Origin of the sequence: Brachybacterium paraconglomeratum (assembly GCF_039541415.1) — a bacterium.
GTDB lineage: Bacteria > Actinomycetota > Actinomycetes > Actinomycetales > Dermabacteraceae > Brachybacterium > Brachybacterium paraconglomeratum_A.
Genome location: NZ_BAABGE010000007.1, coordinates 1 through 228,112, shown reverse-complemented (window position 1 = coordinate 228,112; position 228,112 = coordinate 1). Strand labels below are relative to the sequence as shown.

At 68.2% G+C, this 228,112-nt stretch carries 199 protein-coding genes, 10 tRNA genes, 1 other RNA gene and 3 pseudogenes (1 of these 213 cut by a window edge); 88 read left to right on the top strand and 125 right to left on the bottom strand.

Annotated elements, in window-relative coordinates:
• Positions 1-1,160, bottom strand: the 5' portion of a protein-coding gene (gene leuC, locus ABD893_RS10290) for a 3-isopropylmalate dehydratase large subunit (protein WP_345079304.1). It extends 280 nt beyond the left edge of the window; the window shows 1,160 of its 1,440 coding nt (coding positions 1-1,160); the start codon lies at positions 1,158-1,160; the stop codon falls past the left edge of the window.
• A gap of 141 nt (positions 1,161-1,301) precedes the next feature.
• Between leuC and ABD893_RS10285 the strand changes: the two genes are divergently transcribed.
• Positions 1,302-2,036: an IclR family transcriptional regulator gene (locus tag ABD893_RS10285; RefSeq protein WP_299303751.1), complete on the top strand. Its 735-nt coding sequence runs from the start codon at positions 1,302-1,304 to the stop codon at positions 2,034-2,036.
• A 6-nt stretch (positions 2,037-2,042) separates the two neighbouring features.
• Here ABD893_RS10285 and ABD893_RS10280 read toward each other — a convergent pair whose 3' ends face one another.
• The 6 genes from ABD893_RS10280 to ABD893_RS10255 all read right to left on the bottom strand — a co-directional run bounded on the left by ABD893_RS10280 (position 2,043) and on the right by ABD893_RS10255 (position 5,771).
• Positions 2,043-2,861, bottom strand: a complete 819-nt coding sequence (locus tag ABD893_RS10280) for a universal stress protein (protein WP_345079298.1) — start codon at positions 2,859-2,861, stop codon at positions 2,043-2,045.
• Positions 2,862-2,943: 82 nt separating this feature from the next.
• A tRNA-Glu gene (locus ABD893_RS10275) sits at positions 2,944-3,016 on the bottom strand.
• A gap of 28 nt (positions 3,017-3,044) precedes the next feature.
• Positions 3,045-3,117, bottom strand: a tRNA-Glu gene (locus ABD893_RS10270).
• A gap of 33 nt (positions 3,118-3,150) precedes the next feature.
• Positions 3,151-3,222: transfer RNA gene (locus tag ABD893_RS10265), tRNA-Gln, on the bottom strand.
• A 189-nt stretch (positions 3,223-3,411) separates the two neighbouring features.
• Positions 3,412-4,935, bottom strand: coding sequence for a glutamate--tRNA ligase (gene gltX / locus ABD893_RS10260; protein WP_345079295.1), 1,524 nt, complete (start codon positions 4,933-4,935; stop codon positions 3,412-3,414).
• Between the two features lie 50 nt (positions 4,936-4,985).
• On the bottom strand, positions 4,986-5,771 hold the full coding sequence (locus ABD893_RS10255) for a fumarylacetoacetate hydrolase family protein (RefSeq protein WP_345079292.1): 786 nt from the start codon (positions 5,769-5,771) through the stop codon (positions 4,986-4,988).
• Positions 5,772-5,901: 130 nt separating this feature from the next.
• Between ABD893_RS10255 and ABD893_RS10250 the strand changes: the two genes are divergently transcribed.
• A complete protein-coding gene (locus ABD893_RS10250; RefSeq protein ID WP_345079289.1) occupies positions 5,902-6,990 on the top strand; it encodes an LLM class flavin-dependent oxidoreductase in 1,089 nt (362 codons plus the stop codon).
• 177 nt (positions 6,991-7,167) lie between these two features.
• Positions 7,168-7,809: a hypothetical protein gene (locus ABD893_RS10245; RefSeq protein ID WP_345079286.1), complete on the top strand. Its 642-nt coding sequence runs from the start codon at positions 7,168-7,170 to the stop codon at positions 7,807-7,809.
• Here the strand turns inward: ABD893_RS10245 and ABD893_RS10240 are convergent.
• Positions 7,748-8,290, bottom strand: coding sequence for a DUF2199 domain-containing protein (locus ABD893_RS10240; RefSeq protein ID WP_345079283.1), 543 nt, complete (start codon positions 8,288-8,290; stop codon positions 7,748-7,750). The two genes, ABD893_RS10245 and ABD893_RS10240, sit on opposite strands and share 62 nt — an antisense overlap.
• A gap of 173 nt (positions 8,291-8,463) precedes the next feature.
• On the opposite strand from ABD893_RS10240, the gene ABD893_RS10235 reads away from it, so the two are divergent.
• On the top strand, positions 8,464-9,417 hold the full coding sequence (locus ABD893_RS10235) for a 3-methyladenine DNA glycosylase (protein WP_345079280.1): 954 nt from the start codon (positions 8,464-8,466) through the stop codon (positions 9,415-9,417).
• Between the two features lie 139 nt (positions 9,418-9,556).
• Positions 9,557-12,118, top strand: coding sequence for a DEAD/DEAH box helicase (locus ABD893_RS10230; RefSeq protein WP_345079276.1), 2,562 nt, complete (start codon positions 9,557-9,559; stop codon positions 12,116-12,118).
• A gap of 119 nt (positions 12,119-12,237) precedes the next feature.
• Here the strand turns inward: ABD893_RS10230 and ABD893_RS10225 are convergent, their stop codons facing one another.
• The 17 genes and pseudogenes from ABD893_RS10225 to ABD893_RS10145 form a co-directional block, all read right to left on the bottom strand.
• Positions 12,238-12,564, bottom strand: coding sequence for a hypothetical protein (locus tag ABD893_RS10225; protein ID WP_345079274.1), 327 nt, complete (start codon positions 12,562-12,564; stop codon positions 12,238-12,240).
• A 126-nt stretch (positions 12,565-12,690) separates the two neighbouring features.
• Positions 12,691-12,963 (bottom strand): DUF6457 domain-containing protein, encoded by a 273-nt coding sequence (locus ABD893_RS10220; RefSeq protein WP_345079271.1) that lies wholly within the window; start codon positions 12,961-12,963, stop codon positions 12,691-12,693.
• The gene (gene narI / locus ABD893_RS10215) at positions 12,963-13,694 is read right to left on the bottom strand and encodes a respiratory nitrate reductase subunit gamma (RefSeq protein WP_345079268.1); all 732 of its coding nucleotides are present in this window, start codon (positions 13,692-13,694) and stop codon (positions 12,963-12,965) included. The genes ABD893_RS10220 and narI overlap by 1 nt, the downstream gene beginning before the upstream one ends.
• Positions 13,691-14,512, bottom strand: a complete 822-nt coding sequence (gene narJ / locus ABD893_RS10210; RefSeq protein ID WP_345079265.1) for a nitrate reductase molybdenum cofactor assembly chaperone — start codon at positions 14,510-14,512, stop codon at positions 13,691-13,693. Before narJ ends, narI begins: the two co-directional genes overlap by 4 nt.
• Positions 14,512-16,146: a nitrate reductase subunit beta gene (narH, locus tag ABD893_RS10205; protein ID WP_345079262.1), complete on the bottom strand. Its 1,635-nt coding sequence runs from the start codon at positions 16,144-16,146 to the stop codon at positions 14,512-14,514. The genes narJ and narH overlap by 1 nt, the downstream gene beginning before the upstream one ends.
• Positions 16,147-16,173: 27 nt before the next feature.
• Positions 16,174-19,924: pseudogene (locus ABD893_RS10200) on the bottom strand (nitrate reductase subunit alpha).
• Between the two features lie 67 nt (positions 19,925-19,991).
• Positions 19,992-21,227, bottom strand: a complete 1,236-nt coding sequence (locus ABD893_RS10195) for a nitrate/nitrite transporter (RefSeq protein WP_345079259.1) — start codon at positions 21,225-21,227, stop codon at positions 19,992-19,994.
• Between the two features lie 265 nt (positions 21,228-21,492).
• A complete protein-coding gene (locus ABD893_RS10190) occupies positions 21,493-22,020 on the bottom strand; it encodes a glycine cleavage system transcriptional repressor (RefSeq protein WP_345079256.1) in 528 nt (175 codons plus the stop codon).
• Between the two features lie 47 nt (positions 22,021-22,067).
• Positions 22,068-23,702, bottom strand: coding sequence for a citramalate synthase (gene cimA / locus ABD893_RS10185; protein WP_345079253.1), 1,635 nt, complete (start codon positions 23,700-23,702; stop codon positions 22,068-22,070).
• 7 nt (positions 23,703-23,709) lie between these two features.
• On the bottom strand, positions 23,710-24,801 hold the full coding sequence (locus ABD893_RS10180; RefSeq protein WP_345079250.1) for a branched-chain amino acid aminotransferase: 1,092 nt from the start codon (positions 24,799-24,801) through the stop codon (positions 23,710-23,712).
• A 50-nt stretch (positions 24,802-24,851) separates the two neighbouring features.
• On the bottom strand, positions 24,852-25,931 hold the full coding sequence (locus tag ABD893_RS10175) for a 3-isopropylmalate dehydrogenase (protein WP_345079247.1): 1,080 nt from the start codon (positions 25,929-25,931) through the stop codon (positions 24,852-24,854).
• A 28-nt stretch (positions 25,932-25,959) separates the two neighbouring features.
• Positions 25,960-27,567, bottom strand: a complete 1,608-nt coding sequence (serA, locus tag ABD893_RS10170) for a phosphoglycerate dehydrogenase (protein ID WP_345079244.1) — start codon at positions 27,565-27,567, stop codon at positions 25,960-25,962.
• 224 nt (positions 27,568-27,791) lie between these two features.
• Entirely contained in the window at positions 27,792-30,440 is a 2,649-nt protein-coding gene (locus ABD893_RS10165) for a CDP-glycerol glycerophosphotransferase family protein (protein ID WP_345079241.1), read from the bottom strand.
• Between the two features lie 72 nt (positions 30,441-30,512).
• Complete coding sequence (locus tag ABD893_RS10160; RefSeq protein WP_345080770.1) at positions 30,513-32,201, bottom strand: Stealth CR1 domain-containing protein; 1,689 nt, start codon at positions 32,199-32,201, stop codon at positions 30,513-30,515.
• A gap of 234 nt (positions 32,202-32,435) precedes the next feature.
• Positions 32,436-33,467: a ketol-acid reductoisomerase gene (gene ilvC, locus ABD893_RS10155; protein WP_345079238.1), complete on the bottom strand. Its 1,032-nt coding sequence runs from the start codon at positions 33,465-33,467 to the stop codon at positions 32,436-32,438.
• Positions 33,468-33,572: 105 nt separating this feature from the next.
• Positions 33,573-34,088 carry an acetolactate synthase small subunit gene (ilvN, locus tag ABD893_RS10150; protein ID WP_345080766.1) on the bottom strand — a complete coding sequence of 172 codons (516 nt, stop codon included), beginning with the start codon at positions 34,086-34,088 and terminating at the stop codon, positions 33,573-33,575.
• Positions 34,089-34,153: 65 nt separating this feature from the next.
• Positions 34,154-35,911 (bottom strand): acetolactate synthase large subunit, encoded by a 1,758-nt coding sequence (locus ABD893_RS10145; protein WP_425548367.1) that lies wholly within the window; start codon positions 35,909-35,911, stop codon positions 34,154-34,156.
• A 383-nt stretch (positions 35,912-36,294) separates the two neighbouring features.
• On the opposite strand from ABD893_RS10145, the gene nirB reads away from it, so the two are divergent.
• Genes nirB through cobA form a run of 3 tightly spaced genes read left to right on the top strand, consistent with a single transcriptional unit; the run spans position 36,295 to position 40,948 of the window.
• A complete protein-coding gene (gene nirB, locus ABD893_RS10140; protein WP_345079233.1) occupies positions 36,295-38,982 on the top strand; it encodes a nitrite reductase large subunit NirB in 2,688 nt (895 codons plus the stop codon).
• Complete coding sequence (gene nirD, locus ABD893_RS10135) at positions 38,979-39,395, top strand: nitrite reductase small subunit NirD (protein WP_345079230.1); 417 nt, start codon at positions 38,979-38,981, stop codon at positions 39,393-39,395. Before nirB ends, nirD begins: the two co-directional genes overlap by 4 nt.
• Entirely contained in the window at positions 39,392-40,948 is a 1,557-nt protein-coding gene (gene cobA / locus ABD893_RS10130) for a uroporphyrinogen-III C-methyltransferase (RefSeq protein ID WP_345079227.1), read from the top strand. The genes nirD and cobA overlap by 4 nt, the downstream gene beginning before the upstream one ends.
• A gap of 164 nt (positions 40,949-41,112) precedes the next feature.
• Here cobA and ilvD read toward each other — a convergent pair whose 3' ends face one another.
• From ilvD to ABD893_RS10095, 7 genes are all read right to left on the bottom strand, one after another.
• On the bottom strand, positions 41,113-42,945 hold the full coding sequence (ilvD, locus tag ABD893_RS10125; protein WP_345079224.1) for a dihydroxy-acid dehydratase: 1,833 nt from the start codon (positions 42,943-42,945) through the stop codon (positions 41,113-41,115).
• Between the two features lie 73 nt (positions 42,946-43,018).
• Positions 43,019-43,879 carry a hypothetical protein gene (locus ABD893_RS10120; RefSeq protein WP_345079221.1) on the bottom strand — a complete coding sequence of 287 codons (861 nt, stop codon included), beginning with the start codon at positions 43,877-43,879 and terminating at the stop codon, positions 43,019-43,021.
• A 156-nt stretch (positions 43,880-44,035) separates the two neighbouring features.
• Positions 44,036-45,739, bottom strand: coding sequence for an alanine/glycine:cation symporter family protein (locus ABD893_RS10115; RefSeq protein WP_345079218.1), 1,704 nt, complete (start codon positions 45,737-45,739; stop codon positions 44,036-44,038).
• A 360-nt stretch (positions 45,740-46,099) separates the two neighbouring features.
• Positions 46,100-47,614, bottom strand: coding sequence for an Asp-tRNA(Asn)/Glu-tRNA(Gln) amidotransferase subunit GatB (gene gatB / locus ABD893_RS10110; RefSeq protein ID WP_345079215.1), 1,515 nt, complete (start codon positions 47,612-47,614; stop codon positions 46,100-46,102).
• On the bottom strand, positions 47,614-49,119 hold the full coding sequence (gene gatA / locus ABD893_RS10105; RefSeq protein WP_345079212.1) for an Asp-tRNA(Asn)/Glu-tRNA(Gln) amidotransferase subunit GatA: 1,506 nt from the start codon (positions 49,117-49,119) through the stop codon (positions 47,614-47,616). Before gatA ends, gatB begins: the two co-directional genes overlap by 1 nt.
• A gap of 2 nt (positions 49,120-49,121) precedes the next feature.
• Positions 49,122-49,418 (bottom strand): Asp-tRNA(Asn)/Glu-tRNA(Gln) amidotransferase subunit GatC, encoded by a 297-nt coding sequence (gene gatC, locus ABD893_RS10100; protein ID WP_193116046.1) that lies wholly within the window; start codon positions 49,416-49,418, stop codon positions 49,122-49,124.
• 10 nt (positions 49,419-49,428) lie between these two features.
• On the bottom strand, positions 49,429-50,253 hold the full coding sequence (locus ABD893_RS10095; protein WP_345079208.1) for a GNAT family N-acetyltransferase: 825 nt from the start codon (positions 50,251-50,253) through the stop codon (positions 49,429-49,431).
• 175 nt (positions 50,254-50,428) lie between these two features.
• Here ABD893_RS10095 and ABD893_RS10090 point away from each other — a divergent pair, with 175 nt between their 5' ends.
• Together ABD893_RS10090 and ABD893_RS10085 are read left to right on the top strand one after the other, a co-directional pair.
• Complete coding sequence (locus ABD893_RS10090; RefSeq protein WP_345079205.1) at positions 50,429-50,629, top strand: hypothetical protein; 201 nt, start codon at positions 50,429-50,431, stop codon at positions 50,627-50,629.
• A 71-nt stretch (positions 50,630-50,700) separates the two neighbouring features.
• The gene (locus ABD893_RS10085) at positions 50,701-52,953 is read left to right on the top strand and encodes a RecQ family ATP-dependent DNA helicase (RefSeq protein ID WP_345079202.1); all 2,253 of its coding nucleotides are present in this window, start codon (positions 50,701-50,703) and stop codon (positions 52,951-52,953) included.
• A gap of 36 nt (positions 52,954-52,989) precedes the next feature.
• Here the strand turns inward: ABD893_RS10085 and ABD893_RS10080 are convergent, their stop codons facing one another.
• The 3 genes from ABD893_RS10080 to mnmA all read right to left on the bottom strand — a co-directional run bounded on the left by ABD893_RS10080 (position 52,990) and on the right by mnmA (position 57,901).
• The gene (locus ABD893_RS10080) at positions 52,990-55,584 is read right to left on the bottom strand and encodes an NAD-dependent DNA ligase LigA (protein WP_345079199.1); all 2,595 of its coding nucleotides are present in this window, start codon (positions 55,582-55,584) and stop codon (positions 52,990-52,992) included.
• A gap of 89 nt (positions 55,585-55,673) precedes the next feature.
• Positions 55,674-56,798, bottom strand: a complete 1,125-nt coding sequence (locus ABD893_RS10075) for a hypothetical protein (protein ID WP_345079196.1) — start codon at positions 56,796-56,798, stop codon at positions 55,674-55,676.
• Positions 56,795-57,901, bottom strand: coding sequence for a tRNA 2-thiouridine(34) synthase MnmA (mnmA, locus tag ABD893_RS10070; protein ID WP_345079193.1), 1,107 nt, complete (start codon positions 57,899-57,901; stop codon positions 56,795-56,797). Before mnmA ends, ABD893_RS10075 begins: the two co-directional genes overlap by 4 nt.
• 113 nt (positions 57,902-58,014) lie before the next feature.
• Between mnmA and ABD893_RS10065 the strand changes: the two genes are divergently transcribed.
• Positions 58,015-58,857, top strand: coding sequence for a phosphotransferase family protein (locus ABD893_RS10065; RefSeq protein WP_345079190.1), 843 nt, complete (start codon positions 58,015-58,017; stop codon positions 58,855-58,857).
• A 52-nt stretch (positions 58,858-58,909) separates the two neighbouring features.
• On the opposite strand, the gene ABD893_RS10060 is transcribed toward ABD893_RS10065, so the two are convergent.
• The 7 genes from ABD893_RS10060 to ABD893_RS10030 are packed head-to-tail and all read right to left on the bottom strand — an operon-like array spanning position 58,910 to position 65,684.
• Positions 58,910-60,127, bottom strand: a complete 1,218-nt coding sequence (locus ABD893_RS10060) for a cysteine desulfurase family protein (protein WP_345079187.1) — start codon at positions 60,125-60,127, stop codon at positions 58,910-58,912.
• Positions 60,124-61,098, bottom strand: coding sequence for an ICP22 family protein (locus tag ABD893_RS10055; protein WP_345079184.1), 975 nt, complete (start codon positions 61,096-61,098; stop codon positions 60,124-60,126). The genes ABD893_RS10060 and ABD893_RS10055 overlap by 4 nt, the downstream gene beginning before the upstream one ends.
• A complete protein-coding gene (locus tag ABD893_RS10050; RefSeq protein WP_345079181.1) occupies positions 61,095-62,090 on the bottom strand; it encodes a vWA domain-containing protein in 996 nt (331 codons plus the stop codon). The genes ABD893_RS10055 and ABD893_RS10050 overlap by 4 nt, the downstream gene beginning before the upstream one ends.
• Positions 62,090-63,112 (bottom strand): vWA domain-containing protein, encoded by a 1,023-nt coding sequence (locus ABD893_RS10045; protein ID WP_345079178.1) that lies wholly within the window; start codon positions 63,110-63,112, stop codon positions 62,090-62,092. The genes ABD893_RS10050 and ABD893_RS10045 overlap by 1 nt, the downstream gene beginning before the upstream one ends.
• Positions 63,103-63,609, bottom strand: a complete 507-nt coding sequence (locus tag ABD893_RS10040; protein ID WP_345079175.1) for a hypothetical protein — start codon at positions 63,607-63,609, stop codon at positions 63,103-63,105. The genes ABD893_RS10045 and ABD893_RS10040 overlap by 10 nt, the downstream gene beginning before the upstream one ends.
• A complete protein-coding gene (locus ABD893_RS10035; RefSeq protein ID WP_345079172.1) occupies positions 63,596-64,492 on the bottom strand; it encodes a DUF58 domain-containing protein in 897 nt (298 codons plus the stop codon). The genes ABD893_RS10040 and ABD893_RS10035 overlap by 14 nt, the downstream gene beginning before the upstream one ends.
• Positions 64,493-64,547: 55 nt before the next feature.
• Positions 64,548-65,684, bottom strand: a complete 1,137-nt coding sequence (locus tag ABD893_RS10030) for an AAA family ATPase (protein ID WP_345079169.1) — start codon at positions 65,682-65,684, stop codon at positions 64,548-64,550.
• 243 nt (positions 65,685-65,927) lie between these two features.
• On the opposite strand from ABD893_RS10030, the gene glgX reads away from it, so the two are divergent.
• The 3 genes from glgX (at position 65,928) to glgB (ending at position 72,558) form a co-directional block, all read left to right on the top strand.
• The gene (gene glgX, locus ABD893_RS10025) at positions 65,928-68,171 is read left to right on the top strand and encodes a glycogen debranching protein GlgX (RefSeq protein ID WP_345079166.1); all 2,244 of its coding nucleotides are present in this window, start codon (positions 65,928-65,930) and stop codon (positions 68,169-68,171) included.
• 63 nt (positions 68,172-68,234) lie between these two features.
• Positions 68,235-70,262 (top strand): maltotransferase domain-containing protein, encoded by a 2,028-nt coding sequence (locus ABD893_RS10020; RefSeq protein WP_345079163.1) that lies wholly within the window; start codon positions 68,235-68,237, stop codon positions 70,260-70,262.
• A 1-nt stretch (position 70,263) separates the two neighbouring features.
• Positions 70,264-72,558, top strand: coding sequence for a 1,4-alpha-glucan branching protein GlgB (gene glgB / locus ABD893_RS10015; RefSeq protein WP_345079160.1), 2,295 nt, complete (start codon positions 70,264-70,266; stop codon positions 72,556-72,558).
• Positions 72,559-72,723: 165 nt separating this feature from the next.
• On the opposite strand, the gene ABD893_RS10010 is transcribed toward glgB, so the two are convergent.
• From ABD893_RS10010 to ABD893_RS10000, 3 genes are all read right to left on the bottom strand, one after another.
• Positions 72,724-73,629, bottom strand: coding sequence for a co-chaperone YbbN (locus ABD893_RS10010; protein ID WP_345079157.1), 906 nt, complete (start codon positions 73,627-73,629; stop codon positions 72,724-72,726).
• 75 nt (positions 73,630-73,704) lie between these two features.
• Positions 73,705-74,802 carry a DUF8094 domain-containing protein gene (locus ABD893_RS10005; protein WP_345079154.1) on the bottom strand — a complete coding sequence of 366 codons (1,098 nt, stop codon included), beginning with the start codon at positions 74,800-74,802 and terminating at the stop codon, positions 73,705-73,707.
• Positions 74,799-75,923 (bottom strand): hypothetical protein, encoded by a 1,125-nt coding sequence (locus ABD893_RS10000; protein WP_345079151.1) that lies wholly within the window; start codon positions 75,921-75,923, stop codon positions 74,799-74,801. Before ABD893_RS10000 ends, ABD893_RS10005 begins: the two co-directional genes overlap by 4 nt.
• 196 nt (positions 75,924-76,119) lie before the next feature.
• Here ABD893_RS10000 and nucS point away from each other — a divergent pair, with 196 nt between their 5' ends.
• Positions 76,120-76,827 carry an endonuclease NucS gene (gene nucS, locus ABD893_RS09995; RefSeq protein WP_345079148.1) on the top strand — a complete coding sequence of 236 codons (708 nt, stop codon included), beginning with the start codon at positions 76,120-76,122 and terminating at the stop codon, positions 76,825-76,827.
• Between the two features lie 53 nt (positions 76,828-76,880).
• Positions 76,881-78,110, top strand: a complete 1,230-nt coding sequence (locus ABD893_RS09990) for an N-acetylglucosamine-6-phosphate deacetylase (protein ID WP_345079145.1) — start codon at positions 76,881-76,883, stop codon at positions 78,108-78,110.
• Positions 78,111-78,189: 79 nt separating this feature from the next.
• Here the strand turns inward: ABD893_RS09990 and ABD893_RS09985 are convergent, their stop codons facing one another.
• From ABD893_RS09985 to lysA, 22 genes are all read right to left on the bottom strand, one after another.
• A complete protein-coding gene (locus ABD893_RS09985) occupies positions 78,190-78,621 on the bottom strand; it encodes a DUF2550 family protein (RefSeq protein ID WP_345079142.1) in 432 nt (143 codons plus the stop codon).
• A 25-nt stretch (positions 78,622-78,646) separates the two neighbouring features.
• Complete coding sequence (locus ABD893_RS09980) at positions 78,647-78,928, bottom strand: F0F1 ATP synthase subunit epsilon (RefSeq protein WP_345079139.1); 282 nt, start codon at positions 78,926-78,928, stop codon at positions 78,647-78,649.
• The gene (gene atpD, locus ABD893_RS09975) at positions 78,925-80,382 is read right to left on the bottom strand and encodes a F0F1 ATP synthase subunit beta (RefSeq protein ID WP_345079136.1); all 1,458 of its coding nucleotides are present in this window, start codon (positions 80,380-80,382) and stop codon (positions 78,925-78,927) included. The genes ABD893_RS09980 and atpD overlap by 4 nt, the downstream gene beginning before the upstream one ends.
• A gap of 51 nt (positions 80,383-80,433) precedes the next feature.
• Positions 80,434-81,348: a F0F1 ATP synthase subunit gamma gene (locus ABD893_RS09970; protein WP_345079133.1), complete on the bottom strand. Its 915-nt coding sequence runs from the start codon at positions 81,346-81,348 to the stop codon at positions 80,434-80,436.
• A gap of 70 nt (positions 81,349-81,418) precedes the next feature.
• Positions 81,419-83,044 (bottom strand): F0F1 ATP synthase subunit alpha, encoded by a 1,626-nt coding sequence (gene atpA / locus ABD893_RS09965; RefSeq protein ID WP_345079131.1) that lies wholly within the window; start codon positions 83,042-83,044, stop codon positions 81,419-81,421.
• An 84-nt stretch (positions 83,045-83,128) separates the two neighbouring features.
• Entirely contained in the window at positions 83,129-83,944 is an 816-nt protein-coding gene (locus ABD893_RS09960) for a F0F1 ATP synthase subunit delta (protein ID WP_345079129.1), read from the bottom strand.
• 9 nt (positions 83,945-83,953) lie between these two features.
• Entirely contained in the window at positions 83,954-84,499 is a 546-nt protein-coding gene (locus ABD893_RS09955) for a F0F1 ATP synthase subunit B (protein ID WP_345079127.1), read from the bottom strand.
• 10 nt (positions 84,500-84,509) lie between these two features.
• Positions 84,510-84,737 (bottom strand): ATP synthase F0 subunit C, encoded by a 228-nt coding sequence (atpE, locus tag ABD893_RS09950; protein ID WP_087485484.1) that lies wholly within the window; start codon positions 84,735-84,737, stop codon positions 84,510-84,512.
• Positions 84,738-84,837: 100 nt separating this feature from the next.
• Positions 84,838-85,590, bottom strand: coding sequence for a F0F1 ATP synthase subunit A (gene atpB, locus ABD893_RS09945; RefSeq protein WP_486599004.1), 753 nt, complete (start codon positions 85,588-85,590; stop codon positions 84,838-84,840).
• Between the two features lie 251 nt (positions 85,591-85,841).
• A complete protein-coding gene (locus tag ABD893_RS09940) occupies positions 85,842-86,342 on the bottom strand; it encodes a Cg1360 family ATP-synthase-associated protein (protein WP_345079121.1) in 501 nt (166 codons plus the stop codon).
• Positions 86,326-87,450, bottom strand: coding sequence for an MraY family glycosyltransferase (locus ABD893_RS09935; RefSeq protein ID WP_345079119.1), 1,125 nt, complete (start codon positions 87,448-87,450; stop codon positions 86,326-86,328). Before ABD893_RS09935 ends, ABD893_RS09940 begins: the two co-directional genes overlap by 17 nt.
• Positions 87,447-88,511: an L-threonylcarbamoyladenylate synthase gene (locus ABD893_RS09930; protein ID WP_345079116.1), complete on the bottom strand. Its 1,065-nt coding sequence runs from the start codon at positions 88,509-88,511 to the stop codon at positions 87,447-87,449. The genes ABD893_RS09935 and ABD893_RS09930 overlap by 4 nt, the downstream gene beginning before the upstream one ends.
• Positions 88,508-89,413, bottom strand: coding sequence for a N5-glutamine methyltransferase family protein (locus ABD893_RS09925; protein ID WP_345079113.1), 906 nt, complete (start codon positions 89,411-89,413; stop codon positions 88,508-88,510). Before ABD893_RS09925 ends, ABD893_RS09930 begins: the two co-directional genes overlap by 4 nt.
• Positions 89,413-90,549: a peptide chain release factor 1 gene (gene prfA, locus ABD893_RS09920; protein WP_345079110.1), complete on the bottom strand. Its 1,137-nt coding sequence runs from the start codon at positions 90,547-90,549 to the stop codon at positions 89,413-89,415. Before prfA ends, ABD893_RS09925 begins: the two co-directional genes overlap by 1 nt.
• Positions 90,550-90,651: 102 nt before the next feature.
• Positions 90,652-90,861: a 50S ribosomal protein L31 gene (gene rpmE / locus ABD893_RS09915; protein WP_345079107.1), complete on the bottom strand. Its 210-nt coding sequence runs from the start codon at positions 90,859-90,861 to the stop codon at positions 90,652-90,654.
• Between the two features lie 179 nt (positions 90,862-91,040).
• Positions 91,041-92,015, bottom strand: coding sequence for a LacI family DNA-binding transcriptional regulator (locus tag ABD893_RS09910; RefSeq protein ID WP_345079104.1), 975 nt, complete (start codon positions 92,013-92,015; stop codon positions 91,041-91,043).
• Positions 92,016-92,020: 5 nt separating this feature from the next.
• Positions 92,021-94,036, bottom strand: a complete 2,016-nt coding sequence (locus ABD893_RS09905; RefSeq protein WP_345079101.1) for an aldo/keto reductase — start codon at positions 94,034-94,036, stop codon at positions 92,021-92,023.
• Positions 94,037-94,243: 207 nt separating this feature from the next.
• The gene (gene rho, locus ABD893_RS09900) at positions 94,244-96,505 is read right to left on the bottom strand and encodes a transcription termination factor Rho (protein WP_345079098.1); all 2,262 of its coding nucleotides are present in this window, start codon (positions 96,503-96,505) and stop codon (positions 94,244-94,246) included.
• Between the two features lie 328 nt (positions 96,506-96,833).
• Entirely contained in the window at positions 96,834-97,748 is a 915-nt protein-coding gene (gene thrB / locus ABD893_RS09895) for a homoserine kinase (RefSeq protein ID WP_345079095.1), read from the bottom strand.
• On the bottom strand, positions 97,745-98,803 hold the full coding sequence (gene thrC, locus ABD893_RS09890) for a threonine synthase (protein WP_345079092.1): 1,059 nt from the start codon (positions 98,801-98,803) through the stop codon (positions 97,745-97,747). The genes thrB and thrC overlap by 4 nt, the downstream gene beginning before the upstream one ends.
• A gap of 5 nt (positions 98,804-98,808) precedes the next feature.
• Positions 98,809-100,158 carry a homoserine dehydrogenase gene (locus ABD893_RS09885; RefSeq protein ID WP_345079089.1) on the bottom strand — a complete coding sequence of 450 codons (1,350 nt, stop codon included), beginning with the start codon at positions 100,156-100,158 and terminating at the stop codon, positions 98,809-98,811.
• Positions 100,159-100,347: 189 nt separating this feature from the next.
• On the bottom strand, positions 100,348-101,760 hold the full coding sequence (gene lysA / locus ABD893_RS09880) for a diaminopimelate decarboxylase (RefSeq protein ID WP_345079086.1): 1,413 nt from the start codon (positions 101,758-101,760) through the stop codon (positions 100,348-100,350).
• A gap of 331 nt (positions 101,761-102,091) precedes the next feature.
• Here lysA and ABD893_RS09875 point away from each other — a divergent pair, with 331 nt between their 5' ends.
• Complete coding sequence (locus tag ABD893_RS09875) at positions 102,092-104,365, top strand: bifunctional alpha,alpha-trehalose-phosphate synthase (UDP-forming)/trehalose-phosphatase (protein WP_345079083.1); 2,274 nt, start codon at positions 102,092-102,094, stop codon at positions 104,363-104,365.
• Between the two features lie 62 nt (positions 104,366-104,427).
• Here ABD893_RS09875 and ABD893_RS09870 read toward each other — a convergent pair.
• The 3 genes from ABD893_RS09870 to ABD893_RS09860 all read right to left on the bottom strand — a co-directional run bounded on the left by ABD893_RS09870 (position 104,428) and on the right by ABD893_RS09860 (position 106,515).
• Positions 104,428-104,503: transfer RNA gene (locus ABD893_RS09870), tRNA-Arg, on the bottom strand.
• Positions 104,504-104,581: 78 nt separating this feature from the next.
• Positions 104,582-105,637, bottom strand: a complete 1,056-nt coding sequence (gene tsaD / locus ABD893_RS09865; RefSeq protein WP_345079080.1) for a tRNA (adenosine(37)-N6)-threonylcarbamoyltransferase complex transferase subunit TsaD — start codon at positions 105,635-105,637, stop codon at positions 104,582-104,584.
• Positions 105,637-106,515, bottom strand: a complete 879-nt coding sequence (locus tag ABD893_RS09860) for a M23 family metallopeptidase (RefSeq protein WP_345079077.1) — start codon at positions 106,513-106,515, stop codon at positions 105,637-105,639. The genes tsaD and ABD893_RS09860 overlap by 1 nt, the downstream gene beginning before the upstream one ends.
• 456 nt (positions 106,516-106,971) lie before the next feature.
• Here ABD893_RS09860 and ABD893_RS09855 point away from each other — a divergent pair, with 456 nt between their 5' ends.
• The 5 genes from ABD893_RS09855 to ABD893_RS17095 all read left to right on the top strand — a co-directional run bounded on the left by ABD893_RS09855 (position 106,972) and on the right by ABD893_RS17095 (position 113,858).
• On the top strand, positions 106,972-107,796 hold the full coding sequence (locus ABD893_RS09855; protein WP_345079074.1) for a response regulator transcription factor: 825 nt from the start codon (positions 106,972-106,974) through the stop codon (positions 107,794-107,796).
• Positions 107,793-108,887, top strand: coding sequence for a sensor histidine kinase (locus ABD893_RS09850; protein ID WP_345079071.1), 1,095 nt, complete (start codon positions 107,793-107,795; stop codon positions 108,885-108,887). Before ABD893_RS09855 ends, ABD893_RS09850 begins: the two co-directional genes overlap by 4 nt.
• A 145-nt stretch (positions 108,888-109,032) precedes the next feature.
• Positions 109,033-112,905 carry a multifunctional oxoglutarate decarboxylase/oxoglutarate dehydrogenase thiamine pyrophosphate-binding subunit/dihydrolipoyllysine-residue succinyltransferase subunit gene (locus tag ABD893_RS09845; RefSeq protein ID WP_345079067.1) on the top strand — a complete coding sequence of 1,291 codons (3,873 nt, stop codon included), beginning with the start codon at positions 109,033-109,035 and terminating at the stop codon, positions 112,903-112,905.
• Between the two features lie 96 nt (positions 112,906-113,001).
• Positions 113,002-113,646, top strand: a complete 645-nt coding sequence (locus ABD893_RS09840; protein ID WP_425548366.1) for a GDSL-type esterase/lipase family protein — start codon at positions 113,002-113,004, stop codon at positions 113,644-113,646.
• Between the two features lie 137 nt (positions 113,647-113,783).
• A complete protein-coding gene (locus tag ABD893_RS17095; protein WP_425548375.1) occupies positions 113,784-113,858 on the top strand; it encodes a 50S ribosomal protein bL37 in 75 nt (24 codons plus the stop codon).
• A 163-nt stretch (positions 113,859-114,021) separates the two neighbouring features.
• On the opposite strand, the gene ABD893_RS09835 is transcribed toward ABD893_RS17095, so the two are convergent.
• Both ABD893_RS09835 and ABD893_RS09830 read right to left on the bottom strand, forming a co-directional pair.
• Entirely contained in the window at positions 114,022-114,381 is a 360-nt protein-coding gene (locus tag ABD893_RS09835; RefSeq protein WP_345079064.1) for an anti-sigma factor, read from the bottom strand.
• Positions 114,378-115,112 (bottom strand): sigma-70 family RNA polymerase sigma factor, encoded by a 735-nt coding sequence (locus ABD893_RS09830; protein WP_345079061.1) that lies wholly within the window; start codon positions 115,110-115,112, stop codon positions 114,378-114,380. The genes ABD893_RS09835 and ABD893_RS09830 overlap by 4 nt, the downstream gene beginning before the upstream one ends.
• 257 nt (positions 115,113-115,369) lie before the next feature.
• Here ABD893_RS09830 and ABD893_RS09825 point away from each other — a divergent pair, with 257 nt between their 5' ends.
• The 6 genes from ABD893_RS09825 (at position 115,370) to ABD893_RS09800 (ending at position 121,535) form a co-directional block, all read left to right on the top strand.
• On the top strand, positions 115,370-115,936 hold the full coding sequence (locus ABD893_RS09825; RefSeq protein ID WP_345079058.1) for a hypothetical protein: 567 nt from the start codon (positions 115,370-115,372) through the stop codon (positions 115,934-115,936).
• A 5-nt stretch (positions 115,937-115,941) separates the two neighbouring features.
• Positions 115,942-117,267, top strand: a complete 1,326-nt coding sequence (gene aroA / locus ABD893_RS09820; protein ID WP_345079055.1) for a 3-phosphoshikimate 1-carboxyvinyltransferase — start codon at positions 115,942-115,944, stop codon at positions 117,265-117,267.
• On the top strand, positions 117,264-118,340 hold the full coding sequence (rsgA, locus tag ABD893_RS09815) for a ribosome small subunit-dependent GTPase A (RefSeq protein ID WP_345079052.1): 1,077 nt from the start codon (positions 117,264-117,266) through the stop codon (positions 118,338-118,340). The genes aroA and rsgA overlap by 4 nt, the downstream gene beginning before the upstream one ends.
• Before the next feature lie 170 nt (positions 118,341-118,510).
• Positions 118,511-119,305, top strand: a complete 795-nt coding sequence (locus ABD893_RS09810) for an inositol monophosphatase family protein (protein ID WP_345079049.1) — start codon at positions 118,511-118,513, stop codon at positions 119,303-119,305.
• A 159-nt stretch (positions 119,306-119,464) separates the two neighbouring features.
• Positions 119,465-120,685: a pyrophosphate--fructose-6-phosphate 1-phosphotransferase gene (locus ABD893_RS09805; RefSeq protein ID WP_345079046.1), complete on the top strand. Its 1,221-nt coding sequence runs from the start codon at positions 119,465-119,467 to the stop codon at positions 120,683-120,685.
• A 28-nt stretch (positions 120,686-120,713) separates the two neighbouring features.
• Entirely contained in the window at positions 120,714-121,535 is an 822-nt protein-coding gene (locus tag ABD893_RS09800; RefSeq protein ID WP_345079043.1) for a C2 family cysteine protease, read from the top strand.
• A gap of 98 nt (positions 121,536-121,633) precedes the next feature.
• Here ABD893_RS09800 and ABD893_RS09795 read toward each other — a convergent pair whose 3' ends face one another.
• Entirely contained in the window at positions 121,634-122,263 is a 630-nt protein-coding gene (locus ABD893_RS09795; RefSeq protein ID WP_345079040.1) for an SGNH/GDSL hydrolase family protein, read from the bottom strand.
• Between the two features lie 171 nt (positions 122,264-122,434).
• Between ABD893_RS09795 and ABD893_RS09790 the strand changes: the two genes are divergently transcribed.
• Complete coding sequence (locus ABD893_RS09790; protein WP_345079037.1) at positions 122,435-123,037, top strand: DUF1349 domain-containing protein; 603 nt, start codon at positions 122,435-122,437, stop codon at positions 123,035-123,037.
• Between the two features lie 116 nt (positions 123,038-123,153).
• Here ABD893_RS09790 and ABD893_RS09785 read toward each other — a convergent pair.
• The 3 genes from ABD893_RS09785 to ABD893_RS09775 form a co-directional block, all read right to left on the bottom strand.
• Positions 123,154-123,227: transfer RNA gene (locus ABD893_RS09785), tRNA-Met, on the bottom strand.
• A 341-nt stretch (positions 123,228-123,568) separates the two neighbouring features.
• Positions 123,569-123,642: transfer RNA gene (locus ABD893_RS09780), tRNA-Met, on the bottom strand.
• Between the two features lie 173 nt (positions 123,643-123,815).
• The gene (locus ABD893_RS09775) at positions 123,816-126,920 is read right to left on the bottom strand and encodes a UPF0182 family membrane protein (protein ID WP_425548365.1); all 3,105 of its coding nucleotides are present in this window, start codon (positions 126,918-126,920) and stop codon (positions 123,816-123,818) included.
• A 155-nt stretch (positions 126,921-127,075) separates the two neighbouring features.
• Here ABD893_RS09775 and ABD893_RS09770 point away from each other — a divergent pair, with 155 nt between their 5' ends.
• The gene (locus ABD893_RS09770; RefSeq protein WP_345079034.1) at positions 127,076-127,612 is read left to right on the top strand and encodes a PPA1309 family protein; all 537 of its coding nucleotides are present in this window, start codon (positions 127,076-127,078) and stop codon (positions 127,610-127,612) included.
• 19 nt (positions 127,613-127,631) lie between these two features.
• On the opposite strand, the gene ABD893_RS09765 is transcribed toward ABD893_RS09770, so the two are convergent.
• Together ABD893_RS09765 and ABD893_RS09760 are read right to left on the bottom strand one after the other, a co-directional pair.
• On the bottom strand, positions 127,632-128,135 hold the full coding sequence (locus ABD893_RS09765; RefSeq protein ID WP_345079031.1) for a single-stranded DNA-binding protein: 504 nt from the start codon (positions 128,133-128,135) through the stop codon (positions 127,632-127,634).
• Positions 128,136-128,463: 328 nt separating this feature from the next.
• Positions 128,464-129,093: a superoxide dismutase gene (locus ABD893_RS09760; RefSeq protein ID WP_345079028.1), complete on the bottom strand. Its 630-nt coding sequence runs from the start codon at positions 129,091-129,093 to the stop codon at positions 128,464-128,466.
• Between the two features lie 200 nt (positions 129,094-129,293).
• On the opposite strand from ABD893_RS09760, the gene ABD893_RS09755 reads away from it, so the two are divergent.
• From ABD893_RS09755 to ABD893_RS09740, 4 genes are all read left to right on the top strand, one after another.
• On the top strand, positions 129,294-134,051 hold the full coding sequence (locus tag ABD893_RS09755; RefSeq protein ID WP_345079025.1) for an ATP-dependent helicase: 4,758 nt from the start codon (positions 129,294-129,296) through the stop codon (positions 134,049-134,051).
• Between the two features lie 18 nt (positions 134,052-134,069).
• On the top strand, positions 134,070-135,005 hold the full coding sequence (locus ABD893_RS09750) for a DNA-formamidopyrimidine glycosylase family protein (protein WP_345079022.1): 936 nt from the start codon (positions 134,070-134,072) through the stop codon (positions 135,003-135,005).
• Positions 135,006-135,046: 41 nt separating this feature from the next.
• Positions 135,047-135,122 (top strand) — tRNA-Arg (locus tag ABD893_RS09745).
• 30 nt (positions 135,123-135,152) lie between these two features.
• The gene (locus tag ABD893_RS09740) at positions 135,153-135,443 is read left to right on the top strand and encodes a hypothetical protein (RefSeq protein ID WP_345079019.1); all 291 of its coding nucleotides are present in this window, start codon (positions 135,153-135,155) and stop codon (positions 135,441-135,443) included.
• Between the two features lie 23 nt (positions 135,444-135,466).
• On the opposite strand, the gene ABD893_RS09735 is transcribed toward ABD893_RS09740, so the two are convergent.
• Entirely contained in the window at positions 135,467-135,994 is a 528-nt protein-coding gene (locus ABD893_RS09735) for an acyl-CoA thioesterase (protein ID WP_345079016.1), read from the bottom strand.
• Positions 135,995-136,121: 127 nt separating this feature from the next.
• On the opposite strand from ABD893_RS09735, the gene orn reads away from it, so the two are divergent.
• A complete protein-coding gene (gene orn / locus ABD893_RS09730) occupies positions 136,122-138,029 on the top strand; it encodes an oligoribonuclease (protein WP_345079013.1) in 1,908 nt (635 codons plus the stop codon).
• 52 nt (positions 138,030-138,081) lie between these two features.
• On the opposite strand, the gene ABD893_RS09725 is transcribed toward orn, so the two are convergent.
• Positions 138,082-138,432, bottom strand: coding sequence for a thiamine-binding protein (locus tag ABD893_RS09725; protein ID WP_345079009.1), 351 nt, complete (start codon positions 138,430-138,432; stop codon positions 138,082-138,084).
• Positions 138,433-138,612: 180 nt separating this feature from the next.
• On the opposite strand from ABD893_RS09725, the gene ABD893_RS09720 reads away from it, so the two are divergent.
• From ABD893_RS09720 to ABD893_RS09710, 3 genes are all read left to right on the top strand, one after another.
• On the top strand, positions 138,613-139,596 hold the full coding sequence (locus tag ABD893_RS09720) for a diaminopimelate dehydrogenase (protein ID WP_345079006.1): 984 nt from the start codon (positions 138,613-138,615) through the stop codon (positions 139,594-139,596).
• A gap of 148 nt (positions 139,597-139,744) precedes the next feature.
• A tRNA-His gene (locus ABD893_RS09715) sits at positions 139,745-139,820 on the top strand.
• A 188-nt stretch (positions 139,821-140,008) separates the two neighbouring features.
• Positions 140,009-142,531: a GcvT family protein gene (locus ABD893_RS09710; RefSeq protein WP_345079003.1), complete on the top strand. Its 2,523-nt coding sequence runs from the start codon at positions 140,009-140,011 to the stop codon at positions 142,529-142,531.
• 23 nt (positions 142,532-142,554) lie between these two features.
• Here the strand turns inward: ABD893_RS09710 and ABD893_RS09705 are convergent, their stop codons facing one another.
• Entirely contained in the window at positions 142,555-143,319 is a 765-nt protein-coding gene (locus tag ABD893_RS09705) for an IclR family transcriptional regulator (RefSeq protein ID WP_345079000.1), read from the bottom strand.
• Positions 143,320-143,453: 134 nt separating this feature from the next.
• Here ABD893_RS09705 and ABD893_RS09700 point away from each other — a divergent pair, with 134 nt between their 5' ends.
• The 6 genes from ABD893_RS09700 (at position 143,454) to ABD893_RS09675 (ending at position 149,108) form a co-directional block, all read left to right on the top strand.
• Positions 143,454-144,683, top strand: coding sequence for a glycine cleavage T C-terminal barrel domain-containing protein (locus ABD893_RS09700; protein ID WP_345078997.1), 1,230 nt, complete (start codon positions 143,454-143,456; stop codon positions 144,681-144,683).
• Positions 144,684-144,726: 43 nt separating this feature from the next.
• Entirely contained in the window at positions 144,727-145,512 is a 786-nt protein-coding gene (locus ABD893_RS09695) for a methylenetetrahydrofolate reductase (protein WP_345078995.1), read from the top strand.
• 139 nt (positions 145,513-145,651) lie between these two features.
• Positions 145,652-146,446, top strand: a complete 795-nt coding sequence (locus ABD893_RS09690) for a GTP pyrophosphokinase (protein ID WP_345078992.1) — start codon at positions 145,652-145,654, stop codon at positions 146,444-146,446.
• A 49-nt stretch (positions 146,447-146,495) separates the two neighbouring features.
• Entirely contained in the window at positions 146,496-147,287 is a 792-nt protein-coding gene (locus ABD893_RS09685) for an NAD-dependent epimerase/dehydratase family protein (RefSeq protein ID WP_345078990.1), read from the top strand.
• Positions 147,284-147,919: a Pr6Pr family membrane protein gene (locus tag ABD893_RS09680; RefSeq protein WP_345078988.1), complete on the top strand. Its 636-nt coding sequence runs from the start codon at positions 147,284-147,286 to the stop codon at positions 147,917-147,919. The genes ABD893_RS09685 and ABD893_RS09680 overlap by 4 nt, the downstream gene beginning before the upstream one ends.
• Before the next feature lie 4 nt (positions 147,920-147,923).
• A complete protein-coding gene (locus tag ABD893_RS09675; RefSeq protein WP_345078985.1) occupies positions 147,924-149,108 on the top strand; it encodes a cytochrome P450 in 1,185 nt (394 codons plus the stop codon).
• A gap of 106 nt (positions 149,109-149,214) precedes the next feature.
• Here ABD893_RS09675 and ABD893_RS09670 read toward each other — a convergent pair whose 3' ends face one another.
• Positions 149,215-150,057, bottom strand: a complete 843-nt coding sequence (locus ABD893_RS09670; protein ID WP_345078983.1) for a maleylpyruvate isomerase family mycothiol-dependent enzyme — start codon at positions 150,055-150,057, stop codon at positions 149,215-149,217.
• 136 nt (positions 150,058-150,193) lie between these two features.
• Here ABD893_RS09670 and ABD893_RS09665 point away from each other — a divergent pair, with 136 nt between their 5' ends.
• The 5 genes from ABD893_RS09665 (at position 150,194) to ABD893_RS09645 (ending at position 154,390) form a co-directional block, all read left to right on the top strand.
• Complete coding sequence (locus tag ABD893_RS09665; RefSeq protein WP_299304866.1) at positions 150,194-150,409, top strand: heavy-metal-associated domain-containing protein; 216 nt, start codon at positions 150,194-150,196, stop codon at positions 150,407-150,409.
• Positions 150,409-150,546 carry a hypothetical protein gene (locus tag ABD893_RS09660; RefSeq protein WP_345078976.1) on the top strand — a complete coding sequence of 46 codons (138 nt, stop codon included), beginning with the start codon at positions 150,409-150,411 and terminating at the stop codon, positions 150,544-150,546. The genes ABD893_RS09665 and ABD893_RS09660 overlap by 1 nt, the downstream gene beginning before the upstream one ends.
• 85 nt (positions 150,547-150,631) lie before the next feature.
• Entirely contained in the window at positions 150,632-152,962 is a 2,331-nt protein-coding gene (locus ABD893_RS09655) for a heavy metal translocating P-type ATPase (RefSeq protein ID WP_345078973.1), read from the top strand.
• 89 nt (positions 152,963-153,051) lie between these two features.
• Positions 153,052-153,372 carry a metal-sensitive transcriptional regulator gene (locus tag ABD893_RS09650; protein ID WP_345080754.1) on the top strand — a complete coding sequence of 107 codons (321 nt, stop codon included), beginning with the start codon at positions 153,052-153,054 and terminating at the stop codon, positions 153,370-153,372.
• Between the two features lie 226 nt (positions 153,373-153,598).
• Positions 153,599-154,390: a TetR/AcrR family transcriptional regulator gene (locus ABD893_RS09645; protein WP_345078970.1), complete on the top strand. Its 792-nt coding sequence runs from the start codon at positions 153,599-153,601 to the stop codon at positions 154,388-154,390.
• 58 nt (positions 154,391-154,448) lie between these two features.
• On the opposite strand, the gene ABD893_RS09640 is transcribed toward ABD893_RS09645, so the two are convergent.
• The 5 genes from ABD893_RS09640 to ABD893_RS09620 all read right to left on the bottom strand — a co-directional run bounded on the left by ABD893_RS09640 (position 154,449) and on the right by ABD893_RS09620 (position 158,732).
• The gene (locus tag ABD893_RS09640; protein WP_345078967.1) at positions 154,449-155,012 is read right to left on the bottom strand and encodes a cysteine hydrolase family protein; all 564 of its coding nucleotides are present in this window, start codon (positions 155,010-155,012) and stop codon (positions 154,449-154,451) included.
• Positions 155,009-155,902, bottom strand: coding sequence for an SDR family oxidoreductase (locus tag ABD893_RS09635; RefSeq protein WP_345078964.1), 894 nt, complete (start codon positions 155,900-155,902; stop codon positions 155,009-155,011). The genes ABD893_RS09640 and ABD893_RS09635 overlap by 4 nt, the downstream gene beginning before the upstream one ends.
• Before the next feature lie 64 nt (positions 155,903-155,966).
• Complete coding sequence (locus tag ABD893_RS09630; protein ID WP_345078961.1) at positions 155,967-157,172, bottom strand: alcohol dehydrogenase catalytic domain-containing protein; 1,206 nt, start codon at positions 157,170-157,172, stop codon at positions 155,967-155,969.
• Between the two features lie 55 nt (positions 157,173-157,227).
• Positions 157,228-158,241: a cation diffusion facilitator family transporter gene (locus ABD893_RS09625; RefSeq protein ID WP_345078959.1), complete on the bottom strand. Its 1,014-nt coding sequence runs from the start codon at positions 158,239-158,241 to the stop codon at positions 157,228-157,230.
• Positions 158,238-158,732, bottom strand: coding sequence for a transporter substrate-binding domain-containing protein (locus ABD893_RS09620; protein WP_345078955.1), 495 nt, complete (start codon positions 158,730-158,732; stop codon positions 158,238-158,240). The genes ABD893_RS09625 and ABD893_RS09620 overlap by 4 nt, the downstream gene beginning before the upstream one ends.
• Before the next feature lie 166 nt (positions 158,733-158,898).
• Between ABD893_RS09620 and ABD893_RS09615 the strand changes: the two genes are divergently transcribed.
• From ABD893_RS09615 to ABD893_RS09600, 4 genes are all read left to right on the top strand, one after another.
• Positions 158,899-159,159 carry an ANTAR domain-containing protein gene (locus ABD893_RS09615; RefSeq protein WP_345078952.1) on the top strand — a complete coding sequence of 87 codons (261 nt, stop codon included), beginning with the start codon at positions 158,899-158,901 and terminating at the stop codon, positions 159,157-159,159.
• Positions 159,160-159,256: 97 nt separating this feature from the next.
• A complete protein-coding gene (locus ABD893_RS09610; RefSeq protein ID WP_345078949.1) occupies positions 159,257-160,294 on the top strand; it encodes a TetR/AcrR family transcriptional regulator in 1,038 nt (345 codons plus the stop codon).
• Positions 160,295-160,385: 91 nt separating this feature from the next.
• Positions 160,386-161,159: an ABC transporter ATP-binding protein gene (locus tag ABD893_RS09605; protein WP_345078946.1), complete on the top strand. Its 774-nt coding sequence runs from the start codon at positions 160,386-160,388 to the stop codon at positions 161,157-161,159.
• Between the two features lie 852 nt (positions 161,160-162,011).
• Positions 162,012-163,142, top strand: coding sequence for a ScyD/ScyE family protein (locus ABD893_RS09600; protein WP_345078943.1), 1,131 nt, complete (start codon positions 162,012-162,014; stop codon positions 163,140-163,142).
• 57 nt (positions 163,143-163,199) lie between these two features.
• Here ABD893_RS09600 and ABD893_RS09595 read toward each other — a convergent pair.
• Positions 163,200-163,276 (bottom strand) — tRNA-Lys (locus ABD893_RS09595).
• Between the two features lie 243 nt (positions 163,277-163,519).
• Between ABD893_RS09595 and ABD893_RS09590 the strand changes: the two genes are divergently transcribed.
• Positions 163,520-164,416, top strand: coding sequence for an NAD-dependent epimerase/dehydratase family protein (locus ABD893_RS09590; RefSeq protein WP_345078940.1), 897 nt, complete (start codon positions 163,520-163,522; stop codon positions 164,414-164,416).
• Positions 164,417-164,508: 92 nt separating this feature from the next.
• Here ABD893_RS09590 and ABD893_RS09585 read toward each other — a convergent pair whose 3' ends face one another.
• Entirely contained in the window at positions 164,509-165,093 is a 585-nt protein-coding gene (locus ABD893_RS09585) for a sugar O-acetyltransferase (protein ID WP_345078937.1), read from the bottom strand.
• 88 nt (positions 165,094-165,181) lie between these two features.
• Positions 165,182-165,646, bottom strand: a complete 465-nt coding sequence (locus ABD893_RS09580; protein ID WP_345078934.1) for a GNAT family N-acetyltransferase — start codon at positions 165,644-165,646, stop codon at positions 165,182-165,184.
• Positions 165,647-165,694: 48 nt separating this feature from the next.
• Between ABD893_RS09580 and ABD893_RS09575 the strand changes: the two genes are divergently transcribed.
• Positions 165,695-166,111 carry a YchJ family protein gene (locus tag ABD893_RS09575; protein ID WP_345078931.1) on the top strand — a complete coding sequence of 139 codons (417 nt, stop codon included), beginning with the start codon at positions 165,695-165,697 and terminating at the stop codon, positions 166,109-166,111.
• 182 nt (positions 166,112-166,293) lie between these two features.
• On the opposite strand, the gene ABD893_RS09570 is transcribed toward ABD893_RS09575, so the two are convergent.
• Together ABD893_RS09570 and ABD893_RS09565 are read right to left on the bottom strand one after the other, a co-directional pair.
• The gene (locus ABD893_RS09570; protein WP_345078928.1) at positions 166,294-166,680 is read right to left on the bottom strand and encodes a hypothetical protein; all 387 of its coding nucleotides are present in this window, start codon (positions 166,678-166,680) and stop codon (positions 166,294-166,296) included.
• Positions 166,681-166,747: 67 nt separating this feature from the next.
• Positions 166,748-167,503 (bottom strand): SDR family oxidoreductase, encoded by a 756-nt coding sequence (locus ABD893_RS09565; RefSeq protein WP_345078925.1) that lies wholly within the window; start codon positions 167,501-167,503, stop codon positions 166,748-166,750.
• A gap of 81 nt (positions 167,504-167,584) precedes the next feature.
• Here ABD893_RS09565 and ABD893_RS09560 point away from each other — a divergent pair.
• The 3 genes from ABD893_RS09560 (at position 167,585) to ABD893_RS09550 (ending at position 168,917) form a co-directional block, all read left to right on the top strand.
• Positions 167,585-167,666: transfer RNA gene (locus ABD893_RS09560), tRNA-Leu, on the top strand.
• A gap of 31 nt (positions 167,667-167,697) precedes the next feature.
• The gene (locus ABD893_RS09555) at positions 167,698-168,378 is read left to right on the top strand and encodes a histidine phosphatase family protein (RefSeq protein ID WP_345078922.1); all 681 of its coding nucleotides are present in this window, start codon (positions 167,698-167,700) and stop codon (positions 168,376-168,378) included.
• Positions 168,375-168,917 carry an NUDIX hydrolase family protein gene (locus ABD893_RS09550; protein WP_345078920.1) on the top strand — a complete coding sequence of 181 codons (543 nt, stop codon included), beginning with the start codon at positions 168,375-168,377 and terminating at the stop codon, positions 168,915-168,917. Before ABD893_RS09555 ends, ABD893_RS09550 begins: the two co-directional genes overlap by 4 nt.
• A gap of 81 nt (positions 168,918-168,998) precedes the next feature.
• On the opposite strand, the gene rdgB is transcribed toward ABD893_RS09550, so the two are convergent.
• The 6 genes from rdgB to clpS all read right to left on the bottom strand — a co-directional run bounded on the left by rdgB (position 168,999) and on the right by clpS (position 173,104).
• On the bottom strand, positions 168,999-169,637 hold the full coding sequence (rdgB, locus tag ABD893_RS09545) for an RdgB/HAM1 family non-canonical purine NTP pyrophosphatase (protein ID WP_345078917.1): 639 nt from the start codon (positions 169,635-169,637) through the stop codon (positions 168,999-169,001).
• Positions 169,634-170,392 (bottom strand): ribonuclease PH, encoded by a 759-nt coding sequence (rph, locus tag ABD893_RS09540; protein WP_345078914.1) that lies wholly within the window; start codon positions 170,390-170,392, stop codon positions 169,634-169,636. The genes rdgB and rph overlap by 4 nt, the downstream gene beginning before the upstream one ends.
• 82 nt (positions 170,393-170,474) lie before the next feature.
• Complete coding sequence (locus ABD893_RS09535) at positions 170,475-171,257, bottom strand: MBL fold metallo-hydrolase (protein WP_345078911.1); 783 nt, start codon at positions 171,255-171,257, stop codon at positions 170,475-170,477.
• Positions 171,254-172,066, bottom strand: a complete 813-nt coding sequence (gene murI, locus ABD893_RS09530; protein WP_345078908.1) for a glutamate racemase — start codon at positions 172,064-172,066, stop codon at positions 171,254-171,256. The genes ABD893_RS09535 and murI overlap by 4 nt, the downstream gene beginning before the upstream one ends.
• A gap of 79 nt (positions 172,067-172,145) precedes the next feature.
• Positions 172,146-172,781 carry a DUF2017 domain-containing protein gene (locus ABD893_RS09525; RefSeq protein ID WP_345078905.1) on the bottom strand — a complete coding sequence of 212 codons (636 nt, stop codon included), beginning with the start codon at positions 172,779-172,781 and terminating at the stop codon, positions 172,146-172,148.
• The gene (clpS, locus tag ABD893_RS09520; protein WP_345078902.1) at positions 172,781-173,104 is read right to left on the bottom strand and encodes an ATP-dependent Clp protease adapter ClpS; all 324 of its coding nucleotides are present in this window, start codon (positions 173,102-173,104) and stop codon (positions 172,781-172,783) included. Before clpS ends, ABD893_RS09525 begins: the two co-directional genes overlap by 1 nt.
• 109 nt (positions 173,105-173,213) lie before the next feature.
• On the opposite strand from clpS, the gene ABD893_RS09515 reads away from it, so the two are divergent.
• The gene (locus ABD893_RS09515; protein ID WP_345078899.1) at positions 173,214-174,593 is read left to right on the top strand and encodes a nicotinate phosphoribosyltransferase; all 1,380 of its coding nucleotides are present in this window, start codon (positions 173,214-173,216) and stop codon (positions 174,591-174,593) included.
• 48 nt (positions 174,594-174,641) lie between these two features.
• On the opposite strand, the gene ABD893_RS09510 is transcribed toward ABD893_RS09515, so the two are convergent.
• Both ABD893_RS09510 and ABD893_RS09505 read right to left on the bottom strand, forming a co-directional pair.
• Positions 174,642-176,459 carry a DEAD/DEAH box helicase gene (locus ABD893_RS09510; protein WP_425548364.1) on the bottom strand — a complete coding sequence of 606 codons (1,818 nt, stop codon included), beginning with the start codon at positions 176,457-176,459 and terminating at the stop codon, positions 174,642-174,644.
• A gap of 70 nt (positions 176,460-176,529) precedes the next feature.
• Positions 176,530-176,898: a DUF3039 domain-containing protein gene (locus ABD893_RS09505; protein ID WP_345078894.1), complete on the bottom strand. Its 369-nt coding sequence runs from the start codon at positions 176,896-176,898 to the stop codon at positions 176,530-176,532.
• A 172-nt stretch (positions 176,899-177,070) separates the two neighbouring features.
• Here ABD893_RS09505 and ABD893_RS09500 point away from each other — a divergent pair, with 172 nt between their 5' ends.
• Complete coding sequence (locus tag ABD893_RS09500; protein ID WP_345078891.1) at positions 177,071-177,544, top strand: VanZ family protein; 474 nt, start codon at positions 177,071-177,073, stop codon at positions 177,542-177,544.
• Positions 177,545-177,619: 75 nt separating this feature from the next.
• On the opposite strand, the gene ABD893_RS09495 is transcribed toward ABD893_RS09500, so the two are convergent.
• Positions 177,620-179,077 (bottom strand): NAD-dependent malic enzyme, encoded by a 1,458-nt coding sequence (locus ABD893_RS09495; RefSeq protein WP_345078888.1) that lies wholly within the window; start codon positions 179,075-179,077, stop codon positions 177,620-177,622.
• Positions 179,078-179,185: 108 nt separating this feature from the next.
• On the opposite strand from ABD893_RS09495, the gene ABD893_RS09490 reads away from it, so the two are divergent.
• From ABD893_RS09490 to ABD893_RS09480, 3 genes are all read left to right on the top strand, one after another.
• Complete coding sequence (locus ABD893_RS09490; protein WP_345078885.1) at positions 179,186-180,202, top strand: C2 family cysteine protease; 1,017 nt, start codon at positions 179,186-179,188, stop codon at positions 180,200-180,202.
• A gap of 4 nt (positions 180,203-180,206) precedes the next feature.
• Positions 180,207-180,521: a hypothetical protein gene (locus tag ABD893_RS09485; RefSeq protein ID WP_345078882.1), complete on the top strand. Its 315-nt coding sequence runs from the start codon at positions 180,207-180,209 to the stop codon at positions 180,519-180,521.
• A gap of 97 nt (positions 180,522-180,618) precedes the next feature.
• On the top strand, positions 180,619-181,026 hold the full coding sequence (locus ABD893_RS09480; protein WP_345078879.1) for a hypothetical protein: 408 nt from the start codon (positions 180,619-180,621) through the stop codon (positions 181,024-181,026).
• A gap of 16 nt (positions 181,027-181,042) precedes the next feature.
• Here the strand turns inward: ABD893_RS09480 and ABD893_RS09475 are convergent, their stop codons facing one another.
• Both ABD893_RS09475 and hrpA read right to left on the bottom strand, forming a co-directional pair.
• A complete protein-coding gene (locus ABD893_RS09475; RefSeq protein WP_345078876.1) occupies positions 181,043-181,684 on the bottom strand; it encodes a hypothetical protein in 642 nt (213 codons plus the stop codon).
• A 405-nt stretch (positions 181,685-182,089) separates the two neighbouring features.
• Positions 182,090-186,028, bottom strand: coding sequence for an ATP-dependent RNA helicase HrpA (hrpA, locus tag ABD893_RS09470; RefSeq protein ID WP_345078873.1), 3,939 nt, complete (start codon positions 186,026-186,028; stop codon positions 182,090-182,092).
• Between the two features lie 422 nt (positions 186,029-186,450).
• Here hrpA and ABD893_RS09465 point away from each other — a divergent pair, with 422 nt between their 5' ends.
• Entirely contained in the window at positions 186,451-187,110 is a 660-nt protein-coding gene (locus ABD893_RS09465) for a hypothetical protein (protein WP_345078870.1), read from the top strand.
• 11 nt (positions 187,111-187,121) lie between these two features.
• Here the strand turns inward: ABD893_RS09465 and ABD893_RS09460 are convergent, their stop codons facing one another.
• A complete protein-coding gene (locus ABD893_RS09460; protein WP_345078867.1) occupies positions 187,122-188,069 on the bottom strand; it encodes a phosphotransferase in 948 nt (315 codons plus the stop codon).
• A gap of 189 nt (positions 188,070-188,258) precedes the next feature.
• Here ABD893_RS09460 and ABD893_RS09455 point away from each other — a divergent pair, with 189 nt between their 5' ends.
• Together ABD893_RS09455 and ABD893_RS09450 are read left to right on the top strand one after the other, a co-directional pair.
• Complete coding sequence (locus ABD893_RS09455; protein ID WP_345078864.1) at positions 188,259-189,140, top strand: sugar phosphate isomerase/epimerase family protein; 882 nt, start codon at positions 188,259-188,261, stop codon at positions 189,138-189,140.
• The gene (locus ABD893_RS09450; protein WP_345078862.1) at positions 189,137-191,164 is read left to right on the top strand and encodes a glycoside hydrolase family 3 N-terminal domain-containing protein; all 2,028 of its coding nucleotides are present in this window, start codon (positions 189,137-189,139) and stop codon (positions 191,162-191,164) included. Before ABD893_RS09455 ends, ABD893_RS09450 begins: the two co-directional genes overlap by 4 nt.
• Positions 191,165-191,235: 71 nt before the next feature.
• Here ABD893_RS09450 and ssrA read toward each other — a convergent pair.
• Positions 191,236-191,606, bottom strand: a transfer-messenger RNA (tmRNA) gene (ssrA, locus tag ABD893_RS09445).
• 213 nt (positions 191,607-191,819) lie between these two features.
• Here ssrA and ABD893_RS09440 point away from each other — a divergent pair.
• A complete protein-coding gene (locus ABD893_RS09440; protein WP_345078859.1) occupies positions 191,820-192,392 on the top strand; it encodes a hypothetical protein in 573 nt (190 codons plus the stop codon).
• A gap of 74 nt (positions 192,393-192,466) precedes the next feature.
• Here the strand turns inward: ABD893_RS09440 and smpB are convergent, their stop codons facing one another.
• The 13 genes and pseudogenes from smpB to ABD893_RS09380 all read right to left on the bottom strand — a co-directional run.
• Entirely contained in the window at positions 192,467-192,973 is a 507-nt protein-coding gene (gene smpB, locus ABD893_RS09435) for an SsrA-binding protein SmpB (RefSeq protein ID WP_345078856.1), read from the bottom strand.
• Positions 192,974-193,136: 163 nt separating this feature from the next.
• Positions 193,137-194,471: a peptidoglycan DD-metalloendopeptidase family protein gene (locus ABD893_RS09430; protein ID WP_345078853.1), complete on the bottom strand. Its 1,335-nt coding sequence runs from the start codon at positions 194,469-194,471 to the stop codon at positions 193,137-193,139.
• Positions 194,472-194,473: 2 nt separating this feature from the next.
• On the bottom strand, positions 194,474-195,391 hold the full coding sequence (gene ftsX / locus ABD893_RS09425; RefSeq protein ID WP_345078850.1) for a permease-like cell division protein FtsX: 918 nt from the start codon (positions 195,389-195,391) through the stop codon (positions 194,474-194,476).
• Positions 195,388-196,338, bottom strand: coding sequence for a cell division ATP-binding protein FtsE (ftsE, locus tag ABD893_RS09420; RefSeq protein WP_345078847.1), 951 nt, complete (start codon positions 196,336-196,338; stop codon positions 195,388-195,390). The genes ftsX and ftsE overlap by 4 nt, the downstream gene beginning before the upstream one ends.
• Before the next feature lie 249 nt (positions 196,339-196,587).
• On the bottom strand, positions 196,588-197,703 hold the full coding sequence (prfB, locus tag ABD893_RS09415) for a peptide chain release factor 2 (protein ID WP_345078844.1): 1,116 nt from the start codon (positions 197,701-197,703) through the stop codon (positions 196,588-196,590).
• A gap of 93 nt (positions 197,704-197,796) precedes the next feature.
• Complete coding sequence (locus ABD893_RS09410) at positions 197,797-198,948, bottom strand: glycerate kinase (RefSeq protein WP_345078841.1); 1,152 nt, start codon at positions 198,946-198,948, stop codon at positions 197,797-197,799.
• Positions 198,945-199,406: a pilus assembly protein TadG-related protein gene (locus ABD893_RS09405; protein ID WP_345078838.1), complete on the bottom strand. Its 462-nt coding sequence runs from the start codon at positions 199,404-199,406 to the stop codon at positions 198,945-198,947. Before ABD893_RS09405 ends, ABD893_RS09410 begins: the two co-directional genes overlap by 4 nt.
• Positions 199,406-199,909: a hypothetical protein gene (locus tag ABD893_RS09400; RefSeq protein WP_345078835.1), complete on the bottom strand. Its 504-nt coding sequence runs from the start codon at positions 199,907-199,909 to the stop codon at positions 199,406-199,408. The genes ABD893_RS09405 and ABD893_RS09400 overlap by 1 nt, the downstream gene beginning before the upstream one ends.
• Positions 199,906-200,346: a TadE/TadG family type IV pilus assembly protein gene (locus ABD893_RS09395; protein ID WP_345080751.1), complete on the bottom strand. Its 441-nt coding sequence runs from the start codon at positions 200,344-200,346 to the stop codon at positions 199,906-199,908. Before ABD893_RS09395 ends, ABD893_RS09400 begins: the two co-directional genes overlap by 4 nt.
• 58 nt (positions 200,347-200,404) lie before the next feature.
• Entirely contained in the window at positions 200,405-200,665 is a 261-nt protein-coding gene (locus ABD893_RS17090) for a hypothetical protein (protein ID WP_425548363.1), read from the bottom strand.
• 97 nt (positions 200,666-200,762) lie between these two features.
• The gene (locus ABD893_RS09390) at positions 200,763-201,707 is read right to left on the bottom strand and encodes a type II secretion system F family protein (RefSeq protein WP_345078832.1); all 945 of its coding nucleotides are present in this window, start codon (positions 201,705-201,707) and stop codon (positions 200,763-200,765) included.
• Positions 201,704-202,576, bottom strand: a complete 873-nt coding sequence (locus ABD893_RS09385) for a type II secretion system F family protein (RefSeq protein ID WP_345078829.1) — start codon at positions 202,574-202,576, stop codon at positions 201,704-201,706. Before ABD893_RS09385 ends, ABD893_RS09390 begins: the two co-directional genes overlap by 4 nt.
• A pseudogene (locus ABD893_RS09380) lies at positions 202,573-202,857 on the bottom strand (CpaF family protein); the annotation flags it as partial. The pseudogene ABD893_RS09380 and the gene ABD893_RS09385, both read right to left, overlap by 4 nt.
• A gap of 1,107 nt (positions 202,858-203,964) precedes the next feature.
• On the opposite strand from ABD893_RS09380, the gene ABD893_RS09375 reads away from it, so the two are divergent.
• The 4 genes from ABD893_RS09375 (at position 203,965) to ABD893_RS09360 (ending at position 207,045) form a co-directional block, all read left to right on the top strand.
• A complete protein-coding gene (locus ABD893_RS09375; protein ID WP_345078826.1) occupies positions 203,965-204,312 on the top strand; it encodes a hypothetical protein in 348 nt (115 codons plus the stop codon).
• 182 nt (positions 204,313-204,494) lie between these two features.
• Positions 204,495-205,373 (top strand): hypothetical protein, encoded by an 879-nt coding sequence (locus ABD893_RS09370; RefSeq protein WP_345078823.1) that lies wholly within the window; start codon positions 204,495-204,497, stop codon positions 205,371-205,373.
• A 49-nt stretch (positions 205,374-205,422) separates the two neighbouring features.
• On the top strand, positions 205,423-206,271 hold the full coding sequence (locus ABD893_RS09365; RefSeq protein ID WP_345078820.1) for a GIY-YIG nuclease family protein: 849 nt from the start codon (positions 205,423-205,425) through the stop codon (positions 206,269-206,271).
• Between the two features lie 282 nt (positions 206,272-206,553).
• A complete protein-coding gene (locus ABD893_RS09360) occupies positions 206,554-207,045 on the top strand; it encodes a hypothetical protein (protein ID WP_345078817.1) in 492 nt (163 codons plus the stop codon).
• 192 nt (positions 207,046-207,237) lie between these two features.
• Here ABD893_RS09360 and ABD893_RS09355 read toward each other — a convergent pair whose 3' ends face one another.
• From ABD893_RS09355 to ABD893_RS09340, 4 genes are all read right to left on the bottom strand, one after another.
• Positions 207,238-208,032 carry a hypothetical protein gene (locus tag ABD893_RS09355; RefSeq protein WP_345078814.1) on the bottom strand — a complete coding sequence of 265 codons (795 nt, stop codon included), beginning with the start codon at positions 208,030-208,032 and terminating at the stop codon, positions 207,238-207,240.
• Positions 208,033-208,128: 96 nt separating this feature from the next.
• Positions 208,129-208,335 carry a helix-turn-helix transcriptional regulator gene (locus ABD893_RS09350; RefSeq protein ID WP_345078811.1) on the bottom strand — a complete coding sequence of 69 codons (207 nt, stop codon included), beginning with the start codon at positions 208,333-208,335 and terminating at the stop codon, positions 208,129-208,131.
• 78 nt (positions 208,336-208,413) lie between these two features.
• Positions 208,414-209,010: a helix-turn-helix domain-containing protein gene (locus ABD893_RS09345; protein ID WP_345078809.1), complete on the bottom strand. Its 597-nt coding sequence runs from the start codon at positions 209,008-209,010 to the stop codon at positions 208,414-208,416.
• Positions 209,011-209,553: 543 nt separating this feature from the next.
• The gene (locus ABD893_RS09340; protein WP_345078807.1) at positions 209,554-209,940 is read right to left on the bottom strand and encodes a helix-turn-helix domain-containing protein; all 387 of its coding nucleotides are present in this window, start codon (positions 209,938-209,940) and stop codon (positions 209,554-209,556) included.
• 245 nt (positions 209,941-210,185) lie between these two features.
• Between ABD893_RS09340 and ABD893_RS09335 the strand changes: the two genes are divergently transcribed.
• From ABD893_RS09335 to ABD893_RS09295, 9 genes are all read left to right on the top strand, one after another.
• Complete coding sequence (locus ABD893_RS09335; protein WP_345078804.1) at positions 210,186-210,509, top strand: hypothetical protein; 324 nt, start codon at positions 210,186-210,188, stop codon at positions 210,507-210,509.
• 96 nt (positions 210,510-210,605) lie between these two features.
• Positions 210,606-212,699: a phage/plasmid primase, P4 family gene (locus ABD893_RS09330; RefSeq protein ID WP_345078801.1), complete on the top strand. Its 2,094-nt coding sequence runs from the start codon at positions 210,606-210,608 to the stop codon at positions 212,697-212,699.
• Positions 212,700-212,728: 29 nt separating this feature from the next.
• Positions 212,729-213,055 (top strand): hypothetical protein, encoded by a 327-nt coding sequence (locus tag ABD893_RS09325; RefSeq protein WP_345078798.1) that lies wholly within the window; start codon positions 212,729-212,731, stop codon positions 213,053-213,055.
• Positions 213,056-213,143: 88 nt separating this feature from the next.
• Entirely contained in the window at positions 213,144-213,593 is a 450-nt protein-coding gene (locus tag ABD893_RS09320; RefSeq protein ID WP_345078795.1) for a hypothetical protein, read from the top strand.
• 163 nt (positions 213,594-213,756) lie between these two features.
• A complete protein-coding gene (locus ABD893_RS09315; protein WP_345078792.1) occupies positions 213,757-214,101 on the top strand; it encodes a hypothetical protein in 345 nt (114 codons plus the stop codon).
• Positions 214,102-214,537: 436 nt separating this feature from the next.
• Positions 214,538-215,059, top strand: a complete 522-nt coding sequence (locus ABD893_RS09310; protein WP_345078789.1) for a ribbon-helix-helix protein, CopG family — start codon at positions 214,538-214,540, stop codon at positions 215,057-215,059.
• Between the two features lie 7 nt (positions 215,060-215,066).
• Positions 215,067-217,739: a relaxase/mobilization nuclease domain-containing protein gene (locus tag ABD893_RS09305; protein WP_345078786.1), complete on the top strand. Its 2,673-nt coding sequence runs from the start codon at positions 215,067-215,069 to the stop codon at positions 217,737-217,739.
• Between the two features lie 15 nt (positions 217,740-217,754).
• Entirely contained in the window at positions 217,755-217,985 is a 231-nt protein-coding gene (locus tag ABD893_RS09300; protein WP_345078783.1) for a hypothetical protein, read from the top strand.
• Positions 217,985-218,578, top strand: coding sequence for a hypothetical protein (locus ABD893_RS09295; protein ID WP_345078780.1), 594 nt, complete (start codon positions 217,985-217,987; stop codon positions 218,576-218,578). The genes ABD893_RS09300 and ABD893_RS09295 overlap by 1 nt, the downstream gene beginning before the upstream one ends.
• 78 nt (positions 218,579-218,656) lie before the next feature.
• On the opposite strand, the gene ABD893_RS09290 is transcribed toward ABD893_RS09295, so the two are convergent.
• On the bottom strand, positions 218,657-220,255 hold the full coding sequence (locus ABD893_RS09290) for a type IV secretory system conjugative DNA transfer family protein (RefSeq protein WP_345078778.1): 1,599 nt from the start codon (positions 220,253-220,255) through the stop codon (positions 218,657-218,659).
• A 254-nt stretch (positions 220,256-220,509) separates the two neighbouring features.
• Here ABD893_RS09290 and ABD893_RS09285 point away from each other — a divergent pair, with 254 nt between their 5' ends.
• Genes ABD893_RS09285 through ABD893_RS09270 form a run of 4 tightly spaced genes read left to right on the top strand, consistent with a single transcriptional unit; the run spans position 220,510 to position 222,788 of the window.
• The gene (locus ABD893_RS09285) at positions 220,510-220,689 is read left to right on the top strand and encodes a hypothetical protein (RefSeq protein ID WP_345078775.1); all 180 of its coding nucleotides are present in this window, start codon (positions 220,510-220,512) and stop codon (positions 220,687-220,689) included.
• Positions 220,686-221,528, top strand: a complete 843-nt coding sequence (locus ABD893_RS09280) for a hypothetical protein (RefSeq protein WP_345078772.1) — start codon at positions 220,686-220,688, stop codon at positions 221,526-221,528. Before ABD893_RS09285 ends, ABD893_RS09280 begins: the two co-directional genes overlap by 4 nt.
• A gap of 49 nt (positions 221,529-221,577) precedes the next feature.
• The gene (locus ABD893_RS09275; protein WP_345078770.1) at positions 221,578-222,129 is read left to right on the top strand and encodes a hypothetical protein; all 552 of its coding nucleotides are present in this window, start codon (positions 221,578-221,580) and stop codon (positions 222,127-222,129) included.
• A gap of 2 nt (positions 222,130-222,131) precedes the next feature.
• Positions 222,132-222,788, top strand: a complete 657-nt coding sequence (locus tag ABD893_RS09270) for a hypothetical protein (RefSeq protein ID WP_345078768.1) — start codon at positions 222,132-222,134, stop codon at positions 222,786-222,788.
• A gap of 206 nt (positions 222,789-222,994) precedes the next feature.
• Here ABD893_RS09270 and ABD893_RS09265 read toward each other — a convergent pair whose 3' ends face one another.
• Positions 222,995-223,645, bottom strand: a complete 651-nt coding sequence (locus tag ABD893_RS09265) for a recombinase family protein (protein WP_345078766.1) — start codon at positions 223,643-223,645, stop codon at positions 222,995-222,997.
• Between the two features lie 330 nt (positions 223,646-223,975).
• Between ABD893_RS09265 and ABD893_RS09260 the strand changes: the two genes are divergently transcribed.
• The 3 genes and pseudogenes from ABD893_RS09260 to ABD893_RS09245 all read left to right on the top strand — a co-directional run bounded on the left by ABD893_RS09260 (position 223,976) and on the right by ABD893_RS09245 (position 226,696).
• A complete protein-coding gene (locus tag ABD893_RS09260) occupies positions 223,976-224,695 on the top strand; it encodes a hypothetical protein (RefSeq protein WP_345078764.1) in 720 nt (239 codons plus the stop codon).
• A 152-nt stretch (positions 224,696-224,847) separates the two neighbouring features.
• Positions 224,848-226,135, top strand: a pseudogene (locus ABD893_RS17085) (ISL3 family transposase).
• A 27-nt stretch (positions 226,136-226,162) separates the two neighbouring features.
• Positions 226,163-226,696 carry a hypothetical protein gene (locus tag ABD893_RS09245; protein ID WP_345078761.1) on the top strand — a complete coding sequence of 178 codons (534 nt, stop codon included), beginning with the start codon at positions 226,163-226,165 and terminating at the stop codon, positions 226,694-226,696.
• A gap of 89 nt (positions 226,697-226,785) precedes the next feature.
• Here ABD893_RS09245 and ABD893_RS17080 read toward each other — a convergent pair whose 3' ends face one another.
• A complete protein-coding gene (locus tag ABD893_RS17080; protein ID WP_425548362.1) occupies positions 226,786-227,061 on the bottom strand; it encodes a helix-turn-helix domain-containing protein in 276 nt (91 codons plus the stop codon).
• Positions 227,062-227,170: 109 nt separating this feature from the next.
• Between ABD893_RS17080 and ABD893_RS09240 the strand changes: the two genes are divergently transcribed.
• Positions 227,171-227,800: a hypothetical protein gene (locus ABD893_RS09240; RefSeq protein ID WP_345078758.1), complete on the top strand. Its 630-nt coding sequence runs from the start codon at positions 227,171-227,173 to the stop codon at positions 227,798-227,800.
• Positions 227,801-228,112 lie beyond the last annotated feature (312 nt).

Here is a 228,112-nt window from a genome sequence, read left to right as displayed (position 1 = left end):
GCCTGGATGCGCACCCGCGCCGAGCCGGGGACGACCAGGACACGAACATCGGGATGCTTCTGGCGCCCTTCCAGGACGGAGGCGAAGGCCCGCAGGTCCTCGATCCGCCCGTTGGTGCATGAGCCCATGAAGACGGTGTCGACCTTGATGTCCTTGAGCGGGGTGCCCGGCACGAGGTCCATGTACTCCAGGGCGTTCTCGGCGGCCACGCGAGCGTTGTCGTCCGTGAAGTCCTCGGGAGCGGGGACCGACGCCGACAGCGGCAGCCCCTGGCCGGGGTTGGTGCCCCAGGTGACGAAGGGCTCGAGCTCGTCGGCGTCGATGAACACCTCGGCATCGAAGGTGGCGTCGTCCTCGCTGCGCAGCGTGCGCCAGTATTCGACAGCCGCGTCCCAGTCCGCCCCGCGCGGTGCGTGCGGGCGGCCCTGGACGTACTCGAAGGTGGTCTCGTCCGGCGCGATCATGCCGGCGCGGGCGCCCGCCTCGATCGACATATTGCAGACCGTCATCCGGCCCTCCATGGAGAGCCGACGGATCGCCTCGCCCCGATACTCGAGCACATAGCCCGCACCGCCACCGGTGCCGATCTTGGCGATGACGGCGAGGATGATGTCCTTCGCGGTCACGCCCGGCTTCAGGGTGCCGTCCACGGTGATCGCCATGGTCTTGAAGGGGGTCAGCGGGAGGGTCTGCGTGGCGAGCACGTGCTCGACCTCGCTGGTCCCGATGCCGAAGGCCAGCGCGCCGAAGGCACCGTGGGTCGAGGTGTGGGAGTCGCCGCACACCACGGTGATGCCGGGCATGGTCAGGCCCAGCTGCGGGCCGACCACGTGGACGATGCCCTGATCGATGTCGCCGAGAGAGTGGATGCGCACACCGAACTCCTCGGCGTTGCGGCGCAGGGTGTTGATCTGGGTGCGCGAGGTGATGTCCGCGATCGGCTTGTCGATGTCGATCGTGGGGGTGTTGTGATCCTCGGTCGCGAGCTGCTGGTCGAGCCGACGCAGCGCACGCCCTTCCTGGCGGAGGCCGTCGAAGGCCTGCGGGCTCGTCACCTCGTGCAGGAGCTGGAGGTCGATGTACAGCAGGTCCGGTTCGCCGTTCTCTCCGCGACGGACCACGTGATCCGCCCAGACCTTCTCCGCGAGGGTCCCCGCCATGTCGATCCTTCCCTGCGCCCAGGATGAGGGCGCGCTGCTGAATGCTGAGATGCGCTCGGGGTGCGAGCGTGCACTCCATGGTGGGCGGGTCCACGATGCGATGCACTTGCGTCTCACCAAATAAGACGGCAGTATCGGAGCATGGACAAGACCTCAGAGGAGAACGGCAGCGGCGTCGGTGTGCTGGACAAGGCGGCGATCGTTCTCGGCGCCCTGGAAGCAGGCCCCGCGACGCTCGCTCAGCTCGTGCAGTCGACGGGCCTCGCCCGGCCCACCGCGCACCGTCTCGCCGTCGCGCTCGAGTTCCACCACCTGGTCGCCCGCGACATGCAGGGACGATTCGTCCTGGGTCCGCGCCTGGGCGAGCTCGCCGCCGCCGCCGGAGAGGACCGCCTGCTGGCCTCGGCCGGCCCCGTGCTCGCCGCACTGCGGGACCACACCGGCGAATCCGCGCAGCTCTACCGCCGCCAGGGGGATCACCGCATCTGCGTGGCCGCGGCCGAGCGTCCGATCGGCCTGAGGGATTCTGTGCCGCTGGGTGCGGCGCTCACCATGCGGGCAGGCTCCGCCGCCCAGATCCTGCTGGCCTGGGAGGAGCCCGACCGCCTGCACCGAGGGCTGCTCGGCGCCCGGTTCACCGCAACCCAGCTCTCCGCCGTGCGGCGGCGCGGTTGGGCGCAGTCGATCGGTGAGCGCGAGCCCGGGGTGGGCTCCGTCTCCTCTCCCGTGCGCGGTCCCAACGGCCGCGTGGTCGCGGCCCTGAGCATCTCCGGCCCGATCGAGCGCATCACCCGTCAGCCGGGCCGCCTCCATGCGGCATCGGTCATGAGCTCGGCGAACCATCTCACCGAGCTGCTCCGCCGCGCCGGCGCCTGAGCAGGCTCAGTCGCGTTCGATCCAGACCGGGGTATTGGCGAAGCGCAGCACGTTAACCAGCTGGCGCGGCGCAGCGACCTTGCCTCCCGCGCCTGGCGTGCGCTCCCCCGCGACCACCATCAGGCAGGCGTCCTCGCTGGCCTGAACCAGCTGCTTCGGACTGTCGGAGGCGGCGATCGTCACATCGCGCACGAACACTCCCGGATGCGTGAGCGAGATCCGCTGGGCGACGCCGGCGAGGATCTCCTGCGCCTCCTGTGACGTGGTCTCCGGACGTACGACCAGGTGGATGTCCCGCTTATAGGCCTCCGCGAGGTCGGCTGCCCGAGTGACGACCTCGGTCGCGATCTCGTGATGCACCAGTCCGATCGGTCCAGCACCATCGACCCTGCCGCGGACCACGACCACAGGACAGTAGGAGCGCGCCGCCAGCGCGAGGCTCTTGGATCCGACGATGAGGGTCATCAGGCGCCCCAGACCACGGCCTCCGAGGACCAGCAGATCAGATTCCTTGCTGATCTCCACCAGCACGGGCACCGCGTTGCCGTCGACGATCTCCGAGGTCACGGGAAGGTCGGGGTGCTCCTCGCGGATGATCCGGGTGGCTTCGAGGATCAGGCTGTGGGCGGCGTTGCGGAAGCCGGAGCCGGCCATCCCCGAGATCGGGTCGATGTTGACGTCGAGCTCGGTCCATACGAAGGCATGGACGAGATGGATGGTGCCGCCGACTGCGGCGGCGTGGAGGGCGGCCCAGCGGACCGCCTGATCGGATTCGTCGGCATCGAACACACCGACCGTGATTCGGGGACCAGTACTGTGCGTCATGTCACGACGATACTCTGGCGAGCTGCTGCGTGGCCTGGGAACAACAAAAGAGCCGACACTCGAAAGTGTCGGCTCCTGCTCGTACCCCGTACCGGATTTGAACCGGTGTTACCGCCGTGAGAGGGCGGCGTCCTAGGCCTCTAGACGAACGGGGCTGATGCGAAATGCGGAGATCTCGCGTCGTACCCCGTACCGGATTTGAACCGGTGTTACCGCCGTGAGAGGGCGGCGTCCTAGGCCGCTAGACGAACGGGGCGCGGGCCACGCGGCGATGTAACGCCGCATAACGCTGGGGTACCAGGACTCGAACCTAGAACGACGGTACCAGAAACCGCTGTGTTGCCAATTACACCATACCCCATGGTGAGAAGTACTTTCTGCAGTAATTTCCGTTCCATTCCCCGGTGGTTTCCGTGGACTTTCCGAACTGTTCTGCATGTCGTACCGAGGTAAGACTCTACCGGGTACTTCGGCAGAGCACAAAGCGAGAAGGCCCCTGGACGCTGTGAGGCTCGGCACCCTGCCCCACAGCGTCCGGGCTCATCCCGCTTCAGCCCTCAGCGGCCAGCCTGCTGTGCAGCGACCGGAGTCGGGCGAGGCTCGACGGCTTGCCCAGCAGTTCCATCGACTCGAACAGGGGCGGGGAGATCCTGCGCCCGGAGATCGCGCTGCGGAGCGGCCCGAAGGCGAGACGGGGCTTGACCCCCATGTCGTCGACGATCGCCCCGCGCAGGGCGGGCTCGAGAGCCTCCGCCGTGAAGGCGCCCTCGTCGATCGCCTCCACCTCGAGGATCGCGCGATCGAGCACTGCGGCGGGGTCGTCGCCGAGCTTCTTCAGCGCATCATCCTGGACCACCAGGTCCTCGTCAGCGGTGAACAGGAAGCCCATCAGCTCAGGGGCCTCGCCCAGGAGGTTCATCCGGGTCTGGACCAGCGGGGTGGCCGCGGCGACCAGCGCACGCTGCTCCTCGGTCACATCCTCCCCCAGCACGCCGCCGGCCTGGAGGTACGGGATCAGGCGCTCAGCGAGCTCCGCCTCCGGCAGCAGCCGGATGTGGTCCGCGTTGATGGCGGTGGCCTTCTTGAGATCCACACGAGCCGGGTTGGGGTTCACGGAGGAGGCGTCGAAGCGCTCGACCAGCTGGGCACGGCTGAAGATATCCTCGTCGGCGCTGTAGCCCCAGCCCAGCAGCGACAGGTAGTTCACCATGCCCTCGGGGATGAAGCCCTGCTCCCGGTAGAGGAAGAGATCTGCCTGAGGGTCGCGCTTGGAGAGCTTCTTGTTGCCCTCCCCCATCACATAGGGCAGATGTCCGAACTCGGGGATCCGCTCCGCGACGCCGATCTCGATCAGTGCGCGGTACAGCGCGATCTGACGGGGCGTGGAGGAGAGGATGTCCTCGCCGCGCAGCACATGGGTGATCCGCATCAGTGCGTCATCGATCGGGTTGACGAGCGTGTAGAGCGGCTTCCCGTTGGCGCGCACGACCACGAAGTCCGGAGTGGTGCCGGCCTTGAAGGTGATCTCGCCGCGCACCATGTCGGTGAAGGTGATGTCGTCCTCGGGCATCCGCAGGCGCCAGGTGGGCTCGCGTCCCTCAGCACGGAGAGCGGCTTTCTGCTCGTCCGTGAGGTCGCGGTCGTAACCGTCGTAGCCCAGCTGCGGGTCATGGCCCGCCGCCTTGTGGCGATCGACGATCTCCTCCGCAGTGGAGAAGGACTCGTAGATGTGCCCGGATGCCTTGAGCTTCTCGATGACGTCCTGGTAGATGTCCCCCCGTTGCGACTGACGGTAGGGGCCGTCAGGGCCGCCCACCTCGACACCCTCGTCCCAGTCGATGCCGAGCCAGCGCATCGCGTCGAGCAGCTGGTGGTAGGACTCCTCGCTGTCACGCGCCGCATCGGTGTCCTCGATGCGGAAGATCAGCTTGCCGCCGTGATGGCGGGCATGGGCCCAGTTGAACAGGGCGGTGCGCACCATCCCCACGTGAGGGGTGCCGGTGGGGCTGGGGCAGAAACGTACTCGGACCTCGTCGGCGGTGCCGGTCGAGGTCGATGCGGGGACGGTCGTCACGCGGGGTGCTCCTGAGGAGTTGTCGAGGTCGGTGGAGGGAGATGCGCTGCTCAACGGCGCACGATCTGATTGGTCAGGGTGCCGATGCCCTCGATGGTGATATCGACCGAGACGCCGGCGGGGACGCTGCGCACTCCCGCGGGCGTGCCGGTCAGGACGAGATCTCCGGGCAACAGGGTGACCACGGTGGAGATCTCGGCGATCAGCTCGGCGACGGAGCGCACCATGTCTGCGGTGCTGCCCTGCTGGGCGATCTCGCCGTCGACGGCGCTGGAGATGGCAAGCCCGGCACCGGCTGCGGGGTCGAGATCGGTCTCGATCCAGGGCCCGATGGGGCACGAGGTGTCGAAGGCCTTGGCTCGGAACCACTGATCCTCCTCCCGCTGCGCATCGCGCGCGGTGAGGTCGTTGGCGCAGGTGTACCCGAGCACATGATCGGCGACCTGTTCGGGGGTGAGGTTCTTGGCCATCCGCTTGATGACCACCGCGAGCTCGGCCTCGAGGCTCACCTCTTGGCTGTAGGAGGGCAGGACCACCGGATCGCCGGGGCCGACGACGGCGGTGTTGGGCTTGAGGAAGTAGAGCGCCTGCTCGGGCACCTCGCTGCCCATCTCTGCGGCGTGCGCGGCGTAGTTGCGCCCCACGCACACCACCTTGGAGCGAGGAATGACGGGCGCCAGCAGGCGCACGTCCTCGAGCGGCACGACGGTGCCGGTGGGTCGGATCTCTGTATACAGGGGGTCACCGGTGATCCCATAGATCATGTCTCGGCCGTCCTTCTCCTGGACGATGCCGTACATGGGGTCTTCACCGGTGGTGAATCGGGCGATACGCATGTCCGCCAGTCTAGGGCGTCACTCGCCGGCCGCTCCAGGGACAGCGAGCCGAGCCTCCCCTGCTCCTGGACACCGCGACCGAGCGCCCGTATGCTTGAATCATCAACTTTCTTTCTGAGGCAGGACGCAGATGAACATCGCACCGCAGTCAGTCACCTTCGGCCTGGACACCTTCGGTGATGTCACCGTCGACCAGGCCGGAGATCCAGTTCCGGCCTCCCAGGTGATCCGCGATGTGATCGCGGAGGGAGAGCTCGCGGACAGGGTGGGCATCGACCACTTCTCGGTCGGCGAGCACCACCGTCCCGATTTCGCGATCAGTGCCCCCGATATGGTCCTCGCCGCCCTCGCCACCCGGACCGAGCGGATCACCCTCGGCACCGCTGTGATCGTGCTCAGCTCCGATGATCCGCTGCGAGTGGTCGAGCGGTTCTCGACCCTCGAGGCACTGTCACAGGGCCGCGCCGAGCTCACCGTGGGGCGGGGCTCGTTCACGGAGTCCTTCCCGTTGTTCGGTTTCGCGCTGCAGGACTACGAGACGCTCTTCGAGGAGAAGCTCGAGCTGCTCGCCGCTGCGATCGAGGGCGAGCCGATCACCTGGTCCGGCAGCACCCGCGCCCCGCTGAAGGAGCAGCCGCTCTACCCGCCGCTCGAGCGCGCGCTGCCCACCTGGGTCGCCGTCGGCGGCAGCCCGAACTCGGTCGTGCGGGCAGCTCGCCACGGGCTGCCCCTGATGCTCGCGATCATCGGTGGATCCGCGGATCGTTTCGCCCCGTACGTCCGCCTGTTCCACGAGGCCAATGAGAAGCTGGGCAACGACCGCCTCCCGGTGGGAGTCCACTCCCCCGGCCATATCGCCATCGATGACGCGACCGCCCGGGACCAGCTCGCCTCGCACTGGATCCACAACCGCAATGAGATCGGGCGCGAGCGCGGCTGGGGCCCGTCGGGCATCGCCGAGTTCGACGCCGAGATGCAGAACGGCGCGCTGTACGCGGGCTCCCCGGAGACGGTGGCGCAGAAGATCGCATCGACGATCCGCACCCTCGGCGTGGACCGTTTCGATCTGAAGTACGCGAACGGTCCGATGCCGCACCAGCGGCTGATGGAGTCGATCGAGCTGTACGGGACCGTGGTGATCCCCCGCGTCCGTGAGCTGCTGGCCGAAGCCGCTGAGAACGCTGCGGAGGATGAGGGCTCGCCCTTCGACGAGGCCTGAGCGAGCGGAGCAGGCTCAGCGGGTGGAGCAGGCTGAGCGCCAATAGTGCGCGGGTCCACCTCAGCGGGCGCAGCTGGTTGAGCGCCCGCATTCCGCGGGTCAGCCTCAGTGCGCGGGGTGACCGGTATTCTGCGGACTGGTGCCGTGCGGCACCGCCCCGAGCAGGAGGTCGCCAGGATGTTCAGTCCACCCCGCCCCCTCGATGGGGGCACTCCGCTGTACGTCGCACCGACCCGGAGCTACCGCCGGCTGATGCTCGCGCTCCTGGGCGTACTGGTGGTGCTCGCGCTGGTGGTCTTCGCCCTCATCGTTGTCGTCGCCTGGCAAATGGCCGCGCAGCTCTCGCTCATGGCAGCCGTGGTGACCCTGGCGGTGTTCGGCGTCCTGCTCCTGGTGCTGCTGGTGCTGATCACGATCAATGCCGCGCTGCAGTCCTCGATGATCTTCGCCGTGACCACACAGGGACTCACCGTGGCCACCCCCTATCGCCGCGCACGGTTCGTGCCCTGGGCGCAGGTGGCCGCGCTCGAACCCTCACCAGGGCGTCTGATGCGCGGCGCGGTGGTGGCGGTGCTTGCGGACGGCTCCCGATTGACCGCCTCGCTCACCAATGCCTCCCTCGGCTACGCACACCCCGCGGCCCCGCCGCATCTGAGCTCGCCGCACCCGGGCCCAGGTGCTGCCGCCCCGGTGCCACTGCGCGCGGCGCTCGACGGGCTCGCCCGCTATCGACGCGGCGAGTTCGCCGACGCCTCGCTCAGAGCTCCCGCTCCTCGAGCAGCATCGAACGGATCCGCAGCTCAGCCTCCTGCCTGCTGATGCCCTCCTGCTCCTCTCTCACCAGAGCGTGCCCGGAGCTCTCCTCCGGCAAGATCAGTGGCGGCGTCCGGCCCCGGACGAGCACCCGAACGGGGATGGACAGCGAGTTCTCGTAGCCCGGGAGCATGCTGGCCAGCGTGCCGCGATAGTCCCCCCGGAAGCGCGGGTGCTCCCAGTGCTGCACGAGCTCGAGATAGTCGTCTTCGCTCACGTGCACCCATGGCATGTAGACGAGCATCGCCGCCTCCCCGAGGACCGGGAGGGACAGGTAGCCCGTGAGGTAGCAGTCCACCGAGTCGCCGTTCTCGATCAGGCACAGCTCATCGGTGGACCGGGCATGGAGCACCAGCTCCCAGGGATCCATCTGCAGGTAAGCCTCTGGGCGGGTGAACTCGAGCAGCGGCCAGGGATTCGCCACGGTGCCGTCGGCCCCTTCGTGCCGTTGGCCGCAGCCCGCGCAGTCATAGTCGATTCCTGGCATCTCGCTCACTCCTCCCCGTGCGGCGCCCTGCCGCAGGATGGGCACCACCGTAGGAATCTCCGCTGGCTCGGGCTATGACAACGGCCGCAGTGTGGATGGCCGCCGGCTGTGGAGGAACCGTCGAGGGCTCGTAGGATGGATCGGTCATCGACCCACCTGCTCCAGGAGGCCCCGTGCCCGTCCCCTCCCTCGCCGCCCCGGCGCATGCGCTGTCGGTCGTGGAGGCCGCAGCTGCCCGCCGAGCTCACGAGGACCGGGCCGATGCGCTGACCGCCGCCCATCGCGCGCGGCGCCGTCGCGGCGAGAAGCACGCCGTGGAGGACTTCCTGTTCACCTACTATCCCTTCTCCCCCGCGCGACTGCGGCGCTGGCACCCGGGATGGGATACCGCCTATGACGCAGCGGCGGACCTCGGGACCGACGGCGAGTCCGTGATCGCGGACGTGGACGAGGCCGGTCACCGCTCCTGGTACCTCGACGACGCCGGCCAGGTGGTCCACCGTCGCGCTGATGTCGTGCGATATATCGCCGAGCGCGGCGACGCGCTCGGCTTCATGACGCGGCTGCTCTCCGCCTCCTCACTCACGAGGCGACGGCCGGAGTTCGGCTGCTTCGGCCTGCATGAGTGGGCGATGGTGCACCGTGTCCCCGAGGGCGAGCAGCGTCATGAGGATCTTCCGCTGCGGCTCTCCCCGATGGGGACGGACGCGGTCGTCGAGCGGGAGAACCTGGTGTGCTCTCATATCGATGCCTTCCGCTTCTTCACCCCGTCGGCCGCACCGCGCAATGCGCTGGAGCCCACTCGCGCCACGCAGGTCCAGAACGACAACCCCGCCTGCCTCCATGTCGGGATGGACCTGTACAAGTGGGCCATGAAGCTCACCCCGCTGGTGCCCTCCTCACTGGTGCTGGACTGCTTCGAGCATGCGCGCGAGACCCGGGTGCTGGACATGGAGGCGAGCCCGTACGACGTGCGCCCGCTGGGCTACGGGGTGGTCGCGATCGAAACCCCTGCGGGGAAGGCCGAATATGTGAGGCGCCAGCGGGCATTGGCCGTCCGGGCCGAGGAGCTGCGCGGACGCCTGCTGGCCGTGGTCGCCCCGCTCGCCGCGGTCCCTGCGGGCTGAGCAGACCCGTTCCTGGGGCGGAGGGACTTGGCTTCTCGCCAGGGAGCTCGACGGCGGCTGGGCAGTGCCCCTCCGCTCAGATCGAGCAGGAAGACGCGGGGAGTTCGGCGACGTCTGAGCTCCCTGGCAGACTGGGACCATGCCCCTCTTGATGCCGTTCCTGCCCGACAGCTCCGCCGACGCCGGACAGGACGCGATCGTCGACGGGTTCATCGCGGCCCAGGAGTCGGCGGGCCGGACCCTGTACCCCCACCAGGAGGAGGCGCTGCTGGCGATCGCCGCCGGTGACCATGTCATCGCCGCGACCCCCACCGGCTCCGGCAAGACCACCATCGCGTACGCCGCGATCTTCGCCGCCATGGCCCGCGGGGAGAAGTCGTACTACACCGCTCCGATCAAAGCGCTGGTGAGCGAGAAGTTCTTCGACCTGGTCGCGCAGTTCGGTGCGGAGAACGTGGGCATGATGACCGGCGACTCCTCGGTGAACCACGATGCTCCGATCATCGTGTGCACTGCGGAGATCTTCGCCAACCATGCCCTGCGCGATGGGCCCGGCAGCGATGTCGGCATGGCAGTGATGGATGAATTCCACTACTACGGCGACTCGCAGCGAGGCTGGGCCTGGCAGGTGCCGCTGGTCGAGCTTCCCGACTGCCAGTTCGTGCTGATGAGCGCGACCCTGGGCGACGTGACCCGCTTCGTCGAGGATCTGCCGGAGCGCACCGAGCGGGATATCACCGTCATCGACGATGCCCCGCGGCCGGTGCCGCTGGACTTCCGCTGGTCGCTGGAGCCGCTGCCGGAGACGATCACCACGATCCTCACCGATCGTGACGCCCCCGTCTACATCGTCCACTTCACCCAGAAGGATGCCCTCGAGCAGGCGCAGGCTCTGCAAGGCCAGAAGATCCTCACCCCCGAGGAGAAGGTCCAGATCCGCGAGATCATCGGAGATTTCCGCTTCTCGAAGGGCTTCGGGCAGATCCTCTCCCGGCTCGTGCGCGAGGGCATCGGCGTCCACCACGCCGGGATGCTCCCTAAGTACCGGCGCCTGGTGGAGAAGCTCGCCCAGTCCGGGCTGATGAAGATCATCTGTGGCACCGACACCCTCGGGGTCGGCATCAACGTGCCCATCCGCACCGTGCTGCTGACCGGGCTCGCCAAGTTCGACGGCAAGCGGATGCGGTTGCTGAATGCCCGAGAATTCCACCAGATCGCAGGCCGCGCTGGCCGCGCGGGCTACGACACCATCGGTCACGTCGTGGTGCAGGCACCGGTCTGGACGATCGACTTCGAGAAGGAACGGGCCAAGCACCGCCTCCGCGAGGAGGCCGGCAAGGTCTCCAACAACGCCAAGAAGCGTAAGAAGGAGCCCAAGCCCAAGGTCCCCGAGGGCGCGATCTCGTGGTCCGAGGCGACGATGACCAAACTGGTCGAGAACGCCCCGGAGCCGCTGCGGCCGCATCTGAAGATCACCGCGGGCATGATCCTCGCCCTGATCTCCCGCCCGGGAGATGCGATCGCCTCCGGCCGTCATCTGATCATGACCAGTCATCAGACCATCGGGCAGAAGCTGACGCTGGTCAAGGACGCCGTCGAGATCTTCCGCGGGCTCAAGGAGGCGGAGATCATCGAGGTGCTCGACGCACCCGACCATCTTGGCCGCCGCTTCGCCCTGGTCGAAGACCTGCAGCTGGACTTCACCATGAACCAGCCGCTGGCACCTTTCGCCATCGCGATGATCGATTCCCTGGACGAGGAGTCCGAATCCCTCACCCTGGACACCGTCTCGATCATCGAAGCGGTGCTCGAGGACCCGCGCCAGATCCTGCTCGCACAGCAGAATTCCGCCAAGGGGGAGCTGCTCGGCGAGCTCAAGGCCGACGGTGTCGAGTACACCGAGCGGATGGCGCTGCTCGACAAGGTGACCTGGCCGAAACCGCTCGAGGAGGATCTCGAGGCGGCGCTCGAGATCTACGCACGCTCCCGCCCCTGGGTGCGCGTCGATGACCTCTCCCCCAAGTCTGTGGTCCGTGAGATCTACGAGACCGGGCAGACCTTCAGCGAGTTCGTGCAGCGCTACGGCCTCCAGCGCTCCGAGGGCATCGTGCTGCGCTACCTCTCCGACGCCTACCAGGCGATGCGTCGCACGATCCCGCAGGACCTGCGCACCGAGGACCTCGAGGACCTGATCGAGTGGCTCGGGGTCCTGGTGCGCGGCATCGACTCCTCGCTGCTGGATGAGTGGGAGGCGCTCACCCATCCGGAGGATGCCGACCCCGACGGAGCCTCGGAGATCCGCCCCACCACTCCGCGGGGGCTGTCCGCCCAGACCAAGGTACTGCGCACGATGGTGCGCGCCGCCATGTGGCAGCGCGTCGAACACTTCGCCTTCGAGCGTGAGGCACGCCTGGCGGAGCTCGACGGTGGCTCGGGCTGGGACCGGCCGCGCTGGGCGACGGTGATGGACGAGTACTACGACACCTACGACGAGGTCGGGATCGACGGCGCCGCACGCTCGCCGCAGCTGCTGCAGATCACCGAGGAGTCGAAGCTCTGGCGGATCCGACAGGTGCTCGCGGATCCGGAACGGAACCACGACTGGGCGATCGAGGCGGAGCTCGACCTCGAGGCGACCGACGAGGCGGGTGAGCCGGTGCTCGCGATCACGCACGTCGGGGACGCCTCGACCCGCCCCTGAGCATCGATATCTGACCTCTCGGTGTCGGAGCATGAAGAAGGCCGCCGTCCCAGAGGACGGCGGCCTTCTCCATGCGTTCCGCGCGGCTGACGCGGACCTTTACCGCTGGGAGGCGCCTGTCACCAGGGGTTGACCTCCACCGCAGGCTTGTTCACGCTCCACGGGTTCACCTCGACCGCAGGCTTGTTCACGCTCCACGGGTTCACCTCGACCGCAGGCTTGTTCACGCTCCACGGGTTCACCTCCACCGCAGGCTTGTTCACGCTCCACGGGTTCACCTCGACCGCAGACTTGTTCACGCTCCACGGGTTCACCTCGACCGCAGAGGCGGCTCCGGCTCCCGCGACGCCGAGGGCGAGCCCGAGGGCCATGCCTCCGGCCAGCGTGGCGGCACGGACCCATCGACGTCGCGGACCCGGCATTCCATCCTTCTGTGCACTCACCATGTTCATCCTCTCGAGGGAAGCATCAGCGGCTATGAAGGGAGCCCGCTCACCTCAGGATACCTGCTGTGAGTGCGATCACAAGGTTTCTGGTCAGGTGCAAGACAAAGCATCCTGCCGCGGGCGCTTTCAGGCGGGAGCTCGCTCGCGGGTCACCACCTCGACCGCAGCGCAGGCCTCCTCGAGGCTCGCACCCCGTGCGACAGCCGCACCGACGAGGAAGGCGGAGATCGGCGCCATCGAGCGCTGAACACCCTCAGCGACCACGCCCGTCATCAGGTGGACCCGATCCACATCCAGATCCACTCCGGACACATCGAGCTGCTCCGCCACGCGGTCCAGCCAGGGCAGCAACGTGCTCTTCCAATTCTCCTGCAGAGTCACCGGAGGCTTCGCCGCCATCAGAACTTCACCTTCTCCCAGCCGCGGCGCTCGGCCTCCTTGCGGGGGTCCTTGCTGCGGTAGAGGATGTACGGCCTGGTCAGGTAGCCCACCGGCGCCGCGAAGACGTGCACCAGGCGGGTGAAGGGCCAGATCCCGAACAGCGCGATCGCACTGAGGACGTGCAGCTGGAAGAAGATCGGCGCCTGGCTCATCAGCTCCACGGAGGGCTGCAGGGTCCAGAACTGCCGGAACCAGATCGAGACGCCCTCGCGGTAGTCGTAGGTGCCCAACGTCGTGTGCACCACGGTCGCCAGCACCCCGCAGAGGATGGTCATCGCCAGCAGCAGGTACATGAGCTTGTCGCCGGCGGTGGTGGCCCCGAAGACCCGCCGGTTGGTGCGCCGCCGGTAGATCAGGATCAGCAGCCCGCCCACGCACGCCACCGCGGCGGCGAGACCGATCGTGACCGCCATCAGGTGATACATGTGGTCGGAGATCCCGACGAACTGGGTCCAGGACTTCGGGATGCCCAGGCCCACGACGTGCCCGAGGAAGATCCCGATGATCCCGTAGTGGAACATCGGGGAGCCGATCGAGAGCAGCTTGGACTCGTAGATCTGGCTGGAGCGGGTGGTCCAGCCGAAGCGGTCGTACTTGAATCGCCACACGTGCCCGAGCACGAACACTGCGAGCACCATGTAGGGGAAGACCACCCACAGCAGCAGCTGGAGCGTCGTCGCATCATTCATGAGGGTCGTCCTCTCAACAGGTCCACGGGAACAGGTCCGGGTGCTGCAGCATCGGAGCCGCAGCCGCTCGAGGCGAAGGTCTGCCCGGCAAGATCTCCCGCGTCTCCGTCGAGCCCGTAGCCGTCCAGGCCCACGCTCTCGTCCTCGGGGCCTTCTTCGGCGAGCTTCATCACCGCGGCGCGGTCGTCGGCATCCAGCGGGGGCAGGGTCGAGCACAGCGCCATCAGGGCGCCGTGCCACGGGGAATCGATCTCGGCCAGGTGCAGGCGCAGCAGCTCGACTCCGGGGCGGTTGGACCGCAGGATCTTCGCCCCGCGCTCGGCATCGTGTCCTGCGCCGAACTCGAGCACCACCGGCAGGTGATCAGGGAGCTCCTCGCTGCCGATCTCCAGGCCCGCGGCCCGGAAGTCCTGCTTGATGCGCAGCAGCGCCATGCCGCGACGGCGGGTGTCGCCGTGGCTGAAGTAGGTCAGGTGCAGACACCCGCGGCGGCGGGTGTCGAAGGTGTCCACATACTCCTCCTGCACCGAGACGTCATCACGCTCGCCGAGGATGTCCACCGTGCGCAGCAGCGCCGAGCGGGCAGGCTCCGGGAGCCCGGAGGCAAGCTCGCGCACCGCGGGATAGCGGGCGAAGGTGTCGTGATCCGGGTAGCTCAGCAGCCACGACACCGCGATCCAGGTGACGCGCAGCTGCTCGGTGGTCATCCCGGAGGCGTGCAGCAGGTCCTTCGGCGCCCGGCCCCGCGGGGGCAGGGTCGCGACGCCTCCTGCTCCGGGATCGCTGCGTCGGCTCAGCAGCCGTGCCAGGGCGCCCATCAGGCGGTCCCCGCGGCAGGGCTCGGGAACAGGCCCTCGGGCCGACCGTTGCCGTCCCAGTTCAGCAGGTTGATCCGGACACCCTCGGGCTTCTCCACGGCGTTCTCCTGCCGCTTGCTCGAGTACCCCGGACCGGACATCCCCATCGACTGCTCGGGCAGGGACATCCCCATGCCCGGGCCGCCGGGGGCGTTCAGCGGGCAGTCGGTGCCGGTGGATTCGAGATCGTGCGCGGATTCGTGGTGTCCCACCGGGATCACGTAGCGGTCCTCGTACTTCGCGATCGCGAGCAGGCGATACATCTCCTGCATCGTCTCGCCGTCCATGCCGACGGCGTTCGCGATCCCCTCCCGGGGCGCGTTGCCGAGGTTGATGTCTCGCATGTACGAGCGCATCGCGGCCATCCGGTAGAGCACGCGCTCGACGGTGGGGACATCTCCCGCGGTGAACAGGTTCGCGAGGTACTCCACCGGGATCCGCAGCGCATCGATCGCGGCGAACAGGCTCTCCGCGTCCTCGGCGTCGTAGCCGGTGTCCCGCACCACGTCCACCACCGGCGACAGCGGCGGGATGTACCAGACCATCGGCATGGTGCGGTACTCGGGGTGCAGCGGCAGCGCGACCTCGTATTCCTTGATCAGCTTGTAGGTCGGGGAGTTCTGGGCGGCGAGGATCCAGTCATGGTGGATCCCGGCGGCCTCCGCCCCGCGGATCACCTCGGGGTCGTGCGGGTCCAGGATGACGTCCATCTGGGAGCGGTAGAGGTCCTTCTCGTCCGTGACCGATGCCGCCTCGGTGACCTTGTCCGCGTCGTAGAGCACCAGGCCGATGTAGCGCAGGCGACCCACGCAGGTCTCCGCGCAGACCGTCGGCTCGCCCTGCTCGAGGCGGGGATAGCAGAAGGTGCACTTCTCGGCCTTGCCGGTCTGGTGGTTGAAGTAGATCTTCTTGTACGGGCAGCCGGTGATGCACATGCGCCATCCGCGGCAGCCGTCCTGGTCCACCAGGACCACGCCGTCCTCCTCACGCTTGTAGATCGCGCCCGAGGGGCACGAGGCGACGCAGGTGGGGTTCAGGCAGTGCTCGCAGATGCGCGGCAGGTAGAACATGAAGGTCTGATCGAACTCGAACTGGACCTTGTCCTCGATGCCCTTGAGCATCGGGTCCTTGTCCTTGTGCAGGTAGGTCCCACCGAGGTCATCGTCCCAGTTGCCCGACCACTGGATATCGAGCCGCTCACCGGTGATCAGCGACTTCGGGGGCGCGGTGGGGATGTTCTCCTGCTGCGCGGGGGCGTTGAGCAGGTTGTCGTACTCGTAGGTCCACGGCTCGTAATAGTCCTCGATGCCCGGCAGCTTCGGGTTCGAGAACAGCTGCATGAGCTTGGTGATGCGGCCGCCGGCCTTGAGCTTCAGGCGCCCGTTCTTCCCGAGCTCCCAGCCACCCTTCCACTTCTCCTGGTCCTCGTAGCCGCGGGGATACCCCTGGCCGGGCCTGGTCTCGACGTTGTTGAACCACATGTACTCGGTACCGGACCGGTTCGTCCACGCCTGCTTGCAGGTGACCGAACAGGTGTGGCAGCCGATGCACTTGTCGAGGTTCATCACCATCGACATCTGGGCCATGACTCGCATGTCGTTGCTCCTTCTTGCTCGCTGGGCTCAGTACTCGACGGGGGCGGTGCGCTTGCGGATCATCGTGACCTCGTCGCGCTGGTTCCCGGTCGGGCCGTAGTAGTTGAAGGCGAAGGACAGCTGCGCGTATCCGCCGATGAGATGCGATGGCTTGATCATGATCCTCGTCAGGGAGTTGTGGATGCCGCCGCGCTTGCCGTCCCGCTCGGTCAGCGGCACGTTCACGGTGCGGTCCTGGGCGTGGTGCATGAAGGCGGTGCCCTTCGGCATCCGATGGGAGACCACGGCGCGGGCCGCGACCACGCCGTTGCGGTTGGTGGCCTCGATCCAATCGTTGTCCGTGATCCCGACCGCCGTGGCATCTTCGACGCTCATCCAGATGGTCTGTCCGCCGCGGGAGAGGTTCATCATGAAGAAGTTCTCCATGTACATCGAGTGGATCGCCCACTTGTTGTGCGGGGTCAGATAGCGGACCGAGATGGACGTGCCGTCGCTCGCTCCGACCGGCTGCTCGCCGAACAGGGCGGTCATGTCCAGCGGGGGCCGGAAGACGGGGAGCGCCTCCCCCATCTCCAGCATCCAGTCGTGGTCGAGGTAGTAGTGCTGGCGCCCGGTGAGGGTGTGCCAGGGCTTCTTGCGCTCGACGTTGATGGTGAAGGGGCTGTAGCGGCGCCCGCCGCTCTCCGAGCCGGACCATTCGGGGCTCGTGATCACCGGGACCGGTGCCGCCTTGGTGTCGGCGAAGTGGATCCGCTTGCCCTCGTGCTCGGCGGCGAGATCATGCATCCGGGTGCCGGTGCGCTTCTCGAGGGTCTTGAAGCCCTCGGTGGCCATCTTCCCGTTGGTGGTTCCCGAGAGCCCCAGGATGAACTCGCAGGCGTCGAGGTCCGTGACCAGCTTGGGACGCCCCGCGGCGGGCCCTGTGCGGTGGATGCCGTTGAGCGCGCCGAGCTCCGCGACGAACTCCTTCACGTCGTACGTCAGGCCCTTGGTGGTCATGCCCTTCTCCTCGAGGAGCGGGCCGATCGAGGTGTATTTGGCGTGGATCTGGGTGTAGTCGCGCTCCACCTCCACCAGGGCCGGCATGGTCAGTCCCGGGACCGCCTCGCACTCGCCCTTCTTCCAGTCCTTCACCCGGCCGTGCGGGGTGGCCATCGCTCCCGGAGTGTCGTGCTGGAGGGGGAAGGCGACCACATCGGTGCGGGTGCCGAGGTGCGTCTCGGCGAGCTCGCTGAACTTCTCCGCGATCGTCGCCCACGTCTCCCAGTCGGTCCGCGACTCCCAGGGATTGGAGATCGCGGGGTTGAACGAGTGCACGAAGGGGTGCATGTCGGTGGTGGAGAGATCGTGCTTCTCGTACCAGGTCGCCGCCGGCAGCACCACGTCGGAGTGCAGGGTGTGGCTGGTCATCCGGAAGTCGAGGGTCAGCATCAGATCGACCTTGCCGATCGGTGCCTCGTCCCGCCAGCGCACGTCCTTCGGACGGAACTGCTCGGGGGTCTCCTCCTCCGTGGCAGCGCTGTCCACGCCCAGCAGGTGACGGAAGAAGTACTGGTCGCCCTTGGCCGAGGAGCCCAGGGTGTTCGCTCGCCAGATCGACCAGATCTTGGGATGGTTCTGCGGTGCATCCGGATCCTCGGCGGCGAAGCTGATGCCGCCGTTCTTGAGCTGGTCGACCAGATACGGGACGGTCTCCTCCCCCGCCGCGGCGGCGCGGTCGGCGACGTCCAGCGAGCTGATGTCGAACTGCGGGTAGAAGGGCTGCCAGCCGAGGCGCTGCGAGAGCGCGACCGCATCGGCAGTGGTCATGTCCGCGAAGGCTCCGGCACCGGTGGTCGCGGCCAGGGTGTCCGCACCGAAGCGGTCGTACCGCCACTGATCGGAATGCATGTACCAGTAGGTGGTCTGCGTCATCTGCCGGGGTGGGCGCGACCAGTCCAGGGCATTGGCCAGGTGCGACCAGCCGGTGATGGGCCGAACCTTCTCCTGGCCGACGTAGTGGGCCCAGCCGCCGCCGTTGACCCCCTGGGTGCCGCACAGGTTCGTGAGCGTCAGGAAGGAGCGGTAGATGGTGTCGGAATGGAACCAGTGGTTGGTGCCCGCGCCCATGATGATCATCGAGCGCCCGCCGGAGTCGATCGCGTTCTGCGCGAACTCACGGGCGATGCGCGCCGCGGCCTGGCCGGGCACCCCGGTGATGGTCTCCTGCCAGGCCGGGGTGTACAGCGCGTCCGAGTCGTCGAGCCCCGTGGCCCACTGCCCGGGCAGGCCCTCACGGCCCACGCCGTACTCGGCCAGCAGCAGGTCGAAGACGGTGGTGACGATGCGGCCGTCGATCGTGCGCACCGGCACCCCGCGGGGCACGTCCCCGCGACCGCCCTGGCCGACGGTGTCGAAGCGTGGCAGCAGCACCTCGGCGACGTCCTCATGGTGACCCAGCAGCGAGAGCGCCGGGTCGAGATCGCCCAGCTCGAGGTTCCAGCGACCTTCGCCATCGGCGGAGAAGCGGTGGCCGAGGGTGCCGTTCGGGACGGCGACGTCGCCGCGGGCGAGGTCGAAGAACATCGGTTTGAAGTCGGCGTGCTCGGTGGCGGCCTCTGCGGTGCGGTGCTCCCCTGCCTCGCTCGCGACCAGGAACTTGCCGGGCACCAGGGTGCCGTCCTCGCGCCGCTCGAGCTGGACCAGGAAGGGCAGGTCGGTGTACTGCTTCGAGTAGGACTCGAAGTAGGGCACCTGCTTCTCGACGTAGAACTCCTTCAGGATGGTGTGTCCCATCGCCATCGCGAGCGCCGCGTCGGTGCCGGGATGCGGGGCCAGCCACTCGTCGGCGAACTTCACCGACTCGGCGTAGTCGGGGGCGATCGATATGACCTTCTGCCCTCGGTAGCGCGCCTCGGTCATCCAGTGCGCATCCGGGGTCCGGGTCAGGGGGACGTTGGAGCCCCACATGATGAGATAGGCGGCGTCCCACCAGTCGCCGGACTCCGGCACATCGGTCTGGTCGCCGAAGACCTGTGGTGAGGCGGGGGGAAGGTCCGCGTACCAGTCGTAGAAGGACAGCATGGAGCCGCCGATGAGCTGGTGGAAGCGGGCCCCGGAGGAGAAGGAGACCTGGCTCATCGCCGGGATCGGGGAGAAGCCGGTGGCCCGGTCGGGGCCGTACTCCTTGACGGTGTGGACGTACGCGGCGGCGACCATCTCGACGGCCTCGTCCCAGCTGGCACGGACGAGCCCGCCCTTGCCGCGGGCCCGCTTGTAGCGCATCGCCTTCTCCGGATCGGAGACGATCGCCTTCCAGGCTTCGACCGGATCATGGCCCGGTGCCTTGGCCTTCTCCTCGCGGTACAGACGCAGGAGCTCGGAGCGCACGTAGGGGTAGCGCACCCGGGTGGGCGAATAGGTGTACCAGGAGAAGGAGGCGCCCCGGGGGGCAGCCGCGGGGCTCGTACTCGGGCTTGTCCGGACCCACCGAGGGATAGTCGGTCTCCTGCGACTCCCAGGTGATCACGCCGTCCTTGACGTAGACCTTCCAGGAGCAGGAGCCGGTGCAGTTCACGCCGTGCGTGGAGCGCACGACCTTGTCGTGGCTCCAGCGCTCGCGGTAGAAGGAATCGCCGCTGCGCCCGCCCACCTTGTGCGTCTCGCGGTTGTCCTCGCTGATCTTCTCCGAGCGGCTGAACATCTTGCGCGCCCCGATGAGGGCATCGAACAGCGGGGAGTCGATCGAGGAGGCCTTGGCTGAGCGCTTCTTCGGTGCCTGACGGTCCTGGATGGTCATGGGGTGCTCCTCCTGGAGGCGGGGGGTGCGGTGCGACAGGGGTCGAGGGCGGGGGCGGGCACGAGGGTCATCGGGGGACGGTGAGCTTCTCCTCGGCGGTCGCACGGGCGCCACGGGCGACGAACAGAGTCACCACGATGGCACCGAGGGTCGCCACCAGCAGCAGCACGATCCCCAGGGAGTAGCTGCCGCTGTCGGCGTGGATGGCGGCCATCACCAGAGGCGGCACGAAACCTCCGAGCCCCCCGGCGGCGCCGACGAATCCGGTGACCGAGCCGACCACCGATGGATCGCTGGTCTGCGCGACGAGGGCGAAGACCGCGCCGGAGCCGAGGCCGAGGCCGGCGGCCATCACGATGAAGGCCACCGTGCCGACCGGCATCAGGTCGGGCTGGAAGGCGAGGGTGAGCGCGGCCAGCGCGACCGCGATATAGGAGACCAGCAGTGTGTTCGACGCTCCCAGGCGGTCCGAGAGCGTGCCGCCGAGCGGGCGCATGATCACGGCGACGATCACAAAGCCCGCCATTCGGAAGGAGGCGTCGGTGGCCTCGAGCCCGTACCAGTTCTGCAGCATCGTGGGCAGGAAGACGGAGAACGCGACGTAGCCGCCGAAGGACAGCGCGTACAGGTAGCACGCCTGCCAGGTCACCTTGAGCTTCATGACCGACAGCGACTGGGCGACGATGTTCTTGCGAGAGGGCTCCCAGGTCGGGGCGTTGCGCATGAACAGCCAGGCGATCACCGCGTAGAGCACCAGAGCGATCGCGGTGAGCACGAAGGGGGCGGCGTCACCGACCGAGTTCACCAGCGGCACGGTGGTGAAGGCGCTGATCGCGGTGCCGCCCATGCCCACGCCGTACAGCCCGGTCGCCATGCCGCGCTTGGCAGGCGGGAACCAGGAGTTCACATAGGGCACGCCGATCGCGAAAGTGGTCCCGGCGATGCCGAGGAAGAATCCGCCCAGCAGCAGGGTCGAGTACGTGTACTGCCCGATCAGGCCGACGAAGAGCACGGGAATGACCGTGATCAGCGAGACCACCGGGAACATCAGATGGCCGCCGTACCTGTCGGTGAGCCCACCCATCGCGATCCGGCCCAGAGAGCCGACCAGCACTGGGAGCGCGACGATCAGGGACGCGTCAGCGGCGAGACCCCGCTCGACGTAGACGGGGCCGAGGGGGCTCAGCAGCGCCCAGGCCCAGAAGTTCACGCCGAATCCGAGCGTGACCAGAGCAAGTGCGCGCCAGGCGCCAGGAGGCACCGTGGTGCTGGGGGCGGTCGGGACACTGGGGGATGCGGTCATCGTCGACTCTCCACGCTCGAAGGCGAGTACAAGGGTCGAGGAATGCCCGATGAGTCGCTGCTGGGTTTTCTCTGCACCCGTTCAGGGTCCTCGACCCGTCACCCCAGATTAGAGGACTTCGGTCCCGGAAAGCACGCATTCGGAGGATCCTCTTCGCTTCTCCGAGGTCAGAGGCACGCGCCTGGACATGAGTTCCGAATTAAAGAATTCGGCAAAGCTCACGTCCCGTAAATGCTGACATCGCGTCAAGGCAAGCAGAGCCCGATCATTCCGCGTCGTCGAGCTCCAGATCGACCATGAGCTCCGCGGCGATCGTCTCGAGCGCGTCCCGGACGTCGCCCTCGTCGGCTGCAGTGGGCAGTCGCAGCTCGGCCTCCGCCTCGAACAGCATGCCGCCGCCCTCCGGGGCCTCCCGGGTCCAGCTGCGCAGCCCGTCGATGGTGGCGCCCTGCGAGCGCAGTGCGGAGGTCACCTCGCGGACCATCCCGGTGCGGTCCTGGCCCAGCAGATGCAGGCGCAGCGCACGGTGCGGGGTCGTCGCCCGCCCCTCCGGTGCTCCCGCAGTCGCCTCGACCGCGAGTCCCACCTCATCGGCGAGAGCCGGAAGGGACTCCAGGAAGGCACCGACGCGCTCATCAGGAAGGTCCACCTGCACGATGCCGGCGAACTTCCCCGCGAGCAGGGCGAGCTGGCTGTCGACCCAGTTGCCTCCCTGCTCGTCGACAGCGGCGGCGAGGGCGGCGACGAGGCCCGGGCGGTCGTCTCCGATGGCGGTCAGCACGTAGGTCGTCATGCACCCAGCGTAGCGCTCGAACCGGGCGTGGACCACGGAACCCGTGCTCAGACCCCGGACTTGTACAACCCGTAGGTGAACGCGTCGTAGATCGCTTCCCATGAAGCCTCGATGACGTTGGGACCCACGCCCACGGTCTGGAACTCGAGTCCCCGTCCGGAGGTGCGCACCAGCACCCGCGTGGTGGCGTCCGTGCCGTGCTGCGCATCGAGGATGCGGACCTTGAAGTCCCGCAGCTCGAAGTCATCGACCTCCGGGTGGTGCTCTCGCAGGGCGGACCGCAGGGCGAGGTCCAGGGCGTTGACGGGGCCGTTGCCCTCGGCGATCGCGACCTCACGGCGTTCCAGGCCCTTCCCCCCGCCGACCAGCTTCACGGTCGCCTCAGACTCGAGGGTTCCGTCGCGTCCCAGCTGCGAGGTGGCTCGCCAGGACTCCACCGTCGAGTAGCTGGGCGCGCGCCCGAGCTCGTCGAGCAGGAGCAGCTCGAAGGAGGCGTCCGCAGCCTCATAGGAATAGCCCACCGCCTCTCGCTGCTTGACCGTCGTGGCCAGACGCGAGAGCAGCTCGGGGCGGCCAGCCAGGTCGAACCCGAGCTCACGGCCCTTGAGCTCGATGGAGGCGCGTCCGGCCATGTCGGAGATGATCATGCGCATGTCGTTGCCGATCGCGCGAGGATCAGTGTGCTGGTAGAGGTCCGGATCCACCTTGATCGCACTCGCGTGCAGACCCGCCTTGTGGGCGAAGGCGCTCGTGCCGACGTAGGGCGCCCGCGCATTCACCGGCATGTTGACGATCTCGCCGATCGCATGGGCGATGCGGGTGGTCTCGGCGAAGGTCTCCTCCGGCACCAGGTCCATTCCCATCTTGAGCTGGAGATCGGCCATCACCGTGATCAGGTCGGCGTTGCCGGTGCGCTCGCCGTAGCCGTTGATGCAACCCTGCACGTGGGTGATCCCGGCGCGCACTGCGGAGATCGCATTGGCGACCGCGCAGCCGGTGTCGTTATGGGTGTGGGCGCCGAGCCGGGCGTCCTGCGCGTCGGCGGCCGTCAGCCGTTCCCGGAGCTCCTCGATGATCTCGGTGACCTGATGCGGGAGCATTCCGCCGTTGGTGTCGCACAGGACCAGCACCGCGGCCCCCGCCTCATGGGCGGCGAGCAGCACGGAGGTCGTGTAGTCGGGGTCATGCAGGAAGCCGTCGAAGAAGTGCTCCGCATCGACGAACACCTCACGGCCGAGCCCCACCAGATGCTCCACCGTGTCCCGCACCATCGCGAGGTTCTCCTCAGCGGTGGTGCGCAGGGCCCCGGTGACATGCCGGAGGTCGGACTTCGCGACCAGGGTGATGGTCGGTGCGCCCGAGTCCGCGAGCGCCGCCACCTGGGAGTCCTCCCCCACCGCGACCCCAGCCTTGCGGGTCGCGCCGAAGGCGGCGAGCCGGGCGGTGCGCAGCTCGAGCTCGCCGGCCGCACGGGCGAAGAACTCGGTATCGCGCGGGACGGCACCGGGCCAGCCGCCCTCGATATATGTCACCCCGAGCTCATCGAGGTGGCGGGCCACGGCGAGCTTGTCGGTGACCGAGAGGGTCAGGCCCTCCTGCTGGGAGCCGTCACGCAGAGTCGTGTCGTAGAGGTGGAACGAGGAGATGGGAGCAGTCGCCTCGGAGGCGGCGTGGATGGTCATCAAGTCCTCACACCAACCGGGTCAGCCAGCTGTGACGGTCCGGGATCCGGCCGTACTGGATGTCAGTGAGCTCCTTGCGCAGCGCAAGGGTGACCTCGCCGGAACCCCCATCCCCCACCGTCCAGGAGCCGCCCTTGGCGCGGAACTCCCCGATCGGGTTGATGACCGCGGCGGTGCCGCAGGCGAACATCTCGGTGATCTCTCCGCTGGTGAGCTGCTCGAGCACCTCGCTCATCACGAGGCGCTGCTCGATCGCCTCGAGACCGCGATCGGCCGCCAGGGCCAGGATCGAGGAGCGGGTGACACCTTCGAGGATCGAGCCGGTCAGGGCCGGGGTGAGCAGGCGGCCGTCGCGGGTGATCGCGAAGACGTTCATCCCGGAGAGCTCGTCGATGCTGGTGTGCGTCTCGGAGTCCAGGAAAAGCACCTCGTCGGCCCCCTGCTCGGCAGCCTCGTTCTTGCCCAGCAGCGAGGAGGCATAGTTGCCGCCGCTCTTCGCTGCACCGGTGCCGCCGGCCCCGGCGCGCGCGTACTCGTCGGTGATCCAGACGATCAGCGGCTGCACGCCGCGTGGGAAGTACGGTCCGGCCGGGGAGGAGATCACGTAGTAGTCGACCGTGCGAGAGGCCCGCACGCCGAGGAACTCCTCGCTGGCGAACATGAAGGGCCGCAGGTACAGCGACTCCTCGCTCGTGGCCTCGGGCACCCAGTGCTCATCGGCGGAGACCGCCGCCGTGAGCGAGGCCAGGAAGTCCTCGACCGGGAGCTCGGGCAGCGCGAGGCGCCGAGCAGAGCGGCGCATACGCTCCGCATTGGCCTCGGGCCGGAAGGTCCACACCGAGCCGTCGGCATGCCGGAAGGCCTTGAGGCCCTCGAAGATCTCCTGACCGTAGTGGAGCACTGCGGCAGCGGGAGAGAGCTGCAGCGGGCCGAAGGGCACGACCTCCGCGTCGGCCCAGCCGCCCTCCGCGGTCCAGCGGGCGTGCGCCATGAAGTCCGTGTAGTGCTGACCGAAACCCGGATCGGCGAGAATCTGCGCGCGCTCGTCGTCGCCGACTCGGCGAGTGGTGCTGGTCTGGATGAAGTCGAGCGCGCTCACGGGGTTCTCCTCGTTGAAGGGGGCAGGGTCAGTGTGTCAGGGTCAGGCGTTCAGCGCCCGGAGATCGCGGCGACCAGGTCGTCACCGATCTGTGTGGTCCCCCGCGCCGAGAGCTCGTCGGAGCCGGCCCGCGCGGCCAGGTCGTTCTCGACTGCGGCGCGCACTGCGGCGGCCGGTTCCAGCTGTCCCAGATGGTCCAGCAGCATCGCGACCGAGAGCACGGTGGCGGTCGGGTCGGCGAGGTTCTTGCCGGCGATGTCGGGCGCCGAGCCGTGGACCGGCTCGAACATCGAGGGGAAGGCGCCGGTGGGGTTGATGTTGCCGCTCGCGGCGAGGCCGATGCCGCCGCCGACGGCGGCGGCGAGGTCGGTGACGATATCGCCGAAGAGGTTATCGGTGACGATGACGTCGAAGCGGCTCGGATCGGTGACCAGGTAGATCATCATCGCGTCGACGTGCGCGTAGTCGACCTCGACCTCGGGGTGCTCGGCCGCGACCTGCTCGACGATGCGGCGGTAGAGGTGCCCGGCGTGGACCAGCACGTTGTGCTTGTGGACCAGTGTGAGCTTCTTGCGGCGGCGCTCTGCCTGCTCGAAGGCATAGCGCACCACGCGCTCGACGCCGACGGCGGTGTTCAGGGAGACCTCGGTGGCGACCTCCAGCGGCGTGCCGGTGCGCAGCGAGCCGCCATTGCCGACGTAGGGGCCCTCCGTACCTTCACGGACCACCACGAAGTCCATCTCACCGGGATTCGCGAGCGGTGAGGAGACCCCGGGGAAGAGCCGGGTGGGGCGCAGGTTCACGAAGTGGTCGAAGGCGAAACGGAGCTTGAGCAGCAGCCCCCGCTCGAGCACGCCCGAAGGCACGCCGGGATCGCCGACAGCACCCAGCAGAATCGCGTCGTGCTCCGCCAGGCGTGCCATGTCCTCGTCGGTGAGGGTCTCGCCGGTGCGATGCCAGCGGCCCGCGCCGAGGTCGAAATCAGTGGTCTCCACGGTGACGCCGACGGGCTCGAGAGCGGCGCGCAGTGCGCGCAGGCCCTGCGGGACGACCTCCTGGCCGATGCCATCACCCTCGATGACGGCGAGCTTCAGAACGGTCGAGGGGGCGGCGGTGCTGGGGGTGCTCATGACAGGACTCCGGTTCTTCGGGAAACGATCAGTAGACGAGGTCGACGGCGTGGATGGACCGCGCGTCGATCGCAGCGCCGAGCTCCTCGGCGAACTCGCGGTCCACGGACTCATCCAGGTTCAGGACCACCAGCGCCTCGGCGCCGCGGGTGTGGCCGGCGCGAGAGACCTGCATGCCGGCGATGTTGACTCCGGCCTCACCGAGGCGGAGCCCGTAGGTGCCGATCAGGCCCGGGCCGTCCTCGTAGCGGATGATCAGCAGGTGGTCGCTCATCGCGACGTCCAGCGCGTGGCCGAAGACCTCGGTGAGCTTGTGCTCCTGATCCACGCCGCTGAGCGTGCCGGAGACGGTGACGACTGTGCTGTCGCGCAGGGTGCCGCGCAGGGTGACGACGTTGCGGAAGCGCTCGGAGTTCTCATCGGTGACCAGCTGCACCGTGATGCCACGCTCCTCGGCGAGCACCGGGGCGTTGACGTAGCTGACCTGCTCGGTGACCACCGAGCGGAACAGACCACGCAGCGCGGAGAGCTTCAACGCGGTGACATCGCGCGAGGCGATCTCGCCGTGCACCTCGATGTCGAGCAGCTCGGGCGCCTCCCCCGCGAGGGTCGTGAACAGCTGACCGAGCCGATCGGCCAGTGCCACGCCCGGCCGCACCAGGTCATCTATCGCGCCGCCGGCAACGTTGACCGCGTCGGGCACCAGCTCACCGGCCAGGGCCAGGCGCACCGACTTCGCGACCGCCACCCCGGCCTTCTCCTGCGCCTCGGCGGTCGAGGCGCCCAGGTGCGGGGTGAGGGTGACGTTGTCGAGCTCGAGCAGACGCTTCGCAGTGTCGGAAGCCGACGGCGGCTCAGAGGTGTAGACATCCAATGCGGCGCCGGCGATGCGGTCGGAGGAGAGCGCGTCGAAGAGGGCTTCCTCGTCGATCAGGCCGCCGCGGGCGGCGTTGACGACATGCAGGGAGGGCTTCGCGAGCGCGAACTGCTCAGCACCGATCAGACCGGTGGTCTCGGGGGTCTTGGGCATGTGCACGGTGACGACATCCGCCTCACCCATCAGCTCGTCGAGCTCGACCACGCGCGCGCCGAGCTCAGCGGCCCGGGCATGGTTGACGTAGGGGTCGTAGGCCAGGAGATTCACGCCGAAGGGACGCAGCCGCTCGGCGACCAGCTGGCCGATACGGCCGAAGCCCACCACGCCCACCGTCTTGCCCAGCAGCTCCACACCGGTGAGCTGCTTACGCTCCCACTTCCCGGCTTTCACCGAGGCATCGGCACGGCCGAGGTTGCGCAGCGAGGCCAGGATCAGCGCGACCGCGAGCTCGGCGGCGGAGGTGATGTTCGAGGTTGGAGCGTTGATGACCATGACGCCCGCGCTGGTGGCGGCGGGCACGTCCACGTTGTCCAGACCCACGCCAGCGCGCGCGACCACCTTCAGCTGCTTCGCCGCGGCATAGACCTCGGCATCGACCTGGGTCGCGGAGCGGACCATCAGGGCGTCGGCCTCCTGGACCGCCGCCAGCAGGGCGGGACGGTCGGTGCCGTCCACATTCCTGACCTCGATGTCCGACCCCAGGACCTCGACGGTCGCGGGCGACAGCTCTTCTGCGATGAGCACGACGGGACGCGTCACGGTAACTCCTCCGGTAAGGATGGTTGTCGTCGCACGCATCCTCGGGAGCGACGGGTACCGGGACAGCTTAAACCGCTGTCCGCCATGCGGTCATGCCTGTCAGGATGCGAGACGCCGTCAGGGTTCACGGCGGAGACCAGCTCAGCATCACGGCCTCGATCTCCACGGTCTCGAGGTCCTCGTTCTTGGTCCCGTCCTCGAGGCCCGCCCGGAATTCTCGGCTGCTACTGCTCGTACGCGATCGGGGGTGCTGGGGGCGTCGGCACCGGAGTCCCCAGTTCACGCCTGCTGAGAGGCCTGCGGAGCTCCTCTATCGCTTCGACGACGCGCTTGGATGCCCCACCGCGGACGCCTCCGAAGACCGCCTCCGTACGTGCCGCGTACGGCTCGGGGACACGGAAACCCTGTTCAGCGACCTCCGCGCCCTCGGCGATCACCCCGGCGACGTCGCCGACGACCGGACCGAATCCGAGCTCTTCATAGTCGAAGTACCCGGGGCGACCGATGTGCCCTCCGCTGAGGAAGTCCTCCCGATCGAACTGGAAGTAGATCACGGGTCGCTCCGCCACGGCTGCATCAAAGGCGATGGATGAATAATCCGTTACCACGACCGCCGCGCCCGCGATCATCTCCTGCACATCCGCCTCCGCATAGGAGACCACTCGCACGTGGGGCGGAAGATCGAACTCGCCCAGATATGGCTCCAGATTCGGGTGCGGCATGAATACGATCTCCACACCGTGCCGGTCGCCGAGGCCCTGAAGCTCCTGCGACGAGGCGAGAGACCTCCACTCTCTCGCGAACTGAGACTCGAAGAACAGCGGGTTGAGGGCTCGCTCCCCCGTCCCCGCCACCACTGCCCCGGAGAAATAAGCACGCCAGGTCGGCATCAGCACGATGTGGTTGCGTGAACTGCGCTGGTCGCTCTCGCGAGACATCTTGACCAGTCGATCATGGCGCGGGAAGCCCGTCCGGACCACTTCTTTCGTCGTAAAGATATAATTCGAACCATCTCCCGCGATCGAATCCCTCTCATCCCTGGACGCCGTCACCACGAGGTCCACGGTTTTCGTATTCAGCCAGCGGGACAGGTCTGCTTGCGTCACACCGTGCTGCAGGAAGACATATTTCCATCGCCAACCGCCTCGCCGCGCGAACGGCTCCACCACGTACTGGTCGATATGGGAAGAGATCATATGGGTCGCATTGAGGCAGAGAATCATCCAGAGCAGGCTGCCGTGCGGGATCAGGCGCTTGAAACCTTCAGCGCGGAGCCTGTCCCAGTCGGGCGATCCCTTCTTCACCACGAACCAGGCATTTATTTCTCGACGGTGTGAGCGGAGGTACCGGAAGAGATGCTCTGCGTTGTCGTGCGCGTTCTGGCTGCGGTCCATGAGCACCCAGGCGTCGCGGAACATTTTCTTGAACGGCGGCCTGACCGCGAGCATCTCTGCTCGTCTCAACTTCTTCTGGCCATCGGTCAGCTTCTGCTTACGAGTCTTCGAGTGCCGGGAGGCTTCGATGACGTTCGCGGCGCCGCGGTGGTCCTGCTTGCGCATCCGACGGACCTGCGCAGGCCGCACAGCAGTCATCGCGCCGCCGGGCCATTGCGAGGTGAGGGGGACCGACTGCCCATCAAGGCGGATGCTCAATGTCCCGTTCAGCGGAACCCACAGCACGCGCTCGTGCAGCAGGGTGCGGCGCAGGTACGTGAAGTCGCGCGTCTTGGCATGGCGGGGCTCGACGGGTCGACCGCCGACGCGAATCTCTTCCTCCGGTGATGCTCCGGTGAAGTGATACACGAGTTTGACGAGACCCTTCTCCTCGTCGACTCCATCGATGACTACTGCATCCCAGCGCCACGGATGCTCTGCATAGCCATGCACCATCGCCTCCCGCTGCGCGGTCGTCCGCTTGACATCGGAGTATCCCTCGATGTTCATCGGATCAAGCATGCGCAGGGCAGCGCCTGCGAGCTGATGGTAGCGATCGCACGTCTCGAGGCTCAGCGGACGATAGGTCCCGTGGAGCGCGTCCTCGTTGCGGTAGATCCACGTCAGGTCATAGATCACCTCATACTGCACCCAATCCGGAACACGGCCCTTCCGCTCGATGGCGTGATGGAGGAGGTCCAGGGTGCCGAACTCAAGGACGTCCGTGTACCTACGAGGGTCAGTCTTGGCGTTCTGCATGGTCGAGCTGCCGTCGCCGCGACGCCGATAGTGGTACTGCGCGGTGTCCAAGAAGGCGACGACGGGACGGTCGAATTCGAGAAGGTACTTGGCCAGCAGATGCGCATCTTCGAACACCGGCCGCACTCGGACATCAAAAAGGAGATCAGCTTTCCGGAGCACGTCGACGCGGAGGCACGAAGACGCCACATGCATGTGGAAGTTCCGCGGGTACCGTTCGAGATCGACGCTCCGGTTCCCGCTCGCGAATCGGAACCTCAGCGCATGGCTGTCCCCTCTGTCGGGTTCGTCCTCCCAGTAGTCGATGTGGTGCCCCGCCACCAGCTCGACATCGTCATCGCTCTCCAGATACTTCGAGATCTCTGTGAAGAACTCTGCGTCGAGGAAGTCGTCAGGATCGGTGAACGTCACCCAGTCCTCATCCTGCAGGTGACCGATTCCCGTGTTGCGCGCCGCTGCTTGACCAGCGTTCTCCTGGTGGATCACCTCGACCCGGATGTCGGTGAGGCGCGCCCACTCCTCGCAGAGCGCCTCGGAGCCGTCGAGCGATCCATCATTGACCAGAACAACCCGTATCCGGTCATGCGGATACGTCTGGGCATCCAACGACGCAAAGTACTCCGGCAGGTACGTGGAGACGTTGTAGACGGCGGAGATGATGGCAAAACGTGGATGTGGCATTGACTCTCTTCGGAACGCGCGGCGATGGGGTCCTTGGTCGTCGACATGGCGGAGGCCTCATGTCATGGAGAACTACGTCCTGCACTCGAAACGAGAAGGTGCGGGAAAATTATTGTCCAGGAAGGCCTGAACGAAACTGTCAGGAATGGGCCTCGCCCCCGGCACCGGCGCATCATTCACACAGATGGCATCCCGATCGCGCTTCTCAGAGAAACCGTTGAATACTGGGATGAATGAGTCGTCCAGGACGTTCAGATAGGTGTATCTCAACTGGCCGGGCACTGCGCGGGCCGTCGACTGCGCATAGTAGTGATGCAGCTGGTCAGCGACAATGTCATCGTGGTGGCGGAACTGCGACCTGGTGGTCATCTCGTACGCCTCGCCGAAGAGCTTCTCCAGCTCGTACAGCACGCTGCGGAGCATGGGATGGGGGGTGTGCTTGATGGCGCGGGAGACGTTGACCCCAGTCGCATCCAACATGAGCTGCCGGATATTCGCTGTGATGTTCAGATGCGGCTCGTGGTCCACGGAGGGATCGATGAAGGGGCGGCGATTGTTGGACGGTGAGACGAGCGCGAGCCCGGAACCGGTGAAGAACTGCTCCGGAGTGACGGGGCGCGTGAGCATCACGTCGTCATTCATGTAGAGGAAATGCTCGCTCAGCCCCTCAATATGGTGGAGCCTGCTGATGATGGCATTCGAGTTGAACACCGGCAGTCGCCCATCGTCCGGAAAAATATCCCGGTGGTCGACGATCGTGAGCTTCGCGCCCTCGCTGTCCAGCCATGCTGGCTGCTGCTGGTCGGTCACCAGATAGACGTGACGCACCCACGGCGCGAAGTCGTCGAGCGATCGCAGCGAGTATCTCAGCTCATCGCGCGATCGAAAACGAGCAGGATCAGTGGCTTCTGCGTGGAGCTCGGGCGAGTCCTCTGCTCCGGCAGCCCTCGCCTTCCGAACGAGCCACGCAGGGTCGGAGCCGTCGACCCAGGTATAGACCACGTCGATCGGGAACCTGACGTCATCCAGCATCGGCTGCAAGAAGACTTGCGGGATCTTTACGTCACGGCCGTCCCGCTCAGCGGTGACCAGGCGGGACGCTTCCGCTCCCAGGGTTCGAGCTGCCCTGTTCTCGCGCGGCGCCGTCACAGTGTCATCGACCGGGTCGGTCTCCCAGAATTCGATATCGCAGCCGTAGGCTAGAGCCAGTTTTCGGTCGCTTCCATCGAACATGAGGCACTCTGAGATGCGCCAGACGCCGGAGTCATCGAGACCGTCTTCCCAGCGCACGATTCCTCCGAGTGCGTATTCCGACCCCTTGGCCAGTGCATCCGTGATCCGCCACGCGGCTCCGTGGGCGCTGTCCTGCGCACCCTTCTCCAGGGCCGCTCGAACCTGTGCTCTTGAATCGAGGTGCACCGCGATGACGCGCCGCCCCCGGTGGCCCACCCCGTCGACCCACCACCACGGGATACAGGCTCTCTCCAGCAGGTCGACGACGAGCTCGAAGTTACGCGCGTACACCTCGCGGTCGAGCATGGCGGGGACGCGATGCCAGTGGGCGCTGCGGTACGTGACGAGGTCCGGACCGATCATCGAAGAAGGCACGGATCTCGAAGAGCGCACGGTCGTGGCAAGAGATCTGGAGCGCTGCACGGATCGTTGCACCGCGTTGCGGGTTGTGCGCGCCGCGTCCCATGCCACGGTGTCGCGCACGGGGTCCATCAGTCGGCTGGATCGCACCCGCTCGAACAGGTTCATCGCCACGACTACGTCTTCTCTCGCTCCACTCGGCCCGATGCGGTCAGCATGGGGATCGATCGTCTCCACGTTGCTGATACCCGTCGATCGTAAACGTTCACCGGGAGTTCACTCCGCATTGACCTCCCCCGGCGCGGTGCGGCGGCAGAACAGTTCGACGGGTTGCACAGTGCGCATATGCGAACGGCGGGCGCACCCTGAGGGTGCGCCCGCCGTCGCGGCAGAAGAGGTCGATCAGCGCGCGGCGCTGCCCTCGACGTAGTCGGTGTCGACTGCCTGTGCGCTCCAGGAGAACATCTTGCGCAGGTCCTTTCCGACGACCTCGATCTGGTGCTTCGCCTCGGTCTCGCGCAGCTCCTTGAACTCCGGCGCGCCGGCGTCCTGGTCCTCGATGAAACGCTTGGCGAAGGCGCCGCTCTGGATGTCCGCGAGGACGTCCTTCATGGCCTTCTTGGTGTCGGCGGTGATGATGCGCGGGCCGGAGACGTAGTCGCCGTACTCGGCGGTGTCGGAGATCGACCAACGCTGCTTGGCGATGCCGCCCTCGAACATGAGGTCAACGATCAGCTTGAGCTCGTGGAGCACCTCGAAGTAGGCGATCTCGGGCTGGTAGCCGGCCTCGGAGAGGGTTTCGAAGCCGGCCTGGACCAGGTGGCTCATGCCGCCGCAGAGCACAGCCTGCTCACCGAACAGGTCGGTCTCGGTCTCTTCGGTGAAGGTGGTCTTGATGACGCCGGCGCGGGTGCCGCCGATGCCCTTGGCGTAGGAGAGTGCGAGCTCCCAGGCGCCGCCGGTGGCGTCCTGCTCGACGGCGACGATGTCCGGGATGCCACGGCCGGCGACGTACTCACGGCGCACGGTGTGACCCGGAGCCTTCGGCGCGATCAGCAGCACGTCGACGCCCGTGGGGACCTCGATGTAGCCGAAGCGGATGTTGAACCCGTGCGCGAAGGCGAGTGCCTTGCCTTCGGAGAGGTGCGGCTGGATCGACTCGGCGTAGACCTTCCGCTGGTCCTGGTCGGGGGTGAGGATCATGATCAGATCCGCCCACTCGGAGACCTCGGCCACGGTCCCGACGGTGAGCCCCTCTTCCTGGGCCTTGGCGGCGGACTTCGAGCCGTCGCGGAGGCCCACGCGGACCTCGACGCCGCTGTCGCGCAGGTTCAGCGCATGGGCATGGCCCTGGGAGCCGAAGCCGACGACAGCGACCTTCTTGCCCTGGATGATGGACAGATCGGCATTGTCGTCGTAGTAGATCTCAGCCACGTTGTGCTCCTTCGTGTTCGGGGTGCAGGCGACAGGTCGATCCTATCGCCGAGTGTCTTGAATGGTGAGCGATCGTCTCACTGGTGGAGATTCGGCCCGGGAGGTTCAGCCCAGGAGGCTGCGGTCGGTGATCGCGCGTCCACCGCGACCGATCGCGACCTCACCGGACTTGACGATCTCGCGGATGCCGAAGGATTCGAGCATCCCCAGCAGTGCGCTGAGCTTGTCCTGGGTGCCGGTGGCCTCGACGGTCACCGAGTCGGCGGCCGCATCGACCACCTTGGCCCGGAACATCTGCACGATCTCGAGCACCGAGGTGCGGGTGGAGTTGTCCGCGGTGACCTTGATCAGGATGAGTTCGCGCTGCACCGTGGAACGGGCGTCGAGCTGGACGATCTTGAGCACGTTCACCAGCTTGTTCAGCTGCTTGGTGATCTGCTCGAGACGCCGCTGGTCGACGTCGACGACCACGGTGATGCGGGAGATCTCCGGATGCTCGGTCGGTCCGACCGCGAGCGAGGAGATGTTGTACCCGCGGCGGGAGAAGAGCGCGGTGACGCGGGTGAGCGCACCGGGCTTGTTCTCCACCAGCACCGAGAGGGTCTGGTTCTCCGGGGTCATCACGAAATCGGACGTGCTGACAGCCGGCGATGCGGCGGTCTGGGTCGACATGTTCATGGTCATGATCAGATGTCCCTCTCCCACTCGGGGCTCATGCCCTGCGCGATCTGAATCTCGTCGTTGGAGACGCCGGACGGCACCATCGGCCAGACCATCGCGTCGGCGCTGACGGTGAAGTCCACGATCACCGGACGATCGTTGATCTCCATCGCCTGCTGGATGGTCGCATCGATGTCCTCATCGCGCTCGCAGCGCAGACCGGCGCAGCCATAGGCGTCGGCCATCTTGACGAAGTCGGGGATGCGGCGGGAGCCGTGCCCGGTGTTGAGGTCGGTGTTGGAGTAGCGCTTGTCGTAGAACAAGTTCTGCCACTGGCGCACCATGCCCAGACTCGAGTTGTTGATGATCGCGACCTTGATCGGAATGTTGTTGATGACGCAGGTCGCGAGCTCCTGGTTGGTCATCTGGAAGCAGCCGTCGCCGTCGATCGACCACACGACCTTGTCCGGCTGGCCCACCTTCGCACCCATCGCCGCCGGCACGGAGTAGCCCATGGTGCCCAGGCCCCCGGAGTTCAGCCAGGTGTAGGGGTTCTCGTACTTGATGAACTGGGCGGACCACATCTGGTGCTGGCCCACGCCCGCGACATAGATCGAGTCCGGTCCGGAGATCGCCCCGATGCGCGAGATGACCTTCTGGGGAGCGGTCAGGCCGTCCTCGGTCTCGGTCCAGCCCAGCGGGTAGTTGTCCCGGAGCATGTCCAGCGTGTTCCACCAGGTCTCGTAGTCTCGGATGTCGTCGGCAGCGATGCGATCCCGCAGCTCGGCGGTCAGCGCGCGGGCGATCTCGGCGGCCTGGCCGACGATCGGCACGTCAGCGTCACGGTTCTTCGAGATCTCCGCCGGGTCGATGTCGGCGTGGACGATCTTCGCGTTGGGGGCGAAGGATTCCAGCACCCCGGTCACGCGGTCGTCGAAGCGGGCGCCGATGTTGACGATCAGGTCGGAGCGCTGCAGCGCGGAGACGGCCGCGACGGTGCCGTGCATCCCGGGCATGCCCAGGTGGCTGGGGTGGGAGTCCGGGAGTGAGCCGCGGGCCATCAGCGTGGTCACGAAGGGGGCGCCGGAGACTTCGATCAGCTCACCGACCTCCTCGGTCGCACGGCCGCGCAGCACGCCGCCGCCGAGCAGGAAGACGGGCCGCTTGGCGGCCATCAGCAGCGAGACCGCCTCGCGGATCTGCTTGCTGTGCGGGCGCGGGTCGGGGCGGTAGCCGGGCAGATCGAGCGCTTCGGGCCACTCGAAGGTGGTCATCGCCTGCTGGGCGTCCTTGGTGACGTCCACCAGCACCACGCCGGGACGGCCGGTCGATGCGATGTGGAAGGCCTGCTTGATCACCTTGGGGATGTCCTCCGCCTTGGAGACCAGGAAGTTGTGCTTGGTGACGGGCATCGTCATACCGACGATGTCCGCCTCCTGGAAGGCGTCGGTGCCGATGAACATGGAGCCGACCTGACCGGTGATCGCCACCATCGGGATCGAGTCCATCTGGGCATCGGCGATGGCCGTGATGAGGTTGGTCGCGCCGGGACCGGAGGTCGCCAGGCACACACCGACCTTGCCCGTGGCGTGGGCATAGCCGCTGGCCGCATGCCCGGCACCCTGCTCATGGCGAACCAGCACATGACGGAGGCCTTCGGCGTCCATCAGCGGATCGTAGGTGGGCAGGATTGCGCCGCCGGGAAGGCCGAAGACGACCTCTGCCCCGGCAAGCTTGAGGGACTCGACCAGCGCCTTGGCACCGGTCATCTGCTGTCCGTTCATCGGAACTCCTTCGTCGTCTCGGACGGTGGGCATGGCGGTGAACTGATGCGTGGACCTCCTCGTCCCTCCGCCGTGCTGTCGCCGACGCACGAAAAAGCCCCTCCGCCAGGGGCTCGGGAGGGGCGCGGATGACAGCTCGTAGTGACGAGGGGCGTCAGCCGCGCTCGGTAACTACGAGAAGGATCTTCTGCATGCCGACACATTAGGCCTTTTCACAGCGCAGAGGCCACCTGTCCGGATTGCGAGACCGGGCGGACAGCAGGGTCGTGCCGCGCCACCTGCGGCGCCCTGCCGGACCGACGAAGGTCCTGCGGAGAGCGCATTTCGCCGTCTACCTTATGAGCGACGCCACCCGGCCCCCGAGAGGTTCGAGAACAGCAGCCATGAGCACCCCAGGACACTCCCCACTCATCGCCCCCGCGGAGCACGCGCCGCTGGCCGATCAGCGCATCGTCGTGATCGGTGGCGGCATGACCGGTCATCGCTTCGCCGCGCGCCTTCGCGCGCAGGACCCCGAGGGGCCGTGGACGCTCACCGTCATCGGCGAGGAGCCACAGCAGCCCTACGACCGGGTGCACCTGTCGAACTGGTTCGCCTCCCGCAACGCCGACCTGCTCTCCCTGGACGTCTCCGTCTGGGAGGACCCGCGCATCAGCCTGCTCACCGGGGACAAGGCCGAGACGATCGACCGGGTCGCCGCTCACGTGACCACGACGTCCGGCACCACCATTCCCTACGACCGGCTGATCCTCGCCACCGGATCCTGGGCCTGGGCGCCGCGTGCCGACGGAAGCGAGCTGCCGGGGATCTTCTCCTATCGCACCGTGGGCGACGTCGAGCAGATCGCCGAATGGGTGGCGCTCCGCGAGAAGACGCTGGGACGCCAGGTCCGCGGCGTTGTGGTCGGCGGCGGCGTGCTGGGCCTCGAGGCCGCGGCCGCGCTGCAGGATCTCGGTGCCGCCTCGACCGTGGTCGAGTTCGCCGACCGGGTGATGGCGGTCCAGCTCGACCAGGGCGGCGGGGAGATGCTGCGCCTGCTGATCCAGGACAAGGGCATCGACGTGCGCACCGGGGTCGGCGCCTCCCGCTTCCAGCCCGCCGGGGACGGACAGGTCGGCACCGCAGTGCTCTCCGACGACTCCACCCTCGACGCGGACGTGGTCATCTTCTCCACCGGCATCCGCCCCCGGGACCGGCTCGCCCGCGAGGCCGGACTCGCGATCGGCGAGCGCGGCGGCGTGGTCGTCGGCGATTCCTGCCAGACCTCCGACCCCGCGATCTGGGCGATCGGCGAATGCGCCTCCTTTCAGGAGGCCTGCGCCGGGCTCATCGCCCCGGGCAACGACATGGCCGATGTGGTCGTGGACCGCTTCCTGGGCGGCACCCGCACCCACCAGCGCAAGGACGACGGCACCAAGCTCAAGGGAGTGGGGGTGGATGCCGCCGCCTTCGGTGACGTCAACGCCGTCACCGCCGGAGCCCTCGAGGTCGCTTTTGTCGACCCTGTGAACCGCAAGTACCGCAAGCTGGTGATGTCCGATGACGCGAAGGTGCTGCTGGGCGGTGTCTTCGTGGGAGACATCGAGCTGTTCTCGCAGCTGCGCCCTCTGATCGGCCGAGCCCTCGGCGCCGACCCGTCGGCGGTGATCGCCCCCGAGGGTGGGGACGCGATGGCCGATGCCGAGCTGCCCGACGATGCGGTGGTCTGCTCCTGCAACAACGTCTCCGCCGGCACCATCCGCGCCTCGGTGAGCGAGCACGGGTGCACCACGCTCGGCGAGGTCAAGGAGTGCACGACCGCGGGCACGGTGTGCGGTTCCTGCGTGCCCACCCTGACGAAGCTGCTGAACAAGGAGCTCGAACGCTCCGGCATCGCTGTCTCCACCGCCATGTGCGAGCACTTCGCCCACTCCCGCGCCGAGCTGTACCAGCTGGTGAAGACGGGCGGTCAGCAGACCTTCACCGAGATAGTCACCGCCTTCGGCCGCGGCCGCGGCTGCGCGGTCTGCAAGCCCGTGGTGGCCTCGCTGCTGTCGAGCCTCGGCACCACCTCCGGGCGCCTGCACTCGCCGGTCGGCGAGCAGCTGGGCTCGCTCCAGGACACCAACGATCACGTGATGGCGAACATCCAGAAGAACGGCACCTATTCGGTGATCCCGCGGATGCCCGCCGGCGAGGTCACTCCCGAACAGCTGCTGGTCCTCGCCCAGGTCGCCATCGACTACGGGCTCTACCTCAAGCTCAACGGTGCCCAGCGGATCGGCATGTTCGGAGCGAGGCTGGATCAGCTGCCGGAGATCTGGCGGCGTCTGGTCGACGCGGGCTTCGAATCCGGCCACGCCTACGGCAAGTCGCTGCGGATGGTGAAGTCCTGCGTGGGCTCCACCTGGTGCCGCTATGGCGTGCAGGACTCCACCTCGATGGCCGTCGCGCTCGAGCGGAGGTACCGCGGCCTGCGCTCCCCGCACAAGCTGAAGGTCGGCGTCTCCGGTTGCGCGCGCGAGTGCGCCGAGGCTCGGGCCAAGGACGTCGGCGTGATCGCGACGACCAAGGGCTGGAACCTGTACGTCGGCGGCAACGGCGGTGCGCAGCCGGCCCATGCCCAGCTGCTCATCGAGGACCTCGACGATGAGAACCTCGTCAGATGCATCGACCGCTTCCTGATGCTGTACATCCAGGAGGCCGACAAGGTCCAGCGCACCGCGCGCTGGGTCGAGGATCGCGAGGGCGGGATCGAGGAGCTTCGTCGCGTGATCGTCGAGGATTCCCTCGGCATCGGCGAGGAGCTCGAGGCGCAGATGGCGAACCACGTCGCGACCTACGAGGACGAGTGGACCGCCACCCTGAACGATCCGCAGCGCATGGCGAAGTTCGTGTCGTTCATCAACGCTCCCGGGGTGGCCGATCCGGACCTCGCCTGGGTGCCCGAGCGCGGGCAGATGCGTCCCGCCAACGAGATGGACGAGCACACCGCGCCCGACCCGGTGCGCGCCCGTGCGCTCGCCTCACTCAGCCTGGGGGCGACCAGCCCGCTGGGCGATTCCGTCGACACCCCGGAGGAGGGGCGATGAACGCCCAGGACCCGACCATGATCGATATCTGCGCGCTCAGCGACCTCTCCGTCGAGCGTGGCGTCGCGGCGCTGCTCGGCAGCGACCAGGTGGCGGTGTTCCGCCTGGCCGACGACTCCGTGCGCGCCTGTCAGCAGCGCGACCCGTACTCCGGGTCGAACGTGCTCTCGCGCGGACTGATCGGCTCGCATGAGCTCACCGACGACGGGGAGGAGCCCGAGCAGCTGGTACCCACCATCGCCTCCCCGATGTACAAGCAGGTCTGGAACCTCGACACCGGGGAGGTGCTCGACGCGGGCGGTGGCGAGAAGCTCCCGATCGCGGTGCACGCGGCGGAGGTGCGGGACGGCCGGGTGCTGGTCGCGGCCACACCGCTGCCCCACGCCTCCGACGCCGCCGGGACAGCCCCGTGACCGCGGCGCTCCCCTCGTTCGACGGGGTGCTGGGCGGCGCGGCGCTCACCCCCGGTGCCGTGGCGCTGGTGGGCGGCGGGCCCGGTGCCCTTGACCTGATCACAGTGCGCGGGCTGCACCTGCTGCAGCAGGCGGACGTGGTGGTCATGGACCGGCTGGGGCCGCGCGGCCTCACCGAGCTGCTGGGCCCGGACGTGACGGTGATCGATGTGGGCAAGACCCCCGGGCACCCCTCCCGCACTCAGGAGCAGATCGGAGCGCTGCTGGTCGAGCAGGCCCAGGCCGGCCACCGGGTGGTGCGGCTCAAAGGTGGGGACCCGTTCCTGCTGGGTCGCGGCGGCGAGGAGGTCCTGGCCTGTCGCGCGGCCGGCGTCGAGGTGCAGGTGGTGCCCGGGGTGACCTCAGCCATCGCGGGGCCCGCGGCCGGGGATATTCCTGTCACCCATCGCGGTGCTGCGGTCGCGCTGCACGTGGTCAATGCCCACGGAGATCTCGGTCCCGCGGATCTCGCCGCGCTCCGGGATCCCGGCACCACCACGGTGCTGATGATGGGGGTGGGGTGGCTTCCCAGGCTGGTCTCCCAGGCGCTGCTGAACGGCGTCCCGCCCGAGACCCCGGTTGCCGTGGTGCAGAGCGCGACCCTGCCCGAGCAGCGGAGTGTGCGAGGCACCCTGGCCTCGATCGAGGAGAGGGTGCGGGAGGCCGGCATCGGCTATCCGGCGGTGATCACGGTGGGCCGTACCTCGGCTGAGGGGTTCCTGGAGGCTCCTTCCTCCGCCCCTCGAGCGCGCGGCGCGGGGCGGGAGGCACTGCCTTCGACCGAGAAGCCGGACGTTACCGCGGTGCCGGTGCTCATCGGCTGCGCGCACGGAACCCGGCAGCGTGAGGGCCGCGACGTGGTCCGGGCGATCCTGCGCCGGATCTCCGAGCAGCTCCCTTCCGTCGCGGTGCGGGAGGCCTATGTGGATGTGCAGAGCCCGGAGGTCTCCCAGGTCGTGGCACAGCTGGCCCCGGCACGCGCCACGGTGCGCACCCGTGAGGAGGACACCCCGCCGGCAGTGGTGGTGGTGCCGCTGCTGCTGTCCACCGGGCTCCACGTGGGTGAGGACATCGCCAGCGCGGTCGCCGGTCATGAGGCACTTGCCGCGGGACCGCTCGGCCCGGATCCCCGGCTCGCCGAGGTGATGGAACAGCGGCTTCAGGAGGCGGGGGCGCAGCCCGATGACGCGGTGGTGATGGCGGTCGCCGGCACCCGGGACCGCGCGGGACAGGAGATGGGTGAGCAGATGGGCGCCCTGCTCTCCGCGCAGCTGCAGCGCACGGTGACGGTCGGCTTCATCGCCGCGGCGCAGCCCTCGGTCGCCGACGCCGTGGCACAGGCTCGCAAACGCACCGGAGCCCGAGTGGCGCTCGCCACGTATCTACTGGCACCCGGATACTTCCACGCTCAGCTCCAGCGGGCCGGCGCGGATCTGGTGGCGGCGCCGCTGGGCGACCACCCGCTGATCGCCGAGATCGCGGTGGATCGCTACCGGTCGCTGCTGGGCGGCTGAGGGCAGGGACCAGGGCCAGTGGTCAGGGCCAGTGGTCAGGGCCAGGGGCAGGGGCCCGGGCTGTCACCAGGGCCGTTGCCCCCGCTACCCATAGGTATCCCCTCTGAGCTGTCGCCATGGCATGCGCCAGGCGACAGTTCAGAGGGGATGGGTGCCGGTTCGGCTCAGTCCAGGAGCCGACGGGTCGCGCCGTAGGTCGCCGAGCGCACCAGGTGCGCATAGACCTTGAGCGCCTGGGAGACCTTGCGGTCGCGGTTCTCGGGACGCCACGGCAGCGGCCCCTTCGCCACACGACGCCTGTCGAGCTCCGCCTCAGGGACGTCGAGCTCGAGCAGGCGCTTGTCGACATCCATGATGATCTTGTCGCCGTCCTCGATCAGGCCGATCAGCCCTCCTTCAGCCGCTTCTGGCGAGATGTGGCCGATGGAGACGCCGCTGGTGCCGCCGGAGAAGCGGCCATCGGTGATCAAGGCGCAGGTCTTGCCCAGTCCCCGGCCCTTGAGGAAGGACGTCGGATAGAGCATCTCCTGCATGCCGGGGCCTCCCTGCGGGCCCTCGTAGCGGATCACCACGACGTCGCCGGCCTTCACCGTCTTGTCGAGGATCTTCTGGACCGCCACTTCCTGGGAGTCGCAGACCACCGCGGTGCCCTCGAAGTGGAAGAGGTCCTCGGTGATGCCGGCGGTCTTGAACACCGCACCGTCACGCGCGAGGTTGCCCTTCAGCACCGCGAGGCCGCCATCCTTGGTGTAGGCGTGCGGCACCGAGCGGACCACGCCGTTCTCGCCGTCGGTGTCCAGCTCGTCCCAGGTGTTCGTGGTGGAGAAGGCCTGGGTGGTGCGCACCCCGCCAGGGGCGGCATGGAACAGCGCCTCGGCCTTCTTCGAGGCGGTGCCGCTGCGGATGTCCCATTCCGCGAGCCAGCTGGCCAGGTCCGGCGAGTGGACGGTGTGGATGTTGTGGTCCAGCAGACCGGCGCGATCCAGCTCGCCGAGGATCGCAGGGATGCCACCGGCACGGTGGACGTCCTCCACGTGCGCGGTGCCATTCGGGGCGACCTTGGACAGAGTGGGCACCAGGCGTGAGATGCGGTCGATGTCATCCAGGGTGAAGTCGACACCGCCCTCGATCGCGACGGCGAGTATGTGCAGGATGGTGTTGGTCGAGCCGCCCATGGCGACATCCATCGCCATGGCGTTGCTGAACGCGGCCTTGGTGGCGATCGAGCGCGGCAGCACCGACTCGTCCTCGTCCTCGTAGTAGCGCTTGGAGAGCTCGACGACCTTCCGCCCGGCCTCGAGGAAGAGCTCCTTGCGGAAGGCATGGGTGGCCAGCGTGGTGCCGTTGCCGGGCAGGGACAGCCCGAGCACCTCGGTGAGGCAGTTCATCGAGTTCGCGGTGAACATTCCGGAGCAGGAGCCGCAGGTGGGGCAGGCGTTCTCCTCCACCTCAGCGAGCTGCGCGTCAGTGATGGAGTCGTCGGCGCTGAGCGACATCGCATCGACCAGGTCGATGCGATGCTCGGTGACACCCTCGACCGGCTTGCCGGACTCGGAGGGGCCGCCGGAGACGAAGACGACGGGGATGTTCAGCCGCATCGCGGCCATCATGTGACCCGGGGTGATCTTGTCGCAGTTCGAGATGCACACCAGTGCATCCGCCGTGTGGGCGTTGACCATGTACTCGATGGAGTCGGCGATGAGGTCACGGCTGGGCAGCGAGTACAGCATGCCGCCGTGCCCCATGGCGATGCCGTCGTCCACGGCGATGGTGTTGAACTCCTTGGAGACGCCGCCAGCCTCCGCGATCGCCCCGGCGACCAGGTCACCCATGTTCTTGAGGTGGACGTGGCCCGGCACGAACTGGGTGTACGAGTTCGCGATCGCGATGATCGGTTTGCCGAAGTCGCCGCTCTTCATGCCGGTGGCGCGCCACAGGGCGCGGGCGCCGGCCATATTGCGGCCGTGGGTCGAGGTGCGGGAACGAAGCTGAACCATGCAGGAATGCTACGCCGCCATACGAGATGCCGGTGTCACCATCCGGACGGCGGACGGCGAGGGCCATCATCGACTAGCGACCCGCGTGCTCCACGAAGAGGTAGACCGCGGAGTCCTCGATGACGCTGTCGTGGCCGATCCCGAACCAGGTGCCCGCAGCATCGGCAGGCTGCCCACCCGAGACCTCGCAGATCATGGAGCGCTCAAGATCCTCGCCATCCTCGCAGGAGACGGTGACGTCCACGTCGGAGGGTCCGTCGCTGACCTGGGTCGCACGGAAACCCTCTTCGGTCGCGGTGGCGACCACCTCGGGGGTCTCGTCCTGGCCCACCAGATACGCGAAGTGGAAGATCTGATCCGCCTGCAGCGGGAGCTCCCCCGCATCCTCGGCGGCGGCGCGCACGATCAGGGCGGTGTTCCCATTGGTGGTGCGCACCAGGGCCACGTCCCAGGTCTCAGAGACCTCCTCGAGGAAATCTCCCTCGATACTGCCGCCTGTGCACCTGATCTGCTCACCGAGGAGCACGTCGCCAGGGCAATCGGGGCTGCTCACCGAGGACTCCAGGAAGTTGCTGACCTCGCTGCCGACCTCCTCGGCGGGCACCGTCTCGGCGCCATCGAGGAGGGGCAGGAACAGGTAGTGACTGCCGGGGTCGGTGGGATCGGGAGCGTGCGCTCCGCCCCCGTCGCTCGGCGCCGGGCCTGCGCCACCCGCGGTGGGCTGGTCCTCCTCGGACGTCGACGGGGCCGCCGAGGGTGTCCGCTGCGTGGACGACGCACTCGGCTCGGACGGCGCTGCCGGCTCCTCACCGTCTCGCGTGCAGCCCATCAGCGCAAGTGATGCGATCACCCCCAGTGCAGCCCCTCCGGCAGCGATCCGGCGCCGCAGACCGCTCGCCGCCCTCAGCATGCCCGTCGTTCCCTGCCTGCTCATCACGGCCGCTCCCCAGTGCCTCTTCGCGTATCCGTGCGCGTCCCGGGCGATTTCGGTGGGACCTCAGCGCGACCGTAGTCGCCGCCACCCGGCCGGTCCACCCCACCGACCCGGTCCACCCGGCAAAGGGTCGATCGCCGCCGCCCCTGCCCTCGCTCATCGTCCCGCGGGGTCCTTCGTGAGGGTGTCACCGTCAGGATCGGCGTCCGCGTCGGGATCGGTGGCCAGGCCCCAACCCTCCGGTGCACCCATCGGAGAGAAGAGGTCCTCGTCGTGATGGTCCGCCCGGACCGGGAAATCCGGGTCCTCCGCCAGCTGACGGTGCAGATCCGCGAGCCGCAGCTCCTCGGTCAGAGTCTGCTTGCGCTCGGCGGCCACCTGCTCCGAGGTGGGCTCATGGTCGCGCATACCCACCCGCAGCTCGGGGTCAATCTCGCCGAGGGCCCCGACGCTCACGCGGTACTTGTGGCGCAGGATCTCCAACCGCAGCACTCGCGCGAGGAAATAGATGCCCAGCAGGTTCGGAAGCGCCATGAGGAAGAACATCGCATCGGAGAAGGCGATCACGGAATCCAGCGAGATCGCGGCACCGACCACGATGGCCAGCACCCAGATGATGCGAAATCCGGTCTTCACGCCGTTGCTGCTGCCGAAGAGGAACATCGCGTTCAGCTCTCCGTAGTAGGCATAGGCGAGGATCGTGGAGAAGCCGAAAAGCGTCACCGCGATGGTGAGCAGAACCGGGAACCAGCCAGCCACCGTCGCGAAGGCGCTTGCGGTGAGGGCCACGCCATCCGCGTCGCCGGTCGAGTACACGCCGGTGACCACGATCGCCAGCGCGGTGAGCATGCAGACACCGATGGAGTCCACCAGCGGCTCCCACATCGCGGTGAATCCCTCCGTGGCGGGTTCCTTGGTCTTCGAGGCGCTGTGCGCCATCGCCGCGGAACCCACGCCCGCCGCGTTGGAGAACAGGGCCCGCTGGATGCCGATCACGGCCACGCCGATGATGCCGCCGGTGACGCCGTCCGCGGTGAAGGCACCGGTGATGATCTGCCCGAAGGCCTGCGGGACGGCCGTGATGTTCATGGCCAAAATGATCAGGATGCAGGCCGTGTAGAGCACGGCCATGGCGGGAGTCAGCGCTGAGGTCCAGCGCGCGATCGACTTCACGCCACCGAGCACGACGGCACCGGCGAGGACCGCGAGCACCACGCCGATGACCCAGCCGTTCCCCTCGAGGAAGCCGCTGCCCGTGGCGCCGGAGATGATCGCCGCGACCTGGTTGGCCTGGAAGAGGTTTCCGGCACCGAACACGCCGACCAGGGCGAAGATCGCATACAGGACCGCGAGCACCCCACCCAGGCGCTTGCGGCCGATCGAGGCGAGACCGTCCCGCAGGTAGTACATGGGGCCGCCCTCGGTGGTCCCGTCCTCGTTGACCTTGCGGAACAGCACTCCGAGCGTGGCCTCAGCCATCTTCACGCTCATCGCGAAGAATCCGAAGAGCGCGATCCACAGCGCTGCACCGGGTCCGCCGGCGCTGATCGCCACAGCGACGCCGGCGATGTTGCCCAGACCCACCGTGCCCGAGAGCTCGGTCGCCAGCGCCTGATAGCTCGAGACCTCGCCCGGGTCGGTCTTGGCGGTGTATCGGCCGCGGATCACCTTGAGCGAGTGCTTGAGCCCGGTGATCGGCTGGAAGCGCAGCCAGACGGTGAGGAAGATCGCGGCGGCCATCAGCCAGACCACGATGACCGGCACCCCGCCGAAGACCGGGACCTCGAAGAACACGATGGCGCTGAGCCAGTCCGCGATCGGGCCGAAGTATCTTTCGACGGCTGCGTCTATGCCTGTCATCGGGCGTGTGCTCCTCCGGCGGGATGGTCCGCCTGTGGTGTCGGGTTCGTGGCGCCGCAGCCGTCACCCGGTGGGCCGGGGAGGCACTGGCGCCAGCGCATCGACGACTGTACAGACGCTGAGTTGCGCGTGGGCCAGTGCTGAGAACCGTGCACGAGAGGGGCGTTCCCACTGGTCATGCTGGGACGGCAGCAAAACCCAGTTATCAGCGCCGGACAATCTGGCGCCGCGACAATTTACCGATTCTTGACCTCTTGTGTGTGGTCGTTCACAGCGACGCGGGGCGGGGCCCTACTCCACGACGGCGAACGGCCCGACCCCGCATCACGCAGGGTCGGGCCGTCCACAACTCTCGGAACCTCAGCTCACGCCGAGCTTCTCCATGATGATCTCCCGCACCCGGCCGGCGTCGGCCTGACCGCGGGTGGCCTTCATGATCGGACCGATGAGGGCGCCGATCGCCTGGACCTTGCCGCTCTGGATCTTCGCGACCACGTCCGGGTTGTCGGCGATCGCCTGGTCCACCGCGCCGGTGAGCACCGAGTCATCGGAGACGACAGCAAGGCCCTCGGACTCGACGATTGCGGCCGGGTCGCCGTTGCCGTCGAGCACCTTGATGAGCACCTGCTTGGCGATCTTGTCGTTGATCTTCGTGCCGTCGACCAGGCCCTGCAGCTCAGCGACCTGGACCGGGGAGACCCCAAGAGCCGTGAGCTCGAGATCGCGGTCCTTCGCGATGCGGGCCAGCTCGCCCATCCACCACTTGCGGGCGCTCTGGGCGCTCGCGCCGGCAGCAACGGTCGCCTCGATGAGGTCGAGGGCGTCGGCGTTGATGACGTCCCGCATCTCGAGGTCGCTGAAGCCCCAGTCGCCGAGCAGACGGCGCCGACGAGCGGCGGGCAGCTCGGGCAGGGTGGCGCGGATCTCCTCGACCCATTCGCGGCTCGGGGCGACTGGCACCAGATCCGGCTCGGGGAAGTAGCGGTAGTCCTCAGCATCGGACTTGGGGCGGCCCGAGGAGGTGCCGCCAGTGTCCTCGTGGAAGTGGCGAGTCTCCTGGATGACTTTCTCGCCCGCGTCGAGCACGCCCGCCTGCCGGGAGATCTCGTAGCGGACCGTCCGCTCGATCGAGCGGAACGAGTTCACGTTCTTCGTCTCGGTGCGGGTGCCCAGCTCGGCCTCGGGGTTCGCCCGCAGCGACACGTTGATGTCCGCGCGCACGTTGCCGCGCTCCATCTTCGCCTCGGAGACGTCGAGCGTCCGGAAGATGTCCCGCAGGGTGCGCACATACGCAGCGGCGACCTCGGGGGCGCGACCCTTGGTGTTCGGGATCGGCTTGGTGACGATCTCGACCAGCGGCACGCCGGCGCGGTTGTAATCCACCTGCGAGTGGGTCGCCCCGTGGATGCGCCCGGTGGAGCCGCCGACGTGGGTGTTCTTGCCCGCGTCCTCCTCCATGTGGGCACGTTCGATCTCCACGCGGATGATCTCGCCGTCCTCCAGCTCGATGTCGACCCAGCCTTCATAGGCGATGGGCTCGTCGTACTGCGAGGTCTGGAAGTTCTTGGTGAGGTCGGGATAGAAGTACTGCTTGCGTGAGAACCGGCAGGTCTCGGCGATCGAACAGTTCAGCGCCAGGCCGATCTTGATCGCGTACTCGACGGCCTTGTGGTTCACCACCGGCAGCGCGCCGGGCAGGCCCAGCGAGGTGGGGGTGATCGCCGTGTTCGGCTCGGCCGCGAAGATATTGGGCGCACCGTCGAACATCTTGGTGGCGGTGCCCAGCTCGACGTGGACCTCGATGCCGAGGACGGGATCGAAGCGCGAGATGGCCTCGTCGTAGTCGACGAGTTCGATATCGGGTGCAGTGCTCATCAGTTCGCTCCTCCGGTGAGCTCGGGGGCCTTGGCCAGCAGGGGGCCGCCCCAGGAGTCCTCGAGCAGCGCCTCCAGGGCGCCGCCCACCCGGTACAGGCGCTCGTCGGCGCGGACCGGGGCGAGGAACTGGATGCCGGCGGGCAGGCCGTCCTCGGCGAGGCCGCTGGGCAGCGAGATGCCCGGGACTCCGGCGAGGTTGGCGGGGATGGTGGCGATGTCGTTCATGTACATCGCGGTGGGGTCGTCGATCTGCTCGCCGAGGCGGAAGGCGACCGTCGGAGCGGTCGGCGAGGCGAGCACGTCAACCTGCTCGAAGGCGGCGGCGAAGTCGCGCTGCACGAGAGTGCGTACCTTCTGGGCGCTGCCGTAGTAGGCGTCGAAGTAGCCGGCCGACAGGGCGTAGGTGCCCAGCAGGATGCGGCGCTTGACCTCGTCGCCGAAGCCGGCGCCGCGGGTCGCCTTCATGACGTTCTCCGCGGTCGGGTGATCTTCGGGGACCACGCGCAGGCCGAAGCGCATGCCGTCGAACTTCGCGAGGTTCGAGGATGCCTCCGAGGGCATGATCAGGTAGTAGGCGCCCAGTGCGTAGCGGAAGTTCGGGCAGGAGACGCGCACGATCTCGGCGCCGGCGCGCTCGAGCTGCTCGAGCGACTCGGTGAAGCGGGCGCGGACCTCGGGGGCGAAACCCTCCCCCTCGAGCTCCTCGATGACGCCCACGCGCAGTCCCTTGACGTCCTTGCTGCGGGCGGCCGCGGCGAAGGGGCCGACGGGGTCGGTGAGGGAGGTCGAGTCATGCGGGTCGTGGCCGGCGATGAGCTCGTGCAGCAGCGCGGAGTCCTCGACGGTGCGGGTCACGGGGCCGGCCTGGTCCAGCGAGCTGGCCATGGCGATCAGGCCGTAGCGGGAGACGGAACCGTAGGTGGGCTTGACGCCCACGGTGCCGGTGACGGCGCCGGGCTGACGGATCGAGCCACCGGTGTCGGTGCCGATCGCGAGCGGGGCCTCATAGGCGCCGACGGCCGCGGCGGAGCCGCCGCCGGAGCCACCGGGGATCCGGTCACGGTCCCAGGGGTTGCGGGTGGGGCCGTAGGCGCTGGTCTCCGTCGAGGAGCCCATCGCGAACTCGTCCATGTTGGTCTTGCCCAGGATCGGCAGACCTGCCTTGCGCAGGGCGGTCACCAGGGTCGCGTCATAGGGCGGGATCCAGCCCTCGAGCATCTTGGAGCCCGCGGTGGTGGGCTGGCCCTCCGTGACCACGATGTCCTTCACCGCGATGGGCACTCCGGCCAGGGCGTGCAGCTCCTCGCCGGCGGCGCGACGGGTGTCGACCTCGCGGGCGGCGGAGAGCGCTTCGTCGGTGTTGACGTGGAGGAAGGCATTCAGGTCGCCGTCGACGGCGGCGATGCGGTCCAGGTGGGCGCGAGTGAGCTCCTCGGAGGAGACCTCACCGGCGGCGAGCGCGGCGGCCTGAGCGGCGGCGCTGGTGCGGATGATGTCGGTCATGCTCACTCCTCCCCGAGGATCTGCGGGACGGCGAAGCGGCCGTCCTGCGCCTCAGGAGCGCCGGCGAGCGCCTGCTCCTGGGTCAAGGTGGTCTCGACGACGTCCTCACGGAAGACGTTGGTCATGGCAATGGGGTGGGACGTCGCGGGTACATCCTCAGTGGCGACCTCGGACACGGAGGCGACAGCATCCATGATGGAGTCGAACTCGCCGGCGAAGCGGTCGATCTCCTCATCGGTGAGCTGGATCCGTGCGAGGTCGGCGAGGCGTGCGACGTCATCTCGTCCGATCGAAGGCATGTGGGTCATTCTAGGACGGGTCCCGGGGTGTCTGGCCCACCCGGTAGTGATAGCCGCCGATCCGATGGAAGCCGAGGTCTCGGTACAGGGTGCGGGCAGGGGTGTTGTCGGACTCCACCTCGAGCAGGACGCGGCTGGCTCCCTGGACCGCGGCGAGGGCGAGCAGCGTGCCGGACAGCGCGCGGCCCAGGCCCCGGCGTCGCTGCGCGGGGTCGACCGCGATCATGTTGAGCACCGCGACGGTCTCCTTCCCCACCTCGACCAGCGCGGCGCGGCCGGCCGCGGCATCGGGGACGTCTGGGGTGGGCAGACGCACCTGGACTGCGGGAGTGCCAGCGAGGATGTCGTGCATCGTCTGGCGGGAGTTCTCGCCCTCGCGCGGCGCCAGTCGCCAGGCGGCCTCGAACCAGTCCTCGTCGAGGGCGCCGTTGGCGATCACAGCCGACGGGTGAGGCCGGGGCAGGGTGCCGGAGAGCGGGAGCTCGAGGATCTCGCTGCTGCCGACGATCTGGTCCCCGCGGGCGGCGAGCAGGTCATCCAGTCCGTCGGGGGTCACGCCCTCGATGATCCGGTGCACGGTCTGCTCCCCCACCATCGTGACCAACGACTCCACCCGGGCAAGGGCCGCGGCGAGCGCGTCGGGTGCGGCCGGGGGCTCGAGCGCGATGATGCTGTGTGCGCGTTTGGTGACACCCCGTGAGCGCAGCAGCGAGAAGCCGTCGACGTCGAGCCGCTGCAGCGGCCGCCAGCCGGCGATGAGCGCCTCGCCGAGTCGGGAACCCGTGAGCGGGCGGAGAGTCGAGGGCTGGGAGCTGGAGCGGGAGCGTCGGGTCACCCGGCAGAGCCTACCGATCCCGCCGCGGAGCTGCCGGATTCCCAGCCCAGAGCGTCCTGCCTCGCAGCACTTCGCCACCTGGTTGCCAGCATGGTGCCGCCTGAGTCACAGCGTGGTGCCGCCCGATCACTTCGGTAGACTCCTGCTTCCCCACCGACCATGAAGGGACCTCGACATGTCTGTCGACCCGAACATCGACTACCACGCCCATGACCCGGAGGACGGGGAGGAGCTGTCGGAGGATCCTCGGATCCGCGAGGCCCAGGAGCTCGAGGCCCGGATGCGCCGCGCGCTGGCCACCAAGGAGGATCCGTTGCGTGACGACGAATCGACCTCGGAGCGTCTGCGTCGCCTCGAGCAGGAGAAGGCCGACTAGAGCCCCGTCGAGAAAAGGGTGCGGCGGAGCGCCGCGGCTCGTCGGTCGGGCGGACTTGTCACACTGAGGGCATGACTGCCGGCATCGACTCACCCCAATCCTCTGCCCTCTCCCTGCGCGAGGAGGCCCGCGAAGCGCTCGAAGCGCTGACCGGCCATGCAGGGGCGGACTTCCACGACGGACAGTTCGAGGCCATCTCGGCACTGGTCCAGGAGCGGCGCCGAGTCCTCGTGGTCCAGCGCACCGGCTGGGGCAAATCTGCGGTGTACTTCCTCGCCGCACTGCTGCAGCGTCGCCGCGGCGCCGGGCCAGCGCTGATCGTCTCACCGCTCATCGCTCTCATGCGCGACCAGGTCGCGGCCGCCCGACGGGCCGGGGTACGGGCCGAGGCGATCAGCTCCGCCAATCCCACCGAGTGGGCCGAGATCGAACGGGCGCTGGCCGCCGACGAGATCGACGTGCTCCTGGTCTCCCCCGAACGACTGGTCAACCCCCGTTTCCGGGAGGAGCAGCTGCCTCGCCTGGTGGAGCGGTGCGGGCTGCTGGTGATCGATGAGGCCCACTGCATCTCCGACTGGGGCCACGACTTCCGGCCCGACTATCGGCGACTGCGGGATCTGGTCGCCGAGCTCGGTCCCGAGGTGCCCGTGCTCGCCACCACCGCGACCGCTAACTCGCGTGTGGTGGCCGATGTCGCCGAGCAGCTCGGGGTCCAGGGGCCGCAGGGCACCGACGCCGAGGGCGGTGTGCTCACCCTGCGTGGTCCGCTGACCCGTGCCTCGCTGCGCCTGGGGTCGCTCTCGCTCGACGACGATCGGACGCGCCTGTCCTACCTGGTAGAACACCTTGACCAGATGCCCGGCTCGGGAATCATCTACACCCTCACCGTCTCCGCGGCCGAGGATCTCGCCGAGCTGCTGGACCGGCCGGACCGGCGGGTGCGGGCCTATACCGGCCGCACCGATTCCGAGGAACGGGCCGAGCTGGAACGCGCGCTGAAGAACAACGAGGTCAAGGCGCTCGCGGCGACCAGCGCGCTGGGGATGGGGTTCGACAAGCCGGATCTGGGATTCGTGGTCCACCTCGGCGCACCGAGCTCTCCGGTCGCTTACTACCAGCAGGTGGGACGTGCGGGGCGCGCCACTGACACCGCGGACGTCCTGCTGCTGCCCGGCCGGGAGGACCGCGCGATCTGGGAGTACTTCGCGACCGCGTCGATGCCCTCGCAGGAGAGCGCAAGCGCTGTCCTCAGCGCTCTGGCCTCCTCGGACCGGCCGCTGTCCACCCCGGCGCTGGAAGCGCGGGTGGACGTGCGCCGCACTCCGCTCGAGCTGCTGCTGAAGGTGCTCGCGGTCGACGGGGCGGTGCAGAACGTCAAGGGCGGCTGGATCGCGACCGGAACGCCGTGGGTCTATGACGGGCCTCGCTACGAGAAAGTCGCCCGGGCACGGCGCGAGGAGCAGCAGGCCATGCTCGAGTACGAGCGGCTGGAGAGCGGAGATCCGCAGCAGTGCCGGATGCTGTTCCTGGCGCGGCAGCTCGATGACGACACCGCGACCCCCTGCGGTCGCTGCGATGTGTGCGCGGGGCCCTGGTATCCGGCGCCCGGCAGCGGATCTGCAGGGACCGGATCAGCAGGGGCCTCCGCCGCACAGGACAGCGCTGCTGCGCAGGTCTCTGCGCTGCTGGAGCGGGTCGGGGTGCCGGTGACGCCGCGCGCGCAGTGGCCCCAGGGGCTGGACCGGCTGGGCGTGATCGACGACAGCGGACGCACTCCGCGCGGGAACATCCCTGCGACCCAGCGCGCGGAGGAGGGACGGGCGCTGGCCCGCTCCTCCGACCTCGGTTGGGCGGGTCTGCTGCGTCAGGTGCTGCGCACCGACGAGGAAGGCCGCCCGGTGGACTCCGAGGTGCCTGATGCCCTGGGCCGTCGGATCGTCGAGGTGCTCGCAGCCTGGGACTGGGAGCAGCGCCCGGCAGCAGTGGTCGCGATCCCGTCGCTGACCCGTCCGCACCTGGTGAGCTCCCTCGCCGCCGGCATTGCGAACGTGGGCCGCCTTGCGGACCTCGGACAGCTCGGCCTCGCCCCCGGCGCCGAGCCGCTGCGCGCCGGGGGGAACAGCGCCTTCCGGCTGGCGGATCTCTGGGACCGCTTCGTGGTCACCGAGGAGCTGCAGCAGCGGCTCGAAGAGCAGGAGGGTGCACCGCTGCTGCTGGTGGACGACAGCATCTCTTCACGCTGGACGATGACCGTCGCCGCCCGCGCGCTGCGCCGTGCCGGATCCGGGCCGGTGCTTCCGCTGGCCCTCGCGCTGGAGGCGTGAGCCAACGCCGGGGAGCGCTCCCCGGCGGCGGCGCGTTCACTCCGCGGGAGTCTCCTGCGCCGCAGAGTCCTCGCTCGCTTCGGAGCCCTCAGACTGCTCAGACTGCTCAGGATCTTCAGGATCTTCGGGCTCGAGCGCGACCGCATCAGCCCCGCCGGCGAGCAGTGCTGCGAAGCTTGCCTCATCGAGGATCCGCAGGCCGAGGTCCCGGGCCTTGGTCTCCTTCGTCCCGGCATTCTCGCCGACCACCACGAAGTCGGTCTTCTTGGAGACCGAGCCGGAAGCCTTCCCTCCTCGCGAGATGATCGCCTCCTTGGCGCCGTCGCGGGTGAACCCCTCGAGGCCGCCGGTGACCACCACGGTCAGCCCCTCGAGGGTCTTCACGAAGCCTTCGGCGATGTCATCCTTCATCCGCACCCCCGAGCTCGCCCAGCCGTCCACCAGCTCGCGGTGCCAGTCGACTGCGAACCATTCGAGGACCGCCTCGGCGATGATCCCGCCGACTCCGTCGGTGTCCGAGAGCTGTTCGATGCTCGCCTCGCGGATCGCCTCCATCGAGCCGTAGGCCGTGGCGAGGGACCGCGCGGCAGAGGGGCCCACATGGCGGATCGAGAGCGCGACCAGCACTCGCCAGAGCGGCTGCTCCTTCGCCTTCTCGAGTTCGTTCATCAGCATCTCGGTGGACTTGAGCACCACCGACTCCTTGACCTGCTTCCAGACCGCCTCACGCTTGTAATGGCGGAACTGGGGCCGGGACCAGAAGGCGGGCTGTATCCGCCAGTCCCCCGTCGGTTCCCCGTCGCGCCGCTCGGGCTGCCAGACGAACACCTCCTGCAGGGCTGCCGGAGTGAGGTCGAAGAGGTCGGAGCCGGTGGTGATCACGGGCTGCTGGAGTGCGGGCAGCATCGGATCATCCGCCTCGGTGATCCGCAGGAGTGGTACTCCGTCGGTGCCGGCGGTGAGCTCACCGTTCTTGATCACCACGAAGTTGCTCTGCTCGGTGTCGGCGATGTCGCGGATCGGCAGGTGCACCGCATGGCCCGCGGCGAGGGCGGCGAGGGCCTCGCCGCGGCGCTTGTCGGGATCGGTGAGCGCGATCGCGCTCTCCTCGCCGAGCGACTCGATGTCGAAGGCTCCGCGGGAGCCGGCATGCTCGACCCGGCCGGAGACCTGTGCGGGGCAGTCCTTCTGATTGGGGCAGCGCCAGTCCTTGTCCCCTTCCTTCTCGGGGCGGATCTCGGTGCCGCAGGCCGGGCATTCGGTGGGCATCACGAAGGGACGTTCGCTGCCATCGCGCCGGGACTCGACCGGCCCGAGGATCTCGGGGATCACGTCACCTGCCTTGCGCAGGATGATGGTGTCGCCGATCAGCACCCCCTTGCGCTCGACATCGAACTGGTTATGCAGGGTCGCCTTCTCGACCGTCGATCCCGCGACGGAGACCGGCTCCATGATGCCGAACGGGGTCACCCGCCCGGTGCGCCCCACCTGCACCTGGATGTCCAGCAACGTGGTGGTGACCTCTTCGGGCGGGTACTTGAAGGCGGTCGCCCAGCGTGGGGCGCGGGAGGTGGAGCCGAGGGCTCGCTGTTGGGCGAAGGTGTCGATCTTGACGACGATCCCGTCGATCTCGTGCTCGACGTCGTGACGGTGCTCGCCATAATGCTCGACGTAGGTGACCACCTCGTCGATCGAGTCGGTGACGGCCATGTACTCACTGGTGGGAAGGCCCCAGGAGGCGAGCAGCTCATACATCTCGCTCTGCGAGCCCACCGGCGGATCCGGCCAGGCACCGAGGCCGTGCACCGTGAGCTGCAGCGCGGCCAGCCTGGCGTCCCCGGCCTCGCGCTCGAGCCCGTCCTTCTTCTCCAGCTGCTGGCGCAGCCCACCAGCGGCGGTGTTGCGCGGGTTCGCGAAGGTGGGGAAGCGTCGGGTCGCGGCGATCAGCTCGCGCTCCTCGTCGAAGGAGCGACGGCCGCTGGCTTGCCGGGATTCCCAGCGGGTGCGGGATTCGAGGACGGCGCGCTCGCGCAGCTCGAGCTGGAACTCGTTCAGGCGCGTGAAGTCCTCCGTGGGCATGAACACCTCGCCGCGCACCTCGACCAGCGCTGGGTGCCCGGTTCCCGCCAGCCGCTGCGGGATCTGGCCGATGCGCAGGGCGTTGGCGGTGACGTCCTCGCCGGTGCGCCCATCTCCACGGGTCGCGGCGGTGATCAGCTCTCCGTGCTCGTAGCGGAGGTTGATCGCGAGTCCGTCGATCTTGAGCTCGGTGAGGAAACGGGCCGTCCCACCGATCTCCGCGGCGGCATGGGAGCACCACTCGCGCAGATCCTCGATCGAGAACACATTGTCCAGGCTCTGCATCCGCTCGGCATGCTCGATCGTGGGCAGGCCAGCGGCGGCGGCCCCGCCGACGGTCCGGGTGGGTGAATCCTCGGCAGCGAGCTGCGGGTTCGCCTCCTCGAGCGTGCGCAGCTCCTGCTCGAGCCGGTCGTATTCGGCATCGGCCATGGTGGGCGCATCGTGCTCGTAGTAGTCCACGCGCGCCTGCTCGATCTGCGCGGTGAGTGAGGCGATGCGCTGCTGCGCCGTCTCGTCAGCGGTGCGGGGTTCCTGCTCGTTCGTGGTCACCAGAACATTGTGACGCACGGGCGGACTGCGGCGCACGGGCAGGGAGCGGAGCCGCCGATATCAGTCAGGCCAGGAACCTCCGGGGCAGGTCAGGCGGTCAGGCGTTCCGCCCATGAGGGCGCGACCCGCAGCAGTGCCTCGAGCGCCTGCTCGTCGAGCAGGGTCGATGCCTCCGGCTGGGCGGAGGGATCGACCAGGCCGCTGTGCAGGTCATGGGACGCGCCGGTGTGGGCGATCACGGCGATTCCCGCAGCGTCGGCATCGCTGTGTCCCAGGCGCCGCCAGGTCTCGAACATCATCTCCAGCTCGGGGCCCAGCAGCCCGCCGGGCCTGGGGTCGACGACCAGTTCGAAGACGCAGCCGTCGTCGGCGGCTTCAGCGATGCCCTCCCAGAGCGCACGGCCCTCCGGGGTGGTCAGCGCGGGCAGCCGGCGCGGGGCGATCGCCATCCGGCGGGCACCCGCGTCACGGGCGGCGCGCAGCAGGGAGATGTCGGCTCCGACGCCGAGCGTGACGGAGTTCGCGTCCAGTCCGTACTCCTCGAGGGCCACGAACAGGCAGCTCCAGAGCACCCCGATCTCCTGGGCGGGCAAGGGCGCGTAGCGACGCCGACCGGAGGGCGTGGGGATCCGGCCCTGATGGACCGCGGCCACGGCATCCTCTCGCAGCAGCACGTGAAGCTGCGCGCCGGGGACCCGCTCCTGCAGGGAGGTCAGATGGCCGACCAGCCCCTCAGCCAGCAGCATCGGCAGGTCACGCACGGCCCCGGGATCGCCGAGCGTCCGCTCCCCCGACTGCAGAAAGGTGGCGCCGGAAAGGGTGGCGGGGCCCAGAGCGGTGGTCATCAGCGCACCCTCATAGCCCAGCAGGGCGATCCGTGCCGCATCCAGCATCCGCTCCCGCAGCTCGCGGGCGTGCTGCCAGGCCCGTCCGGTGCCGGAACCCAGGCGCCAGCCGTAGCTGACGAGGTCTCCGGTGGTCTCGGCGAGCAGAGCCAGACTGGCCGGGAGCAGATGGTCGGTCTCGTCGCGACCGAGCGCGGAGGGCAGATAGAGCCGGGTGGCGATCTGCTCCTCGAGGTCATCACCGAGCAGGGAGCGCAGGCGCATGAGCGCCGCGAGCGGCGGGTCCTGCGGAAGCTCGAGCCTGAGCGCCTGCTCAGGCGTGGGAGCACGGAAGGTGCCGTCTCCGGTGAGGGTGACCAGGGGCTTCATCGACGGCGCTCCAGGGTGGCGGCGGCCAGGACTCGGTCTCCGTCATAGATGACGAGGGTCTGGCCAGGGGCGACACCACGGATAGGAGTGCTGAGCTGCACCCGCAGGCTGCTGCCGGCGCCGTTCGCGGGCTCCTCGGTGGATGGGGTCTCGAGGATCACCGCAGGGGTCGCGTCGCCGTGGGCGCGGATCTGGGCATGGACCTGACGTCCCACCTCGAGCGGCTCGAAGGAGATCACGTCGGTCGCGATCAGCTCCCGCGTGGACAGCAGCTCACCGGCTCCGATCACCACCTGGCGGGAGTCAGGATCGATGTCCACGACGTAGCGGGGGGCACCGTCGGGAGCGGGTTGCTGGATCCCCAGGCCCTTGCGCTGACCGATCGTGAAGCCGTGGGTCCCGCGGTGGGTGCCGAGCACCGTTCCCTGATCGTCGAGGACCTCGCCCGGCGCCTCGCCGAGGTTGCGCTCGAGGAAGCCGCGGGTGTCCCCGTCGGCGACGAAGCAGATGTCGTAGCTGTCGGGCTTGGTGGAGACGCCGAGTCCGCGGGATCGGGCTTCTTCGCGCACCTCGGCCTTGGTCTCGTACTCGCCGAGGGGGAACAGGGAGCGGCCCACGGCCTCCGGCCCCATCACCGCGAGCACATAGGACTGGTCCTTCGCCATATTCCGTGAACGGTGCAGGGACGGCGCGCCGTCCGGTCCGTCGGTGCGGATCGAGGCGTAGTGACCGGTGCACACGGCATCGAAGCCCAGCAGGGTGGCGCGCTCCATGAGCGAGGCGAACTTGATCCGCTCGTTGCAGCGCACGCAGGGGTTCGGGGTGCGGCCTGCCGCGTACTCGGACAGGAAGTCCTCGACGACCAGGTCGTGGAAGTCATCGGAGAGGTCCCAGACGTAGTACGGGATACCGATGCGGTCGGCGGCGCGGCGGGCGTCCGAGGCGTCCTCCACCGTGCAGCAGCCACGGGAGCCGGTGCGGGTCTGGTCGCGGTTCTTCGACAGCGCCATATGCACGCCGACCACCTCATGCCCGGCCTCGGCTGCGCGCGCCGCCGCGACCGCGGAATCCACGCCGCCGCTCATCGCTGCCAGCACCTTCACCCCGTCCACCTTCCCTCGTCCGGCTGTCCAGTGTACGGAGCGGGGGCTCGCAGCCCAGGGGTGGAGAACGTGATGTTCGCCCCGGATGGCACGGATGTCAGTACGGTCGTGCCATGGCACTGAGCGCATTGACCGAGCACCAGCGGGCCCTGCTGGACCGGTGGCTGCCGGACGCTGCGCTGGCGCACGACCACAGCTGGGGGCTGGTCCAGACCACTGTGCTCCAGCTCGAGTCGCCCGTGCACGGCGCCGTCATCGTGAAGGCCGGCGGCCCTGCGGACCATCACCTCCGCCGCGAGCTGCGCGCCCATCGCGAGTGGCTCGATCCGTGGGTGCGCACCGGGCATGCCCCGCGTCTCCTCCACGCCGATGAGGAGGCGAAGCTGCTGGTGACCAGATTTCTTCCCGGCACGCTGGTGGAAGGCCACGGTGCGCAGAGTGATCCAGGCACCTATCGGCAGGCCGGGGAGCTGCTGGCCCGCTTCCATGCCCAGCAGTCCGTGACGGTGACGGACTGGGACGCGCGCCTGGCGGACCGGGCTCGGAGCTGGCTCGAGCAACCGCACCGTATCGACATTCACGCGGCCGCGCACCTGAGCGCGGAGGTCGATGCCTGGGAGCCGACGGGCGAGGTCACGCTGGTGCCGACCCATGGGGACTGGCAGCCGCGCAACTGGCTCATCGATCAGGGCCAGGTGCGGGTGATCGACTTCGGCAGGGCTGATCTGCGGCCGCGCGTCGAGGACTTCGCCCGACTCGCCCGGCAGGACTTCGCCCGCGATCCTCGTCTCGAGGAGGCTTTCCTCGCGGGATACGGGCATGATCCGCGCGAGGGCAGTCTCTGGCGGCGCACGCTGGTGGTCGAGGCGATCGGCACCGCGGTCTGGGCGTTCGGGGTCGGGAACGAGCCCTTCGAGCAGGTGGGGCTGCGCCAGATCGCCCAGCTCCTCGGCTGACCCGGCCGAGCTCGGCTGACCCGGTTGCACACGGTATCCCGTGGGATTGCTGTCAGCCCATGAGCGCGCCGACGGCGCGAGCCCTGATGAGCGCTTCGGGCAGCGCCGCCCACAGGATCTCAAGGTCACGCTCGGTGCTGGTCCAGCCCAGGGAGAGGCGCAATGCGCCGCGCGCCTGCTGATCGGTGATGCCCATCGCGGCAAGGACCGGGCTGGCCTGGGTCACCCCGGCGGAGCAGGCGGAGCCCGCTGCGGAATCCACCCCGCGCTCATCGAGCAGGAACAGCAGGGAGTCCGAGTCCGCACCCGGGAAGACCACGTGCACGATGTGCCCGGACTGCGGGGTGGCCTCCGCGAGGGTGAAGCGGGCCTGCGGATCGATCTCGCGGATCCCCGCGCGGAGCTTCCCCGCCAGCTCCTGCAGCCGTGCGGACTGTGCCTCGCGCTCGGTGAGAGCCTCCTCCAGGGCGGCGGCGAAGGCGGCGGTGTGGGCCGCATCCAGCGTCCCCGAGCGCACGCCCCGCTGCTGCCCCCCACCGGTGCTGAACGCCGCGAAGGGCACCCCGGGCTTCGCCACCAGGACACCCACCCCGACCGGAGCGCCGAGTTTATGCCCCGACAGGGACATCAGATCCACGTCATCCCAGCTCGGCAGCGGCACATGTCCCGCGGCCTGCACGGCATCGGTGTGCACCAGGGTGCCGTGCTCCCGGGCGACTGCGGCAACTGCAGCAAGATCCTGCAGCGCTCCGGTCTCGTTGTTGACCAGGGCTGCGCTGACCACGCCGACGGCGCCATCGGCGAGCGCTCCGGCGAGGGCGGGCATCCGCAGCGCGCCCTGCGGATCCACCGGCAGCTCACGCACCTCGACCCCGGGATCGCCGACGGTCAGGGACTGAGCCGTGGCGAGCACCGCGGGATGGTCGGTCGCGGCGACGGCGACCGCCGTGCGCGCCGGATCCTTCTGCCGGACGCCGAGGGTCACGGCGCGGATCGCGAGGTTATCCGCTTCGGTGCCCCCGGAGGTCATGATCAGCCAGCTGCGGGGCACGTCCAGCAGCGAGGCGATCCGTGCCAGGGACTCGTCGAGCACTCCGCGCGCCCGTCGGCCCGAGGCATGCACGGAGGAGGGGTTCCCCCGCACCGCGGAGGCGTCGAGGAAGGCGTCACGTGCCGCGGGCCTCAGCACCGTGGTCGCGGCATGGTCGAGATACGCGCGGTCGAGGTCAGTGCGGTCGAGGTCGGCGCGAGCTCCCGGCTCGCGGGTCACCACGGCTTCACCGGATCGTCCTGCGAACCTCCGGGCTCCTCTTCGCCATCGCCGCCCTGCGCATCGCGGTTGCGTTCCTCGAGCTCGTCATCCTTCTGGTCCTCTTCCGAGTTGCCGCTGGTGGGTGCCTCCTCGTCGGGACCGTCCCCCTCGGGATCCTCTCGAGAGGGATCGCCGGGATCGTCCTGGCCCGGGGTGCCTTCGTCCTTCCCCTCGCCGCCGCTCGACTCGTCGCCGCGTTCGTCGGGGTCGTTGCCGGCCTCCTCGTCGGCTTCCCGCCGCTTCTCCTCGACGCGCTCGCCGTTGCCCTCGGTGGTCTCGGAGTCCTCGTTCCCGGCTCCGCCGCCACCCTCGCCCTCACCCTCGCCGCCACCGCCGCCACCGGCGCAGGGGGCGAGCAGCGTCTCGGCCTCGAAGAGGCGGTCAGCGCGCTGCTGCGGGTCCTCGAGCAGATCGGCCTGGCGTTCGATCGAGATGGCGAGGTTGTTGAGGATCTTGCACTGGGCGTGCATCGGCGAGTTCAGGTCGCTGTGAGCGTTCCACTCGTCCATGGACAGCCGCAGCTCCTTCTCGGCGGCGGCGTCCTCCCCCTGCTGCAGCAGGGCGGTTCCCTGGGACAGGTGCGGCAGATACGGCTCGAACCAGTTGGCGAACTCCACCGGTCCCAGGCGCTCGATGGCTGCGGGATAGTCCCCGTCCTCGTAGGCGCTGAGGTGGGTGGCCTGGGTGATCGGCATGGAGACGAACTTGACCGTCAGCAGGGCCAGCGCCAGGATCAGCGGGGAGAGGATCACGAACACGATGATGCGGGTCAGGCGCAGCCGTTTCACGTTCAGGCCGAAGTCCTTGGGGCTGCCGCTCTGATCCTGCGCGAGCGGGGACCCAGGACCTGCAGCGCCTGCAGGATCTGTCGCGACCGCAGTGCCGGCAGTGCCCGCGCTGCCGGGATGCTCTGCTGGGGGTGTGCTCATCGCTGCGCTCCTGAGATGTCGTAGCGGTCCAGTCGGCGGGGCAGCCGGTAGGTCATCTCTCCGAGCTCCCAGATCAGCAGTGCGGCCAGCGGAATCGCGGCCACCCAGTACCAGTCCTCGAAGCTCGCGACCCCGCGGGTGGACTCGATCGGGATCGGGCGGAGGGTGACCCCCTCCATCGTGCCTTCGATCGGTGCCGCCGGGTCCGTCCGGTGCAGGTAGGGCACTCCCATCTCCCCCGCGATGGTCTGCAGCTGCTGCTCGTCGATGCTCGAGATGCCCTGCTGGCCATCCGGTCCGGTGATGTACTCGCCGTGATCCTTGCCGCCCTCGACCTTCATCGGCCCGCCCTCGGGAGTCCCGTAGCCGAGCACCGCCCCGCCGTCGACGAAGCCTGCGGCCTGACCGAAGGATTCGGAGTCCCGCTCGTCGGTGTTCTCCCCATCGGAGAGGAAGTAGACCAGGACGCTGGAGTCGGGATCCTCGGAGCGGGCCTCGGAGATCTCCACCATCAGCGGGGTCAGCGCACGGTCGACGTTCGAGCCCGTCGAATAGGAGGTCGGCTCGGTGGTCAGGGTGTCGATCCAGGCGCGCGCGGCACCGGCGTCCGTGGTCAGCGGCAGCTGCTGCGTCGCGGTGGAGTCGAAGGCGATGATCGAGTAGCGCGCGCCCTCGGTGAGCCCCATGATCTGCTCCATATCCGCCTTCACCCCGTCCAGACGCGGCTGCTGCTCCGCATAGTCCTCGGCATTCATCGAACCGGTGCGATCCACCACGAAGAAGACGTTGGCGTTCATCCGCTGGGTCTGCTCACCCTCGATCGGGGTCACCGGGCGCAGCGCGACCACCAGCAGCAGCAGGATCATCAGCAGGCGGCGCAACCAGGCGGTGCGCTGGCGCGGCCGACGCACCAGCAGCACCGTGCACAGGACCAGCATCGCGCCGAACAGCGGGATCGTGGCCCACAGGGGCATCAGGTGCTCGAGATGCATCAGCGGGCCCTCCATCCCAGGATCAGGATCCCCAGGAGCGAGAGGAAGGTGAGCACGAACCCGAGGGTCGGGTGGTCCGTGCGGACCACGGTCGGAGTCGCTCCCAGCACCTCCGCCTGCGTCTTCTGGATCTGGTTGATGATCGAGGGGATCGCCTCCGGGTCCGAGGATTCGTACAGCTCGCCGTCCTGGTCCTCGGTGGCTGTCTGCAGCTCCTCGAAGCACTGGGGGCCGCATTCGTAGGCCCCGGGATAGAAGGTGTACAGGTCGATATCGCGCGAGGACACCCTCTCGGTCGCTTCCTGGAGGGTGAAGATCGGCTCGCCGTTGACCTCGTTGTCGGTCGCGAAGATGATCGAGCGGGATCGATCCTGCTCGGCCTGGTCGAAGACCTGCGCACAGGAGGCGAGGCCGTCGGGGACGATCGAGGCCTCATCGGCGATGCCGCGGGTGCCGTCCACGAAGTCGACGTACTGACGCACCTTGTCGTCGGAGTAGTCCTGGGTGCCCAGGCGGTAACCGAACTCGTCGAAGTTGATCGCTTCGGCGCCGTTCTCCAGCTCCCGCTTGATCAGGTCGTAGTCATTGGTCAGCGGGAACACGGTGCGGCTGGTCGAGTTGAAGATCGACAGCGCCACCCGCTCCCCTTCGAAGCTGTCGACCATCTCCGCGAAGGTGGAGAGGATCTCGGTGTCGTATTCGTACATCGACCCCGAGACGTCCAGGCACAGCACGATGTCCCGTGAGGAGAACTCCGGGGTCTCGATCCGCTCACTGGCGATCCGCCCGGACAGCAGCGAGGCCGCGATCACGGCGAACACCGCGACGCCCACCTGGAGCACGCGCACCGCGCGGGCCGTGCGCTGAGCCCGCAGGAAGCTCGGGATCCGATCCATGTACTGCGAGTTCGCCACCAGCACCGGGGAGCGACGCATCGCACGACGGTTCCAGAAGGTGATCGCCCAGACGGCGATCGCCGCCAGCAGCAGCAGTGCGGTGACCCACCAGAAGATCATGACCATGCGCGGATCACCTCCCTCGCCCGACGCACGGAATCTCGTAGGTCGCGATCGGAGGACTTCGCGAAGTCCGGCTCGTAGAGATCCGCGATGAGCTCGCCGACCGCGCGGGTGCGCTGATCGGCCAGCAGGGTCACCAGGTCCTGGCTGGTCACGTCGTTCCCGGTGGTGCGCCGCACGAAGCGGCGCATCACGCCGGTGAGCTCGTGATGGCCGTCCCGCGCCTCGAGCTCGCCCCCGTCATGGCGATCGGCGATGTCGTTCACAGCGCGCAGGAACTCCGCTTTCAGGGTCTCGACGTCACTGGGGCGATGGCGGTAGGCGATGCGCTTCTCGATGGCCCGCGTGATCTTCAGGGTGCCCAGGATGAGCGCGATGATCAGCAGGATGCACAGCACTGCGAGGATCACCCAGGCGATCGAGTACTGGGGAGGGGCGATGATCTCCGGGGGCGCGGGCTCGGCCAGCAGCACGCCCGCGACCAGCTCAGGAACGGCCATGGCGGTACTCCCTCGACCGCAGCATCGCGATCATGTCGTCCACCACGGTGCTCTCGCCCTGGGTGAGCATGTGACTGATGTGCAGGCGGTCCAGCATCTCCTCGATGCCCTCGCTGCGCGCACGTCGGTACGCCGCGACGTCATGGGCGACCCGTTTCGAGGTGCGTGCCATCGCGCCGATCTCGCGAGGTGAGTCCACATCGACCACCTCGTGATCCAGTGCGGCGCTCTGCAGCGGGTCGGCATCCGCGATGCGGATGACGATCAGATCATGGCGTGTCTTCAGGCGCCGCAGCAGCGTGAAGTCCTCGACGGTGGGGTGCGCCTCGTCGGTGATGATCGTCATCAGGGTCGAACGCGTGGTGACCCGGAAGGCGCGTTCGAGCAGCCAGGAGGTGTTCGCGGCGCCGGCCGCCGTGGTGGTCGCCTGCTGCGCGGTGCGCAGCAGCAGTTCGAGGTGTCCGTCGCTCGAGCGCGAGGGAAGCTGGATCGGGCGGTTCTCCTGGCCCGCGACCATCCCCACCAGATCGCCGTTCTTCTGCGCGAGGAAGCACACCATGCCGGCGGCCATGATCATCGCGTCGCGCTTGGAGCTGCCGTCGGCGGCGGTGGCGGCCATCGCCGCGGAGGTGTCGACGACGATCGAGAGGTGGCGCACCCGCTCTTCGTTGAACTGCCGGATCAGCGGTTCTCCGGAGCGAGCGGTGGCCTTCCAGTCGATATCGGAGATCTTGTCGCCGGGCTGGTAGTACTTCAGGTCGTCGAAGTCCTCGCCGCTGCCCTTGAACAAGGACCGTCCCCGGCCTTGGATGAGTCCGCGCGCCCGGTTCGAGGTGTGCAGATCCACCCGTGCCTTGACACGGGTCAGCAGCGACGTGGCCATCGAGTCGTCCAGTCTCCCTCAGTCGGTCTCAGTCGTTCTCGGTCGTGGGCGCCGCTCAGGGCATCGGCACGGCGTGGAACACCGCGTCGATGATCTGTTCCGGCGTGATGCCGCTGGCCAGTGCGTCGAAGGTGAGCACCAGGCGGTGGCGCAGCACCCCGTGCCGCATCGCTCGCACGTCATCAGGGGTGACGTAGTCACGCCCGTTCAGCAGCGCATGCGCCTGGCCCACCTTCATCAGCGCGAGCGAGCCGCGGGGACTGGCCCCCACCCGCACGGACTGGGTGAGGTTCGGGACCGGGCGCGGGCCGGAGCCGCGGGTGGTGAAGATCAGATCGATGATGTATCGCTTCACCGCGGGATCGACGTACACCTGGTCGACCATCTCCTGGAGGAAGCGGACGTCCTCGAGGGTCACGGTGCCCACCGCCTCGCGGGGGCCGGTGAGGCTCCCGGCGGTCGAGCGGTCGAGGATCTCATGCTCCTCGGCCGGGCGCGGGTAGGTGAGGATCTCCTTCATCAGGAAGCGGTCCATCTGCGCCTCGGGAAGGACGTAGGTGCCCTCCTCCTCGATCGGGTTCTGCGTGGCGAGCACCATGAACGGCTCCGGCAGGCGATACACCTCACCGCCGATGGAGGTCTGCCGTTCCTGCATCGCTTCCAGCATCGCGGACTGCGTCTTGGCGCTCGAGCGGTTGATCTCGTCCAGCAGCACCACGTTCGCGTGCACCGGGCCCAGCTGAGTGGTGAAGGTCCCCGTGCCCGAGGAGTAGATCTGAGTGCCGATGATGTCGTTGGGCATCAGGTCGGGGGTGCACTGGATCCGCGCGAAGGAGCCGGTGATCGAGGAGGCCAGCGCGCTCGCGGCGGTGGTCTTGGCCAGCCCCGGCACCGACTCCAGCAGAACATGCCCGCCCGCCGCCAGGGCGGCGATCAGCGTCGTACGCAGGTTCTCCTGGCCGACCACGCGAGAGTGGAAGACCCCGGAGATGGTCGAGATGATCGCTCCGGTCCGCTCGAGGGCGCCGGGCGCGATGGCGGGGCTCGCGGGCGCGAACCCGCCGGGACGCTGGGAAGCCCCCGGCGCAGGCCGGCCCGGCCCCGGAGCGGAGGCCGCCGACGTCCCGGGCGGTGGCCCCGGCACCATGGGCCGCGCCTGGTTCCCGGCGTGCTGGCTGGGTGGATTGCTCATGCGCTGCGGTTCCCCCGTCATGCGTTCGACTCGTGCGACTGGTGCTGCTCGTGCTCGGCGGGCACGACCACGATGCCCTGTCCCTCCCCCGAGGAGGCCGGAGGCCGGACCTGTCGTGGCCATGCTGATGACCCGCCGGCCGCCAGCAGCGGATCACGGATCACCGCGTCGATCCTAGCGGCACCGGTCACCCCGCACGCGAGTCGGTCTCGGCGCGGGCGGCGGTGATGGGAGAATGCCCAGGTGCTAGCTGACCATTTCGACCGCGCGACTCCCCCTGTCGCCCCCACCTCACCGGGGCTGTGGGTGGACGCCCAGGGCCGCGGCACCTTCGCCGTCGCGGCTCCCCGAGCGGAATCGATCGATCTCTGCATCCGCCAGGGCTCCACCGAGCACCGTCAGCGGCTGCGGCACTTCGACGGCGGCCTGCGCTGGGACTGGGTCAGCGGGATGACTCCCGGTACCCGCTACGGGCTGCGTGTCGATGGCCCCTGGGATCCCACCGCCGGAATGCTGTGCAACCCGCGGAAGCTCCTGCTGGATCCCTGGGCCCGCGGAGTCTCGCACTCCTCGTCGCTGCTGAGCTCCTTCTTCCCCTTCGAGGTCGATGCGATGCTCGACCGGGTGGGCGAGACCCCGATCCGCAGCGAGGTCGACAGCGGTGACGATGCCATCTGGTCCGTGGTCGTCACCGACGAGTTCGACTGGCAGGGCGATCTGCGCCCGCTCGTGGACTGGGACTCCACGGTGCTCTACGAGATGCATGTCAAGGGGTTCACCCAGCTGCATCCTGAGCTCCCACCCGAGCAGCGCGGCACCTACGCCGGGCTGGGCCACCCCGCGGTGACCAGCTACCTCCGCAGCCTCGGGGTGACCACCGTCGAGCTGCTCCCCCTCCACGCTGCGATGGACGAGCCGCACCTGACCCGGCTGGGGCTGACCAACTACTGGGGATATTCGACCCTGTCGTACTTCGCCCCGGACCCCGCCCTCGCCACCCCGGCGGCCCAGCACGCCGGCGCCCAGGCCGTGCTCGATGAGGTCAAGACGATGGTGCGGAACCTGCACGCCGCAGGATTCGAGGTCATCCTGGATGTGGTCTACAACCACACCGCCGAGGGCGGAGCCGACGGCCCCTCGCTCTCGCTGCGCGGCCTGGACAACCTCGAGTACTACTGGATCGACCACGGCACCTTCTTCGACGTCACCGGGACCGGCGGCACCCTGGACCCCCGCTCGCGGCACGTGATGGACCTGATCCTCGCCTCGCTGCGCTACTGGGTGCAGGAGGTCCACGTGGACGGCTTCCGCTTTGATCTGGCGGCCACACTGGGCAGGGACGACCGCGGCTTCAGCCCTGACCATCCGCTGCTGCGCGCGATCCTCACCGATCCCGTGCTGCGCGGCGTCAAGCTCATCGCCGAACCCTGGGACGTGGGCACCGGCGGCTGGCAGACCGGGAACTTCCCGGCCCCGTTCACGGAGTGGAACGATGCCTTCCGCGACGATGTCCGTGCCTTCTGGCTCTCCGACCGGGCGATGCGCGAACGCTCGGGCAACGACGCGATCGGGGGCATCCGCGACCTCGCCACCCGCCTGGCCGGCTCCGCAGACCTGCTCACCGGACAGGACCCCCTCGAGCTCCCCGCCGGGCACAGCCTCCGCTCCCCCTGGGCGTCGGTCAACTACGTCACGGCCCATGACGGCTTCACGCTGCGGGACCTCACCGTCTACGAGACCAAGCACAACGAGGCCAACGGCGAGGACAACCGCGACGGCACCTCCGACAACCGCTCCTTCCATCACGGGCAGGAAGGAGAGCTCGAGCCGGGCAGGGACGGCGCAGCAGAGATCGAGGACGCGCGGCGGCGCACCGCCCGCAGCATCCTGGCGACCCTGCTGCTGGCCTCCGGCACCCCGATGCTCACTGCTGGCGACGAGCGCTATCGCACCCAGCAGGGCAACAACAACGCCTACTGCCAGGACAACGAGATCTCCTGGATGGACTGGAGCCACAGCCGCCGCAGCGACCAGCTGCGCGAGACCGTCTCCCGGCTGCTGCAGCTGCGCGGCGAGCATCCGCAGCTCCGGGCACCGCACTTCCTGCGCCCCGCCGACCCGGCCGCGCTCGATGCCGGGCAGGTCGCCTGGTTCGGCACCGAGGGCCTGCCCATCGCGCACGAGCAGTGGATGGATCCCTCCCAGCACCTGCTCGCCATGCTGCGCCCGGCGATCCCAGGCCGGGAGGGCTCCGAGCACCTGCTCGTGGTCCTCTCCACCGAGGCCGACGAGGTCACTCTGCAGCTGCCGAAGGCTCCCTGGCCGCAGGGCACCGCACGGGTCCTGCTGGACACCGCGCTCGAGAGTCCCGAGGACCTCTCCTCCACTCCGCTGGTGGATCGGAGTGTCACAGTGGCGCCCGGCAGCGTGATGGTCATCGGGATCACGCCTGTCGGCGCAGAGAGGACCTCCGAGCGGCTATCGTGAGGACCGTCACCGCGACCGTCGCAGAGCACCTCGTCAAGGACGAGAGCTCAGCTAGGAGAGGCCATGTCCGAGACCACTGACCGCACGGGGCTGGACGCCGGCATCGGGCGCATCCCGATCATGGCGGTGCACCCCGTCGTCGACGGCGGCAGGTACCCAGCACGCTGCGTCGAGGGCGAGACCGTCACCATCGGCGCCACCGCCTTCCGAGAGGGTCACGACGCGATGGGCGTGCAGCTGGTGCTGACGTCACCAGAAGGCACAGAGCAGCGCCGCGCGCTCGATCTCGTCGAACCCGGGATGGACCGCTGGGAGACCTCTATCCGCACCGAGCAGCTCGGTCGCTGGAGCTTCCGGATCGAGGCATATTCCGCACCGTTCAGCACCTGGGCGCACGTCGCCGAGGTGAAGATCCCCGCAGGGATCGACACGGATCTGGTCTGCGCAGAGGGCGCACTGGTGCTCCAGCGGGCGCTCGCCGAGATCGAGGACGGGACCCGGCCCGCCTCCGACGGGCCGCTGCTCCGCGCCGCGCTCGAGAGCCTGCGCGCCCCCGGCCTGCCGGCCTCCGCCCGCGTCGCCCCGGCGCTCGCCGCCGATCTGCGGGGAATCCTCACCGAGCGTCCGCTGCGCGAAGGGGTCACCGTCGCCGGTCCGTTCGCGCTCGAGGTCCAGCGCCGACGGGCGCTGTATGGCTCCTGGTACGAGTTCTTCCCCCGTTCGGAGGGAGCCCACTTCGACCCCGAGCACGGCTGGACCTCCGGCACCTTCCGCACCGCGATCCGATCCCTGGATCGGATCGCCGAGATGGGCTTCGACGTCGCCTACCTCACGCCGATCCACCCGATCGGCTCGACCTTCCGCAAGGGGCGCAACAACACCCTGGATCCGCAGCCCGGGGATCCCGGCTCCCCCTACGCGATCGGTGCGGCGGCGGGCGGCCACGACGCCATCCATCCCGAGCTGGGCACCTTCGAGGACTTCGACGCCTTCGTGGCTCGGGCGAAGGAGCTCGGTCTCGAGGTCGCGATGGATATCGCGCTGCAGTGCTCGCCTGATCACCCGTGGGTGCAGGAGCACCCGGAGTGGTTCACGGTGCAGGCCGACGGCACCATCGCCTACGCGGAGAACCCGCCGAAGAAGTACCAGGACATCTACCCCCTGAGCTTCGACACCGACTACGAGGGTCTGTATGCCGCGGTCCGCGACATGCTCGAGCTGTGGGTGGCGCACGGGGTGACGCTGTTCCGGGTCGACAACCCCCATACCAAGCCGGTGCGCTTCTGGGAGGAGCTCCTGGCCGAGTTCGCTCAGACGCATCCCGAGGTCATCTTCCTGGCCGAGGCCTTCACCCGGCCCACCATGATGCACACCCTGGGCAAGGTCGGCTTCCACCAGAGCTACACCTATTACACCTGGCGCGAGAGTGCCGAGGAGCTGCGCGAGTACCTCGAGGAGCTGGTCGAGACCGCTCCCTTCATGCGGCCCAGCTTCTGGCCCACCACTCACGACATCCTCACCCCGTATATGAGTGCAGGCGGCCGGCGGGCCTTCGTGCTGCGCGCCATCCTGGCCGCGACCCTGGTGCCGACCTGGGGCATCTACAGCGGTTACGAGCTCGTCGAGGACGTCCCCCGGCCCGGGGCGCAGGAGCAGATCGACAACGAGAAGTACGAGTTCAAGCCCCGCGACTACGCCGGTGCGCTGGCCCGGGGCGAGAGCCTCGAGCCGCTGCTGGGGACGCTGAACCGGATCCGTCGTGAACATCCCGCGCTGCAGACCCTCACCACGATCCGCTTCCACGAGGCCGACGACGAGCAGGTGCTGGTCTTCTCCAAGCATCTCGACGCCGCAGCCACCGGCACCGGGACCCCCGACACGGTGCTGGTGATCTCGCTGACCGCCCATGACCGCGATGCCTGGACCACTCTGAGCCTGGATCTCGAGGCGCTCGGGGTGAGCGAGGAATTCGAGGTCGAGGACCTGCTGACCGGCGAGAGGTTCCGCTGGGGACGCGAGCCCTACGTGATCCTGAGCGCCGAGGACCGTCCCGCGCACATCCTGCGGATCATCCACCCCGAGGAGAGCTGACATGACTGATACTCCGGCCACTCCGGCCACTCCCGCCCGTGGCGCGACCACGCCTGCGGGCCCGGCGCCGCGACCGGCCACCGGCGACGGCGCCGCGTCGCCCTCCACCCCGGTGATGCCGCTGGGTGAGCATGAGCTGGGTTCCACCGCGACCGGCAGCTATCACGAGCCCCACTCGGTGCTCGGTGCTCACGACTACGAGGGAGCGACCACCGTGCGCACCCTCAAACCGCTCGCGCACCAGGTCTCGGTGCTGCTTCCGGACGGCACCGTCCACGCCATGGCGCACGAATACGACGGCATCTGGGTGGCGTCGCTGCCGCTGCCCGAGCTGTCCTCCTATCAGATCCGCGTGACCTGGTCCGAGGGCGCAGCCCCGGTGGACCTCGAGGAGCCGTACCGCTTCCTGCCGACCGTCGGCGAGCTGGACCTGCACCTCATCCAGGAGGGCCGCCACGAGGAGCTGTGGCAGGCTCTGGGCTCGCATGTGCGCACCCTGGGCGGCGACGCGGACCCTGTCGAGGGGACCTCCTTCACCGTCTGGGCACCGAACGCGCGTGCTGTGCAGGTGGTGGGCTCGTTCAACGGCTGGGACGGGCGGATGCACGCGATGCGCTCGCTGGGCTCCTCCGGGGTCTGGGAGATCTTCGTCCCCGGTGCCGGTGACGGCGAGACCTACAAGTACCGGATCCTGGGTGCCGACGGCACCTGGCGCGACAAGGCGGACCCGATGGCCCGCTACGCCGAGGTGCCACCGGCCACCGGCTCCGTCATCACCACCAGCAGCTTCGAATGGACCGACGAGCACTGGCTGGCCAAGCGCGCCGCCCAGGATGCGGTCGCCTCAAGGATGTCGATCTACGAGGTGCATCTGGCCAGCTGGAGGCCGGGCCTGAACTATCGGGAGCTGGCCGTCGAGCTGACGGACTATGTGCGCGACATGGGCTTCACCCACGTCGAGTTCATGCCGGTGGCCGAGCACCCCTTCGGCGGTTCCTGGGGATACCAGGTGACCGGCTACTACGCCCCCACCTCACGCTTGGGGACCCCTGATGAGCTGCGCCATCTGATCGACACCCTCCATGGCGCCGACATCGGCGTGATCCTGGACTGGGTCCCGGCGCACTTCCCGAAGGACGAGTGGGCGCTGGGCCGCTTCGACGGCACCCCGCTGTACGAGCATGCCGATCCGCGCCGCGGCGAGCATCCCGACTGGGGAACCTATGTCTTCGACACCGGCCGCAACGAGGTGCGCAACTTCCTGGTCGCCAACGCCTGCTACTGGCTCGAGGAGTTCCACGTCGACGGGCTGCGGGTCGATGCCGTCGCCTCGATGCTGTACCGGGACTATTCGCGCGAGGAGGGGCAGTGGCTGCCCAACCAGCATGGCGGGCGCGAGGACCTCGAGAACATCGCCTTCCTCCAGGAGACCACCGCCACCGCGTACAAGCGCGCCCCGGGCATCATGATGATCGCCGAGGAGTCCACTTCGTTCCCGGGCGTCACCCGTCCCACCGAGACCGGCGGACTGGGCTTCGGGTTCAAGTGGAATATGGGGTGGATGCACGACACCCTCGAGTATCTCGGCCAGGATCCCGTGCATCGCCAGTACCACCACGGCGAGCTGACCTTCTCGATGGTCTACCAGTACTCCGAGAACTTCGTGCTCCCGCTGAGCCATGACGAGGTCGTGCACGGCAAGGGGTCGCTGCTGCGCAAGGCGCCGGGCGACGACTGGCAGCAGGCGGCGAACCTGCGCGCCTATCTCGCCTTCCAATGGGCGCACCCCGGCAAGCAGCTGGTGTTCATGGGCATCGAGTTCGCCCAGGGCACCGAGTGGTCGGAGCAGGCCGGACTGCCCTGGTGGCTGCTGGAGTATCCCCTGCACCGGGGCGTGCAGCAGCTGGTGAAGGATCTCAACGCTCTCCAGGAGGAGTTCCCCGCGCTCTACGAGCGCGATCAGGACCCGGGCGGCTTCGAGTGGCTGATCGGTGACGATGCGAGCCATAATTCGCTGTCCTTCGTGCGGCGCGATCACGCCGGCGATCCGGTGGTCGTGGTCGTGAACCTCTCGGCGCAGCCCTGGCACGAATACCGGATCCCGCTGCCCGAGGGCGGCGCCTGGCTCGAGGTGCTGAATTCTGACGCCCCCATCTACGGCGGCAGCGGGGTGGGGAACCTCGGCCGAGTGCACGCGGAACAGCTGCCGCAGCATGGCCGTGACTTCTCGGTCCGACTGTCGGTGCCGCCGCTGGGCGCAGTCGTGCTGGTCCCCGAGCGGTTGCGCGCGAGCTGAGCCCCGCCAGATCCTCGCCGCCTGCGGCGCAGGAGCTGCGGGACATGAGTGAGGCGCGGTGCTGTTCCCCTGGGGGAACAGCACCGCGCCTCACTCTCTACCTGGGACTGTCCGCCCGGAACCCTAAGTCAGGGACAGCGCCCGACGGGCCGGACCCGCGCCAGCTCAGAACAGCAGGTTCGCCATGCGCTTGCGGGCCGGCATCACGCGCGGGTCCTCGGCACCTGCCACCTCGAACAGTTCCAGCAGGCGAGTCCGCACGATGTCCTTGGTCTCCTGATCGGCGCCGCGCAGCAGATCCAGCAGGCGTGCGAAGGCATCCTCCACGTGACCGCCGAGCATGTCGAGGTCCGCAGTCAGCAGCTGGGCGCCCAGATCGGTGGGGTGCTGCGCGGAGGCTTCCCGGGCGGCGGCCAGCTCGACGCCCTGGGTGCGGCGCATCAGGTTCACCATCGCCAGCCCAGCCTTCGCCTCGGCATCCGCCGGGGCTTCCTGGAGCTGCTTCTGGTAGGCGGCCACCGCCGCGTCGAGATCACCCTGCTCGATCGCCGCGTAGGCCTCGGCGATCAGCGGCGGCAGCGGCTCCTCGACAGGAGCTTCCTGACCGCCCTCGCCGGCGGGGATCTCCATGCCCTGCTGACGGGCCACCTCGAGCACCTGGGTGAGAAGATTGTCGATCTCCGCGTCCGGGATCACCGCCTGCACGATCGGCTGCACCTGGCCCATGATCAGCAGCAGCAGAGTGGGCAGCTGCTCGACGCGCAGCGCGGACGCCACCCGCTCCTGGGTGTCGGCATCGACGAGCGCGAGCCGGATCGCCCCGCCCCGCGCGTCGACCGAGCGACGCAGCGAGGTGAGGAACTGCTCCCCCTCGGGGACCCGGGAGCTGGTCACCAGCAGCAGGGTGGGCACCTGCTGGGAGTCCGTGATCAGCTGCTCGAGGCCCTGCTCGGTGACAGCGACCTCGTAGGCCGAGGGCGTACCGGCACCCGCTGCCTTGCCAGCGGCGCCCCCGCCGCCGGCAGGCTGCTTGAGCGCGGCAAGATCGATGATTCCGTACGGATCGGTCACAGGTGTACTCCTTCGACGACTGCGGGATGGGTCCAGTCTAGGGAGTCAGGCCGAGCAGGCGCTGAGCCCGCCAGCTCACTTCCCGCTGGCATTCAGCGCGGTCTGGGTGGCGCCGATCGGCTGCACCTGTCCACCGGCATCCTGAGAGGGGATGTAGAGCGCGACATGGGTGCCGTACTCGCGGATGTACTCGGAGGTGAACTCCTTCTTGCCGATCACCTTGGTGTACTTGTTGTCCTCGGCGTAACGCATCGTGGCGCCATCCTTGATGGAGACCTTCCGGGTGGACATCAGCGTGCCCATCACGATCGCGCCGCCCTCATCGGTGCGCAGGCCGGCCAGCTCGCCGTCCTTGACCGTGTAGGCCTCGCGCACGGTCGCGGCCTCATCCCATTCCACCCCGGCGTTGAGCTCGGAGCGCTCCGTCTGGATGCGCTCATGGGTGCCAGTCTGGAAGGGGTTCGGGGCGAGCAGGTCGTCCGGGTCGGCGGCGTCGCCGTCGGTGAGCACCGTGGCGTAGAGCGCGAGCGCCTCGGCCGGAGTCATCACCAGGCCTTCCGTATCAGCGGTGACCTGCTCTGCACCGACCAGCTCATCAGCGACCATCGGCATCTCGATGCCCACGGCCTGCTGGGCCCAGCCCCAGGCGGTGTAGGGAGTCTTCGCATCGGCCTGCTGCAGCGCCATGAAGTACGGGACCCCGTCCTTCTCGACGGAATCCTGGACCAGCGCGATGGCGACCCGAGGGAACTCCGCGGTGACGGAGGTCATGGGCACGATCAGCTCCGCGCCGGGAACCTTGAGGTCCTCAGCCCACTCCTCCGCCTTGGCGATCATGGCGTAGGTGGCGGTGCGGAACTCGACGGCGGAGCCGGAGACGCGCGGCGCGAGCAGCGCCGCGTCCCGTGCCTCATCGGCGGCGACCACAGCAGCGTTGACCTCGGGCACGATGGCCGCGAACTGCTCCTTGGTCTGCACCGGAGTCGGAGTCGCCTCGTCCTGCGGCTGCCCCGTGGGCGGAGCCTCCGGCGGTGCGGGCTCGGCCGTGCAGGCAGCGAGCACACCGCTCGCCATCAGAGTTCCGGCACCGAGGAAGAGGCTGCGGCGACCGACGGGTCGACTGTTCATGGTGGTGTCCTTCAACGCAAGGTGGGGCAGGTCGTGGCGGGTCATCGACGCTCCTCGTCATCACCGAAGAGCCGGACCGGCCCTGCGGGATCCGAGTGATCGTCCTCGGCGCCGGGCGCGTCTGCCGCGCTGGGCGCTTCCTCGGTGATGGGCGCGTCGGCCGAGTCCGGCGCGTCGTCCGCAGTGTGTGCGTCGTCCGAACCCGGCGTGTCGTCGACGCTGGGTGTTCCGAGCGACCAGACGCTCTCCTCCCGCGCGGAGTCGCTGCCGGGGGTCGCGGAGCTGACGACGGCTTCGTCAGCAGGCGCGGCGTCAGCAGGCACGTCCTCAGCAGGCGCCGCGCCAGCAGGTGCCGCGTCAGCCGCTGCGGACTCATCGGAGCGGGCCGTCGCAGCAGCGGCGCCCCCACCGGCCGCAGCACCGCTCAGGACCGGAGCCGCGTGATGTGGCTCGACGGGATCTCCGGGCTCGAGAGACTCTCCGGGCTCGACGGGCTCCCCGTCCTCGACGTTCCAGTCCTCATCCTCGTCGCGGCGTCGGCCGCCGAGGGAGACCACCAGCAGCACCAACCCGATCACGGCGATCGTGGCGCCGCCGGCGTAGGCGAAGGGCACCCACTCGTTCTCGGCCTCGACCGGCCAGGTGATGGAGACCTTGTCCGCGCCGGGTGCGGTGCCGTCGGTGACGATCAGCAGCGAGCGGTAGGGCTGCGGGCTCTCGCCGTTCTCCCCGTTCTCCTTCGCCCAGAGCGCAGCCACATCGATCGTGGCGGGGCTGGGCGTCGTCTCGACCGAGCGCCAGAGATCGGACGTGGTCGGGTCGGACAGCTCCCCGGCGCCGTCGGGATTGACGTCCTGGGTGCTCAGCGTGGTCCAGTCGCTGGCGCCGGTGATCCGGGTGTAGTGCACGCCTTCCAGGTAGGCATCGATGTCGCCGTTCGCGGCATCGATCACGGAGACGTCGGAGGCGCCTTCGATGACGACCTGGCCCTCCTCGCCGCCCACATAGAGCACCCCGGGATCGATCACCACGGCCGAGCCGGGATTGTCGAGGGTGACGCTCGCGGTGGTCTCGGTCTCGGGCGCCCAGGTGGTCTCCCCCAGGCGTCCCAGCACGAGTCCGATGATTCCGATGAGGATCAACAGGACTGCCAGGGGTCGTTGCACGGTAGGAAGCTCCTTCAGGGTGGCCCGGGTTCGGGACCGGTGCGGGGACCTGCTCACGATACGAGCGGTGCGGAGTCCAGACCAGGGCCTAGTGAGCATCTGCACCTGGGTAAAGCGCTTCTCATGGTCGTCTCATCGAACTCTCATCTCCGCGGCGGGGACAGAGTCGTGCTCGCCGGTGCCGTACGCTGGCTGGGTGCGTCTCGTCGTAGCCCGTTGCTCAGTCGACTACACCGGTCGGCTCACCGCCCATCTTCCGCTCGCCCCTCGGCTGCTGATCGTCAAAGCCGATGGCAGCGTCCTCATCCATTCCGATGGTGGCAGTTACAAGCCCCTGAACTGGATGAGCCCTCCGTGCACGCTGTCGACCACCCGTCGCAGCGATGAGGAGGTGGCTGAGGATCCCGATGGTGACTGGATCGAGCAGTGGGATGTGGTCCATGGGAAGACGGGCGACAAGCTGCGAGTGCGGCTCCACGAGGTCTTCGAGGATTCCTCCCATGAGCTCGGTGTGGACCCCGGCCTGCAGAAGGACGGCGTCGAAGCGCACCTGCAGGCTCTGCTGGCGGACAACATAGAGACACTCGGCACGGGCTGGTCCCTGGTGCGGCGCGAGTACTACACCGCGATCGGCCCGGTGGACATCCTGGCGCGCGATGAAGCGGGCGGTTCGGTGGCGATCGAGATCAAGCGACGGGGCGAGATCGACGGCGTCGAGCAGCTCACCCGCTATCTCGAGCTCCTCAACCGCGACCCGCTGCTCGCCCCCGTGCGCGGCATCTTCGCCGCCCAGGCCATCAAGCCGCAGGCGCGGGTGCTCGCCGGTGACCGTGGCATCGACTGCGTGACCCTCGACTACGACGCCCTGCGCGGGATCGACGACGCCGAGTCCCGCCTGTTCTGACCGTCAAGCCGGTGACGATGGCCCGGGCACCCACCGCCTGATCAGGAGAGACCATGAGCACCTCCGAGCCCCAGCGCTCCCCCGCCCTCACTCCCGAGCTGGTGCTGCGAGGCACTGCCGTGCTCGAGCAGGGCCTGGTGCCGGACGCACTGCTGATGATCGACGGCGGCGAGATCCTCTGGGCGGGGCCCGCCGCACTGGCACCGGAGCATGAGGCCGCAGAGGTCCTGGCCCATGATGGCCTCCTCCTGCCCGGGCTCGTGGATCTGCATTGCCACGGCGGCGGCGGGGCGTCGTTCCCCGATGCGAACGATCCCGGTGAGCTGCTCACCGCGGTGCATGAGCATCGCCGCCACGGCACCACCAGCCTGGTCGCCTCTCTGGTCACCGCCGCTCCGCAGACGCTGCGCTCACGTGTCGCAGAACTCGCACAGCTCGCCGCCGACGGGGAGATCGCGGCGATCCATCTCGAGGGCCCGTTCATCTCGGTCCAGCGGCGCGGAGCCCAGAACCCTGAGCACATCACCGGCGGAGATGCCGACCTCGTGCGCGAGCTCGCCCAGATCGCCGGCGGCGCACTCGCCACCATGACCGTGGCCCCGGAGGCCGAGGGGGCGGACGAGGTGATCGAGGCCCTGGCGGAGGTCGGGGCCCTCCCCTCGCTCGGTCACACCGACGGCACCAGTGCCCAGATGACTCGGGCGGTCCAGCACGCCCGCACCGAGCTGCGACGGGAGCACGGGCGCTCAGCACTGCCCACCGCGACCCATCTGTTCAACGGGATGCGCCCGATCCATCATCGGGATCCAGGCCCGGCGCTGGCCGCACTGGACGCCGCCGCACGGGGGGAGCTGGTGGTGGAGGTGATCGCGGACGGCGTGCACCTCGACGCACGCACCGTGGCCCATGTCTTCTCGATCGCTGCCGAGGGCAATGTCGTGCTCGTGACCGATGCGATGGCGGCGGCGGGGATGCCGGATGGCCAGTACAGCCTCGGGGCGCTCGATGTCACGGTGGACGCGGGGGTGGCGACCCTCACCGGCGGCACCTCGATCGCCGGTGGCACCGCGCACCTGCTCGATGTGGTCCGCTTCGCGGTCACCGAGGCCGGGGTGGACCTCGTCCGCGCCGTGCGCGCCGCATCCACAGTGCCGGCCACGGTGCTCGGCATGCAGGATCGGATCGGGGTGCTGGCCGCGGGCCGACGGGCCGATGTCGTCCTCGCGGATGCGCAGCTGCGGCCGGTGACCGTGCTGCGCGACGGCGTGGCAGTGAGCGTCTGACGCTCTGCGCCTCGCACTGCGCGACTCGCGCAGCGACGCGGCCGGTCAGTCGACAAGGTTGGTCCGTCGACGTCGTGGCTCAGTCGGCGTCGCCGAGGACCATCCCGGTCGGCGCGGCTTCGAGCCAGGAGTTCAGCGCTGCGCCGGAGACCAGGTCGACGATCGCGCTGACCTCGCGCCCGCCCTTCAGGTCGAACTCGAGGAGGTAGCTGTCCTCACCGCCCTCGACCGGAGACTGCAGGCGACGCCGAGAGACGTCCAGGATGTCGATCCGCCGGATCACCACCTCCGGCCGCACCCCCAGCGAGAAGGCCCGGAACCAGCGCAACCGGTCATTGCCGAAGCGCATCAGGCCGTGCTGCCAGCTGGTGCCGCCCACCAGCCCCCGACGCCGCAACGTGCATTCGAAGGCGCCTCGCCGGCGGGAGACCAGCCCGTGCCGAAGCACCACGAGCAACGCCGCCACGACGATGAGCATCCCGACCCCCAGCAGGAGGATCGGGATGCTCATCTCGGTCATGGTCGGGGCGCGCGCTTCAGAACCGGGAGTCCTGCGACTCGACGCTCGTCGCGTCGTCCACGCCGATGGTCACGACATCGGAGTCGACCGAGACGAAGCCGCCGTCGACGGCAAGCTGCTCGACATGGCCGTCCTGGTCGATGATCCGCACCGTGCCGGAGCCGAGGATCGCCAGGGTCGGCTGCATCTGGGGCAGGATGCCCATCGAGCCGTCCACAGCAGGCACGACGACCTGTGCGGCCTGACCGGTCCAGACGGTCCGGTCCGCGGTGACGAAGGTGACGTCGAGCGCACTCACGCGCCGAGCTCCTTGTCGATGCGGTGCTGGTTCTCGAGCACCATGTCGATGCCGCCGACGTTGAAGAAGGCGGACTCGGTGATGTGGTCGAACTCGCCGTCGCAGATGCCCTTGAAGCCCTCGATGGTGTCGCGCATCGTGACATCCGAGCCGTCGACGCCGGTGAACTGCTTGGCGAGGTGGGTGTTCTGCGAGAGGAACTGCTGGATGCGGCGTGCCCGCGAGACGATGACCTTGTCCTCCTCGGACAGCTCATCGACGCCGAGCATGGCGATGATGTCCTGCAGCTCCTTGTTGCGCTGGAGGATCTGCTTGACACGCACCGCGGTGTCGTAGTGCTCCTGACCCACGTAGCGGGGGTCGAGGATCCGCGAGGTGGAGCTCAGCGGATCGATCGCCGGGTACAGACCGCGCGAGGCGATCTCACGGGAGAGCTCTGTGGTGGCGTCGAGGTGGGCGAAGGTGGTCGCCGGGGCCGGGTCCGTGTAGTCGTCGGCCGGCACGTAGATCGCCTGCATCGAGGTGATCGAGTGGCCGCGGGTCGAGGTGATGCGCTCCTGGAGCACACCCATCTCGTCCGCGAGGTTGGGCTGGTAGCCCACGGCCGACGGCATACGGCCCAGCAGGGTCGACACCTCGGAGCCCGCCTGGGTGAAGCGGAAGATGTTGTCGATGAAGAGCAGCACGTCCTGGCTCTGCACATCGCGGAAGTACTCCGCCATGGTCAGTGCCGAGAGCGCGACGCGCAGGCGGGTGCCCGGCGGCTCGTCCATCTGGCCGAAGACCAGGGCGGTCTTCTCGATGACGCCGGACTCGGTCATCTCCTCGATGAGGTCCCAGCCCTCACGGGTGCGCTCGCCCACACCGGCGAACACGGAGACGCCGTCGTGGTTGTTGGCCACGCGGTAGATCATCTCCTGGATGAGGACCGTCTTGCCCACGCCCGCGCCGCCGAACAGGCCGATCTTTCCACCCTGCACGTACGGGGTGAGCAGGTCGATCGACTTGATGCCGGTCTCGAACATCGTGGTGGACGACTCGAGCTGGTCGAAGTTCGGAGCCTTGCGGTGGATCGGCCAGCGCTCGGAGATCTCGAGCTCGGAAGCCGGCTTGTTCAGCGGGTTGCCGACCACGTCGAAGACGGTGCCGAGGGTCGCATCGCCCACGGGCACCGAGATCGGGGCGCCGGTGTCGGTGACGGCCTGTCCGCGCACGAGGCCGTCGGTGGGCTTCAGCGCGATCGCACGGACCATCCCGTCGCCCAGGTGCTGGGCGGTCTCGAGCGTCAGGGTCGAGGCCTCGAGGCCCGAGCCTTCCGCGGAGATCTCGATGGTCAGCGCGTTGTAGAGGTTCGGGATGTTCCCCGGGGGGAACTCGATGTCGACGACGGCGCCGGTGACGCGGGCGACGCGCCCGGCGGCGGTCGCAGTCTGAGCGGGGGCAGTGGTGGTCATGTGCGTTCTCTCCATGTCTTGCCGACGCGCGGGGCGCAGTCGGCCAGGGTCTCAGCGTTCGGTGCGGCCAGATCCCGAGAGGGCGTCGGCGCCGCCGACGATCTCCGTGATCTCCTGGGTGATCTCCGCCTGGCGAGCGGAGTTCGCCAATCGGGTGAACTTGTCGATCTGGGTCTCCGCGTTATCGGTCGCGGACTTCATCGCACGCTGCGTGGACGCGTGCTCCGAGGCCATCCCCTGGAGCAGGATGTTGATGATCCTCGCCTCGACGTAGCGCGGCATCAGCTCCGCGACGACGGTGTCGGCGTCGGGAGCGAACTCGTACAGCGGGAACGTCGGCCGGGACGCCTCTGCGCCCGCCTCGACAAGACCCATCGGCACCATTCGGATGGACTTCGTATCCTGGGCGAAACGGGTTCTGAACTGGGTGCTGACCACGTACAGCTCATCGAGATGCACGGACTGGTCCTCGCTGAGGAGATCCTCGGTGAGGACACCAGCGATCTCCCGACCGAGATCGGGCAGCTCATCCTCCTTGTACGGCGTCCATGAGCGCTGCGGCGGGCGGTTGCGGAAGCGGTAGTACGACTCGCCCTTGCGGCCGACGACGTACATCACCGGTTCCTTGCCCTCATCCCGCAGCGTGTTCGCGAGCTGCTCGGCAGCCCGGATCACGTTGTGGGAGTACGGACCGGTCATGCCGCGATCCGCCGTGAGCATCAGGATCCCCGCACGGCCCGTCTGGCGGCGCTCGCTGTCCAGGAACGGGTGCGTGATCTCATCGGAGTGGGTGGCCACCGAGCCGATGGCGCTCGTGAGCGCCTCGGCGTACGGCGTCGTCGCCAACACCCGGGCGTGGGCCTTGGCGATGCGCGACGCAGCGACCATCTCCTTGGCCTTGAAGATCTTCTTCATCCCTTGGGCTGAACGGATCTTCTGCTTGTAAACCCTCTGTTGGGCTCCCATGTCTCTCCTCGTGCGGGGTGGATGCGTCCGGCGGATGCCGCCGCCTGGTCAGAGGCGGCGGCAGCTCGCATCAGCCGCGGACGATCTGCTCCTGCTCGATCTGATCGGCTGCCAGCCGGCCGCTCTCGTCATTGCGCACCGCGCCCTCGCCCTTGCCGGCGAGGTAGTCCTGCTTGACCTGATCGAGGATGCTCGAGAGCTCCTCCTCGGTCGCGGACTCGAACTTGCCGGTGCTGCGGATCGCTTCGAGCACACCGCCGTTATGACGGAGGTGCTCGAGCAGCTGACCCTCGAAGGCGCGGACGTCGTCGACCTCGAGGTCGTCGAACTTGCCCTTGGTGCCGGCCCAGATCGAGACGACCTGCTCCTCCATCGGGAACGGCGAGTACTGGGACTGCTTGAGCAGCTCCATCAGGCGGGCGCCACGGCTCAGCTGCTGCTTCGAGGCGGCGTCGAGGTCCGAGGCGAACATCGCGAAGGCCTCGAGGTCCCGGTACTGGGCGAGGTCGATCTTCAGCGTGCCCGAGACCGACTTCATGGCCTTGGTCTGAGCCGAGCCGCCGACGCGAGACACCGAGATGCCGACGTCGACCGCGGGGCGCTGGTTGGCGTTGAACAGATCCGACTGCAGGAAGCACTGGCCATCGGTGATCGAGATGACGTTGGTCGGGATGTACGCCGAGACGTCGTTCGCCTTGGTCTCGATGATCGGCAGGCCGGTCATCGAGCCGCCGCCCAGCTCGTCCGAGAGCTTCGCACAGCGCTCGAGCAGACGGGAGTGCAGGTAGAAGACGTCACCCGGGTAGGCCTCGCGGCCCGGCGGACGACGCAGCAGCAGCGACACGGCGCGGTAGGCCTCAGCCTGCTTCGAGAGGTCATCGAAGACGATGAGGACGTGCTTGCCCTCGTACATCCAGTGCTGGCCGATGGCCGAGCCGGTGTAGGGGGCGATGTACTTGAAGCCGGCCGGGTCCGAGGCCGGGGCCGCGACGATGGTGGTGTACTCCATCGCGCCTGCGTCCTCGAGGGTCGCCCGCACCGAGGCGATGGTCGAACCCTTCTGGCCGATGGCGACATAGATGCAGCGGACCTGCTTGTCGGGGTCGCCCGACTCCCAGTTCGCCTTCTGGTTCAGGATGGTGTCGATGCCGATCGCGGTCTTGCCGGTCTGGCGGTCACCGATGATCAGCTGGCGCTGGCCACGGCCGATCGGGGTCAACGCGTCGATCGCCTTGAGGCCCGTCTGCATGGGCTCCTTGACGGCCTTGCGCTGCATGACGCCGGGAGCCTGGAGCTCGAGGGCGCGACGGCCCACGGTCTCGATCTCGCCGAGGCCGTCGATCGGAGCGCCGACCGGGTCGACCACGCGGCCGAGGTAGCCGTCGCCGACGGGCACGGAGAGCACCTGACCGGTGCGACGCACCTGCTGGCCCTCCTCGATGCCGCTGAACTCACCGAGCACGACGACGCCGATCTCGCGCAGTTCGAGGTTCAGGGCGAGGCCGAGGGTGCCGTCCTCGAAGCGCACCAGCTCGTTGGCCATGACGTTCGGCAGACCCTCGACGCGCGCGATGCCATCGGCTGCCTCGCTGACGCGGCCGACCTCCTCGCGCTCGGTGGCGCCTGCCTGGTAGGTGGACACCGCAGTGTCCAGCGCGTTCCGGATCTCCTCCGGGCTGATCGTGAGCTCCGCCATCTGGTGCTTCGCTTCCTCTCGGTCTCCCCGCTGGGGGGGATGGTCTTCACAATGTGCTGGGGACGCCGGGGCGTCGGGTCTGAGTCAGGCCACCAGCTGTGACCGGGCTCGGGAGAGCCGGGCCAGCACAGTGGCGTCGTAGAGGTCGTCGCCGACCTGGATCCGGAGACCGCCCACGACATCAGGGTCGACCTGGAGGTTCATCTGAACCTCTCGGCCGTAGATCCCGGCGAGGACCGCGCCGAGTCGGGACTGCTGTGCCTCGTTCAGGGCCACCGCGCTCGATACTGCAGCGAAGACGCGACGGCGACGATCGGAGGCGAAGCGTGCGAACTCCTCGACCCGACGGGCCGGCTTGCTCGCGGTGCGACGTCCGACGGCTCTGGCCGCGAGGGCAAGAGCGAGCCGGTGGGTGCGACCCTCCAGCAGCGAGCGCAGGATGGTCGCGCGCTGCGAAGGGTTCTCCCGCGCTCCGTCGAGCGCCACCGTGAGGTCACCGCTGTCGTCGATCAGCTGGGAGATCTCGAAGAGCTCTCCCTCGACCTGCTCGAGGACGCCCTCGGACTGCGCCTGCTCCAGCAGGGCGGAAACGCCCAGCAGCTCGAGGGCATCGAGGATGTCCTCCTGCTCGGACCAGCGTCGCTGAACGATCTCGAGCGTGCGCTCGAGGCTCTGCGGGCTGACCCGGCTGCCCAGCAGCGCACGCACGGTGGCCTCCTTGACCGCAGCCGGACGGCCGGGATCGGAGAGGGTGCGGACGAGCTGGTTGCTGGAGTCGATGGCATCAGCCACCGAGAACAGCTCCTGGGCCTCGGACTCCAGCGTGCCGTTGCTGCCTGCGAAGGCGGCTTCTGCCTGCCGGAGCACCTCGGCGAAGGAGGTGGAGGAGGTTCCTCGCATCACGGTTCCTTATCGGGTGGTGGTCTGGTTCGACTCGAGGTCGTCCAGGAACCGGTCGATCACTCGGCGTGAGCGCTCATCGTCGGTGAGGGACTCGCCGACGATCTTGGAGGCCAGATCGCTCGCGAGCGTCCCGACCTCTCCCCGCAGCTCGGTCGAAGCGGCGATCCGCTCGGCGCTGAGCTGCTGACGACCGGTGGCGAGCACGCGCTCGTTCTCGGAGTCGGCACGGGTACGGGCCTCGTCGACGATCTTCTGACCGTCGGTGCGGGCCTTCTCGCGGATGGAGGCGGCTTCCTGCCGTGCGGCAGCAAGCTCCTGCTCCTGATCGCTCTTGAGCTGGTCGACCTGCTCCTGGACCTTCTCCGCGTTGCGGATGCCGCCCTCGATCTTCTCTGAGCGTTCGTCGAGCACGGCGTTCATGCGCGGGAGCACGAACTTCATGAAGACGAGCACGAAGATCAGCAGGAAGATCGCCGACCAGACGATCTCCTGCGGTAGCGGGATGAGCAGCCGCCAGCCGGGGACTTCTCCCCCTGCTTCTGCCAGATTCATCTGCTCTACCTCAGAAGATCAGGCCGGTGACGATCGCCAGCAGCGCGAGGATCTCGGTGAAGGCGACGCCGATGAGCATCGTGGTCTGCAGCTGCGAGCGCATCTCGGGCTGACGAGCCTGAGCCTCTGCAGTCTTGCCGACCAGGATGCCGAGGCCGATGCCCGGGCCGATCGCGGCGAGGCCGTAACCGATGGTCGCGATGTTGCCGGACACCTCGGCGAGGATCGTGGGCTCCATGGGTGTTTCCTTTCGTTGTGCCGCGTGAGGGCGACGATCAGGTCTTCAGGGGTGAAATCCGTTCGGCGGTGGCCCTCCGGCCGCCCCGCCGAGACGGGGGTCAGTGCTCGTCGGAGGTGGCGAGCTGGATGTACACGGCGGTCAGCATCGTGAAGATGAAGGCCTGCAGTGCGCCGACGAAGATCTCGAAGCCGTAGATGCCGATGGCCATCGCGCCGGCGAAGGGGCTGATCGCGATCAGCCAGTCGCCGGAGAACAGCAGCGCGTGGGTCATGCCGATGAAGACCACGATCATCATGTGGCCGGCGACCATGTTCGCGAGCAGTCGGATCGTGAGCGAGGCCCAGCGGATCACGACGACCTGCAGCAGCTCGATCGGGATCAGCAGGATGTAGATCGGCCACGGGATGCCGGGGGGCATGGTCTCGGACTTCAGGTAGCCGAGGAAGCCGTGCTTCTTGACGCCGGCGCTGACGTAGGTGACGAAGGTCCACAGCGCCAGCAGCAGCGGCAGGCCGATCACGGAGGTGCCCGCGAGGTTCAGGCCGGGGATCACACCGGCCAGATTCATCGAGAGGATGAAGAAGAACATCGTGATGAGCATCGGGGCGAAGCGCTTGCCGTCCTTCAGGCCCAGCGTGTTCGCGATGATGTTGTTGTTCACGAAGTCGATGACCAGCTCGATGACGCTCTGCACACGGCCGGGGACCAGCTTGGCCCGCGAGGCGATGATGCACATGGCGATCAGCACGACGGCGATGACGATGAGTCGCACCAGCTGGACGCGGTTGAACTCGAACCACGTGCCCTCGAAGAGGAGCGCTTCCGGGAAGAACTCCCCCAGCGTGGGGATGTGGAAGAAGGAGTCCTCTGCATACAGTGCGGGACTGAGGTCTGCGGTGTTCAGCTCGATCTCCCAGGTTCGTTCGACCGTCGGAGACGGCCTGGATGGTCATGCCAGATCGAGACCACTTGCGGTGCGGCCACCGTGCGTACGGCGTTGGACGACGCTATGGCGGTCCGGGGTGGTCGATCAGCTCTCGTCGCGGTCACGGTTATGGCCCGTGATCTGCGGTCGAGCGCCTTCGGAAGCATAACAGAGACTCATGAGCCGACGGGGTTCGCCGGGTCGTCCTCGGGGCTCTGAGGGGGCTCTACATCCAGGGGCTGGCGGGTGCGGGCCAGCAGCACTGCTTCGACCAGCACGGCTGAGACCGCGCCGACCAGCAGTGCAAGCCCGATCCACGGGGTGGAGACGCTGGCGAGGTCCTTCACGGCGATCAGGACGAGGATCACAATGAACATCTTCAGTGCCCAGCTGCCGAGCACGGTGGCGGCCATCGAGATCGGGGTGAGTCGTCTTCCGAGGAAGGTGATGGCCACCGTCGGCAGCACGATCACCAGGGTCAGCCCAGCACCGATGAGGGCGCCCAGGAGGGCGCCGGGGTCGGGGCGCGTCGCGGCGATGATCACCACGACGGCAGCCAGCAGGATGCCCACGGCGAGTGCGATCAGGGTGGTGCGCTGCATGGCCCGGTCGCCGGCGGCGACGCGGGCCGTCCTCTGCGGCGCCGAGGCGGAGGGGTTCTCAGGGTGAGGGGACATCGGATTCCTTCCGGTGACGGCCGGAGCGCCATCTGAGGGGGTCGAAGGTGAGCAGGACGGCGAACAGCAGACCGATCACCCAGAAGATGACGACCGTGCGCATCGGGAGCACCAGCGGGAGCAGGAGCCCCACGGAGATGACCACGGTCCAGGTGTACATGATCAGCACAGCGGTGCGTTTGCTGTGCCCGAGGCTGAGCAGGCGGTGGTGCAGATGCGACTTGTCCGCGTGGAACGGGGACTTCCCGGAGCCGATCCGTCGCACCACCGCGAGCGCGAAGTCCAGGAACGGGACCACCATCACCCCGATCGGGAGCAGGATCGGGAGGAACTGGCCGAAGAAGTCCGCGCCGGAGAGCCGCCCGGGGTCCACCTGGCCGGTCACCGCGATGGTGCTCGCGGCCAGCAGCAGGCCCAGCAGCATCGACCCGGAGTCACCCATGAAGATCCGGGCGCGGGTGAGGTTGTGGGGCAGGAAGCCCAGACACGCCCCGATCATCACTGCGGTCAGCAGCGCGGCCAGCGAGGAGTAGTCCGTGGCCGAGGCGCTGCGGGTGAGCGTGTAGGCGTAGATGAAGAAGGCGGAGCCGCCGATGGCCATCACACCGGCGGCGAGCCCGTCGAGGCCGTCCACGAAGTTGACCGCGTTCATGCTCACCACCACGACCAGCACGGTGAGGATCAGCGCGGTCCGTCCCGAGAGAACGGTGACGCCGTTGATCGGCAGGGTCACCAGGCTCACGCCCTGCCAGGCCAGCAGCAGCGCTGCCAGCACCTGACCGGCGAGCTTGGTCACCCAGTCCAGGTCCCACTTGTCATCGGCCGCGCCGAGCAGGCAGACGAGCGCCCCGGCGGCGAGGATCGCCCAGGGCTGGCGGGAATCGCGGAAGAGCCCTTCGAGGAAGGGGACGTTGCTCGCCACCAGCATCGCGCAGACCACGGCCACGAGCATCGCGAGGCCCCCCAGCCGTGGGGTCACGGCGTCATGCACGTCGCGGTCCCGCACCGCTGTCATCGCCCCTGCACGCCGAGCCAGCAGCCTCACAGCGGGGGTCACCAGGTAGGCGACCGCCGCTGCGAGCAGCAGGAGGAAGAGATAGATCCTCACCCGGGCGTGTTCTCCGCGGGACCTTCCTGCGTGCCGGAGTCCCCGGGCACGGCAGACGCCTCACCGATCCCGTCCAGCGAGGTCTCGGTGAGCGGCAGCTCGGTGCTGGTCGCGGACTGCTCCGGCTCGGAGGGGAGGTTCAGGACGGAGGTGTGCGACGGTGACGGGGCCTCACCGGGCTCGCCGATCTGGTTCGCACCGGGCGCTGTGTCGCCGGGGGCTATGTCGCCGGGGGCCGCGTCTCCGCCGACATCTGGGGTGCTGGCGGTGACGACATCGGAGTCACCGGCGGCGGAGCTGTCGTCGGACGCTGCGGAGGTGATGTCGGCCGAGCCCTCGTCAGTGGCCTCTGCCTCGCCCACCGCGGCGGCGTCCTCGGTCACAGCCTTGGCATCGTCCTCAGGATCTGCTTCGGGTTCGGGGGCGGTGAAGATGTCTCCGACCACCTCGATGATGCGCTCCTGGGAGATCGCGCCTTCGCGGACGATCTCTGCGGGGGTGACGGTGGTGTCCAGGATGGTGGAGCTGGCGCCGATGCGGGCAGGCCCGCCGTCGAGGTAGATCGCGACCGAGTCGCCGAGCTGGGTGGCCGCGTCCAGGACGCTGTTCGCGGCGGGCTTGCCATGGCGGTTGGCGCTCGAGACGGCGAGCGGGCCGGTGCGGCGCAGCAGCTCCAGCGCCACCTCATCCTCGGGCATCCGCAGCGCGACGGTGCCGCGGGTCTCCCCGAGGTCCCAGGTGAGCGAAGGCTGAGCGGTGAGGATCAGGGTCAGGGCGCCGGGCCACAGCTCCTCGACGAGGTCTTCCACATAGTCGGGGAGGTCCGTGGCCAGAGCGAGCAGCACGGCGTGGTCGCCGATCAGCACCGGTGGCGGGGTGTCCCGGCCGCGGCCCTTGGCCTCGAGCAGCGCCTCGACCGCCTCCGGGGTGAAGGCGTCGGCGCCGATGCCGTAGACGGTGTCCGTCGGCAGGACGATCAGCTCACCTCCGCGGACGGCGTCGACGGCAGCGGCGAGGGCTTCCTCGCGGGCTTCTGGATTCTGGGTGTCATGCACGCTCACCGGGACAGTCTCTCACTTTCGAGGTTCGGTGCCCCCTGGGAGCGGCGCGCGATGAGGAAACGTTCGCGGCCGGTCAGATCGGGGGCGGTGGTCAGCAGGTCGAAGCAGTCGAGCTCGGCGGCGAGAGCGCGGGTCGCCGCGCCCTGGACGTCCGCATGCTCCATGATCAGCACTCCCCCGGGCCGCAGCAGGCGTCCGGCCCAGGCGATGACCGCTCGCGGCACTTCCAGGCCGTCGTCCCCGCCGCCGAAGAGTGCACGATGCGGATCATGCGCGATCACCTCTGCGTCACGGGGCACCGCGCCCGGCGGGATATAGGGAGGATTGGAGAGTATCGCGTCGAAAGGAGCTGCGGCGGTCAGCTCCGGGATCTCCCGGGTGAGGTCCGCCTGCAGCACCCGGCCGCGGCCGGGCCCCGCGAGCTCGAGATTCTCGGAGCTGAGGGCCGCCGCCTCGGCATCGACTTCGATGGCCAGGACGCTCGCACCAGGGATCTCGTCGAGCACGGCGGCGCCCAGTGCACCGGAGCCCGCGCAGAGGTCCGCCACCAGGGTGGGGGTTTCGGGGAGGCGCTCGCGCAGGAGGTCCAGGGCCAGCTCGGTCTCCGGCCGCGGGATGAAGACGCCGGGACGCACCGTGAGCATCAGCCGGCGGAAGGGAGCACGGCCGAGGATCAGCTGCAGAGGCTCGCGCTGCTCACGCCGGGTGGTGAGCTGCTCGAGCTCCTCGGAGAAATCCTCGGGGAGCTCGTCGAGCATCACCAGCGGTTGCTCGGTCTGTGCCGCATGGGCGATCAGCGCGCGGGCATCGACGCTCGGGGACGGTACTCCGGCGGCGCCGAGCCTCTGAGTCGTCTCGGCCAGTGCCACGCGCAGCCGAGTGCGCAGCTCCAGCGCATCCATCAGAGCTGGTCCTCAGCGGTGCCGGCCTGGGCTTCGGCCAGACGGGCGTCCCGCTCGGCGACCCGGGATGAGGTGATCAGGTCCTCGAGGTCCCCGGCGAGGACCTGGGAGAGGTTGCCGGCTTTGTACCCGGTGCGGTGATCCGCCACCCGGGACTCGGGGAAGTTGTACGTGCGGATGCGCTCGCTGCGGTCCACGCTGCGTACCTGGGAACGGCGAGCGGCCGAGGACTGTGCCTGCTGCTCGGCGCGGCGCGCGTCCAGCAGACGGGTGCGCAGGATCCGCATCGCCTGATCGCGGTTCTGCAGCTGGCTCTTCTGGTCCTGACAGGAGACCACCACGCCGGTGGGCAGGTGGGTGATCCGCACTGCGGAGTCGGTGGTGTTGACGCTCTGGCCGCCCGGCCCGCTCGAGCGGAAGACGTCGATGCGGAGGTTCGCGGGTGCCATCGCCTCGGCCAGCAGCTCCGTCTCATCGGTGTCATCCGCTTCGGGCAGCACCAGCACGCCGACGGCGGAGGTGTGGATCCGCCCCTGGGACTCGGTGACCGGGACACGCTGGACGCGGTGCACGCCCGCCTCATGCTTGAGGTGCGCGTAGACGCCATCCCCTGGCCCGCTCACGGTGCGCGCGGTGATCGCGACGGTGACGTCCTTGAGGCCGCCGAGGTCGGACTCGGCGGTGGTGAGCACCTCCAGGCGCCACCCCTTGGACTCGGCATAGGCGCGGTACATGCGCAGCATCTCGGTGGCGAACAGTGCAGATTCCTCGCCGCCGGCTCCTGCCTTGATCTCCAGGAGCACGTCGCGGACGTCGTCGGGATCGCGCGGGGCGAGCAGGTCGTCGAGGTGCTCGCGCTCTCGCTCGAGGCGGGCGGTGAGCTGCTCCGCCTCGGCGATCAGCTCCTCGTCCCCGTCGTCCAGCGTGAGCAGCTCACGGGCGGTCTCGAGATCAGCGGCAGTGCTCTCCAGCTGTGCGGAGGCCGACAGGACGCTCTCGAGCTCCGCATAACGCCGACCGACCCGGCGGGCACGAGCCGGGTCATCATGCAGGGCGGGATCGGCCATCGACTCCTGGAGCCGGGCATGCTCGAGGCGCAGCGGTGCGAGCCGATCTGGTGCGTCGCGCTCACTCATCGATGCCTCTTCCCCTGCATCCCTGGAGCCCGAGGGCCGGGCCCTCACATGCGACGACGCCGGTGCGTGCCCGCAGGCGCGCACCGGCGTCGGAGGCGTGGATCAGTTCTTCTTGCCGTAGCGGGCCTGGAAGCGAGCGACGCGGCCGCCGGTGTCCAGGATCTTCTGCTTGCCGGTGTAGAACGGGTGGCACTCGGAGCAGACCTCGGTGCTGATCGCACCGTTGCTCTTGGTGCTGCGAGTGGTGAACGAGTTACCGCAGGTGCAGGTCACCGTGGTCTCGCCGTATGCGGGGTGAATATCAGCCTTCATGACTCTCCTTGCTCGGGGTCGCTGGGTCGGCGCCCGGCGGGCACCGTGAACCAGAACCGACGTCACAGTCTGCCACGACCCGACCCTCCCCGGCGAGAGCTGCGAGTGCGGCGTGCGCAACATCGCGCTGCCGCACCGTCGTGCGCCCACAGCCTCGCGACTCCACAGCAGCGCGGTGCTCAGGTGGAAGCGCGCACTTCCAGGTGGTACGACACCACCCGATGGGCGCCCTCCCCGGTGAGCGGGACGGAGCCGTCGAGCATTCCGGCGACGAGCGCGACGGTCTCCCGGGCCACTGCTTCGATGTCGATGCTCAGAGTGGTCAGCTCGGGGGTGACCAGCGAGCCGATCTCGAGCCCGTCGACGCCCACCAGCCGCAATCGTCTCGGAACGGGGACGCCGAGCGCGCGCAGAGCTCGCAGCAGGCGGACGGCGAGCTCGTCGTTGAAGGCGACGATCGTATCGACGCCGTCGGCGAGGACCTCCTCGAGGAACTCCCGGTGCCCTTCTTTCGCATCCACCTCGCGCACCGGCACCTCGCCCTCCCTCACCAGCGGGGAGAGGGCTGCGGCGAGGGCCTGACTGCGGGCACGGCCGAGGCCTCCGATCAGGTCGAGCACCACAGGCCGTCGTGCACCAGCACGACCCAGGTGCGCTGCCAGGTCGGCCATGGCCTCTTCACGAACGAGCTCGACCACCCCTCCCGCCTCGAGGTGGGCGGGACGGCCATCGAGCTGGACCACCGGCATCCCGCCCTGGCCGCGGATGTCGTCGGTGAGCACGCCGTAACCGACCAGCGCGTCGACCCGTCGGGCCAGGTCCCCTGCCACCCGCTGCGGGTTCGGCGCATTCATCGCTTCAGCGAGCACGACGTTCCAGCCGTGGGGCGCGCAAGCGCGCACCACGGCCGCGCCGAGCTCTGCGAAGTAGGAGTTCGAGAGATCCTCGACCACCAGCCCGAGGGTGATCGGGCCCTGCTCGACGAGCCCGCGGCCGAAGCGTGAGGGCCGGTAGTTCAGTTCCTTGGCCGCCTCGAGCACCTTCTCCCGGGTCCCGGCACTGATGCCGGGCAGGTCGTTCATCGCGCGGGAGACAGTCTGCCGGGAGACCCCGGCCCGCTCCGCGACATCGATGATGGTGGCTCGACGCGACATGCCGCTCATCGTACTGGCGACTTCAGGTCCAGCCAGGCCATCTCCTCCGCGGTCAGCTCGACGCCCAGGCCCAGGGTGGACGAGCGCATCTCGGCAATGCTGCGCGGACCGAACAGGGCGAAGGTCGGGAACTTCTGGTGCAGCACGAAGGCCAGGGCGATCGCCGTGGCCGGGACCCCACGCTCCCCACCGAGCTGCTCGGCGCGGGCGAGCCGCTCGAAGTTCTCGTCGCTGTAGTAGCAGCGCACCAGCTCGGCATCCGAGCGGTCCTCGGGATGGGCACGACCGGTGAAGAATCCGCGGGCCTGCGAGGACCAGGGAAGCAGGGCGATGCCTCGCTCCTCGAGCCAGGCTTTGGAGTCCGCGTCAGTGGCGTGGACGCAACCGGCCCACGGCACGTCCAGCGCCTCGGCGAGGCCGAAGTGGTTGGACACTCCGGTGAAGCCGGCGCGGCCATTGGCGCGGGCGTAGGCGTTGGCCTCGTCCACCCGGGCCGGGGTCCAGTTCGAGCCGCCATAGGCGCGGATCCGACCGGCGCGCAGGTGCTCGTCCATCACGTCCACGAACTCACCGACCGGGATCTCGGGGTTGTCGCGATGCATCATGTAGAGGTCCGCGTAGTCCGTGCCCTGGCGCTCGAGGGACTCCTCGAGCTGACGCGTGATCGACTCCGGATCGCAGTGAGGGGTGTGCGCCCCCTTGGTGATGACCACGACGTCCTCGCGCACCCCGCGGTTGCGCACCCACTGGCCGAAGAGCTTCTCGACGTGCCCGCCGCCGTAGATGTAGGCGGTATCGAAGGTGGTCCCGCCGATCTCGAAGAAGGCGTCGAACATCGCCGTGGCGTGGGCGAGGTTCATCTGGTTGTCGCAGCCCATCACCAGGCGCGAGAGCTGCTTCTCGATGCCGGGGATGCTGCCGTAGGTCATGGCCGGGCCCGACTGCACCGAGCCGTGCGCCAGGGGGCGCCCGGTGAGGGTGGGGATGTCGGCGGTGTCCGCTTCGAAGGGGTAACGCAGACCGATCTGCTCGCGCCACTGGTCCAGTGCGCGTGCCTGGCCGAGCGAGTTGTCCCCGGTGAGCTCGGGGACCACGCCGTCGCCGCGGGCCGCGCGGGCGAGCGCGTCGGCCTCCAGGGCGTAGGGCGAGGCGGCGGGGATCTCGAGCCGCTGGGGCTGCTCCCCGACCACGTCGAGCTCGATCACCGTCGGCTCCGCGCCGAGCGCCCAGGGGTCGCTCAGCCGGATCACGCCGCGGGAACCGGTGATGGTCGCGGACTGCGGATCTGCCAGCCGCACGCCGGTGCGCAGGCTCGCGGTGATCGCGCCGGGCAGGGTGAGCTCGGCGGTGGCCCATTCGTCCACGCCGGTCTCCCCGAGGGTGCCGCTGCCGGTGACGGTGAGGGGATCGGCGAAAGCCCTGCCCTGTGCAGCGCCGGCGACGAATCGGGCCAGTGACATCGGGTAGCAGCCCACGTCGAGGATGCCGCCTCCGGCGAGGGCCGTGTCGAACAGGCGCCCGCTGCGGCCGCCGGTGTCGAAGGCGAAGGACGCATCGACATGGGTGACCTCGCCGATCGCACCTTCGGAGACGAGCTCGAGCACCCGCTGGGTCTGGGGGTGGAAGCGGTACATATAGGCCTCGAGCAGCACCCGGCCGCTGCGGGTGGCGAGATCGATGAGCGCCATCGAGGTGCCGGCGTTCGGCGTCAGGGGCTTCTCGCACAGCACGTGCTTGCCGGCCTCGAGGGCCATGGCCGCCAGCCGGGCGTGGCCGGTGTGGACGGTCGAGATGTAGACGGCATCGACCTCGTCGGAAGCGAGCACCTCCTCGTAGTCACCGATCAGCGCCGGCTCCGCGAGCGGGAACTCCTCGGCGAAGCTCTGAGCGCGTTCTGCCGAGCTGCTGCCGACGGCGACCAGGACGCCATTCTGCGAGGCGGGCAGCTGGGAGGCGAAGCGGCGGGCGATCGAGCCGGGGCCGAGAACGGCCCAGCGGAAGGTGGAGGAATCGTGAGGCATGGAGGTGTTCATCCTTCTGGAAAGGTCCGACTTTGGACGTGAACGTTCACGCTGGATCACGCTATCCCGTCTTCCGCGTCCTCACAAGCCGTTCGGGGCAGCAGACCGCGCGAGCATCACGTCGCAGACGCCGCAGGGCCTGCCCACCATGGTCGGTGGGCAGGCCCTGCGGCGTCTGCAGCCCGCTCGGTGGCGGGAGGAGGCAGCTCAGTCGCTGCTGCGCCCGTTCACGCTGGGAGTGTTCTTCTGGACCGTCATGAGGAACTCGGTGTTCGACTGAGTCTTCTTGACCCGCTCCATGAGGATCTCGAGCGCCTGCTGCTGCTCGAGCGAGCCCAGGACGCGACGGAGCTTCCACATGATGGCCAGCTCCTCCTTGCCCATCAGCGCCTCTTCACGGCGGGTGCCGGAGGCGTTGACGTCCACGGCCGGGAAGATGCGCTTGTCCGCGAGATGGCGGGACAGGCGCAGCTCCATGTTGCCGGTGCCCTTGAACTCCTCGAAGATGACCTCGTCCATCTTGGAACCGGTCTCCACCAGGGCCGAGGCCAGAATGGTCAGCGAACCGCCGTGCTCGATGTTCCGGGCTGCACCGAAGAAGCGCTTCGGCGGGTACAGCGCTGAGGCGTCCACACCACCGGAGAGGATGCGTCCGGAGGCCGGGGCGGCAAGGTTGTACGCACGGGACAGGCGGGTCAGCGAGTCCAGCAGCACGACCACGTCGCGGCCCATCTCGACCAGGCGCTTCGCCCGCTCGATCGCGAGCTCCGCGACGATCGTGTGATCCGAGGCAGGGCGGTCGAAGGTCGAGGCGATGACCTCACCCTTGACGGTGCGCTGCATGTCGGTGACCTCTTCGGGGCGCTCGTCGACGAGCACGACCATGAGGTGGACCTCGGGGTTGTTGGTGGTGATCGCGTTGGCGATCTGCTGCATGATGATCGTCTTGCCGGCCTTCGGGGGCGCGACGATGAGTCCGCGCTGGCCCTTGCCGACGGGCGAGACCAGATCGATCAGTCGGGGGGCGACGGCCTTGGGATCCGTCTCCAGGCGCAGCCGCTCGTCCGGGTACAGCGGGGTGAGCTTGCTGAAGTCCACCCGCTGGCGCGCACGCTCAGGAGGCATCCCGTTGATGGTGTCGACCTGCACCAGCGCCGCGTACTTGCTCTGGTTGCCACCACCGCCGCCGCCACCGCTCTTGCCGCGACGGTTCCGGCCACCGCTGTAATGCTGCTGCTGCTGTTCGACCTGGTGATCCTCGCCGTCGCGCGGCGCCTTGACCTGCCCGGTGATCGCATCGCCCTTGCGCAGACCTGCACGCTTGACCTGGTTCATCGTCACGTACACGTCGCTCGCACCGGGCAGGTAGCCGGTGGTGCGCACGTAGGCGTTGTTGTCGCGGATGTCCAGGATGCCCGCGATGGACATCAGCTCATCGCTGTCACGGACGTCGCCACGGTCCTGCTGGCCGCCCTGATTCGACGACCCACCCTGGCTGCGCTGGCCGCCCTGGTGGTCCTGTCCACCCTGGTTCCGCGGACCGCCCTGGGAGTCCTGACCGCCCTGGTTCCGCGGGCCGCCCTGGTGATCCTGGCCATCCTGATCGTTCGGAGCGCCGCGGCCGCGACGCTTGCGGTCGCGGGAGCGGTTGCGGCTGCGGGACCGGCCACGGCGGTCATCGTCGTAGTCGTCTCCGCCCTGACGGTCCTCGTCCTGCTCGCCGGAGCGATCCGGCAGCTCGATGTCCTCGAGCCGGCGGCGCTGGCCGCCGCCCTGCTGGTTCGCGTCCTGCTGGCTGCCACTCTGCTGGTTCGCGTCCTGCTGGTTGCCGCCCTGCTGGCCGCCGCTGCGCGAGCTGCGCTGCTGGTCGCGGCCTCCACGCTGCTGGCCACCACGCTGCTGACCGCCGCCTTCGCGGCCGTCATCCTGCTGGCTGCGATCCTGCTGATTCCGTTCCTGCTGGCCACGGTCCTGCAGGCGCTCGGCGGAGGCCTCGGTGCGCTCGTCCTGCTGCTCACGAGCGGCAGTGCCGCTCGGCAGCTCGATGCCCAGACCGGGAGCGGCCTCGTCCTGTCGGGCGGCGGTCTGGCCGCCGCGGCGGGAGCGGGACCGGCTGCGGGTGCTCTGCTCGGCCCGGTCATCACCGGACTCGTCCCGCGGGCTCTGCTGAGCCGGCTGGGCGGGGACCTCGCCCTGCTCTGGAGCTGTCTGCGCCGGAGCGCTCTGTGCAGAAGCACTCTGCGCCGGAGCCTCAGCTGCCGCCGCCGGAGCGGCAGAGGCAGGCGCCGCGGCGGAGGGCTCTGCCGTCGTGGGCGCTGCTGATGACGAGGATCCACCCCCGCGGATCGCGTCGATCAGCTCGCTCTTGCGCAGCCGACGGGCGCCCTTGATGCCGCGCTCAGCGGCTATGGCCTGCAGTTCGGGAAGCTTCTTCGCCGCAAGATCTGCGCCGGAAGTGGTGTCGTTCACCCGGGTTCCTTCCTGTCGAGCCGTTCTCGCCGGCTCTGGTCTGGTCTGGGTGCCGCGCAGCGTCGGAGGCTCTTGGGCTTCGGATGCTGCAGCGACTGGTCCGAGCAGGGTTCTCCCCCACGATGCAAGGCATCTGTGGTCGGCCTGCCGGTGTGGTTCTGGGTGCGTCAGCGGAGGTGCACGGACCTGCGGGGCACGTCGTGAAAGGTGCGCGAGGACCGTGCGAAGCACTGATCAGGGGTACATCGAGGCGCGGACTTCTGCGCACAGCGTCCACCAGGGATCTGCTGCAGGATTCTGCGTCGTGCGATGTCGTCTGGACGCAGGCTCAACCTACCACAGGGGCAGAAGGGATCTCTCGCAGCCGCACCTCGGCGATCCGCCAGGCGGTGGGGTCCGTGACGAAGCGGCGCACCAGGGGCGCGAGGTCCCCGCGCTGACCGGACAGGACCAGCACCGAAGGACCCGCACCGGAGACCACTGCGGGGTGGCCCTCTCGGCGCAGCACCTTCATCAGCTCGATGCTCTCCGGCATCCCGGCGGAGCGCTGCTCCTGATGGAGACGGTCCTCCGTCGCGTCCAGCAGCAGCTCGGGAGCGCCGGTCAGCGCGTGCACGAGGAGCGCCGCCCGGGACGCGTTGTAGACCGCGTCATGGTGAGGGACCTGCTCGGGGAGCAGTCCGCGGGCCTGATGGGTGGAGAGCGTCGCGCTCGGCAGCAGCACCACGGGATGCAGCACCCCCTCCGCGCAGGCCAGCGGCACCGCACGGGCCGTGTCGCCCTGCATCCAGGAGAGGACCACGCCGCCCAGGAGCGCCGGAGCGGCATTGTCGGGGTGCCCCTCGAACTCGGTGGCCAGCTGCAGGATGGCCTGATCATCCAGCGCCCGCGGATCCGAGATCATCCCGCGTGCGAGCAGCAGGCCGGCGATGGTCGCGGCGGCGCTCGAACCCAGGCCTCGGCCGTGCGGGATCCGGTTCAGCGCGCGCAGCCGCAGGCCGGTCTGAGGTGCACCGGCGTGGTCCAGTCCGCGGCGCAGTGCGCGCACGACCAGATGGTCTTCGCCGGAGGGGACCGCGCCGGCCCCCTCCCCCTCGACCTCGATCTCGATCGAGCCCGTGGTCGCCTCGACCGTGAGATCATCGCAGAGGTCCAGCGCGAGTCCCAGGGTGTCGAACCCGGGGCCGAGGTTCGCGGACGTCGCGGGGACCTGTACGGACACTCGCGTGTTCTGGATCCTCACAGGCCGATGGCCTCCGCTGCGGCGGCGATGTCGACCGGCACGACCGTCGGCGTCAGATCATGCTGAGTCAAAGCTGTATCGGTGTCTTTGAGCCCGTTGCCGGTGACGGTGATCGCGATCGTCGCACCGGCGGGGACCAGTCCGCGCTGAGACTGCTGCAGCAGCCCGGCGACGCCGGCGGCCGAGGCGGGCTCGACGAAGATGCCGACCTCTCCGGCGAGGAGCTTCTGCGCGTCGAGGATCTGCTGGTCGGTGACGGAGTCGATGAGACCACCGGAGTCATCGCGCGCGGTCACGGCGAGATCCCAGGAGGCCGGCGCGCCGATCCGGATCGCGGTGGCGATGGTCTCGGGGTTGCTGATCGGGTGACCCGCCACGAAGGGAGCGGAACCAGCGGCCTGGAATCCCCACATCTGCGGGAGCGCATCGGTGATGCCGGCTTCGCGATATTCGCGGTAGCCCATCCAGTAGGCGGAGATGTTCCCGGCGTTGCCGACCGGGAGGATGTGGATGTCCGGGGCTCTGCCCAGGGCATCGCTCACCTCGAAGGCGGCGGTCTTCTGGCCCTGGAGCCGGTAGGGGTTCACCGAGTTCACAAGTTCGATGGGGTGCTCCGCATCGAGCTTGCGGGCGATCTCGAGGCAGTCATCGAAGTTGCCGTCGACCTGGATCAGCTTCGCGCCGTGCACGACGGCCTGGGCGAGCTTGCCGGCGGCGATCTTGCCCTGCGGCAGGAGCACCGCGCAGGTCAGGCCCGCGGCTGTGGCATAGGCAGCCGCGGAGGCGCTGGTGTTGCCGGTGGAGGCGCAGACCACGGCGGTCGCGCCGTCGTTGAGCGCCTTCGACATCGCGGAGACCATGCCGCGGTCCTTGAAGGAGCCGGTCGGGTTCATGCCCTCGACCTTGATGTGCACCTCGGCGCCCACCGCCTTGGACAGGCTGGGGGCGTAGATCAGCGGGGTGCCGCCCTCTCCCAGGGTCAGCAGGGTGTCGTTCGCGGAGAACGGAAGATGCTCAAGATATTCGGCGAGGACGCCGCGCCACTGATGTGCCATGGGGGTCATTCTCCTTCGATGCGCAGGATGGAATCGATGCTGAGCACCGTGGCAGTGGACGAGAACACATCCAGCGAGGCAGTCATCGCGGACTCCAGTGCGCGATGTGTGCTGATGCCGATGTGGGCACGGGCGTGCCCACCCTCTTCACCGTGCTCATCCAGCAGCTCCTGGTGAATGGTCGAGATCGAGATCCCGTAGCCCGAGAGGGTGCCGGCGATCTCGGCGAGCACGCCGGGACGGTCCTGCACGGTGAGCGAGATGTAGAAGGCACTGCGCAGCTCCTCGAGGGGGATCGACTCGAGCTCGGCATAGCGGGACTCCCGCGGCCCCACTCCCCCGTGGACGCGGGCGCGGGCCGCCGAGACCACATCACCGAGGATCGCGGAGGCGGTCGGTGCGCCCCCGGCGCCCTGTCCGTAGAACATCAGCGAGCCTGCGGCCTCCGCCTCGATGAACACCGCGTTGTAGGCCTCGGACACCGAAGCCAGGGGGTGGTGGTCGGGGATCAGCGCAGGATAGACCCGAGCCGAGATCCGCTCGCCGCCCTCCTCCTCGATCCGCTCGACGATCGAGAGCAGCTTGATGGTGCGCCCCATGCGGGCGGCCGCAGTGATGTCCTGCGCAGAGACGGCGGTGATACCTTCGCAGTGCACGTCCGCGAGCCGCACGCGGCTATGGAAGGCGAGCGAGGCGAGGATGGACGCTTTCGCGGCGGCGTCGTGGCCTTCGACGTCTGCCGTGGGGTCGGCTTCGGCGTAGCCGAGCTGCTGGGCGTCGGCCAGAGCGTTCTCGAAGCTGGCCCCGGTGCGGGTCATGGCGTCGAGGATGAAGTTCGTGGTGCCGTTGACGATCCCGAGCACGCGCTGGATGCGGTCCCCGGCGAGGGACTCTCGCACCGGGCGCACCAGCGGGATCGCGCCGGCGACCGCCGCTTCGAAGTAGAGGTCCACGCCGTGGGCGTCGGCCGCTTCGTAGAGCGAGACGCCGTCCTGGGCGAGCAGCGCCTTGTTGGCGGTCACCACGCTGGCGCCGTGGGCCATGGCATCCAGCAGCAGCGTGCGGGCCGGCTCGATGCCGCCCATCACCTCGACCACCAGGTCCGCTTCCTGCACCAGGCGGGTCGCATCTTCGGTGAGGAGTGCGGCGGGCACATGCGCTCCGCGGTCGCGTGCGAGGTCGCGCACGGCGACGCCGATCACCTCGAGCCTGCCACCGATCCGGTGAGCGAGCTCGCTGCCCTGCTGGGAGAGCAGGCGCAGCACTTCTGAACCGACGGTCCCGGCGCCGAGGACGGCGACTCGGAGCGTCGGCAGATCAGGGGACACCGGCCTGCCGGAGTGGTGCAATGACATCTGCGAGGTGGTCCTTCCACGGGGTCCGACGGATCGGTGGAGTCGGGCCCTCGCACTGTATCCGAGGGCAGGGACGCTCCGTGACCCTGCATGAACGATTGCGACAGCGGTCGTCAGGAACGGCACGGGGCGGGGAGCGAGCGCGGGCAGTGGCCGCTGGGCCAACCGGGTCAGCGGACGTCGACCTGGTCAGCCGACGTCGAGGCCCAGCAGGTCCTCCTCCGTCTCTCGACGGATCAGGGTGCGGATCTGACCGTCACGCACCGCGACCACCGGCGGCCGTGGGACGTGGTTGTAGTTCGAGGCCAGTGAGTAGCAGTACGCACCGGTGACCGGGACCGAGATCAGGTCGCCACGGCGCACGTCGCCGGGCAGGTACTCGTCCTTGACCACGATGTCGCCGCTCTCGCAGTGCTTGCCGACCACGCGGACCACCTCGGGGGTGACGTCGGAGACCCGACCGGTGAGCAGGCAGGAATAGTCGGCGTCATAGAGGGCGGTGCGCACGTTGTCGCTCATGCCGCCGTCGACCGAGACGTAGACGCGGTGATGGGGGCCGCCGAGGCGCACGTCCTTGACGGTGCCGACCGTGTAGAGGGTCTGCGTGGAGGGGCCGGCGATCGCACGGCCGGGCTCGAAGGACACATGGGGCACCTCGAGCTCGAGCTCGAGGCACTGCTTCTCGACGATCCCGGCGATCCCGGCGGCGAGCGCCTCGGGCGTGGCCGGCGTGTGCTGGGTGTTGTACATGACGCCGAAGCCGCCGCCGAGGTCGAGCTGGTCGATCGTGTGGCCCAGTTCGTCGCGGATCCGGGCGACCAGGTCGAGCACGCGGCGCGCGGCGACCTCGAAGCCGCCGACGTCGAAGATCTGGGAGCCGATGTGGGAGTGGAGGCCGACCAGGTTCAGGTGTGGGGCGTCCAGGGTGCGCTGCACCGCGTCGAAGGCCGCCCCGCCGGTGATCGAGAGACCGAACTTCTGGTCCTCATGGGCGGTCGCGATGAACTCGTGGGTATGCGCTTCGACGCCGGTGGTGACGCGCAGCATGACCCCGGCCTGCGCACCTCGCTCCGCAGCGATCTCCTCGACCAGGTCGATCTCGTCGAGCGAGTCGATGACGATGCGGCCCACACCGGCGTCGAGCGCACGGCGGATCTCCGCGGGGGACTTGTTGTTGCCGTGCAGGGCCATCCGCTCGCCGGGGAAGCCCGCCCGGAGCGCCACGGCGAGTTCGCCACCGGTGCAGACGTCGAGGCCCAGTCCATCCTCTTCGACCCAGCGGGCGACCGCTCCGCAGAGGAATGCCTTCCCTGCGTAGTAGACGTCGGCTCCGGACAGCGGGCGGAACGCCTCGGCGAAGGCGTCGCGGAAGGAGCGGGCACGGGTGCGGAAGTCGTCCTCGTCGAGCACGAAGGCCGGAGTGCCGACCTCTTCCGCGATGCGGTGCACATCCACGCCGCCGATCTCGACAGCTCCGTCGGCGGTGCGGGCGGTGTTCCGCGACCAGAGCCCGTCGATCAGGGTGTTGACATCGCTCGGGTAGGGCAACCAGGTGGGGGCGGCATCGTTGCCGTGAAGGGCTCCGGCTTCGTGGGCGCGCATGTCTGCTCCTGATCTCGCACTCTTCCGTCCCGGCGGACGTGCCGGAGGGGCGCCAACGGCGCCCTGCCGAGGGTAGGTGGGCCAGCGCGGATGGCGCAGGCGCGTCCGGCCCGCGAACACCCCTCGCCGCTCCCCCATCCACCCGGTCGGCAACCTTCCTCGCAGGTCAGAACCCCAGCTCACCCCCACGGACGGAAGCCTTGAGCGCACCGGGGTGAGGGAATGCACTTGATAGTGTCAAGGCATCGGCGCGGGAGTCGCTGCGTCTCGCCCTCCGGTGCTGACGCGGGCTCTCCACGCCACTCACCCGACACGATGTGAAGGAGCCCCGATGCCCACTGCATCCATAACCCCCGGCGGCCACCAGCTGGTGGTGGTCGCCAACCGCCTGCCGGTGGATTCACGCACTCTGCCCGACGGTGCCACCGAATGGGTCACCAGCCCCGGCGGCCTGGTCACCGCCATGGAGTCGGTGATGCGCACTGTCGACTCGGGCGCTTGGGTGGGGTGGGGCGGTTCGCCCGGCGAAGCTCCCGAGCCCTTCGATGCCGATGGCATGAGCCTGTACCCCGTGCAGCTGGACCAGCAGGACATCGAGCGGTATTACGAGGGGTTCTCCAATGGCACCCTCTGGCCGCTCTATCACGACGTCATCGTCGATCCGGAGTTCCACCGCGGCTGGTGGGACACCTACCAGTCCGCGAATCGACGCTTCGCGAAGACCGCAGCCCAGGTGGCCGCCGTGGGAGGGACGATCTGGGTGCATGACTATCAGCTCCAGCTGGTGCCGCAGATGATCCGGGAGACGCGCAGCGATGTGCGGATCGGGTTCTTCAACCACATCCCCTTCCCTGCGGTGGAGCTGTTCTCACAGCTGCCCAAGCGGAACTCTGTGCTGCGCGGGCTGCTGGGCGCCGATCTGCTCGGCTTCCAGCGGGAGAGCGATTCGCTGAACTTCGTGGCCGCGGTGCGCAGGCTCCTGGGCTATCAGGTCGAGGGCAAGACCATCTTCGTACCCGGTCTCGGTGCTGCTCCCGTGCGCGAGGTCCAGGTGCAGACCTTCCCCATCTCGATCGACTCCGCCGCCGTCTCCGCCCTCACCGAGGACCCGGAGATCCGGGAGCGTGCCGCGCAGCTGCGTCGTGACCTCGGCAATCCCGAGAAGGTCGTGCTGGGCGTGGATCGCCTCGACTACACCAAGGGCATCCGACACCGCCTCAAGGCCTTCGGCGAGCTGCTCGACGACGGTTCGATCGACCCGCATGAGACCGTGATGATCCAGGTCGCCACCCCGTCCCGCGAACGAGTGGAGGCCTACCGCCAGCTGCGCGACGAGGTCGAGCTGATCGTGGGAAGGATCAATGGCGAGCATGCCCCCATCGGGCGGCCGGCCGTCTCCTATCAGCACCATTCCTTCGATCGCCGTGACATGACCGCGCTGTTCATGGCCGCGGACGTGGTGCTGGTGACGGCGCTGCGCGACGGGATGAACCTGGTCGCCAAGGAGTACGTCGCCTCTCGTCCCGATCTCCAGGGAGTGCTCGTGCTCAGCGAGTTCGCCGGCGCTGCCGATGAGCTCCGTGCCGCGATGCTGGTGAACCCCCACGACATCGACGAGCTGAAGGCGGCCACGCTGCGAGCCCTGGCGATGCCGCCCGAGGAGCAGGAGGAGGCGATGCGCTCCCTGCGCCATCAGGTGATGGAGCACGACGTGCAGTACTGGGCCCATGAGTTCCTCGAGAACCTCACCGCATCGAGCACCCCGAAGGACGACGCGAAGAGAGTGGTCCGCCTGTCCGGAGACACCCCCAGCGACCCGGCGGAGCTCGAGAAGGCGCTCGGCGAGTTCACGGCCGTGCCGCGCCTGCTGATCGCCTCGGACTTCGATGGCGTCCTGGCCCCGATCGTCTCGGACCGCGATGCGGTGCAGCCCGATCAGGACGCCCTCACCGCCCTGCGCGAACTCTCCGAGCTCCCGGGCGTCGCCGTCGCCCTGGTCTCGGGTCGCGCGCTGGCCGATCTCGATTCCCACACGGCGATGCCCAGCTCAGTGGTGCTGGTGGGCTCCCATGGCGCCGAGGTCGGGGCGCTCCCGCCCTGGATGCAGGCCGAGGTGCTGGACAAATCCTCGCTGGGCATGACGCCGCAGAAGGAGGAGCTGCTGGCCGCGATCACCAGCACGCTGCGGCGGATCGCCCGCGCCCATCCCGGTGCGGAGGTGGAGACGAAGCCGACGGCCGCCGTGCTGCACACCCGTAACGCCAAGGGTCGCGGCGCGATCAACGCCACCGACTCGGCGCTCGAGTACGCCACCACCCTCCCGGACGTCACGGTGACGCCGGGCAAGGAGGTCGTGGAGTTCGCGGTGGTGCACACCTCGAAGGGGGTGGCGATCGACGCCCTGTCTCGGGCGAGCGCCGCCGATGCCTGGCTGTACCTGGGCGACGACGTCACCGACGAGTCCGTCTTCGCGCAGCTCGGCGACAGCGATGTGGGGGTCAAGGTCGGCGGAGGAGACACCGCCGCCGGGCTCCGGATCGCGGATACCGAGACGGTGCGCGACGTGCTGCAGCGGCTGCTGGCGCTGCGCAGCGCACAGAGCTGATACTCCGCGGGACAGCAAAGAGCCGGGACGTCGACTGCTGTCGACGTCCCGGCTCTTGCCTGTGGTGCCCGCGACAGGATTCGAACCTACGACCTTCTGCTCCGGAGGCAGACGCTCTATCCACTGAGCTACGCGGGCGGACTTGGGAAGTCTAGCAACATCTGGGAGTGACGGAACTCGTCCCCGCCGTGCTGGCGCAGAGGTGTGAGCGGGACCTCACCGCAGCAGCGGCAGCTGCGCTCCGTGCAGCACCGCCGAGGGGTCTGCGGCGATGCGCAGCCCGCTCGGCGCGGCGCCGGAGCGCACCAGCAGGTCGCCGACGGCGGCGATCATCGCGCCGTTGTCCGTGCAGAGCGCCGGCGGCGGGATCCGCAGCTCGATACCGGCCGCGTCGCATTTCTCCTGTGCGACTGCGCGCAGTCGAGCGTTCGCCGCGACACCACCGACGATGACCAGGGTGTCCAGGTTCCGTTCTTTGACGGCCCGGAGCGCCTTTTTGACCAGCACGTCGACCACGGCCTGCTCGAAGGAGGCGGCGATGTCCGCGACCGGGACCGGCTCCCCTGCTCGCTCGAGGGTCTCGACGGTCCGCGCCACGGCGGTCTTCAGACCGGAGAAGGAGAAGGTGAACGGCGCGTCCTTCGGCCGCAGCATCGCGCGGGGGAAGGAGAACGCGGTGGGATCTCCCTCGACAGCGGCCCGGGAGATCGCGGGGCCGCCGGGATAGCCCAGGCCCAGCAGGCGGGAGACCTTGTCGAAGGCTTCTCCTGCGGCGTCGTCCAGGGTGTCGCCGAGATGCTCGATCGGGTCGCGCACCAGATCGCCGACGGCGAGGATCGAGGTGTGGCCGCCGGAGACGATCAGCACGATGCTGCGCTCTGGAAGGGGGCCGTGCTCGAGGGTGTCGGCGGCGGCATGGCCGGCCAGGTGATGCACGCCGTACAGCGGCTTGCCCAGCGACCATGCGATCGACTTCGCGGCGGCGAGGCCCACGTGGACAGCGGTGGCCAGGCCCGGACCGGAGGTCACCGCGACATGGGTGATGTCCGAGAGCTGGATCCCGGCGTCGTCGACCGCGATCCGCAGGGTGGGGACCACCGCATCGAGGTGCGCGCGGGCGGCGATCTCGGGGACCACTCCCCCGAAGTCGGCGTGTTGGGCGGCACTGGAGGCGAGGCCCTGTCCCAGAAGCACACCGTCGGAGACGAGACCGAAACCGGTCTCATCGCAGGAGGACTCGACCCCGAGGACGATCGGAGCCCCGGGGGTCATCACCGCAGGATCGACATCGGGTTGGAGTAGTTGCCCGCCTCGTCCATCTTCGCGAAGTGCAGATGGCAACCGGTGGAGCGGCCGGTCGACCCGACATAGCCGATGGTGTCGCCAGCGCCGACGGTCGCGCCGACAGAGGTGTTGAAGCCCTGCAGGTGGTAGTAGCCGGTGACGACCCCGTTGCCGTGGTCGATCTTGACCCGGTTGCCGGAGGCGTGGTGGTACTCGACGGCGATGACGGTGCCGGACTTGGCCGCATGCACCGGAGCGCCGCAGGAGGCGCCGAAGTCGACTCCGTCGTGGCCCTTGTAGTAGCCGAGAACGGGGTGGACGCGGCCGCCGTAGCCCGAGGTGATCGACCCGTTGACCGGGCGCACGTAGCCGGAGCCACCGATGGGAGCCGCGTCTCCGGAGCCCTCAGCAGCCTCATCCTCGACAGCGACGGGCTCAGGCTCGGGCTCAGGAAGGGAGACCTCAATACCGGTGCCCTGCTCTGCAGGCTCCTCGGTGGCAGCCTCCTCGGCGACAGGAGCGGTCCGCTCCTCGGAGCGGCTGGCGCCGTCCTCCTCGTCGCGGGTCTCGAGCACAGCCTCGGTGGTCTCGGCAACCTCAGCAGCGGGCAGCGCCACGGGGGCGATCGCTGCGGCGGGCTGCACGACGGTGGCGGGCTGGGCCTGCGCCACGGTCTCGGCCTGCGGCGCAGTCTCGTCGATGCCAGCCGCGGCAGCAGCCAGCGGTGCGGCGATCGTGGCGGTCGCGAGGACTCCCAGGACTCCGGCCTTCAACGCACCCGAGGGGAGTGCGGAATCGCGGTGGGTCCCTCCGACGACGCGGTGCTTGCGCACTGCTGCGCGTCCGTTGGCGCGATGATTCGCCACGTATTGACCTCTTCCATTGCGACTGCGTAGTGCTCGATGAGCTTTTCGTTCACGTCTCTGTCCGATCGCGACGCCGGACAGGGGAAGTACGCGTCGCCGAACAACCTCGACCAAAGTACGCGCTGCTCGGTGCGCTCGACGAGGAGGTCAACCGGGTCATTGCCAAGTTTTTGCCGAGATGCCATAAAGGTTGCCCGATCTTGACGAGCGGGGGCCCGCTCAGGGGTTCAGATCACGTTCCGAGCGTCGAAAGCGCCCCATGCGTGAGATCGCCGCAACCGTCCCTGCGTCACCCGACAGCGGGAGGTGCGCCTCGTGCCAGGGGTCGCCGCTTTGCTCGGCACCACACTCCGAGGGCGCCCCGAGGCGCGCTGAGGTCCCTAGCTCTCACGGAGGAATCCATGCGGCCCCTTGCCCTCCCGGAGGAATCCAGGGGGCGCCGTCTAGAGTGTCCCCATGCCACTCCCGGACAAGACAGCAGCCTCTGGTGCCGCCCCCGTGCGCGTCGTGGTGATCGAGGACGAGCCCACGATCACCCGAGCGATCGCCGACCGCCTCACCGCCGAGGGCTGGGAGGTCTCGACCGCCCTGGACGGCCCCTCCGGAGTGCGGACGGTGGCCGAGGTCCGGCCCGACCTGGTCGTGCTGGACGTCATGCTCCCCGGCTTCGACGGGCTCGAGGTCTGCCGACGGATCCAGGCTGACGACCCGGTGCCGGTGCTCATGCTCACCGCTCGCGATGACGAGACCGACATGCTGGTGGGCCTCGGGGTGGGCGCGGATGACTATATGACCAAGCCCTTCTCCATGCGCGAGCTCGTCGCCCGCCTCAAGGCGCTGCAGCGACGGGTGCGGCGGACCGGCGCGCCAGCCCCCACCGAGACGGAGAAGCAGGAGGCGCTCGAGTTCGGGGACCTGGTCATCGATCGGGCCGGCCGCAGGGTGATGCGCGCCGGGGAGCCGGCCCATCTGACCCCCACCGAGTTCGACCTGCTGCTGTGCCTCGCGAGCGTTCCCGGCACCGTCCTCACCCGAGAGCAGCTGCTGGCTGACGTCTGGGACTGGGTGGATGCGACCGGGACCCGCACCGTGGACTCCCACGTCAAGGCTCTGCGTCGCAAGCTCGGCGCCGACCTGGTGCGCACGGTCCACGGCGTCGGCTACGCCCTGGAGATCCCTGAGGACCCGGAGACTGTCGCAGCAGAGTCCGGCGCTCACCCGGGCGGCACGCCGGATCTCTCCTCGATGGCCACCCCGAACCTTCCCACCGACGACTCGTGAGCTCGCCCCGGGACGGGGAGCCGAGCAGCCGTCGCCGCGTCCCCGAACGGCTCGACGTGCGCCCCCTGGACCGGTTCCGCTCCTTCAAGGTCAAGCTCGGGATCCTGGTCGCCGCGAGCGTGAGCGTCGCCGCGCTGCTCACCCAGGTGAGCATCCGGGCCGGCATCGAACCGCTGCTCGCCCTGCCGCTGGTGGTGATCGCGGCGCTGGTGTTCACCCAGCTGCTGGCCCGCGGCATGACCTCGCCACTGCGCGAGATGACCGGCGCCGCCCAGGCGATGGCTCGCGGCGATTACAGCCGTGAGGTGCGCACCAGCAGCCGCGACGAGGTGGGCCAGCTGGCCGCGGCGTTCTCCACCATGGCCTCGGAGCTCGAGCAGACGGACAGGATGCGTCGGGACCTGGTCGCGAACGTGTCCCATGAGCTGCGCACCCCGGTCGCCGGGCTGCGGGCGCAGCTGGAGAACCTCGTGGACGGGGTCACCGAACCGGACCCCGCGGCGCTCGAGGTGGCGCTGAACGAGACGGAGCGGCTCTCCCAGCTGGTGGGGCATCTGCTGGATCTCTCCCGCCTCGATGCCGGGGTGGTCGATCTGGACCTCGAGGCGGTCGAGCTCACCCCGTTCCTCCACGAAGTGGTCGACGCCGCATCCCTGGCCTCCGGCGGTCGCGATGTGCGATGGATCGTCGAGGTCGACCCTCCCGACCTGTCGGTCGCCGCAGATGCGGCCCGGCTGCACCAGGTGATCCACAACCTGCTCGAGAACGCCGCCCGGCACTCCCCCGTCGGCGGCCGCATACATATCTCCGCAGCGCTGATCGGACCGGAGGGCGGGGTGCGGATCGATGTGCACGACGAGGGTCCGGGCATCGCCCGCGAGGACCGTTCCCGCGTGTTCGAACGATTCCAGCGCGGTGGCTACGCCGACTCCTCAGGAGGCACTGGACTGGGTCTGGCCATCGCCCGATGGGCGGTCGGGCTGCATGGCGGCACCATCGAGGTCCTCGACGACCCCCGCAGCCAGGACACGCACGACGGGCGCTCCTCTCTGATCCGGGTGGTGCTCCCGGGATCTGCACCCCTGCCCTGATACCCCTGCCCTGACAGGGTGATGTCGCGCACCTCCGCCCCTCTTCCCCTGTCGCGGAGGCGGCATCCGCGCACGTCGGGCACCGTCTGCCGTTAGGCTGGGGCCATCCGTATCTCTCGACCGTGAGAAGGCTGGCGATCTCAGAGTGTCACAGCAGACACAGGACTCCGATTCTGTGGAGTTCGGCCCGAATCAGTGGCTCGTGGACGCGCTCCGCGAGCAGTGGCGTGAGGATCCCTCGAGCGTCGACCCGAGCTGGGCGGAATACTTCTCCACCCACACGGTGAACGCCGAGTCCTCCGCTACGTCCGAGCCCCCCTCGAGCTCCTCCGAGGCGTCGACGACGACACCTCCGACGAGCGCCGGGAGCTCAGCTGCCGCCCAGGAGCAGGACTCTCCTGGCACGAAGGCAGGCGCAACCAAGGCGGATCCCTCGCCGGAGCGGCCTGCCAAGGCGTCCGCTCCTGCGCGCGCCTCCACCTCGTCCTCCCCGTCGGCCGCAGTTCCAGCGGCCGCTTCCCAGCCTGCGAAGGAATCTCCTGCCGTGAACGACCAATCCGCGACGTCCGCCCCCAAGGCACCGGCGGTCTCCACCACCTCGGACCGCCCCGCGAAGGTCCCCACCACCACGTCGCAGATCCCTGCCGTCGAGCTGCGTGAGCCCGAGGTCGTCAAGCTGCGCGGCCCCGCCGCGGCGATCGTGCGCAATATGGCGGAGTCCCTCGAGGTGCCCACGGCCACCTCGGTGCGCGACGTGCCGGTGAAGCTGCTGTTCGACAACCGCATCGTCATCAACAATCACCTCAAGCGTCACCGCGCCGGCAAGGTCTCCTTCACCCATCTCATCGGCTGGGCGATGATCGAGGCGATCACCGAGATCAACGACATGAACAACGGTTTCGATGTCGATGAGAAGGGCAAGCCGCTCCTGCTGAAGCGCGAGGACATCAACTTCGGCCTCGCCATCGACATGCCCCGGCCCGACGGCTCGCGCGGCCTGGTGGTGCCGAGCATCAAGGCTGCCCAGCGCTTCGACTTCCGCGGCTTCTGGAAGGCCTACGAGGAAGTCGTCAAGAAGGCGCGCGCCGGCAAGCTCACCATGGACGACTTCTCGCACACCACGGTGTCGCTGACCAACCCGGGCGGCATCGGCACGGTCCACTCCATCCCGCGGCTCATGCAGGGCCAGGGCGTCATCGTGGGCGTCGGCGCGATGGACTATCCCGCGCAGTTCCAGGGCGCGAGCCCCGCGACCCTCGCAGAGCTCGCGATCTCGAAGGTCATGACGCTGACCTCGACCTACGATCACCGCATCATCCAGGGTGCCGCCTCGGGCGAGTTCCTCAAGCGGATGGGCGACAAGCTGCTGGGCAAGGACGGCTTCTACGACCGCGTCTTCGTCTCGCTGCGACTTCCGTACCAGCCGGTGCGCTGGGTGCCGGACAACCCCTTCCGGCACAACTCCTCGGAGCGCCTGGCCCGGGTGATGGACATGATCCATGCCTATCGGGTGCGCGGTCACCTGATGGCGGACACCGATCCGCTGCAGTACAAGGTGCGCACCCACCCGGATCTGGACGTCGAGACCTACGGCCTGACCCTGTGGGACCTCGACCGCACCTTCCCCACCCGCGGACTGGGCGGCAAGGACGAGATGTCCCTGCGCGACATCCTCGGTGTGCTGCGCAATGCGTACTGCCGCACCATCGGCGTGGAGTACATGCATATCTCCGACCCGGAGGAGCGTGACTGGATCCAGCAGCAGATGGAGACGCCGCGCAAGCCGTTCGACAAGACCGAGCTGACCCACATCATGGATCGGCTCAATGCAGCAGAGGCATTCGAGACCTTCCTGCAGACCAAGTTCGTGGGCCAGAAGCGCTTCTCGCTCGAGGGCGGCGAGGCCGTCATCCCGATGCTCGACGCCGTGCTGAGCGGAGCGGCCCACGGAGGCCTGGACGAGGTCGCCATCGGCATGTCCCATCGTGGCCGCCTCAACGTGCTCTCGAACCTCGCCGGGAAGAGCTACGGCCAGATCTTCCAAGAGTTCGAAGGCAACTACGGCAAGAAGCTCGGCTCCGGTGACGTGAAGTACCACCTCGGCACCGAGGGTACCTTCACCTCCCATGACGGCGAGTCCACCAAGGTGTACCTCGCGGCGAACCCCTCCCACCTGGAGGCAGTGAATCCGGTCCTCGAGGGCATCGTCCGCGCGAAGCAGGACCGGCTCGAGCGTCCCGAGGAGTTCCCTGTGCTCCCAGTGCTCGTGCACGGAGATGCCGCCTTCGCCGGGCAGGGAGTGGTCACCGAGACACTCAACCTCTCGGAGCTGCGCGGCTACCGCACCGGCGGCACCATCCACGTGATCATCAACAACCAGATCGGCTTCACCACGCTGCCGGACTCCTCGCGCTCGTCGTACTACTCGACCGACGTCGCCAAGTCCACGCAGCTGCCGATCTTCCACGTCAACGGCGACGATCCGGAGGCCTGCGTACGGGTCGCCGAGATCGCCTTCGAGTTCCGACAGAAGTTCCACCGCGATGTCGTCATCGACATGCAGTGCTACCGCCGCCGCGGGCACAACGAGGGGGACGACCCCTCGATGACCCAGCCCGAGATGTACAAGCTGATCGGAGAGAAGCCCTCCACGCGCAAGCTCTACATGGAGGCACTCATCGAGCGCGGTGACCTCACGGAAGAGGAGACCGCAGGGCTGGTGCGCAACTTCCAGGACCACCTGGACGAGGCGTTCGCCTCCACGCGCGCCGGCGCCACGGATGCCTCACACTCCTCCGACTCCGAAGAGACGGTGCAGGGCCTTGAGCTGCCCGACGCGCAGCAGGGCACCGCGGGGACCGACGAGGTCCGCACTTCCCTCGATCTCGCCGTGCTCGAGCAGATCGGGAAGGCGCACACCGACATCCCCGACTCCTTCACCGTGCATCCCAAGCTGATGACGGTGCTCCAGCGTCGTGCCCAGATGTCCACCTCCGGCAAGATCGACTGGGCTTTCGGCGAGCTGATCGCGTTCGGCTCGCTGCTGCTGCAGGGGCATCGGGTGCGACTGGCCGGCCAGGACTCCCGCCGCGGCACCTTCGTGCAGCGCCACAGCGTGCTCATCGACCATGAGAACGGTGACACCTGGACCCCGCTCTCCTACCTCTCGGACGACCAGGCACGCTTCAACGTCTACGACTCCTCCCTCTCGGAGTTCGCGGCGCTGGGCTTCGAGTACGGCTACTCGGTCGAGAGCCCGAACTCGTTGGTGCTGTGGGAGGCGCAGTTCGGTGACTTCGTCAATGGCGCGCAGACCATCATCGATGAGTTCATCTCCGCCTCCGAGCAGAAGTGGGGCCAGAACTCGAGCGTGGTCATGCTCCTCCCGCACGGCTACGAGGGTCAGGGACCGGACCACTCCTCCGCCCGCATCGAGCGCTTCCTGCAGCTGTGCGCAGAAGAGAACATGCGGGTGGCGGCCCCGTCCACCCCGGCGAGCTACTTCCACCTCCTTCGCAAGCAGGCGCTGGCCGAGCAGAAGAAGCCGCTGGTCGTCTTCACTCCGAAGTCGATGCTGCGGAACAAGGCAGCGGTGAGCGGCGTGGAGGACTTCACGACGGGAACCTTCGAGCCGGTGCTGCCGGACACCACCGTGGACCCGGCTGGAGTGCGTCGCGTGCTGATCGCCTCCGGCAAGGTCTACTGGGATCTGGCCGCGCGCCGTGAGCAGACCGGTACGACCGACACCGCGATCGTCCGCGTCGAGCAGCTCTACCCGCTGCCCACCGAGCAGCTGAAGAAGGCGCTCGACGGCTACCCCGACGCCCATCTGGTGTGGGTCCAGGAAGAGCCGCAGAACCAGGGGGCCTGGAGCTTCATGGCGATGAACTTCGCCGTCGAGGTCGGCCGCACGCTGCGGGTCGTCGCCCGAGCGGCGTCCGCCTCGCCCGCGACCGGCTCGAACGCGACCCACAAGATCGAGCAGGAAGATCTGCTCGACCGCGCCTTCGACGCTTGATCCGGTCCGCGGGTCACGGGTTCGCCCGTGGCCCGCGGCGCGGTTAGTGTTGACGCCGTTAGTGTTGAGGTCCCCGTCCCAGTTCAGGAGGTCCCGGTGCCCACCGTGCCCATGACGACCGCCCCGCATCCGGACTCCCGGATCCGCATCATCGCGCTCGGAGACGAGCTCCTCGCCGGGGTCGGTGATGCCCGTGCGCTGGGCTGGCTCGGACGAGCAGTGGCCAGTGAGCAGGGTGCATCCAGCCGCATCGACATCTTCTCCGCCGCACTGCCCGCTCAAAGCTCAGCAGACCTGGCTGAGCGCTGGGACGAGGAGGTGCAGCGTCGCTTCTCCACCCAGGGACAGGCCGACGGGTCGATCGACCATCGGGTGGTGGTGGCCATGGGCCGCGGCGATGTCGAGGCAGGGATCTCATTGGCCCGCTCACGCCTGAACCTGGCAAAGATCCTCGACGGGTTGGAACGACTGCGCATTCCCGCATTCGTGGTGGGCCCGCCGCCCAGCCGCGATCCAGGCACCACGAACTCCGTCCGGGAGCTGTCCGCAGCCTTCGAGGATGTCTGCTCCCGGCGTCGGATCCCCTTCGTCGACACCGTCGGCGGGCTGACGGGTCACGACCAGTGGGAGAGCGACCTGGCCCGCTCCCCCGGCGACCATCCGGGACAGACCGGCTACGGGTTGATGGCCTGGCTGGTGCTGCACGCCGGCTTCGGCTCCTGGCTGGGCACCTCCTCCTGACCGCCCCGCCTGTGAACAGGGAAGAGACCGAGTGACCTCGGACTCAGCAGGGTTCGTGCGCCGCCCCCGGGAGACTCCGAGAGCGGCGCGATGTGGCACAATCGTCGGGTTCCCCCGGGCGAAGAAAGGAGATCGTGATGAGCAAGCGAGGACGCAAGCGCAAGTCTCGCCGCAAGAGCGGCGCCAATCACGGCAAGCGCCCCAACAGCTGACCGTGATGTCGCCTTGAGCGATATGACGAAGGGCCCCTCCCGTCTCGGGTGGGGCCCTTCGTCATGCCTGCCGCCAAGCTCGTGTCTGCGCGCCGCGAGAGGCGCAACGCCCTGCGCATGGCCGCGCTCACGCTGGGCAGGGGCTGCCCCGGCCAGCGCGGGGCTACTCCGAGGTGGGGTAGACCCGGGACGTGGTGGTCTCGCTGGTGGTGATGCGCACGGTGCTGCCGTCGGCCTCGGTGCGGGTGACCGAGACGGTGCGGCACTGCACCGCGATGCGCTCGCGAAGCTCGGACGGTGCACGATCCGCACAGCTGCGTCGTACCAGCTCCTTCATCCGGCGCACCTGCTCCCACTCGTCGGCGCATTCCGGGCAGCCCACCGTGTGGCGTTGCATCTTCTCGACCATCTCGCGGGGCAGCTCGCCATCCAGCGCCTCTTCGAGTCCGTAGCGCAGATCACGGCGGGGCTGCTGCGCAGCATCTCCGCGGTCTCCACGTCCTGCGACGTTGGGATCGCTCATCGTTCCTCCTCCCGATCATTCGACGGGGTCTTCGACTGGACGTCTTCTTCGGGCGCGGCGTCTAAAGCTGCGCCCGGCCCGGGGGCGGCCGGGTCCGCTCGCAGGAAACCGCTGCGGTAGGCGTAGTCGGAGAGCCTCTCGCGCAGCTGTCGGCGCCCGCGGTGCAGGCGCGACATGACCGTGCCGATCGGGGTGTCCATGATCTCTGCGATCTCTTTGTACGCGAAGCCTTCCACGTCGGCGAGATAGACCGCGATGCGGTAATCCTCCCGCAGCTCTCCCAGCGCGTCCTTGACCGCCGAATCGGGAAGGCTGTCCAGCACCTCGGTCTCCGCCGAGCGCAAGCCGCTGCTGGTGTGCCCTGCGACTTCGGCCAGCTGCCAGTCCTCGACGGTGTCTGTCCAGGCCTCCTTCGGCCGGCGCTGCTTCGTGCGGTAGATCGAGATGTAGCTGTTGGTCATGATTCGGTACAGCCAGGCCCGCATATTGGTGCCTGGGGTGAACCGGTCACGGGCGCGGAATGCCTTGACGAAGGTGTCTTGGACCAGGTCCTCCGCGTCATGGGGGTTGCGGGTCATCCGCAGTGCACCGCCGTAGAGGGAGTCCAGATGCGACAACGCTTCGGACTCGAAGTCGAATTCCTGCACGTCGTCAGGACCCGACAGGATCGGTGCCCGGTCGGTCTCGGGCGGGCCGGCCTCTGGGCTCGGAGTGGCATCAGTCTGGATCATCGTCCTCCAACCTACGCCACGGGGCTGGGTCGGAGCGTGCTCGAGCACTGCAACGGGCATGCATCGTCTCCTCTCCCGGCGTCCGCCGGTCTCTCGCGGGAACTGCCAGGGACGGCGACGGCCGTCCCCTCTGTGCACCCTGTGCAACGCCGGAGGCCCGAGGAATGTTCCCTCCGCTGTAGTCTGGACGCCGGTGAGCTGCCTGACATGGCCGGTTCACCGGACTTGCTGACACCCGTCAAGAACGTGAGGACACCATGGCCCTGGTCCGTCGTATCGCTCGACCGCTGCTCGCCGCTCCCTTCATCTTCGAAGGCGTGCGCACTGCACTCCGCCCCGAGCGCGAGATCGATGTCTATCCGCAGGCCTTCGACGCCGTCGATTCTGCGATCGCCAAGAGTTCCGCGCCGGGCTTCGTCGATGCGCGCACCGTGATCCGGGCCGCTGGTGCGGTCGCGGCGGGTGCTGGCGTCCTCTACGCCACCAACCGCTACCCACGCACGGCCGCGGCGACGCTCCTGCTGACCACGTCTCTCGGCTGGGCGGGGCGCAAGAAGGTCTGGGAGCTGCGCGGCGAGGAGCTGACCCAGGAGGTCCAGTCGATCCTCACCGACGCCGGGCTGCTCGGCGGCGTGCTGCTGGCAGTGGTGGATCACGATGGCCGCCCTTCGCTGGGCTACCGCGCGAACAAGTTCGTCGAGCGCAGCCAGAAGAAGGCAGCTGCCACTCAGCGTGAGCTCGAGAAGAAGGCCGGCAAGCTGGAGAAGAAGGCGAAGGGCGCTGTGCAGACCGCACAGAAGCAGCTCTCCGTCCAGCAGGGTTGACCTTGATGGCGTCTGAGGTGCTGTGGAACGCACCGGTCGCGGATGAACCCGTCGACGCACTGGTGCGGGTTCCCGGTTCGAAGTCTCTGACCGCGCGCTGGATGCTGCTGGCCGCCGCTGCGGAGGAGCCTTCCACGTTGCGCGGAGCTCTGGTCTCCCGAGACACCCGGCTGATGCGGGATGCACTCGAGCGTCTCGGTGCGGTGCTCACTGTCCAGGACGGCACCCTGCAGGTCTCGCCGCTCCCGCCTCCCGCAGAGCATCCTGCCGATCCGATCGAGATCCATACCGGCCTGGCGGGGACCGTGATGCGTTTCGTGCCGTTGCTCGCGGCGCTCCATCACGGAGACGTCCGGTTCACGGGAGATGACGCTGCCCTGCAGCGCCCGATGGATGCGGTCATCGATGCACTGCGGCAGCAGGGCGTCGAGGTCACCGAGCACGGGCAGCCCGGGTTCCTGCCGCTGACCGTGCACGGCACCGGGCGTCTGAGCGGGGGCCGGGTCGAGGTCGATGCTTCTGCCTCCAGCCAGTTCGTCTCCAACGTCCTGCTGGTCGCCGCGCGCGCCGAGGCGGACCTGGAGCTGGTGCATGTGGGCCAGGTGCTGCCCTCGCTGCCGCATATCGAGATGACGCTGGAGACGATGCGCCAGGCCGGGGTCCAGGCCTCGCACCGCGTGGACGAGCAGGGCCGGCACAGCTGGAGCGTGAGCACCGGGCCGATCCGACCCGTGGAGGTCATGATCGAGCCGGACCTGTCCAACTCCGGGCCCTTCCTGGCCGCGGCGATGGTCACCGGCGGCACGATCGCGGTCGACGACTGGCCGGAGACCACGACCCAGCCCGGGGACGCCTATCGCGAGCTGCTCGGTCGAATGGGCGGTGAGATCTGGCGCGAAGACGATTCCCTCTGCGTGCGCGGCACCGGTACGATCCGTGGCATCGACGCGGACATGTCCGCCGTCGGCGAGCTGGTTCCCACCATGGCGGCACTCTGCGCCCTCGCAGACTCTCCGTCTCGGCTCACCGGCGTCGCGCACCTGCGCGGCCACGAGACCGATCGCTTGAAGGCCCTGGCCACCGAGCTGTCGAAGATCGGAGCACGCACCGTCGAGCTCGACGACGGTCTGGAGATCCATCCCGGGCCGCTGCATGGCGAGGTGTTCGAGAGCTACGAGGATCACCGCATGGCCACCGCCGGCGCGATCATCGGACTGCGGGTCCCGGACCTGCGGGTGGTCGATATCGGCACCACCCAGAAGACCCTCCCGGACTTCGTGGGAATGTGGCTGGCGATGCTGCATCCGGAACCGGCAGCGGACGACGCGTGAGCCGCTCGGCCCGCGAGTACGACGAGAGCGACATCCGCGTCCGCCCCAGCCGACGCGGCTCGCGGCCTCGGACGAAGGATCGGCCCAAGCATGAGGATGCCGTCACCGCCCGCGTGGTCTCCGTGGACCGCGGGCGGTGGCGGACGATCGTGGAGGAGGGCTCCGAGACCGAGCACGCCGTCACCGCGATGCGTGCCCGGGAGCTCGGCCGCTCCCCCATCGTCCCCGGCGACCTGGTGGGCCTGGTCGGTGACATCTCGGGGCGCGACGGGTCGCTCGCCCGGATCGTACGCATCCAGGAGCGCAGCTCCTTCCTGCGGCGCAGCGCCGACGACGACGATCCGACCGAGCGCCCGCTGGTCGCGAACGTCGATCTGATGGTGATGGTGACCGCGGTCGCCGACCCCGAGCCGCGGGGCGGCATGATCGACCGCTGCCTGGTCGCCGCCTATGTGGCCGGCATCGACGCGCTGCTCGTGCTCACCAAGACCGATCTGCGCTCCCCCGATTCCTTCCTCACCGCCTACGCACCGCTGGGACTCGAGCACCTCCGCACCCGGAGAGAATCCCCCGAGGAGGCTGCCGAGTCCGGTCACCCCGGCCCGCCCGGGATCGTGGGCCTGGAGGATCTGCGCGAGCTGCTCTCCGGGCGGGTCAGCGTGCTGATCGGGCACTCGGGGGTGGGCAAGTCGACGCTGCTCAACGCGCTGGTCCCCGGGACCGACCGGGCGATCGGCGTGGTCAACGATGTCACCGGCCGCGGCCGCCACACCTCCTCCTCGGCGCTCGCGATGCCGCTGCCGGACGACGACGGCTGGGTGATCGATACGCCCGGCGTGCGCTCCTTCGGGCTGGGCCATGTGGATCCCGATGAGCTGCTGGAGGCCTTCACGGATCTGGCGGAGCTCGCCGAGCGCTGCCCCCGCGGCTGCACCCACCTCGAAGACGCTCCCGACTGCGCTCTCGATGCGCAGGTCGAAGCGGGCGCTGCGGGCACCGCCGGTCCCGCGCGCCTGCTCTCCTACCGCCGCCTGGCCACCGCGCTGCGCAAGAACGACCCCTGGGAACTGTGAGCACGGCATTGCAACCGCTCCACCCATCGGTTCCGCTCGTCGGCGCCGCTCGTCTGCTCGCTGGTGCAGGAGGTACCCCGCAGGAGGTTCTGCCCCGCGCCGCCCCGGCGGTGCGCTGAGGGTCCGCGTCGCTGCAGGGAGCGGGCGCGCGGGGGTCGTAGTGTGGGCGCATGTCGAGTCGATTCGCCGATGACCTGCGCCTGGCCCATGTGCTCGCCGATGCCGTGGACCAGCTGACCATGTCCCGCTTCAAGGCGCAGGACCTCGAGGTCTCCATCAAACCCGACCTCACCGAGGTCACCGATGCCGACCGCGCCGCCGAGCAGCTGGTGCGCTCCCAGCTCGCCCGCTCCCGCTCCCGGGACCAGGTGATCGGCGAGGAGTTCGGCTCCACCGGCGCATCGCCCCGGCAGTGGGTCATCGATCCCATCGACGGGACCAGCAACTTCGTGCGTGGCGTGCCCGTCTGGGGCACACTGATCGGCCTCATCGAGGATGGCCACCCCGTCGCAGGCCTGGTCTCCGCACCGGCGCTGAACCGACGCTGGTGGGGCGGTGAGGGCGCTGGGGCATGGACGGGTTCGCGGATCAACAACGCCACCCGTCTCCAGGTCTCCTCAGTCGACTCGATCGACGAGGCCTCGCTGTCCTACTCCTCGCTGCATGGCTGGGCAGATCAGGACCGACTCCCGCAGATGCTGAACCTCATGCAGCGCTTCGGGCGCACCCGCGCCTACGGTGATTTCTGGTCCTACATGCTCGTCGCCGAGGGCGCCGTGGATGCGGCCTGCGAACCGGAGCTCGCCCTGCACGACATGGTGGCGCTGGTCCCGATCATCACCGAGGCCGGGGGCCGGTTCACCTCCCTCGATGGTGACGACGGGCCCTTCGGCGGCAGCGCGGTGGCCACCAACGGCCGGCTGCATGAGGAGATCCTCGAGGCGCTCGCCGCCCGCGGCTGCTGAGGCCTGCACACTTGCGACGTCCTGAGTCCTGAGATGCCTGCGGTGTCCTGAGGCCTGCGGCGCCTGGGAGTCCACGCCGGGACCTTCGTCGTCGGCCTTCAGCCCATCTCGGTAGACTTGAGCCACCGTGATCCAGAACTGCGAAGGGAACCCTTCTTCATGACCGTCAAGCGCGTCGCCCTCCTGACCGCAGGTGGCTATGCCCCCTGCCTGTCCTCCGCTGTCGGCGGTCTCATCGAGCGGTACACCGAGCTGGTGCCCGACGTCGAGATCATCGCCTACAAGCATGGCTACTGGGGCCTGCTCTCCGGCGAGAAGCTCGAGGTGGACGACGAGGTGCGCGCCAAGGCCGGCCTGCTCCACAACTTCGGCGGCTCCCCCATCGGCAACTCCCGCGTGAAGCTCACCAACACCGCTGACCTGGTCAAGCGCGGACTGATCCAGGAAGGCGAGAACGCCCTCGAGGTCGCTGCGAACAAGCTCAAGGCCGACGGCGTGGACGTGCTCCACACCATCGGCGGCGATGACACCAACACCACTGCCGCGGATCTTGCGAAGTTCCTGCACGACAACGGTCACGAGATGCAGGTCGTGGGCCTGCCCAAGACCATCGACAATGACATCGTGCCGATCAAGCAGTCGCTCGGTGCGAAGTCCGCCGCGGAGCAGTCCAGCATCTTCGCGCAGAACATCATCGCTGAGCATGGCTCGAACCCGAAGATGCTGATCATCCACGAGGTCATGGGTCGCGCTTCCGGCTACCTCACCGCGCAGGCCGCCGAGTACTACCAGACCTGGCACTCCCAGCAGGAGTGGCTGCCCGGGATCGGCCACCGCTCCGAGCGCTGGGACGTCCACGCCGTGTTCCTGCCCGAGCTGAAGCTCGACATCGAGGCCGAGGCCGAGCGCCTCAAGGCGGTCATGGATGATGCCGGCTGCGTGAACATCTTCCTCTCCGAGGGCGCTGGGATCCCCGAGATCGTCGCCGAGATGCAGGCCCGCGGCGAGGAGCCGGAGAAGGACCCCTTCGGCCACGTCAAGATCGACACCATCAACCCCGGCCAGTGGTTCGCGAAGCAGTTCGCCGAGAAGCTCGGCGCCGAGAAGGTCATGGTCCAGAAGTCCGGCTACTTCTCGCGCTCCGCGAAGGCGAACCCCGAGGACATCCGACTGATCAAGTCGATGACCGACTACGCCGTCCAGGTCGCGCTCGAGGGCGGTTCCGGCCTCGTCGGGCACGATGAGGAGCAGGGCGACGTGCTGCGCGCCGTCGAGTTCGAGCGCGTCGCCGGCCACAAGTCCTTCGACATCTCCCAGCCCTGGTTCCATGAGGTCATGGAGCGCACCGGACAGAAGATCGTTCCGGCGGAGAAGCACTGAGCTTCTCGATGACGACCAGGCGGAGTTCATGATCAGCAGCTCCCGCCCGCGCGTGCGCACCTGGCGCCGCACCCTTCGCGCGCTCGCCCACACCGGGCGGGCGCGCGATGCGCGTCTGGGGGCACTGGACTCCGCGACTGCGACGGACTCCTCCGCCCATGTGCATCAGCTGGAGCCCGGGCCACGGGCCACCGCGCTCAAGGAGGATCGCGGCCCGCTCACCCCGCCGCGGCTGCTGCGGCCGCGCCAGGGCAGGCTCGGCGACTGCTGGGTGATGGCGTCGATGCTCGCGATCCATGAGACCGCACCGGAGCGACTGCGGGATCTCCTCACCATCGAGGAGAACGGCATCGTCGCAGTGCGGCTGCCCGCAGTGTCGGAGCCGATCCGGGTGGATCGGTGGCTGCCGGTCGACGAGCAGGGAGTCTTCCAGTACGGCCGACGCGACGGCGCGAACCCGGGTTGGGTAGGCGTGCTCGAGAAGGCTGTCGCAGCTCATGTGGCCGGGGACTACCGCTTCCTGCAGCGCGGCTTCGCCCGCTTCGGCTTCGAACTGCTGCTGGGCGAGCGGGTCCGCTCGCAGCTGCGCATGCCGAGCGCCGCGCAGATCATCGCCTGGCGCGAGCAGGGACGGGCGATCGCCGCCTCCACCCATCCGCTCAGCTCCCGCGTGGCCACCGCTGCCGGTCCGCTGCCGCGCAACCATGTGTTCGCGGTGGTCGGTGCTGACGCGCGCAGCGGGCACGTGCATCTGCGCAACCCCTGGCGGCCCGAGCAGCTGCTGGTGCTCGATGCCCGCAGCTTCCGTCGCGGGTTCCTCTCGGTGGACGTCACCGCACCGCTGCGGTGACGTCCGCCCGCGCCGCGAGAGCCGGACGGATGAGAGCTGGACGAATGGTTCACGCGCGATGAACCCGTCACGCCCGGAGGAAAGGCGTCAAGGGTCCTTCAGCGTCCTGCCACGTCGAGCCAGGCATCGGCGATGAGGCGGTGCCCGGGCGGGGTGGGGTGCACGCCATCGTCGGCGACGCTCTGCGGAGTGTGCCCGGCCGCGAGCGCCGTGGCCAGCACCTGCTCGAGGTCCACGATCCGGTGGCCGTGCTCCTGTGCGAGACGGCGGATGATCGCGACCTTCCCGTCGAGATCGCTGTGGATCTGCACCCGCTCCTGGTCGATGTCAGCGACGAACGGGATGATCATCAGCACCGATGCCCCCGGCACGGTGGCCGCAAGCTGAGCGAGGAGGCGGCGGTAACCCTGCTCGAACGATTCCTCGGTGACATGCTCCCCGCGGGTGAAGCGATGCCAGGAATCGTTGACCCCCACATAGATCGTGACCAGGTCGGGAGCATGCTCCAGGCAGTCGGGGCCGAAACGGGCCTCGAGGTCGGCGACCTTGTCCCCGCCGATCCCACGGTTGATCACCGTGGCAGTGGGCTCATGGGCCGCGAAGTGCTCCGCAAGCAGCCGCACGTAGCCGTGGCCGAGCTGCTCGGGGTCCTCTCGACGACCGGCATCGGTGATCGAATCGCCGATGAACAGGAGGGTGCGGCATGAGGGGGCGGTGGTCACGGTCATAGCGGATATCGTGCCAGAAATACGGCGAGGAAGCGGCTCGAGGCGAGCATCGCCGGGCAGGGATGATGCGTCCGAGCACCGCGACCTAGACTGGCGACCGACCGTTTGCGGGACCGGCGCCGATCTCGGCTCGCGACCGTTCCTTCCCGGATGACTCGTAGGAGTTCTGTGATGTCTGCCCTCATGCTGCCCGCGCTCCCCTTCCCGCTCGACCCGACGCACGTGCCGTTCGAGGTCGTCGGCGAGGACGAGCTGCGGGCCACCTCCCAGCCCAGAACCGACATCTTCGCGCCGCCCTTCCCCGGTGCGGAGCCCACGCTCAATGCGGCGACGTTGTTCGGCACGGCCCCGGAGGGCGATTTCCAGTTCAGCGCACGGATCACGGTCGGCTTCCGCTCGACCTTCGATGCCGGGGTGCTGATGCTCTGGCACGACGAGGAGCACTGGGCGAAGCTGTGCTTCGAGTCCGCTCCGGACGGCAGCCCGACCGTGGTGTCAGTGGTCAACCGCATCGTTTCCGATGACGCGAACGGGCAGGTCGTCAAGGCCGAGCACGTGTGGATGAGGATCAGCCGGGTGGATGGCATCTACGCGTTCCACAGCTCGTTCGACGGTCTGCGGTGGGACATGGTGCGCCTCTTCGCCCTCGAGTCCCCCCGTCCGCTGCGGATCGGCTTCGAAGTGCAGTCGCCGACCGGCGAAGGCTGCGAGGTCGTCTTCGACCAGATCTCTTACTCGGCAACGCGCCTGGAGAACCAGCGCGACGGCTCCTGAGAACTCCTGACCCCAGGGACTGAGCCTCTGGAACACCCCTGATTCACCAGCATGATCCATCGGGTGAAGAGCAGAAGGCCCGGACAGTGTTTCCACTGTCCGGGCCTTCGTCGTAGTAGCGGGGGCAGGATTTGAACCTACGACCTCCGGGTTATGAGCCCGGCGAGCTACCGAACTGCTCCACCCCGCGGCAACATCAGCAACTCTACGACCCACTTGTTCCGCTTGCAACCAGGGAAAACAGATCGTCAGAAGCGTCACAGCGGCTATGTCCAGCACACATGGAGAACGAGGAGCATCAGGCCCGGCCCCGCACACACTGACACGGGGCCTTGTTCACCGCCGCTGTGAACTCCGCACGCGGCGGCTTCTGGCGACGTCTCCGCATCGAGGCCGGGATGATCCCCTCGACCTGCACCTGCACCAGCACGGACCACATCCCTGCGGGACTGATTCAACGCCTCCGCCGCGATCGAGCACAAGAATAAGGGCCCCTGATCAGTATTTCTACTGGTCAGGGACCCTTTCTCGTAGCGGGGGCAGGATTTGAACCTACGACCTCCGGGTTATGAGCCCGGCGAGCTACCGAACTGCTCCACCCCGCGGCAACATCAGCAACTCTACGACCCCCTCGCGCTCACGTCCAACCGGGGATGGTTGAACGTGTGCCATGACACGTTCATGGGCCGTTCACCTGCCCGGACGCCGGAACGCCCGGCCGGTGCCGGCTCAGTGCCGGCGCCGGTCGGGCGTCCTGGTGTGGGGCGTCAGCGGCGGATCAGCCGCCACCGCCGTCAGAGGGCTGCGCCGGGACACCGGTCCCGCCGAGCTCCTGGTTCGCCGCGATCGCACGGTTCAGAGCATCGGAGAGGCGTGTCTGAGCTTCGCCGTAGGCGGCCCAGTCTCCGGCGGCCATCGCGGTCTCAGCTTCGGTGACCGCGGTGTCCATATCTGTGAGCGCCTGGTCGAGGCGTTCCTCAGGGGACCCGGCGGCGGGCGGCGGGGCCTGCTGGCCTTCCTCGCCCTCTGCCGGTGTCTCTTCTGCCGCGCCCGCAGCACCTTCATCCGTCACGGCGTCGGCCGTGCCGGAAGGTGCATCCGGGTCGACGACCTCGGCATCGCCGGCGTCGGCGCCCGAGTCACCGCCGAAGACGAGGTCCAGGGCTTCATCGAGCGTCGGCGCGAAGCCGATCTTCTCGCCGAAGGAGACCAGCACCATCTGCAGCAGCGGGTACTGGGTGCCACCACCGGTCTGCGAGGACTGCAGGTAGACGGGCTGGACGTAGAGCAGTCCACCACCCACCGGCAAGGTGAGCAGGTTGCCGTTGAGCACCTCGGAGTTTCCGGACTTCAGCAGGTTCAGCGCCTGGGAGACGTTCGGTTCCGCGTTGAAGGTCGCCTGCACCTGCCCCGGGCCGTTGACCGGGTTCGAGGAGGGCAGCACCAGCAGCGTCATGTCTCCGAAGGAGTCCGCCGGGTTGCCCTCGGTGTTCCCCGTCTCAGAGTCCACCGCCAGGTATCCGGTGAGCACGTTCTGCCCCTCGGAGGGGATGAAGCTCGAGGAGAGCATGAAGCGTGGAGTCTCCGCATTGGGCATCTGCATCGTCAGGTACATCGGCGGCTGCGCGGCCTGCTGGCCCGCGGTGCCGTCCGGGTTGGTGGGTGCCGGGACCGTCGGGTCCGGCGGCACCTGCCAGAAGTCCTGCTGGGTGAAGAAGTCGTCCGCGTCGGTGACGTGGTACGTCGACAGGATGTTGCGCTGGGCCTTGAAGTAGTCCGCGGGGTAGCGCAGGTGCGACATCATCTCGCCGCTGATCTCCGAGGCCGGCTGCAGCGCCTCGGGGAACACCTCGGCCCAGGCCTTGAGGATCGGGTCCTCCGTGTCCCAGGTGTACAGGGTCACCGAGCCGTCGAAGGCGCTGACGGTGGCCTTGACGGAGTTGCGCATGTAGTTCGCCGAACGCTCACGGTTGGTCGCAGTGTCATTCGGGTTCGTCTGGGAGTCGTTGACCGTCTGATCCAGGTTCACGGACTGGGCGTACGGATACTCCGTGGTGGTGGTGTAGCCATCGACCACCCACACCAGCTGGTCATCGACCACGGCCGGGTACATCTGGGAGTCCAGGGACAGGAACGGTGCGACCTCACGGACCCTCTGCTGAGGGTCACGGTCGTAGAGGATCTGCGACTCCTCGTTGAGGTAGTTGGAGATCAGAATGTTCGGGTCGCGGAACTTGATCGCGTACAGCAGCTGGTTGAAGAAGCTGCCGACGGCCGGCCCGCCATCACCCTGGAAGGTGTTGTAGACCTGGTCGCCGCCTTCCTCGTCATCGGTGCTGCCACGCTGGTAGTCGAACTCCTCGGGCTCGCTGCCCTCCGGTGCGCCGACGACCGAGTAGTCCGGGGAGTGACGGCCGAAGTAGACCCGCTCCTCGTGCTCGTTGAAGGCGCCTTCGCCGGGGACACCGGACTGGAGGAAGCTGGGCTCACCATCGGCGTTACGACGGTTGCCATGGGCAGCGGCGGTGCCGTAACCGTGGGTGTAGATGACGTGCTGGTCCACCCAGGAGCGATCGGCCAGGCCGAACTTGTCCGGGCGAAGCTCGCGCACACCGATCACGGTGTCCTGCAGCTCGCCGTCGATCTCATAGCGATCCACGCTGAGCACATCGTCGAAGCCCCAGTAGCGACGGTTCGCCTCTCGCTGCTCGAAGGTGGGCGAGATGATGTTGGGATCCATCAGGCGGATCTGTGCGGTGGTCGAGGCGTCCTCGCGCAGCGCGCCCGGCTCGGCGTCGGTGGTGGCCGTGTAGGGCACCTCGTTGACGTCGTCGAGGTTGAAGGCGGTGCGGGTCGCGTCGATGTTGTTCTGGATGTACGGCTGCTCAAGGGCACGCTCGTTGGGCTGGACCTGGAACTGCTGGATGGCCCAGGGGTAGAGGTTGCCGACCACGAGCGTCGAGAGGATCATCAGGCCCGCACCGATTGCAGGGATCCGCCAGTCGGAGCGGAAGATCCACACGACGAACATCGCCGCCACCACGATCGAGGCGATCGCGAGGATGGTCTGGGCAGGCAGGATCGCGTTGTGGTCCGCGTAGGAAGCGCCTTCGAAGCGCGTGTGCTCTGCCGTGAGCAGGTCGTAGCGCTGGAACCAGTGTCCGGCACCGAGCAGCAGCACGTAGATCGTGGCGAGCACTCCGAGGTGGCGACGAGCAGATCTGGTGACCTCGAGCCCGCTCTCCTGCCCCCAGCTGACACCGCCGTAGATGAAGTGTCCGATCACGGCGCCGACGATCGAGACCAGCAGGACGAACTGCCCGAAGGAGATCAGCAGGTCGATCAGCGGCAGGGTGAAGACGTAGAACGAGATGTCGTTCTCGAAGATCGGGTCGACCTGGCCGAAGTCCTGCGGGTGCAGGAACAGCTGCACGTCCTTCCAGGCCCGGGAGAGGGCCAGCCCGCCGAAGGCGCCGATCACGACCGGTGCACCGTAGGTGAGGCCGCGGCGGAGCGGATCCACGGCGGAGCGGAACTGCTCGAGCGCCTCCTGCTCACGCGTGACCGGCGGGTAGACGGGCCGTTTGGTGTAGGCCAGGCGCAGGCTGAGGAACAGCGGAATGGCGAACACGATGAAACCTGTCAGGAACAGGAGCGCCTGGGTGATCCAGCGAGTCATGAGCACATCGGTGAACTCGAGCTGGTCCATCCAGAGGTACTTGGTCCAGATCTCGGACGCGATGACCAGCAGGACGATCAGCAGCGCGAGGACCCCGAGGGTGATCGCCAGCGGCGAGATCCGCCGTGGTCCCCCCGAACTCGCGTCGGGGGCTGGTCGTGGGCGCGGCCGCGGCATATCGCCGAACGGAGCGGAGAAACTCACAGATAACCTCAGGTGCCTCGGTGCCGGAGCCCGTGATCACGTCGCCTAGCGCACAGGGACGAGACCCCGGTATCCGGGTACAGTGTGGTGCCGCCGCGAGACGCGACGGTGTACCCATTCTGTCAGGCCGAACCTGTGAGGGACCTCTCGATCCGATGACAACTCCGGCCCCGGACCCACTTGACGCCTCCACTGCTGCCCTTGCTGCGGCAGTTCTCGAGGTCGCCCGGCACGTCGAGGGCAGTGTTCTGCCTGTTCCGCGCCTTTTCGCGCTGGCTCGCAGCGCGGAGCTGATGGCGGCTTCTCCCTCACTCGCCGCGCTGCTCGGCGCGGCGGGCGATGAGGGCGGCGCGCCCGACGATCTCCAGCTCACGCCGATCGATCTCGACGATGGCTCCACTCCCGCTGCGGCTGATCCGCTCACCGTGCTCGAATCGGCCCAGTGGCCGGATCTCGCTGCGGGCGGGGCGATCGTCTGTGATCTCGCGCCGTCGGCCTGGAGTGCCCGCGATGGCGCCGATGACCAGAAGCTGCCCAGCGGCAGCTCCCTGCGGGTGGTCGTGGCTGCACTGGCTGACGGCACCACGTGGTCCGCCGTGCAGCGCGGCGACAAGAACGACTACGTCCTCGGCGCCGCACTGCTGCCCGAGATCTCCCAGGCCCTCGTCCAGACGTTGCAGGCCGCCGACTGAGGCCCCTGGCCAGACGGGTTCAGAACGCCGGCTCGTAGGAATCCTCGGTCGACTCCTCCTCCACGCTCTCGTCGCCCACCGACGACTCCTCGGAGTCTGCCGCTGCTCCTGCGAGCAGGACCTCCCCGGTATCGGGATTGACGTCAGGCACGTCCGTCGACCGCAGTGGGCGGACGAAGCTGGTGGTGCCGTAGGAGAGATCGTGGCCGATGGACTCGGCCTGAATGTTCAGCGAATGGCGGGCCGTGTTGTCCTCGCCGGTCCACTCGGAAGTGTTCAGCCGGCCGGTGACGATGAGCGGCTGGCCCTTGTGCACCGAGGCGAGCAGGTTGCGCGCCAGTCCCTTTCGCGCGAACACGGTGACGAATTCCGTCTTGCGATCGGTGAAGTCCTGTGCGGAGGAGTTGTAGTAGCGCCCGGTGACTGCGACCCGCACCTTGGCGGTGACGGACCCGTCGTCCTGCGGATGGGCGGTGGGGTCGGCGGTGGCGTTCCCCATGATGGTGGTCTGGATATCCCGCATGGCGGTGTCCTTCCTCAGGTGCCGGGGCTGTCCCGGCCTCGGCTCCCTGCCGATGACCTCAGCGTCGCGGTCGCATGCCGTCATTGCCAGGGCAGCGCGATTCCTGTGGATGGCGGGCGTCTGTGGAGGAACGGTCGCACGACGTGATCGAGCAAGCGTCCCTGCGACTGATCGTGCGGGGACGTCTTGCCCATCGAGGGTGCGGACAGCGCAGCGGCCGGCCCCTCCGTGGAGGGACCGGCCGCTGTCACCGCGGAGCACGGACCGGTGAAGATCCGTGCTGCAGGACGAGTCCGGCGCCGCCCGTGAGCAGACGCCGAAGCTCAGCTCAGGCCGTGGGGATGACCAGGCCGGAGGCGTTGCTCGTCGCGTTCACGAACCGTGCCTGGACATCCGCCCAGTTCACGATGTTCCAGATCGCCTTGACGTAATCAGCCTTCACGTTCTGGTAATCCAGGTAGAACGCGTGCTCCCACATATCCAGCTGGAACAGCGGGATCGTCGCGACCGGCACACCGTTCTGCTGATCGTAGAACTGCTCGATCACGAGGTTCCCCCCGAGCGGCTCATACGCGAGCACAGCCCAGCCGGAACCCTGGATGCCCAGCGCCGCCGCGGTGAAGTGCGCACGGAAACCATCGAACGACCCGAAGAACTCATCGATCGCCGCAGCGAGCTCACCGGTGGGCTTGTCGCCACCCTCGGGCGAGAGGTTCTTCCAGAAGATCGAGTGGTTGGTGTGACCACCGAGGTTGAACGCGAGGTCCTTCGAGAACTGGTTCACGGTGCCGAAATCGTTCGCCTCGCGCGCCGCTGCAAGCTTCTCCAGCGCCGTGTTCGCGCCCTTGACATAGGTCGCGTGGTGCTTGGAGTGGTGCAGCTCCATGATCTTCCCGGAGATCGAGGGGTCCAGCGCGCCGTAGTCGTAATCGAGATCAGGAAGCGTGTAGTCAGCCATGAAGATCATCCTTTCGTCGTGTGGTGCGCGGGGCCAGCTGGTGCGGGGCCCGCCGTGCCATCCATCCTGCCACGATGGACTGCGAGTTGGCGGGGCGAGTGTCATCTGCGGTCACCCGGGCTCGGTGGGCTCTCTGGTCGGCGCCCCGTCGAGTGGCCCTCCACGATCGAAGTGTCCTCCCCGCAGTCCACAATGGGGCGATGGCCATGCCTCGACAGGCGCTCCCGGCGTCCTTCTCCTCTGCCACCGCGACATGGTTCGCAGAGTCCTTCGATACCCCCACCCCTGCCCAGTCGGCGGCGTGGGAGGCGATCGAGCGAGGGGACGACACCCTGGTCGTCGCACCGACCGGCTCTGGCAAGACGCTCGCCGCTTTCCTCACCGCGATCGATCGACTGGCCACCTCCCTGGCTGTCGAGGAGCCGAGCGGCCCGGCGGGGAAGAGGGCGAAGGGGCCCGGGCGCAGGACGACCCGCGTCCTGTACCTCTCCCCGCTCAAGGCGCTCGGCGTCGATGTGGAGCGGAACCTGACCTCGCCTCTGGTGGGCACGGCGCGGACTGCGGAGCGGCTGGGAACTCCCCGCTCGCCGCTCAGCGTGGGCGTGCGCACCGGCGACACCCCGGCTGCCGAGCGGCGGCGCTTGATCTCGCATCCTCCGGACATCCTCATCACCACCCCCGAGTCGCTGTTCCTGATGCTCACCTCGCAGGCACGCGAGACGCTCCGCGGGGTGGACACGGTGATCCTCGACGAGGTGCACGCTGTCGCAGGGACGAAGCGCGGAGTGCACCTGGCACTGTCGCTGGCACGGCTGGATGCCCTGCTCGAGACGCCGGCCCAGCGCATCGGGCTCTCAGCGACCGTCGAACCTGTCCACGAGGTCGCCGACTTCCTCACCGGCTCCGGCCGCTCCCGGCCGGTGACGGTGGTGAAGCCGGAGTCGACCAAGAGCTGGGATATCAGCGTGACGCTGCCGGTGCCGGATCTGCAGGCCATCGAGCCTCCCGCCGACGCGGTCGACGACGAGGACGTCTCGGGCACCATCTGGCCGCACGTCGAACGGGCTGTGCTCGAGAAGGTGCTCGCGCACCGCTCGACGATCGTGTTCACGAACTCTCGCAGCCAGGCTGAGCGGCTCACGGGGAAGCTGAACCGCCTGCACGCACGCCGGCTCGCCGCCGCAGAGCCGCTCGCCGCCGCAGAGCCGCTCGAGACCGACGCGACGGAGGCAGACGCGGAGGTCGAGGACATCGCCCGGGCCCATCACGGCTCGATGTCCAAGGAGATCCGGGCCGGGATCGAGGAGCAGCTGAAGTCCGGGACTCTGCGCTGCGTGGTCGCGACCTCTTCGCTCGAGCTGGGGATCGACATGGGCGCCGTGGATCTGGTGCTGCAGGTCGCCGCACCCATGTCGGTCTCGAGCCTGCTGCAGCGGGTAGGGCGCGCGGGGCATGACGTCGGCGCCATCTCCCACGGCTCTCTGCATCCGCTGCACGCCGCGGATGTGCTGCGCAGCGCGGTCACGGTGCAGGAGGCGGTGGCGGGGCGGATCGAGCCGCTGACCGTGCCGCGCAATGCTCTGGACGTCCTCGCCCAGCACACCGTCTCGGCGGCAGCCATGGATGATCTGCAGATCGATGACTGGTTCGATCTCGTCCGCAGCGCGCATCCCTACCGGGCGCTGCCCCGCACCGCCTTCGACCAGACGATCGACCTGCTCGCCGGGCGCTACCCGTCCACCGCCTTCACCGAGCTGCGGCCGCGACTCGTGCACGATCACGAGACCGGACTGCTCACGGGCCGACCCGGCGCTCAGCGCCTCGCGGTCACCAGCGGCGGCACGATCCCGGACCGCGGCCTGTATCCGGTGCATCTGGTCGCGAGCGAGGACGACTCCCAGCCCCGGCGGGTGGGTGAGCTGGATGAGGAGATGGTCTACGAGTCCCGTCGCGGGGACGTGATCACGTTGGGCACCAGCAGCTGGCGGATCGAGGAGATCACCGCCTCCCGGGTCACCGTCTCCCCCGCCTTCGGCATGAGCGGGCGGATCCCCTTCTGGCACGGTGACGGGGACGGCCGCCCGGCGAGCCTCGGGCGGGCGATCGCCACCGCGCAGGCGGAGCTCGCCGTCGCTGAACCCACCGAGGCGACGACGCGGCTGGCCGGACTCGGGCTCGATGAGAACGCCCGCACTGTGCTGCTGGACCACCTCGCCGAGCAGCAGCTGGCGACCGGCGCGGTCCCCGGGCCGCAGCAGCTGGTGGTCGAACGCTTCCTCGACGAGCTCGGCGACTGGCGGGTGGTGCTGCACTGCTCCTATGGGCAGCGGATCACCGGGCCCTGGGCGCTCGCGGTCGGGGCCAGGGTGGAGGAGAGGTACGGCCTGGATGGCCAGGTGATGGCGGCCGACGACGGGATCGTGCTGCGCATCCCCCATGGCGAGGAGCCTCCCGGGGCGGATCTGTTCGTGTTCACGCCGGAGGAGATCGAGGAGGAGGTGCGGCGGCTCGTCGGCTCCTCTGCACTGTTCGCAGCCCGTTTCCGCGAATGCGCGGCCCGTGCGCTGCTGCTGCCGAGGCGGGACCCGAACCAGCGTGCGCCGCTCTGGCAGCAGCGCCAGCGCTCCTCCCATCTGCTGGAGGTGGCCCGGCCCTATCCCGACTTCCCGATCATGCTCGAGGCGGCGCGCGAGTGCCTGCAGGATGTCTACGACCTGCCCGCTCTCATCGAGCTGATGGGGCAGATCGGGCGCCGGCGCGTGGAGGTGCGGGAGGTCGAGACCCCGGTGCCCTCCCCCTTCGCCCGCTCCCTGCTGTTCGGATATCTCGCCCAGTTCATCTACGACGCCGACGCCCCGCTGGCCGAGCGCCGCACCGCCGCGCTGGCGCTGGATCAGTCGCTGCTCGCGGAGCTGCTGGGGTCGGTGAGCCTGCGTGAGCTGCTGGACGCAGACGTGATCGCCGAGGTGGAGCAGCGCCTGCAGGGGCTCACGGAGGAACGTGCACTGCGCGGCGCGGAGCAGATCGCGGACGCGTTGCGCCGGCTCGGCCCGCTCACCCGGGAAGAGCTCAGCGCTCGCAGCGCCGAGGGCGTCGATCTCGATGACGAATTGGACCGCCTGCGCACGGCGCGACGGGTGATCTCCGTGCGCCTCGCCGGGAAGGAGCATCTCGCCGCGATCGAGGATGCCGGCCTGCTGCGCGATGCGCTCGGCACCGCCCTGCCTTCAGGGATCCCGGACGCGCATCTCGCGCCCGTGGGTCGGTCCGTCGCGCAGCTGCTCTCCCGCTGGGCCAGGGGCCGGGGCCCGTTCCCGGCGACCGCGCCGATGGACGCCTTCGGACTCGCGCCCGGCGTGGCTCGCGGCGCCCTCGAACAGCTCACCGCCGAACGCACGCTGCAGCAGGGCGAGTTCACGCCGGGGCGCGAGGGTGAGGAATGGGTGGATGCGGAGGTGCTGCGGCGCATCCGTCGGGCGAGCCTCGCCGCGTCCCGGCGCGAGATCGCGCCGGTGCCCGGCCCGGTCTACGCACGCTTCCTCGGCCAGTGGCAGCATCTGGTGGGGCGTGGCGCCGACGGCCGACGGGAGCGCGCCGCCTGGCGGGGCCGCGACGGTCTGCTGTCGGTGATCGACCAGCTCGCCGGGGTCTCCCTGCCGCTGTCGGCCTGGGAGTCCCAGGTGCTGCCGGCGCGGATGCCGGACGTGAACCCGGCGCTGCTCGATGCTGCCTTCGCCGCCGGGGAGCTGGTGTGGACCGGGCACGGCCGGCTCGGCGCCGACGACGGCTGGATCCGCCTCCATCTTGCCGACGCCCTGCCGCTCGGGCTCGATGCCGCCGAGCTCGAGGAGAGCGCTGCGGGGCTGCCAGAGGGTTCCCTCGCCGCCCGGGTGCTGGACCTGCTGCGCGGGACCCCCGGCGCTCTGCGGCACGGGGAGATCCTCACGGCATTCGCCGACGAGGGCGCAGCCGCGGCGCCGCCGGAGGTGCACGAGGCCCTGTGGGACCTCGCGTTCCAGGGGCTGATCACCAACGACTCCTTCGAAGCGCTGCGCAGCTACAGCCACGGACCCGCCGCATCCCGCTCCGGCCGGGGCGCGGGCCGCGGCCTTGCTGGACGCTCCCGGCCGCTGACCCGCCGGGGCGCAGGGCGGCTCTCGGCCGCGATGATGCGCCAGGGCGTCTCCACCGTCTCCGAGCTCACGGCCGGGCCGATCGGCGCGGGGCGCTGGTCCGCGGTGCGAGTGGAGAGCGTGGATCCAGCGGCCCGGGCGGCGGCGCTGGCGACCCTGCTGCTGGACCGGCACGGGGTGGTGACCCGCGGGGCGATGGACGTCGAGGACATCCCCGGCAGCTTCGCCGCGGTGTACCGGGTGCTCGCGGTGCTCGAGGAGAACGGCTCCTGCCGGCGCGGCTACTTCGTCGATGGCCTGGGCGCCTCCCAGTTCGCGCCGGTCGAAGCGGTGGACAGGCTGCGGGACGGCGAGCGGGAGGCGGAATCCGCGCGAGCCTCCGCCGCCCAGTTCTCCGAGGAGCCCATCAGCGGCCCGCCGGCCGATGCCTCCACTGTGGCATTGGCAGCGACTGATCCGGCGAACCCCTACGGCGCAGCACTCCCCTGGCCCGAGCTGATGATCCCTCCACCGGAAGGGAAGACGGTGCGGCCCGCGCGCCGCGCCGGAGCGCTGGTGCTGCTCACCAGCGGTCACGTCGCCGCTGTGGTCGACAAAGGCTCCAAACACCTGCTGTGGTGGGCGTGCGAGGAGGTCACACCAGAGATCGCTGGGCAGCTGGTACGGGCGATCTCCGAAGATGCTCGCCTCCCCCAGCTGCGCATCGAACGGATCAACGGCCACCCGATCGATGCGACGCCGGTCGCGGCCATCGGCAAGGCGCTCGTGGACGCAGGCTGCTACCGCTCCCCGAGGTCGATCCGGCTGCGCGCAGGAGACCGCTGATGTCGGGGGCGAGCGCTGATGCCTGAAGGAGACACCGTCGCCCGGCAATGCCGGATCCTCCACGACGCCCTCGCCGGCGCGGTCCTGACCACCTGCGATCTGCGGGTGCCCCGCGCCGCGACCGCGGATCTCGTCGGCTGGCGCGTGGCCGAGGTGCGCCCGCGGGGCAAGCATCTGCTGATGCGGCTGCTGCCACCGGCCCCCGGACCGGCGCCGCTGACCCTGCACACCCACCTCATGATGGACGGCATCTGGCACGTGAACGGGAAGGCGCTGCGCTCGAGCGACACCAGCGCCGGACCGCGCCCCGCGGACACGATCCGCGTGCTCCTCACCGCGAGGCATGAGGACGGCCGCGAGGCCCGTGCGATCGCCTACGACGTCAAGCAGGTGCGCCTGCTGCGCACGGCCGACGAAGGCTCGCTGGTGGGCCATCTCGGGCCGGACCTGCTGGATCCGACCTGGGACGAGAACACCGGGCTGCGCGAACGGGCGATCGTGAACCTGGCTGCGGAACCTGATCGTCCGCTCGGCCTCGCTCTGCTGGATCAGCGCAATCTCGCGGGGATCGGCAACATCTACCGCAGCGAGCTGTGCTTCCTCCGCCGCCTCCACCCCGCTGCTCCGAGCAGTGCCGCGGGCGATCTCGGCGAACTCGTCGATCTCGCACATCGGCTGCTGGTGCTGAACCAGGACCGTTCAGTGCGGGTCACCACCGGCGGAATGCTGGGCCGGGACGGGGATCTGTGGGTCTACGGACGCGGCGGGAAGCAGTGTCGGCGCTGCCGCACCCGGATCAAGCGCGGGGAGCTCGCGGATCCGCGACTGGAGGGGACGGAGGCGCGGGTGCTGTGGTTCTGCCCCCGGTGCCAGGCCGGGCCCGGCGCGCCGGTGACGATGCCGCGCCGTGAGCCGGTGCACGGCCGTGCACCGGCCCGTCGGCGGGATCGGTAGACTTCTCCGGGTGCTCCAAGCCGTCCGGCGTACGAGCCCATGCCTCCATAGCTCAATGGATAGAGCAACGGCCTTCTAATCCGTAGGTTGCAGGTTCGAATCCTGCTGGGGGCACCACCTATCACCGCCATCGAAGGAGTCGCCGCCATGCTCAGATTCCTGACGTTCGGTGCGATCGCGCTGCTGCTCCTGCTGCGGCTGGCCCGCACCCGATTCGGGTCACGCCTGCTCGGCATCCCGCAGCGGGTGCTGGAGATCGTGTTCCTGGTCGCGTTGCTGCTCGCCGGGGTTCTCGCAGTGGTGTTCGAGCAGTGGATCCTGTTGATCGTGGTCGTGGTGCTGCTCGTGATCACGGGGGTCGAGGAGCTGAAGCGACGTGCGGCGAAGCGTGCGAAGCCCACACCTCGTCGCTCCACCACAGGCTTCCCGCGGCGCTGAAATCGGACAGCCCGCCGATGGGCTCAGAGCTCCCGGCCGTGCCGCGAGGATCCCTCATTCCAGTCCGTGATCCAACCCGGGAGCTCGAGGTGCTCCGGCAGCGGCGTCACCAGGTCGAGCACCTCGTCCATCGGCACCGAGCCACCGGACTTGCGCAGGAAGCGGGCACGCACGATCGCGTCGGCCACTACCTTTCCGTCACGGCGGAACACCTGCTCCATATAGATCCAGCGGTCATCGTGGCCGATCACTCGAGAGGCGAGATCGAACGTCTCCCACAGCTGCAGGGACTTGCGATAGGTGATCGACTGCCCGGCCACCACCGGATACCAGCCTTGGTCGGTGATCCGCTGCCAGAAACGCGAGCGCACCATGAGGTCCATGCGCCCCAGGTCCATCAGGGTGAGATAGCGGCCGTTGTTCATGTGTCGCTGCACGTCGAGGTCGGAAGGGTTCACACGGAACCTCACGTGGGAGGTGTCCCAGATGCTCAGACGGCTGCGGAAGCGCACGCGGGCCATGAACAGCAGCAGGCGGAAATAGAGATTCACAGCGGGGTCCTCCGGAAGCTCGCGTCGACTCGTCGATGAGTGCAGGTGACCACACAGTAACTGTCTGCTGCTCGGCTCGCTGTCGGCACATCGTGCTCGCCAGGCGCGGCCACGCTACTGTGGCCCGGTGACCTCCAGCTCCACTCGTGCCATCAATGACCGCATCATCTGGGTCGACTGCGAGATGACCGGCCTCGACAAGCAGCGCGATGCGCTGGTCGAGATCGCCGTCCTCGTGACCGACGCTGATCTGAACATCCTCGGGGAGGGAGTGGACGTCGTCATCAAGCCCCCCGCCGAGTCGCTGCAGGGGATGGACCCGTTCGTCGTCAACATGCACACCGTCTCCGGCCTGCTCGAGGAGCTCGACGGCGGGATGACGCTCGAGGAGGCGCAGGCGCAGTGCCTCGAGTATGTGCGCCAGTACTGCCCCGAGCCCGGCAAGGCTCCGCTGGCCGGCAACAGCGTCGGCACCGACCGCGTGTTCCTGGACCGCGACGTGCCCGAGTTCGCCCAGTGGCTCTCCTACCGCACGATCGACGTCTCCAGCTTCAAGGAGCTCGCCAAGCGCTGGATGCCGCGCGTCTACTACAACATCCCCGCCAAGCACGGCGGCCACCGCGCGCTCGCCGACATCCGCGAGTCGATCCAGGAGCTGAAGTACTACCGCGAGGTGTTCCTGGTGGCTGAGCCCGGTCCCACCACTGCCCAGGCCCAGGAGGCTGCGCGCTCGTTCGAGCTGCGCGACGAGGAAGGTGCCGGCGCCGCCGCCCCGGCCGCAGCTCCTGTCCCACACGTCCCCTGGCTGGACCGCGCCTCCCACCGCTCCTGGCTCGAGGGCGAGAGCGAGGAGCTGCTGGTGTTCGGCTCGGAGTCGGTGCGCGAGGACGGCGGCTTCGCCTGGCTCGACGAGCACGGCGCGCCGGACCTCTCGCGCCCCTCCGAGCTGTGGCTCACCTGCCGGATGACGCACAGCTTCGCCCTCGGGCACCTGCTGGGACGGCCGGACTTCGGCCGCTTCGCCGATCATGGCCTGGCCTCCCTGCGCGGGGTCTTCCACGATGACGAGCACGGCGGCTGGTTCAGCTCCGTCGCGGGTGGCAAGCCGGTGGACGACTCGAAGCAGGCCTACGCCCACGCCTTCGTGGTGCTCGCCGCGTCCTCGGCCCTCGCGGCCGGACGCCCCGGTGCCAAGGAGCTGCTGGACGAGGCACTCGCGGTGCTCGACGAGAAGTTCTTCGATGACGCTGCAGGCATGAGCGTGGACACCTTCGATCGCACCTTCGCCGACTGCGAGGAGTATCGCGGGATCAACGCGAACATGCACACCGTCGAAGCACTGCTGGCCGCGGCCGATGTCACCGGTCAGCGTCGCTGGCTGGACCGCGCCGTCGGCATCGCCACCCGCGCGATCGACGAGTTCGCGCGCCTGAACGACTGGGCGCTGCCCGAGCACTTCGATACCGACTGGAACCCGCTGCTGGACTACAACCAGGACGAGCCGGCGCATCCCTTCCGCCCCTACGGCGCGACGATCGGCCACTGGATCGAATGGTCACGCCTGGTCCTCCACGCCCGCGCCGCACTGATCGCGGCCGACGGCGAGGCACCCGCATGGATGCTCGAGGCCGCGACCGCGCTGATGGAGAAGTCCGCCGCGGCCTTCGGTGCCGACGGGGCACCGGGCTGGGTGTACACCGTCGACTGGGACGGCTCCCCCGTCGCCGGCGAGCGCATGCACTGGGTTGCCGCGGAGGCCGTCGGCGCTGCCGCGGTGATGTACCAGGTCACCGGGGACCGCGTGTGGGCCGAGCGCTACGAGCAGTGGTGGGAGTACATCTCCACCTACCTGCTGGACGCCGAGAACGGCTCCTGGTTCCACGAGCTGGACGCAGACAACGAGCCGCAGGGGAATACGTGGCCGGGCAAGCCGGATATCTACCACGCCCTCCAGGCCACGCTCATCCCTCGCCTGCCGGTGACCCCCACGCTCGCCGCGGCGCTGCGCGACGGGAAGCTCGACCAGAACCTCTGAGCACGCAGTCCCAGCAGCTCGGCGGCTCAGCAGCTCGACGGGCTCAGCGGGCTCAGCGGTTCTCGAGCCGGTCCACCGCGGATTCCATCCGCTGGACCTTGCCGTCGAGCTCCCCGGTGCGGCCGGGCCGGATGTCCGCCTTCAGCACGAGGGAGACACGGGATCCGTAGCGTCCGGCTTCGGCCGTCGCACGGCCGACGACCTCCATCACCTCATCCCATTCCCCCTCGACCTCGGTGAACATCGCTGAGGTGCGGGTGGGCAGGCCGGACTCGCGCACGACGCGCACCGCGGCGGCGACCGCGTCGTGCACGCTCGCACTGTCCGACCCCTCCGCGAGGTCTCGTGAGACGGAGGGATCCGAGGGTTCACCGGTGGGCTGGACAGAGAAGGCGACGATCATGGCGCCAGTCTCGCGCCGCGTCTCGGATCCCGCAATGCACAGGTGGCACGGCCGACGAACCGGCCCGCGTGGCAGCTCCGCCCGGCCAGCACGTGCGCACGGCCGATTGAGGGCCTTCAGTAGGATCGACCCTGGACGACCCGACACCGGGCCGCCCCATCATCGAACAGAGCGAGGACCATGACTGCGATCCGGATCGGCATCGTCGGCTACGGCAACCTGGGACGTGGCGTGGAGATCGCCATCTCCCTCCAGGAGGATATGGAGCTGGTGGGTGTGTTCACGCGCCGTGAGCCGGCCTCCGTGAGCACCGTGAACGGGCAGACCCCCGTGCATCCGATGGACGCGCTCGAGGCGATGCAGGACGAGATCGATGTGCTCGTGCTGTGCGGAGGCTCGAAGAGCGACCTGCCCGAGCAGACCCCGCAGCTCGCCAAGCGATTCACCGTCGTGGACAGCTTCGACACCCATGCCCGGATCCCCGAGCATTTCGCGAACGTCGACGCGGTCGCTCGCGAGGCTGGCACCACGGCAATCATCTCCACCGGATGGGACCCGGGCCTGTTCTCGATCAACCGCGTGTACGGCGAGGCCATCCTCCCCGCCGGGTCCACCTACACCTTCTGGGGCCGCGGACTGTCCCAGGGCCACTCCGATGCACTGCGCCGCATCGACGGTGTCGCCGGCGCCGTCCAATACACGATCCCCTCTCAGGACGCGATCGATCGCGTGCGCGCCGGGGAGCGACCAGAGCTGAGCAGCCGCGAGAAGCACACCCGCGAATGCTTCGTGGTGCTCGAGGAGGGCGCCGACGCCGAGGCGGTGCGCCACGAGATCGTGACGATGCCGCACTACTTCGAGCCCTTCGAGACCACGGTGACCTTCCTCAGCGCCGACGAGCTCGCCCGCGATCACCGCAGCATGCCGCACGGCGGATTCGTGATCCGTTCCGCGGAGTCCTCCCCCGGCACCACGCAGACGATCGAGTACCGCCTGCAGGAGGACTCGAACCCGGAGTTCACCGCGAGCGTGGTGGTCGCCTACGCCCGGGCCGCAGCACGACTCGCCGCCGCCGGTGAGCACGGCGCGAAGACCCCCTTCGACATCGCTCCCGGACTCCTCTCCCCGAAGTCCGCCGAGCAGCTGCGCGCAGAGCTTCTCTGAGCACTCGCGCCCCGCGAGCTCGCCGACCGCTGGCGAGCCGCGGGCGCGCGATGCAATGTGTCTCACACCGCCGAAGGCCCGTTCTGGTTGGGATACCCCCAGAAGACCCGGTATATTGTTCTCTCGTTGCGGGTTTCGCCTGCACATGGTGGTCGTAGCTCAGTTGGTAGAGCTCCTGGTTGTGGTCCAGGCGGTCGCGGGTTCAAATCCCGTCGATCACCCCAAGAAACGCCCTGGTGACAGGGCGTTTTTCTTTTCCCCGAAGGCTGGGCCGGCCGTGTGCGGTCGAGATCGGGCCCTCCGCGCGTCTAGAACACGTGCTCCCTCCTGGCCGCCGCCGTCAGTCGCCTCTGGGCAAACTGCGAGTGCCCGGATACCGTGAGGGTGACCACACTCGCTTCGGGAGGTCGCCATGCCACAGGTTCCGGATCGCGCAGACATCGTCGTCATCGGAGCCGGGGTGGTCGGCAATGCCGCCGTCGCGCATCTGGCCGATCTCGGCTGGCGTCGCATCGTGCAGATCGACAAGGGTCCCCTGCCCGATCCGGGCGGCTCCACCGGTCATGCCTCGAACTTCGTCTTCCCGGTGGACCATTCCAAAGAGGTCACCGATCTGACGGTGGACTCCCTGCGCCAGTACGGGGAGCTCGGGGTGCTCACCCGCTGCGGCGGCATCGAGGTGGCCCGCAGCGCCGAGCGGATGCAGGAGCTCACTCGGCGCCTGACCTCGGCCCGCTCCTGGGGCGTCGAGGCCCATCTGGTCTCCCCTGCCGAGATCCAGGAGCTGGTGCCGCACTGCGACGCCAGCCTGCTGCGGGGCGGGTTCCACACCCCCACCGGGGCGATCGTCGACCCGCTGCGCGCCGGGGAGCTCTTCCGTCAGCGCGCAGAAGCGCACGGGGCGCTCACCACGGTGGCCGAGACCGAGGTGACCGGCATCGGTGTCGAGGCCGGACGGGTGCGCAGGGTCATCACCGACCATGGAGAGATCGAGACCGAACTCGTGCTCATCGCCTGCGGGGTGTGGAGCCCGCAGGTGGCCGCGCTCGCCGGCGCCGCGATCCCGCTCACCCCGGCCGTGCACCAGATGATCGATGTCGGCCCGATCCCGGCGCTCGCGGAGACGGAGGAGTGGGTGAGCTTCCCACTGCTGCGCGATATGGACCGCAAGATGTACGAACGCCAGCGCGGTGCGGAGCTCGAGATCGGCTCCTATGCCCACCGGCCCCTGCTGCACGATCCTGCGGAGATCCCGCCGGTCGGGAACCATCCCGGTCAGGCGACCCCCACCAGCTTCCCCTTCACCGAGGAGGACTTCACCGCGCAGCTGGAGCATGCGCGAGAGATGTTCCCGGGACTGCTCACCGATCCTGAGCCGCCGCGGGTCTCGGCGATCAACGGCCTGCTCGCGCTCACGCCCGACGGGGGCGCCCTGGTGGGCGAGACGCCCGAGGTCGCCGGGTTGTGGTCCGCCGCCGCGGTCTGGATCAAGGAGGCCGCGGGCGTGGGCCGGATGGTGGCGGAGCTGCTCACCGACGGCACCAGCGAGATCGACGCGCACGGCGCCGATCTCGCCCGCTTCCACCCCGCCCAGCGCACCCGCGAGCATGTCCGGGCCCGCGCCGCTGAGGGCTTCCCGAAGGTGTACGGCATCAGCCATCCCCGTGAGCAGTGGCTCTCGAGCCGGTCCCTGCGCACCAGCCCGCTCCACTCCCGCACCACAGAGCTCGGCGCGGAGTTCTATGAGGCCGCCGGCTGGGAGCGCCCCCAGTGGTACGCCAGCAGCGCTCCCCTGCGCGAGGAGCTCGCCAGCAGGATCGACGAGCGCGGTCACGAGTGGGATGCGCGCTGGTGGTCCCCGCTCATCGAGGCCGAGCACCTCGCGATGCGGGAGCGGGTGGCGCTGGTGGACCTCGCCTCCTTCGCGATCCTGGAGGTGACCGGCCCGGGCGCTCTGGGGTTGCTCGAGCATCTCGCGATGGCCCGCATCGACGTGCCGATCGGTCGCGTGGTCTACACCCCGCTGCTCACGCCGGCCGGCACCTTCCGCAGCGACCTCACGATCGTGCGCCGTGGCGAGGAGGACTTCCGGGTGATCACCGGCGGCGGCGAGGGCGGGCGGGATCTGGCCTGGCTGCAGCGGCATCGGCCAGCCGACGGGTCAGCGGCGGTGACGGACTCGACCTCGGCGATCACCACGATCGGGGTGTGGGGACCGCAGGCCCGCGCCCTCGTGCAGCCGCTCACCGCCACCGACCTCTCCGAGACGGCCTTCGGCTTCGGCACCGCCCGCGAGGTGGTGCTCGGCGGGGTGCCCGTCTCGATGCTGCGGATCAGCTACGTGGGCGAGCTGGGCTGGGAGCTGCATGTCGCCGCTGAGCTCGCTCCCCGCCTGTGGGACCGGCTCCGGGACGCCGGACGGGCCCATGGCGCGAGCCTCGCCGGGATCGGGGTGTACGGCACGACGGGCCGGTTGGAGAAGGGCTACCGACTGATGGGGGCGGAGCTCACCGGGGAATACGACCCGGTCGAGGCGGACCTCGCCCTGCCGAAGGTCAAGCGTGCGGACTTCGTGGGCAAGCAGGCCTATCTCGCCTCGCGGGAGCGGGGCCCGGCGGCGATGCTGTGCACTCTCGCTCTGACCTCGCCCCCGTCGGCCCCGGACACACCGCGCTGCCCGACCGGCGGGGAGCCGGTGCTTGCTCCCGACGGCGAGGTCCTCGTCGATTCTCGCGGTCGATGCTCCTTCGTCACCTCCGCTGGGCCCGCACCCTCCCTCGGCCGTTACCTGCTGCTGGCATATCTGCCGATGGCGCAGGCGGAGGTCGGCACAGCATTGCAGGTCCAGTACCTCGGGGAACGGTTGGACGTCGAAGTGCTCACCGTCGGCCGCACCCCGGCGTTCGATCCGGAAGACGCCCGCATGAAGGGCTGACGCGCTGGAGTGCTGGGCCTGGATCAGCCGGTCAGCTCGGGGAGGTGGCCCAGACGGCGGGAGATCTCCGCAGCCGCCTCCTGCACCTGACCGGCGACCGCAGCCAGCTGATCGTGACCGAGGCGGTAGGCGGGACCGGCCGCGGACAGCGCCGCGATGACGTCTCCCTGGGGGCCGTGAATCGCGGCGGCCACCGCATTCAGCCCCTCCTCGTACTCCTCCTCCGCGACCGCCCAGCCACGGACGAGCGCCTCCTGCAGCTGCGCACGCAGGATCTCCGGGGCGACGATGGTGCTCGCGGTGAAGCGTTCGAGGCCGGCAACGAGCAGCTCCTCGACCTGCGCCGCCGGGAGGTTCGCCAGCAGCATCTTCCCGCTCGAGGTGGCATGCAGGACGGTCGCATCCCCGACCCAGTCATGCATGGCCACCGTGCGGGCCCCCTGAGCCTGATAGAGGTTCACCGCCGCACCGGAGCGGTAGACGGCGAGGTTGACCGTCTCCCCCAGCCTCTCGGCGAGCGCATCGCAGACGGGCCCGCCCTGGACGGTGAGGTCGAGCCGGGAGCGCGTGGCGGCGGCGAGCCGGAGGATGCCGACCCCGAGCCTCACCGGGCCTCCCTCCGCAGGACGCTCCACGAGATCGTGCGCCTCGAGCGCAGCGACCAGCCGCGATCCCGTCGACTGATGGACGTCCAGCTCCTGGGCGATCCGACCCACCCCGCACTCGCCCTCCCGCGCCAGGATCTCGAGCACGCGGACCGCGCGCTCCACCGAATGCATGGTGCTCATGACCTCCCCTTCCTCGCCCGTTGAACGACGTCGCTCCCGCGCGCCTCCCACAAGAGATGCGCATTGCGCATGCTATTGCGTACAACGCATCCTAGTGTCAGAGTGGACTACGGACACGATTCTTGGAGGCCACAATGACTGTGAACCCGAATCCCCAGATACTGCTGTATCCCCGCATCCGCAAGTCCCCGTTCTTCTACGCCTCCCGGCGTCACGGGGTCGCGATGTACAGCGTCTACAACCACACGTACCACCCCCGGCACTACGGCGACCCGGTCGCGGAGTACTGGGCGCTGCTGGAGGGGGTGACCCTCTGGGACGTCGGCGTCGAGCGCCAGATCGAGATCTCAGGCCCGGACGCCTTCGACTTCACGAACCTGCTCGTCACCCGTGACCTCTCGAAGTGCGCTGTCGGGCAATGCAAGTACGTCTTCCTCACCGACCAGCACGGCGGGATCCTCAACGACCCGATCCTGCTGCGCCTGGAGGAGAACCGCTTCTGGCTCTCCCTCGCGGACAGCGACATCCTGCTGTGGGTGCGCGGCGTCGCCACCCATGCCGGGATGGACGTGCAGATCGAGGAGATCGACGTCGGCCCGGTGCAGGTGCAGGGCCCGAAGTCCTTCGCCCTGATGCGGGATCTGCTGGGCGAGGCGGTCGCGGATCTCCGCTACTACTACCTGCAGGACTTCACGATCGAGGGGATCGAGGTGACCGTCTCCCGCACCGGGTACACCGGCGAGATCGGCTACGAGATCTATGTCCATCACGCCTCCCGCGACGCTGAGCGGCTCTGGGAGCTGGTGCTCGACGCCGGGAAGCCCCACGGCCTGCAGGTCATCGGCCCCTGCCACATCCGCCGCATCGAGGGCGGCATGCTCGCCCACGGGGCCGACATCACCGTCGACACCAACCCCTTCGAAGTCGGCATGGGCTACGACTGGATGGTCGACCTCGACCAGGAGGCCGACTTCATCGGCAAGGAGGCGCTGCGCCGGATCAAGTCCGAGGGCCCGGCACGGAAGCTCGTGGGCCTCGAGCTCGGCGGGGAGCAGCTCGGCACCTACAACGACGGTTCGATGATCGATGCCTTCCCCGTCCTCCACGACGGGCAGGTGGTGGGGAAGGTGACCTCCGCCTGCTTCTCACCCCGGCTGGAGAAGAACATCGCCCTCGCCCTCGTGCCCGCCGCCCTCTCGGAGATCGGCACCCGATTCTCCGTGGATGTGGCCGAACGGCCCGGCACGCAGCTGCTCTCGGGAGAAGATCTGGTCACCGCGGTGGTGGTGCCCAAGCCGTTCATCGATCCGACGAAGGAGCAGCCCAAGAGCGATGTCACCTCCCTCGACACAGCCCCGCTCTGAGGTGCAGCACCCTGGACCGCAACATCCCGGACGAGAAGAGCGCATGCCGCAGTTCGAAGTGATCCCGCTGCGCGGCATCGTCGACGAGGTGGCCGGGCAGCTGCCGGCCGGGTCGCGGGTCACGATCACCGCCTCGCCCGCCCAGGGACTGTCGGCGACGATCGAGGCAGCCGGCACGCTGGCGAAGAGCGGGTTCCAGGCGATACCCCACCTGGCCGCCCGCATGATCCGGGGCCGGGCCGAGCTGGAGGGGCTGCTGGGCCAGCTCGCTGCAGCAGGGGTGGGCGAGGTGTTCGTCATCGCGGGCGATGCTCCGCAGCCGGCCGGAGACTTCCCGGGCGCCCTCGCACTGCTCGAAGCGATCACCGCAGCGGGAACCGGGATGACGGTAGGGATCGGCGTGCACCCCGAAGGCCACCCGTTCGTCGGCGAGGCGGAGGCGATGACGCTGCTGCGGGCGAAGGCGGAGCACGCCTCCTACGCAGTCACCCAGATGTGCTTCGCGGCCGCCCCGCTGCTGGAATGGACCCGCGGAGTGCGCGCCGCCGGCATCGACCTGCCCGTGCGGCCGGGGATCGCCGTCCCGGTGAGCACGGCCCGCCTGCTGCGGATCGGCACCCGGATCGGGGTGGGCCGCTCCCTGCGCCTGCTCACCGAGTCGGAGTCAGGGGTGCGGCGTCTGCTCGGGCCCGCCCGCTGGGATCCGGCTCCTCTGCTCGCCGAGCTGGACGCGGCGGGTGCAGTGGAGCCGCGGCTCGCCCTGCAGGGACCGCACCTGTACACCTTCAACGCGCTGCCCGCCGCCCGGGAGTGCGCGGTCCACCTCTGACCGGCTCGGCTGCCGTCGCCCGCCTCCGCTCGCATCCTCCAGTGCTGTCTCACGTTCTGACCACCGGGGCTCCATCGACTCTCCAGAGTGATCTGGCATTCTCAGGGTTCCGGTCCTCTTCGGAAGGAACCCCCGCGATATGGACGACACCGTTTCTGGTGGCACCGACGACGCTGACGACGCACCCCATGACGACGGCGCACGCGCCCTGGACCGCCCACGCACCCCTGGCGAGGTCGGCGCGCTCGTCACCGCCCGTCATCAGCAGCTTCTGCGTGAAGAGGGAGATCCGGAGGAGCTGGCCGCACGGATGCGCCAGGTGTACGAGGAGCTCACCACACTGCGGATGCACTACCAGTTCGGCATCGACGAGGTGCAGACCAAGGTGAACATCCTGCGCCAGGAGTTCGAGCTGATCCACGAGTACAGCCCCATCGAGCACGTCCGCAGCCGGCTCAAGTCCACCGAGTCCCTGATCGAGAAGGCCATGCGCACCGGCGGCGAGATGACCGTCTCCGCCATCCGCGAGCGGGTCATGGACATCGCCGGGATCCGGATCACCTGCAGCTTCATCTCGGATGTCTACTGGATCGCGGAGATGCTCAGCCGGCAGCACGATCTCGAAGTGCTCACGACCAAGGACTACATCGCCGCCCCGAAGCCCAACGGCTACCGTTCCCTCCACCTCATCGTCCAGGTGCCCGTCTATCTCTCCGAGCACACCGAGCTGGTGCCGGTCGAGCTGCAGCTGCGCACCATCGCGATGGATTTCTGGGCCAGCACCGAGCACAAGCTCTCCTACAAGTACCGCAAGCACCTCCCCGCCCACCTGCAGTCGGAGCTGGACGATGCCGCCCGGGTCGCCGCCGACCTCGATGAGCGCATGGAGAGCCTGCGCACCGAGATCCGACCTCGCCCCACCTCCGACGTCTGACCCGAGCCCAGGCCACCTCAGGCAGTGATCCGTGGCACATACTGGGACCATGAAGAACTCGACGCAGAACAGACGCGTGCTGATCACCGGAGCCACCGGGGGCGTCGGCTCCCACCTGGCCACCACCCTGGCGGATCACTACGACCTCGTCCTCCACGGTCGCAGCCAGGACAAGGCCCCGGCAGGAGTCACCCTGAAGCTCGCCGAGCTCGACGCGTACGACGAGGTGCTGGGGCTGATGGATGGCATCGACACCGTCGTGCACATGGCCGGTGCCGCCTCCCCCGAATCCAGCTGGGAAGCCGTCCTCGAGGCGAACCTCATCGGGGTGCGCAATGTGCTGGAGGCCGCGCGCGAGGCGGGCGGGCGCCGCGTGGTGCTCGCCTCCTCCAATCATGCGATGGGCATGTACGACCGCCACGAGGAATGGCCCGTCTACCCGCATCAGCTGCCCCGGGGGGATTCCCTCTACGGCGTCTCGAAGATCTTCGGCGAGGCGCTCGGCCGGTTCTACCACGACGAGCACGGGCTGGACGTCATCAACCTGCGCATCGGCTGGTTCAGCGAAGACCCGCTCGCCGCGGAGGAGGACATCCTGCGCGCGATGTGGCTCAGCCCCGCAGATTGCACCCAGGTGGTCCGCCGCGCGATCGAGGCCGAGGTGACCTTCGGCCTCTACTACGCGATCTCCGACAACCCCAACCGGCGCTGGTCGCTCACCAATACCCAGCTCGAGCTCGGCTACCGCCCCCAGGACTCCTGGACGAGCCTGCCCGGAGCCGTCGAGCACGTCGTCGAGGGCGGAGCCGAGGTGCGCGACACCTGGCCCCACGGCTCATGACCGCAGCCGCCCGAGCGGCGCGCCTGCTGATCGCACTGCTGATCCTCGCCGCGCTGGTCTCCAATGCGGTGGGCGATGCTCGGGACGGATTGTTCGCACAGAACCTCTCCTACTTCACCAATCAGTCGAACCTGTTCTACGTGGTGCTCATCGTCGCCGGGATGGCGCTGGGCACGCGCCGGCCTGCGTGGTTCGAGGATGTGCGCGGAGCGGTCACCTTCTACCTGGCGATGACCGGGATCATCTATGCGCTGCTGGTCGCGCCGCTGGACGAGCTGCTGCGCTGGGACACCGGCTGGACAGGGATCGTGCTGCATCGCCTGGCGCCGGTCGCGGCGCTCCTGGACTGGCTGCTGACGGCCCGCCGCCGCGCACCGTCCGCTCGCCGCATCCTGTGGTGGCAGCTGTTCCCGGTGGTGTTCCTGGCGGGCACCTGGGTGCGCGGCGGGCTGACCGGCTGGTACCCCTACGAGTTCCTGGATCCGACGGCGACCTCCTGGTCGCAGGTGCTGATCACCACGGCCGTGGTGCTGGTGGCGTTCTTCGCGGTCGCCACCGCGGTGCATCTGCTCGAGGGACGACTGCGACCTGCCCAAGTCCCGGCCCGCGAGGCCGAACCCGCAGTACGGTGATCAGATGAGCGCTCCCACCTTCGATCCGACGGGACTCGAACCCCTCACCGCCACCGACGAGCAGCGCTCCGAGGCACCGCTCGCACGCACCCCCGACGGCACCTGGGTGGTGCTCGGGCATCCGGAGGCCGTCGCTGTCGCCACCGATCATGAGACCTTCTCCTCCGCCGTCTCCCGCTTCCTGCAGGTGCCCAACGGATTGGACGGCGAGGAGCATGCCGCTTTCCGGGAGGCGACCGATCCGTTCTTCGCTCCCGAGCGGATGGAGGCCCTGGAGCCGACGGTCCGCACCGTCGCGGCAGAGCTGGTCGAGGAGCTGATGGCGGATGTCGACGCGACCGGTACCGAGATCGATGCCGTCGCGGCGCTCGGCGCGGTGTTCGCGGTGCGCGCCCAGACCGCCTGGCTCGGCTGGCCCACCGCGCTGGAGCCCGAGCTGCTGCAATGGATGAGCGACAACCATGAAGCCTCCCGCTCCCGAGAACTCTCCCGCACCACAGAGGTCGCCGAACGCTTCGACACCCTGATCCGCTCCGTCGTGGCACCGCGGAGGGCGCTCGGCGCGGACGCCCCGGAAGACCTGACCACGGAGCTGATGCGGGTGCAGGTGAAGCTGCCGGATCCTGAGATCCCAGGGTCGACGCAGCGCGCGCTGCGCGAGGAGGAGATCGTCTCGATCCTGCGCAACTGGACCGGAGGCGACCTCGGCTCGATCGCCCTGTGCACGGGGGTGCTGCTGACCGCGCTTGCGGACGCTCCCGCGCTCACCGAGCGCCTGCGCCACGGGACCTTCACCGAGTCGGCGGCGATCGTCGACGAACTGCTGCGGATCGATGACCCCTTCGTCTCCAATCGCCGCGTGACCACCTGCCCGGTCTCGCTCGCCGGGCACCAGATCGGGGCGGGTGAGCGGGTGCTGATCCACTGGACCTCCGCGAACCGCGACGAGCGGGTCTTCGCGGACCCGAACCGCTTCGATGAGCAGGCGCATGGCGCGCAGAACCTGGTCTACGGCATCGGCACGCACGTCTGTCCGGGTCGTCCGCTGGCCACGCTCGAGCTGGTGGTCGTGCTCCAGGAGCTGCTCGCGGTGGCCGATGTGCACGCCGCAGAGACTGTGGGAGAGCGCGAGGTCGCTCCGGTGGGCGGCTGGGCGCATGCCCCGGTGGTCCTCACCCCACGCAGCTGACCCCGGCGCGGGGGAACCGCGGCGGTCCTGCACCGCGGGGGTGGAGTGCCACTGCCGTGGGGGCTCAGTCGTGAGGGCTCAGTCGTGAGGGGTCAGTCGTGAGGGCTCAGTCGTGCCCCTCGGCGATCAGCGCCTCGAGCTGCCTGATGGCCTCGGGGTCCCCGTGGATCTCGACGGCGTCCGGGCCGTCCGCGAGGTGGTCGAGCGCCTGGGCGCGTCCCCAGGCCCAGAGGTTCACGCTGATCGCGCTGCCGGAGACGGTGGCCCGCGGGAGGCCCTCGGCGTCAGCGGGCTCCTCGAGCAGCCGGCCGACGGGCGCGTCGAACTCCTGCCCATCCCGTGGTCTCGTGCCGGACCAGCGGCTGATGCCCAGCAGCTGGGGTGCGCCACCGTCGGGACGGATCTCGATCGCGGCGACCGGCGTCGTGCTCGCCCAGTCGGGGATCCATTCATGGCCGGCCGGCCACATCACGCGCAGGACATGGTCCAGTCCTGCCGCAGCCACCTCGGGACTGATCGAGGTGACCGGGCGACCGGCGGTGAGCTCGGCATCCACCCGGTGGATGGTCGCCTCGTGGGTCTGCATCCGGCGGGTGACGCCGACGGTCTGCTCCTGGGAGAACCAGAACCAGGCGGCCTCCTCGTCGCTGCGCGCAGTGAGCTGGGCGAGGAGGGACTTCGTCGCGGCCTCGCGGCGGGCACTCAGCACGTCCTGCTCAGCGGGGCGCGGGGCCTTCGCCTCCTCGATCGCCATCACCTCCTGCTCGGTGGTGGCTCGGGAGGCGAGGATCGCCGCCCAGAACTCATGGACCTCGGTGAGATGCCACAGGAGGTCCGCTGCGGTCCAGTCGGGGCAGGTGGGGACCCGCTGTGCGGGATCGGTGGCCGCGAGGACGGTGGCCAGTCGGTCCGCTTCCTGCTGGATGATGGTCAGGGAGTCGATGCTCATGACCCCATCGAAGCACCTGGGAGTGACGGGCGACACCCCCGCGAGAATCGATCATCCTTGCCCCCCATACCCCTTGGGGGTATAAATAGGAGGAGCCGATACCCCGCCGGGGTATCCCGAGAGCAAGGAGAACCCCATGAGCGCAACCACCACCCAGTTCCAGGTGACCGGCATGACCTGCGGCCACTGCGAGATGTCCGTGCGCGAAGAGGTCAGCGAGCTGGCCGGGGTCCAGGGCGTCGAGGTCAGCCACGAGACCGGTCTGCTGAGCGTCTCCTCCGAGCAGCCGGTGGATGAGGCCGCGGTGCTCGCAGCTGTCACCGAGGCCGGCTATTCAGCGGTGCGCGCCTGATGAAGGCCGGCACCACCGTCGCACTGTACGGCCTGCTGCTGGTGGCGCTGTTCTTCGCGTCGTACCTGCTGGCCGGGGTGCTGGTCCCCTCGGAGTGGGTGGACAGCTGGTCGAATTCCGGTGGCTCCGGCCACTGACCGGCTGCTCCCCTCCGCCGAGCTCTGCCACTCCAGTCCCGTCCGTGCGCGATTCCTCGGATTCGCGAGAGAGAAAAGGCCCATCATGACCACTCCCCCGTCCCCGCTGCAGGTGATCACCACCGATATCGAACTCGAGATCGGTGGGATGACCTGCGCCTCGTGCGCGAATCGGATCGAGCGGAAGCTGAACAAGCTCGACGGGGTCACCGCTGCGGTCAACTACGCGACGGAGAAGGCGCGGGTCACCGTGCCCGAGGACTATGACCCGCGGGATCTGGTCACGGTGGTCGAGCAGACCGGCTACACCGCCGCCCTCCCCACCCCGCCCGAGGCGGAGCAGGAGACGTCAGGAGCGCACGAGCGTGAGGACCCGGAGCTGACCTCGCTCCGCCACCGCCTGATCGGCTCGGTGCTGCTGTCGGTTCCGGTGATCCTGATCTCGATGATCCCGGCGCTGCAGTTCACCTACTGGCAGTGGGCTGTCCTCGCGCTCACCGCTCCCGTGATCGTCTGGGCCGCGTGGCCCTTCCACCGCGCAGCCGCCGTCAATCTGCGCCATGGCGCGGCCACGATGGACACCCTGATCTCTGTGGGCACCATCGCCGCCTTCCTGTGGTCGCTCTACGCCCTGTTCCTCGGCACAGCGGGCGTTCCTGGGATGACCCATGAGTTCTCCCTGACCATCGGCCCCTCGGACGGAGCGGCGAACATCTACCTCGAGGTCGCGGCAGGCGTGACCATGTTCATCCTGCTGGGCCGCTACTTCGAGAAGCGCTCGAAGCGGCAGGCCGGGGCCGCGCTGCGAGCCCTGCTGGACATGGGCGCGAAGGACGTCGCCGTGATGCGCGACGGCGTCGAGACCCGCCTTCCGGTCGCGGACCTCTCCGTCGGAGACATCTTCGTGGTCCGACCCGGCGAGAAGATCGCCACCGACGGCATCGTCGATTCCGGCACCTCGGCAGTGGATGCCTCGATGCTGACCGGCGAGTCCGTTCCGGTCGAGGTCGGCGTGGGCGACGCGGTCACCGGCGCGACCGTCAACGCGGGCGGTCGCCTGCTGGTGCGGGCCACCCGCGTGGGCGGCGACACCCAGCTCGCCCAGATGGCGAAGATGGTCGAGGACGCCCAGTCGGGCAAGGCCGATATCCAGCGCCTGGCGGATCGGGTCTCGGGGATCTTCGTGCCGATCGTGATCGCCTTCGCCGTCGTCGTGCTCGGTGCCTGGATCGGTGCCGGTTTCCCGCTCGAGGCGGCGTTCACCGCCGCGGTCGCCGTGCTGATCATCGCCTGCCCCTGCGCGCTCGGCCTCGCGACTCCCACGGCGCTGCTGGTGGGAACCGGTCGCGGTGCTCAGATGGGCATCCTCATCAAGGGTCCCGAGGTGCTCGAGTCCACCCGGAAGATCGACACTGTGGTGCTCGACAAGACCGGCACCGTCACCACCGGGAAGATGACCCTGGCCGACGTGGTCACGGCCGATGGCGTGGAGCGCAGCGAGCTGCTGCGACTCGCCGGCGCGGTCGAGGAAGCCTCCGAGCATCCGATCGCCCAGGCGGTCGCGAAGGGTGCCACCGAGGAAATCGGCGAGCTGCCCACCGTCGAGAACTTCGAGAACCTCGAGGGCCGAGGCGTGCGCGGGATGGTCGAAGGGCGCTCCGTGCTCGTCGGCCGCACCACTCTGGTCCAGGGCCAGCAGCTGCCGCCGCAGCTGGCGGAGGCTAAGGCCGCCGCAGAATCCCGCGGGCAGACCGCGGTCGTCGTCTTCTGGGAGGACCAGGCACGGGGCGTGCTCGTCGTCTCCGACACCGTCAAGTCCACCAGTGCTGAGGCGATCGCACAGCTGAGGGGCCTGGGGCTCACCCCGATCCTGCTCACCGGTGACAATCGGGCCGCCGCCGAGCAGATCGCCACAGAGGTCGGCATCGAAGAGGTCATCGCGGAGGTCCTCCCCCAGGACAAGATCGATGTCGTCAGCCGCCTGCAGGCCAAGGGCAAGGTGGTGGCGATGGTGGGAGACGGCGTGAACGACGCCGCCGCGCTCGCCCAGGCTGATCTGGGCCTGGCCATGGGCACCGGCACCGATGTCGCCATCGAGGCCTCGGACATCACCCTGGTGCGCGGCGACCTGCGCAGCGTGGCCGACGCGATCCGGCTCTCACGCCGTACCCTCGGCACCATCAAGGGCAACCTGTTCTGGGCCTTCGCCTACAACATCGCGGCGATCCCGCTGGCCGCGCTGGGTCTGCTGAATCCGATGCTGGCCGGTGCCGCGATGGCCTTCTCGAGCGTGTTCGTGGTGGGCAACAGCCTGCGGCTGCGTTCGTTCCGCAGCTGGGCGCATACCGTTGCGTCAGGCACCCCGGCCACCGCCCCCTCTGCCCCGGCGGCACGGTCTTCCGCCGCGGCGGTCTGAACGCCCACCGCCCACGATCCATCGCACGCCCGTGCACCTGCCCCGTCCCGCTCTCGCCGTTGGAGGAACCCTTGACCACCACCGATGCCATGCCCGGCCCCGCTGCCGTCCCGGAGGAGCCTGAGCATCACCACGGCTACATCTCCGACAAGTCCCGGTACCTCGCCCGGCTCAAGCGTGTCGAGGGCCAGGCTCGCGGCCTGCACCGCATGGTCGACGAGGAGAAGTACTGCATCGACATCCTCACCCAGATCAGCGCGCTGAAGAGTGCACTGGACGGGGTGGCGATGGGGCTGCTGGATGACCATCTCCAGCACTGCGTGCTCGACGCCGCCCGCACCGGTGGTGACGAGGCCGAGCTGAAGCTCAAGGAAGCCTCCGCGGCGATCGCCCGCCTCGTGCGCTCCTGACTCGTGCGCTCCTGCGCTCCTCGACTCTCTCCTCGCCTCACTGGAGCAGTGCTGCCGCGCGTGCTCGTCCGGAGGACGCGGCGTCTGGACGATGACCGGAAGCACCTGCAGGGACTAGAATTCCTAGCGGGTAGTGAGACCGGCCATAAGTTCCGCCCAGCCGCACGTACGCCGCGACGGGAGTCGAGTCCGCGCAGGCGGGATGCGGGAATGATCGAGGAGATTAATGACCGAGAAGACCGCCCCTGACAGTCCGGATGTCACGATCGAGGCCGTGATGGATTCGGCACCGATGGAGAGCGTGCTGGCCGCCAGCCCTGCGCCCGGTGCTCCGGGGCTCACGCCGACGCCGGCCGGCCCCGGCACCCCAGGTGCCCCGCACGATCGTTCTCGGGAAGAGGTCCCGGCGCGCAGCGGACGGCGCGAGGAGATACTCGACGGCGCCGCCGAGATGTTCGCCGAGCACGGGTACCACGGCTCCAGCCTGCGAGACATCTCGAGCCACATCGGCATCTCCCATTCCGGCATGCTGCATCACTTCGGCTCGAAGGATGCTCTGCTCGATGGTGTGATCGACCGGATGGAAGAGCATGCCCAGTCCGCACTGGACCGAATCCATGAGATGGAGGGCGACCGCAGCGCACTGCTGCGCGGTCTCGCCCAGGTATGGCATCCGGCCTCCCTGCCGATCCGGCTGCTGGCCACCCTCGACGCCGAGAGCGTCAGCGAGGAGCACCCCGGCCGCTTTCGGCTGGCGAGGTTGCGTCGGGTCCACGAGCATATTCTCGAGACTTGCTTCCTCTCGCTGGCCGAGAAGGGCCTGCTGCGCGAGGACACCGACCCTGCCTTCGTGGGTCGTGCACTGCTGGCCGTGGTGCTGAATCTCGCGGTTCGTGAGAAGACGGTCCGACCGCTCCAGCACCAGCGCTACGACGACGCCCCGCTCGGGGATCTCGCCAAGCAGGTCGAGGCCTTCCTCCGCGCCGAGGAGCCGGAGCCCACCTCCACTCGCAGCTGAGCTGTCCCGAGTCCCGGCGCGCGCCGGAATCGTCGGACTGGATGGACCGGACGGGTCCTCACCCGGTCCACCGTCCGATGGTCTCCTTCACCGTCGCAAGCTCCGCCTGGCGGTCACCGGTGAGCTGATCGAGCACCTTCTCCATATGGTCCGCCCTCTCATCGGCCACCGCCTCGGTGATGATCACTGCCCGGACATTGTTCGCATAGGCGTCACGGGCGGTCTGGGCGATGCAGGCATGGGTGGAGACGCCGGCCATCACCACCTGTTCCACCTGCAGATTGCGCAGGCGCAGCAGCAGATCGGTGCCGAAGAACGCACTGTCACGGGTCTTCTCGATCCGCGTCATGCCCGTGGTGTCGAGCTCCTGGACGACCTCGGTGCCGGGATCCCCGTGGAACAGGTAGCCCTGATCGTCGTCGAGCATGTTCAGCGTCCAGGTCGAGCGGTCCCGGCTGTGCTCGGTGGTGATCAGGAGGATCGGCACCTCAGCACGGCGCGCGGCCTCGGCGAGGGCTATGGCCGAGCGGGTCACCTCGGGGCGCGCCCGTGCCAGCGCCGGCGCCTCGAAGTAGTCCTCCTGCAGATCGATCAGCAGCAGCGCGCTGCTCGGGCCGCTCACGGGGTGGGGCTCCCTCCGGTGACGGCGAGGGTCTCGCCCAGCACGTAGCTCGACTCGGGCGAGGTGAGGAAGACGTACGCCGGGGCGAGTTCGGTGGGCTGTCCGGCACGGCCGAGCGGGGTGTCCTTCCCGAACTCGGGCAGGGCCTCCTTCGGTTGCCCGTCCGAGACCTGCAGGGGTGTCCAGATCGGGCCCGGGGCCACCGCGTTGACCCGGATGCCGCGGGAGGCGACCTGCTGCGCGAGTCCCTTGGTGAAGTTGTTGATCGCCGCCTTGGTCGAGGCATAGTCCACGAGCGTCGGCGAGGGCTGATACGCCTGGATCGAGGTGGTGTTCACGATGGTGGAGCCGGCGGGCAGGTGCGGAAGCGCAGCCTGGGTGATGCGGAACATCGCGTGGATGTTCACCGCGAAGGTGTCCACCCACTGCTGATCTTCGATCTCCTCGAGGCTCTCCACCGCGATCTGGCGGCCTGCATTGTTCACCAGCGCGTCGAGCCCGTCGAGCTCCCGCACCGCGTCCGCGACCAGGCTGCGGCAGAAGTCCGCGTCGATCAGGTCCCCGGGCAGGAGCACGGCTTTTCGACCCTCCTTGCGGATCACCTCGGCGATGTGCTGGGCGTCCTCCTCCTCCTGCGGGAGGTAGTTCAGTGCGACGTCGGCGCCCTCGCGGGCGAAGGCGATCGCGACGGCGGCACCGATGCCGGAATCAGCGCCGGTGATGAGCGCCTTCCGCCCTTTCAGGCGGCCGGTGCCGCGGTAGGACTCCTCGCCCCGGTCGGTGCCGGGGATCAGCTCCGCGTCGAGGCCGGGCTCGGGCTGGTCCTGCTTCGGCGGGGTGATGTCGGGGAAGCGGGTGACGGGATCGGTGAAGGTGAGCTGGTCTGCCATGGGGTTCCTCCTGCGGGGGCGTTATCGGGCTGGGTCAGTGGTGGGCGGACGGCCTGCATGCCGTTCAGGGGACTTCCGACGGCGCAGCCGCGATGGTCGGGTCGAGGATGACCTTGATGCAGCCGTCGTGCTTCTTCTGGAACAGGTCGTAGCCCACTGCAGCCTCCTCGAGCGGCAGCCGGTGGGTGACGAGGTCCCCGACTCCGAGCGGATCGGCGGGATCCTCGACCAGCGGCAGCAGGTCGCCTGTCCAGGCGCGCACGTTGCACTGACCCATGCGCAGCTGGAGCTGCTTGTCGAACATCGTCAGCAGCGGCATGGGGCTGGCTGCACCGCCGTACACCCCGGACAGCGAGACGGTGCCACCGCGTCGCACCAGATCGATGGCCGTGTGGAGGGCCGCGAGCCGGTCCACGCCGGCGTGCTCCATGAGGGGACGGGCCACGGCATCGGGAAGCTTGCCCGCGATGGTCTGGGCGAGGCCCGCGACGGGACTGCCCTCGGCTTCCATTCCCACGGCGTCGATCACCGCATCGGGGCCGCGCCCCTGGGTGCGCTCGCGGATCTCACCGACGGCGTCCTCGCCGAGATCGAGGACCTTTATGCCGTGGCGTTCGGCCATGGCGCGACGCTCGGGCACCGGATCGATGCCGAAGACCCTCGCCCCCAGGTGGCGGCCGATCCTGGCACACAGCTGGCCGACCGGCCCGAGCCCGATCACGGTGAGGGTGCGATGGGCGGGGACCCCGGCGTACTGCACCGCCTGCCAGGCGGTGGGGAGGATGTCGCTGAGGAAGAGGTAGTTCTCGTCGGGGAGCTCGGTGCCGACCTTCATCAGCCCGTAGTCGGCGTGCGGCACTCTGAGGAGCTCGGCCTGGCCGCCGGGCACCTGGCCGTACAGCTTCGAGTAGCCGAGGAGTGCGGCGCCGGAGTTGTGCTCGGTGACCTGGGTGGTCTCGCACTGCGAAGGCAGCCCCTGGGAGCACATGGCGCAGTGGCCGCAGGAGATGGTGAAGGGGACGACGACGCGGTCGCCGGGCCGCACGTGGGTGACGCCCTCGCCGACCTCCTCGACGATTCCCATCGGTTCGTGGCCGATGATGTCGCCGGCGGTCATGAAGGGCCCGAGCACCTCGTAGAGATGCAGGTCCGAGCCGCAGATCGCGGTCGAGGTGACGCGGATGATCGCGTCGGTGGGGTCGTGGAGTATCGGGTCGGGCACGGTCTCCACGCTCACACGCTCGGTGCCCTGCCAGGTCACTGCTCTCATGGTCCCGCCTTCCGGTGTGATCTCGGGGATTCTCCACGCTAGGGGCGATCGCCGTTCATGTCCGCAGTGTCGACCGAAAGGTCTGCCGCGGGGGCAGTTCGGGAACCGGGGCCACGACCACGTCATGGACCTTCCAGTCGAGCTCATGGATCTGGTCACGCAGATCGGCGACCTGGCGAACCGACGGCTCGACCCCCGGGCAGGGGACGACGAACACCTCGGCATGGAAGACATGCCCCTGGTCGCGGACACGGGCAGCAGCCTCGCCCACCCACGGCTCCTGCCCCGCTCGCACTTCGATCTGGCGGGTCAGCGGGTGGGGCTCGGAATCGTCATAGGTGCGGGCCTCGGTGTCGGTGAGGCCGCCGATGGAACCGCGCAGATTCTTCACCCCGTCGCGGAGGATCGAGAGGGACACCAGCAGCGCTGCGGTGGCATCCGCCCACCACAGACCCAGCCCCACTCCGAGCACGCCGGCGATGGTGGCGACCGCCGTGGTCCAGTCCGCCTTGCTCATGTCGGCGTCTGCGAACAGGACCTTGTCGTGCAGCTGTTCGGAGAGCTTCAGCTTCTTCAGCCCCAGGATCACCGGGCCGATGCTCGTCACCACCATGACGATGACCATCAACCAGCCGGACCAGATCGCATGCCCGAACAGCACGGTGAGCCCGATCGGCGGGCGCTCGACCGTGACCAGGCCCGCCACCGAGTCGTACGCCAGATAGGCGCCCATCGTCAGCAGCGCGATCGCAGCGACCAGATGTGCGACGCCGATGGATCGGTGGTAGCCGTAGGGGTGGCGACGGTTCGGTGCCTTGCGGATCCGCCGGGTCGCGACGAGGAAGGCGATCGGGGGGAGCAGCGAGAGCATGTCCTCTGCCCAGGCCGCCCGCATCGCCTGGGACTGACCGGCGACGAGCGCGACCAGCACGACAGTGCAGGTCATCCAGGCCAGCGTGATCCATTCCAGGCGGACGGCTCGCTGGAGCGCATCGCGCTGTGCGGCTCCGAAGGCGTCGTGCCCCGATCCGGTGTCCTCCTCGCCGGCCTCCGGCTCTCTGCCGCTCACAGCTCACCTGCTCGTTCGGCGAGGTATCTCTCGAGGTCCACCAGCAGGGCGTTCTCCCCCGGTCGCACGCCCATCACGATGTCCACCGGCTTCCCGTCCGGACCCTGAGCAGTGGCGTAGGGGCGGGTCAGCGCGATCTCCGAGGTCCAAGGGACGTCCGAGGCGAGCCCGCCGATCACCAGATCAAGGTGTCCCTCCTTCATCTCGGCAGCCAGCATGTTCTCACCTCCGGGGATCCAGCGGATCTCGGCATCGATCGTCTCTGCGTAGTCGTTCAGCAGCTCGACCTCGGTGCCGCTGACAGAGCCGTCGGGGGCGACCTCCGTCCAGGGTGCGTTCTCAGCGATGCCGACCCGGAGCTCACCCTCGGTCGCCCGGTCCAGGGTGCCCTGCGCGTCGGCGGGGAAGTTTCCCTGGCAGCCCGCGGCCACCAGCAGAAGGACCCCTAGCAGGATCAGCTGGCGCACCTGTCGCATGACTGTCCAGCTCATCGTCCTCACCGTGCTCTCCATGGGGTGCAGAACGCCGTGTCCTCTCGTGGGTGATCACTCTAGGCAGTCACCGCTGCGGAGGTCCGTCCGATCGGTCGAGGGCCGCAACCTGCACAGGGGGCGGTCACCTGTTGACCCTTTCGCGTGCTGCGCGTGTGATGACCCTGTGGCGGATCCGCTGCGGCTGGCGGTACGACTGGCGCGACAGCGCGAGTCGGAGATCGACCTCCGGCCAGCGCTCGAGTCCTGGACGGTGATCGACCTGGCGGTAGGCGTGATCATGGGACAGAACCGGTGCAGCCAGGACGAGGCGGTGACGATGCTCAAAACCGCCTCCAACCACCGCAAGGTCACGCTGCGGGAGCTGGCGACGCAGCTGGTGGCCTCGGTGAGCTCGGAGCCTGCCCGCACCGTCTTCGAGAACTGATCGCACCTCGGATTGCACCTCGGAGAGGACGTGGATAGCCTTCTGCCTGGTCTAGCAGAAGGCCGAGTCCTTGTGCTTCACGAAATGGCCTCCACCCATGCCCCACACCCTCTCCGTGACCGTCCGCGTCGATCTGGATCTGCGCGAGATCCAGCTCTCCGTCGCGGGTTGCCTCACTGCCGAGACCCACACCGCCCTGATACCAATCGTCCGCCAGGCGTGGGGACTCGAACCGGCCCCCTGCCTCACGCTCGATCTGACCGGAGCGGAGCACATCGACCTGGATGGGTTGATGCCGCTGCGGCACGCGATCGATCGGGAGTCCGAGGACGGCGCGGCGCAAGTGGACTACCGCCTGCCCGACCCCTTGCCCGTGTGCCGACGGACCGTCGTCGCTCCGCGCCTGTCGGGCACCGCTGATGACCTGATCCTGGAGAGTGCGCACCGGGCTGCTCCCCTGGCGCCCCTCGCGCTCGTGCGCAGCGACCACCGCGCCTCCCCCGCGTCGCCGGCACAGGCACCTGACCAGGCCCGCGGATCCCGAGCCCGCACTCGGCGGGAGGAGATCCTCGAAGGGGCAGCGGAGATGTTCGCCGAGCGCGGGTACTACGGGGCGAGCCTGCGGGACATCAGCCGTCACATCGGGATCTCCCACCCGGGCCTGATGCACCACTTCCCGTCCAAGGAGATCCTGCTGGACAGCGTCATCGATCTGCTCGAGGCCCATGCGCAGCGGATCCTCGACCAGGCCGAGACGATGCATGCGAGCCCCGAGGCGATGGTGGCGGAGCTCACCGTGCACTGGGACCCCTCCGCACTGCCGACTCAGCTGCTGGCCACTCTCGGCGCGGAGTCCGTCAGCGGAGATCACCCTGGACGGTTCCGTATGGCGCGGCTGCGCCGCGTCCACGAGCACATCTTCGAGGGGTGCTTCACGGAGTTCGCGAAGCTGAGCATGCTCCGCGAAGGTCTCGATCCGGGTTTCGCGAGCCGGGCGATGTTCGGCCTCGTGCTGAGCCTCGCCGTCCGGGAGCGGACGGTGCGCACGATGCAGACCGGGGCGCATGAGGATGCCCCTGCGGAGGAGCTGGAACGGCTGGCGCGCTCGTTCCTGCAGGTCGACGCCGCAGACTGACCTCCTGATCTCGCCGCGCCGGCCATCGGAGGGGGTCCCCAGGTCCCCTGGCTAGAGTGCCTCTGTCCTGCCACCGCGAGGAAAGACCCTGATGCCAGCTTCGACGACGCTCACCGCCACCTCCCTGCATGCCGGATATCCCGGCGAGCAGGTGCTTCAGGGCATCGACCTCACGCTCAGCGCCGGGGATCCGCCGCTGGGCCTGCTGGGCCCCTCCGGAGCGGGAAAGACGACTCTGCTCGCCTCGCTCAGCGGAGAGCACATCCCCGATGCCGGGGAGGTCACCTGGAACGGGCGCCGAGTCTCGAAGCTGCGCGGGAAGGACCGTAAGACCTTCCGCGCCGCGGTCCGCTTCGTCTCGCAGTACGCGATGACCATCACGGATCCCCGCGAGACCGTGCGTTCCCGACTCGAGCTGGCCGCGAAGGTGGCACGCAAGGGCGGCCGCACCCACTCCGTCTCCGCTGCGGAGATGCTCGAATCCGTCGGCCTCGCCGAGCACTTCCTGCCCCGCACCATGCGCACCCTCTCCGGCGGGGAGATCCAACGGGTCGCGCTCGCGACAGCGCTCGCCACCCGCCCCGAGCTCCTGGTGCTCGACGAGCCGCTCACCGCGGTGGATCCGAACACCAGGGCCCGGATCGCGGCCACCCTCGCCGCCACCATCCAGCGCCTCGGCATCGGCACCCTGATCGCCTCGCACGACGTCGAGCTGCTGCAGCGGCTGTGCCCGCAGATCGTCTTCCTCGGCGACGGGCAGCTGCTGGCCCGCGGCACGCTCTCCGAAGTCCTCGCCAAGACCGAGCACGAGCCGATCCGGGAGCTGGCCGAGGCGAATCCGGCGGCGGTGCGCCGCTTCCGCTGAGGATCTCTGGATCGCAGGATCGCAGCCGACGGTTCTACGTCCCCGCCAGCCACGGCACGCTCAGAGATTAGAAGAGCTGCTCGAACACGTAGAACGCGTCGGTCTCGCCATCGATGCAGAACAGGATGAAGTTCTGGTCGGCCCTCACGGGGTCGCCGCAGCGGAGGCTGTCCAGCAGATCATCCGTGATCGGCGCGCCGGCTGAGGCGGAGATCTCGCTGACGGACGGCGCACCATCGTGGGGAACACCATGCGCATATGACGCTGGATCCTACACTCCGGTGCGGTCCGCGGCGGGTATGTCGAGCACGTACACTTCGTCCCTGCCGCCGTGAAAGTCCGCCTCGGAGCTGTAATACTCCCGCACTTCTGCGCTCTCCGGGACCTCGATGTCCCACGCGCTCTCCACCCGGGGCAGGTACGACTCGGGGTCGCTCGGGGCAGTTGCTCCGCAGGCGCTCAGCATCAGGAGTGCGGATGCCGCGCACGGTGCAGCAGTGAGTCTGGGGGAGCTCAATGACGCCATGAGGCGCCTTTCCGTGCCTGAGGAGCGGCCGCGGCAGCTCCCTGTGAAGATGCCGATTCTCGCGCGGATGTCATGTGGGCAGGCTATGGCCGGGAGCTGACGCCAGGTCCCGTCTCCCCGATCCCTCCACCAGATGTCCATCGATATGTTCATCGACGCCAGCTCCGGGCGTGCGCCACCCTGAATCCGCTCGGCACAGCTTCTGACGCCTCCCACTGCTACCGGACATATCGGGCAGGTGTTGGCCTATCCATCCGCGCCATCACGGACTACTGTGGCGAAAAGCCGCCGCAACGGTGCCGCGGTGTGGTATAGGAGGGTTCACCATGCTTCGTCATCGAACCACTCGGCTGCTGGCCGCGGCCGGCGCTCTCGCCCTCGGGGCGGCTCTCCTCGGAGCCTCCCCAGCCGTCGCGCAGGGCGCAGCCGAGCCGGACGTCGAGATCATCGCCACGGGACTGAACAGCCCTCGCCACCTGACCTTCAGCCCAGGCGGAGCCCTCTATGTCGCCGAGGCGGGCACCGGTGGCCCCACAGCCGAAGCGGGAGGGAACTGCCACCCCCTCACCGCAGCCGCCAGCGCCTGCCTCGGTGCCACCGGCTCGATCGCCCAGATCACGGACCACGGCGTCGAGCGCGTGGTCACCGGGCTCCCGTCCGTGGCGAACGACAGCGAGGCGATCGGCCCCTTCGACATCGCCTTCACCGGGAATCATCGCTTTGCGATCAGCATCGGCCTGGGCGGCTCCCCTGAGCATCGAGACGCCTTCGGTACAGACGGCAAGAACCTAGGGACCATCGTCACCGGCAGCCTCAAGCCCCAGCACAGCGGCGGCAGGATCTCCCTCGCATTCGATGCTGTCGCTCATGAGGACGCGCACAGCGTCGATACCCCCATAGACAGCAACCCGACCGGTCTCGCCCTCAGCGGAAACGGATACGTCTACCTGGACGCCGGAGGAAACTCACTGGTCTCCACCCGAAAGGGTGGGACCACAGTCGCAGGATTCAGCCCGTTGCTGACCACGCAGCCCGGGCCGACGCCCATCGGGTTCCCCGCAGACGCAGTCCCCAGTGATGTGGTGCAGGGACCGGATGGCGCCTGGTACGTCTCGCAGCTCGTCGGCTTCCCCTTCGAAAAGGGGTCCTCGACGATCTGGCGGGTCGCTCCCGGGCACGCACCCGAGCCATATGCCACCGGACTCACGAACGTCACCTCCCTCGCCTTCGCGAAGGACGGAAGGCTCTATGCCGTGGAGCTGGCAACCAGCGGGCTGCTGAACGGGCCCATCGGCGCGTTGCGCGAGATCGCCCCCGGTAGCGACCAGCACGAGATCATCGCCGGCGGTCTGGATCAGCCGTACGGGCTCGCGATCCGCGACGGGGACGCCTACCTCACGCTCGGCGCAGCTGCTCCTGTCCCCGGCGGAGGCAGCGTGGTGCGGATCGGGCTCTGAGCCCTCCTCTGCACGAAAGACGAAGAGGCCCCACCTGGAAGGTGGGGCCTCTCTCGCTGGTGCGCCATCAGGGACTCGAACCCCGGACCTACTGATTAAGAGTCAGCCGCTCTAACCAACTGAGCTAATGGCGCGAACAGAAAAGAACTTTACCCCCATGAGGCCGCAGGTCCAACTCGAGGGGCCACTGTGTGAGCGAGCGAACAGCGGCGCGTCCAGACGCGCCCACGGCGGGTCTGCGTCGAGCCACTGTCGGACCGACGGGTCCACCAGGACTCCCGGCGGCGCGGGGACCTGCTGTAATCCTCTAGACTCGATTCTCACAGGAAGCTCGGCGCGCGAGGACCCCCGCAGGTCGCTCGCCAGAGGAGGTCAGTGTGCGGATCGCGATCACCGGTGCCACAGGTGTGCTTGGCCAGGAAGCCGTCGAAGCGCTGGTCGCCGCCGGCCATGAGGTCACCGGCATCACCCGCCGCGACTCCGGGGTCCCGATCATCGAAGGACGTGGCGGCAACGCCCTCGTCGCCGATGTGTTCGACGCCGAAGATCTGACCCGCGCCTTCCGTGGCCATGACGTCGTGATCAACACGCTCGCGCATGTCCCGGTCGGCATGTCCGGGCTGCGGCCGCTGGCCTGGCGGGAGGATGACCGGCTCCATCTCGAAGCATCTGTGGCGATCGCGAAGGCCGCCGCCCAGGCTGGGGCACGGCGCCTGATCCAGGAGTCCACGATCTTCCTCTACCCGGATAACGGCGCGGAGTGGATCAGTGAGGACCTCGCACTCAGCGTCCGGAACCAGGCGTTCCGTCCCCGGGTGAAGGAGATGCGAGCTGCGGTCGACTTCGCGACTTCGGGCCGCAGCGCCGTGGTCCTGCGCCTCGGCCAGCTGTTCGGCCGGGACCAGCACACCACCCATGCCCTGAAGGCGACGCGCGAGGGTGATCCGATCCTGCTGGGCAAGCCGGATCACTACATCACCCTCCTGCACCATTCCGATGCTGGCCGTGCGTTCGTCGCCGCTCTGCGCGCGAACAGCGGGTTCTACAACGTCGGTGGCGAGCCGATCACGAAGAAGCGCTGGGCGAAGGATCTCTCCGCAGAGGCGGGGACCGAGAACCCGGCGAAGTTCTATCCGGAGATCACCCAGGCGATCGTCGGCACCCGGCTCGAGGTGCAGCGCCGCTCGTTGCGGGTCTCCTCGGTGCGGTTCATGTCCGAGACCGGGTGGCGGCCCACTGTGGGCCCCTCCACCCCGGGCTGGTCACGCCGCTGAGCCCTGCCTGTTCTCCTGCGCTGCGGCCCCTCTGGATCGCCGACGCTCCCTCCGGTGCCCTGAAGTTCCACGCTGATGTTCCACGCCGCGGCTCAGAGCTCGCGGAGCACCCGTGCCGGGTTCCCGACCGCGAGGCTGCGCGCCGGAATGTCCTTCGTGACGACGCTGCCCGCTCCGATCACCGCTCCGTCGCCGATGCTCACGCCGGGCAGCACGGTCACTCCCCCACCGATCCAGACGTCGTCGCCGATGAGGATCGGCTCCGCCGCCTCCCAGCCCTGACGGCGCGATTCGAGCTCGAGCGGATGGATCGGGGTGAGCAGCTGAATGTTCGGACCCAGCTGGCAGTTCTTCCCGATTCTGATCTCGACCACATCGAGGGCGGTGAGCTGGAAGTTCACGAACGTCCCCTCACCGATGTGCAGCTGAGTGCCGTAGTCGACCCGCAGCGGGGCCCGCACATGTGCCCCCTCCCCGAAGCTGCCCAGGAGCCCGCGCAGGATGTCCTGGGCGGCCTCGGGATCTGCGGCGTAGGCGTTGGTGAAGCGTTCGGTCTCGGTCAGTGCGTGGCGGAAGGCGCGCTGGATCTCCGGATCGTCGGCGATGTACCAGTCGCCTGCGATCATCTGTTCCCAGGAGCTGCGGGGATCGTTCTGGTCGATATGGAAGCTCTTCATGAGGATGAGCGTAGGCGGCGATCCCGGCGGTGCGCACCTCGGGGTGCGGGAGAGTGCCGCCGGGCCGCCATGTCCCTGGGGCGGCGAGTCACCGGGGCAGTCGCATCCCCAGGCTCGGGTCCGAGTCCACGAATCCCAGGGAGCGGTAGAGGCTCTGCCCGGGCGGATCGGCGAGAAGCGTGATGTAGGGCTGCGGCGGGGCGACATCGTCGATCCGTGCGATCAGCTGCTCCATCACGACCCGTCCCAGCCCCCGCCGCTGGTGGGAGGGATCGGTCGCGATATCGGCGAGGTGGAAATACCAGGTGCCGTCGCCGATCACGCGCCCCATCGCCGCCAGGACGCCCTCTGCTGTGCGCACCGTGGTCCAGGCCCAGCTCGCGCTCAGGGCACCCGAGGCCTGCGCCGGAGTGCGGGGGCTCAGACCTGATTCCCGACGCAGCTGCACGTACTCCTCGCTCGTCGGCGGCTCCTCGAGCAGCCGGTAGCCGGTCGGCAGCAGCGCCGGGACTCGGGTCGGCCCGGTGACGGAGCGGGAAGAATTCTCGGGCATGCCCCGATCCTGTCATCACTACGAGGCGCTCAGCGGAATACTCGAGAGATGAGTACGCCTCCCACTGCCCTGCCTGACAGCTCTCGGTGCCCCTGCGGCAGCGGCGACACCTTCGGTGGCTGCTGCGGCCCCGTGCTGCGGCAGGAGCGTCGCGCCGGCACCGCGGAGGCGATGATGCGCTCGCGCTACACCGCCTTCGCGGTACGTGATCTCGAACATCTGCTGCGCTCCTGGCACGCCAGCACCCGACCTCCGCGCGAAGAGCTCGCAGAGTCGCTCGAGGAGGGCCTGCGCTGGTTGCGTCTGGACGTGCTCGCCACCCTCGAGGGTGGTCCGTTCGAGAATGTCGGCACCGTGGAGTTCGTGGCGGTCTCGAAAGGACCGCAGGGGCGCCAGGAGCAGCATGAGGTCTCGCGCTTCGTCCGGGAGGACGGCAGCTGGTTCTACGTCGACGGCGAGGTCTGAGCCTTCCCGTGGGTAGCTGGTTCCGCACGTGTCGCTGCTTCCGCTGGCGCAACGTGTGGCGCCGACACCGGCATGCTACCGAACGGTCGTCGGACTCCCCCAAGCCCCCGAGATGCACTCAGCGCCGGTCGCGATGGCGACCGGCGCTGAACAGTGCACAGGGCTGAACGCCCGCGCGAGGGTCACTCCTTCGCTGCGTGGGCCTTCTCCTTGGCCTTCTGCTTTGCGGCCTTCGCCTGCGCGGCCGCGTGGTCCTTCCGTGCTTTCTCGCCCGCCTTCTTCGCGGCCTTCTCATCCCCTCCGGACAGCACGATCGCCGCAGCGATCCCTGCACCGATGAGGACCACGCCGATGACGCCGCCTGCGATCGCTACCGGGAGCGTTGCAGGGGACTTTCCGTCACCGGCCGCGGAAAAACCCTTCACCGCACCGGTGATCTCGTTCTTCCAGCGCGTCGCCGCGTTCTTCGGGTTCACGCGATTGATCAGCTCGTCGATGTCGGACGCGAGATTGTCCTGTCGGCGATATGCCTCATCGCGCATCTCGTCCAGGTTCTTCTTCTTGGCCACCACTGCCTCCGGGGTCGTCAGGGTCTGCTGTACAGATCGTATCGCGGTCAGGTCGTTGCAGGCGCCGTCAGCCCTGGGTGCGGGCCAGGAAGTCGTCGGCGCCGCCGACCAGCTCGATGTGCCCGGTCTCGACGTCCGCGCTCGCCATCTTCGCGATCTCGGCGGCGAACTCCTCGACGGAGTAGAGCTTGCCTGCCGCCTCGCGGCGCGCCTCGAGCGCTCCGGGCCGTGCCCGGTCCAGCAGGGTCGCGGTGACGGTGCCCTCGATCATGTCGGCGGAGACAACCACGAAGGAGACTCCGGCACCGGACATCTCCGGCAGGCGCTCGGTCAGCGCCGTCTCTCCCGCCCGCTTGGACCGCGCGACCTGCTCGTATTCGGGCATGGTCTCGACCTCGTCGATGAAGTGCGCCTGGTGGCTGGTCACGAAGACCACCCGGCCGCCCTCGGGGAGATGCTCGAGCCCGGCGGTGAGCGCAGCGGACTGGGCGTCACGGTTCAGCCGCATCGCATAGTCCTCGCCGAGGTTGGTCTCCATCCCGCCGGAGGCGTTCAGGACCAGCAGGTCCAGGCCGCCGAAGGTGTCGATCGCGGTCTGCATCAGGGTGCGCAGGCCCTCGGCCTCGGTGAGATCCGCGCCGACGGCGACAGCCTTGCCGCCTGCGGCCTCGATCTCAGCGACCACCTTGTTGGCGCGGGGTGCCTTCTGGCGGTAGTTGATGACGACGTTCGCACCGTCGGCGGCGAGCAGCTTCGCGGTGGCAGCACCGACTCCTCGGGACGAACCGGTGACGACGGCGGTCTTGCCTGCGAGGGCGCTCATGAATGCTCCTGGTATGTCGAGGTCTGGAAGACCATCCGAGCCTACCGGAGCATGGCCGCTGGACAGTTAGGCTTGGTGCGCGCGCGAGTGGCGGAATTGGTAGACGCGCTGGATTTAGGTTCCAGTGCCCCAGGGCGTGAGGGTTCGAGTCCCTTCTCGCGCACGCATCACCCCTGCGTTGAGGAGACAGCTTCATGACCCTGTTCGGACTCGTCCGCCATGGGCAGACGGACTACAACCTGAAGAACCTGTTCCAGGGGTCCTCTGACATCCCCTTGAACGCGACCGGGATCGCCCAGGCGCATGCCGCCTTCGATGAACTGCCGGCAGTGGACTGGGACGTGGTGATCACCTCACCGCTGCAGCGCGCCGAGCAGACCGGCCGGATCATCGGCGAGGACCACCGCATCCCCTTCGGCGGCACCTACGCCCGCCTGGTGGAGATCGACTGGGGCGCTGCCGAGGGTCATGCCGTCGAGGAGATGGAAGCGACCTATCCGGGACGCTCGTTCCCCGGGCGTGAGGACCACCAGGCGGTCGCCGACCGCGGATACGACGCCCTGGAGGCGCTCGAGGAGCGCTACCCGGGCAAGAAGGTGCTCGTCGTCGCGCATGGCACGCTGATCCGTTTCCTGCTCTCGGGCATCATCGAGCAGCCGATGCCCTCGATCCCCAACGCGACGCTGTCCCTGGTCGAGCTCGAGGGCATCACCTGGCGGGTCCGGATGATCGCCGGCGCGGAGGTCGATCATGCAGTCAAGGTGGTCTCCCGTGCGCAGAATCCCCGCTTCTTCGTCGAGAAGTCTCAGCTGGCCCCGGCACAGATCGCCGCCGGCACTGACCGAAGCAACCCCGCAGGAGGAGACACCGCATGAGCAATCGCACCGCCGTGGATTCCGAGGGCTCCTGGTTCGAGCCTGAGCAGGTCACCGAGCTTCGTCGTCGGCTGCCGATCCCCTACGTGGACATCATTCCCGTGCGCACCGATGTGGACGGCTCCGTCGAAGAGGTCGGTCTGCTGCTGCGCGCCTCCGGTGCCGGGCAGATCGTGCGCGCGATCGTCTCTGGTCGGGTGCTCGTGCACGAGATGATCCGGGAGGCGATCGCTCGACACATCGAGAAGGACCTGGGTCCGATGGCGATGCCGCGGATCCCGGTCTCCCCGGTGCCCTTCACCGTCGCCGAGTACTTCCCCACCCCCGGGGTCTCGCCCTTCCATGATCCGCGCCAGCACGCGATCTCGCTGGCCTATGTGGTGCCGGTCGATGGAGAGACCGCCCCGCAGGAGGATGCGCTCGAGCTGGCCTGGTTCGGGGTCGACGAGCTGCTCTCGGACTCCTCTCCGCTCGAGGAGATGAACGGCGGCCGGGATCTGCTGATCCGGCGCGCGCTCGCCCACGTCGGCGCCGCCTGAGCGGGCCGGAGGACGCCGGCGGCCCCGGCTCGGAGGTTCCTCTCCGGGCCGGGGCCGTCGTCATCTCGGGGGCGTGGCAGTTCAACCCAGCAGCTGGGCGACGTGGCCTGCGAGGGCCCGGAAGGCCTTCCCGCGATGGGAGATCGCATCCTTCTCCGCAGGGCTCAGCTCGGCGGCCGAGCGCGTCTCGCCTTCGGGCAGGAACAGCGGGTCGTATCCGAATCCGCCCTCGCCATGGCGTTCCCGCAGCAGGGTGCCCACCATCTCGCCCCGTTCGACGCTCTCGGTGCCGTCGGGGGCGACCAGCGCGGCCGCGCAGACGAACCGCGCGCCGCGGTGCTGCTCGGGGACATCACCGAGCTGCGCGAGGAGCAGGTCGTTGTTCGCCTCATCGTCCCCGTGCCGGCCGCTCCAGCGGGCGGAGAAGATGCCGGGCGCTCCGCCGAGCACATCGACCGCGAGGCCGGAATCGTCGGCGACCCCGAGCAGCCCGGTGGCCGCCGCAGCGGAGCGGGCCTTCAGCAGCGCATTGCCCTCGAAGCTCACCTCATCCTCGACCACGTCCGGCAGGTCGATCCCCGCCGAGGAGATTACCTGCTCCGGTGCGAGACCCGGCACTGCGGCGGTGAGGATCCGCTGCAGCTCGGCCAGCTTCTTCGCGTTGTGCGAGGCGAGGATGACCCGCGCCCCGGCTGGGATCGTGGTGTGCGCTCCGCTCATCGCTGCTGCGCGAGCACGTCGCGCTGGATCTGCGCGAGCTCGGCGCAGCCGTCCGTGGCGAGGTCCAGCAGTGCCCCCAGCTCGGTGCGGTCGAAGGGCGCACCCTCGGCGGTGCCCTGCACCTCCACGAAGGAGCCGGAGCCGGTGACCACGACGTTCATATCCGTCTGCGCAGTGACGTCCTCGCGGTACTCGAGGTCCAGCAGCGGGCGGCCCTCGACGATGCCGACGCTGATCGCGCTCACCGAGTCGGTGAGGACCTGCTTCGCGGCGGGGAGCGAGGTGTGCTGCTTGCCCCAGGTGATCGCATCGGCGAGCGCAACATAGGCGCCGGTGATCGCGGCGGTGCGGGTGCCGCCGTCGGCCTGGAGCACATCGCAGTCCAGCTGGATGGTGTTCTCACCCAGCGCGTCCAGGTCGATGATCGCGCGCAGCGAGCGGCCGATCAGACGGGAGATCTCGTGGGTGCGGCCGCCGATCTTGCCCTTGACGGATTCGCGGGGGGACCTGGTGTTGGTCGCGCGGGGCAGCATCGCGTACTCGGCGGTGACCCAGCCGGAGCCGGAGCCCTGCTTCCAGCGCGGCACGCCTGCGCTGAACGAGGCGGTGCACAGCACGCGGGTGCGGCCGAACTCGATCAGTGCGCTGCCTTCGGCCTGATCCAGCCAGCCGCGGGTGATGCGGACCTCGCGCAGCTGGTCAGGGGTGCGGCCGTCGACGCGGTCACCGATGGGGGTCTGGTGCGGAGAGCTCATGGAGCTCCTTCCTCGAAGTGGGGAGAGAGAATCAGCCTGACCGACAGCCATCAACAGTCGCTGGTCCTTCGCAGCACGTCGATCAGGGGTGCACCTCGAGGATATCCATCGGACGGACCACTGTGATCGGACCGGAGTGCACGGCGCGCGCCTCGGCGAGAGGGATCTCCGGATCCGTCCACGCGGGGATGTGGGTCAGGGCGAGATGTCCCACCCCGGCCCGGGCCGCACTCTCCCCGGCGCGGCGGCCGGTCAGGTGCACCCCGGTGAAGCGGTCGTCACGGCCCTCGATATACCCGGCCTCGCAGAGGAACAGGTCTGCGCCGTGCGCGAGCTCGTCGAGCGCGTCGCAGGCGTCGGTGTCCCCCGAGTAGGCCAGCGTGCTGCCGCCGCCGGTGATCCGGAAGCCGTAGGCCTCGACCGGATGGAGCACGGCGCGGGTCTCGAACTCCAGCGGGCCGATGGAGAAGCGTTGGTGGTCCGTGAGCGCATGGTGATCGAAGGGAGCGCAGGTCACCCCGTCAGGGATGTCGCCATTGCGACCCAGCACAGCCGAGATCCGCTCAGGCAAGGGCGCGGGGGCGTAGATGGGAAGCTTCCCCAGGTCATCCCGCGAGTGGTAGGCCCAGAACACCTCGAGCCCGGTGAGGTCGAGATAGTGATCGGGGTGCAGGTGGGAGACGACCACTGCGTCCAGTTCGGCCGGATCGATGACACTCTGCAGCGGGCCGAAGGCGCCCGAGCCCAGGTCCATCAGGACGCGCCAGAGCCGGCCCTGCGCGTCTTCCTGCTCGATCAGGTAGCTCGACGCCGCCCCGTCGGGCCCGGCGAAGCTGCCGCTGCAGCCGATGACGTGGACCCTCATGCCTGCACCACCGGCAACGAGGCGGTGACATCGAAGGTGGGGCCCAAGAACCGGCGCGAGAGGCGCGCGAAGTGGGTGCTGCCGTCGCCGGCCGCAGTCTGGGAGAACACGTGACGGGGTGCCCGCTCCGTCTCCCGCAGCTGGTCTTCGCCGCGCAGCTGGCGGTACACGTCCAGGGCAGTCTCCTCCGCGGACGAGACCAGGGTGACGTCCGGGCCCATGACGTAGCTGATGGGGCCGGCGAGCATCGGATAGTGGGTGCATCCCAGCACCAGGGTGTCCACCCCTGCCTCGCGGACCGGGGCCAGGTATTCCTCAGCGACCTCGACCACTTCCCTGCCGCTGACCACACCGTTCTCGACGAACTCGACGAAACGTGGGCAGGCCTGGGTAGTGAGCGTGAGTTCGGGGGCGGCGGCGAAGGCGTCCTCATAGGCGCGGGAGGTCACGGTGCCCTCGGTGGCGATCACTCCCACCCGACGGTTGCGGGTCGCGGCGACAGCACGGCGCACGGCCGGCTGGATGACCTCGACCACGGGCACGTCGTAGCGTTCCCGCGCATCGCGCAGCACGGCGGCGGAGGCGGTGTTGCAGGCGATGACGAGCATCTTCACGCCATGCCCCACGAGCTCGTCCATGATCTCCAGCGCGAGGGACCGGACCTCGGCGATGGGCCGTGGCCCATAGGGACCGTGTGCAGTGTCGCCGATGTAGACCAGCTCCTCCTGCGGCAGCTGGTCGAGGACGGCGCGGGCGACGGTGAGCCCGCCCACCCCGGAGTCGAAGATCCCGATCGGCGCGTTGTTCATCCGGACAAGGTTAATCCGGACAGCCGTCCACGGCAGTGATGGCACGCTCACTGCGTGCCGTTTCACACTCTGCACACACTCAATCCAGCGCGCGCAGGAGGCTCTCCTGCAGCCAGGAGAGCAGTTCGTAGACGGCGATCACGATGTCGGAGCTCACATGCTCCTCGTCCCCGGAGCGCTCCGCACCCTCGACCCGCTCGCCGATCTGCTGCAGCATCCGCACGGTGTCGAAGTCCCCGTCGCGCTCGAGGCCCAGGCGGTCGGCGAGGACGATCCGTACGTCGTTCAGGGCGCGCAGCATCGACATCGCCCCCGCGTCATCGACCACGATCTCGCTGTGCCCGCCTCCGGTCGCGTCCAGCAGCTGCATCACCGTGCGGAGGTCTGCGAGTTTCGCCTCGGCGAGGTCCTGCTGACCCAGCCGGCGGTATTCCGCGGCGAGCTCCGGGTCCTCCGAGGCGGCGGGGAACAGTCGCTTGACCGCTGAGTCCGACGGCTCCCGCGCGTCACGGCCTGCGAACTCCGCCTCGAGCCGGCGCAGCGGGTCCTCGCTCTCGGCGGCGCGTCGCAGCACGTCCCGCTCGGCATCGATCCCGAGATCGGCCCGGATCAGATCCGCCGTCTCCTGAGCGACCTGGGTGAGGATCGCCTTCTCCTCGCCGTCGAGCCGGCAGGCCAGGCTGCCGTCGGGGCGGCGCCGGAATGCGTGCGCCATCAGTCCTCCCCCGCTTTCTCGAGCGTGGCCCGCAGCCCGAAGGAGTGCATGGCCTGGACGTCGGTCTCCACCCGCTCTCGGGATCCGTGAGAGACGATCGCGCGGCCGTCCTCATGGACCTGCATCATCAGCTGCTCCGCCACCAGGCGTGAGTATCCGAAGTAGCGACGGAAGACGAAGACGACGTAGCTCATGAGGTTCACGGGGTCGTTCCAGACCACGGTGCGCCAGGGGCCGTCCGTCTCCGCTGTCACCTCCACGTCGGGAGAGAGGGCGGTGCGCGTCCCCGTCGCCGGGTCCGCCCGCGACATCTCCACCGGCATGCACATTCCTCCTGAGCTCCGTCGTGTCTTCTGAGATCGAGACACAACGCAACGAGTCTACGGGGCGCGCCCTGCCTCTTGCGGACGCGGCACGCATTACGGTGGACAGGTGACTTCTGCCCTGCTCACCGACCTCTACGAGCTGACGATGCTGGAGGCCGCCCGAGAGGCCGGCACCGCTTCGCGGCGCTGCGTCTTCGAGGTGTTCACCCGTTCGCTCCCCGACGGGCGCCGCTATGGCGCGCTCGCCGGTACCGGGCGCGTGCTCGATGCCATCGCTGATTTCCGCTTCGATGACGCTGACCTGCGCTATCTACGCAAGGCCGGCGTGCTGAAGGAGGAGACGCTCGAGCATCTTGCTGACTACCGGTTCACCGGTGACGTCCATGGCTATGAAGAGGGCGAGCTCTACTTCCCCGGCTCCCCCGTGCTGCGCATCGAGGGCAGCTTCGAGAACGCGGTGCTGCTGGAGACCGTGGTGCTCTCGATCCTCAACCATGACAGCGGCGTCGCCTCCGCCGGCTCCCGGATGACCACCGCCGCCCGCGGTCGGCCCTGCATCGAGATGGGCGGGCGCCGGGTGCATGAGGACGGCGCGATCGCCGCGGCCCGCGCCGCCTATGTCGTCGGCTTCGCCTCCACGTCGAACCTCGCCGCCGGCGCCCACTACCGGATCCCCGTCGCCGGCACCGCCGCCCACGCCTTCACGCTCCTGTTCGACACCGAAGAGGAGGCCTTCCGCGCTCAGCTCGCCTCCCAGGGGGTGGGGACGACAGTGCTCGTGGACACCTACGACGTCGAGGCTGCGGTGCGTACCGCGGTCGAGCTGGCCGGGCCGCAGCTCGGTGCCGTGCGCCTGGATTCCGGTGACCTCGGCGAGCAGGCCGTGCAGGTGCGTGCGCTGCTGGACTCCCTCGGGGCGACCGCCACCCGCGTCACCGCGACCGGCGATCTGGACGAGTATCGGGTCGAGGAGCTGAAGGACGTGCCGCTGGACGGCTACGGCATCGGCACCCGCCTGGTCACCGGTGGCGGGCATCCCGCTCCCGGCTTCGTCTACAAGCTGGTCGAGCGGGAGAGTGCCGACGGCACGATGCAGCCCGTCGGGAAGCGCTCCAGCGGGAAAGCCACCCTCGGCGCCGGCAAGGCCGCGTATCGGATGCTGGTGGGAGGTCGCGCCCATGCTGAACTGGTGCTGCCCGGAGAGGCAGAGGTTGCCGAGTTCGAGCGGGAGCTCACGGCGGAGCTGACCTCAGGGTCTGCGAATCCTGACTGGGCCCGCACTTCGCTGCGGCCGCTGCAGACGCCGCTGCTCCTGGCGGGAGAACCGGTCCAGGAGCTGCGTGCCCCCGCGCTGGTGGACGCCGCAAGGACGCGGCATGCGGAGTCCATCGCCGAGCTCGGATTCTCCGCCGATGACGGGCCCGACGGCCCGGTCGCGATCCCCACTCTCACCGACGGCATGGAGGCCGCGCGGATCCTGCGCTGAGCAGTTCGCACCTCGAGCGGCTCCTGCGCTGAACGGGGTCTGCCCGGGTCAGCGGCGGCCGACGAACCAGCCGCGCACGATCCCGATCCGCTCTTGGATCTGCTCGGCGCTGGCCTGGGCGACGGCCGGGCCGCCGCTGCGGCTGCGCAGCGTGTTGTGGACCGAGCCGTGCGGGGTGCTGGACTTCTTCGCCCAGGCGGAGACCAGCGCGCTGAGCTCCTTGCGCAGCTCCATCAGCTGGCGATGGTCCACGACGCCCGGCGTGACCGGCGTGTTCGCGACGCCGTTCTTCTGGCGGCGCGCCTGCTGCTGGGCCTGCTGCTGCTGGAGCACCTCGCGCATCTGATCAGCATCCAGCAGCCCCGGGATGCCCAGGAACTCCTGCTCATCCTCGCTGCCCACCATGCCGCCTGCGCCATACTCGCCGCCGTCGAAGAGCACCCGATCGAACGACGCCTCGGATTCGAGCGCCTCGAAGGACATCTCCAGCTGGTCACTGGTCTGCTCGGGACGGTTCGCCTCCTCGATCAAGCTCTCTTCGAGGCCGGTCACCTCGTCCCCCGACTTCGGGCGGCGATCGAGCACGTGGTCGCGCTCGGCCTCCATCTCGGCGGCGTGGCCCATCAGGATCGGGACCGTGGGCAGGAAGACGCTCGCCGTCTCGCCCCGGGTTCGCGAGCGCACGAAGCGGCCCACGGCCTGGGCGAAGAACATCGGGGTCGAGGTCGAGGTGGCGTAAACACCGACGGCCAGGCGGGGCACGTCCACGCCCTCGGAGACCATGCGCACCGCCACCATCCACCGGTCGTCGGAGGCGGCGAAGTCCTCGATGCGCTTGCCCGCTGCGACTTCGTCGGACAGCACCACGGTGGGTGCCTGGCCGGTGATGTCCTGGAGAGTCGCTGCGTAGGAGCGGGCGGCCTTCTGATCGGTGGCGATCACCAGCCCGCCGGCATCGGGCACATGGCGTCGCACCTCGGTCAAGCGGCGATCCGCCGCGGAGAGCACCGACTGGATCCACTCCCCCTTGGGGTCCAGCGCCGTGCGCCAGGCCTGCTGGGTGATGTCCTTGGTCTCGAGCGCACCGAGCTGGGCGGAGACCTCGTCTCCGGTCTTGGTGCGCCAATGCATCCGGCCGGAATAGGTCATGAACAGCACCGGTCGCACCACGTGGTCGCGCAGCGCCTCGCCGTAGCCGTAGGTGAAGTCGGCCTTCGAACGCAGGAAGCCCTCGCCGTCCTGCTCGTAGGTGACGAACGGGATCTGCGAATCATCCGAGCGGAAGGGGGTTCCCGTCAGCGCGAGCCGTCGGGTGGCCGGATCGAAGGCATCTCGCACGCCATCGCCCCAGGTGCGAGCGTCGCCGGCGTGGTGGATCTCATCGAGGATCACCAGTGTGCGGTCGGCTTCGGTGCGGGCGCGGTGCAGCGCAGGGTGCATGCCGATCTGCGCATAGGTCACCGCGACGCCCTGATAGTGGCTGCCGTGGGCACCCTGGGCGTTGGAGAAGTTCGGATCCAGGGAGATGCCCACGCGCGCGGCGGCGTCGGCCCACTGGGTCTTCAAATGCTCGGTCGGGGCGACCACCGTGATGCGGCGGACGGTGCCCTCGGAGAGGAGAGCGGCCGCGATCTGCAGCGCGAAGGTGGTCTTGCCGGCGCCGGGGGTCGCGACGGCCAGGAAGTCCTTGGGGGCCCGGGCGCGGTACAGCTCGAGCGCCTCGGACTGCCAGGCGCGCAGCTTGGGGACGGTACCCCAGGCCGCACGTTCTGGGTACGCGACGGGCAGCGATCTCGCGGCCGCCTCAGAGGGCTGGCGGGGATCGCTCGTGGAGAAAAGAGAAGGGGTACTCACAGCGCTGACCACCGTACCGCCGACGGGTGACGACCCGCCGACGGACGCGGTGTGAGGAAGGTCCGGCGCGGCTCCTGACGGCTCAGCGCCGCCCGCCGAAGAAGCCGCGGAAGCCGCCGCCCTTGCCGGAGCCGCCCTTGCCGTCGCCGCCGTCGTTCGGCTCGCGCATCCCCTCGAAGATCTCCTTGCACTCCGGGCACACCGGGTACTTCTCAGGGTCCCGGCCGGGCACCCACACCTTCCCGCACAGCGCGATCACCGGGGTGCCGCCGAGAGCGGCCTGGGTGACCTTGTCCTTGCGCACGTAATGCGCGAAGCGGTCGTGATCGCCGTCGTCGGTCTTCTGGTCCTGTTCCTGCAGCTGACGGTCCAGCACTGCGGTGCTGCCGGGCGCCGCGCCCGGATCGTCGCTGTAAGGGTCCATCCGGGACGGGTCGGAGGTGGAGGACATGACTGCTCCCTGGCTAGATGACTAGATGCCTCGATCGTACCGGCACCCTCCCCGTCTGCACCGCTCCCTTCTGCGGCTCGCCTCCTCTCCTGCCAGCGCCCCGCAAGCCCTGCGGCCGTGGGACGGCCTCGCCTCCCGGATCACGCGCCGCGAGGCTGGAAGAATGCTGGCCATGGACGTCGTCGTCGATTTCATCCGCCGCCTGCCCTCGGAGATCCAGCGCGCAGGTGGCCTGCTGGCGTGGAGGCTGGGCCTGCTGACTCTGGCCCTGCTGCTGAACATCGGCTTCTACCTGCCTTCGCTGCCGGAAGGCACCCCGGGTGTCGGGGCGCCCGGGATCGACAAGGCCGTGCATCTGCTGGTGTTCGCGCTGACCGTCTTCGCTGCGGGCCGGGTGCTGGCACCGCGGAAGCGATTCCCGATGGGCTGGGTGGTGATCGTCGCCCTGGCGCATGCCGTGCTGATCGAGCTGGTCCAGCTGGTGGCCCTGCCCTCACGCAGCGGCGACGCCGCCGATGTCCTCTTCGATGCAGTCGGCATCGCGCTCGGTGTCGCCGCCTGGGCGGGTGAACGGGTGCTGCGACGGGCCGCCGCCGAGCACCAGGTCGATCCCGAGGACGAGGCGGTCGAGCTCAGCGCACGCTGACTCGCAGAGGGCGAACAGACGCCAGAACGGCGCGTACCTTCCGGTGCGCGCCGTTCTCCTGCTCAGGATCTCTTCTCAGCCTTCGAGCGTGATCTCGTCGGCGTAGACGGCGGTCATCGCACCGGTGATGGTGTCGACCGTGCCGGCCTCCTCGCGGGCCACGGTCTCGACGGCGCTTGCCACTGCCTTGGTCACGCCCTCGTGGAACACGCTGGGCACGATGTAGGTGGGGTTGAGCTCGTCGGCGGAGACGACATCGGCGAGTGCCTTCGCCGCCGCCAGCAGCATCCGATCGCTGACCCGGGTGGCGTGGGCGTCCAGCAGCCCGCGGAACACGCCGGGGAAGGCGAGGACGTTGTTGATCTGGTTCGCGAAGTCGCTGCGACCGGTCGCGACCACCTCGGCGTGCTTGACCGCTTCGGCCGGATCGATCTCGGGGGTCGGGTTCGCCATCGCGAACACGATGGAGCGCTCGGCCATGGTGGCGACGTCCTCGGCGGTGAGGATGTTCCCGGCGCTGACTCCGATGAACACGTCGGCGTCGACCACCGCATCGCGGAGGGTGCCGGTGAGCTCTCGCGGGTTGGTGACCTCGGCGATCCAGGGCAGGCGCCCTTCGAGCTGCGCGCGGCCCTCGTGGACGATCCCGTCGATGTCGGTGACCACCACATCGCGGGCGCCGGCGGCGCGCAGCAGGCGCAGGATCGCGGTGCCGGCCGCTCCTGCTCCGGAGAGCACGATGCGGGCGGTCGCGATGTCCTTCTCGACCACGCGGAGGGCGTTGCGGAGCGCCGCGACGACCACGATCGCGGTGCCGTGCTGGTCATCGTGGAAGACGGGGATGTCGAGCTCGGCGCGCAGCCGGTCCTCGATCTCGAAGCAGCGCGGGGCGGAGATGTCCTCGAGGTTGATGCCGGCGAAGACCGGCGCGATCGCCTTCACGTGGGAGACGATGTCATCCACCGAGTGGGCGTCCAGGCAGATCGGGAAGGCGTCGATGCCGGCGAAGCGCTTGAACAGCGCGGCCTTGCCCTCCATCACCGGCATCGCGGCGAGCGGGCCGAGGTCCCCGAGCCCCAGGATGGCGGAGCCATCGGTGACCACCGCGACGGTGTTGCGCTTGATGGTCAGGCGCCGTGCGTCCTCGGGATTCTCCGCGATCGCCTTGACCACTCGCGCCACGCCGGGGGTGTAGATCATCGAGAGGTCGTCGCGGTGACGGATCGGCAGCTTGGACTCGACGGTGAGCTTGCCGCCGAGGTGGGCGAGGAAGGTCCGGTCCGAGACCTTGCCGAGCTCGACGCCCTCGATCCCGCGCAGCTCGTCGACGACTTCCATGGCGTGGTCATGGCCCGCGGTGAGCACAGTGATATCCGCACGCATCCGCTCCGGCCCGGAGGCGGAGACATCGAGCGCGGTGACGGTGGCATCCCGTCTCTCGATGCGGCTGGTGATGTCGCTGACGGCGGCAGAGCGGGCGGCGAACTCGAGACGGATCGTGATGGAGTAACTCACGGATGGCGACGGTGACATGAGGCACAGCCTAACGAAATCGACGACTCTGTAGGGACAGGGCGCGGCACCGGGGAACGACAGAACGCCGCGCCGAGCCCGGACGGAGCACCAGTCGAGCCCGCAGCCGTGCCGATCAGGGCCTGCACATCGCCCGCCCCGGCCCTGCGTTGCGTGCATCACATCGTTCGTGGGATCCTCGGGCATGACGTTCTGGGGGGCCGATACGGCAGAACTGGTGGCGCTCGCGCGCCGATTCTGAGATCACGACGGGCAGCTCACAGGGACTGCCGAGGCGCTGCAGGCCGCTGTGGTCGGCGTCGGCTGGGAGGGCTCCGACGCCGACGACTTCCGGCAGCTCTGGGAGCGGAGTCGTCAGCAGCTGTCGGTGACCTGTGGCGCGACCGCATCGAGGCCGGCGATCCCGAGAGCCTTCGCGGCACGCGGTACACCGAGGAGAATCCCCGGTGGGATCCCGCCCAGGTCGACATCGGTCAGGACGAGATCGAGTCCTCCCTCGTGAACCAGGGCTCGCTCGGCGCCTGCTGGTACCTCGCCGCCCTGATGGCCGTGCAGCAGACGGATCCGGGACTCCTGGGCGAGAACATCAGCGGCGTCGGCGAGCCGCCGGGCTCCGACGGCTGGGGAGTGCGGCTCTTCATCGACGGCGAGTGGCAGGACGTCCCCGTCAGCCCCGAGGACCTCGGCGTCAACGGCACCATGGATGACGGCACCGGCGATCCCAGCTGGGCGACCCTCTACGAGATGGCGATGATCAATGCCCATGACGGCCGGCCCTCGGCCGTCTCCGCGGACACCCCTGCCGCCGGCCTGGAGATGATCACCGGCGAGTCCGCCCAGGAATCGGACTCCCTCGGGCAGCCCTCCTTCGACGAGTACAGGCAGGCGATCGATGAGGGCCGCCCGATCACGGTGATGACCGACCCGTTGATGCCGATCGGGCCGGCGCGCGACGACCTGGTGGCCGCCCACGTCTACCAGGTCTTCGGCTACGACGAGGAGAGCGGCGAGATCATCCTGACCAACCCTCACGGGCCGAACGGTTCGACCGCCTACGAGGTGAGGATCGACCCCGACGATCCGGCGTACGCCACCTCGATCTTCATGACCGGAATCGGGGTATGAGCCGATGTGGACGCGGCACGTCGTTCAGCAGACCGGCCAGCTCACGCACGGTGCGCTCCGGGTGGGGGTCTTCCGCACCTTCGCGGACGAGGGCGGACCGTACGCAGTGCTGCGCCTGTCCGTGTCCGGCGCGGAGCGCGCACAGGAGGTGACGATGCGCCCCGGTGACGTGACCGAGCTGGAGGGGATCGGTGATCTGCTGCTGCTCGCGACCGAGCCCTCGACGCCGGAACGGCGCGGATCGGTGCGTCTGGCGCTGGAGTTCCCCGATGACGCGACCGCCGGCAGCGGGATCGACTTGGGGGCCGCCCATGGGTGAGCGACGGCCGGCATGCCGCCGGCCCCTCCCCCGCCGCGCCGCGCTGCTCGAAGCGGTGCTGCTCGTGATGGCGGGATGCGGAGGCGATGGAGCGGCATTGCCCGCACAGGAAGCGGTGGCGCAGTACGAGGTCGTGGCGGTGGACGTCCTCGAGGCGCTCACCTCGGTACGCCCGCTGGCCTGGGAGCGCGGGGCACAGGGGATCATCGAACCCGGCGCGCAGGACTGCCGCTACCGGCCGGGTATCTGGACGGCGGACGACGTCCTCTACCCGGAACCCGGCCAGGGCCGGGATTGGGGCCCCTGGCGCGAGGCGCTGGACCCGGTCCTGAAGGAGCACGGTTTCACGACCCTCGGGCGCGAGCAGAGCTCCGGCGCCGCCTACTGGCTGGAGAGCAAGGGCCCGAGCGGGTCCCGGCTGCAGCTCTACATCGATGGAGAGTTGCGCATCACCGACGTCCGGGTCGATGCCGAGCCGTGCGAGGACGCGACCCTGGGTCTGTGATCACACCCGCGACACCTCAGGCGGTGAAGGGCTCCACGTCGGCGGCGCAGCGCTCCCAGATCTGGCGTGCTGCGGCGACCTGCTCCGCATAGCGCTCCGGATGCGCGGACGACTGGACCGTCTGCGCGGCGGTGCCCGACTCCCAGTACGTGACGTCGGGGATGACCTGGAGCAGGCCCGGAGCGTCGGTGTCCTCCGCGAGCCCGAGGAAGGCGTTCAGGGCGTGCTGCTTATGGCGCACCTGGTCATAGGTGCCCCAGCCCATCGAGGGACGCTGCTGGAACAGGCCGCCGGAATCCGCATCCACGGCCGGCTCGTAGTTGTACAGCCAGGACTCGACGATCGCGGTGATCAGGGCGATGACGGCGACCTCTTCCCCGAGGCCGTGGCCCTTCACCGCGGCGATGATGAACTTCGCGTTGGCGAGCTGCCAGTCGTCCATCGCATCGACCACGAAACCCTCACGGGTCTCGGCGCGGGTGAAGAACTCCTCGGTCCACTCCTCGGCACTGGTCGACGGCTCCACACCGACCTCGTCTGCGGAAGCCGGGGCAAGGACACCGAACGCCGCCGCGGAGGCGACGCCGACGGCACCAGCAGAGATGAGGCTCCGGCGAGAGAAGGCGGAGGCGGTACGAACGGTGGAGGCAGATGCCATGAGGTGGGGGATCTTTCGTTCCGAGACGGTGGGCGGTGCCCGGTCATCCCGAGCTGTGCCAAGGTAACGAAGCGATCACGGCGAGGGAAGGGTGCAGGTCACGTCGATCACACCGCGCCACGACGTGGTCGGTCCCCTCTTGTGGGAGCCATGACCGAAGCACGCCCTGCGCCCGAGTGGCGAGACGTCGGCGTCGCTGCCGGTCATCTCACTGCAGTGGCCCTCCCCGGCCTGTCCGGTGCTCTGGGCGTCATCCCTCGTGGAGACGACAGGTAAAAGTTCCGTCACGTGACCCTGCAGACACGCTGGGGGTGCTGTGCGCCACGCGCCAGGCCCCGCCGCTGCACGGTGGGCGCGCGTCGCGCCCGCAAGCAGGGAGCTCTCGACCCGGTCTCCTGCCCGGTCTCAGGCGAGCTCAGCGATCGCCTTGCGGATCCGCTTGTCCGAGACCGTCTGCTTCGTGCCCAGGGTCTGGGCGAACAGGCTCACCCGGAACTCCTCGAGGAGCCAGTCGATCTCGCGGGCGGCGGACTCGGCACGTCGGCGGGCGGAGAGCTTCGCCTTCTGCGTCGTCCAGTGCTGCTCGAGATCTCTGATCTGCCAGGCGAGCTGCTCGTCCCGGCGCGGATCGCCAGGCAGCTTGTCCAGGCGGATGGCATCGGCTTGGAGGTAGCGGCGCAGGTCCGGGAGGTGCGTGATCCCGGTGCGGGCGATGAACCCGTCGCCCAGCAGCGACGCGGCATGTTCCCGGATCTGAGTGAGATGGGAGAGCACCGCGAGGGACGGAGCCCGCGAGAGCTCCTTGTACAGCTTCGCGGCGGTGGCCAGGACCGCCGCCGCATCCTTCACCGCCTGGGCGGCGAGCGCGAGGTGCTGGGAGCGCACGCGGTCCAGCAGGGCGTCGTACTCCGCCCGCGTGCGCACCGCCGCAGTGCCGGCGAGGTGCACGGTCGCCGCTGTCGAGGCGTCGGCGAGCAGCGCGGCGGTGGAGGCGTAGTCCGAGCCCGCGACGGCGAGCTTCGTCGGGTTCGGCAGCGCGTTCAGCACCGCGCCGAGATCGGCTCCGAGGTCGCGGTCCAGCAGGGCGATGACGCCCTCGCGGTGAGCGAGAGCCTGTTCATCGGCGGTGGCGAGGACGGCGAGGTCCACCTGCCGCAGGCGCCCGTCCTCTGCGCGGCGCGCCACGAGCGCCGGATAGCCGGTGACCTTCAGCCCGCCGACGGTGGACTCCCTGATCGCTGGCACGCCCTCGGCGGGGAAGCTCGGCAGATCCTTCTGGGCCAGGCCGTCGGCTTGGGCAGAGACCGAGGCGTCCACGCGCTGCTTGAGCCGGCCCTTGAGCGTCTCGAGGTCGTCACCGGTGCCGATCTGCCTACCCTTGTCGTCGACCACGCGGAAGTGCATCCGCAGGTGCGGGGGGAGTTTCGCCAGGTCGAACTCGGGGCCGTACAGCGGAAGGTCGTCGGGGACGCCGGGCAGGGCGACCAGCTCATCGGCGACAGCCTCGAGGAACAGCTCCCCGGCATCGGGATCCTCGTCGTGGAGCGTCCCGGCGACCGTCTTGGCGCGTTCCGGGGCGGGGACCAGGTGGCGACGAATGGGCTTGGGCAGGGAACGGATCAGCTCGGTGACCAGCTCCTCGCGCATGCCCGGCACGAGCCAGTCGAAGCCTCGATCCTGCAGTCGGTTCAGCACGGCCAGCGGCACGGTCGCGGTGACGCCGTCGACGCCCGTGGACCCGACGTCGCCGAAGGAGTAGCTCAGCGGCAGGGTGATGTCGCCCTGCACCCAGGTGTCGGGGAAATGGGCGGCGATCGTCTCCCGCGCGCTCTCGTCGGTCGCGAGCAGGTCCTGCTCCGTGAGGGTGAGCAGCTCCGGGGTCTCGTGGCGCTGCGTCTTCCACCAGGAGTCGAAGTGCGTGCCGGAGACGACGGAGGCGGGGATCCGCTCGTCGTAGAAGCGGAACAGCTGCTCATCGGAGATCAGCAGATCGCGGCGGCGGGTCTTCGCCTCGAGCTCCTCGAGCTCCTTGATCAAGGCCCGGTTGTCGCGGAAGAAGTGGTGGCGGGTGCGCCAGTCCCCTTCGATCAGGGCGTTCTGGAGGAAGATCTCCCGAGCGGCTTCAGGATCGATGCGGCCATAGCCCACCACACGGTCGGCCACGATCGGCACGCCGAACAGGGAGACCTTCTCATGCGCCATCGCGGAGGCCTGTTTCGAGGACCAGTGCGGGGCGGAGTGGGAGCGCTTGACGACGTGGGAGCCGGTCTCCTCCGCCCAGGCGGGATCGATCCGGGCGGCGGTGCGGCCCCAGAGCCGGGAGGTCTCCACGAGCTCGGCGACCATCACATAGTCGGGTCGCTTCTTGGCCAGGGCCGAGCCGGGCCAGAGCGCGAAGCGTGCGCCGCGCGCACCGGCGTACTCGCGGGTGCGGTCATCCTGCAGGCCGACGTGGCTGAGCAGCCCGGCGAGCAGCGCCTGGTGGATGGCCTGCGGTGAGGCATCGTTGTCGTTGCGAGTGAGCTCGGCGTCCTTGGCCATGTCCTTGAGCTGGGTGTGCAGGTCCCACCATTCACGGATCCGCAGGTAGTGCAGGTGCTCGGAGCGCACCTCGCGGCGGAAGGCCGAGTTCGACAGCGCCTTGCGCCGCTCCTGGAGATGGTTCCAGAGGTTCAGATAGGCGAGGAAGTCGCTGGTCTCGTCCTCGAAGCGCTTGTGCTTCTCCTTGGCCTGCTGCTCCTGGCCCAGCGGTCGCTCGCGAGGGTCCTGGATCGACATCGCGGCGACGATGATCAGCACTTCCCGCAGTGCGCCGAGGCGGTGCGCCTCGATCAGCATGCGTGCCATCCGCGGGTCCAGCGGGAAGCGGGCCAGGGTACGGCCGACGCGTGTGAGGCTGCGGCCGCCGGGCTCGCCCGGGGCGTCCTCGATCGCGCCGAGCTCCTCCAGCAGCCGCACCCCGTCAGTGATGGCGCGAGTGGCAGGCGGTTCGACGAAGGGGAAGGATTCCACGTCCCCCAGCCCCAGCGAGGTCATCAGCAGCACCACCGAGGCGAGGGAGGTGCGCAGGATCTCCGGTTCGGTGAACTCGTCGCGACCCTCGAAGTCCTCCTCGGAGAACAGCCGGATCGCGATGCCTGGGGAGGTGCGCCCGGAGCGGCCCGAGCGCTGGTTGGCACTGGCCTGGGAGATCGGCTCGATGGGTAGGCGCTGCACCTTGGTGCGCTGGGAGTAGCGGGAGATTCGGGCCAGGCCCGAGTCGATCACGTAGGTGATGCCGGGGACGGTCAGCGAGGTCTCGGCGACGTTCGTGGACAGGATGAGGCGGCGGTAGGTGCCGGCCTTCGGCGGGGAGAAGATCTTCTGCTGGTCCTGGGCGGAGAGCCGCCCGAACAGCGGCAGGACCTCGACCGGCAGGGCGGCCCGGCCCCGGGTGCCGCGGCTGAGGTGTGTGGTCAGCGCCTCGGAGATCTCCCGGATCTCGCGCTCTCCGGGGAGGAAGACGAGCATGTCGCCGGGCCCCTCGGCGGCGAGCTCGTCGACCGCTTCGGTGATCGCCTGGGTGAGGTCGCGCTCGACGGAGTGGATGTCCTCGAGCTCGTCGTCCTCCTCGACCTCAGCCTCGAGCATGAGCGGGCGGTAGCGGATCTCGACGGGATAGGTGCGGCCGGAGACCTCGATGATCGGGGCGGGCCGCTTCTCGCCCGACGGCAAGGTGCTCGCGAAGTGTTCGGCGAAGCGTTCGGGATCAATGGTGGCCGATGTGATGACGACCTTCAGATCCGGCCGCTGAGGCAGGATCTGGCGCAGGTAGCCGAGGATCACGTCGATGTTCAGGGACCGCTCGTGGGCCTCGTCGATGATGATCGCGTCGTAGCGCTTCAGCAGCCGGTCACGGCCGATCTCGGCCAGCAGGATGCCATCGGTCATGAGCTTCAGCCGGGCGTTGCGGCTGGTCTCGCGGGTGAAGCGGACCTGAAAGCCGACGGTCCCCTCCCCCAGCTTCTCGCCGAGCTCACTCGCGATGCGCTGGGCGACCGAACGGGCGGCGATCCGGCGCGGCTGAGTGTGCCCGATCAGCTTCCCGCGCTTGCCGTATCCCAGCTCCAGCAGCATCTTGGGGATCTGGGTGGTCTTGCCGGAGCCGGTGGCACCTGCAACCACGACCACCTGGTGCTTCCGCAGCGCGTCCAGGATGTCGCCCCGCTGCTGGGAGACCGGGAGCTCCGCGGGATAGTTCAGGCGCAGCCCGGAGGTCTCGGGGGTCGGGGCCGACGGAGGACCGGACGCGGGACCGGACGTCGAAGCGGAGGCGGACGAAGGCGTCGAGGAAGGCGTGGTCATGGCGGGTCCACTCTACGTGGCTCGGCCGCTGCAGGTCCTGGTGATTTCCCACGACCGGGCGCCGAACCTCATCGGAGGGCTGATCGTCGATGGCGTCATGCACCCGGTGGACCCGCAGCAGACTCCTTGCATCGGGACCGCCTCCTCCTCGACGCGGCCGCTCGATGCGGCCGCGAACCGCCGTCTGGACAGCCGCGGCCTCCTACCCCCACGCTGCAGCAGTTGCACCGCGTGAGCTGCACCGCGTTGTGGAGGAAACGTTCTGCAGGCCGCTGACCAGCACGGTGTGCATGAGCACGACGGTGCTCACATCGTACGAGGCATGCTCCACCCATGAGCGCCACGAACCCATCCCCGACCCCGAAACCGCCCTTCTCCCCTGGGCGTACACCGCGCCGAACGCGCCGAAGGAGGGACGCGCGATGATACGCACGCTCGTCCTCTGGCCTGGGCCTACACCGATGGACTCGGCATCCGCCTGCCGGGACTACTCCTCCCGGATGATCCGCCACGGCATCGCCTGGTCCCGAGAGGGCACCATCCCCGACCAGGATCCTGCCGTGATGACGTTCTGCCGGGAGGCGGCACCGGCCCTCCACGCGTCGTCAGCCGGCCGGGTGAGTCCCTGGAAGGTGCCCGCTGAGTTCGGGACCCTCTGGGGTGAGGTCCTCACCCTCGAGCTGGATGGTCCGCAACCGGCGGCAGTTGCCACCCTGGCACGCCTCGCGCAGGATCATGAGCTGGTGCTCTTCGATCTGCCTGCTCACCGGCTGCTGACCACGTCGGATATCACGACCACCTTCGGTGAGCCGATGATCCCTGCCGCAGCGACGCGATCCTTCTTCGACCTGGTGCTGCAGTGCGGTCAGCGCTGGGAATGCGTCGAGGAGCTGCGGGTGATCGGATCAGAGCTGGTGAACTGCACCCAGGCCGTGGATCCCTTCTGGGTGACACCGATCCAGGAGGAACTCGAGGTCTTCGAGCAGGTCTTGGACCTCTTGGGGTGCTACGACCTGGAGGACCTCAGAGCGCGGCTCGAGGAGCTGATCCATGCCACCGCCGACGACGATGCGTGGCGCTGAGGTGCCCAGCCTCAGCTCGACAGCAGCCGGTGCCCGGCAGCGCCCAGAGGGTGCGTCGGCGGATAGGCGGTGAGCAGAGCGAGAGCCATCCGCGATCCCCACGCCCACGCCCTGGAGACCAGTGCCTCCCAGATCTGTTCGTCGTCGATCCCGGTCCAGGCAGCCGTCTCCCGGTAGCTCTCCAGCAGTGCGGTGGAGGGCAGGTGCAGCAGCAGGCCTCCCAGGTCGCTGGCCGGATCTCCGCGCGTGGTGTCGCCCCAGTCGATCAGTGACGCCCGTCTCCCTGTTCCCGGCAGAGGCACGACCACATTGCCAGGATGGGGGTCTCCGTGCAGCAGCAGCTCCCGGCCTTCCCAGGGTGCCGCGGCCAGCCCGGCGCTCCACTCAGCCGCTGCCCGCTCGCGAAGGGCATCCGTGAGGTCGGCCCGGTCCAGATCAGCGGTGAAGGCAGCAGCCCGTTCTCTGAGCGGGACGCCGCGCGCCGGGTTGCGGCCGACCTCCGGTGCAGGTCCCGAATGGATCGTGGCGAGCATCTGAGCGAGGTCCTGCGCGGCCTGCACACGGATCATCTGGGGCGCCTCATCCGCGGTGCTGCCATCGATCCACCGCACCAGCACGGCATCATCAGCGGTGGCCACGATGACCGGCAACCCCATCGGCAACGGAATCCCGAGCCCGCGCAGACGTCGCAGCACCGTCACCTCACGGCCCAGCAGCGCCCGGGCGGACTCCCGCCGCGCGACCCTGAGCACCAGCGGGCGACCCTCCAGCTGACCCACCGGCCAGAGCGCATTGTCCCAGCCCTCGCCCCGGGGTCCACGTCCGATCGCCCAGTCGATCCGTTCGAGCTGAAAACCTTCCTCGGGACGCAGCCGGGCACACAGCAGCTCCACACGCCGCAGGTCCACAGGCAAGTCGGCTGGCGGGAGGAAGGGAGCCACACGCGGCAGGCTGGTCATCCGGCCACCGTACGGTGGCTCGCCATCCTCGGCAATGACCTCGACTTCTCCGGCGGGGCGTATCCGCCACCAGGGGCAATTCGAGACAACTGCTACAGGTGGGACGAATCGATGGCTACCGTGAGCACCATGCGGCCTTCCGGCATCGCCGTCGACCGCCGCATCCCTGCAACGACCCGGAGGTCCCCCGTGGCCCGTATCGGAATCCAACTGATGATGCTCAAGAACCATGTCCGTGACCAGGGCATCGGCCCGGTCCTGGAACGTGTGAAGGAGACCGGCTTCGAGGTGGTGGAGGTCTCCCAGATCCCGATGACCGAAGAGAACGTCGCCGGTATGGAGGCCGCGCGCGATCGCCTCGGCATCGAGGTCGCAGCGATCTCCGCCAAGACCGCTGTCCCGCCCGGCAGCGACGAGCTCAGCCTCGCGGACGATTTCGACCTCCATTTGGACCACGCTCGGCGCCTGGGCACCGAGATGATCCGGATCGGCATGATGCCGATGACGGCGCTGCGCTCCGCGGAGGCGTTCGATGATTTCGCCGCTGAGGTCGACAGCTACGCTCAGCGCCTCGCCGAGCACGGGATCAGCCTCAGCTACCACAACCATCACATCGAGTTCGCAAAGAGGGAGGGCATGACCCTCCTGGATCGGTTGCGTGAGCAGGCACCCCATCTGCGCTTCGAGATCGACTGCCATTGGGTCCAGCGCGGCGGGCAGGACCCCGAACGCACCTTGCGTGCCTTCGACGGGGTGCTGGACCTGGTTCATCTCAAGGACTACCGGATCGCCCTGCCGCCAGCGGAGATCCTCGATGCCCGGGAGGCCGGGGACGGCGAGACCTTCTCCCGCTTCTGGCTCGGAGACATCGTGCAGTACGCCGAGGTCGGCGCGGGCACCCTGGACTGGAAGCCGGTCATCGAGCAGGGGATCGCCTCCGGCGCACAGCATCTCCTCATCGAGCAGGACCAGACCTACGGGCGAGACATCTGGGAGTCGCTCGCGATGAGCCGGCGGCACCTCGTCTCGCTGGGTTTCGAATCTTTGATCACCACAGGAGGACAGCGATGACGCAGCAGGTACCACTTTCGAGCAGGGTCAAGCAGGTCATCGAGGTCGATGGGCTGCAGTTCCGCGATCTCGACGGCGACGGCGAGCTCACCCCCTTCGAGGACTGGAGGCTGAGCCCCGCTGAGCGCGCCGCGGACCTGGTCTCGCGGATGTCCCCGGACGAGAAGCTCGGCCTAATGGTCATCACTTCCCGGCCGATGGGCATCTCCCAGCACAACAAGGAGTTCACCAGCCACGACGGCGTGCTCGATGAGCAGTACCTGCCGATCAAGGTCGATCCGCACACCAGTGCCGGAATCCCCTTCGAGGGGACCACCCAGATGATCGCCGAGCTGAACATCCGCCATTTCATCATGCGCGAGGAGCCCACCGGCGGGCGCATCGCCACCTGGATCAACACCATGAACGAGGTGGCGGAGGAGTCTCGCTGGGGGATCCCGGTCATCGTCGCCGCGAACTCGAAGAACGAGGCCGGCGCCTTCAAGATGGGCGGCAACCCCGAGGACCAGCCCTTCACCGAATGGCCGGGCACCCTGGGCCTCGCCGCCACTGATTCGCTCGAGGTGATCGAGTCCTTCGCCGCGCACTCCCGCGCGGAGTGGCGTGCCTCAGGCCTGCGCAAAGGCTATATGTACATGGCCGATGTGTTCACCGATCCGCGCTGGTTCCGCGGGCAGGGCACCCTCGGCGAGGACCCCGAGTTCGTCAGCAAGGCGATCGGGGCGCTGGTGCGCGGGTTCCAGGGAGAAGACGGTCTCGAGGCCGACGGCGTCGCGCTGACCACCAAGCACTTCCCCGGCGGCGGCCCTCGCGAGAACGGCACCGATCCGCACTACGCGGAGGGCAGCTTCAACATCTACCCCACCCCGGGCTCGCTCGAGGACTACCACCTGCCACCCTTCCAGGCGGCACTGGACGCGGGAACCTCCTCGATCATGCCGTACTACTCGATCCCCTCGAAGGAGAAGTCCTCGACGCCGCAGGGGCGGCTGACGGACTTCGAGCAGGTCGGCTTCGCGTTCAACGGCGAGGTGCTGCGCCTGCTACGCACCATGGGGCACCGCGGCTACATCAACTCCGACTCCGGCGTGCTCTCGAAGATGGCGTGGGGAGTCGAGGACCTCAGCACCCCCGAGCGGGTGGGCCGGGCCGTGATGGCCGGCACCGACATGTTCGCCGACACCAATGATGTGGCCTCCGTGCGCGAGGCGTACGTCAAGGGCCACTTCACCTCCGAACGGCTCGACGGCGCCGCCGCCCTGCTGCTCGAGGAGCTGTTCGCCCTGGGCCTGTTCGAGAACCCCTACGTGGATCCCGACGAGGCGGACCGGGTGGTGCAGAACGCCGAGGCCCGCGCCGCCGCCGAGGACGCGCACCGCAAGTCCGTGGTCCTCGCCAAGAATCATGACGGGACGCTGCCGCTGACGGCGGAGTCGCTCGCCGGCAAGCGGGTGTACGTGGAGCTGTTCGCGACCCGCCTGACCGTCAAGGAGCTCGACGCCCTGCGCCGCCGGCTCGTCGAGGCTCATCCCGGGATCTCCTTCACCACCGACTACCACGACGCGGACGTGGCGATCCTGCTCCTGCGCCCGTTCATCGGCTCGTACTTCGAGTTCGTGGGCATCGGCGATCTCGGCATCGATGACCACTCCCATGTGGACATCGAGAAGGTCCGAGACATCCGCACGCACGTGGACACGATGGTGGTGGGCCTGAACACCCTGTTCCCCTGGCTGCTCGACGGCATCGAGCCGCTCGCGGACAGCCTGCTGATGGGCTTCGAGACCGATTACGGGATCATGGTCGAGGCGATCCTCGGCGAGTTCTCCCCCACCGGGAAGCTGCCGATCACCTTCCCGATCGACGCGGCCGCGATCGCGGTCGACCAGGACGGTCACTGCGCGTCTCCGAACGATGTCCCCGGCTTCGCCAAGGAGCAGCACATGGAGGGGCGTCCGTATGTGTACGTCGACGCCGACGGCAACCGCTACCAGCTCGGGCACGGCCTGACCTACGGCGGCTGACTCCGGCAACAGAAAAGGCCCCCTCCTCCGCACGTGAGTGCAGGTGAGGGGGCCTTTCGTGGTGAGTGCAATGGTGGAGCCGGCGGGAATCGAACCCGCGTCCGATAGTGCGGAGCCAGGGCTTCTCCGGGCGCAGTCCGTATTGACGTTTTCTCAGTCCCGACGTTCGCACGGACACGACGTCGACAGACTCAGTCACTCTGAGGTGTTCATCCTTCCCCGATGACGAGGGTCGGCAGCAGTGGCTTCTTAGATGATGGAACGATCCGGGTCAGAAGCACGCCCGGGGTTCCAGACTGCTAACGCTGATCAGGCAGCGAGAGCGAAGTCAGTGCGCTTAGGTTCGGCACTTATTGGTTTCCAGAGAACGTTAACGAGATGACGCTGGTTTCTCGGCCCGCTTCCCCTTGCTGGACAACTACCGTCGAAACCGATCGGCCCCCAGCGTGGGTATGCAGCACAGATATCAACGGCCCCTCAGGGCCGTCCTTGCACTCACTCTTCTGTTGTCAAACACCCACTGACGACGGGTCGCCCCGTACGTCGTGGTCCCACTCTACAGCGCTCGGCCATGATTCTGAAGCGAATATCCCTCAGCTCACGGCGTAGCGCCTCGGCCTGGACCGCGAGCGGCATCGGCCGCGATGATGGGGCGGTGAGCAGCTTCGAAGCGGCGGGTGTCCAAGTACGGATCGATGATGACAGTCTGCGGGAGGTGGTCTCGGATCCGAAGGCGCTGGCCGAGTGGTGCGCGCTGCATCCTCAGGACCCTCGCACCGTCGCCTATCTGAGGATGCTCGGGCGGCTCGACGAAGCCGCGATCGCCGGCCGCGCCGCCCTCGAGGACAGCGGTCTCCCCCCGGTGATGAGGGCCGTGCGCAGGGCGCGCTATGCCCATGTGCTGCAGTGGCAGGGTGCGTTCCTCGCCGCTGAGGAGCAGCTGGATCTGGCTGCGGAGGAGACCGGTCTCGAAGATCCGACCTCGCCCTCGTCGCTGTCAGCGCTGGCTGCCGTGTTCCAGCATCGGGCGAAGTGTCGATTCGAGCATGCTGTGGCGGAGCAGCTGGAGGGTCGTTCCCGGGCTGCCGCGAGGCAGTGGGATCGTGCGTTGGAGGATGCGCAGCGGTCGCTCTACATGCGCGAGCACCTGGGCGTCGCAGATGAGGGCGTGATCAGCTCGAGCAGGCAGACCGTCGCTCGGCTCGAACGACGCGATCTGAAGTTCTGACCGCAGCGCCCCGGAGAAGGGACCGGAAGCGGCAGCTGCCCTGATCCGGCCTTGAGGATGCGCAGCGCCCGATGTCAGGCGATCTCGCGCTGACGCATGGCCCGCTGAGCTTCGCGCAGGTCCTGCTTCTCCCGCAGAGTCTGACGCTTGTCCCATTCCTTCTTGCCGCGGCCCAGGCCGATGACGACCTTCGCATGGGAACCCAGGAAGTACATCTCCATCGGCACGATGGTGAAGCCCTTCTCCCGGGACTTGCTGGCGAGCTTCTCGATCTCCCCCTTGTGGAGCAGGAGCTTGCGCTTGCGGCGAGCGGCGTGATTGGTCCAGGTGCCCTTGACGTAGGGGGCGATGTGGGCGTTGTCCATCCACACCTCGCCGCCCTCGATGTAGCAGTAGCCATCGATCAAGGAGGCGCCGCGGTCGCGCAGCGACTTCACCTCGGTTCCGGTGAGGACGATGCCCGCTTCCCAGGTCTGGTCGATGTAATAGTCGTGGGTGGCCCGTTTGTTCGACGCGATGCGCTTCTTCGGGGGCCCTTCCTCCGCAGCGGCCTTCTTCGCCGCAGCCTTCTTCGCCGCCATCGGGGGTCCCTCCTGCCTTTCGTCGCATTCAGTGCATGACCAGCCGCACCTCGCGACCGGACACCACAGCTTACGCGGTGGTCATGACCGGTCGCGAATGCTTTTCGCGGGCGGCCGACGTCGTCGGCCCCTGCTCGCCCCGACCCTCATGGAGCGATGAGCCTCAGAGGTACTTGCTGGGGTTGACGGCGTTGCCGTCTTCGTGGATCTCGAAGTGGAGGTGGCAGCCGGTCGAGGAGCCGGTAGTGCCCACGTAGCCCACGGTGGTCCCGGCCGATACCTGTGCTCCGACCGGCTGGGCGTAGCCCTGCAGGTGGTGGTAGGAGCTGGTGACCAGGCGGCCGTTTTGGATGCCGTGGCTGAGGATGATCTTGTTGCCGGCACCGCTGTTATAGGTCCTGGCGATGACGCGACCGGAGTGGGTTGCTCCCACCGGAACTCCGCAGGCGACGGGGAAGTCGACCCCGGCATGGAGCTTGCGGGTGCCGTAGATCGGGTGGACGCGCCACCCGAAGTTGGAGTTCAGCCGGGCATTGACGGGATAGATCCAGCCACCGCCGGTATCCGCCGAGCCGCTCGAGGAGCTTCCGCCGCTGTCGTTGCTGCTTCCGCCGCTGCTCTGCTTCTCCCGCTCCTTTCGGGCCTGCTCCTCCTTCTCCCGCTCCTGCCGGGCGAGTTCCTCGATCTCACCGTCCAGGGTGGTGCTGCGGGACTCCAGAGTGCTGGTGTCGCCCTCGTACTTCGTCTTCTGCTCTTCCAGGGTGTCCCGCTGGGTCTTCTGCGTCTCGTAGAGCGCGTCGAGGTCGGTCTTCGCCTCGGTCGCCTCCCTCTCGGCGGTCTCCGTCCGCTGGACGGCATTCTCAGCGTCGATCTTGAGCTGCTTGATCTCTTCGCGCACCGCGGTGAGGCGCTCAGCGGAGTTCTCTGTGACCACCTGATCTGTGCGGAGGGTGTCCAGCCGCGTGCCCTGGGAGGCCATGGTGAGCCGGTAGTTCATCGATCTGTCCACGGCATCCTGCGGGGACTGGTTACCGAGGTAGATGGTGGAGGGGCTCGGCAGCCCGCCGCCCTTGTACGCGGTCAGCGCCACGGTGGCGAGCTCACCGCCGCTGCGGTCCACCTCTTCCTGTCCTTCTTCGACCTCCCCGGAGAGGCGCTGCTCTTCCTCCTGCGCGGAGGTGAGACGCTCCCCGATGATGCGATCTTCCTCGCGGGCCTCCACGAGTTCGGCCTGGGCCACCTCGAGATCTTCCTGCGCCTGCGGGATCAGCAGCTCGGTCTCGGCGAGCGCGAGGTAGGTGTTGGCGAGCTCGGTGTTGACGTCGTTCAGCTCGATCCGCAGGTCTTCGAGCTGCTGATCGATGTCGGAGCGCTCGGCGATCTTGTCGTCCTTGGTGCCCTCAGCAGAGGCCGGGGAGATCGGCATCATGAGCATCGGCAGCACCATCAGGGCTGCGGCAATCATGCTGAGTGGGCGGCGCAGGATGCTCTGGGACATGCTCACACCTTCAGGTAACGATTGAGGGAGACCACCGACGAGGCGATCGAGAGCGCTGCTCCCATCATGATCAGGAGCGGTGCGGCCCACACCAGATCGGCGGGGCCGACCGTGATGAGCTGCTCACCGAGAGTGGGCGCTAGCCACCCTTGGACGATGTAGTGCAATCCCATCCAGAGCATACCGGAGGCGATGAGACCGCCGATGATCGCTGCGACTGCGCCTTCCAGCAGGAACGGGAGGCGGATGAAGAGATTCGAGGCACCGACCAGTCGCATGATCGCGATCTCCCGACGGCGTCCCGCCACGGACATCCGAATCGTGGTCGCGACAAGCAGCAGCGCAGCGATCAGCATCAGCACGGCGAGTCCGAGCGCGAACATCGTGGACTGGTTCAGCACGTCGATGAAGGGCGCGAAGGCACCTAGCAGGTCGGTGACCTCGTCCACTCCGTCCCGTCCCTGGAAGAACTCGACCACCGCCGCAGAATCATCCGCATTCTCGAGGGTGATGTGGAAGGAGACCGGCATGTCCGCAGCCGTGAAGTTCGAGACGAAGCTCTCCCCCGCGAATTGCTCCTGGTAGATCGTGAGCGCTTCGTCCTGGGAGCGCTCGGAGTACGAGGAGATGTACGGGGAGAGCACGTCTCCCTCGAGCGCCTCGCGCACGGAATCGATCTGGGCATCGGTCGCCGCGCCGCCAGCGCACGAAGCAGCTGTGGAGTGGGGGGAGCACAGGAAGATCGTCACCTGGGACTGTTCGACCAGGGTCGACTTCATGTCCATGATCTGCTTCTGCATCAGCGCGCCGGTGCCGACGAAGGTCAGCGACACCGCGGTGACGATCACGACGGAGATGACCATGGCGATGTTCCGCCACAGTCCGGTGAGGATCTCCCCGAGGATGTACCGCGCCCTCATCGACGTTCCTCCTCGTCGTCCTCGGTGAAGAGGTCTTCGTCCTGAGCCCGCAGCGCCTCGCGCTCATCGATCAGATCTTCTTCGAGGACGTCCTCGGGCGGAGACTGCTCCGCGGGGGTGTCACGCTCTGGCGCATCCTCTGCCGCACGGGGCTGTTCCGGGGCTCCGTCCCAGTCGGCCACCAGGTCGGCGTCCTCCAGCGGATGTTCCTCGCGGTAAGCCGAATCATCGGGAAGGTTGCCCGAGATGACGCTGACCGGCGCAGGGGTCTCGTACCCTCCGCCTTCCTCGTCGCGCACCACTTGACCGCCGACCATCTCGACCACCCGACGCTGCATCCGGTCCACGGCTGTCCGGTCGTGGGTAGCCATCACCACGGTGGTTCCGCGCTCGTTGATCTCGGTGAGGAGGTCCAGGATCCCCTCGGCGGTGGAGGGGTCGAGGTTGCCGGTGGGTTCGTCGGCGAGCAGGATCGAGGGCCGGTTGACGTAGGCCCGCGCGATCGCCACGCGCTGCTGCTCGCCGCCGGAGAGCTCATGAGGCATTCGCTTGCCCTTGTCCTCCAGGCCCACCATCTCGAGCATCTCGGGCACCAGGCGGCGCACCACCTTGCGGGGCGTGCCGATCACAGCGAGCGCGAATTCGATGTTCTGGTAGGCCGTCTTCGAGGGCAGCAGGCGGAAGTCCTGGAACACCATGCCGATGTCACGACGCAGCGAGGGGACCTTCCACGAGGGGATGCGGGAGAGGTCTTTGCCCGCGACGTAGACGGTGCCGCGGGTCGGCGTGACCTCTTTGAGCACCATGCGCATCAGGGTGGACTTGCCCGAACCGGAAGCGCCCACGAGGAACACGAACTCCCCGCGGGTGAATTCGATATCGAGATTCTCCACAGCGGGGTGCTGCCCACGCATGTACGTCTTGGTGACGTCGTCGAAGCGGATCACTGGTGCCTGTCACATCTGGGGGAAGTCGTACTCTTCCAGCGTAGGGGCGCGGTGACCGGAATCGACGAAGGTGCGGACAGCATCCTGGTCAAAACCTGGTCAAGTGTGGGTGCCTCTGGTCACGCTGCGACACTCGATCGCTTCGACGCATCACCGCTGTGAAGCTCGCTCGCTCGTTCGGAGGCTCTGATGCTCCGACGCACGGACGCACAGGCGCTCAATTGCTCCCGAGCTCAAGCACTCAAGCACTCAGCCGTCCGACTTGTTCTGCTCGGCCCGCCAGCGGATGCCCGAGTCGATGAACTCGTCGATCTCGCCGTCGAACACGGAGGAGGGGTTGCCCTCCTGGTATTCGGTGCGCAGATCCTTGACCATCTGGTACGGGTTCAGCACGTAGGAGCGCATCTGGTCGCCCCAGCTCGCCTTGACATTGCCGGCGAGCTCCTTGCGCTCTGCGGCCTCCTCGGCCTTCTTGAGCAGCAGCAGGCGCGACTGCATGACGCGCAGCGCCGCGGCCCGGTTCTGGATCTGCGACTTCTCGTCCTGCATGGAGACCACGGTGCCGGTGGGCAGGTGGGTCATGCGCACGGCGGAGTCCGTGGTGTTCACGGACTGGCCGCCGGGGCCGGAGGAGCGGAACACATCGACCTTGAGGTCGTTCTCGGGGATCTCGATAGCGTCGGTGGTCTCGATCAGCGGGATCACCTCGACGGCGGCGAAGGACGTCTGGCGGCGGCCCTGGTTGTCGAAGGGGCTGATGCGCACCAGGCGGTGGGTGCCGCCCTCGACCGAGAGGGTGCCGTAGGCGTAGGGCGCTGAGATCTGGAAGGTGACCGACTTCAGCCCGGCTTCTTCCGCGTAGGAGGTGTCCATGACCTTGGAGCCGTGGCCGTGACGCTCGGCCCAGCGCAGGTACATCCGCAGGAGCATCTCCGCGAAGTCTGCCGCGTCGATACCGCCCGCGCCGGCCCGAATCGTGATCACCGCGTCGCGCTCGTCGTACTCGCCCGCGAGGAGGGTGCGGACCTCGAGCTCGTCGAGCTTCTTGTGGATGCTGACCAGCTCGTGCTCGGCCTCGACGAGGGTGTCGGCGTCGTCTTCCTCGGCGGCGAGCTCGACCATCACCTCGAGATCCTCGATGCGGGAGGAGAGCTCGCTGATGCGGCGCCGTTCAGCCTGCGCGTGCGAGAGCGCGGAGCTGACCTTCTGGGCGTTGTCGACGTCGTCCCACAGGTCCTGCGCGGACGCCTGCTGCTCGAGGTCGGCGATCTTCACGTCGAGCGCGTCGACGTCGATCACCTGCTCGATGGAGGACAGGGTCGAGCGGAGCTGGGGGATCTCTACGGAGAAGTCGATGGAAGCCACGACGACGGAGTCTACGGCAGGGGGCTGGACACACTGCCCGATGCGCGGCAGAGGGAACCTGACGCACGGCGACGGCACGGCCTCCGAGGGTGCTCAGCCGCGGGGCGGCGAGGTCCGCTCGCCTGCTTCGGCCAACCAGTCGCCGAGGTCGCGCCCCACCTCGGTCAGCAGCTCGTCGCCGTGCTCGAGGGCGCGCTGGGTCGAGCCAGCGAGCAACGTGAGATCCCACGCCTTGAGAATGCCGACGTCCCGCAGCTGCTCCGAGCTGAGGGTGATCGCACCCGCCACCGCGGCGACGCTGAGCCCGCGCTCGCGGGCGCGACGGGCGACCTCGGCCGGACCCTTGCCGTGCAGGGTCTGCGCATCGAGCTTCCCCTCGCCCGTGACGACAACGTCCGCCTGGTCGAGCAGCGCATCGACGCCGACCAGTTCGAAGACGGCATCGGCGCCAGAGCGCTGGACCGCGCCCAGCAGGAACAGCGCGAAGCCGGTGCCTCCAGCGGCGCCAGCCCCTGGCTGCTCACGATGATTGCTCGCAGCGTCGAGGACGTGGGCCGCGGCGGCGAGCGCCGTGTCCGCTGGCTCGACGTCCTCGGCCCGAAGACCCTTCTGGGGTCCGTAGACGGCCGCCGCTCCGTCGGGGCCGAGCAGCGGGTTCGTGACGTCGTTCGCCGCGACGAGGGTGACGCCAGCGAGGGCCTCGAGGGCTGGGGTCAGGTCCGCAGATGCAAGGGCCCTGACCCCTGCGAGCCCGGGCCCGATGTCAGTGAGGTCTGCCTGGAGGAGTCGTGCCCCCAGGCCCTGGAGCAGCCCGGCACCGCCGTCGGTGGACGAGCTTCCGCCGAGGCCGACCAGAACAGTGCGCGCGCCGGCCATGATGGCGGCGAGGATCAGCTCGCCGAGGCCACGGGTGGAGGCGATATGCGGGGCGAGCTCGCCGTCAGGCAGCGCCTGCAGACCGACGGTCTCTGCCAGTTCGAGCACCGCGACGTCGTCCCGGAGCGCCCAGCGGGTGGTGCGCGGCTCTCCCGTGGGTCCGGTGACGACGGTGGTGTGCTCGGCAGCTCCCGCGGCGAGCGCGGCATCGACGGTGCCGTCTCCGCCGTCGGCGATAGGACAGGAGAGCACCCGCAGCTGCGGTGCTGTCTCAGCGATTCCGCGACGCAGCGCATCCACCACCTCGGCTGCGCTGAGGGTTCCTTTGAATTTGTCCGGGGCGAGCAGCACGGTGCGGGTGTTGGTCATCTGGCGCGAGCCTCTCCTTCGACGGTCAGCGGGATGGCGGTGCCTGTCCCTCGCGTGAACCATCCTGCCAGGGGCGGGTGAGTCCGGGCGGTGATGACCACGTGGACGGTGCCGTCCGCATCCACGGAGATATCGGCGAGCTGAATAGCCTCGGTGCTGGTGGTCTCGTGCGGGTAGTCGCGGAGGTGGTCTTCGGCGGCGGCGCGTGCGGAGCTGCGATGGATTGCGGCCCCCTCTCCGGCGGTGTAGAGCCGTGCCGGGTCGACGGCCTGGGCGGCTGCCAGAGCGGCGCTGTCCGCAGCATGCTGGAGGCCGTTGCGCTCAAGCTGCACCCCGGTGATCGCGGTGCCGACTCCGATCACCATGAGCACCACCACCAGCACTCCGGTGGTCAGGATCGTCATCGAGCCGCGGGCATCGGCAAGTCGCGTCCGCAGAGCATCGAGGTCGCGGCGCATCAGCTGCCTGCCCGGTACTGATCGACAGGCACTGCATGCGAGGCACCGACGGTGACCGGCCCCGTCTCGCCCAGGATCGGCCCGAGTCCCGGAACCGGAACCGGAATACGCACCTGCACGCTCACCGTTCCCCCGGGAGAGGCACAGGGTTGCTCGCTGCAGCTGATCGTCGCCACTTCCGTCGCGGGAAGGCCATGGTCCTCCAGGATCATTTCGGTGTGTCGAGCGGCACGATGCGTCGCCCGCTCAGGATCAGGGTCAGTGGCATGGATCCGTGCCACGTCGCGGGAGATCGTGTCCGCCGCGAAGACTGCGGCCTGGACATTGCCGAGGGTGAGCACGAGGTAGAGGGTCGGGATCAGCAGTGCCGCGGAGAGCACCACGAATTCGACCAGTGCATTGCCCTCCTCCCGGCCGAGCACATCGCGGATGGGTGCTGGGCCCAGAGCCTGTCCCGCAGGCTGGCTTCCAAACCGGCGCAACACCCGGTGCGGGATCCTCATATCGATTCCTCATCCAGAGCTCGCCCTTCGACCGACAGCGACCCTCCGGGCCCGAACAGCCCGACCAGCGGAAGGGTGGCTGAGACACGGACATGGATAGTCCCGTCGGCCTCCTGATTCGCTGTCGCCTCTGCCTCGAGCCCGTCGCCGAAACGCTCCTCGATGAGTCGTTCGGCGCGCTCGGCCCCATCCTGCGGGGTCGAGCCCACCAGCGCGGCGTGATGCGCCCCTTGGATCGCGGCATCGACCAGGGTGTTCCGGGTGTGGACGATCAATGCCGCCTGGATGAGCAGCAGGGCGATCATGATGATGAGGACGGCGACCATCGGGAACTCCGCCACTGCAGCCCCATCTTCTGTGCGCAACCTGCGCCCGACGCGGCGCAGTCGAGCCGAGCTGGACTGACGTCGGCGAGGTGGTGCCGTAGCCTCGCGCATCGCTCGTGGCTTCGCTCCGCTGCTGCTCATGGGGATGACTTTCGCGGTGCTGGTCGGCTCAGAGGCTGCCGCCGAGGAACGGCGCCATCGCATTCTCGAAAATCTGCACGATCTGGTCCGACGCCACAGCCCACAGCGCGACCACAATTCCAGCCGTCATCAGCGTGATCAGCACCCATCCGGGGACGTCTCCCTGGTCGGCGCTGAGACGAGCCAGCAGCCGCCGGCGGAGAGATCTCCGGGGCGCTTGATCCGGCAACTGCGGACTCTGTCGCGAGGCGCGGCGGGTGCGATGAAGGGTCGAGCGGTGGATAGTCATATCGGCCTCCTTGGCAGATGGTACGGAGCGGGCTCCGGAGTGTGGATCGGGTGGGGTCAGGTCAGATCGGACGCGGCGGGTGAGAAGGAAGGAATGCTCAGAGGCTGATCTCCAGGACGGCGAGGCCAGGGAAGATCGCGAAGACGATGACCAGCGGCAGCACGAAGAAAACGACCGGAACGAGCATCATGATCTCCCTCTTCCCGGCCGTCTCCATGAGGTCCCGCTTCGACTCTTCGCGCGCATCCTGGGCCTGAGCCCGCAGCACCTCGGCGAGCGGAGTCCCGCGCTCGATGGCGATCGAGACCCCTTCACCGAAGCGGCCCAGCGAGTCCAGAGGGGTACGAGCACCCAGGGAGGCAAGCGCCTGGGAGACACTCGTCCCGGCACGGATATCAGCGACGGTCGCCGCGAACTCGTCGGGCAGCGCCCCGGAGGATGTGCGAGCCACCCTCTCCATGGCTGCGATCGGACTCTCGCCCGCAGCAACCGCCAGCGCCAGCAGATCCGCGACAGTCGGGAACTCGCGTGCCATCTGAGCGGCCCGATGCTTGATCTCCGCCCCCAGCAGATAGTCGCGCAACAGCACTCCGAGGAGCACACCGAGCACCACGATCACCAGGCCCAGCAAGGGACTCGTACCCCGCAGCCCGATCGCCAGCACTGCGAGGACGACTCCGATCACCATCCCTGCCGCACCGAAGATCACTTGCTCGATGCGAAAGGAATCTGCCGAGGTGCGCCGACCTGCGAGTCGCAAGCGGCGTTCAAGCTGTTCCGGGCCCCCGGTGAGCCGTTCAAGCACACTCAGCCCTCGCACTGCGACCGGTCCCAGCAGCCTCTCCAGCACCACCCGTGCTCGGCTGGCCGCGCGTGGCCCAGCGAACAGTGATGCTGACCGGGAACGCCGCAGATACGGATCGACCCGTGCGGCGAGATCCCGTGAGCGCAACCAGGGCAGCTGCCAGGCCACGAGGGTGATCCCCACCCCGAATAGCGCTCCGAGAGTGACTCCCGTGAGCGCGGTGATGGAGCCGCTCATCGCAGCACCCGCTCATCCTGGGGCAGCCGGGCGATCAGCAGCATGATCCGGTAGGCAATGAGGGAGACGACTGCTCCGACCAGGATCACCACGAGCCCCGTCCCCGAGTCGTAGGCCTGCGCCGCCTCGGGCCGCGTCGCCATCAGACCCAGCACGATCCAGGGCGCGCCTAGAGCGAGCCGTGCCGCATTGACGGTCCAGGACTGCCTGGCCTCCAGCTCAGCACGCGTACGGGAGTCTTCACGGAGAAAGGCCGACAGCGTGCGGAGGAGCCCACCGAGATCAGTGCCACCGACATCCCGGGTGATCCTCAGTGCCTCCACGATCCGGTCCCCTACGGGATCTGCAAGACGGATCTTGAGCCGATCGAGACAGGACGCGAAATCACCGCTGGCTTGGTAGTCCAGGGCGAACTCCGCGAAAGAAGGGCGCAGCTCCTCAGGGCCTTTACGGCTGAGCTGGACGAGAGCTTCCGGGAGCGACAATCCGGCGCGTACCGCGGAATTGATGTGGTCGACTGCTTCCGGCCAGACCTCCCGCATGGCTGTGGTGCGACGACGAGCCGCCGATCTCAGCACGAGCACAGGCAGCGCAGAGACCACCGACCCGATGGTCAGCGACGGCACCACGGCACCGGATATCGCCCACAGGACTGCTGCCACCACCACCCCCAGGCCGGCACTGAGCGCTGGCACCGAGGCCGTAGGGACCGTATCGAGTCCGACCTTGATCAGATCATCTCGAAGCCGATCCATTGTTTGGGCGATGACCCCGCGGCGCCCTGGGCTGCTCTCCTGCTCCCACATCGACCACCAGATCGCGAGCAGCCCGAGACCCGCGACAAGACCCAGAAACGCTCCGTCGCTCATGCCGCCAGCGCCCGTCCCAGCAACGAGGTCAGGTCGAATCCGGCCCGGGCGAAGCGCTCCGGATGGGGTGGATGGCCATCTCCCCGTACGAGCCGATCCCCTCGCTGCGAGAAAACATCTGAGACCTCGATCGTTTCGTCCTCCACTCGGCCGCTAAGCCCGACGATCTCTCGCACCCGACGGCGACCATCGGCGAACATATCGAGGTGGACCACCAGGTCGATGGCGCTCGCCACCGTCGGGACCACGAATCTGCTCGATACGTTCTCCCCGGCAAACATGACGAAACGGGAGTGCACTCGATTTGGCATGGCCAGTGAAAATCGGAGTAGTACTGCCCGGCTCTTCGGGTCAGTTCAAGTTGACTCCCGCCAACCCTTCAGACCGTTCGGGAGCCACAGCCGTCGAACGTGCTTGACCCCGAATTTCAGTCCTCGCCGCACTCTGGCCAGGCCCAGTAACACTCGTCGACGATCTCCCTCCCCCTCTTGATCCATGCGGCGACCGTTCCTGCAGGACTCGTCTGTCTCACCGCCCTTCTACAGTCGTATCCAGCTCAGGTGAGGACTACTCAGGGGATGGCACTCGTGGAAGCACAGGAAGCAGAACTGGGGGAAATTCTCATGCAAGCAGTTGACGGCATTTGGTCAGCTCTCGGCAGCATCGTCCCGGCAGAACTTCGGTTATGGGCACTTCTCATGGCGCTAGCGCTGACCCTTCTACTGATTGGGGAGATCGCTATCTACAGCCGCTCTGGGCGGACCCAGTGTGGTGCGCGAACCAAGAAGGGAGGCCACTGCAAGAAGCCCGTGACGAACAGTGGCCCTTGCGGTGCGCCTGGGCACGGCAGCGGATGGGTTGCGCAGAACATCCTGTTAATCGCACTCGTTATCGCTCTTGGCGGGCGATTAGGTGGACTCTTTTGAGACCCAGGACTAGCGACGACCCGGCCCAGATCAGCCGAGGTTCGCTCACAAGCGGAGACGAACAGTTGGAGTGCCGGACGGCCCCCAACGGAGAGCGAGTCCACTTCTCGATCCGCGGCATGCTCGAGGATGGCGACGGGTCCCAGGATCCCGGCTGGATGGAACCCGCGTGAACGACTGGCTGATCCGGACTGCGCAGGGCTGGGTCGAGCCAATGCCTCCCGCGTGCAGCTGTGGCTCGACGCGCCACATGATCGGATGGGCCTGGTGCCGGTGTGATGGCGCAAGGAACGGTGGTCACCGGTCATGGAGCTGTCGAGCGTGTGCGCTCCGGACGTTGCCAGCTTGCACGAACGCCGAGCTGCTGGCCGAGAGCTCGGATTGAGAGAACGCACTGTCCGGGACCTCGGCGACCAGTAGAGTTCCACGAACTCGAGGCGAGGAGTGCACATTAGTCACCCTGTGGACCACCAGCGCTCGCGCAACCCTTACGGCGTCGCAGCGCTCTGCGTCGGTGTCCTGATGGTCGTGGTCTCGGCGGCGAATGAGGCACTCACCCCGACGATGCCGTTCTTCCACACCTACTACGGCGTTCCCTTCCGGTCCTGGCTGCTGGTCAGCGAGATCCCGCCCGCGATCATCGCGACCGCCGCTACGGCGCTCGGGATCATCGGGCTACTGCTGCGTGGCCGGCCCCGAATGACCGCGGCCATCGGAACGACGCTTGGAGCGACGTACCTGATCATCGGGCTCGCAGGGGCGTTCGGAAGCGTAGTCCTTGCCCCGGCCATCGCCACCTTGGAGTTCTGACGCGATCAAGGCATGTCAGGGCGAGGGACGTGCTTCCGGCGTTGGACACGATCAATCCCTCGAGGCCACGAGAGACACGTCGTGGGCGTCCCACGCGTGCGACGACGACCCGAGAGGAGGGCTCCAGATGCTCAATGGATAACGGTCTCTCGAATGTCACATAGACGATGCAGAATGGCCATATGAACCTGAGGAAGACCGAAGGCGGATCAATGGCGAGTCGCGTCGGCGACTCCATCCCGGCCGAAGTGCGCAGCGCTCTCCTCGGCATCAGCCGTGCGAACGACGACCGGGAAGCTCCACCCAGCCACCTGGACAAGCTGCCAGGCATGCTGCGCCTCGATCCGCGGTCTTTCGCTCGAGCCGTCTCCCGCATGAAGAAGTCCAGGGTCGATCAGGCACGCACGACTCTGAAGAACGCCCTGGAGCGAGCCGTCGAGGAGCACGGCGACCGCCTTACTCCTCACGAGATTCTCGACATCGTGGCACGGGCAGACGCACTTCTCGACGTGCTGGTCGCTCGACGTGAAGAGCTGGAGCTCATCGCTCAGAATGAGCGGATCGAGAACGAGCGCCGGCAGAAGGAGGCCGAGCGCCAACGACTAGCCACGAAGGCCGTGCGCGAGCGTTCCGCTCGAACCCGACCTCGACCTGAGCGAGCTCGGAAGACACCGGCACCAGCAGAGGTGATTTTCCGTCGTGGGAAGCCGGCCGAGCCAAGGAGGAAGGTCTCCATTCCGCGGCTCTATGCAGGGCTCGACCACCTCAAGTTGCAAGCGCGGTACATGGATCTGGGAACGAAGCAGAAGCTCCGTCAGGAAGTCCGTGCCGCGCTGGAAGACCACCGGACCCAGGCGCGGTCGTACGTACGACCCGATGACTCCCTAGAGCTCAAGGCCCGCGAGGTGCTGGCTGTCCTCGGTGACGAACGGGCGCTCGCAAGCAAAGTTCGAACGCCATCCCCGTTGGAGCCTGCTCGCCTCAGGGCGCGTACGACCATCTACCCGGCTCGCGGTCGCACCGTGAGCGGTGGCTTGCCAAGCCTTGGCCGACGGTCTTGAGCAGCTCCGCGGCGAGCCCGAATACGTCGCCACTGCGAAAGGATGAGCCATGACGCTTCACGAAGCAATGGAGAAGGTCTTGGTCGATGCGGGACGACCGCTGAAGTCCAGCGAGCTCGCCGAGCAAATCAAGACGCTCGACCTCTACCGGAAGCGCGACGGTTCACCGCTCCAGCAGGATCAGGTGCGCGCACGGGCTCGGAAGTACCCGCACCTCTTCGCCCAGGCAGCGGGGGCGATCGCCCTCGCCAGCTGGCGCGACTGGGAACAGGTCGTGCCAGCCGAGCCAAGTCCTCTGTCCGACGCTCCGGTGCCGCGGCCCGCGGCTGGAACGGACCAGTCCCCTATCAAGTCACCCGGGCTTGCTGCAGCCCTCTTGGAGCCGTCGGCGTTCAGGTCCGCTGGAACTATCGACCTGGAGGTTCCCGTTCGCCCCGGCCTCTATGCCATCCGCGTGCGCGACCGGGACGCGCTTCCCGAGCCGTTCAAGGGCCACAGCGAGCTGCGCGGCCATGATCTGCTCTACATCGGCGTCGCGGGCCAGAGCCTGAACCGCCGTCTCCTCGGCCAGGAGCTCCGTGCGCAAGGCCACGGCACACTCTTCCGCAGCCTTGGAGCGCTGCTCGGCTACCGTCCTAGGGCAGGGAGCCTTGTCGACAAGGGCAACACGAAGAACTACCAATTCGCTCCGGACGACAGCCAAGCGATCATCGAATGGATCAACGCGAACCTGCTGGTGAACTGGGTGGAGTTCTCCGGTGCTTACCGGGTAGAAGAGACCGCCCTCATCAAGACGCATCTCCCCCTTCTCAACCTGCAAGGCAACCCCGCAGCGATTCCCGAGCTCTCTGCGCTTCGAGCCGAGTGCGTCCGGATCGCGAACGTCCCCACAGGGTGAGCGGTGGGTCGCTCGATCAACTGGTGGCCTGCAGCGTTTAGAGCGACGAAGGTACCGCTGGACTGACAGCACCGAACGAATGTCGGTGGCCCATGACACGCTGACGACGTTCAGACCGGACGACGATGGGATACCCCGATGCAACCGACAGCCACGACCGAGATCTCGATCCCCGCCGAATGCCTTGAGCTCACCCACTCCATCATCGACTATCGGGACGATCGCGGGTGGATCCCCTGGGCATGGGCCGTGCTCGCACGCGCCGGCGAAGTACCGGCCGCGATGACGGACGAGGACCCGGACTACCCGACCCATCTCGTCACGCTCGCTGCCCTCGGTCACCTCTTCGAGCTCTTTCAAGAGATAGTCGCAGGTGGGGATGCGGATCAGGAGCCCAGTGGCGAACTGGTGGGTGAGGAGCGACCGGAGATCACGACGATCGAGCTCGCCCGGTACTGTGAGCGTGAGGATGTCTACGACAGGCAAGAGCCGGAGACGGGAGCCGGACTGGCACGGGAGGCCATAAGGTCCAGGGCATCTGAGCTGCAGCATCGTCTCCATGAGCTCGTCGGCGGCGGCCGGCTCTTCACCTCGCTCTATGTCACCGGGGGCCACGGACACGAGGTTGAAGACACCGACGAGCAATCCCTCCCGGAGCTGACATTGACCGACGATACTTTCGACGCCCACCTGGATTTAGTGGTCAACGAGGACCTGACATCGGACAAGCAGCGCACCTACGCGTGGCTTGAGGGCGACCTCGATCTGGGGTGACTCGACTTCGATTCCGGTTCGCTGCGTCGGATGCATCAATGCGGCGGCCCCGGGGAGAACTACGCCAGCGAACGATGAGTACGATCGAGTCCACATTGCCAAGGGAGGCAGATCATGTGCGGACGGTATGTTCTCGAGGTCGACGGATGAGCTCCGGGCATCCCCCAGGGGTAAAGAGCTCGCGGCTGCGCCTCAGCTCTCTGGAGCATCCGCGCGGAGCATCTCCACAGGCGTACCCAGCTCCCGCTGGAGCTGCGAGGCAACCGTCCTGTGGTCGTGCGCTTTCAACGCATCGATCGCTTTCTGCGCGACAACGCCGACCCGATGGATCTCTTGGCGCAGTGCGATGAGTTCGTCAAACTGCCCGACACTGTCTGCGCCGCACCAGGACCTCAGCACCTCGCGGATCGGTGCACTGAACTCCTGATCAGATTCCAGGGATCTCTGGGGACTGATGTGTCGCGTCTCGCCGCGGCCGATGGAGAAGTCGCGCCCGTGGATGGCCTCGTACTTCGCCTGCCGTTCTTCCTTCTGGACACGCGGGAGGATCTGCTCGGCATGCTGCGCTGCGAGGGCTCGAGCAACGTATTCCGTCGCCGGCCACGGCGCGACGACGTAGCCGTCCTCCGTGAAGGACTCTGGGTATTTCGTCAGCTGTTCCACCGTCAGGTGCAGCTGCGATGCCAGGACCTCAGGCTGCGCGATGGAGATCGAGCCGCCACTGCGGTAGTTGATCGATCCGAGCTCTTCGGCGAGGTGCTCGTCGATGATCTCGCTGGCCGCGTAGCTTCGAGGGTCTTCCTGCCCGGGTCCGACCGCAGCCACACGCGCCCAGCGCTCTTCCCTCGCCTGGAACTTCCCCGCTTCGGACCAGAGAACCTTCAACCGAGCTGGCGGGACCCACTCCTCCTTGCCCTCGAAGGAGTCATCAACGAAGGCCACGAAGACTCGCGCCGGCTTCTGGCTGCCGAGGCGCTCAACGCGCACTTCGACAAGTGGGTCTATCCCCCTGAGCTCGGTATCCCCACGACTCGCCTGGTTCCATGCCGTAGATCCTCTCGCAGCTGGTCGCGCCGTTGGGCCTCAGGTGAGCAGTTCTGCCGCCGCCGCATACGCGCGGTCGATATATGCCTCAAGTTCACGCAGGTCCACGCGCCACTGCCCTCGCCCACCGACGCGGATGGCCCGGAGATCGCCGGACCGGACCAGCGCGTATGCCTGCGACTTCGAGATGGTCAGCTCTTCCATCACGTGCTCAAGCGGAACGAACTTCGGCAGGTCAGAGTTCATGTGTCGGAGCGTAACGGAACCGATCTCCTTGCCGTCGGGCAATGTGGACAAGCGTGGTCCTGGCCGCCTGAGGCCAGGTCAGTCTTCGACCCCCCGAAGTTCACCCAGCCTCTGCTCGGCATGCGCCAGCGCGATGTCGGTGTCGGTGAGCGCGTAGCGAGTGGTCTCGATGCGCCGGCGCAGGGCCAGGACATCAGACACCCGCCCGTCCTGCATCAGCGCCGACTTGCGCTCTGCAAGCTCGGTCTGGCCGCCGGCCAGCTGCTCCTCGAGGTGCGTCGACAGAATGCGCAGTCGATCGACCTGGTCCTCGCACCAGAACGCTCTTGATGCATCGTCCATCCCCGTCCGGCCGCTGACCCAGGCTCGAAGCTCCGGTTGCGACACGTCGTTCGGCAGCCCTGTACCAAGCGGTGCCTCCGGCTCCGGAGGTCCTGCCGGCATGTGCGCCAGGAGGTCTACAGGCGTCACATCCAGAGCGGCAGCGATGGCCATCAGGTCATCGACGGTGATGATGGTCAGGCCCTGCTCGATGCCTCTGAGGTCTTCGGTATCGATCACGTGGTCGCGGCTCGAGAGGACGTAGGAGAGCTCGTCTCTGGTGAGCTGCCGGAGCTCGCGGTAGTGGGCGATCGCATCAGCGACGGCACGAGTGGTGAAGGAGAGGCGCAGCATGGAATCCAGAGTAGGACGATGCCCGGACACGACGCGCGGGATGACGTCGCAGGAGCCAGCAGATCGTGCGCACGCTGGCGGCTCGCTGCGCGAGCGCCAATCTTGGCTGATGACGGCCGACCTTCGGCCGGGTTGGTCATGATCGAAGGGTGGTGCGGGGAGGCAGGGCATCCCTGTAACAGGTACTGCCTCAAGCGCTGCCTCAGATGCTGCCTCACTCGTTTCCCCTGGTCAGAGTGTGTACTTGTCTATCTTGAGGCAGTGAGGCAGTAAGAACACGCATTTACCCACACGCGCGAACCACAGGCTCGTCTCGTGCTTATCTATAGAGAATCCGTTTGGTACTGCCTCATGCCTCACTTTTCACCTTTTACCTGCCTGACCAGGCATAACGCCTGAGGCAGGGGGTGAACCAGGCGCTGCCTCACTCGCAACGCTGCCTCAACTGCCCTGCGCCTCCTGCTTCCCTGACCAACCCGGCCGAAGGACGGCAGTGGACGGCGACCGGCCGAAGGCCGGGCTGCCCCACGTGCGCAGGAGCGCTCAGCTGCCGCCTGCAGCTTCAAGCTGCTCGATCTCCTGCTCGATATGCACCATCGCCGCTTGTGCCTGCAGAATCTCCGCGTGAGCCGTGGCAGCTCGTCCCTCCTGCTGCCTCAGCGCTGCCTTCAACTCGCTGAGGCGTGCGACCTCGGGAGCCTCGTCGCTCACCAGCGCAGCGAGCGGAACGCCTAGAGCCTGCGCCGCGGCGACTGCCTCCTCGAGCTTGACCGAGCGCTCACCTCTCTCGATCCGAGTGACCGCTGTCCCGTCGATCGTCACGCCGAGCCGCCGGGAGATCAGCTCCCCGACCCCGACCTGCGTCAGCCCAGCCGCCTTCCGCTCCTCGCGCAGCCGTCTGGCGAACATCGCTTTCGGCGTCTCTGGCATACCGACTCTCCTCATAGACGAGCGCTCTCCGGCCCAACATTCTGATTAGATCACAGTATAACAGTCTGTCCTGTTGTAATCACAGTCGAATCTGGTAGTCTTGAGGCACGGCGGCACCTCTGGTGCTGACGGGACGCCCGGGCATAGATCCCCGGTGCTGGCGGAGCTCGACCGCGCATCGCGTGAGTAGTCGAGACGATCCAGTCGCAAGCTGCGACTGCACTCTGTTTCGAAGAGGCCAGCTGATGACCGCATCCACTCTTGATCGCCTGTACACCCTTCGCCAGCTTCAGGACGCGGGTTATGGCGACCGCATCACCCTCACCAAGCGGATTCACCGGGACGAGATCCCCGCCGTCAAGGTGGGCAATCGCTACATGGTTTATGAGTCCGATCTGCGACGCCTGGTCCAGCCCGTCAACGACGTTGCCGGCAAGCCGTCCGCAGCATCCCCGCTGGCTGAGGATCTCGATGACCTAGCCGCACTGGCCGCCCGCATGGTCGCCACGTGGCCTCGCCTGAGCGACGACCGCAAGCGCGAGCTCGGCGCTCTCCTCGCGACTCCCTGACATGCGAAAAGCCCCACCGAAGTGGGGCTTTTCGAAGCAACAAGCCTGGTCGAGTTCGCAGCTCATGTGACCAGGCATCAGAAGAAGGACCTTCCTATGTCTATTGTCCCAGATATCCGCGCCCACGGCAACGCCGTCGACGCCACCACCAACCCTTCGCAGACGACCTCCCTGGTCTCTGCCCTGACCGACACGCTCGACCACTTCGCCGGGCATGACGACATCGCGCCTCAGAACGCGATCCTGAAGTACGCCACCACGGCGTATCTCTCGCGCATGACCCCCGAAGATGCGCCTCCCCCGCAGATGATCGAGAAGCACCTGCTGGCCATCGTCAACGGCGTCTCCAAGCGGGAGAACGCCAAGACCAAGGTCGCCTCCGAGAAGCTGCCCACTCTCAGGGAGCTGGCAGCTGTCCAGGTTGCCCTGGTCATCAACCGCCTCCACAACGTGGCCGAGGTGACCCCCGGCGGTACTGACGCGGACGACGGACTTGGTGTCCTCTGCATCTACCAGTCCACCGGCGATTTCACGGGGCTCTACCGTCGCGCCGACCTCGGTCTGCTGGAGGGAATGGCGCGTGAGTACAACTTCAACCACAACGAGCGGTGGTTCAAGGAGCTGGAGCGTGCGCTTCGCGGCTTTGCCCCGAAGGTCACTGAGAACCAGAACACCGACCTGGTCGTGATGCGCAACTGCATCTACAACTACCGCACCGACGAGCGCATCGCCTTCTCCCCCGACTACGTCTACCTCGCTCGCCACGCGGACACCGATCTGATCGACGAGCAGCATGACGTTCCCGAGGTCCGGGACGAGGCAGGAAAGCTCCTCTGGAACTACGAGGACTGGTGGAAGGAGACCGTGCCCAATGCGCAGACGCTCCTCTACATCCACCAGGTGATCGGCGCTGCCCTCCGTCCCGGGCATGACTGGCAGAAGATGCCGAGCCTCTTCTCAGAGTCTGGTTCCAACGGCAAGGGCACCATCCTGGCGCACATCCGCGCCATCGTCGGATCTCGATACTGCGCGAGCGTGCCGCTGAAGGCGTACGGCTCCCAGTTCGGCAAGGAGCAGCTCATCGGCAAGCGGCTGAACCTGCCCGATGAGACCCCTGTGGGTGACTTCATCAAGGACGCCAGCGATCTGAAGGCGATCATCACCAACGATCCGATCTCGATCGACCGGAAGAACAAGACCCCGATCACCTACAAGCCGTCCATGTTCACCATCCTGACCCTGAACGGCGCTCTGAACTTCCGGGACAAGACCGATTCCATGGACCGGCGCGTCGCCATCGTCCCGATGGAGAAGCGCTTCGTCGCAGGCCAGAAGAACAAGGCCATCAAGGACGACTACCTGCTGCGCCGCGAGGTGCGCGAGTACATGGCTTACAAGGTGCTCGTCGAGATGCCGAAGTATTGGGAGCTCGAGGAGCCTCTCGTCATCAAGCAGGCTCTGCAGGAGCACAAGCGTGAGACCAACACCGTGCTGGCGTTCTTCGAGGAGTACAAGGGCGAGTTCCTGCGCCCGTTCGTGCCGTTCCCGATGGTGCGTGCGCTCTACGCCGCTTGGCTCAAGGAGAACCGACCGGGCTCTGTTCCGCTGGAGGCCGGCAAGTTCACCCGAGAGATCAAGACGATGCTCGACCCGGAGCTGTGGGTCGTGCCGCAGGCCGCTGACGGCGCGGACCTGAAGCTCACCACCCGGTCGTGGCTGACCTCGCCCGAACCGGTCCTTGACGAGTTCCACTACGTCGAGTCCGTCAAGAAGTGGCAGTGGGCGTCCAGCGAGCCCTTCCCGTCGGAGTGCGCCCTGGCGAAGTCCGCCCCGCGTCAGGAGCGCGGCTTCATGCGTCGTGACGTGTACGAGGCCTGGGTCGCTGCCGGTAGTGCAGGTGGGTCGTCTGCTGCGGATAAGGCCGTCCACGAGGCGCGGCGGCGACAGACCGCAGAGGCCGCAGCCGCCGCTCAGGAAGTGTGTCAGAGCGTTCCGGCGGCGGCGCAGGAGGCCCGCCTGGACGACCTGCCCGGTCTCCGCAAGGAACTCGAGGCACTGGAGGCCCGTGAGGGCCGTGTTGGGACCGACCAGGAGTCGATGCAGCACAAGCTCATTCGTTTCCGGATCGAGGCTGCCGAGCAGAAGGCGACCACGTCCTCGCCGACTACCGCCGACGCGTCCGCTGCCTGAGGAATCGAACCATCGAGAGGGGGTGCGACATGCGCCAGCAGGACTGCAACGGCACCGGCAAGGGACCTCGTGCGGACCCGAGGAGGACGCTCAAGCGCCGCGTCGAGGACCTCGCCGAGACCTTGGAAGCGCCAGCCCTGACGGAGACCAAGAAGAGCCGTCCGGGTCACCGGGAGACGACCTCAGGAAGCCCGCGAGGGCACCAGGCGGAGACCATGACCAGCCCTCGAAAGGGCCAGCCCTCCAAGAGCCCCGCATCGGGTCCGCAGGAGACCGTCACCGGCCTTCGTGGAGACCTCGAGGAGACCTGCAACGAGCCCGACCGCGAAGCCGGACCCGATCCGCCGCCCGCCTGATCGAGCGACCCGGCCGTGAAGGACGGAGGTGGCTGCCCGCCAGGGCAGCCACCGACAGCATCAGCAAGCACAACGAAGGAGTACGACCATGAACACCACGCTCAAGACCTGCAAGAAGCACCCGGACCGCATGACCCAGAGCGGGTGCACGGGCATCGTCTCGGTGACCCCGAGCACTGGTTGGTTCGCCGAGTGGGACACCGACGAGGGCGAAGAGTGCTCGGAGCCCTTGGTCGGCTGGGGTGTCCAGTGCAACGGCGAGGTCGTACCCCTCGAGGTCGACGTGGACGGCATGGTCACGGAGTTGCTCGCTGGTGCGCTCTGCGTCTACCGCGGACCTCGCTGCAAGCACGCCACTGTCCAGCGTCGACCCCGGGAGGTGAAGGTCCCGGCGCTCCCGGAGCCTATGTCTGGTGCTCCTGCGGCGAATGCCTCGGACGTCCCCGCGTCTGCGGGCTGGGTCATCGACGGTCAGTTCGTGAAGGACGGGGACATGGACCCCGAAGAGCTCGCGCTCCGTCTGGAGGACCTGGAGTGACGATCCGGCTTCCGCTCCGCTGCAGCCAGACCCGGAGCCCCCGCCGCTCCGCTCCGGGTGCCACCGACGAAGGCGGGGTGAGCCAGCCCCTCATCGATTGACCAGCACATCGTACGAACGACCAACCAACGAATCAGAGCATGACTTGAAAGGACTGATCCACATGACCCAGAACATGCTGAACACCATCGATCTGGAGATGCAGAAGGCGCAGGAGGCCTACGCCAAGAAGATCGCCCGTCTGAAGAAGCGGGCCGCCGACGAGGAGAAGCGCGTGATCACCAAGCTCGTCGAGGTCCTCAAGACGGAGCACGAGGACATCTACGAAGAGGTCCGGGCCGATGCTGTGCGGCAGCTGGAGCAGGAGCGGGCCGAGCGCAGCAAGGTGGCGAAGGAGGCTCGTGGTCACGACGTGGCTGACGACCTCTCTGCTACTGACTCGGAGGGTGACGAGGCTGCGGACGATGCCGCCGAGTCGGAGACGTTCGCGTTCCAGCGCAGCGCCTGATGTCGGCCGCTGAAGCGGTCGATGGAACCCCGGTCACCACACGGTGACCGGGGTTCTTCATGCTTCGGGTGCTGAGCATGAGTCGGCGTCGTCCGCTCCGCTCCCGCCACCGTCGCTGCTGCCCTCCGCCCCGCTCGGGAAGCAGCAGCGTCACGTCGGTGGTGGTGGATGTCCTGAGCGGATGCGAGAGGTCTGGCCCCTATGGTCCGAACGCTTGCGTGAGGGGTCATCTCTTCCAGGGTCTCGGCCCGGAGCCACCGCAGCGAAGCGGAGGGGGCGTGAGGCCTGAGCGAGGGGTGATTGTCCGCGAAGCGGGCCGGCGGAGCCGGTGTATACACAATCACTACTCGTCGTTCTTATCGCGCATGGTATTATTACTCCATGGGGCGCAGCACCGAATGCGCGATGTTGAGGTAGATCCGGGAAGGGGGACACCATGGCGACGAAGGAGCCGGACCGGAGTTCTGTTGACTCTCAGGTCGTTGATGGCACCGACACAGTCGGGGTCGATGCTCCTGTCGCCGCATCGGCGAAGCCGAAGCGGTCCTCCACTCGTCCGATCAGCGCACGCGTTGACGGCGAGATCCTGACGCTCATCGATGAGGCTGCTGCTCGTCGCGAGATGAAGCGCTCTGAACTCATCGAGATCGCGCTCCTGCAGTTCATCAGCAAGGGCCACGCTGGCGCTCTAAAGCCTCGCGTCATCGTTCCGGGCGAGGTCCGCCACGAGGTGCGCGCCGCCCAGGAGACGATGGACGAGCTCAGCGTGTCGATGAACCGGGTCGGCCGGAACCTGCTGGAGCAGCTGAAGCGGCACTGGGCCGATGAGCCCGAGGCTGTGGGTGCTGCCGCGCTTGCCGAGCTTGAGCAGGCAAGCTCCGCCCTCCGTGCGATGCATACCGAGCTGGACCGGGTCGCCGTAGATCTGCGTTCGGTCATGGATCGGCCGGAGTGGTGATGCGTCGATGTACAACGGCATCCAGAGCTCGACAAATGCGGCGAGGATCATCACCTACGTCCTGCAGGGCGACGGCTCTGAGAAGAACCGCTGCGAGTTCGCCTCTGGCATCGGCTGCTCGGTGCGAACCACCCAGATGGCCATCGCGGACTTCGAGGACACCCGTGAGGAGTTCGACGCCCAGCATCGACTGAAGGTCGAGGCCTACTCCGAGGTGATGAGCGCCTCCCGCGAGGAGATCGACCCTCAAGACGAGGAGCAGGTATACCAGTTCCATCTGCTTGCGATGGAGACTGCCAAACGGAAGTACCCGGGTCGGCAGGCGGTCGTCGGAACCCAGATCGACGGTCGCACCGGCCTGGCACACGCGCACATCGTGGTCTCCAACATCGCTCACGAGAACGCCGAGATGACCCACATGGTCAAGGGACAGCAGGTCACCGAGCAGGTGGTAGCAGGCAACCCTTTCAGCTCGCGGATGTCGAACGTCTTCCGGATCAGGGCTGCCACTAACGAGGTGCTCGCCGACGAGCAGTTCATGGAATCGATCGGCTACGAGAACAGCCGCCTCGGTGAGCTCATGAAGGACCGTGAGGGCCTGAGTGGCAAGAAGTTCAATGGTCTGATCGGTGAGCACGCGTACGACAACAACGAGCTCGTGCGGTCCACCAGGACCCGGAACCAGTGGCTGAAGAACCTCAAGGAGCGAATCTCCACCGCGCGGGAGAGCGCTGTCGACGAGGAGGACTTCAAGCACCTGATCTCCGAGGACGGCTCCGTCGAGCTCAACGAGCGCGGGAAGTTGCAGACCTACTCCTACACCTTCACCGACGAAGACGGAGTCACTCGTACCGCACGCGCCGGAGGCAAGCGCCTGCACTCCCAGGAGGGTGGCCGCGAGGCGATCCTGGCCAGCCTCGAGGCACGGCGCACGGCGGCGCTGGAGCAGGTCGGGCCAACCGGCATGGTCGAGCGGGTGCGAGCAGCTCGCCGGGAGGCGGCAACGGACCTGCAGGAGCAGGGCTCGGAGCCTGCGGACAAGGACGCTGTGCTGGCTCGCTTCCAGTCCCAGCTCGATGCTGATCCTCAGGACTCGATCGAGATGACGTGGGACACCGAGGGCGAGCTCATCTACGGGTTCCAGGGTGCCGATGGGGAGCCCCATCGCGTGAAGGCTGATGATCTGGGCGCGGAGTTCACCCGTGACGCTGTGGTGGACCGGGTGCGAGCTGCGGCGGCCGAACAGCACCGCGTGACTCCGGCGCAGGAGGCTCAGAGTCACCTTGCGGAGGCCAAGGCACGCCAGGCGGCCAAGATCGAAGAGACGAAGGCTCGGATCGACTCGAACAGCGCGAAGTTGTCCGAGGAGGCGAAGCAGCGTCGCGAGGCTCTCGACGCCGAGCGGGCCAAGGACGAGCAGGAGCGCCGGGACGTGCTCAACAACCCGCCGGAGCAGTTCGCTGCCCTCTCGGAAGACGAGCTGGTGGAGACGGTCGACGAGAAGGTGGTCGTGCGCGACGCGCACCTTTCAGGTACTGAAGGCATGCGCTCAGATGATCTCGAGGCGATGCAGCGCCAGCATGGCCTCTCGTGGGACGAGGCGAACTTCCTCGCCACCAAGTGGTGGTCCCTGGATCGTCCGGCGACGGCTCAGGAGGAGGGTCGCGACGCTGCCTCGCGGGAGGCAGCACACGAGGCTGCCGAGGAGCCCGTGCAGGAAGGAGCCGTGGCTGAGGAGCCTGCAACTGAGGAGGCAGTTGACGAGCTCGCGGTCGCCGGCGAGGCCCTCGCGACCGAGGACCAGAAGCCCTCATTCCAGCAGGCCCTTGACGCCGCCAAAGGTGTCGACGTGGAGATCGACACCTCCTTCCTGGATGCCTACCGGAGCAAGCAGGAGGCTCCGGAGGTCACGCAGCACGAGGCGGCGCAGGAACCTGCCCTTGGGGTCGCTCAGCCCGCCACGGAGGCCCAGGACGAGCGGGAAGACATCGCGAAGGAGGACAAGCAGGAGGAGCAGGCCGACGTCGTCGCCCGCGAAGACGTCGCTGCCGTTGAGGTCGAGCCGGCGGCCCAGCCGTACCGTTCCGGCCTGCGTGATGCTCAGTCGAAGGCACCGGCTATGCAGACACGTCTCGAAGGGCTCGCCGAGGCCGAGGAGCAGTGGCACGGCGCTCTGCCGTCGACCCCGCAGGAGCGCATCGAGTTCGAGCGCCAGATCACCAGCATCGGCGTCGGCCGAAAGGTGCTTGATCGCGCGGAGCCGCACATGGATCCGCAGCTGCACGAGCGTCTCACGCAGCGCCTGGAGATGACCGAGGAGGCGAACAAGTCAATGGAGCGCAAGAAGGTGCTCCAGGACAAGGTCGCCAAGCTCGAAGAGGCTGCGCAGCGCGATCCGTTCGATGTGCGCGGCACCGCCGCTGGACTTCGAAACGCTCACCAGGATCTCCGCTTCGAGGCCGGCTACATCGACCGCGTGAAGCAGGACCGCGAAGCGGGCGTCTACGACTCGCGCGAGCACGAGCGGACTGAACACATGAAGACCCGGGCTGCTGCAAGGGCAGCCGAGATCGAGCCCACCGGGGCCGAGAAGCGCCTGCAGGAGAGCGACGAGCATCTCCAGCAGGACCGGGCTGCAGATCGCAGCCACGAGCAGGACCACGGCATGGAACAGGACTGAGTGGAGGTGAAGACGATGAATACGACGAGTAAGGCCCAACTGCTCGAGGATCGGGCCGATGCGCTGGATGCACGGGCCACCGAGAGCGAGGCTCTGGCCCTGTACGAGATGAACCCCGCGGGTTCTGCCTACTGGAACGTGATGGAGCGGGCGGAGAACAACCGGACGCAGGCGCGGGACCTGCGCCATCAGGCACGGGCGCTGCGGCGGCGAAGACGACAGACACACGATGAAGGAGACCAGTGATGGCACAGGTACAGATCGATCGGAAGCAGGCCAACGAGATGCGGCGGCTGCTGGCGGAGCAGAACACGGAAGCCGTGACCCACCGTTACGGCGAGGACTCCCTGCAGTCCGAGGAGTTCAAGACGGCTCAGATGGAGCTGCAGCGTCGCCGTAAGGGTGAGCGCGACCTCAGCCTGAACGCGGACAACGCGGCAGAGGACTCCCAGGGGTCCGAGGACTTCAGGACCGCGCAGGAGGAGCTGCAGCGGCAGGAACAGGCCGAGGCGCAGCGCCAGGCCGAGATCCAGCGGCAGCAGGAGCAGCAGGAGCAGCAGGAGCAGCAGGAGCGGCAGGAGGCTCAGCGTCAGGAGGAGGTTGCTCAACAGCAGGACCAGGCGCAGCAGGCCGAGCAGGCCGACGATCAGCAGCAGGAACAGCAGGAGGAGGAGGACCAGCAGCAGGATCAGCAGCACGGGCAGGTTGAGAAGCAGGAACAGGAGCAGCCTCAGACCGAGGCGGAGAAGCGCCTCGGGGTCGCTGATGCTCAGCTGCGTGAGGACCGCGAGCGTGATCGCAGTCAGGACCAGGAGCAGAGCGACGAACTGAGCCAGTGAACGGATCGGGCCGGTGAGCCGGCATGAGGAGAGGGCGTGGACCATATGGTCCACGCCCTCTCTTGGTCAGCGCTGGAGTCAGTCCAGCAGGTCCGTCGCGTCGATGTCGGGGACGTCGACCAGCGGTCCGGCCTGCCCACCAACGAGAAGCCGGGCGGTCCCCTTCCTGCGCGGGATCAACTCGGAAGAGGTGAAGCGCTCAGTACGCTCCGTGGACCTGGTGACAGAGCCGTCCTGAGTGGAGCTGGTGATGCGCTCGTCCTCGCCGGCGAACCACGCCGCCTGCTCCAACAGCTGCTTCTCCGGGGTGCCCGGCAGGATCAGCACGCTGGGGAATGTCGTGAGCATCTCCTCCCACGAGTCCGAGTAGGCCCGCTTGAGCTGCTCGGTGTTCTGAAGCGCCGCGAGCAGGCGCACGTTGTACCCGCGGAGAATCGAAACGTAGGCGGGCAAATTCGGCAATGGGGCGCATTGGGCCAGCTCATCGAGAAAAAGGCCCAGGGTGGGCAGGTCGCGACCGATGTTGCGCCGCCACCACTGGATCGACTGCTCGATCACCGCACAGGCCGCCGAGGCGGCACTGCCATCCATCGGGCTGACGATGTACAAGGTCGCCCCTGGAATCTCCAGCATCGACGGATGGAAGGGCGCTGCAGTGCCGTCGCCGGCCACAGTGTCCAGCGACCAGGCCTTCAGCGCGTTGCGCATGTTGATCGCCACGGAGTCCCGCTGCTTATCGGACATGGTCATCACCGCGTGAAACGCACTCGCGTGACGGGAGTTCAGCAGTCCCTGAGCACGCCGGTAGGCGTTGGACCAGTTCGGCGTGACGAGGTCCTTCTGGGTCGGGTCATCTGCGCCACCGTCTTCCTTCTTCTTCGGCATGTGGTCCAGTGCCTCCAGCACCCAGCTGATACCTCCACCGTCGAGGATCTCGCCGGTCTTCGGATGAGGCAGCGCACCGCCTGCACGAAGAAGCGCCGCCAGCGGACGGGCTGCGAGGTTCTCCCACGTGGGGTCCGAGTTGCCTCCACCTCCGCCCGACGCGGAGCCGACCTTGGACGTGGCCTGGAGCAGATCACTCATCGCCATGGCCTCGTCGTCGGTGTTGACGAGCCTGCACGGATCGCTCACCACCCGGGTGACATCGACGCCCTGCAGCTCTGACTCCTTAACCTCTTCGGAGAGGTCGAGCAAGTAGACAGGGCCTCGCTGGGCGCGCTTCTTGATGGTCCCCTCGACCAGGTCGCCCTTGGCCGACATGGCGACCACCGGCTGGTCGCCCCACATGAGAATGCCGGGCATGATGACAGCTCGACCCTTTCCGGATCCGGTCAGGCCACAGAGCAGCATGTGCCAGCCGCTCAATGCGACCTCACCAGCCTTCTTGCCGGCATTGATGCCGTAGTCGAGCGGGTCCTGGTCTTCACGCAGGAGCCCCGCGTAGGGCATATCCAACGGCTTGACCTTGGGTTTAATGGGCGTCTCGGCGCTGGTGGCAACCTGCACGGGATCGCTAATCCCCCGGGTCCTGTTCAGCAAACTTTTCATGACTGTCGTGCTCCTCTTCAATGCGCAGGTGTGGCCTGCCTGCTCCAGGACGTGGGCCTCCGTGCTCTGACGGCGGCGCTGCATCCTGTATCTGCTGGGCAAGGCCTTGGTCTCGATCTGCGGCACGGATCGCTGCGCGCACCCATCGCGCGCGAGACAGCTGGGCTACCGCAGCCAGCCGCGACAAGACCGCGGCGTCCCGTTCTGGAATTTCGATCCTCATGGGTCAATCATGCCGTACCTCTTGATTTCTTTCAAGAGGTACGGCATGATTAGTAGTACGCCGGAGCCCTCACGTAGCGCTCGATAGACACCATCCACTGGTGTCCGGCGCTCCCCTATGCCCGGACACCTCACTCACTGATAAGTAGGTGGCCCCCGTGGGCAAGATCGGGTTCAAGATCATCGCGTTCCTCGTCGTTTTCGGCGGGGTCTGGTTGTTCGGCTTCGTCGTCGGCGGCGCGTTCGGCAGCGGCATGGCCGTTGATCAGTTCGAGCAGTGCCTCCCGGCCCAGAGCATCGAAGAGCTCGTGCCCTGCGCGGGAGGTGATCAGCCGTGAGCGGCGTCGTCTCGCGCTGGGAGAAGGAGCGCGCAGCGTGGCTCATGGGTCGCTCACAGCCCGGCCGGAGCTCGCGTCGACGCGCAGAGCTGCTGGGACGCAGGGCTCGTCGCCTCAGCCGTGGCGGGACCGGCATCTCCGAGACGTCGCTGCACGAGGACGTCACGCCACCTCTGTTCCGTCGATGGCTCACGACCAGTGATGGCGCAGGAGAGCAGCTCGCACGGCTGATCTTCGTGCCGCTGTTGTTCGCGATCGCGTGGCTGGTCGCTTGGCCTGCCGTCGCCATCGGCGCAGGGCTGTACTACCTGCGCTGGAAGAAGGCACCCACGATCGGCCGGCTCCTGGACTGGCCGTGGTTCGTTGCCGGCGTTGCCGTCGGGATCGCGGGCGCGGCGCTCTGGCATCTCAGCGGCGTCGGCCCTGGACTCTGGTTCGTCCCGTGGCCCGTGGCCGTGCACGTCTACCTGCCGGTCTTCGTGCCGACCTACCTGTGCGTGCAAACAACGGCGGGGCTCCTCCTCACCGGCTGGCTGGTCCACGCCAACGGCTGGGCAGCGGTGCCCAAGGGTGCCGCGCCGAAGCCGGAGAAGGACAAGAACGGCGAATACCTCAAGGTCGCCGAGAAAGACAAGGTCCGTCTCGCCTCGCGGGTGGGCACGACGGACAAGAAGGACTCCCCCGCTCCTGGGGAGAAGCCGGACGCAGCTCCGAAGAAGATCGCGCTCAGCACGATGAGCCAGGAGGCGGCGACACCCCCAGCCAACAAGGAAGAAGACGTGGTGTTCGCGGACGAGGACGCAGGCCTGGAGGACGAGGAGCCGGTATTCGAGAGCTAGAACCGCACCTCAGGCAGCACAAAAACAGACATTCGAAGGAGAAGAAATCATGAGCACCACCGACCAGCACATGGACCCCGGAGCCGGGCAGTCCGACACCCACGTCCACGTCCATAACAGCAGCGGCCTCGACGCGAACTCCCACACCTGGCGTGTGGTCGCGACGTTCCTCGCCATCGGCAGTCTCATCTCGCTGGCCTGGGGTCTCGCGCAGTTCGGGATGCTCGAGCTGGCAGCCACGGGCACCGCAGCGATCCTGTCGATGCAGATCCAGCTGATGCTCCGCAACGGGTTCATCGTCCTGCCAGACGCCAAGAGCGACGACGCACGCATCGAAGAGGGCAAGAACGCCCTGCGGTCCATCGTCGGCATGTTCCAGGCGATCCTCGACCGCAGCTCGATCCTCCGGCTGACCATGCTTTCTATCGGCTACGGCATCCTGTTCGTCCTGCTGCGCATGGCCATCCAGACCGCGCTCGGGATCTTCACGAACATCTGGATCGCTCTGGCAGCCGGCGCGATCGTTGCCAGCGTGATCTGCTTCCCCACCCTGTTCGCGGGCCTGATCCGTGCGATGAAGGCCAAGAAGGAGGCGAAGTGATCATGAAGAAGAAGATGCTGGCCCTGCCGGCCATGGCAGCGACCGCACTGATCGTGTTGAGCGGATGCAGCGTCGTCATCGAGGACGGACCGAAGAATCAGGAACCCACGGCGCAGGGCACTACTGCCCCAGTCACGACCGAGCCGTCGGATGAGCCGACCGAGGTCGAGGAGACTGCAGCCCCTGAAGCGTCCGACGGCGGTGACCAGGAGACCGAGCCCTCGGATGGCGGCAGCGACCAGGAAACTGAGTCCAAGCTTCCGCCGCTGAAGCTCACCCCAGACGAGGGGACGCTCTACCTGCGGGCCGTGCAGGCCTTCAGTCCTCGACTGGAGAGCTGGGTGCTGAACGAGGCCGGGGATGAAGTGCACTTCGTCGAGTACAACTGCACGGGCCAGGCCCAGCACGACGTGTACGGGACGCTCACCGACTACGAGACGAACGATGAGGGCGAGTTCTACACGGTGACGTGGCAGGGCCCGAACCCGCAGGAGAGCAGCACCAGTCGGACCGACGCCCTCGAGATCACCGAGCGGATCGTCGTGCCGAAGGACGCCGGGAGCGACGAGATCGCCTCTGCTGGCAGCGAGGCCGTGCTGAACCAGTACGTGGGCATGTGCAAGGGGGCTGGCGAGATGGCGGTGACGTTCCTGCTGTGACCCGGGAGGTCAGTCATGGAGAAGACGACGAAGGTTTCGCGTGGAGAGCGAGTGCTCGGCACAGCGATCGTGGTGAGCACCGTCCTCGCCCTCGGGCCACGGTGGTCGCTCTGGTCATCGAGACGATCCCATAAGGATGCGTGACCACAGAAGACCCCGGCTGCGAATGCAGTCGGGGTCTTCACTTGATCTGGAGTCGTCGAGTATCAGACGGCAGCTTCCGCCTGCTGGGCACGAGCCCTGGCGACGAGCGCGTACATCCTCGACCGGCTCATACCAACGGCCCCGGCGATCTCCTGGCCGGTCATGTCCGAGGTGTCGAGCATGTGCATGGCACGAGCGACCTGCTCCGGTGTGTAGATCGGCTTGCGGCCGCCGACGCGCTCGTTCCGTCGACGCTTGGCGTCCAGAGCCGACTTGGTGCGCTCAGCGATGAGGTCCCGTTCCATCTGCGCCACGGCGGCGATGATGGTGAAGATCAGCTCGCCGGCTGGCGTCGAGGTGTCGATGCCGAGGTTCAGGATCCGCAGCCCGATGCCGCGCTCCGTGAGGTCGCGCAGCAACGCCGTCAGCTGAGTAGTCGATCGACCGAGCCGCGAGAGCTCGACGACGGTGAGCCGATCACCGTTGCGCAGCTGCCCACTGTCCTCGTCGATGAGCTCGTCCCACCGCGGGCGCTTGGCTCCGTGCTTGCCAGATGCCTTCTCCTCGACGATGCGATCACAGCCGGCGAGGGTCAGTTCGTCGACCTGGCGGACGAGGTCCTGCTTCTCGCTGCTGACTCGCGCGTATCCGATGTCCATGTTGCCCTCCACGTCCTGGAACTCGACCCCTCCAGCAGGAACCTTACGAGACACAGTAGTGAGACACCTTGCAGTCGTCAGCAGTGTGGAACCTATCCAGATGAAGGCAGTCCCATCTGCCGACCGATTGCAGGACGACCTCTCGACACCCGACGGCGTCGCCACAGGCTCTCCCGTCACGTCTGGCACCCAGGCTCGTTGATAGTCCACCCCGGCGGACTCTGCGTGCCGCGAGCATCAAGTCAGTAAAACACTCCAGCCGACGACATTCAGTGAGAACTGGCTGGTCAGCGCTCCGGCAAGCTCTGCCCGCGGTTTTCGCTACGGCTCGGGCTACTTTCAACGAGGACAAGGGTTTCCCGACTCCCGATTGGACCTGCCACCATGCTCAATCCGCACGCATCTCACTTCTACCGCGAACCTGCCTGGCCAACGGAGACGACCTTCTGCAGCGACAAGGCGTTGGACCGCCACCGAGACGGCCGGCTTCTCGAAGCCGACGTCACCCGCGCCCTGACGTTCTTCGCAGGTAGCTTCGGCGACGCGCTTGCGAGCGCACTCCTCGTCCTGGGGAAGGTCAACATCCGGCCGACCGAGGTCGAGGTGTGGGTCGGGCACGAATGGCTGAGGGCCTCCGGCAATCGCCGTAAGGGCGACTACCGCAGCCCCGACATCATCATCGCTGAGCGCGGCAACATCCAGCGGGTCCTACTCATCATCGAGGTCAAGGGCCACGCCTGGGTGAACGGAGCTCGTGGCTACTGTCATCTCCACTCGCCCGTGCTGGGCTACTCGAACCAGATTATCTGCTATTCGGCAGACTGCTGGACAACGGCAGACCTTGAAGGCGTACCACGTCTCATCATCGGCCCGGATGCTCATCGGGATGTCTTGGGTGGTTGGGGTCGCAAGGGGCTCGTACCCAGAATCGTTCAGCGATACGGCCTCGATACGGCTTTCGCTGAGCAGCAGCGAGTAGCTCCGATGTGGCGCTTCGCTGGACTTCGCCAGCTTGCCGACGCGATCGAAGCGCTGGAGGCATCCCCGGCGAAGCGCGACGCCACGGCCGTACTGACTGGATGGCTGGACCGCATCGGACTCTGATCACCATCGCTGTTCTCTCAATCATGAAGGCCGGGGAGGGCTCTTCGCGGTTGTTGGTGAAGGAGAGCGTCGCGTCGCTGGCGTAGAACGGCCCGTGGTCCTGCTGTGATGGGTGTTGTCTAGACATCCACATTCCAGAGGACCACGAGCCTGTGCACGAGAATACTGGTTCGCAGCGAGATGCTGCGAGCACGATCTTCAACCTGCCCGACCACCACGTCATCGACGCGATCGACCTGCCCGACGGAGGCCGTCGAGTGGTGATCGCCTCGACCGTCCCGCCCGGATGTCCGTCGTGCGGAGTGCTCGCGACCAAGGTCCACTCCCGCCGGTCCCAGCACGTCCGGGACGTCCCCGTGGCCGGGGCGATGGCGGTGGTGTGGGCCAAGCGACGCTGGTTCTGCCTCGAGCGGGCCTGCGCCCGGCGCACGTTCTGGGAAGCCACCGACCAGGTCCCGCACCGCGCGCGCTCAACGACCCGGCTGCGAAACCAGATCGTCTCCGCGGTGATCACCTCTGGCCGGGCAGCCTCGGAAGTCGCCCGGACCCATGGCGTCTCGTGGTGGCTGGTCCAGGCCGCGCTGGCGGCTGCCGCCGTGGTCCTCCCCACCGCCGAGGACGTGTCAGTGACGCGCCTGGGCATCGATGAGCACCGCTACCGGTCGGTGCGCTGGTTCCGCACCGACGACGGTGCCTGGAGACGGTTCGAGCCCTGGATGACGACCCTGGTCGACCTCTCCACCGGGCAGGTCCTCGGTATCGTCGACGGCCGGGACTCCACCGCCGTCGGCGACTGGCTCGCCCAGCGCTCCGAGCTTCTGGCGGGAGCGGATCGAGATCGTCGCCATCGATCCCTCGGCCGCGTTCCGCAAAGCACTGCGGACCTACCTGCCCCGCGCTGCGGTCTCGGCCGACAAGTTCCACCTCGTCAAGCTCGGAAACGACATGGTCACCACCGTCCGTCAACGCCTCGCCCGCGCTCACCACGGTCGTCGGGGCCGCAAGGACGACCCGGCCTGGGCCCACCGAATGCTGTTGCTACGCGGCGCTGACACCCTCACTCCACGGGCCTGGGAGCGGTTGGAGACGGTGTTCCGCACCGATGACCCCACCGACGAGCTCTCCGCCGCCTGGGGCATCAAGGAGCAGCTCCGCCGCCTATTGGCGACCGACACCCTGGCTCAGGCCTGGGAGGAACGGATGCGGATGGGCTACTTCGTGCAGATCGCGAATATGCCCGAGGCGACCAAGCTCTACGACACCGTCGTGACCTGGTGGGACGCGATCGAGGTCCTCATCGTCACCGGCGCGACCACCGCTCGAGTCGAGGCCGCGAATACCGGCATCAAGAACATCAAACGCACTGGCCGCGGCTTCCGCAACGCCGAGAACTACCGGATGCGTATCCTGCTGACCAGCGCCGCGAGAACCGTAGCGTGAATACCCGCTACAGCAGGGTCATTCACCATGAACCGCGAAGAGCCTGCTTACCTCTGCTCCGGGGCACTGACCTGCGGCAATTGTGCTACGCCAAAGAAAATGGGAAGCGCAGGACCCCGGAAATATCGGTGCAGGTCGTGCAACAATTCAATCTCAAAAGAAATTGACTTGCTAGTTGAGAAAATGGTTCTACTTCGCCTTCGTGACTGGTCGCCTGATCCCGAAATGATTGGTCGCTTGGACCTCAACGCTGAAAACACGCGCCTCGACGAGTTGAAGGCACTGCTCGATAGCGGTGTACTCTCCCGCTCCATGTTCGAGGTTGGCGCAACAGAGGTCGAGACGGCTATCGCTCGCAAAACCGAAGCGCATGAACGGTCCGAGAGACGCGTTCCTGAATGGATGGGGAGCGGTGAGAGCATCCTCGGTCTGTGGGACACGCTTACCATGCGAGAAAAGCGCGATGTCGTGGCGACAGTCTTGAAAAGCGTTACGATCCTTCCGTTTGATCGCTCTGGCTTTGGGCGTTTTCAGTCAGATCGCGTTCAGATCGCGTACTAGGGCTGTCGGGGACCTGTTCCCATTTCAGGAGACCCGCCTCGCTCATCTTTGCCTTCTCTCGCTCGATCCAGGCTCGATGCTTTGGGTAGTCAGGAATCTCGCCACTCATCCTCGTCCCCCTCTTCGAATAGGTTTGCGATGCCTACGCCTAGACTACGCGCGATTCCGGGGAGCCGCTGAGGGTGGACGGACTGTAGACCTCTCTCGACGCGCGACCACGTAGAGACTGCCACCCCCGCACGGTGCGCCGCCGCCTCCTGGCTGAGGTAGGGGACGTGCGCCTCCCGCAGACGCTTCACACGAGCCCCAAACTGAGCGTTGAACTGGGCGGTTGAATCATCGGCGGGAGCGGGTCTGTCCTTCACTAGTCCAGCGTGATCTGCCTAGTCAGAACTGACCAGAATAGACCAAGCCAGGCAGTGCAGGCTAGCCTGAAGTAGTTAGTGTCAGTGTTGCCGACCAGGAGCCTTGCTCATGCGCCGTCCCATCCTCCGTCCCCTCGCCGTCCTCGCAGCATCCGCCACACTCGTGCTGCTCTCCGCATGCTCTGGGGGAGGTGAAGAAGGGAATGACGCCCCCGTGGAGGATTCGGAGCAGAGTAGCGAGGTTTCATCGGATCAGTGGATGGCTGAGAACTGCCCCACCACGGTAGTGAAAGTCGATGCGTCCGCGTCTGTGTCAGGCGAGAACCCGACACCGTATGCGCTGACGGTTGGACCTGTCACGGCTCCACAGGTCGGAGAGAATGAATCAGAAATTCGCCTCTATACTTACGACGACACAACTGACGAGTTCTCGCCGCTTCGAGTGGTCGAACAGGGCGAGACTTTCTGCTTCAACGCGGATGCAGAGACGAAGACTGGCTACTCGGAGCCGTCCGAAACTGATGCCGAGTTTGCGACAGTCGCCAGTGCTGAGCATCCCGAGGGTGTATGGATCGACTCGGTGCCACAAGCAGTGCCACTCACGGAGGCTGGCGAGCCCAACTTCGACGGACGCGGACTGAAGGCGGAGTACTACTGGACAACTAGCGCCGTAGATGAGTCAGTACTGAGCGAGGCAACTGAAACAGTGCAGTACTGCGAAATCTCGGAATGTGTCTAAAGCAGACACTTAAAGAGCAGGGAGTCGGGGCACCTAAGGAAGGGTCCTCGGCTCCCTTCTTCGTGTCGCCCGAGGAGGAGAGTGCACCGTGAGCACGCGACGAAGGAGCGCGCGCAGCGGGGAGCGGAGCGACCGGGCGTAGCGAGGCGAAGCCGAGCCTTGATACTCCTTATAAAACTTGCGGAACGAACTCCACAACTTCAAAGTTCTCTGGCTAAAAAACCCCTGCCTTTCTGACGTTTTTAGGCTCTTCAGAGTTGAGTGTGGGGTGAGGCGTCGAGGCCTCCGGTGATGAGGAGCATTCGGAGTCGG

Excerpts from the sequence above, each read along its gene's own strand:
- ABD893_RS09720 (WP_345079006.1), top strand. The coding sequence starts at position 138,613 with ATGACTGCGATCCGGATCGGCATCGTCGGCTACGGCAACCTGGGACGT.
- ABD893_RS10040 (WP_345079175.1), bottom strand. The coding sequence starts at position 63,609 with ATGGCCGTTCCTGAGCTGGTCGCGGGCGTGCTGCTGGCCGAGCCCGCG.
- ABD893_RS09310 (WP_345078789.1), top strand. The coding sequence starts at position 214,538 with ATGGCGACGAAGGAGCCGGACCGGAGTTCTGTTGACTCTCAGGTCGTT.
- ABD893_RS10165 (WP_345079241.1), bottom strand. The coding sequence starts at position 30,440 with ATGCCACATCCACGTTTTGCCATCATCTCCGCCGTCTACAACGTCTCC.
- nirB (WP_345079233.1), top strand. The coding sequence starts at position 36,295 with ATGAGCACCCCAGGACACTCCCCACTCATCGCCCCCGCGGAGCACGCG.
- narI (WP_345079268.1), bottom strand. The coding sequence starts at position 13,694 with ATGAATGATGCGACGACGCTCCAGCTGCTGCTGTGGGTGGTCTTCCCC.
- smpB (WP_345078856.1), bottom strand. The coding sequence starts at position 192,973 with ATGGCGGCGAAGAAGGCTGCGGCGAAGAAGGCCGCTGCGGAGGAAGGG.
- ABD893_RS09475 (WP_345078876.1), bottom strand. The coding sequence starts at position 181,684 with ATGGCATCTGCCTCCACCGTTCGTACCGCCTCCGCCTTCTCTCGCCGG.
- ABD893_RS09525 (WP_345078905.1), bottom strand. The coding sequence starts at position 172,781 with ATGGCGCACGCATTCCGGCGCCGCCCCGACGGCAGCCTGGCCTGCCGG.
- nirD (WP_345079230.1), top strand. The coding sequence starts at position 38,979 with ATGAACGCCCAGGACCCGACCATGATCGATATCTGCGCGCTCAGCGAC.
- ABD893_RS09705 (WP_345079000.1), bottom strand. The coding sequence starts at position 143,319 with ATGAGCACCATGCATTCGGTGGAGCGCGCGGTCCGCGTGCTCGAGATC.
- ABD893_RS09700 (WP_345078997.1), top strand. The coding sequence starts at position 143,454 with ATGACTGTGAACCCGAATCCCCAGATACTGCTGTATCCCCGCATCCGC.
- thrC (WP_345079092.1), bottom strand. The coding sequence starts at position 98,803 with ATGGCACATCAGTGGCGCGGCGTCCTCGCCGAATATCTTGAGCATCTT.
- ABD893_RS09955 (WP_345079127.1), bottom strand. The coding sequence starts at position 84,499 with ATGAATCTGGCAGAAGCAGGGGGAGAAGTCCCCGGCTGGCGGCTGCTC.
- rph (WP_345078914.1), bottom strand. The coding sequence starts at position 170,392 with ATGAGCTCTCCGCACCAGACCCCCATCGGTGACCGCGTCGACGGCCGC.
- ABD893_RS17090 (WP_425548363.1), bottom strand. The coding sequence starts at position 200,665 with ATGACTATCCACCGCTCGACCCTTCATCGCACCCGCCGCGCCTCGCGA.
- ABD893_RS09855 (WP_345079074.1), top strand. The coding sequence starts at position 106,972 with ATGCCACTCCCGGACAAGACAGCAGCCTCTGGTGCCGCCCCCGTGCGC.
- ABD893_RS09260 (WP_345078764.1), top strand. The coding sequence starts at position 223,976 with ATGCTCAATCCGCACGCATCTCACTTCTACCGCGAACCTGCCTGGCCA.
- ABD893_RS10220 (WP_345079271.1), bottom strand. The coding sequence starts at position 12,963 with ATGGCGGCGAAGCCTCCGGTGACTCTGCAGGAGAATTGGAAGAGCACG.
- ABD893_RS10190 (WP_345079256.1), bottom strand. The coding sequence starts at position 22,020 with ATGACGACCTACGTGCTGACCGCCATCGGAGACGACCGCCCGGGCCTC.
- ABD893_RS09925 (WP_345079113.1), bottom strand. The coding sequence starts at position 89,413 with ATGGATGCGCTGGAGCTGCGCACTCGGCTGCGCGTGGCACTGGCCGAG.
- ABD893_RS09270 (WP_345078768.1), top strand. The coding sequence starts at position 222,132 with ATGAAGAAGAAGATGCTGGCCCTGCCGGCCATGGCAGCGACCGCACTG.
- ABD893_RS10020 (WP_345079163.1), top strand. The coding sequence starts at position 68,235 with ATGTCCGAGACCACTGACCGCACGGGGCTGGACGCCGGCATCGGGCGC.
- rpmE (WP_345079107.1), bottom strand. The coding sequence starts at position 90,861 with ATGAAGGCTGATATTCACCCCGCATACGGCGAGACCACGGTGACCTGC.
- ABD893_RS10255 (WP_345079292.1), bottom strand. The coding sequence starts at position 5,771 with ATGCGTATCGCCCGATTCACCACCGGTGAAGACCCCATGTACGGCATC.
- ABD893_RS10245 (WP_345079286.1), top strand. The coding sequence starts at position 7,168 with ATGTTCAGTCCACCCCGCCCCCTCGATGGGGGCACTCCGCTGTACGTC.
- ABD893_RS09905 (WP_345079101.1), bottom strand. The coding sequence starts at position 94,036 with ATGCCTCACGATTCCTCCACCTTCCGCTGGGCCGTTCTCGGCCCCGGC.
- ABD893_RS09645 (WP_345078970.1), top strand. The coding sequence starts at position 153,599 with ATGACCGAGAAGACCGCCCCTGACAGTCCGGATGTCACGATCGAGGCC.
- ABD893_RS09330 (WP_345078801.1), top strand. The coding sequence starts at position 210,606 with ATGTCTATTGTCCCAGATATCCGCGCCCACGGCAACGCCGTCGACGCC.
- ABD893_RS10175 (WP_345079247.1), bottom strand. The coding sequence starts at position 25,931 with ATGAGCACCCCCAGCACCGCCGCCCCCTCGACCGTTCTGAAGCTCGCC.
- ftsX (WP_345078850.1), bottom strand. The coding sequence starts at position 195,391 with ATGAGGGCGCGGTACATCCTCGGGGAGATCCTCACCGGACTGTGGCGG.
- ABD893_RS09760 (WP_345079028.1), bottom strand. The coding sequence starts at position 129,093 with ATGGCTGACTACACGCTTCCTGATCTCGATTACGACTACGGCGCGCTG.
- glgB (WP_345079160.1), top strand. The coding sequence starts at position 70,264 with ATGACTGATACTCCGGCCACTCCGGCCACTCCCGCCCGTGGCGCGACC.
- ABD893_RS09800 (WP_345079043.1), top strand. The coding sequence starts at position 120,714 with ATGATCAGCAGCTCCCGCCCGCGCGTGCGCACCTGGCGCCGCACCCTT.
- ABD893_RS09295 (WP_345078780.1), top strand. The coding sequence starts at position 217,985 with ATGGCACAGGTACAGATCGATCGGAAGCAGGCCAACGAGATGCGGCGG.
- ABD893_RS09620 (WP_345078955.1), bottom strand. The coding sequence starts at position 158,732 with ATGAGCTGGACAGTCATGCGACAGGTGCGCCAGCTGATCCTGCTAGGG.
- ABD893_RS09795 (WP_345079040.1), bottom strand. The coding sequence starts at position 122,263 with ATGACCGTGACCACCGCCCCCTCATGCCGCACCCTCCTGTTCATCGGC.
- ABD893_RS09740 (WP_345079019.1), top strand. The coding sequence starts at position 135,153 with ATGCTCAGATTCCTGACGTTCGGTGCGATCGCGCTGCTGCTCCTGCTG.
- gatC (WP_193116046.1), bottom strand. The coding sequence starts at position 49,418 with ATGCCTTCGATCGGACGAGATGACGTCGCACGCCTCGCCGACCTCGCA.
- ABD893_RS10160 (WP_345080770.1), bottom strand. The coding sequence starts at position 32,201 with ATGAACCTGTTCGAGCGGGTGCGATCCAGCCGACTGATGGACCCCGTG.
- ABD893_RS10280 (WP_345079298.1), bottom strand. The coding sequence starts at position 2,861 with ATGACGCACAGTACTGGTCCCCGAATCACGGTCGGTGTGTTCGATGCC.
- narH (WP_345079262.1), bottom strand. The coding sequence starts at position 16,146 with ATGCGAGTCATGGCCCAGATGTCGATGGTGATGAACCTCGACAAGTGC.
- ilvN (WP_345080766.1), bottom strand. The coding sequence starts at position 34,088 with ATGACCCCGGAGAACCAGACCCTCTCGGTGCTGGTGGAGAACAAGCCC.
- ABD893_RS09610 (WP_345078949.1), top strand. The coding sequence starts at position 159,257 with ATGCCCCACACCCTCTCCGTGACCGTCCGCGTCGATCTGGATCTGCGC.
- ABD893_RS09370 (WP_345078823.1), top strand. The coding sequence starts at position 204,495 with ATGAACCTGAGGAAGACCGAAGGCGGATCAATGGCGAGTCGCGTCGGC.
- ABD893_RS09825 (WP_345079058.1), top strand. The coding sequence starts at position 115,370 with ATGGCCCTGGTCCGTCGTATCGCTCGACCGCTGCTCGCCGCTCCCTTC.
- ABD893_RS09365 (WP_345078820.1), top strand. The coding sequence starts at position 205,423 with ATGACGCTTCACGAAGCAATGGAGAAGGTCTTGGTCGATGCGGGACGA.
- ABD893_RS09350 (WP_345078811.1), bottom strand. The coding sequence starts at position 208,335 with ATGAACTCTGACCTGCCGAAGTTCGTTCCGCTTGAGCACGTGATGGAA.
- ABD893_RS09685 (WP_345078990.1), top strand. The coding sequence starts at position 146,496 with ATGAAGAACTCGACGCAGAACAGACGCGTGCTGATCACCGGAGCCACC.
- ABD893_RS09395 (WP_345080751.1), bottom strand. The coding sequence starts at position 200,346 with ATGCGCGAGGCTACGGCACCACCTCGCCGACGTCAGTCCAGCTCGGCT.
- ABD893_RS10090 (WP_345079205.1), top strand. The coding sequence starts at position 50,429 with ATGTCTGTCGACCCGAACATCGACTACCACGCCCATGACCCGGAGGAC.
- narJ (WP_345079265.1), bottom strand. The coding sequence starts at position 14,512 with ATGGGCGCCCTGGCACGGCTGCTGAGCCGACGCAGCGATCCCGGAGCA.
- ABD893_RS09400 (WP_345078835.1), bottom strand. The coding sequence starts at position 199,909 with ATGAGGATCCCGCACCGGGTGTTGCGCCGGTTTGGAAGCCAGCCTGCG.
- ABD893_RS09810 (WP_345079049.1), top strand. The coding sequence starts at position 118,511 with ATGTCGAGTCGATTCGCCGATGACCTGCGCCTGGCCCATGTGCTCGCC.
- ABD893_RS10145 (WP_425548367.1), bottom strand. The coding sequence starts at position 35,911 with ATGAACGGACAGCAGATGACCGGTGCCAAGGCGCTGGTCGAGTCCCTC.
- ABD893_RS10065 (WP_345079190.1), top strand. The coding sequence starts at position 58,015 with ATGGCACTGAGCGCATTGACCGAGCACCAGCGGGCCCTGCTGGACCGG.
- atpD (WP_345079136.1), bottom strand. The coding sequence starts at position 80,382 with ATGACCACCACTGCCCCCGCTCAGACTGCGACCGCCGCCGGGCGCGTC.
- ABD893_RS09690 (WP_345078992.1), top strand. The coding sequence starts at position 145,652 with ATGGACGACACCGTTTCTGGTGGCACCGACGACGCTGACGACGCACCC.
- ABD893_RS09805 (WP_345079046.1), top strand. The coding sequence starts at position 119,465 with ATGACCGTCAAGCGCGTCGCCCTCCTGACCGCAGGTGGCTATGCCCCC.
- atpE (WP_087485484.1), bottom strand. The coding sequence starts at position 84,737 with ATGGAGCCCACGATCCTCGCCGAGGTGTCCGGCAACATCGCGACCATC.
- ABD893_RS10005 (WP_345079154.1), bottom strand. The coding sequence starts at position 74,802 with ATGACCCGCCACGACCTGCCCCACCTTGCGTTGAAGGACACCACCATG.
- ABD893_RS09830 (WP_345079061.1), bottom strand. The coding sequence starts at position 115,112 with ATGATCCAGACTGATGCCACTCCGAGCCCAGAGGCCGGCCCGCCCGAG.
- ABD893_RS09650 (WP_345080754.1), top strand. The coding sequence starts at position 153,052 with ATGCCCGGCCCCGCTGCCGTCCCGGAGGAGCCTGAGCATCACCACGGC.
- ABD893_RS09555 (WP_345078922.1), top strand. The coding sequence starts at position 167,698 with ATGACCCTGTTCGGACTCGTCCGCCATGGGCAGACGGACTACAACCTG.
- ABD893_RS09630 (WP_345078961.1), bottom strand. The coding sequence starts at position 157,172 with ATGAGAGCAGTGACCTGGCAGGGCACCGAGCGTGTGAGCGTGGAGACC.
- aroA (WP_345079055.1), top strand. The coding sequence starts at position 115,942 with ATGGCGTCTGAGGTGCTGTGGAACGCACCGGTCGCGGATGAACCCGTC.
- ABD893_RS09770 (WP_345079034.1), top strand. The coding sequence starts at position 127,076 with ATGACAACTCCGGCCCCGGACCCACTTGACGCCTCCACTGCTGCCCTT.
- ABD893_RS09300 (WP_345078783.1), top strand. The coding sequence starts at position 217,755 with ATGAATACGACGAGTAAGGCCCAACTGCTCGAGGATCGGGCCGATGCG.
- ABD893_RS09315 (WP_345078792.1), top strand. The coding sequence starts at position 213,757 with ATGACCCAGAACATGCTGAACACCATCGATCTGGAGATGCAGAAGGCG.
- ABD893_RS09430 (WP_345078853.1), bottom strand. The coding sequence starts at position 194,471 with ATGTCCCAGAGCATCCTGCGCCGCCCACTCAGCATGATTGCCGCAGCC.
- ABD893_RS10230 (WP_345079276.1), top strand. The coding sequence starts at position 9,557 with ATGCCCCTCTTGATGCCGTTCCTGCCCGACAGCTCCGCCGACGCCGGA.
- ABD893_RS09535 (WP_345078911.1), bottom strand. The coding sequence starts at position 171,257 with ATGAGGGTCCACGTCATCGGCTGCAGCGGCAGCTTCGCCGGGCCCGAC.
- gatB (WP_345079215.1), bottom strand. The coding sequence starts at position 47,614 with ATGAGCACTGCACCCGATATCGAACTCGTCGACTACGACGAGGCCATC.
- ABD893_RS09725 (WP_345079009.1), bottom strand. The coding sequence starts at position 138,432 with ATGATCGTCGCCTTCTCTGTCCAGCCCACCGGTGAACCCTCGGATCCC.
- ABD893_RS09605 (WP_345078946.1), top strand. The coding sequence starts at position 160,386 with ATGCCAGCTTCGACGACGCTCACCGCCACCTCCCTGCATGCCGGATAT.
- ABD893_RS10120 (WP_345079221.1), bottom strand. The coding sequence starts at position 43,879 with ATGAGCAGGCAGGGAACGACGGGCATGCTGAGGGCGGCGAGCGGTCTG.
- murI (WP_345078908.1), bottom strand. The coding sequence starts at position 172,066 with ATGAACAACGCGCCGATCGGGATCTTCGACTCCGGGGTGGGCGGGCTC.
- ABD893_RS09680 (WP_345078988.1), top strand. The coding sequence starts at position 147,284 with ATGACCGCAGCCGCCCGAGCGGCGCGCCTGCTGATCGCACTGCTGATC.
- ABD893_RS10240 (WP_345079283.1), bottom strand. The coding sequence starts at position 8,290 with ATGCCAGGAATCGACTATGACTGCGCGGGCTGCGGCCAACGGCACGAA.
- ABD893_RS09635 (WP_345078964.1), bottom strand. The coding sequence starts at position 155,902 with ATGGCAGACCAGCTCACCTTCACCGATCCCGTCACCCGCTTCCCCGAC.
- ABD893_RS10055 (WP_345079184.1), bottom strand. The coding sequence starts at position 61,098 with ATGAGCACACCCCCAGCAGAGCATCCCGGCAGCGCGGGCACTGCCGGC.
- ABD893_RS09655 (WP_345078973.1), top strand. The coding sequence starts at position 150,632 with ATGACCACTCCCCCGTCCCCGCTGCAGGTGATCACCACCGATATCGAA.
- ABD893_RS09985 (WP_345079142.1), bottom strand. The coding sequence starts at position 78,621 with ATGAGCATCCCGATCCTCCTGCTGGGGGTCGGGATGCTCATCGTCGTG.
- ABD893_RS09465 (WP_345078870.1), top strand. The coding sequence starts at position 186,451 with ATGATACGCACGCTCGTCCTCTGGCCTGGGCCTACACCGATGGACTCG.
- ABD893_RS10030 (WP_345079169.1), bottom strand. The coding sequence starts at position 65,684 with ATGAGCAATCCACCCAGCCAGCACGCCGGGAACCAGGCGCGGCCCATG.
- ABD893_RS09410 (WP_345078841.1), bottom strand. The coding sequence starts at position 198,948 with ATGACCAACACCCGCACCGTGCTGCTCGCCCCGGACAAATTCAAAGGA.
- cimA (WP_345079253.1), bottom strand. The coding sequence starts at position 23,702 with ATGACCATCCACGCCGCCTCCGAGGCGACTGCTCCCATCTCCTCGTTC.
- ABD893_RS09335 (WP_345078804.1), top strand. The coding sequence starts at position 210,186 with ATGACCGCATCCACTCTTGATCGCCTGTACACCCTTCGCCAGCTTCAG.
- ABD893_RS09660 (WP_345078976.1), top strand. The coding sequence starts at position 150,409 with ATGAAGGCCGGCACCACCGTCGCACTGTACGGCCTGCTGCTGGTGGCG.
- ABD893_RS09360 (WP_345078817.1), top strand. The coding sequence starts at position 206,554 with ATGACGGACGAGGACCCGGACTACCCGACCCATCTCGTCACGCTCGCT.
- ABD893_RS09275 (WP_345078770.1), top strand. The coding sequence starts at position 221,578 with ATGAGCACCACCGACCAGCACATGGACCCCGGAGCCGGGCAGTCCGAC.
- ABD893_RS09585 (WP_345078937.1), bottom strand. The coding sequence starts at position 165,093 with ATGAAGAGCTTCCATATCGACCAGAACGATCCCCGCAGCTCCTGGGAA.
- rdgB (WP_345078917.1), bottom strand. The coding sequence starts at position 169,637 with ATGAGCGGAGCGCACACCACGATCCCAGCCGGGGCGCGGGTCATCCTC.
- ABD893_RS09750 (WP_345079022.1), top strand. The coding sequence starts at position 134,070 with ATGCCTGAAGGAGACACCGTCGCCCGGCAATGCCGGATCCTCCACGAC.
- ABD893_RS09325 (WP_345078798.1), top strand. The coding sequence starts at position 212,729 with ATGCGCCAGCAGGACTGCAACGGCACCGGCAAGGGACCTCGTGCGGAC.
- clpS (WP_345078902.1), bottom strand. The coding sequence starts at position 173,104 with ATGCCGGTGGAGATGTCGCGGGCGGACCCGGCGACGGGGACGCGCACC.
- ABD893_RS09875 (WP_345079083.1), top strand. The coding sequence starts at position 102,092 with ATGCCCACTGCATCCATAACCCCCGGCGGCCACCAGCTGGTGGTGGTC.
- ABD893_RS09565 (WP_345078925.1), bottom strand. The coding sequence starts at position 167,503 with ATGAGCGCCCTCGCAGGCAAGACCGCCGTCGTCACCGGTTCGTCCCGA.
- ABD893_RS10035 (WP_345079172.1), bottom strand. The coding sequence starts at position 64,492 with ATGGCCACGTCGCTGCTGACCCGTGTCAAGGCACGGGTGGATCTGCAC.
- ABD893_RS09385 (WP_345078829.1), bottom strand. The coding sequence starts at position 202,576 with ATGAGCGACGGAGCGTTTCTGGGTCTTGTCGCGGGTCTCGGGCTGCTC.
- ABD893_RS10195 (WP_345079259.1), bottom strand. The coding sequence starts at position 21,227 with ATGACCGCATCCCCCAGTGTCCCGACCGCCCCCAGCACCACGGTGCCT.
- ABD893_RS09505 (WP_345078894.1), bottom strand. The coding sequence starts at position 176,898 with ATGTCCTCCACCTCCGACCCGTCCCGGATGGACCCTTACAGCGACGAT.
- ABD893_RS10050 (WP_345079181.1), bottom strand. The coding sequence starts at position 62,090 with ATGCATCTCGAGCACCTGATGCCCCTGTGGGCCACGATCCCGCTGTTC.
- ABD893_RS09390 (WP_345078832.1), bottom strand. The coding sequence starts at position 201,707 with ATGAGCGGCTCCATCACCGCGCTCACGGGAGTCACTCTCGGAGCGCTA.
- tsaD (WP_345079080.1), bottom strand. The coding sequence starts at position 105,637 with ATGACCCCCGGGGCTCCGATCGTCCTCGGGGTCGAGTCCTCCTGCGAT.
- ABD893_RS09670 (WP_345078983.1), bottom strand. The coding sequence starts at position 150,057 with ATGAGCATCGACTCCCTGACCATCATCCAGCAGGAAGCGGACCGACTG.
- ABD893_RS09765 (WP_345079031.1), bottom strand. The coding sequence starts at position 128,135 with ATGCGGGATATCCAGACCACCATCATGGGGAACGCCACCGCCGACCCC.
- ABD893_RS09450 (WP_345078862.1), top strand. The coding sequence starts at position 189,137 with ATGACGCAGCAGGTACCACTTTCGAGCAGGGTCAAGCAGGTCATCGAG.
- hrpA (WP_345078873.1), bottom strand. The coding sequence starts at position 186,028 with ATGACCACGCCTTCCTCGACGCCTTCGTCCGCCTCCGCTTCGACGTCC.
- ABD893_RS09600 (WP_345078943.1), top strand. The coding sequence starts at position 162,012 with ATGCTTCGTCATCGAACCACTCGGCTGCTGGCCGCGGCCGGCGCTCTC.
- ABD893_RS09485 (WP_345078882.1), top strand. The coding sequence starts at position 180,207 with ATGTGGACGCGGCACGTCGTTCAGCAGACCGGCCAGCTCACGCACGGT.
- ABD893_RS09790 (WP_345079037.1), top strand. The coding sequence starts at position 122,435 with ATGTCTGCCCTCATGCTGCCCGCGCTCCCCTTCCCGCTCGACCCGACG.
- ABD893_RS09405 (WP_345078838.1), bottom strand. The coding sequence starts at position 199,406 with ATGCGCCGCGACCTCGATGCTCTGCGGACGCGACTTGCCGATGCCCGC.
- ABD893_RS09575 (WP_345078931.1), top strand. The coding sequence starts at position 165,695 with ATGAGTACGCCTCCCACTGCCCTGCCTGACAGCTCTCGGTGCCCCTGC.
- ABD893_RS10075 (WP_345079196.1), bottom strand. The coding sequence starts at position 56,798 with ATGAAGCCCCTGGTCACCCTCACCGGAGACGGCACCTTCCGTGCTCCC.
- ABD893_RS10115 (WP_345079218.1), bottom strand. The coding sequence starts at position 45,739 with ATGACAGGCATAGACGCAGCCGTCGAAAGATACTTCGGCCCGATCGCG.
- ABD893_RS09970 (WP_345079133.1), bottom strand. The coding sequence starts at position 81,348 with ATGGGAGCCCAACAGAGGGTTTACAAGCAGAAGATCCGTTCAGCCCAA.
- ABD893_RS09305 (WP_345078786.1), top strand. The coding sequence starts at position 215,067 with ATGTACAACGGCATCCAGAGCTCGACAAATGCGGCGAGGATCATCACC.
- ABD893_RS09665 (WP_299304866.1), top strand. The coding sequence starts at position 150,194 with ATGAGCGCAACCACCACCCAGTTCCAGGTGACCGGCATGACCTGCGGC.
- prfA (WP_345079110.1), bottom strand. The coding sequence starts at position 90,549 with ATGAGTGAGCGCGACGCACCAGATCGGCTCGCACCGCTGCGCCTCGAG.
- ABD893_RS10285 (WP_299303751.1), top strand. The coding sequence starts at position 1,302 with ATGGACAAGACCTCAGAGGAGAACGGCAGCGGCGTCGGTGTGCTGGAC.
- ABD893_RS09835 (WP_345079064.1), bottom strand. The coding sequence starts at position 114,381 with ATGAGCGATCCCAACGTCGCAGGACGTGGAGACCGCGGAGATGCTGCG.
- ABD893_RS09460 (WP_345078867.1), bottom strand. The coding sequence starts at position 188,069 with ATGACCAGCCTGCCGCGTGTGGCTCCCTTCCTCCCGCCAGCCGACTTG.
- atpA (WP_345079131.1), bottom strand. The coding sequence starts at position 83,044 with ATGGCGGAGCTCACGATCAGCCCGGAGGAGATCCGGAACGCGCTGGAC.
- ABD893_RS09885 (WP_345079089.1), bottom strand. The coding sequence starts at position 100,158 with ATGTCATTGCACCACTCCGGCAGGCCGGTGTCCCCTGATCTGCCGACG.
- ABD893_RS09550 (WP_345078920.1), top strand. The coding sequence starts at position 168,375 with ATGAGCAATCGCACCGCCGTGGATTCCGAGGGCTCCTGGTTCGAGCCT.
- ilvD (WP_345079224.1), bottom strand. The coding sequence starts at position 42,945 with ATGGTTCAGCTTCGTTCCCGCACCTCGACCCACGGCCGCAATATGGCC.
- ABD893_RS09990 (WP_345079145.1), top strand. The coding sequence starts at position 76,881 with ATGAGCACCTCCGAGCCCCAGCGCTCCCCCGCCCTCACTCCCGAGCTG.
- ABD893_RS09710 (WP_345079003.1), top strand. The coding sequence starts at position 140,009 with ATGCCACAGGTTCCGGATCGCGCAGACATCGTCGTCATCGGAGCCGGG.
- ABD893_RS10225 (WP_345079274.1), bottom strand. The coding sequence starts at position 12,564 with ATGGTGAGTGCACAGAAGGATGGAATGCCGGGTCCGCGACGTCGATGG.
- ABD893_RS09245 (WP_345078761.1), top strand. The coding sequence starts at position 226,163 with ATGAACCGCGAAGAGCCTGCTTACCTCTGCTCCGGGGCACTGACCTGC.
- ABD893_RS09580 (WP_345078934.1), bottom strand. The coding sequence starts at position 165,646 with ATGCCCGAGAATTCTTCCCGCTCCGTCACCGGGCCGACCCGAGTCCCG.
- ABD893_RS09345 (WP_345078809.1), bottom strand. The coding sequence starts at position 209,010 with ATGCTGCGCCTCTCCTTCACCACTCGTGCCGTCGCTGATGCGATCGCC.
- ABD893_RS09320 (WP_345078795.1), top strand. The coding sequence starts at position 213,144 with ATGAACACCACGCTCAAGACCTGCAAGAAGCACCCGGACCGCATGACC.
- ABD893_RS09495 (WP_345078888.1), bottom strand. The coding sequence starts at position 179,077 with ATGTCACCGTCGCCATCCGTGAGTTACTCCATCACGATCCGTCTCGAG.
- ABD893_RS10085 (WP_345079202.1), top strand. The coding sequence starts at position 50,701 with ATGACTGCCGGCATCGACTCACCCCAATCCTCTGCCCTCTCCCTGCGC.
- ABD893_RS09675 (WP_345078985.1), top strand. The coding sequence starts at position 147,924 with ATGAGCGCTCCCACCTTCGATCCGACGGGACTCGAACCCCTCACCGCC.
- ABD893_RS09500 (WP_345078891.1), top strand. The coding sequence starts at position 177,071 with ATGGACGTCGTCGTCGATTTCATCCGCCGCCTGCCCTCGGAGATCCAG.
- ABD893_RS10250 (WP_345079289.1), top strand. The coding sequence starts at position 5,902 with ATGAACATCGCACCGCAGTCAGTCACCTTCGGCCTGGACACCTTCGGT.
- ABD893_RS09340 (WP_345078807.1), bottom strand. The coding sequence starts at position 209,940 with ATGCCAGAGACGCCGAAAGCGATGTTCGCCAGACGGCTGCGCGAGGAG.
- ABD893_RS09240 (WP_345078758.1), top strand. The coding sequence starts at position 227,171 with ATGCGCCGTCCCATCCTCCGTCCCCTCGCCGTCCTCGCAGCATCCGCC.
- ABD893_RS09910 (WP_345079104.1), bottom strand. The coding sequence starts at position 92,015 with ATGTCGCGTCGAGCCACCATCATCGATGTCGCGGAGCGGGCCGGGGTC.
- lysA (WP_345079086.1), bottom strand. The coding sequence starts at position 101,760 with ATGCGCGCCCACGAAGCCGGAGCCCTTCACGGCAACGATGCCGCCCCC.
- ABD893_RS09755 (WP_345079025.1), top strand. The coding sequence starts at position 129,294 with ATGGCCATGCCTCGACAGGCGCTCCCGGCGTCCTTCTCCTCTGCCACC.
- ABD893_RS09940 (WP_345079121.1), bottom strand. The coding sequence starts at position 86,342 with ATGTCCCCTCACCCTGAGAACCCCTCCGCCTCGGCGCCGCAGAGGACG.
- ABD893_RS09960 (WP_345079129.1), bottom strand. The coding sequence starts at position 83,944 with ATGCGAGGAACCTCCTCCACCTCCTTCGCCGAGGTGCTCCGGCAGGCA.
- gatA (WP_345079212.1), bottom strand. The coding sequence starts at position 49,119 with ATGACCGACATCATCCGCACCAGCGCCGCCGCTCAGGCCGCCGCGCTC.
- ABD893_RS09695 (WP_345078995.1), top strand. The coding sequence starts at position 144,727 with ATGCCGCAGTTCGAAGTGATCCCGCTGCGCGGCATCGTCGACGAGGTG.
- ABD893_RS10045 (WP_345079178.1), bottom strand. The coding sequence starts at position 63,112 with ATGGTCATGATCTTCTGGTGGGTCACCGCACTGCTGCTGCTGGCGGCG.